The following is a 230,686-nucleotide window of genomic DNA, read 5'->3' as shown; positions in this document are numbered from 1 at the left end:
GCCGCGGCCTTGGTGGAGGCTACGATTGATTTTGCCGACGAAGATGTGCCTGTCGATGTGTATCCCGAAGTGCATGATCTGATTGACGCGGTTGCCGTTGAATTGCAGTCAGAGGCTGCGGGTGTGCAAATTGCTGAACGTGTGCGCGAAGGTTTTGAGGTCGCAATCGTTGGGCCGCCTAACGCTGGTAAGTCCACGTTGTTGAACCGCTTGGCTGGTCGTGATGCTGCGATCACCTCTGAAATCGCGGGCACCACCCGTGATGTAATTGAGGTCCGAATGGATCTTGCCGGTCTGCCTGTCACGATGCTGGATACCGCCGGACTACGGGACACGGATGACGAGATTGAAAAGATTGGTGTCCAACGTGCGAAAGACCGGGCGGAACAGGCTGATCTGCGCATCTATTTGCAAGACGGCGGCATCACGCCTGAGCTGCATCTGCAGGATGATGATATCGTCGTGACGTCAAAATCGGATATGGGGGTTGCTGGACCATTCGCCGTATCGGGTAAGACTGGTGATGGCGTGGATCGGCTAATTGATGAGGTTTCCGCAGTTCTAAAAGGCAGAACGGGCCAGATCGGGGTTGCGATGAGAGAGCGGCATCGCGTCGCAATGTTGCGAGCGATTGACTATATTCAGAGAGCAAAAGCTGGAATGGCACAAGATACAGGCTTGTCCGACTTGATCGCGGAGGATCTGCGGTCTGCCACGCGAGCCATTGATGCTTTGATTGGACGTGTCGACGTTGAACAGGTATTAGACGAAATCTTTATGAGTTTTTGCATCGGCAAATAAGGAGTGTTTCACGTGAAACATTTTGACGTCATTGTCATTGGCGGCGGACACGCTGGCACAGAAGCTGCGCACGCCGCTGCCCGGATGGGCGCGCAAACGGCGCTGATCACGCTATCGAAGGATGCAATCGGGGTTATGTCCTGCAATCCCGCAATTGGTGGATTAGGCAAAGGTCACCTGGTCAGGGAAATTGATGCGCTTGACGGTGTGATGGGGCGCGTCGCCGATTTGGCAGGTATCCAATTTCGCCTTCTAAACAGAACGAAGGGTCCTGCGGTGCAAGGACCACGCGCGCAGGCAGATCGGGCTATCTACCGCACCGAAATGCAGCGGCTGACTGCTGACCAAGCAAATCTGGACATTATCGAAGGCGAAGCGGCAGATTTCATCATGCGCAACGGCGCAGTGAATGGCGTTGTTATGGCGGACGGCTCGGAGATCACCGGTAAAACTACGATTCTGACAACTGGGACGTTTTTGCGGGGTGTCATCCACATTGGCGACGTTTCAAAGCCCGGTGGGCGCATGGGCGAAAACCCGTCAATTAAATTGGCCGAACGTCTTGATAGCTTTGCGCTCCCTTTGGGTCGATTGAAAACAGGCACGCCGCCGCGGGTTGATGGGCGAACGATCAAATGGGATTTGCTTGACTTGCAACCGGGCGACGATGATCCGGTCCTTTTCTCGTTCCTATCCCATTCGGTGTCGGTTCCACAGGTCAATTGTGGCATCACGCATACGAATAGCCAGACGCATGATATCATTCGCGAAAACCTGTCGCGATCTGCAATGTATGGGGGTCATATCGACGGCGTCGGTCCGCGATACTGTCCGTCGATTGAAGATAAGATCGTTCGCTTCGCGGATAAGACATCACATCAGGTGTTTCTGGAGCCCGAGGGCGCGAATGATCATACCGTTTATCCAAACGGCATTTCAACGTCCCTTCCGGTCGAAGTCCAAGATGATTACGTCCATTCGATGTTCGGGCTCGAAGATGCTGTAATTTTGCAGCCGGGTTATGCAATTGAGTATGATTACGTCGATCCACGCGCGCTTACGGCGACTTTGGAATTGAAAGATGTCCCAAACCTATATTTGGCGGGCCAGATCAACGGCACCACTGGGTATGAGGAAGCGGCAGCTCAAGGCTTGGTTGCGGGCTTGAATGCTGCGCTGTCAGCGTCTGGTAAAGAGCAGGTGTTGTTCAGTCGGCGCGAATCCTACATCGGCGTGATGATTGATGATCTAATCACGCGAGGTGTCAGTGAGCCTTACCGTATGTTCACATCACGCGCTGAGTTTCGCCTCTCGCTTCGCGCTGATAATGCGGATCAACGCCTTACAGGTGTTGGGCGCGAGATCGGGTGTGTTTGTGATGTGCGATGGCAGGCGTTTTCTGAAAAAGTCGAGCAAATTGAGCAGGCGCGTGAGCAGCTTAGCAAGCAGCGGTTCTCGGCCAAGGAGATCGCAGCAACAGGTGTGAATTTAAATCCTGACGGCGAAGCACGTAGCGCACTTGGTGCGCTTGAGCTCTCGGATTTTGGAATTGAGCAGCTTCGACAGCTTGCTGAAATTCCAAAGGACCAAAACATCGAAGTGCTGGAGCAGATCAAACGCGACTCGCTTTACGCGAATTATATCGCTCGCCAGATGCGTGACATTGCGGCGATGGAGCGGGATGAAAACCAAAAAATACCAGTGGATTTTGATTTTGTTGGTATTTCGGGACTCTCAAACGAACTTGCTTCGAAACTTCAAAAGGTGCGCCCCGCCACGCTAGCACACGCTAGCCGCATTGACGGAATGACTCCAGCAGCGCTTATGCTGCTATTGAGCCAGCTGAAGCGTGCTGAAAAGCAGGCCGCCGCATCATGAAGAATCTGCCCGATATCGGGGTGAATGTTTCACGTGAAACACTCGACACTCTAACCCATTTCGCGGACTTGACGGTGAAGTGGACCAATAAGATCAATCTTATCGCGCCCAGTACGATCAGTGATGTCTGGAACCGGCACATCGTCGACTCGGCACAGATGTATCAACTTGCTCCGAACTCATACGCAACTTGGGCGGACTTGGGCAGCGGTGGCGGCTTTCCCGGCGTCGTTTCCGCAATCCTGGCGAAGCAGCATCATCCAGCAGCCAAGTTTGTGCTTATTGAAAGCGATCAGCGCAAAGCCACATTTCTGCGCACAGCAGCCCGAGAACTCGCGCTCAATATGTCGGTGTACCCACAACGTATTGAGGAAACCGACTGTCAAAGCGCAGATGTGGTATCGGCCCGCGCGCTGATGTCTCTGTCCGAGCTCTTACCTCATCTTCAAACGCACCTGTCCAACGATGGAATTGCGCTGCTCCACAAGGGTCGGCGGTACGCGGAAGAAATTCGTGATGCCCGCAAGGATTGGGACTTTGAACTTGCGCAATACCCCAGTATCACCGACGCAGACGCCCGCATTTTGACACTCAAAAGGATTGCACGTGCCTGATCTGACACGGCCGCATGGACCTCGCATTATCGCTGTTGCCAACCAGAAAGGCGGGGTCGGTAAAACGACTACGACCATCAATTTGGGTGCCGCACTGGCCGCCGAGGGCCGTAAGGTGCTGCTTGTCGATCTTGATCCGCAGGGCAATGCATCGACCGGGTTGGGGGTGGAGCAGGATGACCGCCTTGTCACCACATACGATCTGTTGGCTGGTGACGTGACCCTGTCGCAGGCAATCCAGACAACGACCGTTGATCTTCTTAGCATTATTCCGGCCACAACAGATCTCAGCTCTGCTGATATCGAACTGATCTCGAACGAAAAGCGCAGCTTTCTTTTGCATGATGCACTGCGCCAGATCGATATCGATCAATTCGCGTTTGATTTTGTCTTGATCGATTGCCCGCCGTCCTTGAACATCCTGACCGTCAACGCGATGGTCGCCGCCCATTCGGTGATTGTCCCGCTGCAAAGTGAGTTCTTCGCGCTCGAAGGCCTGTCGCAACTCATGCTGTCCCTGCGCGAGGTGCGTGAGGCAGCAAACCCCGATTTGCGGATCGAGGGGATCGCGCTGACCATGTATGACAGTCGAAACAACCTGTCCCAACAGGTCGAAGAGGACGCCCGCCAAAATCTGGGTGACCTTGTTTTTCAGACCGTTATCCCCCGCAATGTCCGGCTTAGCGAGGCTCCGTCGTTCGCCATGCCAGTTCTTCAATATGATCCAGCGTCAAAAGGCAGCCTTGCTTATCGCGCCTTGGCACGCGAAATTCTGGATCGTGAAACCCTTCGTCAGAAAGGCTAGGTCATGGCAGATCGTCCCAACAAATCGCGTGGTCTTGGTCGGGGGCTATCGGCCCTCATGGCAGATGTTAACCAGGACAGCGCACCAACAGATCGGCCGCGTCGCCCTGACCAGCAGATCCCGGTAGAGCGCGTTCATCCCAACCCGGATCAGCCGCGTCGTAGTTTTTCCGATGATGCGCTGGCAGAACTGGCAGACTCGATCCGTGTCAAAGGGATCATTCAGCCACTCATCGTCCGCCCTGCGCCGCAGAAGCCGGATCATTATGAAATTGTCGCGGGCGAACGCCGTTGGCGTGCCGCGCAAATTGCGCAGCTACACGAAGTCCCGGTTCTGATTCGCGAATTTGACGACACCGAAGTTCTCGAAGTTGCGATCATTGAAAACATCCAGCGCGCCGATTTGAACCCGATTGACGAGGCGGCGGGCTATCGTCAGTTGATGGACAAGTTTGGCCACACGCAGGATCACATGGCAACTGCGATGGGCAAAAGTCGCAGCCACATCGCGAACCTCCTGCGCTTGCTAACTCTACCGGATGATGTGCAACAGTATCTTACGGACGGCAAACTCACCGGCGGCCATGCCCGTGCTTTGGTGGGTCACCCCCGCGCCAGCGCCCTCGCCCGCGATATTATTCAGCGTAAACTTTCCGTGCGCGAGGCCGAGAAGCTGGCCAAGCAGCCAGAACAAACTGATCGCCCGAAGGCTGGCAAGACCGACGCGTCCAGTAAGGATGCCGACACGGTCCAGATTGAACGCGAGCTTGCGGCGTCTCTGGGCATGAAGGTCAGCATCGATCACAAGGCGGGCACCGAAGGCGGCAAGATGACGCTGAACTACCGGACGCTGGAACAACTGGACGATCTTTTGCGCGCGCTTGCTGGCGGTTAAACGTCCAAAAGCTTTTCAAGAACAGCGTTCAGCAGTGGCCGACCGGCCGCCGTGGTGCGCAGGTGGGTCGACGTCATCTCCAGCATGCCGATTTCAATCAACCCATTGATATTATTCGCGTAAGTCTCGCCCATCAGGGCGGTTAACCGATCAAGCGCCACGCCTTCAGTCAATCGTAGCCCCATCAATAGAAACTCTGTCGCCGCGTCACCCTGCGAAAGCATAACACGCCCAGCTTCGCCAGACCCGGTCTTGTGAACTTGCGACAACCACACCGCGGGGGCGAGTGGTGCTTCTGTCGCATAGCGCTGACCATTGACTGTCACACGCCCATGCGCGCCCGGCCCGATGCCAGCGTAATCGCCGTATCTCCAATAGATCTGGTTGTGGCGGCTTTCCTCACCAGGTTTCGCGTGATTAGACACCTCATAGCCATGAAATCCTGCCGCATCGCAAATCTCTTGCGTGGCTTCCCACATGTCAGTGGCGCGATCCTCATTTGGCAGGCCGCGCAGCTTGCCTGCCGCGTAACGATCACCAAATGCTGTGCCGTCTTCAATGGTCAGTTGGTAAAGCGAAACATGGTCTATCGCCATGTTCAGTGCCTGCTTTAGCTCTTCCCGCCACGCCGCAACTGTCTGATCCTGCCGCGCGTAGATCAGGTCAAAACTCACGCGATCAAACACAGACCGCGCGGTATCAAACGCGGCCATCGCCTCTTTCGCGGTATGAAGCCGACCCAGCGCCTTCAGATCAGGATCGTTCAGCGCCTGAATTCCCATCGACACGCGATTGACGCCGGCATCGCGATAACCCGCAAAGCGGCCCGCTTCGACAGATGTGGGATTAGCCTCAAGCGTGATCTCGATATCATTCGACGCGGGCCATGTTTCACGCACGCGCCGCAGAATGGCATCGATTAGATCGGGGTCCATCATGCTGGGCGTGCCGCCGCCAAAGAACACTGACCGCAAGACGCGGCCCTGTGTTTCCGCGCCTACCCGATCAATTTCGCTGAGGTAAGCCCGCGCCCAAGCGGCCTGATCAATCTGCGCGACGACATGGCTGTTAAAGTCGCAATAAGGGCACTTCGCCTGACAGAACGGCCAGTGAATATAAAGGCCAAAGCCCCCGTTGCGCCAATCTTCAGTCATAGGCTTCAAGCAAAGCAGCCCGCGACCAGTTTGCGGAACGCATCAGCGCGATGGCTGATCTTGTTCTTTTCCCAGCGATCCATTTCACCACAGGTCATGTCATATCCGTCCGGCTGGAACATCGGGTCATAACCGTGCCCTTGATCCCCGCGCATGGGCCAGACCACCTGCCCGTCCATCACACCGGGAAACACCTCGTCATGCCCGTTGGGCCAAGCCAGCACCAGCGTGCTGCAAAACCTTGCCGTGCGCGGGTAAGGTGCATTCACCTTCTCAAGCTCGTTCCACGTGCGCGTCATCGCCATTTCAAAGTCGCGGCCGTTTGGCGTTTCAGACCAATCCGCGGTATAGACACCCGGCGCGCCGCCCAATCCATCAACCTCGATCCCGCTATCATCGGCCAGTGCGGGAAGGCCAGTCGCCTTTGCCGCAGCATGTGCCTTGATGCGGGCGTTTCCGACAAATGTGGTTTCGGTCTCTTCCGGCTCTGGCAATCCGTGGTCCGCGTTTGACGTCAGCTTGATCCCGTATGGCCCGAGCAGGTCAGCGATCTCTTCCAGTTTGCCGGTGTTGTGCGTGGCAACGACCAGCTGATCTCCGTCAAACCGCCGCAAGCTGGATCTCCTTCAACTCGGACACGCCCTTCTCTGCCAGATCAATCAGTTTGTTCATCTGGTCGCGCGTAAAGGTTGATCCTTCCGCAGACATCTGAACTTCGATCATCTTGCCGCCGGTCATCACAAAGTTACCGTCAACCCCAGCTTCGCTATCTTCGGGGTAATCCAGATCAAGCACTTCCTGACCCGCGTAAATGCCACACGAAATAGCGGCAACAGGGTCTACCAACGGGTCAGCAGTGACGACGCCTGCTTTCATCAATTGGTTCACCGCCAGCTTCAAAGCGACCCAACCACCCGTGATAGAGGCACATCGTGTCCCGCCGTCTGCCTGAATAACGTCGCAGTCCACAGTGATCTGACGCTCGCCCAAGGCAACCCGATCAACGCCAGCCCGCAGCGACCGACCGATCAGCCGCTGGATTTCCTGCGTACGTCCTGACTGCCCGTTCTTCGCTTCGCGCCGCATCCGCGTGTTCGTCGCGCGTGGCAGCATCCCGTATTCCGCAGTCACCCAACCAAGGCCGGAATTGCGCATAAACGGTGGCACCTTCTCATCAACAGATGCAGTGCAAAGCACGTGCGTGTCGCCGCATTTAATCAGGCAAGATCCTTCTGCATGGCGCGTGATCCCCGTTTCAATCGTCACGGTCCGCATTTCGTTCGTCTGACGGCCAGATGGGCGCATATCGTCTCTCCTGTTCAGGTTGCAGACCCCCGATACGCTGCCCATATCTGTGGGGCAAGTCTGATTGACGCCATGCCCCTGATGGCATTAGGTATCACGGCCCCCAAGGGACGCAGTTAATGACCGAAAAGACACCGCAGTTCGACGACATGAACGCCCGCTCGCGCGAGGTGTTTCAGCGCGTTGTCGAAGGGTATCTGGAAACGGGTGCGCCTGTGGGTTCCCGCACGTTGACCCGCTCCCTGACGGAACAGGTCAGCGCGGCGACGGTGCGCAATGTGATGCAGGATCTGGAATATCTTGGTTTGCTTGGCAGTCCCCACACCAGCGCGGGGCGCGTCCCCACGCAGCTTGGTTTGCGCATGTTCGTGGATGGCTTGCTTGAGGTTGGCGATCTGGACGGTGCGGATCGTGAAAAGATCGACAGCACCTTTGGCACAAATGATGGCGATGTGGCGTCAGTGCTTGATCGCGTCGGCTCTGCTTTATCTGGCGTCACCCACGGTGCCAGCCTTGTTTTAACGCCCAAGCACGAGGCCCCGATCCGCCATATCGACTTTGTGTCGCTGTCGCGGGACCGCGCTTTGGTCGTGCTTGTGTTCGATGATGGCCATGTCGAAAACCGCCTGTTCACGCCCCCCGCCGGACAAACCCCCTCCTCCATGCGCGAGGCTGCGAACTTCCTGAACGCGATTGCTGCGGGTCATACCCTTTCTGAATTGTCGTCCGTGATCGCCCGCGAAATCACCGCCCGCCGTCAGGAAATTGATGTCCTTGCCGCTGACCTGATCGAAAACGGGTTCGCCATGTGGGAAAACGAAGGCACGCAAAGCGAACGCCTGATCGTCCGTGGGCGTGGTAATCTGCTGACCGATGACGGGTCAGAGGCTGATCTGGACCGCATCCGCACGCTCTTTGATGATCTGGAAGCCAAGCGCGATATCGCCAGTTTCCTTGATCTGACGGACGACGCCGAAGGTGTCCGCATTTTTATCGGCTCAGAGAACAAACTTTTCTCACTTTCGGGTTCCTCTTTGGTGGTTTCTCCTTATATGAACGCCGATCAGAAGATCATTGGCGCAGTGGGCGTTATTGGTCCGACCCGACTAAACTACGGGCGCATCGTGCCCATTGTGAACTACACCGCCCAACTGGTCGGTAAGATGATAACCGACCGCTCCTGAGGGGATATAATGTCTGAAGAACGCGACGAACCAATGAGCCTTGATGAACTTGCCGCCGAGGGCGACGAGATTGATTTTGACGCGCAGGCCTTTGAAGAGGTCGAGGCGCTCAAGGCAGAGCGTGACGAGATGCGCGACAAATTCATGCGCGCGCTGGCCGATGCCGAGAATATGCGCAAACGCTCTGAGCGTGACCGTCGCGAGGCTGAAAACTACGGTGGCTCAAAACTCGCCCGCGATCTGCTGCCTGTCTATGACAACATGCGCCGCGCATTGCAGTCATCTGCCGATGCTGAGAAGGACGCGAACGCCGCGTTGCTTGAAGGTGTTGAGCTAACGATGAAAGAGCTCATCTCGGTTTTCAAAAAGCACGGCATCGACCCGATTGTGCCAGAGGTCGGCGACAAGTTTGACCCGCAACTGCACCAAGCGATGTTCGAGGCCCCCGTGCCCAGCACCAAAGCAGGCGAGATCATTCAGGTGATGACCGAAGGTTTCATGCTGCACGACCGTCTGCTGCGCCCTGCGCAGGTCGGCGTGTCATCAACGCCTGCGTCCTAATCCCGCGTCATATCCCGCAGCTCGTAAATCAACGCGAGCGCTTCACGCGGGGACAGCTCATCGGGCATCACATCTTTCAACCGCGCCTCCACCTCGGACGGCGCGGTTTTTTGTTGGATGGGCGCGGGCGTTGCGGCGAAGAGCGGCAGATCATCAATGATCGCTTTGCGCTGCACGCCCCCTTCCCGCTCGCCCTTTTCCAATGCGTCCAGAACGACCTTTGCACGATCCACGACCGACTGCGGCAAACCAGCGAGCCTTGCGACTTGAACGCCGTAACTCCGATCCGCCGTGCCTTTGCGCACCTCGTGCAGAAAGATCACGTCGCCTTCCCATTCCTTCACGGCAACCGTCGCGTTATCCACGCCATCCAGCTTTGCCGAAAGCGCCGCCATCTCGTGGTAATGCGTGGCAAACAACGCGCGGCACCGGTTCACGTCGTGCAAGTGCTCCAGAGTCGCCCACGCAATAGAAAGCCCGTCATAGGTCGCTGTCCCGCGTCCGATCTCGTCCAAGATCACCAGAGCACGATCATCCGCTTGGTTCAGGATCGCTGCCGTTTCGACCATCTCGACCATAAACGTGGACCGCCCTTTCGCCAGATCATCCGACGCACCCACGCGGCTGAAAATCTGACTGACAATCCCGATATGCGCGTCTTTTGCCGGTACAAAGCTGCCCATCTGCGCCAGCACAGCAATTAACGCATTCTGCCGCAGGAACGTCGACTTACCGGCCATGTTTGGACCAGTCAGCAGCCAGATGCCCTGATCGCTAAGGTCGCAATCGTTTGCGATAAACGGAGCACCCGATTTCGTCAGCGCGGCCTCGACCACAGGATGCCGCCCGCCTTCGATCGCGAAGGCGCGACTATCGTCCATCTTGGGCCGCGCCCAGTTTTCACGATTCGCTAGATGCGCCAGCGCCGTGGCCAGATCGAATTCGGACAGTGCCCGCGATAGCGTGCCAAGCGGCCCCGCCTGCGCGATTATAGACCCCGTTAAGCCGGAATAGAGCCGCTTTTCAATCTCAAGCGCCCTACCCCCGGCATTCAAAATCCGCGTCTCAATCTCGCTCAGTTCAACGGTTGTGAAGCGCACCTGATTAGCCGTCGTCTGCCGATGAATGAAAGTCTCATTCAGCGGCGGCGCCATCATCTTGTCAGCGTGCGTCGCGGTTGTTTCGATGAAATAGCCCAGCACGTTGTTGTGCTTGATCTTCAACGACGTGACGCCAGATAGCTCCACAAATTCCGCCTGCATCTGCGCAATCACGCCGCGCCCTTCGTCCCGCAGTTTGCGTGCTTCATCCAGTTCCGCGTCATACCCCGGTGCAATGAAACCCCCATCGCGAGCCAAAAGCGGCGGTTCGGCAACCAGCGCTTCGTCTAGCAACGCTAACAGGTCGTCGTGCCCATCAAGCCCGCGTCTTGCTGCGTCCAGCAGGTCTGGTAAATCTCCGGAAACCGCCGAAAACAGTGTCTGTGCCTGCGCCATCGTGTTGCGAATGGCCGCCATATCTCTTGGACCGCCGCGCTCTAACGCCAGCCGCGAGAGCGCCCGATCCAGATCGTGCACGCCCTTCAGGTGATCGCGAATGTCTCCCGTCAGCCGCATATCATCAGCAAGATACGCAACGCAGCCCTGCCGTGCCGCAATCGTCGGCAAGTGGCACGATGGCGATGATAGGCGCCGTTCCAGCAATCGCGCACCGCCCGCCGTCACCGTCTGATCCACAGCGGCCAAAAGCGATCCGGCCTTTCCGCCGCCAGTGCCTTGGGTCAACTCGAGTGACCGCCGCGTCGCCGCGTCAATCTGCATCGTCGATCGCTGACCTTCCTGCACAGGCGCGCGCAGAAGCGGCAAATTACCCTTTTGCGTAATCTCCAGGTACTCAGCGACGGCGGACATGGCCGAAACCTCGGCCCGTGTGAAATTGCCGAACGCATCCAGCGATCCGACCTTATACAGTCCAAGTAACCGCTTCTCGCCGGATGTGCTGTCAAACGCCGCAGCGCCAAGGGTCGTCAGCGCCGCGCCAGAATCAGACACTAATTCAGCGTAATCAGGCTCTGATCCATCCACGACGATCAATTCTTTGGGTGTCAGCCGCGCCAGTTCCGGCCCCAACCCAACACGCGGGCAAACCATCACATGAAACGCACCTGTTGAGATATCGACCCACGCCAGTGCCGCCTCTTCGCGCACCACAGCATAGGCGGCGAGAAAGTTGTGCCGACGTGCATCAAGCAATGAATCCTCGGTCAGCGTGCCGGGTGTGACCAGCCTTACCACATCGCGTTTCACAACCGCTTTATAGCCACGCTTTTTCGCCTCGGCGGGTGCTTCCATCTGTTCACAGACCGCCACGCGAAACCCTTTGCGGATCAGCGTCAGTAGATACCCTTCGGCGGCATGAACCGGTACGCCGCACATCGGAATATCCGCACCGTCATGTTTCCCGCGTTTGGTGAGCGCGATATCCAGCGCCTCTGCCGCGGCGACAGCATCGTCAAAGAACATTTCATAGAAATCGCCCATGCGGTAAAACAGCAGCGCGTCGGCGTAATCCGCCTTAAGCCCCAGATACTGTTCCATCATCGGCGTTGTGCCGCTTTTGTCTGCCATGTCCGCCCCCGGTGATTGCGCAGATGTTACCACCCCATGTTAGCGCCGAAACCCCCAAATCAACCTGTTGCCCCGCCCCTCGCCCTGCTTCTACATTGGGCGGACGCTTGAGGGAGAGAGCAATGGCCAAGACCAAGATGACCCGCGAAGACGCGCTGACGTTCCATATTCAGCCGACACCGGGCAAATGGGAAATACAGGCAACCGTGCCGATGACCACGCAGCGCGACCTGTCGCTGGCCTATTCCCCAGGTGTTGCGATCCCATGCGAGGAAATCCATGCCGATCCGGCCACCGCCTATGACTACACAAACAAAGGCAATCTGGTCGCTGTCATTTCAAACGGGACTGCGGTGTTGGGCCTTGGCAATCTGGGCGCGCTGGCGTCCAAGCCGGTGATGGAAGGCAAGGCGGTGTTGTTCAAGCGTTTCGCCGATGTGAATTCCATCGACGTGGAACTGGACACAGAAGACCCCGATGCGTTCTGCAACGCGGTGAAGCTGATGGGCCCCACGTTTGGCGGCATCAATCTTGAAGATATTAAAGCGCCCGAATGCTTCATCATCGAGCAGCGCTTGAAAGAGGAAATGGATATCCCCGTTTTCCACGACGACCAGCACGGAACGGCGGTGATTTGCGCGGCGGGTCTGATAAACGCGCTGCAAATTTCGGGCAAGAAAATTGAAGACGTGAAGATCGTCCTGAACGGGGCAGGGGCCGCGGGAATCGCCTGCCTTGAGCTGCTCAAGGCGATGGGCGCAAAGCATGACAACTGCATCATGTGCGACACCAAGGGCGTAATCTACCAAGGCCGCACCGAAGGCATGAACCAATGGAAATCCGCCCACGCCGCCAACACGGACCGCCGCACTTTGGCGCAGGCGATGGATGGATGTGACGTGTTCCTTGGCGTGTCCGCGAAAGGCGCCGTGACGCAGGAAATGGTCGAGAGCATGTCACAGAACGCCGTGATCTTTGCGATGGCCAACCCCGATCCCGAAATCACACCAGAAGAAGTTCACGCCGTCCGCGATGACGTGATCGTCGCCACGGGTCGTTCCGATTACCCGAACCAAGTGAACAATGTGCTCGGCTTCCCGTATCTGTTTCGCGGCGCTCTCGATATCCACGCCCGTGCAATCAACGACGAGATGAAGATCGCCTGCGCCCAAGCCCTCGCCGATCTGGCCCGCGAAGATGTGCCCGACGAGGTCGCAATGGCCTATGGTAAAAAGCTGACGTTTGGGCGCGACTACATCATCCCCACGCCATTTGATCCGCGTCTCATCCACCGCATCCCCACCGCTGTGGCGCGTGCGGGCATGGAAACCGGCGTGGCGCGGCGGCCCATCGTTGACATGGAAAGCTATGAACTGGCGCTCAAGGCACGGATGGATCCCACTGCGTCGATGCTGCGCAACCTCAACGCCCGCGCCCGCGCCAACCAGTCGACCGTTGTATTTGCCGAAGGTGACGATCCTCGCGTCTTGCGTGCGGCGGTGCTCTACCAACGCTCTGGCCTTGGCAAAGCGCTGATCGTGGGTCGTGCTGACGATGTTAAAGCAAAGCTGACTGCCGAGGGCCTTGCGGACGCTGTGTCAGAGCTTGAGATCGTAAATGCCGCAAATACCCCAATGTTAGACACGTATAAGGCGTTTCTTTATGACCGTTTGAATCGCAAGGGATTTGACGCACAGGATGTGCACCGACTTGCCGCCCGCGACCGCCATGTGTTCGCCGCCCTGATGCTGGCGCACGGCCATGCTGACGGGATGGTCACCGGTGCCACACGCAAGTCCGCGCACGTTTTGGAGTTGATCAATCACGTCTTTGACGCGCAGCCGCATGATGGAGCAGTTGGCGTAACGGCCGTTCTGCACAAAGGGCGTATCGTTCTGATATCCGACACGCTTGTGCATGAATGGCCGGACGAGGAGGACCTTGCCGATATTGCAGAACGCGGCGCATCCGTCGCACGCGATCTGGGGTTGGAACCTCGCGTAGCGTTCCTGTCGTTTTCCACTTTCGGGCATCCGGTATCCGAACGCGCCGAGAAGATGCACATCGCACCACAAGTTCTCGACAAACGCGGGGTGGATTTCGAATACGAAGGCGAGATGACCGTAGACGTGGCGCTAAATGTCAAAGCGCAGGAGTCTTATCCGTTCCAGCGCCTCACCGGTCCTGCGAACGTATTGGTCGTGCCAGCGCGACATTCCGCTTCGATTTCCGTCAAACTGATGCAGGAAATGGCAGGCGCGACCGTCATCGGGCCAATCCTGTCCGGCGTCGGCAAACCGGTGCAAATCTGTTCGACCGTTTCAACCGTGAATGACATCCTGAACATGGCCGTCATCGCAGCGTGCAAGGTGGGATAGATGGCGATCTGGAACCTGGGCTCGATCAACGAAGATATCGTTCTGTCTGTCCCGCACATCCCGGCACCTGGTGAAACGCTCGCCGCGACCAAACGCGAGGTGTTTCTGGGTGGCAAAGGCACCAATATGTCCGTTGCCGCCGCCCGCGCAGGTACGCGCGTCAACCACATCGGCGCTGTTGCAAAATCGGCGACATGGACGGGCGAACGCCTGCTCGAATACGGTGTCGATACGCGCCATATCGTCATATTAGACACTGATCCCGCCCAAGCCATGATCATGGTCGCCGCTGATGGCGAGAACGCAATCGTCCTGCAGTCAGGGGCCAACGGAGAGATACCACAGGCCAAATTGCAAGAGGCGCTGTCAGAGGCCGACACAGGCGATTGGTTCATCACCCAGAACGAAACAAACCTGCAACGCACCGGCGCGACGCTTGCCCGAAAGATGGGGTTGCGGGTGGCATACGCGGCAGCGCCTTTTGATGCGGACAGGGTTCAAGCGGTGTTGGATGTGCTGGACTTCCTCATCCTGAACGCAGTTGAGGCCGAGCAACTTCGACAAGCGACAGGGCAGGGGCCGGATGCGCTTGGTATCACCGATGTCATCGTAACTTTGGGGTCAGGCGGTGCAGACTGGTATCATCAGGGCAAGCTGTCCCATTTTGACGCAATCGCGGTTGATCCGGTGGATACAACAGGTGCCGGTGACACCTTTACGGGTTACGTGCTGGCGGGGCTGGACCGTGGCATGCCGATGGCGCAGGCAATCGGGCAAGCTACCAAAGCAGCGGCACTGATGGTCACGCGCCATGGCACGGCGGATGTTATTCCTGATCTGTCAGAAGTGCAGGATTTTCAGCTATAGCCGCGTGCGTTGGATGGGCCTGCATGAAAAAGCCGGCACCAATAGCGACAGTCAGCAGGACAACTTTGAACGTCTGAAGCGTGATTTGCATGGCATTGCCTCCTTGTGCGTCAAAGATGCTGGTCATCGCATGTCACATGCAATTCACCGGTCCGTGACATCACGCGTAGTTTACCACTTGGCGATGCGCCGTGATGGGCCTAGCGTTCTGCGCGGAGGACCAAAATGACCGAACACCAAACCACGCACCAAGCCGCCGAAGATGCGCGTAACGAAGAGATCCTGATCTATGTTGACGGCGTTCTAAAGCCAAAGGCCGAGGCCACCGTCAGCGTTTATGACAGCGGCTTTATGCTAGGTGACGGCGTGTGGGAGGGGTTGCGCCTGCATGACGGTGTCTGGACCTTTGCCGATGAACATCTTGACCGCTTGTTCGAGGCCGCAAAAGCGATTGATCTGGATATCGGAATGGATCGAAAAGGTGTCTATTCCGCCTTGTTAGAGACGCAAAAGGCTAACGGCATGACCACTGACGCACATGCGCGTTTGATGGTGACACGCGGCGTTAAAGTCCGCCCTTTCCAGCACCCGTCGTTGTCGCAAAGCGGGCCGACGTTTGTGATCATCATGGAACACTCCAAGCCCGCGCTGGGCCGCCCGATCAACCTTGCGACTGTCCCGCATCAACGCGGTTTGCCGATGACGCAAGACCCGAAGCTGAACAGCCATTCCAAGCTGAACTGCATCCTTGCCTGTATTGCCGCGCAAAAGGCAGGTGCGGACGAGGCGCTGATGCTGGATGTGCATGGCTTTGTGAACACGACCAACGCCTGCAACTTTTTCATCGTGCGCAGGGGCGCTGTTTGGACCAGCACGGGTGACTACTGCATGAACGGTATCACCCGCCAAAAGGTCATCGACCTGTGCCGCGCCAATGATATTCCGGTGTTCGAGCGCAACTACAGTCTGGTCGATACATACGGCGCGGACGAAGCGTTTCTCACCGGCACCTTTGGTGCGCAAACGCCTGTCGGGTCCATCGACGGGCGGCAGATTGGAACGGGTGAACTTGGTCCCGTGACGAAACGCATCCGCGAACTTTACGCAAATCTGGTGCACGGGTAGTGCACACGCGGTGCACGCTTTGCACACGAGGTTTTTGACATGAAAATCGCCATGTGGTCCGGCCCGCGCAATCTGTCGACAGCGATGATGTATGCGTTTGGCAACCGCGCAGACTTCGCGGTGTGGGATGAGCCTTTCTACGCGCCATACCTTGCCAAAACGGGGTTGGATCACCCCATGGCGGCAGAGATTATCGCGGCGCATGAAGCCGACCCCGACAAGGTTGCCGCCCGTTGCATCGGGTCTATTCCAGGCGAAAAACCGCATTTTTACATGAAACACATGCCGCATCACATGATCGACGGCTTCCCGATGCATTGGACGAAGGAGTGCGTGAATGTTCATTTGATCCGCCATCCTTCGCGCGTGATCGCAAGCTACGGTGCGAAGCGCGATACTATTACGGACAACGATATCGGATTCCGTCAACAGGCTGAACTCTACGATGAAATTGGCGGCACCGTCATCGACAGCGCCGACATCCGCGCCAATCCCGAAGGCATGTTGCGCGCGTTGTGCAATGCGATCGGCATCGCATTTGATCCGGCGATGCTGTCATGGAAAGCCGGTCCGCGTAATGTCGACGGCATTTGGGCATCGCATTGGTATAATGCCGTCCACAAAAGCACCGGTTTCGCTGGGGCGGAAGGGCCGCTCCCCGCGCTAGATGGGCAGGATGCGGCGTTGTTAGAGACTGCTTTGCCGTTCTACGACCGACTGCGGCAGCATGCGCTTACGACTTAGTCGAAGCGCGGTAATCCGGCGTCTGGCACTTCCGGTCCGCCAACATCGTTGGCCTTGCGGCGTTCTTCACGTGCGGCCAGCAAACGCAGGCGCAGCGCGTTGATGCGAATAAATCCTTCGGCGTCCTTCTGGTCATACGCACCACGATCATCCTCGAACGTCACATGCTGTTCAGAATAAAGGCTCTCGTCCGACCAACGGCCAACCGTTTGCGCGGAACCCTTGTACAGCTTCAACCGCACGGTCCCCGTGACATGCTCTTGGCTCTTGTCGATCAGGGCTTGCAGCATTTCACGCTCGGGCGAGAACCAGAAGCCGTTGTAGATCAGTTCCGCATAGCGCGGCATTAGTTCGTCTTTTAGGTGGGCCGCGCCGCGATCCAGCGTGATGGATTCGATCCCGCGGTGCGCTTCAAGCAGCAGCGTGCCGCCGGGGGTCTCATAGATGCCGCGTGACTTCATGCCGACGAAACGACCCTCAACAAGGTCCAGACGGCCAACGCCGTGCTTACCGCCCAGCTCGTTCAGCTTGGTCAGGATAGATGCAGGAGACAGCATTTCCCCGTTGATAGACACTGCATCGCCCTTTTCGAAACCGACCTCGACCATTTCTGGCGTGTCAGGCGCATCCTCGGGCGCGACGGTGCGCTGATAGACGTAGTCGGGGGCCTCAATGGCTGGGTCTTCCAGCACTTTGCCCTCGGAGGACGTATGCAGCAGGTTGGCGTCTACGCTGAACGGAGCCTCACCGCGCTTGTCTTTGGCGACGGGGATTTGGTGCTGCTCGGCAAACTCAATCAGCTTGGTCCGGCTGGTCAGATCCCATTCCCGCCAAGGTGCAATAACCTTGATCTCGGGGTTCAGCGCGTAGGCGGCCAATTCAAAGCGCACCTGATCGTTTCCCTTGCCCGTCGCACCGTGAGACACCGCGTCGGCACCTTCGGCGGCAGCGATTTCAACCAGACGCTTTGAGATCAAAGGCCGCGCGATGGATGTACCGAGCAGATACAAACCTTCGTAAACTGCATTGGCGCGGAACATGGGGAAAACGAAGTCGCGCACAAATTCTTCGCGCAGGTCTTCGATGTAGATGTTCGCAGCACCCATCATCTCGGCCTTTTTGCGTGCTGGCTCCAGCTCCTCACCCTGACCCAGATCGGCGGTGAAGGTCACGACCTCGCAGCCGTATTCGGTTTGCAGCCACTTGAGGATGATCGAGGTGTCCAGACCACCGGAATAGGCAAGGACGACTTTCTTGGGAGCGGACATGGGATCGGGCCTTTTTTGCAAAGTGGAGTCGCGCTTGGCGATACTGTTTTTAGCAGATCAGAGCAAGGCGCGTGGGGCGTTGTCGGATTTTGAGTATTTTTGGCAAAATGATACGACGTGGCGTGTCTAGGTAATCAGCGCTGCAAGAAAGGCAGCGTCGCCTTCGTTTGCGACAGAGTTGACCGCTGTGCGCGCGTCGAGCCAGACGGCCTCGTGGCCCTCTTCGCGCGGGGGGCCGTGCGGGCGGATGGGACGGGCCAGATAGATGTGACACAGTTTTTCCGCGTGAATCCCGTATTCGGGCATATAGACAAATCGCCGGAACGCACCGATTTTGCGGGGGGCGGCGATGCGCCAGCCTGTCTCTTCGAACACTTCACGGTGCAGGGCTTGCAGGGGGCTTTCGCCCGGATCAATGCCACCGCCGGGCAGTTGGTATTCGAAATGCGGGTCGCCTTGATAGGTCAGCAAGAGCCGCCCTGCGCTGGGCAGGATTGCATAAGCGCCAGGGCGATGTTGATAGCGCTGCCCGCTGCGCGGTGAGTTGCCATACCGTCTGATCATAGCTTGCCCCCTTGGACCCGCGGGTTGCCCCGCCTATATACCCGCGATATGCCAATTCCTGACATGTAAGGAAAGCCCATGACCGTAGGCGCAATTGCCTGGGACGATACCGTCCTGCCGTTTCAACTTGATGCATCTGACATCCGTGGCCGCGTGGCGCGGTTGGATGGCGTCTTGGAAGAAGTGCTCAAGCAGCACGATTACCCGCCAGCGATTGAAGCACTGGTGGCCGAGATGGCGTTGCTGACCGCAATGATCGGGCAGTCGATAAAGCTGCGCTGGAAGCTGTCGCTGCAAGTGCGCGGCGACGGTCCTGCACGGCTGATTGCGACGGATTACTACGCGCCCACCGACGATGGTGAGCCTGCGCGCATCCGTGCTTACGCCAGCTATGACACGGAAGAGATTGACGGCAACGCGCCCGGATTCCCCCAGATCGGCAAAGGTTATTTCGCGATCCTGATCCATCAGGGTGAGGACATGCAGCCCTATCAAGGTGTGACCCCGATTGCTGGCGGGTCGCTTGCGTCATGTGCGGAGACTTACTTCGCACAGTCCGAGCAGCTGCCGACACGGTTTTCGCTGACCTATGGCCGGTCTCAGGTGCCCGGTGAGGGGGAGCATTGGCGTGCGGGCGGCATCATGCTGCAACACATGCCCAAAGCGTCACCCGAAATGACGGGAGAAGAGGCTGTGCGCGAAGATGGCTTGGCTGATCCGGCTGATTTTCTGGATGCGGACGAGCACGAGAACTGGAACCGCGCCAATGTGCTGCTGGATACGGTCGAGGAGATTGAACTGATCGGGCCAAGCGTGGCGCCGACGGACCTGCTTGTCCGTTTGTTCCATGAGGAAGAGCCGCGCGTTTACGATGCCAAGCAAATCCGTTTCGGCTGTACTTGTTCGCGCGAAAAGGTGGAGCAATCCCTGTCGATCTATTCGGCCAAGGATCTGGCCCATATGACAAAGGACGACGGCACGATTACAGCCGACTGCCAGTTCTGCGGGTCGCATTATGTGTTCGATGACCCCAGTGCTTTGGGGTTTGAGGCGAACGGTGATGACGCCTGATTACAAGGCCATCCTAGAAGGCGCGCTGGCCAGGACGGGCAGCGCGTCGTCTGATTTTGATCTGAACAAAGATGTGACCTTGCCAGCAGGGCGGGTGTTGAAACCTGCCGCTGTTCTGGCGGCATTTCGGGCTGATACGGGTGCGCTGGTTCTGACCAAACGCTCTGCCCGGCTGAAACACCATCCGGGACAGATTGCGTTCGCAGGCGGCAAGCAGGACGCAACCGATCCCACACCCACCGCTGCTGCGCTGCGCGAAGCCCACGAAGAAATCGGCCTGCCGATCGATCAGGTTGAGGTGCTGGGCACGCTGCCAAGCCACGAAACTGTCACTGGATATGATATCACGCCAGTTGTCGCGCTGATCCACGGGGCGTTTCTGCCGGTTCCCGAAGCGGGCGAGGTGAGCGAAGTATTTGAGGTGCCGTTTGCGCATGTCACAAACCCTACGAACTTCATAATTGAAGGGCGGCGCTGGCAGGGACGCAAGCGGCGCTACTACGCGGTGCCTTATGGCCCGTTCTATATCTGGGGCGCAACCGCACGCATCTTGCGGGCCTTGGCCGAGAGGGTCGGATAATGCAGATCGACGCGCCTTGGCTGACGGATGACGCATCGCAGGCGGTTTGCCGGATGCTCACGGATGCAGGCCATCAGGTGTATTTCGTCGGTGGCTGCGTGCGCAATGCGCTGTTGGGTGCGCCGGTCTCTGATCTTGATGTGTCGACAGATGCTCGCCCCGAAGATGTGTTGACGCTGGCCGATGCGGCTGGGTTAAAGGCAATCCCGACCGGTATCGATCATGGCACCGTCACTGTGGTTGCAGATGGCAAGCCGTTCGAAATCACAACTTTCAGGCGCGATGTGGAAACCGATGGCAGGCGTGCGGTTGTCGCGTTCTCGACTGATATGGCTGATGATGCGCGGCGTCGCGATTTCACGATGAATGCGCTGTATGCTGCGCCCGATGGTACTGTGCTTGATCCTGTTGGGCAGGGATTGGACGATCTTGCGGCCCGCAAGGTCCGGTTTATCGACGATGCGGATATGCGGATCAAAGAGGATTACCTGCGCATCCTGCGGTTTTTCCGGTTTCACGCGTGGTATGGCAACACTGATGCAGGGATCGACGCGGAGGCGCTGGCTGCCTGTGCCGATAATGTCGAAGGCATCGTGACACTGTCGCGCGAACGGATTGGACAGGAGATGGTCAAGCTATTGTCGGCACCCGATCCGGCCCCCGCGTTGGCATCGTTTGCCGCCTGCGGTGGCCTGATGCAGGCCTTGCCGGGGGCGGGTGCAGGTGCGCTTGCGCCGCTTGTGCATCTTGAACAGGCAATCGAACTGGCCCCCGATCCGATGCTTCGCCTTGCCGCGATTGGCGGGCAGGATGCAGCCGATGCGTTGCGTCTGTCCAAGGCGCAGACCCGTCAGTTGGCGATCTATCAGGATTTCACACCGCCGCAGGTGACCGCCTATCGCCACGGCGCACAGATCGGGCGCGGGATGCTGGCGCTGCAAAACGCTGTCGCAGGGCAGGAGATTGCACCCGACGCCGTAGTCGCTGTTGAGGCCGCGGCAGGGCAGGTGATGCCCGTCACGGCGCAGGATTTCATGCCTAAGCTGCAAGGGGCTGCGCTTGGTGCGGCCCTTGCCGATGCCGAAGACCGCTGGATCGCATCAGGCTTCACTCTAACCAAAGACCAGTTGATTGGCTGAGTTTTACCCCCTTCTGGCATTTGTGTTTCTGGGCCTGTTTTCGCCGGGGCCTAATGTGATTTTGTTAACTGCCTCGGGGGCCCGCTTTGGATTTGTGCGTACGGTGCCGCATGTTCTTGGCGTCGCGGTGGGCGTTGGCATCATCGCAGGTGTGACGGCGCTGGGCGTGGGCGCTTTGCTTAAGGCCGCGCCCATGCTGACGCTAGTCCTTAAGGTGATCGCCTGCGCGTGGATCCTGCGCATGGCGTGGAACCTGTGGCACGCTGATCCCGCCAAACAAAAGAACGACCGCGACCGTCCGTTCACGTTCATCGAAGCGGTATTGTTTCAGTGGGTAAACCCGAAGATTTGGGCGGTGGCCCTGTCCGCCATGGCCTTTGTTGAAGGGTGGTCTGTTTTGGCGCAAACCGGATCGCTTGCCGGCGCGTTCAGCGGTGTAAATCTGTTCGTTTGCCTATTCTGGACGGCCGCAGGAGCGGCGCTGTCCTATCTGCTAACCAATCCCGCAGCATGGCGGGTTTTCATGCGGACAATGGCCGTGGCGCTGGCTGCATTTTCGGTGCTGGTTTTCCTTTAGGCCCAAAGCGCCTATATCAAATACTCAACACCCGAAGGCAGACCCATGTTTCGACTATTCGAAGGTCTTGTCGATCCCTATACGCCGTATCAGGAGACCGACCGCCCGCCGCAGCGGCTTTTGCCGTTTCTGCTGGAGTATGCGCGTCCGTTCAAAGGCGTGTTCTGGGTCACCGGTGCGCTGTCTGTCATTGTTGCCGCGATCGAGATTTGGCTGCTGGGCTATCTTGGCCGTCTGGTGAACATCCTGTCACAAGGCACCCCTGCTGACGTGTGGTCGCAATACGGGCTGGAGCTGGTGCTTGTTGCGGTCTTTCTGCTGACGCTGCGCCCACTTTTGCAGGTGACGCAGGTGGCGCTGCTTAATCAGGCGATCCTGCCGAACTTTGGCACGCTGGTCCGGTGGCGTGCACACCGGCAGGTCATGCGGCAATCTGTTGGCTGGTTCGAAAACGATTTTGCAGGCCGCATCGCCAACCGGATCATGCAAACGCCCCCCGCCGCTGGTGAGGTGGTGTTTCAGCTGTTTGACGCGATCACCTTTGCCATCGCCTACATCATCGGCGCGATCATCCTGCTCGGTGACGCGGACCTGCGGTTGATCCTGCCGATGATGGCGTGGTTCATCCCGTATCTGTTCCTGCTGCGTTGGGTCGTGCGCCGGATCGGCCCCGCATCAGAGGCGGCATCAAATGCCCGTAGTGCTGTCACAGGGCGCGTGGTGGACAGCTACACCAACGTGCATGCGGTCAAGATGTTTGCGCATCATGATCAGGAAATAGACTACGCGAAAGAGGCCATCGAAGAGGCGCGCGTGACGTTCCAGAACGAAATGCGCCTTTATACCATCATGGATGTTGGCCTGACCCTGCTGAACGGCTTTCTTATTGTCGGTGTCGTGGGGTGGGCGATCTGGCTCTGGTCCGGCGGCACGGCTGAGATTGGGGTGGTTGCTGCTGCCACCGCGCTCACACTGCGGATGAACGGCATGTCAGGCTGGATCATGTGGGCCGTGTCGAACTTCTACCGTCAGCTTGGCGTTGTGGCCGAAGGGATGCAGACCATCGCGCAGCCCATTACGCTTTTGGATGATGCGGATGCCGCGCCGTTAAGCGTACCGCAAGGTGCGGTGAAGATCGACGCTCTGTCGCATCACTATGGCCGCAGTTCAGGCGGATTAGACACGATTTCGCTGGATATTCCTGCAGGCCAAAAAGTCGGTCTTGTCGGGCAATCCGGCGCTGGTAAATCGACGTTGGTCAAACTGCTATTGCGGTTTTACGACGCCGAAAGCGGGCGGATTTTAATCGACGGGCAGGACATCAGCCACGTCAGTCAGGAAACCCTGCGCGCAGCGATCGGGATGGTGGGGCAGGAAAGCGCGCTGTTGCACAGGTCTGTGCGTGAAAACATCCTGTATGGTCGACCCGGAGCAAGCGAGGATGACATGCTGTCCGCTGCTCGCATGGCCGAGGCGCACGACTTCATTCTCGAGCTTGAGGACAGTGAAGGCCGCCAAGGCTATGACGCCCGCGTGGGCGAACGCGGTGTCAAATTGTCGGGTGGTCAACGTCAGCGGATCACGCTGGCCCGCGTCATGCTCAAGGACGCGCCGATCCTGTTGCTGGACGAGGCAACATCCGCGCTAGATTCCGAGGTTGAGGCGGCCATTCAGGAAACGCTTTATGGCATGATGGAAGGCAAGACCGTGATCGCGATTGCGCACCGCCTGTCCACTATTGCGCAGATGGACCGGATCATTGTGATGGATCAGGGTCGCATCATCGAAGACGGCACTCACGAAAGCCTGCTGGCCGAGGGTGGCCAGTATGAGCGGTTCTGGGCGCGTCAGTCTGGCGGATTTCTGGGGCAGAACGCATGAAGATCACCGACTGGATTTCGCCATTTGCAGCCGCCGACGGGCCGCCGCCCAAAACAATGGGCGCGTTCATGCACTGGGGCCTGCGCGGCAGCTATACCGCCATCGGCGCGGGTTCAGCCGTTTCGGTGATCGCGGGCATGATCGAGGTCGCGTCGGCTTTGCTGCTGGGCCTGATTATCGACGCCGCATTGGCGAGCAATGCCGATAGCTATTTTGTCGATAACGCGGGTCTATTGCTGGGCGTTTTTGCTTTTTTCTTACTGTTCCGGCCTGTCGTTCTCTGGTTGTCCGGTGTGTTGCAGTCCGTGGTCATCGGCCCTGCGGTGTCCACGCTCATTCTGTCGCGCTTGCACCGTCACACGCTGGGGCAGTCGGTATCTTTCTTTGATGATGATTTCGCGGGCCGCATTTCGCAAAAGCAGATGCAATCGGCCAGCGCGCTGATGAACCTGGTCGTGGATTTTGTGCACACGGTGGTCTTTGCGCTGTCGTCGGTCATCGGATCGCTGATCCTTGTGCTCACGTTGGACTGGCGGGCGGGGCTGGCGCTGGGCGCATGGTTCGCGGGCTATGTCGCGTTCCTGCGGTTCTTCATGCCGCGTATTCGTGCCGCGTCAAAACGCAGGGCAGGGGCGGCGGCCACGGTGTCGGGTCAGATCGTCGACACCATCGGCAATATCAAAACCGTCAAACTGTTCGCCCACGACCGTCACGAGGATCAGGCAGCGATCACCGCGCTTGAGGATGCACGCCAAGCGGGGATCAAATGGGGCTGGGTCTCGGCCAGCTTCCGCGGGTCGCTGATGGTGCTGTCCGGTATCCTGCCGCTGTTGCTGGTCGGCGTCACGCTGCTCGTTTGGCAAAATGGCGGCGCATCTGCGGGTGATATCGCGGTGGCGGGCACGATCGGCCTGCGACTGGCGCAAATGACCGGCTGGGTCAGCTTCACGTTGATGGGCATGTACGGCAATGTCGGTGTCTTGGAAGATGCGATTGCCACTTTGTCGAACGATCAAAACCTGACCGATGCGCCTGATGCCGCACAGCTTGTCGTGCCGCGCGGGGATATTGCGTTTGATGATGTGACCTTTGCCTATGATGGCAGTCACAACGGCATCCATGATTTGTCGCTGGAACTGCAAAGTGGCGAAAAGCTTGGAATCGTCGGTGGGTCAGGTGCGGGGAAATCGACACTCGTGGCGCTTTTGCTGCGGCTATATGATGTGACAAGCGGGCGAATTCTGATCGACGGTCAGGACATTTCGCAGGTCACACAGGAAAGCCTGCGCCGCCAGATCAGCATGGTCACGCAGGAAACCGCGATGTTCAATCGCTCTGCCTATGACAACATCGGCTATGGCACGCCGGATGCCACAAATGACGATGTGATTGCCGCCGCCAAGAAGGCAGAGGCGCATGACTTCATCAATGATCTGCAGGATTTCAAAGACCGCGAAGGTTATGAGGCGCATCTGGGCGAACGTGGCGTGAAGCTGTCAGGTGGCCAGCGCCAGCGCATCGCGATTGCCCGCGCAATCCTGAAAGACGCGCCGATTCTTGTGCTGGACGAGGCGACGTCGGCCCTTGATTCCGAGGTGGAGGCGTCGATTCAGGCCGCGTTAGAGACTGTTATGGAGGGCAAGACAGTGATCGCCATTGCCCACCGCTTGTCCACACTGGCGCGGATGGATCGTATCGTCGTGCTTGACGCGGGCCGCATTGTAGAAGAAGGCACGCACACCGAATTGCTGGCGCAAGACGGGCTTTATGCCCGCTACTGGAACCGGCAATCGGGTGGTTTCATAAACGTGGCGGAAGCGGCTGAATAATGGCACTGATCGAAGGTTTGACGCATCTTGGCCTTGGCAAGGTGGACGACGGACGCACATTGCTCCCCCGTGTTCTGCCGGGCGAGGAAGTGGCCGTGGCGCAAGACGGCACCGTGCGGATCGTCACGCCGTCATCGGATCGCGTTGCCGCCCCTTGCCGCCATTTCAAAAGCTGCGGCGGCTGCGCGATGCAGCATGCATCTGACGCATTCGTCGCTGACTGGAAGCAAGAGATCGTGCGCCGCGCCTTGGCCGCACAGCGGATCGAACCGGACTTCCGCCCGATGCACACGTCGCCAGCCCTGTCGCGCCGCCGTGCCAAATTCTCGGGCCGCCGCACGAAAAAAGGCGTCCTGCTGGGGTTCCACGCAAAGGGGTCGGATACTGTTGTCGCCGTGCCTGATTGCTTGCTTGTTACGCCGATGATCAAAGCCGCGTTTCCCGCGCTAGAGGCGCTGATCCCGCTGGCCTGTTCGCGCAAGGGCGAGATTGGCCTGACGGTGACGGATACTGCAAACGGTCCTGATGTTCTGATCGACACGGACAAGGACCTGACCGGCGAGTTGCGGATCGAACTGGCGGCATTTGCACAAACCCACAAGCTGGCCCGGCTTGTTTGGCAGGACGAAGTGATCGTGACTATGCTGCCCCCTGTGCAGCAGATGGGTCCGGCAAAGGTGACCCCGCCCGCTGGCGCGTTTTTGCAGGCTACGCAAGACGGTGAAGCGGCCCTTTTGGCGGCTGTGCAAGAAATCACGAAAGACGCGGATCGGATCGTCGATCTGTTCTGCGGTGTTGGCACTTTCGCCTTGCCATTGGCCCAAGCGTCAGAGGTCCACGCCGTTGAGGGCGAGGAGGACATGACTGCCGCACTTGATCGTGCGTGGCGCGAGACGAAGGGCCTCAAGCGGATCACGATCGAAACCCGAGATTTGTTCCGCCGTCCGCTGCAACCTGATGAATTTGCAAAGTTTGACGCTGTGGTGATTGATCCGCCACGCGCGGGCGCAGAGGCGCAGATTGAAACGCTTGCCGCGTCTGATATTGCAGTTATCGCAATGGTGTCGTGCAATCCGGTTACTTTCGCGAGGGACGCAAAAACGTTGATTGCGGCTGGCTTTACGCTGAATTGGGTGAAGGTCGTGGATCAGTTCCGCTGGTCGCCGCACGTCGAAGTTGTGGCATCCTTCACACGGTCGTGACCATGATCGCCAACTGCATACTTTGACGATCGCGGGACTTCGGTTAGGCACAGATCAAAGGCTTATGACCCACCCCTGATTAGGCAAGACACCCATGATCACGCGACGCGTCCTATTGATGAGCACAGCAGCCATTCTGGCTGGTTGCACAGCGAATAAGTTCAAAAGCTATAGCGGCCCGCCGGTCACGCGGATCGAGGTGTTCAAATCGCTTGGTGTGATGCAGGTGCTGAGCGGGAATCGCCTGCTGAAACGTTATAACTTTGAGCTTGGCTTTGCGCCTGTCGGTCACAAGCAATTCGAAGGTGACGGTAAGACGCCGGAAGGCGTGTATTTTATCAACCGCCGTAACCCGAATAGCCGGTATCACCTGTCGCTGGGTATCTCCTATCCCAACGCCGCTGACGTTGCCTATGCCCGCGCGAACGGTCAGCGCCCCGGTGGAGATATCTTTATCCACGGCACGCCCAGCGAATATGCGGGCGAGGATGATTGGACATGGGGCTGCATCGCCCTCACCAACGACGAGATGGAAGACCTTTACGCGATGGTGCGCGATGGCACCCCCGTTGTGATCTACCCGTAGACGGCGATTAGCCTTGGAAGGTTGATCCGGCAACAGGCAGACCAAGCGGCCTGATTTCCTGCGGGCCGGTGATAGGAGCCGTGCCAGGTGCGCCGCCCATTGTCAGCGTCCACCAGATTTTACCAGCCGGTTCCTGATACCATGCAAAGCCCATTCGCCGCGCAGCACTATCTAGAATGATGGCGCGGGTGTCGGGGTCCTGCATCCAAGCGGCAAGGGTCTGCAATTCGGTCTCGTAAGATTCTGAGATCGTCTCGCCCAGCACACGCCCTGTAAATCCGGCGCGGCGCGCGCGGTCCAATGGTGATGATCCGTCAGAGCCAAACAGCCAAGGGCGGTTTTGCACCGACATATCACGCGAATGGGTAGCGGCGGATGCAATCAGTTCGGCATCAAGTGCCACAGGCGCAACGCCAGCGGCCTGCCGCAGTGCGTTGATACTTTCCTCCATCCGGAACTGGATCGCGTCCACATCACCGGGCCCGATGGGATAGACCTGTGGCAATGGCAGGCCGTCCGGCCCGATCCGTGCAGCAGGTGCGCCGCACGCCGTCAAAGCCGAACCGGCCAACCCAAGTAGAAAGATACGTCGCAACATTTGCTTATCCGCCATGATTTCGCTTGTCTTAGCGGCAATAGGATCACACTTCAAACATCGTTCGGCCAAACTCTGCGCAGATGACGGATGTTTGAATTGCCGCGTTGCAAGACAGGCACTAAATATCCGCCATATCGATTTATTCCGTTTACGGAAGGGACAGGCACATGACCAACGACCGTTTCAAGACATTTTCACGCCGTGGATTTCTGGCGACCGGTGCTGCCGCGATTGGCACTGGCGCTGTTGCGCAGACCGCCAATTCGACAGAGATCGAAAGCGATATCAGCGCAGGCGTGACCCGCAACACCGCAAGCTTCCGCGCATTGGACTGGCGTCCGTATTTCAGCACGCTGGCCGGTGGCGCGATCTTGTGTGACATCGAAAGCCGCGCGCTGCACTTCTGGTCAGCAGACGAGCAGACCTACAAGCTTTATCCTACGTCCGTCCCACTGTCAGAGGATCTGACACGCCGTGGTCGTACCGAAGTAATCCGCAAGGTCGAAGGGCCAAGCTGGGCACCGACGCCCGCCATGCGCGAGCGTAACCCCGAATGGCCAGAGCGGATCGGCCCCGGTCCTGACAACCCGCTTGGTTCACACGCGCTGTATCTGTCGTGGCAGTATTACCGGATTCACGGCACGCACGACACGCGCAAGATCGGGCGGCGGTCGTCCAATGGGTGTATTGGTCTCTATAACGAACACATTGCAGAGCTGTATCAGCTGGCCGGAACCGGCACACAGGTGATGTTGATTTAAGAGCGTATCAGCTTCGGAATTGCAAAAGGGCAGGTGTCGAACCTGCCCTTTTGCATTTTGGATAGCTAGATTTACTGGTTCACCCAGCCCAACAGGTTTTTGTCGATCACGCTGGATAGCGCGGAGATATGCGCAGGATCGTCGTTCAGGCACGGAATATACATGAAGTGCTCACCGCCAGCTTCTTCAAAGCTCTCGGCAATCTCTTCGTTGATCTCTTCCAGTGTCTCGATGCAGTCGGCAGAAAACGCGGGCGCACAGACGGCGATGTTCTTGACGCCTTCTTCCTCGGCCAGACGTGCCACTTCTTTCACCGTGTAAGGCTTGAGCCACTCTTCGGGACCAAAGCGCGACTGGAAGGTCGTGACGATCTGGGTATCATCCCAGCCCAACCGCTCTTTCAGCAAGCGCGTCGTTTTCTGGCACTGGCAGTGGTAGGGATCACCTTCGCGCAGATAGCGTTCCGGCACGCCGTGGTAGGAGCAGATTAGCTTTTCGGGTTTCGTCTCTGCATTGGCATAGGCCGTCTCAATCGACTGGGCGAGCGCATCGATATAGGCGGGTTCTTCGAAATATGGTTCAACGACGCGGGCAATCGGCTGCCACTTTTCTTCCATCAGGGCGCGGAAGAACTGGTCGTTCGCAGTGGCGGACGTGGCCCCTGCGTAGTGCGGATAAAGCGGGAAGAAGAGGATTTTGGTGCAGCCGGCTTCGGTCATTTCGCGGACTTTGGATTTGGTCGACGGATTGCCATAGCGCATGCAGAAATCAACCATGACGTCATCGCCATAACGCGCCTTCATGGTTTCCTTGATCGCCGCCGTCTGCTTTTTCGTGATGGTCAGCAGGGGGCTTTCGTTGTCTTCTTCGTTCCAGATCGACTTGTACGCCGCACCGGATGAAAACGGGCGCTTGGTCAGGATCACCAACTGCAACAACGGCTGCCAAAGCCATGCGGAGTAATCCACGACCCGCTTATCCGACAGGAATTCGTTCAGATAGCGGCGCATCGACCAATAGTCTGTGGCGTCAGGCGTTCCAAGGTTCGCCAACAGTATCCCCACACGGGCCGGTTTCACCTTGGGGTGATCGGCGGGGGCGTGGTGCGGGCACATGGCCACTTTGGGTGCGGTGTCCATCAGATCTTCCGATTTGGCGTCAAACATAAGGTTTTCCCGTCAGTAGCGTGAATTGGCTGGCAGTTAAATGGGATACGTCCTGCGCTAGTCTTTGGATTGATCTAGCTTGATTTCAGGAACACCCAAGGCGTCAGACAGACGATTGGTCGCTGAACCGGGACGCAGCGGCTTGGGCTGGCTTTCATCAGGGGCCCATCCGGTCAGTGTGATAATCTCGAACGTGGCGGGGATGCGCCCGTCATCATCGCCATAGTGTGTGGCGTAAATGCCCGCCGCCTCGGTGATGACATTGCGCTGCGTAGGGGTGCGTTTGCGCTGGTCCAGCGCGTTCACTTCGCCCATGGCGCGCAGGTCATGCATCAGGTGGAACATGTTCTGATAACTGGCCGTCAGCGGTGTACCATCCGCCACGGGCAGCGCAAAGCCCGCACGTTGCAACAGCGCGCCCAGATCGCGAATTTCACCCATCGGCGCGATGCGAGGGGATAAGCCACCCGTGACCTGCACCTCTGCCTGTCCCAATGCGGCGCGAAGTTCATGTAACGTCTGCCCGCCAAAACAGGCCGCAATAAAGAGCCCATCGGGTTTCAGCGCGTGGCGACACTGCACAAGCTGGCCCACAGGATCATTCGCCCAGTGCAGTGCCATCGCGTGGATCACCAGATCATGTGCGCCCGGTATCAGGTCCAGCGTTTCGCTGTCCTCAACAACCACAGCATCGGGGAACTGCGCCTGCCAAAATTCTGGAAACCCCGTCACAATCGCTGGGGCCGTAAAGGTTTTATTAACCTCGCTCAGTCTTTCCTTGATCTCGTCGGCGACAGTCTGATGCAAAAACAAGGCATCGGGCTGTGCGCGCGCACGGTTGCGGGTCAGGGCGTTGCGGTCGGTCAGTTTGGGCGGTGTATCCATGGCCTGTCATGTAGGAGGGTCAGATGAAGTTGCAAAGCGTCATTCGCGCAATTTACCCCGCGCAATGCGTGGCCTGCGACAATCAGACCGAGGAAGAGAACGGTTTATGTGCCATATGCTGGCGCGATACGCAGTTCATTTGCGGTCTTGTGTGCGACACCTGTGGTGCCCCGCTGCCGGGCGAGGAAGGCGGAGATCCTGTGCAGTGCGACGACTGCATGGTGATTGCCCGCCCGTGGGATCGGGGGCGTGCGGCGCTGGTCTATGACGGGGTCGGGCGCAAGCTGGTGTTGGGGCTGAAACATGGTGACAGGCTTGACCTGACTTATCCGGCGGCAGGGTGGATGCTGCGCAGTGCAGCACCTTTGTTACATGATGATGTAATGGTCGTGCCGGTGCCGCTGCATTGGTCACGACTGCTGAAGCGGCGCTATAACCAGGCGGCTGTGCTGGCGCAGGATATTGGCAGGCGCGGCGGCTACACCGTTTGCGTTGACGCGCTGGAACGACCCAAGCGCACCAAGCCGCTGGAGGGGCACAGCCGCGATGCGCGTTTTGCGGCGCTGGCCGATAGCATCCGCCCGAAACCATATCGCGTCCCACTTATTAAGGGTCGGCGCATTTTGCTGGTGGATGATGTCATGACGTCCGGTGCCACGCTTGCTGCCGCGACAGAGGCACTGATGACCGCTGGCGCACACAGCGTCTGCGTGGCCACACTGGCAAGAGTGGTGAAAGATACCTAAGTTTCCCTGCAACACCGGAATGCAAAGGAAACCGCATGAAACCCGTCGAAATCTATATGAAACCCACCTGCGGCTTTTGCCATGCCGCCATCCGCCTGCTGGATAGCAAGAACGTGGGTTATACCACCGTGAACATTCTGGCCCAGCCTGATCGCCGCGCCGAGATGATCCAGCGCGCGAACGGACGATCTACCGTGCCGCAGATTTTCATCGGCGGCGAACATGTGGGCGGCTATGACGATCTGAACGCGCTGCACGGACGCGGTAAGCTGGATGCCATGCTGGCGTCATGAAAGCTGCAATTTTGCAGATGACATCGTCGGATGATCCGGCAGCGAACCTGCCGGTGACGCTTTCGATGATGCGCGACGCGGCCGCGCAGGGTGCAGACATGGTCTTTACACCAGAGGTCACTAATTGCGTTTCCGCCAGCCGCACCCACCAGCAGGCTGTTTTGCAAGCGGAAGGCGCAGATGTTACGCTTGCGGATATTCGTGCAGAAGCCAAGGCGCTGGGCGTCTGGGTGTCGATAGGATCGCTCGCGCTGAAAACCGATGATCCCGATGGCCGTTTTGCCAACCGCCAGTTTCTGATCGGACCGACAGGCGATATTGCGGCGCGATACGACAAAATCCACATGTTCGACGTTGATGTGTCGGAAACTGAAACCTATCGCGAATCTGCGGGATACCGTCCGGGCAAGCGTGCCAGTCTTGCGCAAACGCCGTTCGGAATGATGGGTCTGTCGATCTGCTATGACGTGCGTTTTGCCTATCTCTACCGTGATCTGGCGCAGGCTGGGGCGCAGATCATCACTGTGCCATCCGCGTTTTCGCCGGTCACAGGTGCCGCCCATTGGGAGCCACTTTTGCGGGCCCGCGCGATTGAAACAGGGTGTTACATTATCGCTGCTGCGCAGACTGGTCAGCATGATGCGACCCATGGAAAGGCGCGCAAGACACATGGTCATAGCATGGTTGTCGCCCCGTGGGGCGATGTCTTGGCAGATGCTGGAACCGAGCGGGGGATCACAATGGTTGATCTTGACCTAGCGGAAGTGGCAAAAGCACGGCAGCGTGTTCCCGCGCTGACCCATGATCGCGATTATACAGGCCCCTGAATGTCCGACCCGTCACACAGTCTTGCTGTTACGCTGTTCAGCGAGATTCTGGCGGTTGAGCAGTTGGCCCGTGCGCGTCTGACCAAGCTATTACCCAAAGGGATGGAGTTGTCGCATTTTTCGGTGCTGAACCATCTTGCCTATAGCAACACCGAGAAATCCCCCGGTGAACTGGCCCGCACGTTTCACCTGACCCGCGGAGCAATGACCAATACGTTAAGTAAGCTGGAATGGGCTGGCTGGGTCCACATCCGCCCCGATTGGGATGATGCGCGTCGCAAGAAAGTGTCGATCAGTCCCGCTGGCCGTGCCGTGCGCGATGCGGCAATCTCGGGGATTGCGCCGCTGGTTGACGACATTGTCGATACGGTGGGCATTGAAAAAGCCCGGGCCACATTGCCTGTGCTGCGCGAAATGCGTTTGAAGCTGGGCGATCCCGATTAGGGCTTCAGGCTGGCGGTGACGTAATTGACCGACAGGTCATCGTCCGAAATGCTCCAACCCCATGTGATCGGATTGAATTTGAATCCCTTACGGTCAACAGGGTTCAGGCCCGCATTGCGGAGCAGGTCAAACAATTCATCCGGTGTGATGAATTTTGACCAGTCGTGCGTCCCTTTGGGCAGCCACCGCATGATGTATTCCGCGCCGATAATGGCGGCTGCAAAGCTTTTGGGATTGCGATTGATGGTCGAGCAGATGTGCAGCCCGTCAGATTTCAGCAACTGCCCGCATGCGGTCAGATAGCCAAGCGGGTCGGCGACGTGTTCGACCACTTCCATGTTCAGCACGACATCAAATTGTTCGCCAGCCTCGGCCATCGCCTCTGCAGTGGTGTGGCGATAATCAATTTTCAGACCCGATTGATCGGCATGCACACGCGCAACTGGGATATTGCCGCCTGCAGCATCCGCACCCACCACATCAGCCCCGAGCCGCGCCATCGGTTCGCAAAGCAACCCGCCACCGCATCCGATATCCAGAATGCGCAGCCCCTCGAACGGCAGCGGCTGGTCAAGATCGCGACCATATTCGGCAGCGATCTGTCGGGTGATGTAATCAAGACGCGTCGGATTAAGCATATGGAGCGGCTTGAACTTGCCCTCCAGATCCCACCATTCGGCTGCCATCGCCTCGAACTTGGCGATTTCTGAGGGGTCAACGGTATTGGTGGCGCTATCGGTCATCGGGGCATTGGTCTTTCGTATTTGGCGTGCGGTCCGAATTCTGGCCGTGGGGTCATGGTTTCCCGCACTATCACGCTATATAGACCGTATATGGACAAGGTCTTAGGTCAAAAACGCGCAGGCGCACATTTATATCCCCCGATTGATCCGTTTGATCAACGGATGTTGGACGTCGGTGATGGCCATAAGATTTACGTCGAACAATGCGGGCGGCGTGACGGGATTCCCGTCGTGGTGCTGCATGGCGGACCGGGCGGCGGATGCAGCCCTGCGATGCGTCGCTATTTCGACCCCGAGATCTATCGTGTGATCCTGTTTGACCAACGCGGCTGCGGGCGTTCGCGACCCCATGCCAGCGTTGAGGCGAACACCACATGGCATCTGGTTGCCGATATCGAACTTATCCGCGAAACGCTGGGGATTGATCGCTGGATCGTCTTTGGCGGCAGTTGGGGTGCGACGCTGGCCCTGATCTATGCACAGGCCCACAACGACCGCGCGGCTGCACTGGCCTTGCGTGGCGTGTTCCTGATGACCCAGCCCGAACTGGATTGGTTCTATGGCGGTGGTGCTGCACGGTTCTGGCCTGATTTGTGGGAAAAATTCGCAGGGTTGATCCCGAAAGATGAACATGGCGATCTGATCGCCGCCTATCACCGCCGCCTGTTTTCCGGCGATCTGCCGACCGAAATCCGCTATGCCCGCGCGTGGGCTGGATGGGAAAATGCCCTTGCCGCGATGGGAAGCGATGGTGTTACTGGCGAAAGCGCTGGCGAATACGCACGTGCCTTCGCGCGGCTGGAAAACCACTACTTTCAAAACGCGGGTTTCCTGACCGAAGACCAGCAAATTCTGAACCGTCTTGACCGGCTGGCCGATATTCCCGGCGTGATCGTGCAGGGGCGCTATGACATGATCTGCCCGCCGGAATCCGCCCACCGTCTAGCGCAGGGCTGGCCCAAGTCGCGGTTGATGATGATTGGCCGCGCAGGTCACGCCCTGTCAGAGCCCGGGATCAGCGCAGAGCTTGTGCGCACGATGGATGTGATGGCGGATAAGCGTGAACTTTTGGGCCTTTAGGCTTTACAGACGACACGAACCCCTTACTCTGGGCCTCGAATAACGGGGACATCAGACATTGGGTAATGTCACGACGATTATTTTGCAGCGCCTTCTGCTGGGCCTGCTGACGCTTCTGATTGTATCAATTGTGATCTTTACGGCGGTGAACCTGCTGCCGGGCGATTTTGCGGAATCCATTCTGGGGCAGGGGGCGACACCGGAAAGCGTGGCGTCCATCCGCGAGGATCTTGGTCTCGATCAGGGCTTTTTCACACGCTATTTCAGCTGGCTTGGTGGTATGGTCACGGGTGACCTTGGCACCAGCTTTGCGCAACTGATGTTCGCCCAGCAAATGGGTGGTGCGGGTGATGTTACCGTGCTGGACCAGATTTTGCCGCGGCTAAGCAATACGCTGTTTCTGGCGGGTGTAACTGCGATGATCGCTGTGCCTGTCGCGGTGACGCTGGGCATTCTGGCGGCGCTTTATCGCAATACGGTATTTGATCGCGCGGCCAACGTGATGACGCTTTCCAGCATCTCTAGCCCCGAATTCTTTATGGCTTACATCCTGATCCTGGTGTTGGCCGTGATTAACCCAATCCTGCCGTCCCTGTCGAACATCTATGACGGGATGCCGTTCGGCGAACGGCTGAGCAAGACATTGCTGCCTGCGCTGACGCTGACCTTGGTCGTAACCGCGCATATGATGCGGATGACGCGTGCCGCGATCATCAACCTGCTGGCATCACCCTACATCGAAATGGCGCGGCTGAAGGGCATGTCGCCGATGCGCGTGATCGTCAAGCACGCGCTGCCCAACGCGCTGGCGCCAATCATTAACGTCATTGCATTGAACCTTGCGTATCTGGTCACCGGCGTCGTCGTGGTTGAGGTGGTGTTTGTCTATCCCGGCATCGGACAGCTTTTTGTGGATAGCGTGAAAATACGCGACATCCCCGTGGTGCAGGCCTGCTGTCTGATTTTTGCCGCAGCCTATATCCTGCTGAACCTGACCGCTGACGTGCTTTCGATCCTCAGCAACCCACGTCTGAGGCATCCAAAATGATCTTTGAAAGCACACTTGCGAACCTTGCCGCGTGGCTTGTGGCGATTGCCGTTTTGGGTTGGCTGCTACGTTTTGCCGGCCAAACGATAACCGGCAACAAGCCCTACTGGCGCGACATGCCCTACGGCGTGGCTTTTGGTTATGTGCTGGCTGCGGCAATCCTGTTGTTCTTGGTGCGCGGCTATATTGCCAGCATGAGCGATGACCCCTTGGTCGCAAACAGCTATTTCTTCCTGCGCGTCGCAATCAATGGCTTCATTATCTTCACCATTGCGGCGTGGCTCTTCCGCCTTTTAGGCCGCTATGTCGGCACCGACTGGAGCAAGAAGTTGTTCCGGTCCATGCCCCTGACCGCGTCTTTCGGTGTACTAATAATCATCATCTATATCTTCGTGGCGATCTTTGCGGGTTGGCTTGCCCCTTATGGCCAAGACCAGATTTTGCAGGGGGTTGCGGCCAATATCGTCGCTGGCGGTGATCCCGCGCTGGGCGGAAACCCTGATTTCCCGCTGGGCACCGACCAGATCGGTCGCGATATCCTGTCTCGCCTCATCTATGGCGCACAAAACACGGTTGGTATCGCCTTTATCACGACGCTGCTGGCGTTTCTGCTGGGTGGTTCGCTTGGCTTTCTGGCGGCAACGATTGGCGGCTGGCTTGATCAAGTGCTGTCGCGTGCGGTGGATGTGCTCATGGCCATTCCGTCCCTGATCTTTGCGCTGCTTCTGATGACGATTGCCAGTGTGTGGTCAACCGCGCTTGGTATCCCGCTCACCATCTTTATGATCCTGATCATTGCTGTCATCGACAGCACGCGCGTTTACCGCCTTGCCCGGGCGGTGGGGCAAAACATCGTTGTCATGGACTATATTGAGGCCGCGAAATTACGCGGTGAAGGTATGGGCTATCTGATGTTCCGCGAAATCCTGCCCAATGCCACGGCACCGTTGCTTGCCGAATTTGGTCTGCGGTTCTGCTTTGTGTTTCTGACCATCGCGTCGCTGTCATTCCTTGGCGTGGGTATCCAGCCGCCGCTTGCTGACTGGGGTACGATGGTCCGCGATCTGGCGGGCTTCATCAACTACGCGCAGTTTGCGCCGCAAGCCTCCGTCACGCCGCTGCTGGCCGCAGGTGCGATTGCGCTGCTGACGGTCGCGGTGAACTTCGTGGTCGACTGGATGCTGCACAAATCATCGGGGCTAAAGGAATGAGTGATCAACTGGTCAAAATCCGCGATCTCTGGCTTGAGGGGCGCTCTGACGAGACATGGAACCCGATCATCAACGGCGTCGATCTTGATCTGAAAAAGGGTGAGGTTTTGGGCCTGATCGGTGAATCCGGTGCAGGGAAGTCGACGCTTGGCCTTGCCGCGATGGGCTATACTCGCGACGGCGTGCGTATCTCCAAAGGTACGGTTGAATTTGACGGCATTGACCTGCTGACAGCATCCGCCGCGACAAAGCGCAGCCTACTGGGCAAGCGGATTGCCTATGTGGCGCAATCCGCTGCGGCCAGCTTCAATCCCGCGCATAAAATTCTTGAGCAACACATCGAAGGGCCGACGCGCCATAATGTGATGAGCAAGGCGGAAAGCGAACGCGACGGCATGGACCTTTATGCCAAGCTGCGTCTGCCCAACCCTGACGAGATCGGCTTTCGGTATCCGCATCAGGTGTCCGGTGGACAGTTGCAGCGCGCGATGACCGCGATGGCGATGTCTTGCCGCCCCGATCTGATTATTTTTGACGAACCCACGACCGCGTTGGATGTGACCACCCAGATTGAGGTTCTGGCCGCGATCCGCAATATCGTGGACGAATTCGATACCGCCGCGATCTACATCACCCACGACCTTGCCGTGGTCGCTCAAATGGCCGACCGGATCAAAGTGCTGCTGAAGGGTGACGAGGTTGAGACCGCCGACACCCGCACCATGCTCTCCGCGCCCACGCAGGAATACACCAAGTCGCTTTGGGCCGTGCGCGAATTTGAGCGCCCTGCCAAGCCACCAGTTGTTGGCAATGCCGTGCCCGTTGTTGCCGTTCAAAACGTCGATGCGTCCTATGGCACGGTGCCGGTTCTGTTTGATGTCAGCTTTGACATGCACGCGGGGCGCACTGTGGCTGTTGTCGGGGAAAGCGGGTCAGGCAAGTCGACAACGGCGCGCTGTATCACTGGCCTGTTGCCTCCAAAATCAGGGCAAATCCTGTTTGATGGTGAGCCCGTGCCAGCCGATTATCGAAAGCGCTCCAAAGACCAGTTGCGTCAGGTCCAGATGATCTACCAGATGGCCGATACCGCGCTGAACCCGCGTGTGACTGTCGGCAATATCATCGCGCGGCCCGTGCAGTTTTACAGCGGCAAGTCCGGCAAGGCGCTGCGCAAGCGCGTGGACGAGTTGATGGAGCAGATCGAACTGCCAGCCGCTGATTACTACAATCGCCTGCCGTCAGAGCTGTCGGGTGGACAAAAACAGCGCATCGGCATTGCGCGCGCTTTGGCCGCTGATCCAAAGTTTATCATTTGTGATGAAGTGACGTCGGCGCTTGACCAGCTTGTTGCTGAAGGCATCCTGCGTCTATTAGCCCGGTTGCAGGACGAACTGTCGCTGTCCTATATGTTCATCACACATGACCTTGCCACCGTGCGCGCCATTGCGGACGAGGTGGTGGTGATGAAGGACGGACGCGTCGTCGAACAAGGCCCCAAGCGGGATATGTTCACGCCACCGCACCATCCTTACACCGATCTGCTGCTGTCATCGGTGCCGGAAATGGACCCCGACTGGCTGACAAATCTGCTGGCTGAACGCGGAGTTGATAACATCGGCGATGCAGCAGTTGATAAGATGTAACCACGAATCATCCGCTTTGCGGGCGACATAAAGGGGCGCAAAGCCTCTGATAAGAAAACTAAGGGAGACGATAATATGAATGGAATTAGCAGACGCGGTCTATTGAAGACAGGTGTTGCCGCAGGCGTTTTGGGTCTGACTGGCATGCCGTTGCGCGCGCAAACACGCGGTGGAAAGCTGACCGCCGGTCTGTCGGGTGCCAACACATCTGATAGCTGGGACAGCCGCACGCACTCTGACATCTTTATGATCGCATGTGCGCAGGGTGCCGTGTTTGATTCGCTGACCGAGATCGCCGCCGATGGTTCGATTAAAGGCGAGCTGGCCGAGAGTTGGGAAGCATCCGCTGACGCGAAAACATGGACGTTCAAGCTGCGTCAGGGCGTAACATTCCACAACGGCAAATCATTCGGCGCGGATGACGTCATTGCATCGCTGAACATGCACGTCGAAGAAGGCGCGCAATCTGCGGCCCAGCCGATCGTGGCGGCCATCGAAGAGATGAAGAAGATCAACGAGCACGAGGTTGAGTTTACGCTTGCCGCCGGTAACGCTGACTTCCCATACCTCATGTCCGATTATCACATCCTGATGTTCCCTGCCGGCATGATCGAAGAAGCGATCCAGCAAGGTATCGGTACGGGTCTTTATGCGGTCGAGAGCTTTGACGCTGGCGTGCGCATGACAGCCAAGCGTGTGACCGATCACTATAAAGGCGACAGCGCGGGCTTCTTTGACGAGATCGAATATATCGCGATCAACGATAATACCGCCCGCATGAACGCGCTGATGACCGGTCAGGTCACTGCGATCAACCGGATCGACTTCAAGACAGAGGCGCTGCTGAACGCAAACCCTAATGTCCGCATTCAGGAAGTGACTGGCAACCAGCACTATACCTTCCCGATGCTGACAGACGTAAACCCGTTCGATCAGGTCCATGTGCGTCAGGCGCTTAAGTACGGCATCAACCGCGAAGAGATGGTAGAAAAGATCCTGTTGGGCCACGGCCAAGTGGGTAACGACACGCCAATCGGTCCTGCAAACCAGTATTACGCCAGCGGCATGGACCAGCTGATGTATGATCCCGACAAGGCCAAGTTCCACCTTGAGCAAGCGGGCCTGACATCGCTGGATATCGATCTGTCGGCATCCAACGCAGCCTTTGAAGGCGCGATCGACGCGGCCCAGTTGTTCCAGGCTTCGGCTGGCGCGGCGGGTATCAACATCAACGTGGTGCAGGAGCCTGCCGACGGCTACTGGTCGAACGTCTGGAATACAAAGCCGTTCTGTGCGTCCTACTGGTCTGGCCGCGCGACAGAGGACTGGATGTTCTCGACCGCCTACGAGGCTGGCGTGCCGTGGAATGACAGCAACTGGGACAACGCACGTTTCCAGGAACTGCTGCTGTCCGCCCGCGCCGAACTGGATAGCGACAAGCGTCGCGAGCAATACACCGAGATGCAGCAAATTCTGCGTGACGAGGGTGGCGTGCTCATTCCGATGTTTGCCAACTATGTGCAGGCCGTCGCCAATACCATCGCGACGCCGGATATCGTCGGTAACCTTTGGCAGATGGACAATGGCCGTATGGCCGAGCGTTGGTCACAAGCGTAACCACCGTACCAAGTCGAACCGCGAACGCCCTGCTGGAAACAGCGGGGCGTTTTGCGTTTCAGACTTTGCGGGCCACCGTAAAGATACGGGGCGCGGGGCCTTTCTGGGTGAGAGTTTCGACCAGATCGAACCCATTGCGCGTGAAGGCTTCTTTGAATTCGCTGTCCGACAAGGACGTGACAGTCGGTGCTTTCCCGAAGAACTGCATGATCGGGATGATTTTGGGGATGAACCAATTGCCGTCTTTCAAAAGCGCGGTCTTAGCGATGAATAGCCCGCCCGGCGCAAGTGCGGCATGGATCGCCTGCATCACAGCGTCAATATCATCGACCAGATGCAGCAGGTTCAGCGCAAGGATCGCATCATAAGGTCCACCAGAAATCTCGGCGGCAGCGGCCACATCAAACCGGATATTGCCGTGATCACCGTCCAGCTTGCCACGGGCAATGTTGATCATACCCGACGACACATCCGTCGCATGATATTGCGCCACACGATCCGCCAGTTGCAGCGCGGTTGATCCGGTGCCGCACCCGATCTCAAGCACGGTGTCGGTTGGTTTCAACAGATTGCGCATCCGCTCAAGCGTTTCTTGATAAGCGGCTTGATCACCAATCTTCGACTTGGCGTATTTCGGCGCGGCGCGGTTCCAGAACTCTGCATCAGGCATGGGATGGCTCCTATTGAATACTGCCATCATATGCGCATGGATGCAGTGGTGGAATTGCCTAAATATGCGGTTATGTTATGCATATTTGCATGAATTGGACATCGCTTTCATTTGACTGGAACCAAGCCCGTGCCTTTCTGGTCACGGCTGAAACCGGATCTTTCTCCGCTGCCGCCAAGGGGTTGGGGCTGACCCAGCCAACCGTTGGACGTCAGGTGGCCGCACTCGAGGCGGCATTGGATATTACTCTGTTCGAACGGATTGGCCGCAAGCTTATGCTGACACCGGCGGGGGCAGAACTGCTGGACCACATGCGCACGATGGGCGAGGCGGCAACACGCGCGTCGCTGATTGCCACCGGACGGGCCGAGGCGGTGTCGGGCACTGTCACTGTGTCGGTGACGGACATCATGGCGCTGCACGTCATGCCGCAGATCGCAGAAGACCTGCGTAAACGTGCGCCGCAGATCAGGCTCGACATCGTTGTCTCAAATGACCTGTCCGACCTGCAACGCCGTGAGGCTGATATCGCAATCCGCCATGTCGCGCCGTCCCAGCTTGATCTGATCGCCCGCAAGGTGCGTGAGGTGGATGGGCAGCTATATGCAAGCCGCACTTATCTTGACAGGTTTGGTCCTGTTCTCACGGTTGCCGACTGTGCCGATATCGACATCATCGGTTTTGGAAATGATGACGAGCTACTAGCCTTTCTTGGGCAGTGGGGCCTGCCCGTGACCGCTGACAACATCCGGATCAATTCCGCGCATGGTGGTCTGGGCTGGCAGCTTGCGCGTCAGGGCATGGGCATGTGTGTGATGACAGCGGATATCGCGGCGATGTTTCCCGAAATGGTCCACATCCTGCCAAAGCTGGAACCGGTGCGCGTGCCCTACTGGCTGACAGCGCATCGTGAATTGCAAAACGCCAAGCGCATCAGACTGGTTTACGATTACATGGCCGATGCGCTTTCAGCGCGCGATCTTCCGCGCTCTTTGGCAAGCACGGCGCGCTAACACAACGGGGGCTTGCACTGCGGCTGCATTCCTCCTATATCCCCATCAACACAGGCGCAGGCTTCCACCCCCTGCACCACCGAAAATTGCAGCGGGCCGTGTGCCCGTTTTTTTATGCCCGAACCAAACGTGATCTAAAAGTTGGACCTATGAACGACCTCATCGCAAAAGCGGCCATCGACCGTCGCATCGCAGAAATCATCACTCCTGTCGTAGAAGACATGGGGTTTGAGGTGGTGCGCGTGCGGCTGATGACCGGCAAGGAAAGCATCCTTCAGGTCATGGCACAAAAGCCCGATGGCACGATTGAAGTTGATGAATGTGGTCAGATCAGCACGGCGATCAGTGCGGTGATGGACGTCGAGGACCCGATTCTTGATGCCTATACGCTCGAGGTTTCCAGCCCTGGCATCGACCGTCCGCTGACAAGACTGAAAGACTTTGACCAGTGGGAAGGGTTCGAGGCCAAGATCGAAACCGATGAACTGATCGACGGGCGCCGCCGCTTTAAGGGTCAGCTTGCTGGCACCGAAGGCGACGAAGTGCTGATCGAGATTGCCGAGGGCACTATCGGTCTGAAATTTGCATGGCTGTCAGACGCCAAACTGGTGCTGACAGATGAGTTGATCCGCGACGTGCTGCGCGGGCGTAAGGACAAGGGTCAAATTGACGAGACCCAGTTTGATCAAATCGAAACCATCATTGATGGTCAGGAGGACAGTGAATAATGGCAATTACGTCTGCAAACCAGCTTGAGCTTTTGCAAACCGCAGAGGCTGTGGCCCGCGAAAAGATGATCGACCCGATGCTGGTCATCGAAGCGATGGAAGAGTCCCTCGCACGGGCGGCCAAGTCGCGTTACGGCGCTGAAATGGACATTCGCGTGGCCATCGACCGCAAGACAGGCAAAGCCACATTCACCCGCGTCCGCACCGTGGTCGAGGATGAAGAGCTTGAGAACTATCAGGCTGAATTCACCGTCGAGCAGGCCAAGCAGTACATGGAAAACCCAGAGGTCGGCCAGCAGCTAATCGAAGAGGTGCCACCGGTTGAGCTGGGTCGCATCGCCGCGCAATCCGCCAAGCAGGTGATCCTGCAAAAGGTCCGCGAAGCCGAGCGTGACAAGCAATACGAAGAATTCAAGGATCGCGCTGGTACGATCATCAACGCGCTGGTCAAGCGTGAAGAGTACGGCAATGTCATCGTTGATGTGGGTGCTGGTGAAGCAATCCTGCGCCGCAACGAAAAGATTGGTCGCGAGGCCTATCGCCCGAACGAGCGTATCCGTTGCTTCATCAAGGAAGTGCGCCGCGAACAGCGTGGCCCGCAGATTTTCCTGAGCCGCACAGCGCCTGAGTTCATGGCAGAGTTGTTCAAGATGGAAGTGCCTGAGATTTATGAAGGCATCATCGAGATTAAAGCGGTTGCCCGTGACCCGGGTTCGCGCGCCAAGATTGCGGTTATTTCCTATGACAACTCCATTGATCCCGTTGGTGCCTGCGTTGGTATGCGCGGCTCCCGCGTGCAGGCCGTCGTGAACGAACTGCAGGGCGAAAAGATCGACATCATTCCTTGGAATGAAGACATGCCGACGTTCCTTGTGAACGCATTGCAGCCCGCCGAAGTTAGCAAGGTTGTTCTGGACGAAGAAGCCGGCAAGATCGAAGTTGTTGTCCCCGAAGAGCAGCTGTCGCTTGCCATCGGTCGTCGCGGCCAGAACGTGCGTCTGGCATCGCAACTGACGAACCTCGACATCGACATCATGACCGAGGAAGAAGAGAGCAAGCGCCGTCAGGCCGAGTTTGAACTGCGTACCAAGCTGTTCATGGAAACGCTCGATCTGGACGAATTCTTTGCCCAGCTTCTGGTGTCCGAAGGCTTCACCAACCTCGAAGAAGTGGCTTACGTCGAAGTTGAAGAACTGCTCGTGATCGAAGGTGTGGACGAAGACACCGCCAGCGAATTGCAGGCGCGCGCCCGCGACTATCTCGATGCGCAGAACAAGAAAGCGATGGAAGCTGCGATTGCCACAGGTGTTGAGCAGTCACTGATCGATTTTGAAGGTCTGACACCACAGATGCTTGAGGCGCTTGGCAATGACGGCGTGAAGACGCTGGAAGATTTTGCAACCTGTGCCGACTGGGAACTGGCCGGTGGCTGGACAACAGTCGACGGCGAGCGCACGAAAGATGACGGCGTGCTTGAGCCCTTTGATGTGTCGCTTGAGGAAGCGCAGAACATGGTGATGACCGCTCGCGTTATGCTGGGTTGGGTTGATCCTGCCGATCTGGAAGCGGACGAAGACGAAGCCACAGAAGAGGAAGCGGAGGCCTAATTCGGGCCTTCCCCCTTGAACATGGCGCGCGGTGGCCAACATAAGACCTCTGATGACGGTGCAGAACGCAAGTGCATCGTCACAGGTGAGGTGCAGCCAAAAACAGGGCTGATCCGCTTTGTGATCGGGCCTGATGGTGCTGTTTATCCCGATATCTTGGGAAAACTGCCCGGACGTGGTATGTATGTCACCGCAGATCGCACGGTATTGGAAGATGCGCGCAAGGGACAATTCTCGCGTAGTGCCAAGCAGGCGGTAAGTGTCCCTGACGGTCTTGTTGACGAAGTGGAGCGCCAGTTGGCCCGCCGTGTTGTTGATCTGATCGCGATGGCACGCAAGGCAGGTCGCGCGGTGTGCGGCTTTGAAAAGGTCAAAGGCTGGCTGGCGGGCGGCGAACGTGTGCGCGTGCTGTTGCAGGCCTCTGACGGGTCGACGCGCGGTAAGGCAAAACTTTGGACACCTGAAGGTGCAAGGTATTTCGGGTGCCTGACGGCGCAGGAATTGGGTTTGGCATTTGGGCGCGGAAGTGTGATACATGGCGCGCTCTCCACTGGTGGCCTAGGCAATCGTGTTGTAGAGGAAGCCAGTAAGTTGGCTGGCTTACGCGGGATTGATGGCCGAGAGAATGATGATGACGGGGGCAAAGCGGCCCTCGGGAAGGAACGTAGCTAAATGAGCGATAACGACGGCAAAAAAACATTGGGTCTGGGCGGTTCGCGCCCCAGCAATGTGAAGCAAAGCTTCAGCCATGGACGGACCAAGAACGTGGTGGTGGAAACCAAGCGCAAACGCGTTGTGGTGCCCAAGCCCGGTGCGGCTGCCAAGCCGACTGGCGTCACGCCTGCCGTCAGCCGTGACCCATCCAAGCGCCCCGCAGGTATTTCGGATGTGGAACTTGAACGCCGGATGAAGGCCCTTGCGATGGCGAAAGCCCGCGAGGCCGAAGAGGCCGCCGCGCGCGAAGCCGAAGAGAAAGAGCGTGCCGCAGAGCGCGAGCAGCGCCGTGCCGAGGCCGAAGCCAAAGAGGCAGAGGACCGCGAGCGCGAAGAGCGCGCCAAGGCCAAAGCCGAGGAAGAGGCCCGCAAGAAAGCTGCGGCCGAAGCCAAGAAAAACGCGCCTGCGGCACCTGCCGCCGATCCTGCCGCTGTTCCGGGCGAGGCCGCCATTTCGCGCCCCGCTGCCGGTGCGCGCAAAACAGATCGCGAGCGGGACAACCGCAACGAAAAAAACAACAAATCCAAGCCCGACGGGCGCGGTGGCGATAACCGCCGTGGTGGCAAGCTGACGCTAAGCGCCGCAACCGCAGGCCGCGAAGGCGGACGCCAGCGGTCGATGGCCGCGATGAAGCGCAAGCAAGATCGCGCTCGTGCCAAGGCAATGGGCGTATCAGCCGAGCGCGAAAAGGTTTACCGCGAAGTGGCCCTGCCTGAGGCGATCACCGTCTCCGAACTGGCCGCGCGTATGACTGAGCGTGTGGCGGATGTTGTGAAGGCGTTGATGACCAACGGCATCATGGCAACCCAGACGCAGACGATTGACGCGGACACCGCTGAACTGATCATCGAAGAATTTGGCCACACCGTTGTGCGTGTGTCTGATGCCGATGTTGAGCAGTCCATCATCACCGAAGAAGACAAGGCTGAAGATCTCAAGCCGCGCGCCCCGATCATCACGATCATGGGCCACGTTGACCACGGCAAAACCTCGCTTCTGGACGCGATCCGCAAGACCCGCGTGACGCAGGGCGAGGCCGGTGGCATCACCCAGCACATCGGCGCCTATCAGGTAACAACCGATGGCGGCCAGGTTTTGTCGTTCCTTGATACTCCGGGTCACGCGGCGTTTACGTCAATGCGCTCCCGCGGTGCTCAGGTGACAGACATTGTTGTTCTAGTGGTTGCCGCCGATGATGCGGTCATGCCGCAAACCATCGAAGCGATTAACCACGCGAAAGCGGCTGAGGTGCCGATGATCGTGGCGATCAACAAGATCGACCGCCCTGCGGCCAACGCTGACAAAGTGCGCACCGATCTGCTGCAGCACGAGGTCATCGTCGAAAAGATGTCCGGTGAAGTGCAAGACGTCGAAGTGTCCGCTGTCACGGGTCAGGGCCTTGATCAACTGCTGGAGGCCATCGCGCTTCAGGCGGAAATCCTCGAACTGAAAGCCAACCCTGATCGCGCCGCCGCTGGTGCCGTGATTGAGGCGCAGCTGGATGTGGGCCGCGGTCCTGTGGCCACCGTTCTGGTGCAGACCGGTACGCTGCGCAAAGGCGATATCTTCGTTGTGGGTGAGCAGTGGGGTAAAGTCCGGGCGCTGATCGACGATAAAGGCGACCGCGTTGACGAGGCTGGCCCATCGGTGCCGGTTGAGGTGCTTGGCCTGAACGGCACACCCGAAGCTGGTGACGTGCTGAACGTGGTCGAGACCGAGGCGCAGGCGCGTGAAATCGCTGAATACCGCGAGAAAGCCGCCAAGGACAAACGCGCTGCCGCCGGTGCTGCCACGACGCTGGAACAGCTGATGGCGAATGCCAAGGCGAACGAAGACGTCAGTGAACTGCCAATTCTGGTGAAAGCCGACGTGCAGGGTTCTGCCGAGGCAATTGTTCAGGCGATGGAAAAAATCGGCAACGACGAAGTACGCGTACGCGTTCTGCACTCCGGCGTGGGCGCGATCACGGAATCCGACATCGGCCTGGCCGAAGCATCGGGCGCGCCTGTGTTCGGCTTTAACGTACGTGCCAACGCGTCGGCGCGGAACACCGCCAACCAGAAGGGTGTCGAGATCCGGTATTATTCGGTGATCTATGACCTCGTGGATGACGTGAAAGCGGCCGCATCCGGCCTGCTGTCCGCCGAAATCCGCGAAAAGTTCATCGGTTATGCGACCATCAAGGACGTATTCAAGGTCTCCAACGTCGGCAAGGTTGCCGGTTGTCTGGTCACCGAAGGCGTGGCTCGTCGCTCCGCCGGCGTCCGCCTGCTGCGCGACAACGTGGTTGTCCACGAAGGCACGCTGAAGACACTGAAGCGTTTCAAGGACGAGGTTGCCGAGGTGCAGTCTGGTCAGGAATGCGGCATGGCGTTTGAGAACTACGAAGACATTCGTGCCGACGACGTGATCGAGATTTTCGAGCGCGAAGAGGTCGAACGGAACCTGTAAAGTAGGTCTCTGTCCAGAAAATCGAAAAGGCGGTTCCAGAAATGGAGCCGCCTTTTGCTTTGCAGGTGTCGGAGCCTGCGGCGCGAGTTGTTTTGGCCAAATGAAGAGCCGCGGTATTGCAAAATTCCTGTATCGCGCCAGACTTGATACATGCGCAAATTCTGGACAGTCGCTGCGGCGCTTTTCTTTCTGACGATGCTGGGCCTCGCCATCGGCTTGGGGCATGTCGCATCATTTGATGTCTGGCCGTTTGCGATACTGGGCCTGATTGCGCTCATCACCGTAATCCGCGAATGGCGGAAATAGATCAGAGCCAGTCGCGCAGGATCGGAATGAGCGGCACATCGGCGGCTGGCATAGGGTAATTTTTCAGATCACGCGCGTGCACCCACTTTAGCGTCTGGCCTTCGCGCGCTAGCGGGGTGCCTTCCCATTTTCGGCAAGCAAAGAGCGGCATCAGCAAGTGAAAATCGTCATAGCTGTGAGACGCGAATGTGAGCGGGGCGAGGCAGGACGCCCATGTGTCGATGCCCAGCTCTTCCTGCAATTCGCGGATCAGTGCGGCCTCTGGCGTTTCACCGGCTTCAACCTTGCCACCGGGAAACTCCCAAAGGCCCGCCATGGATTTCCCTTCGGGCCGTTGTGCCAAAAGGATACGCCCGTCCACGTCAATCAGGGCAACGGCGGACACCAGAACCATCTTCACGAGCGGTAGTCCGCGTTGATGCGGATGTATTCGTGGGTCAGATCGCAGGTCCAGACGGTGCTGGCGCCGTCCCTGATCCCGAGGTCCACATTTATCGTGATGTCTTGTTGTTTCATGTAAGCCGCACCCGCGTCTTCGGTGTAATCGGGCGACACCCAGCCTTCTTCGGCGACCAAGATATCGCCAAAACGGATGGCCAGACGATCACGATCCGCCTGCGCGCCGGACTTGCCGACAGCCATCACGATGCGGCCCCAATTCGGATCTTCGCCAGCGATAGCGGTTTTGACCAGCGGTGAGTTTGCCGTGGCAAGGGCAACAAGGCGCGCGTCGGCGTCGTTTGCCGCGCCGCTGACGCTGACGGTGACAAACTTTGTCGCCCCTTCGCCATCACGCACAACTTGGTGGGCGAGGTCCAGCATCACGGCGTGCAGGGCATCGGCAAAATCAGTGCTATCCGTCACATCAACGCCGGACGCGCCGGTCGCCGCGATCATCAGGCTGTCAGACGTGGAGGTGTCGCTATCAACGGTGATGCAGTTGAAGGTCTGATCGTTCAGCCGCGATAGCAGCGCCTGCAAATCAGACTGCGCAATCACCGCATCGGTGAAGATGTAGACCAGCATTGTTGCCATATCGGGCGCGATCATGCCAGAGCCTTTGGCGATGCCAGCGATCTTCACAGGCTTGCTATTCACCGTGATTGTTTGGGTCGCGCCTTTGGCAAAGGTGTCGGTTGTCATGATCGCTTCGGCGGCGGCTTTCATGTCGCCCGCAGCTTGTCCGGCCTTCAGATCAGCCACCTTGGCGATGATCTTTTCATGCGGCAAACGCTGGCCGATGACACCAGTGGAGGCGGTGAACACGCGGTCGGCGTCCACGCCACTTTCTGTAGCCACAGCCTCGCAAATCGCCTGCACAGATCCTTCACCGTGCTTGCCGGTGAATGCGTTTGAATTGCCGGAGTTTACAAAAATCGCAGCCGGACCGCTTGTGCCCATCGCCAGCTTGCGTTGGCAATCCAGCACATTAGCGGACCGTGTGGCAGAGCGGGTAAAGACTCCCGCAACACTGCTGCCGTCCGCGACAAGCGCCAGCATGACATCCCTGCGGTCCTTGTATTTCACCCCCGCCGCGGCAGCCGCAAAGGTCACGCCTTCGATGACCGGAAGGTCGGGAAAAGATGCGGGTGCAAGCGGCGACAGGGGCATGGTTTACGGCTCCAGCAGGTCGAGGTTTGAAATCAGCGCCGGATCGAACGCGCCTTCTTCGGGGCGTGTTACTGTGATCTCTTCTTCCAGCGCTGTCAGGCGTTCCTGAATGGCAGCCTCTTGCAACTGGCCGGTGATTTCCTGACGCACGCTGTCCAACGATGGCAATTCTGCATCGCGGACCTCGTTCAGGGCGATGACGTGCCAGCCAAATTGTGTTTGCACGGGGCCAGCCACGCTGCCAACTTCCATGTCCATCACGGCCTGTTCAAATTCGGGCACCATCTGGCCCGCACCGAACCAGCCAAGGTTGCCGCCGTTAGGTCCCGTTGGGCCAGTGGACACATCGCGCGCCACATCGGCAAATTCCTCGCCGTCGTCTTCAACGCGGGCCTTGGCGGCAATCGCCTCTTCCTCGGTTTCGACTAGCAGGTGTGAGGCGTTGTATTCTGTCGCAGGTTCAACATCGGCAAAGCGTTCGTCGTAGGCGGCTTGCACGGCCTCGTCTGTGATCGCCTCGCGCGTGATATCATTGATCGTCTCACCGGCCATAAGCGTGCGGCGTTCGTTTTCCAGCGCGTATTCAACGCGGGCGGGGGCATCGCCCAACGCATCGGCCAAAAGCTGCTGCTGGATCAACTGGTCAAGAATACCGATGAACAGCACATCGTCCGGCAGTTGTGCGTATTGCTGCGGCAGTTGCGCACGTGTGATGATCATCTGGCCCAGTGTGATTTCGGTGTCGCCCACGGTGGCGATCACGGTATCGGCGTCCTGTGCAGATGCGGCGGTTGCAAGGCCAGCCATCAGGGCGGCGCTGCCCAAAAGTGTTGTGTGTATGCGCATGATGCGCCTCCCTATCCTCTTGCCGCGGGTCCGCGGCGTTGACACTGATAGGCCCCGCCCTTACATCCAATTCAGGCTTTCGAGGGGGCCGGTCTTGGCCCTTTGTAGGTGGCCCGTGCAGGGCCTACAAGCGACCTCCTCTCAAATAGACGTCAGACAGGCGCGAACGCGCAATCGGAGAGAATATGCTCGGTATCGGCACCATCGCCAAAAAGGTTTTTGGCACAGCGAATGACCGCAAAATCAAAGCGGTCCGCCCACTGGTTGCAAAGATCAATGCGCTTGAGCCCGAGTTCGAGGCGCTGTCAGACGAAGAGATCAAACAGCGCACGCAAGCGATGGCAGAACGCGCGATGGGTGGCGAAAGCCTTGACGATATTCTGCCCGAAGCGTTTGCCAACTGTCGTGAAGCGGCGCGCCGTGCACTAGGTTTGCGGGCTTTTGATACGCAATTGATGGGTGGCATTTTTCTGCATCAAGGTAACATTTCCGAACAGAAGACCGGTGAAGGTAAAACGCTGACCGCGACCTTTGCGGCCTATCTGAACGCGCTGTCCGGCAAGGGCGTGCACATCGTGACGGTCAACGACTATCTGGCCAAACGCGACGCGGAATGGATGGCCAAGGTCTACGGCGCATTGGGCCTGACAACCGGCGTCGTCTATCCCCAGCAGCCCGAGGACGAGAAGGGCGAGGCGTATCGCTGCGATATCACTTATGCCACGAACAACGAACTTGGCTTTGATTACCTGCGCGACAACATGAAGTCCGAGCTGTCGCAGATGATGCAGCGCCCGCACAATTTCGCGATTGTGGACGAGGTGGACAGCATCCTGATCGACGAGGCGCGGACACCGCTGATTATTTCTGGCCCTGCGCAAGACCGCAGCCAGATGTACGCAGACATCGACCGGATCATCCCTGAAATTGAGGAAATCCACTTTACGTTGGATGAAAAGACCCGCGGTGCATCGTTTACTGATGAGGGCAACGACTGGCTGGAAGAAAAGCTGTCACAGCGCGGTCTGCTGCCCGAAGGTCAGACACTTTACGATCCTGAAAGCGCGACACTGGTTCACCACGTTTCGCAGGCGTTGAAGGCGCACAAGCTGTTCACGCGCGACAAGGATTACATCGTTCGCGATCAAGAGGTCGTGCTGATTGACGAATTCACGGGCCGGATGATGACTGGCCGCCGTCTGTCCGACGGTCTGCATCAGGCGATCGAGGCGAAAGAGGGTGTGTCGATTAAGCCTGAGAACGTCACACTCGCGTCCGTGACATTCCAGAACTACTTCCGCCTTTACAACAAGCTGGCAGGTATGACCGGCACGGCACTGACCGAGGCCGAGGAGTTTCAGGAAATCTACAACCTTGGCGTGGTCGAGGTTCCGACAAACCGGCCCATCGCCCGTCAGGATGACAACGATATGGTGTTCCGCACCGCCCGCGAGAAATTCGAAGGTGTCGTGAAAGAGATAAAAGAGGCGAACGAGAAAGGTCAGCCGATCCTTGTCGGCACGACGTCGATCGAGAAATCCGAATTCCTGTCAAAGATGCTGACCGCTGAAGGGGTCGAACATAACGTCCTGAACGCGCGCCAGCACGAGAAAGAGGCGCAGATCATCGCTGACGCAGGTAAGTTTGGCGCGGTGACGATTGCGACAAACATGGCTGGTCGCGGCACCGACATTCAGCTTGGCGGTAACGTCGAGATGAAGGTGCAGCAGGCGCTGGCCGCTGACCCCGAAGCCAATCCCGACGATCTGCGCACGCGGATCGAGGCGGAAGTGGCCGAGGAAAAGGAAAAGGTGAAAGCCGCCGGTGGTCTGTTCGTTCTGGCCACAGAGCGCCACGAAAGCCGCCGGATTGATAACCAGTTGCGCGGTCGTTCCGGCCGTCAGGGTGATCCGGGCCGCTCGCTGTTCCTGCTGTCGTTGGAAGACGATCTGATGCGTATCTTCGGGTCCGAACGTCTGGACAAAGTGCTGTCGACGCTTGGCATGAAAGAGGGCGAGGCGATTGTGCACCCATGGGTGAACAAGTCGCTGGAACGCGCACAGGCCAAGGTCGAGGGTCGCAACTTTGACACGCGCAAGCAGTTGCTGAAGTTTGACGACGTCATGAACGAGCAGCGCAAGGTGATCTTTTCGCAGCGCCTTGAGATCATGGAAAGCAAGGACCTGTCCGAGATTGTGCAGGACATGCGCCATCAGGTGATCGACGATCTGGTTGCTGAACATATGCCGCCCAAAAGCTATGCCGACCAATGGGACACCGAAGGGCTGTATGCCGCTGTCATTGCCAATCTGGGGATCGACGTGCCTGTCATGCAATGGGCCGAGGAAGAAGGCGTTGATGATGATGTGATGCGCGAACGCCTTGAGGAAGCATCTGACAAGCATATGGCCGAGAAACTGGCCGCGTTTGGCGAAGACACCATGCGTAACGTGGAAAAGCAGCTTGTGTTGCAAACCATCGACGCGAAATGGCGCGAGCACCTTTTGACGCTTGAGCATTTGCGCTCTGTCGTTGGTTTCCGCGGTTACGCCCAGCGTGACCCGCTTAACGAATACAAGACCGAAGGATTCCAACTGTTCGAACGGCTTCTGGATAGCCTGCGCACTGATGTGACGCAAAAGCTGGCCCAGATCAGACCGATGAGCCAGGAAGAGCAGCAGCAGATGATTGCGCAGATGCGCGCCCAGCAGGAGGCCGCCGCAGCCGAGGCAAAAGCCCGCGCAACAACTGCGGCGTCACCAACCGGCGCAACCGCACGCGAAGGCTTTGTCGAAGACGATCCGACGACATGGGGATCACCAGCGCGCAATGACGCGTGCCCCTGTGGATCGGGCAAGAAATTCAAGCATTGCCACGGGCGTCTGGCGTAAGCATCGGCACGGTTGCGCCTCATTTCCGTCACCACAATACCTTGACGCCGTCCTGCTGAGGTCAATGTCACACGTCACTTCTGTTCCAAATCCGTAAGGGTAAGGAAGTGTCAAAATGGCCAAACCAAAGCGACTAATGACGGCAGTCACCACATTTTCAGCGGCGCTGGGGATCGGATTTGTCATGCAGTACGGCGACGCCGTTGCCGCACGATTTATCTCCGACGACACGCCGCAAATTTCGGATGCACAGGCAGAAACGCTTGCTGCGTTGGCCCCTGTGCAGGCAAGCGCCGTTGCGGTGCCAGTTGATCCCGATGTGCCCGCAATTGTGGGTGAAGCGGCTGCTGTGATCCCGATTCCTGAAATCCGCGAACCAGTTGTTCTGGCGGCAGTGGAAGACATCGATGCGCCGATCCTTGATGTCCCGCAAGCCATTGTGCAAGCAGACCCGTGTGAAATCACGATGACCGCAACGCCAGCAGCGCTTGCCATGGTGGATGTATCCGTCGCGGCCCCGTGTCACGCCGACAGCAAACTGGTGCTGCACCATCAAGGCATGATGTTCTCTGCGCTGACAGATGACGCAGGCCAGCTTGATATTCAGATACCTGCCCTGTCCGAAGTTGCTGTGTTCGTGGCCGCTTTTGAAGGCGATGCAGGTGGCGTGGCACAGACCACCGTGCCGGATATCGCAACCGTCGATCGCGCTGTGCTGCAATGGCAGGGTGATGATGGCGTGCAGCTTCACGCGTTGGAGTTTGGTGCGAGCTACGGCGACGCGGGCCACATCTCTGCTGGGTCACAAGGCGATATGGCCGTGTTTGAGTCTGGCAATGGCGGGTATCTTGTGTCGCTTGGCGATGCGCGTCTCGACAATCCCCTCATGGCCGAGGTCTACACCTTTCCAACTGAAATCGCGGCCCGTGGTGGTGATGTGTTGCTGAACGTCGAAACCGAGATTACGGCGGCAAACTGTGGCCGTGAGGTTGCGGCCCAAAGCCTTCAGATCATGCCGGGTCAACCGACCGAGGCGACCGATATGACCATGATCATGCCGGACTGCGATGCAATTGGTGAATTTCTGGTGTTGAAAAATATGTTCGAGGACCTGACACTCGCATCAAGATGATGCGTTGCAGACGAAAATCCCTCCGGGACAGTTTGAAACGTGCGGCGATTTTCGCCGCACTTTTCTTTTGTGCGCCTGCCATAGCGCAAGACACAAAAGAGGTGACAGTCACATCATCCGGCGGCGGGCTGGCATTGACGGGTCGTGTGGTCGCCTACGATGGCACGTATCTCCAGATCGAAACGCAATACGGCCCGCTGACGTTGGATTATGCCAGCGTCACGTGCGTCGGCGCGGCCTGTCCCGATCCGGATACCTTTGTGCCAAGCGTGCGGTTTTCCGGCGCGGCCAGCATGTCGGACGTGCTATTGCCTGCATTGATTGACAGCTTTGCCCGCAGCCGCGGCCAATCGGTGCAAACGACAGAGGAAAGCGACACCGCATTTTCGCTGGCACTACAAAATGACAGTGGTGGCGATGTGGCGCTGTTCCACTTCCGGATTTCGAACACCGATGAAGGATTTGCCGATCTGATCGCGCTCGAGGCCGACATGGTTCTGGCCACCCGCGAGGCCCGCAATGCTGAAGTCACCCGTGCCGCCGAAGTGGGTCTTGGACGACTTGATGATCCTGCGCAAAGCCGCATTCTTGGCATTGATGCCTTAGTGCCTGTAACCGCCACGACGACCGGTACCCGCGAAATTGCGATCCGTGATCTGGCCTTGGCGTTTCAGGGGCGCATTACAAACTGGCAGGATATCGGCGGTCCTGATCTGCCGATTGCATTGCATCTTGGACCGGAGAGTAACGGTCAGACGCAAGGCTATGTTGACCGCGTGGTCCGGCTTGGCGGGCGTGATCTGGCGGATACGGTCGTGCGCCATGCCACGATTGACGATCTGGGCCGCGCTATCGCCGCCACGCCGGGTGCATTGGGTGTCATGCCATACCGCGATACGGCGTTTGCGCAGCCTTTGGCGTTGCGTGATGTTTGCGGATTTGTTGCGGTGCCGGTTTTGACGACGCTGAAAACGGAAGATTATCCGCTGACAGCGCCGCTATTCTTATATCTGCCCAGCCGCAGACTGCCGCAGGTGATCCGTGAATTTCTGGCTTTTCTACGCACGCCGCAAGCTCAACTTGTTGTGCGGCGTGCCGGCTTTGTCGATCAGGGCGCGATCCCGATTTCCATGGATGCGCAGGGTCAGCGCTTCGTGAACGCTATCGCCTCTGCCGGGGACGAGGTGCCATTAACAGAACTGCAACGCATGGTGCGGGTGCTTGCCCCGCGCACGCGCATGTCGACCAGCTTCCGGTTTGAGGTAGGATCCACGCGCCTTGATGCACAATCGCGGTCCAATCTGCTAAGCCTTGGCCAAGCCATCCGCGATGGAGAGTTTGACGGGCAGAACCTGATGCTGGTGGGCTTTAGCGACGGGCGCGGTGCGGCAGAAGCCAACCGTGATCTATCCAGCGCACGCGCAGAGGCGGTGAAACGGGCCTTGCTGTCCGTCATGGCGACATTTCCAGACAACGTGATCCTAGAGACAGAAGCCTTTGGTGAAGCGTTGCCCATGGGCTGTGACGATACAGAATGGGGCCGCCAGATGAACAGGCGGGTCGAACTTTGGGTGACGCAACCATCACAATAGACCTGTCGCCCGAAACGACAGCTCGGTCGATTTTCCGATAATTAGATGATCATGTAACGCGATGTTCAAAGCGGCCGCGGCCGCGTTGATCTGTCCGGTGATGTTGATGTCCGCGTCTGACGGGGTTGGATCACCGGACGGGTGGTTGTGCACAAGGATCAACGATGCTGCGTTCAGTTCCAACGCGCGCTTAACCACCTCGCGCGGATAGACAGGGACGTGATCAATCGTGCCTTTCGCTTGTTCTTCATCGGCGATCAGCACGTTCTTGGTATCAAGAAACAGGATGCGAAACTGCTCGGTCTCGCGGTGCGCCATCACCGTATGACAGTAGTCAAGCAGCGCGTCCCAGCTTGATACAACGTGTCGCTGGATCACCTTGGCGCGCGCCATGCGATGGGCGACAGCCTCAGTCACTTTCAGTTCAGTGGCGATTGCCTCACCGACACCGCTTACCGTGACAAGTTGTGACACAGGCGCGCAAAGGACGCGGTTGAGATCACCGAATTTTGCCAGCAGTGCGTGCGCGACAGGTTTTACGTCGCCCTGTTTGATGCAGCGAAACAGCAGCAACTCAAGCAGTTCATAATCCGGCATCGCGGAAGCCCCGCCTGACAGGAACCTGTCACGCAAGCGTTTACGATGACCCGCGATATAGGATGGTTGCTTGCCAGTGCCTGATGTGGCCACGGGCGTTTCATGTTTGTCAAATAGGGTGCGGGTATCATCGAGCTGAAACATATCAAGAACATCGAACGATTCGCGTTAATGATGTGTTACCCGGTCAGCAAAAAGGGCGGTCAGTGCCGCCCTTTTCCTTAGCCCTTCATGCCGTCCCAAAAGCTTTTGACGCTTTTGAAAAAGCTGGTGCCTTCGGGGTTGTTCTCGGCTGCGATCTCATCGAATTCCTTGAGGATTTCGCGTTGCCGCGCTGTCAGGTTCACAGGTGTCTCCACCGCAAGCTCGATCAGCATATCGCCGTTCGGACCACCGCGAAGACCGGGCATACCTTTAGACCGCAGGCGCATCTGACGTCCTGATTGCGAGCCTTCAGGGATCTTCACGCGGGAACGGCCACCGTCAATCGTTGGCACCTCGATCTCGCCACCCAAGGCGGCAGAGGCAAGACTGACAGGCACACGACAATACAGCGTGCCACCATCGCGTTCGAACAGTTTATGTTCGTTCACCTCGATAAAGATATACAGATCGCCCGTCGGTCCGCCGCGCATGCCGGCCTCGCCTTCGCCAGCAAGGCGGATTCGGGTGCCGGTCTCGACACCAGCGGGGATGTTGACGGAAAGCGATTTTTCTTTCTCGACGCGGCCATGCCCGTGGCAAACCTTACAGGGGTTCTTAATCGTTTGGCCCATGCCGTTACAGGTCGGGCAGGTGCGTTCAACTGTGAAGAAGCCCTGCTGCGCGCGCACCTTACCCATGCCGGAACATGTGGGGCAGGTCTGGGGTTCTGATCCGCCCTCGGCACCTGTGCCTGTGCAACTGTCGCAGGCGACAGCAGTCGGCACCGTGATCGTTTTCTGCATGCCCTGATAGGCATCTTCAAGGTTGATCCGCAGGTTGTAGCGCAGGTCATTGCCCCGTTGCGCACGGGATTGTCCGCCGCCACGACGGCCACCCATCATATCGCCGAACAGATCGTCGAATACGTCGGAGAACGCTGAGCCAAAGTCGCCATGACCGCCGCGCCCTGCGCCTGCAGATGCGCCATTGCCACCTTCAAAGGCAGCATGACCATAGCGGTCGTAAGCGGCTTTCTTGTCGGCGTTCTTCAGAACGTCATACGCCTCGTTCGCTTCTTTGAACTGAGCTTCGGCGTTCGGATTATCTGCGTTGCGGTCTGGATGCAGCTCTTTCGCTTTTTGGCGATAGGCTTTCTTGATCTCGTCAGCGCCAGCACCTTTCGAAAGGCCGAGTGTCTCGTAATAGTCGCGTTTTGCCATGTTGTATTTCCCCCTTGGGAACGAAAATGACCGGCCCGGTGTGTGGGCCGGTCATTCGCGCAGGCTCAGGCCTTAGTCGCGCTTGTCGCCGTCCAGATCTTCGAAATCGGCGTCAAGGATGTCATCGTCGCCACCCTCGTCTGCTGCTTTCGGCTCGGCTTCGCCTTCTTCCTCGGCAGAGGCTTTGTAGATCGCCTCGCCCAGCTTCATGGCGGATTCGGTGACGTTCTGAACGCCAGACTTGATCTTCTCGGCAGAGCTGTCCTCGTTCTCAAGATCATCCTTAAGCGCGGCAATCGCCAACTCGATGGCTTCCACGGTTGTCGGATCAACCTTTTCCTTGTGCTCTTCCAAGGACTTCTCGGTCGAGTGGATCAGGCTCTCGGCTTGGTTGCGAGCGTCGACCATCTCGCGGCGCTCTTTATCGGCCTCCGCGTTCTCTTCGGCGTCGCGCACCATTGCTTCGATATCGTCATCCGACAGACCACCAGAGGCCTGGATCGTGATGTTCTGCTCTTTGCCGGTGCCCTTGTCTTTGGCGCCCACGGACACGATGCCGTTGGCGTCGATGTCGAAGGTCACTTCGATCTGTGGCAGGCCGCGTGGCGCTGGCGGAATGTCCTCAAGGTTGAACTGGCCCAACATCTTGTTGTCGGCAGCCATCTCACGCTCACCTTGGAACACGCGCAGTGTCACGGCGTTCTGGTTGTCCTCGGCAGTCGAGAAGACCTGAGACTTCTTCGTCGGGATCGTTGTGTTACGGTCGATCAGGCGTGTGAACACACCACCGAGCGTCTCAATACCCAGCGACAGCGGTGTCACGTCAAGCAGAACAACGTCTTTCACGTCGCCTTGCAGAACACCGGCCTGAATGGCGGCACCCATGGCAACCACTTCGTCTGGGTTCACGCCCTGGTGCGGCTTCTTGCCGAAGAACTTTTCAACTTCTTCCTGCACCTTTGGCATGCGGGTCATACCGCCGACCAGAACAACCTCGTCGATGTCATCCTTGGACAGACCGGCGTCTTTCAACGCAGCCTGACATGGCTTGATCGACGCTTTGATCAGGTCGGACACAAGGCTCTCCAGCTTGGCGCGGGTCAGCTTCATCACCATGTGCAACGGCGCACCGTTGGAACCCATAGAGATGAACGGCTGGTTGATCTCGGTCGAGGAGGACGACGAAAGTTCGATCTTCGCTTTCTCGGCAGCTTCCTTCAGACGCTGCAGCGCCATCTTGTCTTTGGTCAGATCGACGGAGTGCTCTTTCTTGAACTCGTCAGCAAGGTAGCTGACGATGCGCATGTCGAAGTCTTCACCACCAAGGAACGTGTCACCATTGGTGGATTTCACTTCGAACAGGCCGTCGTCGATCTCGAGGATGGTCACGTCGAATGTACCACCACCAAGGTCATAGACCGCGATGGTTTGTGTGTTCTCTTTGTCCAGACCGTAGGCCAACGCGGCCGCTGTCGGCTCGTTGATGATGCGCAGTACTTCAAGGCCCGCGATTTTACCGGCGTCTTTGGTCGCCTGACGCTGCTGGTCGTTGAAGTAGGCAGGCACTGTGATGACGGCCTGTGTCACTTCTTCGCCAAGATAGCTCTCAGCGGTTTCTTTCATCTTACCAAGGATGAAGGCCGAGATCTGGCTAGGGGAGTATTTCTCACCCTTTGCTTCAACCCAAGCAGCACCGTTGCCACCGTCGATGACGTTGAACGGCATGTTCTTTTTGTCTTTGGCCAGTGCCTTGTCGTTGACGTTACGGCCGATCAGGCGCTTGACGGCAAAGATTGTGTTTTCGGGGTTCGTGACCGCCTGACGCTTTGCAGGTTGGCCGACCAGACGCTCGTCGTCTGTGAAGGCCACGATGGATGGTGTTGTGCGGGCACCTTCGGCATTTTCAACGACCCGCGGCTTGGCGCCGTCCATAATCGCGATGCAGGAGTTGGTGGTCCCGAGGTCAATTCCGATGACTTTAGCCATAGTATCAAATCCCTTTACTTTAGGCGGTTTGAGCAGCGCGAACCCGTTTTGGCATCCGCACCAGTTTCATGAGTCTGATCATGGGTTTAGGCCCGTAATCATTGATCTTGGCGTATATAGGGATGGGGTTGCGGGGCTGCAACCTGTGCAACCCTGCATCATGCGACAAAATGCAAGATTTTTGAGCGTTCGTGTCTTAGTTTAATTGCTGGGCAAAGCTGACTTTGCCAACGCCCGCTTCATAGTATTCAGGGATATGGGCGACCTGCGCCAATCCCATGCGCTGGTAAAAGGCGCGTTGTCCTTCGAATTCGAGAATGTCGGCGGTTTCGATCATCAGCATTCGCACGTTCTTTGCCTTGAGCGCCGCCCTTGTGGCATCAATCAACGTGGCACCGATCCCCCGTTTTTGATGGTCGGGCGACACGGCTAAAGCCAGCAGGTTCCAGGTGCGATCTGTCATGCGCTCCGGCTCGCTATAGGCAAATCCAGTGACAATGCCGCCAGCCTCGCTGACAAGCCAAAGATCGTGGTCCACCTTATCCAGATAGCCCGCCACCATTGCCTCCAGCATGTCAGAGGGGAACAGTTCTGTTGCATCAAGTATCGCTTTGAGAGCGGGAATATCGGCGGCGGTCAGGGGGCGTGTGGTGTGGTCGGTCATGGTCAATCCAGTTCAGTTATCTCAAAAGGGCCGCTCGGTGGTGCCGAACGGGCGCAAACTGTGGATGTCGCCAGACAAGCGATAGCTAGCCCGTTTCTGCAGCGGGCGGCAACCGTTTTTCCATGTAGTAGAACGACTGCTCACCGTCGTAATGCGTAAGCTCGCCAAAAATGCGATAGCCTTGCCGTTCGTAAAGCCTACGCGCGCCTTCGTTGCGGGTTTCGATGTGAATACGGATGCAATCGTGATCCCGCGCGTGTGCTTCGGCGGCTTGTAACAACGTGCCGCCCAGCCCTTGGCCGCGCGCAGCCTCGCTCACCCAAAGCTCTGATACGCGGGCAGAGCGGAAGGCGATCTCTCCCCTGCACCCGCCGATCATGGCGCCCGCGTCGTCATGCGCGGCGAACAGGAAGTTGCGCAGATCATTGTCTGACAGCGTCTGACCCGCCCGCGCCAAACCATCATGCAGCGCCTGTACCAGTTCCTGTGGTGGCGGCGTGTAGCGCGCAATCTTCGTCATCCACGACACCTAAGCCGCTTCATCGCAAAGTCACGGATCAGTTGTTTGCGTCCAACGTGCAGCAACCTGATTGCGCGTAGTTTCCATCGGGCGCTTCGGTAAAGAGCGTGGCTTTCCAACCGAACTCACGGTCGCTCATGCCGTCACCGCAATAACCGCGCTGCACGATCAGGGTGCGGTTCAGTGTCGGGCCTTCCTCGAACACAGCGATCCCGCCGTTTGGCGCACCGCTGTCCGAGATCATGTTCAGGTCGCGACGGTCCATCCCCATTTCAGAGTATTCGTCACCGCGCATCGTGACATTCAGGTTCCAGAACGGCTCTGTCCCCGAACAAGAGATTGGACGGGGAAAGCGGTGCGGTTCATTGTGGTTGGACCGCTCAAGATAGCGCATGGATACCCAGCCGTTACGTTCTCCAATGCCGACCATGCCCCACTTGCCATCGCTGGAGGTGCGCAGCACTTCGATATTGGTGGTGAAGGCATAGTAGTCACCAATAATCGGCGCGCTGGCCGAAGGTTCGGCCCGGATATTGAGGCGGTCATCGGACGGCACATCACGGGTGATGAAAGCGTCGGGAAAACCTTGTGCAAATGCGGGGCTGGCGAAAAGGGAAAGAATAAGAATGAAAAATCTGATCATCGTCCTGCGTTCCATGAAAGGGATGCGTTCTTACGCGTGTAAAATTCGCCCATCAGACCGATCATGATCAGGCCAAGCCCGATGTAGACAGGATAAGAGGACGAGGTGAAATGAGGATTGTAATGCAAAAAGACATAGCCGCGTGTCTGGTCGACAATATGGAAAAGCGGGTTCCAGTCGAACAGGACCAGCATGGAATGGGGTAGGGCGTTGGCCACGAACATCTTGCCCGAGGCGATCATGTTCACACGGCCATAGACGCTGGTGCCGATGCGCGAAAAGTCGGGCGACCACGGCTTGATCGCTAGAAACACTAGGCCCACGCCAACACCGGACATCCAAGCGGTCATCAACATGCCCAGCGCGCCAATCGGATTGTCGATCACCACCGGATTAAACGCGACGTGGTAGATGAACAGGATCACCAGCAACGACAACACCTGAATATAAAGCGATGACAGCGCCGCCGCGACGATGGCAATAAAGGTGGTCATCGGCGCGTGTTGCATCATCGGCGATGCCGGCCCTTCAGACCCCACCACAGCGCCCATCGCCTTAGTGTGAGTCATAAACATGAAGATGCCCGACATGATATAAAGCAGGAAATCCCCACGGATCGCCGCACCGCGCATGCCAAGCATCAGGAACATGCCGTAGAACGTCATGACAAAGGCAACGGTCTGGAACATGTTCATTGCCAGACCCATCAGCGCATTGCGATGGTCTTTGCGCAGGTCACGCACCACAGAGTGATAGATCAGCTCTGCAATCGTGAACGCCGTGCGGGCGTTGGTTCTGCGGGTTTGAACCTGAAACATCGGTGGTCAGTCCTGCCGTCATGCCCTTGATTTTCGGGCTGTTATCAAAGCGTACACGAAAATCTTGCCCAACGCCTATCCCCCCATCATAAGGGGGCCAAGTTGCAAATTCAATTAACGTGGCTGTGTGTCGCGGACTGCGCATCGCACGAAATAAGGGCAAAACTATGGATTTTGATAAGCTGACGCAGGTGATGCGCCGTCTGTCGCTTGAGGCAGGCGACAAGATTATGGAAATCTACGACAGCCCTGACTTCGACGTGCGCTCCAAAAGCGACGACAGCCCTGTGACTGCCGCGGACGAGGCAGCAGATGTGATAATCAGCGCGGGTCTGCGCACGGCGTTTCCCGATGTCGCTCTTGTGACCGAAGAACAGGCGGCCACGCACGGCGTATCGGCCTCGACCTTCCTGATCGTTGACCCGCTGGATGGCACCAAGGAATTCATCAAACGGCGTGGCGATTTCACGGTGAATATCGGCTATGTCGTAGACGGTGTTCCGGTGCGCGGGATCGTCTATGCCCCTGCGAAAGGCCGCCTGTTTTATACCACGGCTGACGGACAGTCGGTTGAGGAAACAGGCGATTTTGCCAAGGAAGCGGTTGGCCCGACCACGCCGATTTCAGTGTCTAACTCTGACAATTCCGCCCTTCTGGTCGTCGCATCAAAGTCGCACCGCGATCAGGCCACCGATGACTACATCAACAAATATAATGTGGCTGACAGCAAAAGCGCGGGGTCGTCGCTCAAGTTTTGCCTCATTGCGACGGGTGAGGCTGATATCTACCCCCGTGTCGGGCGCACGATGGAATGGGATACCGCTGCGGGCCACGCCGTGCTGACAGGAGCGGGGGGCGAGGTTGTCCGTTTCGATGATCACACGCCGCTGCGCTATGGCAAGGACACGTTCGCCAACCCGTTCTTTATCGCCTACGCCCCCGGCGTTGAGCTGAAGTTGCCCTGATGTCTGTCCTTCTTGTCATCCCCGCGCGCTATGCCTCAACCCGTTATCCGGGCAAACCGCTTGTTGAGATCACGGGCGCCAGCGGTGTTGCCAAAAGTCTGATCCGTCGGTCGTGGGACGCAGCGATGTCTGTCAAAGGCGTGGACCGCGTTATTGTCGCCACCGACGATAAGCGGATCAAGGATGCCGCGGAGAGTTTCGGCGCAGAGGTGGTGATGACACCTGAAAGCTGCCGCAATGGCACCGAACGTTGTGCTGCGGCACTGACGGCGCTGGGCAGTGGATACGACATGGTTGTGAACCTGCAAGGCGACGCACCTTTGACGCCCGCATGGTTTGTCGAAGATCTGATTGCTGGATTGGATGCCAATCCCGATGCGCGTGTCGCAACGCCCGTGCTTCGCACCGAAGGGCGCGCCCTGCGCGGGCTGCGCGATGATCGGGCTGCAGGCCGTGTGGGTGGAACAACGGCGGTTTTTGGTGCCAATCACAACGCGCTGTATTTCTCGAAAGAGGTCATTCCTTATACCGGTCAGGACCACGCCGACGATGCACAGACGCCGGTGTTTCACCATGTGGGGGTCTATGCCTACCGGCCCGACGCGCTGGCGGCCTACACCGGCTGGGACGCGGGACCGCTTGAGCAGCTTGAAGGCCTTGAGCAGTTGCGGTTTCTGGAGCGCGGCGTGTCGATGCTTTGCGTTGAGGTGCAATCAAACAATCGTCAGTTCTGGGAGCTGAATAATCCAGAGGACCTGCCCAAAATTGAGGCGATGCTAGTTGAAATGGGTCAGGACTGACCCCGAAAGCTTTGGAAACCTCCAGCCGATGTGGCACAATGAGGTCATATCGCAACTTTTCACCGTGAACGTTTTTGCGCGATGTCAGATTATCAGCGTTGCAGCGCCATAAAGCGACCATATTGTTGTTTCTAAATCGTGATCAATCAGCGCCGCCGCTGAAGAGTGTTTCATGACCGGCCGTGGCGCAAGAATTGACTGTTTGAGGGGCAGACCATGAAGACCAAAGTCACCAAAGCGATTTTTCCGGTTGCCGGATTGGGCACGCGCTTTTTGCCGGCAACAAAATCCGTGCCAAAAGAGATCATGACATTGGTCGATCGCCCGCTGATCCAATACGCGATTGACGAGGCCCGTGCGGCAGGCATCAAGGAATTCATCTTTGTCACGTCACGCGGCAAAGGCGCTTTGGAGGACTACTTCGACCACGCCCCGGATCTTGAGGCGTCTTTGCGCAAGTCCGGCAAGACCGACCTGCTGGAGACTTTGAAAGAAACCAACATGGATAGCGGCGCGATTGCCTATATCCGCCAGCATAAGGCACTGGGCCTTGGTCATGCCGTCTGGTGTGCCCGCCGCCTGATCGCCAACGAACCTTTTGCCGTGATCCTGCCCGATGATGTGATCGCCGCCGAAAAGCCGTGCTTGCAGCAGATGGTCGAAGCCTACGAAGAAACAGGCGGCTCGATGGTCGCGGCAATGGAGGTCGCCCCTGACAAGGCGTCGTCTTATGGCGTGCTTGATGTCGCGCAGGACAAGGGCAACACGGTTTCCGTGCGCGGCATGGTGGAAAAACCTGCCCCCGGCACTGCCCCGTCAAATCTTGCCGTCATCGGTCGCTATATCCTGTCGCCAAAGGTGCTGAACAATTTCAACAAGATCGAAAAAGGCGCAGGCGGCGAACTGCAGCTGACCGATGCCATCGCTGAAGAGATCAATCAGGGTCGCGATGTGCATGGCTTCCGCTTTTCCGGGCAGCGTTTCGATTGCGGATCAAAGGCGGGCTTCTTGCAGGCGACTGTGGCGTTTGCGCTGGCCCGTCCTGAACTGCGCGATGAACTGCATGACTACATGACACAGATGGTGTCCATGCAGAACGCCGCGCAATAGACGGATGATCGCCCGCGCATGGGACGCATACCGGCTGCGCATCAAACGCCGCCGGTTTTTGCTGCGGGCATGGCGGAAATCCCGACAACTGACAGCGGTCCATGATCGCACCTCGCAGATCGGCCCTGATGAAATCCTGTGCTTTGCCACAGTGCGGAACGAGGCGTTGCGTTTATCGTACTGGCTGGATCACTACCGCAAGCTTGGCGTCCGGCATTTCCTGATTGTTGATAACGCAAGCGATGATGGCACTGCCGAATTGCTGGCTGAGCAGACGGATGTGTCTGTGTGGTCAACGCCCAATAGCTACAAGCTGTCGCGCTTCGGGATGGACTGGCTGACATGGCTGCAACGCAAGCATGCGCATGGGCATTGGGCGCTGACGGTGGATGCGGATGAGCTGCTGGTTTTTCCAAATAGTGAGACGCATGACTTATCCGCGCTGACAAAATGGCTAAGCGGCAACGGGATATCGTCATTCGGGGCTGTCATGCTGGATATGTATCCGAAAGGCCGGTTGTCACAGGCGCCATATGAGGCCGGACAGGACCCAACCACGGCCATCCCGTGGTTTGACCCGCAGATCAGGCACAAGCCCAACACTCGATTTGGCAGTCTCTGGATACAAGGCGGCGTGCGGGACCGTGTTTTCTTTGCCGCGCGTCCCGAACGAGCGCCAACGCTGAACAAGTTGCCTTTGGTCGATTGGCGGCGTGGTTACGCTTATGTCACGTCCACCCACCACATGCTGCCGCGCCGCCTGAACCGCGTTTTTGTGGCGCAAGGGGTGTCGCAACCGTCTGGCGTGCTGCTGCACACCAAATTTCTGAACACAATCGCTGCCAAATCCGCCGAGGAGTTGGAGCGCCGCCAGCATTTCGAAAACAGCAGTCTTTATACGACATATTACCAAAACCTGATCGACGACCCCGACCTGTGGTATGATGGATCGGTTCGCTACACCGGACCCGCACAACTGGAAGCGTTGGGGCTGATGTCAAAAGGCGACTGGACGGACTGAATCAGGGCGCCAAACACCTTGAAACTGTTGCTAAAACCGCAACGATCACTATTCATCGTTTCCATTACGGCAATCAGTGTTGCCGATTGCAAGCTGTCGTTAAGCTTGCTGTCGTAACCAGACGCCACATGCTGGACGAAGGGATCGCAGTTGGGTGCACTCGCATCATACCGGATGAGATTGCAGCGCAAGCGCTGGCAGGTGCGCGCCATGCGCAAGCGGCGCGAACTGACGCCCGTGCAGGATCGCACCAATCAGATCAGACCCGGTGATGTGCTACTGTTCTGCACGTTCCGCAATGAAGAGGTGCGATTGCACTACTTTCTGCAATACTACCGCAATCTGGGTGTGAACCATTTTCTGTTCGTCGATAACGACAGCAGTGATGGTGGTCGAGAATTTGCAGCCAGCCAACCCGACGTGTCAATTTGGACAACTGCGGCCAGCTACAAGGATGCCCGCTTTGGCGTGGACTGGCTGACATGGTTGCAGCGGCGCTATGGCGACAAACACTGGTGCCTGACGGTCGACCCCGACGAATTCTTTGTTTATCCGTTCTGCGATACCAGATCTGTCAGGGCGTTGACCGATTGGCTTGATAGCTCAAACATCCGGTCATTTGGCGCGGTCATGCTGGATATGTATCCCAAGGGACCGATCAACGACACGCCCTATGAACGCAATACCGATCCGATGGATATCGCTGCGTGGTTTGATGCGGGCAACTACACGATTTCCCGCAACCCGCGTTATCGGAACCTATGGATACAAGGCGGGCCACGCGCCCGTGTCTTTTTCCCCAACCAGCCCAAGAAAGCGCCTGCGCTCAACAAGATACCGCTGGTGAAGTGGGACAAGCGTTTCGCCTACGTCAGCTCAACCCATATGTTGCTGCCACGCGGGCTTAACCTGGTCTATGACGATATGGGCGGTGAAAAAGCCTCTGGCGCGCTGTTGCACACCAAATTCCTCAATACCTTCGCGGTAAAGGCGCAAGAGGAACTGGCCCGCGGCGAACATTATGCCGAAAGCGACGAATACAAAGCCTACGTCGAAGGGATCAAGGACAACCCCGATCTGTGGTGCAAATGGAGCGAGAAATACATCAACTGGCGCCAGCTTGAGATTCTGGGGATCATGTCCAAAGGAAACTGGGCATGACCGTTGGTGTCGTCATCCTTGTACACACGGCGCTGGACCGTGCCGAACAGGTGATCCGTCACTGGGTCGCTGGCGGTTGCCCAGTCGTCGTGCATGTGGACAAGGGCGTGGGTGACCGGACCTATCAGGCTTTTGTCGGCAATCTCACCGACCTTGAGAACGTCAGGTTTTCGACCCGACATCGCTGCGAATGGGGCATGTGGGGCCTTGTTGCGGCCACGCAGGATGCGTCCGAGATGATGCTGCGCGCCTTTCCAAAGGTCCGACACGTCTATCTGGCATCTGGGTCGTGTCTGCCGCTGCGCCCTGTAAAGGAATTGCGCCGCTACCTCGACAGCCGCCCGCGCACCGACTTCATCGAAAGCGCCACCACGTCCGAGGTGCCTTGGACGGTTGGTGGGCTGGACCGTGAACGCTTTACCCTGCGGTTCCCGTTCTCGTGGCGCAAACGGCGCTTCCTGTTTGATGCCTACGTGAATTTCCAGCGACGTATCCGTTTCAAGCGACGCATCCCTGACGGGATCGTGCCGCATATGGGGTCGCAATGGTGGTGTCTGACACGGCAAACGCTGTCTGCGATCCTGCAAGATCCTGCCCGCAAAACCTATGACGCGTATTTCCGGCGCGTCTGGATTCCGGACGAAAGCTATTTCCAGACGCTGGTGCGGCTCTATTCGCCCAACATCGAAAGCAGATCGTTGACCCTGTCAAAGTTCGATTTTCAAGGAAAGCCGCATATTTTCTACGATGATCACCTACAGCTTTTGCGGCGGTCCGACTGCTTTGTTGCGCGCAAAATCTGGCCCCATGCGAACCGACTTTATCAGACATTTCTGAATGACGAAGTGTCCCCGATGAAAGGGACAGAACCAAACCCCGGCAAAATTGACCGCATCTTTTCCAAAGCAGTGGACAGACGCACGCGGGGCAGGCCCGGTCTTTATATGCAAAGCCGCTTTCCAAACCGCTACCGCGAAAACGGGATCACCTCATCGCCCTATTCGGTGTTTCAGGGGTTCTCGGAACTGTTTGAGAACTATGAACCGTGGCTGGCCAAAGCGTCTGGCGCGCGTGTGCACGGGCATCTGTTTGATCCCAATCGCGTCATGTTCGACGGCGGTCAGACCCATTTTCAGGGGGCCTTGTCTGACAGCGCCAGCTTGCGGGACTACAATCCGCAGATGTTTCTGACCAACCTGATCTGGAACACGCGCGGCGAAAGGCAGGGCTTCCAGTTCGGGCCGATGGATACCCAACCGATCCGCGATGTGATTGCCCGCGACCACAACGCTACGCTTGCCATCATATCGGGGGCATGGGCGGTCACGCTGTTCCGGTCCAACCGTGATTTCGCTGACTTGCGGCAGGAGGCAGCGCGCCTTCAGATCATTGAAAATGAACACCTCAATTTGCTGCGGTCACCCGACACAAAGGCGCGGGTGCGGATATGGACGATGGCCGACTTTATCGAAAGCCCGATGGAAGTGCTGCAAATGGTGGTGGATGAAATGTCAGGAAAGTCTGGCCCACATTTGACCGAGGCACCGCGCATGCATGATCTTCAAGGCTTTGGCCAGTTCCTGCAAAATCTGAAAAACCAAGGCATGCACCCCTATCTGATGGGTGATTTTCCGGTCGATCGAAACGCCAGTTTCAAAGCCCCGACCAAGCGCAAACCCTATCTGGTGCGCTAGACCATGAGCCGTTTTGATTACTTTGTTGTTTTTGCCGAAATGCGCACGGGGTCCAATTTCCTTGAGGCGAACCTGAACCTGTTTGACGGGCTGACCTGTCATGGTGAGGCGTTCAACGCCGCGTTTATCGGGTATCCCAATAAGGACAATATTCTGGGCGTCAGCCAGCCCGAACGTGACGCCAAACCGCTACATCTGCTTGAGACGATCAAGACGAAAACCGATGGTATGGGCGGGTTTCGTTATTTCAACGACCATGACCCGCGCGTCTTTAACACGATCCTGAACGACCCGCGTTGTGCCAAGATTATTCTCACCCGCAATCCGGTCGACAGCTTTGTCAGCTGGAAGATCGCGCAGGCCACGGGGCAGTGGAAGCTGACCAACGTCAAAAACGCCCGCAGCCAGCAGATCACCTTTGATCTCGCTGAATTCGAGGCCCATCTTGAAGGATTGCAAGCCTTTCAGGTGCGCCTGTTGAACGGGCTACAAAAGACAGGCCAGACCGCGTTTTACGTGGCCTATGAAGACCTGCAAGACGTCGATATTATGAACGGCATAGCCATGTTTTTGGGCACTGATGCGCGGATAACGGCGCTCGACAAACAGTTGAAAAAGCAAAATCCCGCACCGATGCAGGACAAGGTGACGAACTTTGCTGACATGGAATTGTCCTTGGCGCGGCTGGACCGGTTCAACCTAAGCCGCACCCCGAATTTCGAACCACGGCGCGGGCCCAATACCCCTAGCTTTGTCGCTGCTGTCGATAGCCCGCTGCTCTATCTGCCGATCAAATCCGGGCCGGAGGATGTGACACGCAACTGGCTGGCACAGCTGGACGGCAAGACCGCAGATATGCTGCGCACCGGCATGAACCAGAACGCACTGCGCGACTGGCTTGATGATACTCCGGGACATCGTAGTTTCACCGTGATCCGCCATCCTGTTGCGCGGGCGCACGCGGCGTTCTGCGACAAAATTCTTGCGATGCGCAAAGACAGTTTTCCTGAAATCCGGCAGACGCTGCGCAAGGTTCACAAGCTTCCGATCCCCGATTACGCGCCAGAGCCCGAGACCGACAGCCGCTATGGCATCGCCGATCATCGCACGGCTTTTCTGTCGTTTCTGGGTTTTCTAAAGAACAATCTGTCTGCGCAAACGGCCGTGCGTGTTGATCCTGCGTGGGCCAGCCAACTTGCCGTGATGCAGGGGTTTGCGGGCTTTGGCCTACCCGATTTGATCGTGAGAGAAGACCGGATGCAGCAAGACCTTGCAATTCTGGCCAGCCAGATCGGTCACGAGACAATGCCGGGTATCCCAGCGGGCACAGACCCGCATGCCGACCGTCTTGCCCAGATTTGTGATGCAGAGATCGAAGCGGCAGCGCGCGCGGCTTACGCCCGCGACTATACCGCGTTCGGCTTTGGCGATTATCAGCCCTAGGCGGCTTGGATCGCGTTCAGTTCTGTCAGGATTGTGTGCAGCGTGCTGGGGTCCGTGTTGGCCCGCAGCTTTGCCTGAATGGCCGGATCGCGCATGGTGCGTGACACCAGCGCCAGCGCCTTGAGGTGCTCAACGCCGGCGTTCGTCGGGGCCAGCAGGCAGAATATCAGATCAACGGGCAGGCGATCGACCGCATCAAATTCAATCGGCTTTTCAAGGCGCAGGAAAACGCCGCTGACCTTATCAACATCGTCCATGCGGGCGTGGGGAAGGGCAATACCATGCCCCACCCCTGTCGGGCCAAGACCCTCGCGTTCGACCAGAGCATCAATCACATCGGCGGCGCGGAAACCATAGCTGGCCTCCGCGACGTCGCCCAGATCGTGGAACAGGCGTTTCTTGCTGGAACAGGATGCAGTCACCTTAACGGCGTCAGCTTTAAGTATCATAGAGAGATCCATTTTTCCTGCCTTCCAGCGGCGGCATCACCCCGCCTTCCGAGGATCGATCCACCCAATATTTCCGTCTTCACGCCGGTAAACGACGTTGATGCTACTGCTCTTTTCATTGGTGAATACCAACACTGGCGCGTCAGCGAGTTCCATTTGCATGACAGCCTCTCCTACCGACAAAGACGGAATTTTGCTTTCCGTTTCTGCGATGATCATGGCGTTGACTGTGTCTTGCTCGGCTTCCCCCGACTCGTCTGATGGAGCGAGGATATAGGACCCTGCGTCGCTAAGTTCAACTGGTTGTGATCGTTCCTTATGGTGATCTTTCAACCTGCGCTTGTATCGGCGCAGCTGTTTGTCCATCTTTTCGCAGCATCCGTCAAAAGCGGCATAGATTTCAGTGGCATGCGCCTTGGCCTGCGCTGTCAGACCGGTCGACAAATGCACAACAGCCTCGCAAACAAACTCGTGGCCGGACTTGGAAAAGACCACATAGGCCTCTGTCGGTCGGCCGGAATATTTGTTGACCGTTTCGCCCAATTCCTCGCGCACATGGGTTTGAAGTGCCTCACCAATGTCGATTTGCTTACCACTGATTTGATACCGCATTGCGTCTCCTTCTTTGACGTGTTTGCAGTGCGGCGCAATTGGCCGCACACCCGCCTTAGCGGGCTGTCCTGCATATTGAGGTAAATGATAACAGCTTGTTTCTTAACGGTTTAAGATCACCCTCCGGCAAAGTTGCCAGCGCGGTGCGTGTCGAAAGAACCAAGTCCATCATCCCCATCATTTGGCGACGATCCTAGCTGATTGTCAATGATGAAGGTATTAACGATGACATGGGAGGGTCAGTTTACGCGGAAACCCTGACCCAGATAGACGCGGCGCACATCGTCGTTGCGCACGACTTCGTCGGTGGTGCCGCTCATCAAAACTTTGCCGTCGTGCAAGATGTAGGCGCGGTCGACGATTTGCAGGGTTTCCTGCACGTTGTGATCGGTAATCAGCACGCCGATGCCACGGTTTTTCAGGTCGGCCACCAGATGTCTGATCTCGCCCACGGCAATCGGATCAACACCAGCAAAGGGTTCGTCCAGCAGGACATATTTTGGCCCTGCGGCAAGACAGCGCGCAATCTCGGCGCGCCGCCTTTCCCCCCCTGACAAGGCCAGCGCAGGTGCACGGCGCAGGTGTTCGATGGAAAATTCCGACAGCAATTCTTCTAGCCGTTCGCGGCGTTTGACCGGATCATCAACAGCGATCTCAAGAATGGCTTTGATGTTGTCCTCGACCGACAATCCGCGAAAGATCGACATTTCCTGCGGCAGGTATCCGATGCCCAGCTTGGCACGGCGATACATCGGCAGGGTCGTGACATCGCGCCCGTCAATCACCACCTGACCGCCCTCGGGCGTGACCAATCCAGCGATGGAATAAAAGCAGGTGGTCTTGCCAGAGCCGTTTGGCCCCAGCAGTGCCACCACCTCGCCGCGGCCCAGCTCCATGCTGACATCGCGGATCACGAGGCGTTTACGGTAGCTTTTGCGCAGGTTCAGGATCTTCAGGCCGACATCACCGTCCTGCACTGTCAGGTCGGGACCGCCGTCCATCAGTTGTTGCCCTGACTGAATACCGTGCGCACACGTCCGTCCATGCGGGCCGTGCCATCGGCCACGTTGATCACCATACGATCAGCCGACAGAGCGCTTGGCCCTTGGGTCAGCAGCACGTTGCCGGATAATGTCAGCGTTCCGTTTGTAATGTTATAGTCGGCGCTGTCGGCCTCTGCCGCCTCTGTCGCGGTCACGAATGTGACGCCGCCCGACGCAAGCAGTTGTCCGATATCGCCTGTTGCATCGTCATAGACCACGCGGATCGCGCCTGCCGCCATGCGCAGGTCGCCTTGGCCAACCACCACATTGCCGGTAAATTGCGCCGTGCCGGTATCCTGATCCACAGACAGGCTGTCGGCGGACACTTCAACCTCGGCGCTGGGATCAACGGTCAGGCCGCCCAGATCAATTTTGGTTTGTGCCGTTGCAGGCAGCGCCATGATGGCGAAAAGGGCAATAAGCCGGATCATTCTGAAATACCTCTCGCCAAATTATTAGGGGTGTATAGCAGGCGGACGCCATCTGTGAACAGCATCTGCTGCCCCTCTCCGTCTGATGTGACGGCGATCCTGATCCGGCCAGCGGTCAGTTCGCCATAAGGGGCCTGAATTTCTAGCGCGCCATCGGATGTAATAATGCCGGTATTCAAATCGGCGCGCAGTCCATTGGTTTCCATCACATAGCCGCTGGATGTGGTCAGCCGTGCAAGCCCTTCCAGCAGGGCGGTGTTCTGCATCGTGTCGATAATACTGGCACCTGACGTCACATCGACGCGGCTGCCATCGGGCGCATCAAGCGACAGTGACAGCGCATCCACGACGACCTCGCTTGGTTTGGCGGGGTCGGGGCGGGCATTGCGGGCCGCGATGGATACGATTGACCCGTCATCGGCGACGCCTGAAAAGCGCGGCGCAGAAATGCTTTGATCGCGGGCAATCGCGGCAATGTCACTGATGGGGATCGCAGGTTCTTCTGACGGGGCGCGAGCAAACAGGAAGAGCGTCGATAAAAGCGCCAGCGCGGAGAGCGGCAAGATGATTTTGGCCCAGACGACCAGTTGCGAATGAAAGTTGTCCCGCACCATGGTCGCCGTCACACGACGCCAGCGCGTAGGCAGTCGTGGATATGCAGGACACCAACCACACGATCAGATCCGGCAGGATCAACGACAAACAGACAGGTGATTTTACCCTGCATCTGTGCGACCGCCGCCTCGGCAAGCATATCGGGGCCGGTTGTGACTGGATTTGCGGTCATCACCTCGCCTGCGGTGCGATCAAGCAATCCGTCCATGTGACGGCGCAGGTCGCCATCGGTGACAACGCCTACCAGACGATGGTTGTCATTCAGCACCGCCGCGACGCCGAACCCCTTCTGGCTGATGGTCAAAAGCACATCGCTCATCGGGGTGGCTTCACCCACCAGTGGGATCGCATCGCCGGTGTGCATCAGGTCACCGACCCGCGACAGTTGCGCCCCCAGCTTGCCGCCGGGATGAAAATCGCGGAAGTTTTCCGGCGTGAAGTTGCGTGCTTCCATCAGGGCAATAGCAAGGGCGTCACCGACGGCCAGCGACATGGTGGTTGATACCGTTGGCACCACACCTGTGCCGCATGCCTCGCCCAACTGGGGGATGTTCAGGCGGATGTCTGACTGGCTTCCTAACGTGCTGTCAGCGCGACTGGTCAGCGCGATCAATGGGATGTCAAAGCGGCGCGTGTAGGCCACCAGATGCGCCAGTTCTGGCGCTTCGCCCGAATTGGACAGGGCAAGAACCACGTCACCTGTGGTGACCATTCCCAGATCACCATGGCTTGCCTCGGCGGGGTGGACGAATTGCGCTGGTGTGCCTGTTGAGGCCAGCGTTGCCGCAATCTTGCGGGCAATGTGGCCGGATTTGCCCATGCCCGACACAATCACACGCCCCTGTGCCGCTAGAATGATCCCGACCGTTTCGGCAAACCCGTCGCCCAGCCCATCAGCCAGTGCCGTCAACGCCTCGGCCTCTTGCCGGATCACGCGGCGCGCAGTGTCGAGATAGGACGCCATCAGTGCGCGAAAATGTCTTGGTCGGGCCAACCCGCCACATCAAGTCCGGCCCGCATTGGCAGGAACTGGAAACAGGCCCGTGCCATGTCCATCCGGTTTTCACGCTCCAGCTTTTCATTCAGGGCATCGCGCAGCTTATGCAGATAAAGCACGTCAGAGGCCGCGTAATCCAGCTGTGCTGTCGTCAGTGTCTCGGCACCCCAATCGGATTGCTGCTGATGCTTAGAGATATCAACGCCGACCAATTCGTGCAGCAGGTGCTTCAGCCCGTGGCGGTCTGTAAAGGTGCGCACCAGTTTGGATGCGATCTTGGTGCAGTAAACCGGCGTGGTCACCGCGCCAAAGGTTTTCAGCAGGGCGGCGATATCAAACCGGCCAAAGTGAAACAGCTTGAGAATGTCCGGGTTTTCCAGCATCGCCACCAGATTAGGCGCTTCGGTCTGGCCCATGGACACCTGAACCAGATGGCAATCGCCGTCGCCGCCGCTCATCTGGATGAGGCACAGGCGGTCGCGATGCGGGTTCAGGCCCATCGTTTCGCAATCAATGGCGACGATCGGTCCAAGGTCCAGCCCGTCGGGCAAATCGTTCTGGTAAAGATGGTTGGCCATGCGCGTGTCCTCGGTTGTTTAATAGGTCAGATACGGTCTTTGCCCCGCTGCGGCAACACTCACGAGGGGTTGAACGCGGCGTGAGGCGCTTTTGCGCTATCACGGGGCAACTGAATGAAAGGTTACATCCATGATGACCACCCGACGCGCCCTTCTGGGCAGTGCTGCCGCGCTGACGCTGGTGCTGCCCGCCTCGCATGTGCTGGCGCAGACCGATCCGTTGTTCCAACTGCAATGGAACGTCGTGTTTGCCACACCTGATCGCGGGAGGGTCGCGCTGGATGAAATCGCGGCGCGGGGCGATGCGGATTTAGCGGCAGGTCTGATCCTTGCGATGCGGGTCAGTGCGCTGGACCGTGAAGAGATTTCCCAAACGCTTGCCGCTATCACCGGCGAAGGTCGTGCCGATACGTGGTTTGACTGGATGCTCTGGCAAGAGGCCCATCCGGAGGTCGTGCCGCATCCCACTTATGCCCGTCTGATGCGCGAGGTTCACCTGCGGATTGATCGCGGTTTTGACGTGTTTCTGAACGATGCCAATCTGCAACCCGACGTCATGAAGATCCGCATCGAAGAGATCGTCTGGGGCGGTGTGCGCGTTGATGGCATTCCGTCGCTGGACAATCCTGACCTGATCCCTGTGGCCGAGGCAGATTACTTGCGTCCCGATGATCTGGTCTTTGGGGTGTCGATTAACGGCGATACCCGTGCCTACCCCCTGCGAATTATGGGCTGGCACGAAATGTTCAACGAGGTGATCGGCGGCGTGCCAGTGGCGCTGGCGTATTGCACGCTGTGCGGCTCTGGCATCCTTTTTGAGACGCAAGTGCCGGGGCGCGCAGCACCGCTGGTTTTCGGATCATCGGGCTTTCTGTACCGGTCCAATAAACTGATGTTTGATCGCGCCACCAATTCCCTTTGGAACCAGTTCACGGGCGAACCTGTGGTCGGGCCGTTGGTTGGAAGCGGGATTACCCTGTCGCAGCGGCCTGTGGCGATCGACACTTGGGCCAACTGGTCATCGGCACATCCTGACAGCCGCGTGCTGTCGCTTGAGACCGGACATCGCCGCGACTATGGCTCTGGTGTGGTCTATAACGATTACTTTGCATCGCCAGACCTGATGTTCCCTGCCTTGGTCGATGAGACAGATGCCCGCCAAAAGGACTATGTGTTCGGCGTGCGCCAGTTTGGCGGGTCCAAGGCGTGGCCGCTGCAAGCCTTTACTGATCGAAGAATTATCAACGACGGGATGCTGGACACACCGCTGGTTCTGATCGGTGATCCCGATACCCGCAGTGTGCGCGCCTATGAACGTGGCGCCTTGCAATTCCAGCAATCGGATGGCGGGCTTGCGGCAAATGACGGCACCACGTGGCAGGTGACAGAGGCCGCGCTGATCGGTCCCGATGGCACGCAGCTTGCGCGTGTGGCGGGGCATATCGCGTATTGGTTTGCGTGGGACAGCTATGTCGGGGCAGCATCTGAGCGGTTCGACGGTTAAAACCGTTTAGCAATAAAAGTTGCGGGATGCGGCGGTCTTGGGTCAAATGACCTGATGACCAATACGTCACCCATCATGGTCGCACTGCGCGACGCCAGCGTGCTGACACCCGACGCTCCCGCTGTGATCGGTGAAGATGGCGGCATCGTAACCTACGCTAAGGTCATGACGCGGCTGGAGGATATCACCGCGTCCTGTGCCGCAGCAGGTTTGACGTCGTCCCATCGCGTGGCGACCTTGCTGCCTGATACCGCGGACACAGCGTTGTTCCAGCTTGCTGTGGCCGCGCATCATTCGCTTATGCCGCTGAACCCGAGCCTGACAGACGGTGAACTAGCCGCGCTTGTGCAGCGGGCCCATGTTGATCTCTTGGTTGCGGACGGTGACAGCGATCAGGCGCGGCGCGTGGCCGCGCTGGGGGATGTGCCGGTTGTGGCATTGGCAGATATGATGGCCCGTCGTGCGCCAAAGGTGGCATCACGGGCCGATGGTCAGCACGATGTCGGGCTAACGTTGCTGACATCAGGATCGACAGGCCTGCCCAAAATGGTGCGGATCAGCCCCGAGGCGATGCTGGCCTCTGCGCACAACATCATCGCGACCCTATCACTGGGCCCGGATGATCGTGCCTTGCACGCCTTGCCGATGTTCCACATTGGCGCTGTGGTGGACCTGCTGTTGGTGCCGCTTTTATCAGGCGGCAGCACCGTGGTCTGCGCGGGGCGCGGCCCAGCTGATTTGTCAGCAGCAGTCACGGCGCATCAGGTCACTTGGATGCAGCTTGTGCCGACCATGTTGACCCGATGCCTTGCTGATTGTGACGCTGCAACGTTGCAGCGCATGGGGCGCGATCTTGATTTCATCAGAATGGTGTCGGCTGATCTGTCTGCGGACCTTCAGCATCGGGCAGAACAGGCCTTTGGCACGCCGCTTATCCAAATGTACGGAATGACAGAAACCGCGGGGCAGATATGTTCCAACCCCCGCCCGCCCGCGCAATCTCGCGCAACCAGCGTTGGCCTTGTCGCTGGACCCGAGGTGGCGATCCTTGATGCGCATGGTGGCAAGCTGCCCGCTGGGCGCGAGGGTGAGGTGTGCGTGCGCGGTGACACGGTTTTTGACGGCTACGAAGGGCAAGACAAGGGCGAGGCATTCTTCAACAACTGGTTCCGCACCGGTGATCTGGGCCGGTTTGACGACGACGGATATCTTTTCCTGACAGGCCGCAAGAAAGAGATGATCAATCAGGGTGGTGAGAAAATCTCACCGCTTGAGATCGAGCGGGTCGCGTTGTCGCTTGATGGTGTGACCGAGGCCGCGTCCTACCCGCTTGCGCATCCGACACTTGGCGAACAGCCGGGGCTAAGCGTTGTTTCCCATCTGCCTGCCGATCAGATCATGGCGCATTTGCGGACCAACCTTGCGCACTACAAATTGCCGCGCACCATCGACATCCGGGCTGCATTGCCGCGACTTGGCGGCGGCAAGGTCGACAAACTGGCGCTGATCCGCGCGGCTGAAACCGAAACTGACACAGCGGAAGCAGAGACGACATGGACAGGCACAGCGCTGGTCGTGGCGGGAATTTGGGCAGACACGCTTAACGCAAAAACCCCTGGTGCAGACACTGATTTCTTTGATGCCGGCGGCGATAGCCTGTCAGCGACGACCTTTATTCTGGCGGTCGAAAAGAAGCTGGGCACACGGCTGGACCCGAACATCCTGTTCAACCATCCCACATTTGGCGGTGTCATTGCACATCTCCCGACCGCTGCAACGGTGCAGTCGGACGAGGCGCCAATATTGGGTTACGTGCGGCGCATGATGGCGGGTTGGCCGGGGTCGCCCACGCTTGATGGCGGGATCATCCGCAGTCTTGGCACGGCTGGCGATGCGCAACCGATTTTCTGGTGCGGCACCGGCAGCGATGAGGGGCTTGCCCTGCAAGAGGCGCTGGGCTTTGCGCACCCGATCTACACCATGCTGCCCACGGCGCGGTTTCCCGGACGTAACGATGCCGATCGTGCTTTGCTGGCCGATACCTATGTCGCCGAAATTGCGCAGATCGCGCCTGATGGACCGCTGGTGATTGGCGGCTTTTGTGACGGTGGCCGGATCATGGAACTGGTGGCCGACAGGCTTGTCGCGGCGGGCCGCGAAATCAGATGTTTTATCAGCGGGGATTATTGGTTCAAGCGCCCCACTGCCTATCCGGTTTTTCACATTTTCAGTCGCGATATCCGGTTTAGCGCCGCCGTGTTCTATCAGCGCCCAGAACTTGCTTTCGGGCTGTTACATCCGGTTGGCGCGAATGCTGTGAACATCGACAGCGTTCACCATCTGAACGCCCAAAGCCTTGCGCATATCGCCAACCGGTTGCGCGATGTGGTCACGGGTGACCACCAGTTTACGCCATTCACCTCGCACTCTGTGCCATTCGCAGATCGCGGGACGCTGCATCACGCGCGGTTACGGATCAAAACTCGGCGCTTTGTTGGTGCGGGAGAGCAGTTTGACGTGATCTTTGACGTGCAAAACCGGAGCGCATTGCCTTGGGGGCCAACGTCCGAAAGCGGGATCAGTCTGGCGGTACATGCGTTCAACTTTGACAACTATCCGCGCCAATATAACATCGGCTACCACGATCTGGAGCAAACCGTCATGCCGGGTCAAAGCGTGACGCTGACCCTTCGCACGACGTTTCCCGACAAAAGACTGCCGATGCTGCTGCGATGCGTTGTCACCGATCAGGGCATCTGTGATTTCAGTAAGTCTGACGGGGGCCGTGTGAACCGCTTGGTGTTGCCAAAGCTGTTCTAGGTCGGCCAGTGAACCTTGACGCCGCGCGGCCAGCGATGCCCGAACATCGGGGCGTAATGCAGGCCGCTGGCATCAACAACCGCGCCGCTGTCCTGTAACGCGCGCGCAAATCCTGCGATCATCGCCACGCCAAGCTGTTCACCGATGCAACTGTGCCGCCCCGCGCCAAAAGTGAGCGGCTCTTGCGCGTTGGTACTTTGCAGGGCGAGGAAAACCGGCGTGCCGACAGCCACATCGTGACCGTGCATGCTAAACGCCTCGCGGCAGACGCGGGGGATAATCTGGGCGGGGGTCTGGCTGGCCAAAACTGTCCGCACGTTGTCTTCGGACACCTGAATATCAGCCATAGCGACCTGTGCGATCCCGGCCTCGATATTTTCGACCCCGTCGGCCAGAACTAGCAGGGCATTATCGACGATATGTTGCTGCGACAGGGCGGGGTTGTCGGACTGAAAGCGGCGCAGGCCTGCCACAAGCGTATCATCAGCGTCCGTCAGGTGCGCGGCCATCATCGCCCGCGCATCATCGAGCGCTGCATTGGTCTTTTCAAAAATGGCAGCGTCCTGAACCGGAGCAAATAGCCGGAAGAATGCAGCGGTGGCCGATTTGATCTGCGCAGTTGTTGCCTCTAACCCGACGAAGGCCGCGATCGTTTGGCAGGCAAAATCCTGTGCTGCGTCGTCAATCAGATCAATCCGGTCAGGCGTTTGGACCTGCGCAATTTTTGCCGCAGCGCGATCAGGTATCGTGGGCGCAAATACCTTGAACGTGTCGTGGAAACTGCGTGTCAGCGCCTGACGCGGCAGCTTGTGGTCCGGCTGGTCCTGAAACGGCGGGATATGCGCGGCAAGGCTTGCGGCGGTGTATTTGCCTGCATTACGTGCGTGCAGCGTGGAAAAGCGGGATGGGGCATTGCCCAGCGCCTTGGATGACAGCATCGCCTTGATGTCGTCGTGTCGCGTCATCACAAAGCCGCCGGATTTCACGGGCGCCAATGGCGCGTTATCGCGTAGCCATGCATAGGTGGCGTGCGGATCAGCGACGAAACCGGGGTCGAGCAGATCAACCGGAAGTGTGATCTCTGGCGCTTTAGACCCACTGCCGAACAGTTTTCGCAATTTCAGCATTGGTATGCTCCTAATGGGCCCGCAGGCTTGCGCGGTCAGTCCGCAGCGATCCCTAGCTCGGACATCATCTTATCGCGCATGATAAATTTCTGCGGTTTACCCGTAACAGTCATCGGCATTTCATCCACGATCCGCACGATGGCGGGCACTTTGAAATAGGCGATCTGGTCTTTGCAATGCGCAGTGATGTCATTTGCGGTCAGGCTTTGCCCGTCGTGCGGGATGATCCACGCGCAGACAATCTCGCCCAGTTTGTCATCAGGGATGCCGAATACCTGTGCTGTGGCCACGGCGGGATGCTCGAAAAGATAGTCCTCGATCTCTTTGGGAAACACGTTTTCACCGCCGCGGCAGATCATGTCCTTCACGCGGCCCGTGATCGTGCAATAGCCCTCGGCATCAAGCGTCGCCAGATCACCGGTGTGCATCCAGCCATCTGCGTCGATGCTGTCGGCGGTCTTGGCGTCGTCGCCCCAGTATCCGCGCATCACTGAATAGCCGCGGGTGAGCAGTTCACCCTGCGCACCAACCGGCACCGTTGCACCATCCTCGCCCACAATCCGCACCTCTACATGCGGGTGGATACGGCCCACCGACGACACGCGCTGCTGGATCGGATCATCGACGTTGGATTGGAAAGACACCGGCGACGTTTCGGTCATGCCATAGGCAATGGTGACTTCTGACATGTTCATATCCGCCTGCACGCGGCGCATCACCGCAATCGGGCAGGGCGCGCCCGCCATGATGCCGGTGCGCAGATGCGACAAGTCGTAGCTGTCGAAATCGGGCAAGGCCATCTCGGCGACAAACATCGTCGGCACACCGAAAAGAGCGGTGCATTTTTCGTCCGATACCGTTTGCAGCGTAGCGGCGGGCTCAAACCCTTCACCGGGGATCACCATCGTGGCCCCCTTGGTGACACAGCCCAGCGTGCCCATCACCATGCCAAAGCAGTGATAGAACGGCACCGGAATACAAAGCCTGTCGTCTTTGGTGAAGTTCATCGTCGCAGTCGTGAAATGCGCGTTGTTGACGATGTTGTGGTGCGTCAGGCACGCGCCTTTGGGGCTGCCCGTAGTGCCGGATGTGAACTGGATATTGATCGGGTCATGCGGGTCGAGCGCGATGGCATCCAGTGCCATGGGATCGCTTTTGCCAAGCAGATCATCGAAGGATGACATGCCCGATGGTGTCTGATCTCCCATCACAAAAATATGCGTCAGATCAGACAGGTCTGCCTTGGCCTGCACCTCTTGCAGCATCGCGATGTAGTCCGACGATTTGAACTGCGTGGCTGTCACGATGGCCTTGCAGCCCACAGTTTTCAGCGCGTATCCCAGCTCGCTCGGGCGGTAGGCGGGATTGATGCACACAAGGATCGCACCGATGCGCGCGGTGGCGAATTGTGTCAGCAGCCACTCCACACGGTTGGGCGACCATATCCCGACACGGTCCCCTTTGCTGATGCCCGCGCGCAGAAATCCGGTTGCGAGTTGATCCACCCGATCCGCAAATTCCGCATAGGTCCAGCGCACATCCTGAGCGGTGAATACAGCGCAAGGATGATCGGGCAGGCGCGCGGCGGTTTGCGCTAGAAGCGCGGGAATGGTCAGGTCAAGCAGCGGCGCGGCGGTGTCGCCGTGAACGTGTGATTGTCCGTTTTGCGGTGTGCGGGTCAGTGCCATGGCGTCATCCTCTTGCGCCGCAGCTTACGCGTCTGGGGATGGTTTGCCAGCCCGTTGTGATGCCCTTCCCGCGCCTTTGCAGGCCGTTAGAAATGAAAATGCAACCGGTTGCAAAAAAATGCGCACCCGCTAAGGTGACGTAGGGTGCTTGAGCCGGGGGATTCCGAATCAATCGCGATCTAAGGGTGGATTGCATCCGCATGAATGACCAACGCCTGAAACACAGGTCCCGGTATAATAACGCGTGCGCCGGGCACGTTCCTTGGGAGGAAACCATGAAGAAACTAATGCTGGCCGCTGGCCTGATGTCCCTGATGGGCACAACTGCTTTTGCGCAAATGCAGATCGGTGTGTCTGTTGCACGTTTTGACGACAACGGCCTGACTGTGATGCGCAACGGCATGACAGCCTTTGACGAAGCCAACGACGATGTCGCACTTCAGGTTGAAGACGCAACTGATGACGTGGCCAAGCAGCTTGACCAGATCAACAACTTCATCGCGTCCGGTGTTGATGCGATCATCGTGAACGCTGTTGACACAAACGCAACCGAGGCGATGTCGAACGCAGCTGCGTCCGCCGGTGTGCCACTGGTCTACGTGAACCGTCAGCCCATCAACATGGACACGCTGCCAGACGGTCAGGCTTTCGTTGCTTCCAACGAGATCGAGTCCGGCACATTGGCCGCATTCCAGATGTGCCGTCAGCTGCGTGCTGAAGGTAAAGCGGGTGGTGCAACGGCTTACGTTCTGGTCGGTCAGCTGTCCAACCAGGCTGCTGTTCAGCGGACCAAAGACTTCCATGACGTGATCGGCATGGACATGTGCAACTTCATCACCATCATCGACGAGCAGACAGCAAACTGGTCGCGCGACGAAGCCAACGACCTGATGACAAACTGGATCTCCTCCGGTGAGGAATTCGACGCTGTCTTTGGTAACAACGACGAAATGGCGCTGGGTGCTATTCAGGCCATGAAGGCCGCTGGCATCTCCATGGACGACGTTGTCGTTGGTGGTGTTGATGCGACTTCCGACGCGCTGCTGGCAATGTCGGCTGGCGACATGGACGTCACAGTGTTCCAGGACCTTGCAGGTCAGGGTGCAGGTTCCATCCAGACAGCGATGGCACTGGCCAACGGCGAAGAAGTCGACAAGACAGTCTTCATCCCGTTCAAGCTGGTGACACCGGACAACCTGTCCGAGTTCCAGTAAAACCCGCGCGGTTTTCTGTAGCCATCACACGACCATGTGGGGCAGCCGATGTGCTGCCCCATATCACACCAATCACGGCACATGATTTTAGGGGAGCTGGCAGATGTCAGAGAATAGCGACGGGACAGGTGGTCTGACCTTCGACAAATCCAAACGCCAATGGCCGAACGAACTGAACGTTTTTGGCGCGCTTATTCTGATTATCGTCATCTTCGAAGTGCTGGGGCAGGTGCTGCCTTACATGAACGGGCAAAGCCTGTTGTTCGACACCCGCGACCGTTTCGACACCATTTTCAACGAACAGCGTTTGCGCATCATAATCGTCCAGGTTGCCATTATCGGCATCATCGCGCTGGGCGTCACTCAGGTGATTATCACCGCTGGGATTGATCTGTCGTCCGGGTCTGTCGTCGGTGCTGCGGCCATGATCGCGATGAGCTTCGCGCAAGTGGCCGAGGTTAATGGCAACCCCAATCCAAAGGCCATTTTTGGCGAATGGGCGCTTGATCTGCCGTGGATCATTCCGGTTCTGGTAGGTCTTGGTGTGGGATTGATGGCGGGTGCGGTCAACGGCCTGCTGGTCGCCTTCGCCCGCATCCCCCCGTTTATCGCGACCCTTGGCATGATGCTGTTTGCACGCGGTGTCGCCCAGTGGTGGTCGCGCGGTAACCCTGTGTCTTTCCCCACCGAAAGCTACGCGCAAATCGGCGCGGGCATGATGCCCGTGATTATCTTCCTGTCGCTGGCAGTGCTGTTTCATTTCGTGATGAACTACACCGTCTACGGCAAACACACCTACGCCATCGGATCAAACGAGGCAGCGGCCCGCATGTCGGGCATCAACGTGCCGGGCCATCTTGTGCTGGTCTACATCATCGCAGGCATGCTGGCCGGACTGGCCGCCGTGATCCTGACGTCCAAGAACCTGACCGCGCAATCAGGCATGGGCCTGACCTATGAGCTTGAGGCGATCGCCATGGCCGTCATCGGCGGCGTGTCGCTATTTGGCGGGCGCGGGTCGATCATTGGCACGGTGATTGGTGCATTGATCATCGGCGTCATCACCTCTGGCTTTACGTTCCTCAAGCTGGGCGCTTTCTATCAGGAAATGGTGCTGGGTATGATCATCGTCAGTGCGGTTGCACTTGACCAATGGCAACAACAACGCGCCGCGTCGCGGGCATAAGGGGCACAGGACATGTCAGATATCATTCTTGAAACCAAAGGCCTGACCAAACACTACGGTGGTGTGCACGCGCTGGAAGAGGCGAATTTCCAGCTGAAACGCGGTGAGCACGTGGCCATCATGGGCGACAACGGCGCGGGGAAATCCACCTTTGTGCGCCAGATAACCGGCGTGGAACAACGCACGCGCGGCACTGTGGTATTTGACGGAGCCGAGGTGAATTTTGCTGGCCCATTGGACGCACGCGAGGCGGGGATCGAAACGGTCTTTCAGACGCTTGCCTTGGCGGACGATCTGAATGTGCCGGACAACCTGTTTCTGGGCCGTGAAAAGACCAAATGGAACTGGCTTGGCCCGTTCCGGTTGCTCGACTATAAGGCTATGAAAGAAGATACGATGGCGGGGCTTGTGAAAACGGGCGTCAAAATTCCCAACATCAAGAACACCATCGCCAATATGTCGGGTGGTCAGCGCCAATGCGTTGCGATTGCGCGGACAGCGACGTTTGCGTCCAAGCTAACGATCATGGACGAACCAACCGCCGCCCTTGGCGTGCAGGAGACCGCGCAGGTAGAAAACATCGTGCGGACGCTGAAAGAGCAGGGCGAAAGCCTGATTCTTGTGTCGCATAACATGCGGCAGGTGTTTGATCTTGTGGACCGGATCGTCGTGTTCCGCCGTGGCCGCATCGTGGCGAACCTGAATGTCGCAGATACCGATGGGAACGATGTCGTGTCCTATATCACTGGCGCCAAAACCGGTGCGGAGTATGAAGGCGCGGCATGAAGCTGCTTGATCTAGAACATCCATTCTTTGCCCCCGTTGCAACCCGCGTGATCGTCACTGCGATCTGCGCGGGTTGGGGACTGTTTGAACTGTCGTCAGGCGCGGTCTTCTGGGCGATGTTTTTCCTTGGTCTGGCCCTGATCTGCGGCTGGCGTTTTGCCACGATAGACTATAGCGCGTTGCCCGATCAGAAAGACAAGGACTGACGGGGTATGGCTGTAACGCTCAAGGACGTGGCAGAACTGGCGGGCGTGTCCCGCTCGGCGGTGTCGCGCACCTATACCGAAGGCGCGTCCGTGTCGGCCAAGACCCGCGAGAAGGTCCGCCGTGCCGCTGATGATCTGGGCTATAGCCCCAATGCCTTGGCCTCGTCACTAACCACTGGCCGGACCAAGATGATCGGGTTGATTTCCAACAACTTTCACAACCCGATTTTCCTACAGGTCTTTGATCTGTTCACCAAGAACCTGCAAGACCGTGGCCTGCGCCCCTTGCTGGTAAACCTCACGGATGAGACTGACCCGCAAGCCTCGGTTCAGATGCTGCGGCAGTATTCTGTGGACGGTGTGATCGTCGCATCCTCGACCTTGCCCGAAAGCTTTGCCGAGGCATTTGCCGATGCGAACATGCCCGTTGTACACAGCTTTGGCCGCCACACCGACAGCCCCCGCGTGAACACACTTGGTATCGACAATATCGAAGCGGGGCGGCTGGCGGCAGAGACGCTATTGGCCCGCGGCTATCGCAATGTCGGGTTTCTTGGCGGGCCGGAAAGCGCGACCTCAACACAGGACCGCTTATCGGGCTTTGCAGCCGCGCTGCGCAACACGGCCGCCACGCTGAGCACGTCGTTTGCCAGCCAGTATTCGTTCGAAGCAGGCCGCGCAGAGATGCTGCGTTTGATGGATGAACCACTGGCCGAAGCCTATTTCTGTGGTGACGATGTGCTGTCCATCGGCGTGCTGTCAGCGTTGCAAAGCAAGGGGCTGTCGGTGCCGCAGGACGTGGGGATCATCGGTCTGAACGACATGGAAATGGCCGCGTGGGACAACATTAACCTGACCACGATCCACAACCCGATTGGCCGGATTATCGAATCCTCTGTCGGGCTGGTCGCTGATCTGGTGCAGGATGGTGACTTGCCGACAAAGGCGCGACGGTTCGATTGTCATGTCGTCGACAGGGGCACGTTGCGGCCCCTGCCATAAAGCATTTCAGCGGAACATCGGCGGGCGCGCATCGAGCCATGCGCCGTCCTTTTTCCCGCTTTCTGCCACAGCAAAGACCGCCGCCATCGACCGCAAACCGTCTTCGGCGCGGGGATAGAGGTTCGCTGCCGGATCCATCACGCGACCTTCTTTGCGGGCGTTAATCGCCTCGGCCAGATCGGTGTAGATGTTGGCGAACGCCAACGGCATGCCTTCGGCATGACCGATGGTGACGCGGGTGGTGCGGTCGGCCTCTGGCGACAGGTTCGCCTCACCACGTTCGATGATCTGAAGGCGTTCGCCCAGTGGCATGTAGTACAGCTGGTTGGGGTGTTCCTGGCTCCAGCGCAGACCGCCGGTTTCGCCGAACACTTGAATACCAAGCCCGTGCTGCCGCCCGATCGCGATAGAGCTAGTCCAAAGCCGCCCGACAGCGCCACCGTCCATACGGAAGTTCACCATCGCGTCGTCTTCCAATGTCCGCACGTCAATGCAAGACACTGTATCTGCTGACAATTTCGTCACTTCCTGCCCTGTCACGAACGACGCCATATGCATTGCATGGATACCGCAGTCGGCGAACTGCGCCGACACGCCAGCCTGCGCCGGATCATACCGCCAGCGAACGCGGGGGTTGTCGGCGTCGGTCGCGTCGGCGTGGTGGCCATGGGCGAATTCGGCGTTCACAAGGCGCACCTTGCCGATGTCACCGCGGGCGATCATTGCCTTCATATGGCGGACAAGTGAATAACCCGTGTATCCGTAGTTCACCGCGCAGATTCTGCCGGTTTTCTTCGCGATCTCGACAATCTCTTCGCCCTCTTCCACGGTCATGGTCATCGGCTTTTCACACAACACGTTGAACCCGCCTTCAAGGAAGGATTTGGTGATTTCAAAGTGGGTGCTATTGGGCGTTGCAACAGTGACCAAGTCTATGGGATCGCTGCGCTTTTTCTCGGCTGCGAGCATTTCTTCCCAGCCGCCATACGCGCGGTCACCAAGGCCCAAGCGCTGGCCGTAGTCGATGCCGTATTCGGGGCGGTGATCAAGCGCGCCGGCGGTGAATTCGAATAGCCCATCAAGGCCCGCGCCAAGGCGGTGGGCCGGTCCGATCTGGCTGCCTTCGCCGCCGCCGATCATGCCCCATTTCAGTTTCGTCATTTGCGTTAATCTTTCGGTGAGAAGGTCAGTTTATCAAGATCACAGAGCGTGCACCGGACGTGCACAGCGCGTGCACGGGCGCGTCGCCGTAGAAAGGTTAGAACCCGATGGATTGAAGATAAGCACGGTTCAGTTTTGCATCGTCAACGGGGGATGTGTCGCCTTCGGGGTCACAGTCTTGTTCGACTGTGCACCAGCCGCTGAACCCATTGTCGATCAGAATTTGACGCACAGCAGGGAAGTCTACATCGCCATCGCCCAGATTGCAGAAGATGCCGTCGCCGCAAGCCTCGTAGAAATCGGTGCGGTTGGCCACAACCTTGGCTTTCACCTTCGGGTCAATGTCTTTGAAGTGCATGTAGCTGATGCGGTCGATGTGTTTGCGCATGAATGCAACAGGATCAAAACCGGCATAAGAGTGGTGGCCCGTGTCAAAACAGATTTTCAGGATGTTGGCGTCAACTTCGTCCAGCAGACGCTCCAGCTCAGGCTCGAAGTCGATGAAACCGGCGGCGTGGGCGTGCATACCAACAGTCAGCCCGTATTCTTCCGCGCCCATCTTGGCGACGGTTGCGATGCGATCACGGAAGGCGGACCATTCGGCGGTATCCATTTGCTCGGCCTCATCCGCACGGCCAGCAGTAGGCGCGCGGCGGGGCGAGATGCTGTCGATCAGGACAAGGTGTTCAGCCCCGTGCGCCTTGAGCGCCTTGCAGGTGCGCACGGCACCGTCCATCACGTCATCCCAAGCGGCGGGATCGTGGAACGGGCGAAAGACCACGCCGCCAACAAGCGTCTGGCCAAACTCTTCGAGCGCGTCACCCAGCAGGGCAGGGTCCTCGGGCATGAAGCCAACCGGCCCCAGTTCAATCCCGGTGTAGCCAGCGGCGGCGTTTTCTTGCAGCACCTTTCGCCACGCGGGATTACGGGGGTCGTCTGCAAATTCGACACCCCAGGAACAGGGCGCGTTACCGATTTTGATCATTGTGTTGGTCCTTTAGAAATCCGCGACCTGCACCCAAGCGTTGCGTTCGCTTGAGGCATGGGTGGCGGCAACAATGCGGTTCACCTCCAGCCCTTCTTGGAAGGTGGGCCAGACGGGTGTTTTGGTGGCGATGGCCGTGAGGAAATCCTTGGCCTCGATGATGATCTGGTCGTTGTAGCCTGTGCCGTGACCGGGGCCTTGGCAGAATGGCAGGTAATCGGGGTGGTTCGGGCCTGTCAGAATCTTGCGAAAGCCGCGTTCGGCCTCCGGCCCTTCGGCAAGGTAAAGATGGATCGCGTTCTGATCTTCCTGATCAAAACGGATATGACCCTTGGTGCCGTGTATTTCGTAAGCGTAGCCCATCTTGCGACCCATCGCGACGCGGGAAAAGAACATGTGCCCCTGCGCGCCGCTGGCGAAACGGCACATCATTTGCGCCAGATCGTCGTTGGTCACGGCGTCACCGTCGCGGGTTTTGTGGACTGTCTCGGTGACCGCGCACAGGCTTTTGATTGGTCCCATCAGCGCGTGTGCGGCGTTAATCATATGCGGGGCCAGATCACCCATGCAGCCGTTGGCGCGGCCCTGCGCGCGCCAGCCGCCGATGGCGGGGTCGGCAAAGAAATCCTCGGTCATTTCACCGCGAAACCAGATGACATCGCCGATGCGCCCCTCGGCCAGAAGCTGGCGGGCGTATTGGGATGCGGGCGTGCGGATGTAGTTAAAACCGACCATGTTGGCGACGCCTGCTTGCGTGGCCGCATCCACCATCGCGCGGCTGTCGTCCATGGATGTGCCAAGCGGCTTTTCACACAGCACAGGCTTGCCAGCGGCGAAGGCGGCCAGTGCAATCTCGCGGTGGGTGGCTTGGGGGGAGGCGATGACCACCGCCTCGACCTTGGGATCATCGACCAGAACGCGCCAGTCGTCGGTTGCGCGGGCAAAGCCATAGGTGTTGCGATACTTTTCTGCCGACTCAGGTGACGTCGCGCAGACCATCTCTAATCGTGGCGTCAGGGCCGTGTCGAACACAGCTTTTACAGCGCCAAAGGCCACGGCATGCGCCTTGCCCATATAGCCGCCACCGATGATGCCGATCCCGATCTCAGACATTGGTGAACCCTCCCGCAGAAACCGATTGCAACCGGTTGCAAAATGCGTATCGTGGTTTAGGGCGGCGGGTCAATATGCAATCTGCGCCTTGCAGATTTTGTAGCGGGGGACACGGCTGTGAGCGAGACAATTAAGCTGACGACGGCGCAGGCGATCATCCGTTATCTGGCCGCGCAGTTTATCGAGATTGACGGTGTGAAGAACCGCCTGTGCGGTGGCGGATTTGGCATTTTCGGCCACGGCAATGTGACCTGCCTTGGCGAGGCGCTTTATGATCATCGCGACGTGTTGCCGCTGTATCGCGGGCAGAACGAGCAGGGGATGGGCTTTGCCGCTGCTGGTTATGCCAAGGCGCACCTGCGCCGCCGGTTTATGTTTTGCACGGCGTCCGCTGGTCCGGGCACGGCGAACCTGCTGACGGCGGCGGCGCTGGCCCACGCGAACCGTCTGCCAATGCTGATGCTGTGTGGTGACGCATTCCTGACGCGCCTGCCTGATCCTGTATTGCAGCAGTTGGAGCATTTCGGGAACCCGACGCTGGGCGTGAATGATGCGTTCAAGGCGGTGTCGCGATTCTGGGACCGGATCACGCACCCCGCGCAGATCATCCAGTCGCTGCCAGCGGCGCTGGCCACGATGCTGGACCCCGCCGATTGCGGGCCAGCTTTCATTGGCTTGCCGCAGGATGTGCAGGGCTGGACCTATGATTATCCGGTGTCGTTCCTTGAGGAGCGGGTGCACCGTATCCGTCGCCAAGCGCCTGACGCAGCCGAGGTGGCAGACGCCATTGCGTTGCTGAAAACCGCCAAGCGACCAATGATTATCGCGGGTGGCGGTGTGCAATATTCCGGCGCTGTGGCGGATCTGACCGCCTTTGCGGAGACTACTGGTATTCCCGTCGTTGAGACGATTGCGGGTCGGGCGAATATGCTGAATACGCATCCGCTGAACATCGGCCCAATTGGCGTGACGGGGTCGAATTCTGCCAACACGATTGCCGAAGAGGCGGATGTTATTCTGGCAGTTGGCACGCGTTTGCAGGATTTTACCACTGGGTCATGGACCGCCTTTGCCCAAGACGCCAAGATCATCGGCGTGAACGCAGCGCGGCACGACGCAGCCAAGCATATGTCGATGACCGTCGTGGGTGATGCTAAGCTGGCGCTTGAAGCGTTGGCAAGCGGCTACAAAGCGCCCGACAGCTGGAAGGCCCATGCGCAGGAAGAGCGTGCGAAGTGGAACGACTACGTTGCCACGAACACGGGGTTGGGCAACGGCCCCGCCAGCTATGCCCAAGCGATTGGCGAGGTGAACCGCCTGTGTGATCCCCGCGACCGCGTTGTTGCGGCGGCTGGTGGTCTGCCTGCCGAAGTCACGGCCAACTGGCGCACACTGGATATCGGCACGGTGGATGTAGAATTCGGCTTCTCGTGCATGGGCTACGAGATCGCGGGCGGCTGGGGCGCGCGCATTGCACAGAGTGAGCAGGAGCCGGAAAGTGATACCATCGTGTTCACCGGTGACGGGTCGTATCTGCTTATGAACTCCGACCTTTATTCATCCGTCCTGACCGATAAAAAGATGATCGTGATGGTGCTGGATAACGGCGGCTTTGCCGTCATCAACAAATTGCAGAACAACACAGGCAACGAGAGTTTCAACAACCTGATCGCGGATACGCCAACGGCGACAACGCAGGCGCGGGTCGACTTTGAAGCACACGCGAAATCCATGGGCGCACTGGCGGAAACCGTGGATAGCCCCGCTGGGTTGGAAGAGGCGTTCAAGCGCGCCAAGGCCGCCGACCGGACATACGTAATCGTCATGCAGGTTGACCCCTACGACGGCTGGACGACCGAAGGCCACACATGGTGGGAGGTCGGCACGCCCTATGTGACCGACAACCCAAAGGTCGCCGCAGCGCATAAAGATCAGGAAAGCACGCGACCCCGTCAGCGTAAGGGCGTGTGATGGACAAGCTGCTGGATGGCATCGCCAAAAACAGCTTTGTCGTGGTGGGGCGCGTGGGCATGGACCTTTATCCAGACCCGCCGGGCACCGCGACCGAAGACGCAACCGAGATGACCGTGGATATGGGCGGTTCCTCCGCCAACATCGCTGCGGGGATCGTGAAACTCGGCGGCAAGGCGGCGCTGGTCACGCGTGTGTCCGACGATAGCGTCGGACGGTTCTGTGTCGGCAAGCTCAAGCACTACGGCGTGGATACCACGCATGTGACACACATTGGCGGCGAATACCGCAACTCGCTCGCGGTTTACGAAAGCCGGATTGAAGGGCACCAATCCACGATCTACCGCAATGGTGCCGCTGATTTCCAAATGGATGAGGCGGATGTGGCGGCGGTGGACTACGGGGCATATGGCGCGCTCATCACCGCAGGCACCGTTTTCGCGGCGGAACCTTCGCGCAGCGCCACCTTCGCCGCATTCGCCCATGCCAAAGCCGCTGGCCTGCCCGTGATTTTCGACGTGGATTACCGCCCCTATTCATGGCCCTCTCCACAGGTCGCCGCCGATGTCCTGAGCCGTGCCGCGATGGAATGCGACATGATCGTTGGCAACGATGAAGAGTTCGGTTTTATGGCGGGCGACTATGCCAAGGGCCTCGACAAGGCCCGCGACCTGGCCGCAACAACCGCCAGCATTGTGGTCTACAAGATGGGCCACGAAGGCGCCGTGACCTTCGCGGGCGATCAGGAAATTCGCACGGGTATCTTCCCCGTCGACGCGCTCAAACCCACGGGTGCGGGCGACAGTTTCATGGCGGGCTTGATGACGGGCCTTGCCGCAGGCCAACCACTGAAAGATGCGATTTTGCGCGGTTCGGCCTGTGCCTCTATAACTGTGTCCAAACCGGGCTGCGCGCCAGCCATGCCAGACACTGCGACACTGACCCAATTCATGGCCGACCACCCCGGCCCCACCGCTGCCTAAAGGATCACGCCCATGCATATCCCGCCGTTCGACAACCAGAACAAACCGATTGTGGATATCGATGATCCAACGGTGCCGCTGAACTATTTCAACATCGTAAAGCTGACGAAGGGCCAAGCGTTTGAATACGCCGTGCCGGGGTATGAGACGTGCATCGTGCCAGCCACTGGCACCGTTGATATCGACATCGAAGGGTTCAAGGTCGACGGCATCGGTCAGCGGGTCGAGGACGTTTGGGATGGCGAGCCGGAGGGCGTTTATGTTCCGGTGGCCGCCAAAGCCACGATGGTCTGCACGTCCGACAACGCCGAAGTGTTCATCTGCGGCGCGCGTTACGACAAAGTGCTGGATGCCTTCGCCGTCCGCGCGAACGAGCTGGACAAGGTGCAATACGGGTCAGACGACACGAAAACCCACCGCAAGATCAAACACATCCTTGGCACGAAATACCACGACAAGGTTGGCCGCTTGCTGGTGTCCGAACTCTTCACCGTGGGCGAAGGTGGCTGGTCCGGCTTCCCGTCGCACAAGCACGATACCGACCGCCTGCCGCAGGAAACGCGCCACGACGAAACCTACAACTTCCGGTTCAAGCCCAACCACGGGTCCGGCGTGCAGATGCTGCAACGCGAGGACGGGAAGGCGGGCGATGCCTATCACATCGTCGATGGCTCCACGATCTGCCTTGATAGCGGCTACCATCCCTGCGCGGTGCTGCCGGGTTATCAGATGTATTACTTCACGATCCTTGGCGGCCTGTCACAACGCAGCCTTGTGCAATACTTCCAGCCGTCCCACGCCTATCAGGTTGAGACGATACCGGGCATCAAGGACATGATCGCGAAGTTCAAGTAGACCCTCCGGGTATCATTTTGCCAAAAATACTCGCCCCGCTGGCAAGCGTCCCACCAGCACAAAACGAACGGACTTCACATGCCTCTCGTCACCCTCTCTGATGTCCTGCAACCCGCGCTAAAGCACGGTCACGCAGTCGGTGGTCTGGTCACGCTTGGCTGGGAAGACATGCGCGCTTATGTGGCGGCAGCCGAGGCTGAAGACTGCCCCGTCATCCTGCAAGCGGGGCCGGGGTGCCGCGCGCATACGCCGCTGCCGGTGCTGGGGCGGATGTTCCGCTATCTCGCCCAAGAGGCCAGCGTACCTGTCGTGGCGCATCTGGATCACGGATATACCTATGATGACTGCGCCGAGGCACTGGATGCGGGTTTCACCTCGTTGATGTTTGACGGGTCGCGTCTGCCTTTGGCGGACAATATTGCGCAGACACGGGCCGTGGTGGAACTGGCACATGCCGCGGGCATTTCCTGCGAGGGCGAGATCGGCTTTGTGGGCTATGACGCGGGCGAGGCGTCAAGCGGAACCGACCCGCAAGAGGCGGCGCGTTTTGCCGCCGAAACCGGTGTGGATGCGATGGCCATCTCCGTGGGCAACGTGCACTTGCAACAGGACAAGCAAGGCGGGTTGGACGAGGCGCGGATCGCGGCCATTCAGGCAGTCACGGATGTCCCATTGGTCATTCACGGCGGCTCGGGCGTGCCGATTGAACAGCGCAGAAAACTGGCGCGAGAGACAAGCATCTGCAAGTTTAACATCGGGACAGAGTTGCGGATGGCCTTTGGCGACGCGCTTAGGACGGCGGTGAACAGCGATCCCGACAGGTTTGATCGCAACACCATCCTCAAAGACACCGAGACACCCGTAACAGAGGCCGCACGCGGCGTTCTCCGCGCGCTGAAAGGATAAATGATGCTCAATATCGGACTTTTAGGTGCGGGGCGTATCGGGCACGTGCATGGCGCAACCTTGCGCGGCATGACAACGGCGTGTGCGGCGGCAGTGTCGGACTTTGTGCCGGACGCGGCGCAGGCCTTGGCCGGTCGGCTGGGCGCCGAGGTGATGACCTCCGAAGAGATTATTGCGTCAGACAAAATCGATGCGGTGGTCATCGGCACGCCCACGACGACGCATTACGATCTGATTCATGCGGCAGCGGCTGCGGGCAAGGCGATTTTCTGCGAAAAGCCCGTCGATTTGTCGGTGGACCGAATTCGCGAATGTCTGGCCGCGGTGGAAAAGGCGGGCGTGCCCTTCATGACCGCGTTTAACCGGCGCTTTGATCCCGGTTTTGCGCATCTGCAAAAGCAAATCGCGGATCAGGTGGTGGGCAATGTGGAGATTGTGACGATCCTGTCGCGTGATCCCGCACCGCCGCCGATTGGTTATATCAAACAGTCCGGCGGTATTTTCCGCGACATGATGATCCACGATTTGGATATGGCGCGGTTTTTGCTGGGCGAGGACCCGGTGGAACTGACCGCCGTTGGTTCATGCCTGGTCGATCCCGCTATTGGTGAGGCGGGGGATTTTGACACCGCCGCAGTCACGCTGAAAACGGCAAGCGGCAAGATTTGCCAGATCTCGAACTCGCGCCGCGCGACCTATGGCTATGACCAGCGGGTCGAGGTGCATGGCGAAAAGGGCATGCTGCGGGCGATGAATGTGCCGGAGCATAATGTGGAATTTTCATCGGGGGCGGGGTTCACGTCTGCGCCAACGCAGCCGTTCTTTCTTGAGCGCTATGCGGCAGCCTACCGCGCGGAGATGGAGCACTTTGTTGCCAGCGTGGTGGACGGCGTCGAGATGACGCCAACCGGTGTTGATGGGTTGAAAGCGCAGATGATGGCAGATGCCGCCGATGCGAGCGCCCGCGATGGTCAACCGCGCAAGCTACAGTTCTAAGCGCCACAATTTGCTAGAAATGATGTGAAGACCCCCGTCTTCTAGAAAAAGGGGGTCTTCAAAGCAGTGTCAGTTTCCGTAGGCCACGGCGGGTAGCCACGTTACCAGCCAAGGGAACTGGAACACGATGAACAGGCCCAGAAGCTGCAACAACACAAACGGGATCACGCCGCGATAGATGTGGCCGATGGTAACACCGGGCGGGCAGACACCTTTGAGATAGAACAGCGCAAAGCCCACAGGCGGGGTCAGGAATGACGTTTGCAACGTCACCGCTACAAGGATCGCAAACCAGACAACCGATGGATCACGCACCTGATCAAAGCCCGGAATCGCAAGGTCGAGCCCCACAATAATCGGCAACATCAGCGGCATGATGATGATCGTGATTTCGATCCAGTCCAGCAGGAAGCCGAGCAGGAACACGATGAACAGGATGAACAGGACGATCATGTAGGGGTCTTCGAAGACCGACAGAACCATGTGTTCGACGATCTCGTCCCCGCCATAACGGCGCAAGATCAACGCAAAGAAGTTCGCAGCCAGAAAGATGCCCACGATATAGCCAGAGGTGTTCAGCGTTGAGCGGCTCACCTCTTTCAGCGTTTTGAAATCCAGCCTGCGGTTCAGCAGTGCCAACAACGTGGCACCCAAGGCGCCAAGGCCCGAGGCTTCGGTCGGCGTAGCCACGCCTGCAAAGATTGATCCCAGAACGAGCAGGATCAGGAACATCGGCGGGATCACGGCGAGCAGGACTTCTTTGACGACGGGCCAGCCGACCTCGTCGGATTTCTCCGGCGCGGGCATGCTGTTGGGGCTGATGATGCCGTAGATCACGATGAAAATGATATAAAGCGCGCCCAGCAGCAAGCCGGGGAAAAGCGCGCCCATGAACAGATCGCCCAGCGAAATGGCAAGCTGGTCGGACATGATCACCAGCATGATCGACGGCGGGATCAGGATACCCAGCGTGCCTGCACTGGCGATGGTGCCTGTGGCGATCGGCTTGGAGTAGTTCTGCGCCATCATCGCGGGCAGGGCCATCACCCCCAGCAGGGTCACGGATGCGCCGATGACGCCAGTGGATGCGGCAAGGATAATCCCGATCAGCAGCACGGTCAGCGACAGACCACCGCGCAGGCTGCCGAACAGTTTTTGCATCGCGTGCATCATGCGTTGGGCCACGCCGGATTGATCCAGCATCAACCCCATGAAGATGAACATCGGTAGCGCCACCAACACGGGGTTCTTGACCGTGTTGCCAAACAGACGGCCCGACAGAACCTGAAGTTTCTGGTAGTCGATGCCCGTGCGATCAAAGTCGATAATGTCGTCCCACAAGCCGCGCAGAGGATCGAGGAACAGTTCGGCAATCAGCACAAACACAAGGCTGACACCGACCAGCGCCATCGCGACGGGAATCCCGCGAAACAGCATGTAGATAAAGGTAAAGAACATGGCCATCACGGCCAGTTCGTTCATGGTCAGGTATTGTCCGATGAATGACGGCATTTGCGCTTACCCTTCTGTCTTGGGTTGAAGGGCGCGTGCGATAATCAGCACGACAAGGGTCACCGCGACACTGATCAGTGCGGTATAGGCGATTTCGTAGCGGCCAGGCTCCCATGCATCAAAGATGGGGGCGCGACTGATATCGCGTGAGGTTGCGCCGTCTTCGGCGGTCAGCCATGTGAAAGACCAGACCAGTCGGAACACGATCATGTTGATGATGAAGAACGTGCTGGGCAGCGCATAAAGCAGCTTGCGGAACAGGGTCGGTGTGGTCAGCCGCGTCAGATAGCGCACGTAGGCCGACCAGCAGGCAAAGGCGATAAACACAAAACTGAGGTTCATGAAAATCTTGAGAACCCACAGGTTATGCAATCCGTTCGGACTGTCAGAGCCTTCGTCTGCCACCAAAGAGGCAACGGCATAAGCGGCCGTCACGTCCCAGCACAGGATGATGAACGGCAGGAACAGCCACGCGATTGCGAAAATTTCGGTGCGCAGCTTTTTGCGCTCATCGTAGTGGTCATAGAAAATATCAACGCGCACGTGGCTGTTGGTCGTCACGGCGTATCCCACGCCAACCAGCACGGCCGCGCCGTAAAGCCACCATTGCAGATCATCCAGCCAGGCTTGGTTCATGCCAATGCCGCGCAAAACGACCTGACTGCAAATAGCGATCATCAGAATCGGGAAGAACCATGCAAAGAGATTACTGATGTGCACGATCACGCGGTCGCCCCAGTTGTGGTTTGCACGATTGGCCTCACCGGGATCGGTGATCGCCGCAACCTCTTCGACTGTTGTCGCGGGTTCAATATTTTGCATGATTTTCGCCCTGTCTGCGCAACCGCCATACGGTCACAGATGCCCAACCCAAGTGCGTAACGGGACAGCCCAAAGGCCGCCCCGATACCTATTTTATAACGTCTGTCGCTTAGTTGCGCGGACGTGGCAGGTAGATGTTATCCGACCAGACCTTATAGCCGTCGCGGAATTCCTGCAGATCGTCCCAGACCATCTTGAAATACTCGTCCTCGGCGGCAAGCTCTGCTGCAACCTCGCCCCAAGCGCTTTCAAACTGGTCCAGCATCTCAACCGGCCACTGTTTGATCGTCACACCGTTGTTTTCGGTGTTGTCGACCATCGCGGCATAGTTCAGCGCTTCGCCTTCGGCGTAGTTCGTTGTGATGTTGGCAAGGCAGGCCACTTCGATCTGGTTTTGGGCAACCTCATCCAGATCTTCCCAGACGTCCTTGTTCACAAGCAGTTCGAACATTGTCGCGGGCTGGTGCCAGCCGGGGAAGTAGTTGTACTTGGCGATGTTGTAGAAGCCCAAGCGCGCGTCGATCAGCGGCATGGAGAATTCTGTTGCATCAATCGCACCACGCTCAAGCGCAGGGAAGATGTCGCCAGCCGCCAGAAGCGATGTGGACACGCCCAGACGCTGCATCACTTCGGCACCAAGGCCAAAGAAGCGCATGTTCAGACCTTCAAGGTCCTCGATTGAGTTGATTTCGTTCTTGAACCAACCGGAAGTTTCGGGCGCGATGATACCGCATGGCAGCACGTGCACGTCATAACCGGCCTGATCATACATGCCCTGGAACAGCTCGTGGCCGTCGTCATAAAGCATCCAAGCGAGGAATTCGCCAGCTTCGGGGCCAAACGGCACAGCAGCGAACAGCGATGCGGACGGGATTTTACCCTGCCAGTAACCGGCAGTGGTGTAGGCCGCGTCAATCGAGCCGTTGGAGACAGCGTCAAGCGCTTCAAGCGTCGGGACAAGCTCACCTGGATCGAAGTGTTCAAATTCAACTTCGCTGGAGATCGAGTTAATCTTTTCGACAAAATCGACACCCGCGGTGCCAAGGATCGGCAGGTTTTTACCAAAGGCCGATGTCATTTCGAGTGTTTCTTGCGCAGACGCAGCGCCGGCAAGTGATACGGTCGCAGCAACTGCGCCCGCGATAAAGCGGTTCATATTCATTTCCTCCCATGTGTCGCCGCCCTTATTTTGGGCGAACATGGGGTAAGCCTACTGATTTAGATGGGTCGCGCTAGTGTTGATTGTGCTTTGTTACGCATTAAGAAGGTCGCGCATAACAAAATTACCTATTAAACAGAATGTTAACGCCTCTTTGACGTATGCATTAATGTATGCGTTAGTCTGGTTGACCCCAGAAATGCCAAAGGCCCGACAGTTTGCCGGGCCTCTTTGCGATTCTTATGTCGGGTGGATCAGCCCTTGCCCTTCCAAGGCACAAGGATGCGTTCAACCCACCGCATCAGCATGTCGATGGTAAAGCCGATGATACCGATCAGGATGATACCCATCAGAACGATGTCGGTTTGCTGGAACTTTGAGGCGACCATGATCATCATGCCTGCGCCCTTTTCAGCGGCGACCAGTTCGGCGGCAACGACAGTGCCCCAGCACACACCCATTGCAACCCGCGCGCCTGTGAAAATCTCGGGCAGGGAGTTGGGGATGATGACATGGCGCATGATCTGCCACTTGGACGCACCCAGCGAATAGGCAGCGTGAACTTTGGAAATGCGCACACCCGACACGCCAGAGCGTGCGGCAATGGCCATGATCCAAAGTGCGGCAAGGAACAGCAGGATGATCTTGCCCACCTCGCCGATACCGGCCCAGATAATCACCAGCGGGATCAGGGCCAGCGGTGGCACGGGGCGCATGAATTCCACGATCGGGTCAAACCAGCCACGGAACCAGTCCGACAGGCCCATAGCATAGCCCAGCGGGATACCCACCAGCGCGCCAAGGATAAAGCCAACGATCACGCGGAACAGCGAAAAGCCAAGGTGTTCGGCGAGTGTCGAATTGCGGAAACCGGCAGAGGCGATTTCGACAACGCGGTTCCAGACAGCTTCTGGGGCAGGCAGCCAGATCGGCTCCATCTGCCAACCGGTGGCGGGCTGGATGTTCAACGTGCCTTTGCCCGTCATACCGATGGTGCCGATATCGGTTCTGACCGATCCGTCCGGCTCAATCGCTTCGCCATTGATGGCGGTGATGACAGCCCCGTCGTCGCGGGTGATGTCGTCGTTGTCTTCCACGCGCAGAAGGCCGCTGCGATAAACTTGCAATGCAATGCTGTCGTTCTTGGCAAAACCGTCACCGGGGGCGGGCTCGGGCGCTTCGGCGTCTTCACCTGTTGGAAAGACCAGCACGGTCACTTCGGCGTCGTCGGTCGTGCCATCCGGCGCTGTCGACGTGTAGGTGAATGTGCCGGTGCCTTCATAAGGGCCGGGGGCGTGCAGGAAACCCGGTAGCAGTTTGCTGCCTGTAAACGCGCCCCAAAGCACGAAAATCAGCACAATCGACACCACGGATGCGACAGTGTTGGAGGTTACCGCGCTTTCGTCACCAAAGGTCACGGTCTTGAGTGAGCCATAATCCTTTTTGGGTGTCAGCAGACGTTTGACAAAGGTCCAGATGATACCGGCCGCAAGGATCAGCAGCACATAGCCGATGATATAGGGGGCGGCGGCGACAAGAGTTTGCAGAACGGCGACCAGTTCTGCCCAAAGGCTTGCGAAAATGCTCATTTACCTGCTCCGCCCATGATTTCTTCTTCCATATCCCAGATCATCCCGAGGATTTCTTCGCGGGTTTCGGCAAACTGCGGATGCTTCTTTACTTCGCGCAGGTCCTGACCCACGCCCATTTCTGCGAATGGCAAGTTGTATTCCTTATGGATACGACCCGGACGCGGGGCCATGACGATCAGACGTTCGCCCAAAAGCAGCGCCTCTTCCACAGAGTGCGTGATCAGGATGATGGTCTTGCCGGTTTCTTTCCACAACTTAAGCACCAGACCCTGCATCTTTTCGCGGGTCAGGGCGTCCAGCGCGCCAAGCGGTTCGTCCATCAGGATCACGTCGGGTTCATTGGCCAGACAGCGGGCAAGGGCCACGCGCTGCTGCATACCACCGGAAAGTTCGTAGACCTGCTTTTCCTTGAAGTCCTGCAAGCCAACAACATCCAGCAGGTGGTCCACTTTATCGGCGTCTTGCTTGGAGGTGCCCTTCATCTTGGGACCAAAGCCCACGTTTTCGCGCACCGACATCCATTCAAACAGCGCACCTTGCTGGAATACCATGCCGCGTTCAGGGCCGGGGCCGTGGACCGCTTTGCCGTTCAGCCTGATTTCGCCTTCGGTCGGGGCCAGAAAGCCCGCAACGATGTTGAGAAGTGTGGTCTTACCGCAGCCCGACGGGCCAAGGACGGACAGAAGCTCGCCCGCTTTCAGGTCGATCGTCACGTCCTTCAGCGCCTGCACAGACGTGCCGTTGGGCAAGTCAAAGCGCATCGACAGCTTATCAATTTCAAGTGCGGCCATACTGGTGTCCCTTGGTATTATTCTTGCGGAAAGGATGCGCGGCTTTGGCATCATTCGCGAAAGAACGTGTTGGGTGGTGTGGCGCGGGGGTGCTGGACCCCCGCGCCGGATCATACTCGCGAGGGTATGATTACATCTCGGACACGGCCATCAGAGGACCGGCGTTTACCGCACCCTCATAGCTGTCCAGTGCAGATGGGATCGAGCCGCTTTCCACGAAGACGTCTGCAACGCCTTTCATGAATGTCTGTGCGTTGCCGCCCATCCATGCAGCCGACAGCTGGTCAGCAACCGATGGGAACACGAATGTGTCAATCGTCTCGGCAGTGGCCTGCACGTCCATACCAGCGTCATTGGCGATGACTTCGAGCATCTCGTCACGCATGGAGCCTTCGTTCCACATGGCGTTGGCGTTTGCTGTCACTTCAAGGAACTTGGCAACCATCTCCGGGTTCTCGGCCACAAACGCAGCAGGTGCTGTTGTCGCGTCGAACACCAGAATACCCAGCGCTTCTTTCTCAGCGCCGGTCAGCAGGACGTTGCCGTGCTCTTTCATGCGGCGCAGTGCACCACCCCAACCGCACGACATATCGACCTGACCCTGTGCAATCGCGGCAGCGCCGTCAGCCGGTGCCATGTCAACAACTTCAAGCGAGGCGACATCAACGCCGAAGTGGTCCATCTGGCGCAAGAAGCCGTAGTGCGCAGCAGTACCCAGTGGTACGGCAACTTTCTTGCCAGCCAGTTCGCCAGCGGATGCAGCATCGATTTCCAGACCGGAGGCAACAACGCAGTTGTCGTTCTCGGCATAGGATACAGCCACGTCAACAACCTGAATGTCCTGACCTGCGGATGCAGCAACAACGAACGGCGGGATACCCTGGGATACAGAGATCTGCACGTCGCCGGATGCCATGGCAGCGGACATTGCGGTGCCTGTGTCAAAGCTGACCCAGTTGATCTTGGCGCCCATTGCTTCTTCGTACATGCCGTTCACTTTGGCGAACTGGAATGGCATCGGCCACTCGAGGAAGTAGGCAACAGTGATTTCTTCGTGACCATCTGCAACTGCTGTGTTCGCGGTGAACGTCAGAGCGGCAGTTGCCATCAAAGCTTTCATCATGGTGGATTTCATTTCGTAGTCTCCCTTGGTGTGCGGGCCTGTATCGGGCAGTGATCCCGTGCGCAGATCCACATCTTTGACGCCTTGGCCTGAATGGGCCGCAGCAGGTGATTTATGCCGTATTCTCTCGGCATTTCTTGAAAGTTACAGCGCTTTGCGCGCTTGCAATCGAACACTATTGGCCCGTCACAAGGAGTCAAACGAATCCTCATCTGGACTAATTGTGCGGTCAGTCTGGCCTTAAAATTTGTGCAAAGCTATCGATTTGCTTGCAAATAAAAGTGAAAAGTCCTTCGCTTGGCGTCAATGCGGGCGATTTTGGAACGACAAGAGGTGCAGATGACAGCGCAATTGACAGCAGCACAAACCAGCGCAATCGCCCACGTGCAGGATCAGCGAAAGCGGTTGTCGGACGACTGCGCCACGATTTTTGACTTTGGTGAAACAGCTTGGCGGGAATACCGCTCGGCAGCGTGGTATGTCGACAGGCTGCGCGCAGAGGGCTTCACGGTGGAAGAGGGCAGCGCGGGCATGCCCACGGCGTTTTATGCCGAATGGTCAAACGGGGACGGTCCTGTCATCGGGATGTATGCGGAATATGACGCGGTGCCCGGCAACTGTCAGGCCGCCGCGACGCACCGTGCCCCGCGCGACGGGTTGGGGTATCAGGCGGGCGGGCACACCGATCCACATTCCGGTTTGGGGATAGCGGGGCTGGGCGGATTGCTGGCCACAAAAGCCGCGATGGAAAAGCACGGAATCAAAGGCGGGCTGCGCTTTACGGGGGAGCCTGCAGAGAAGGTGCGCGGGTCCAAGCCGATCCACGCGGCAGCGGGGTACTATGACGGGCTTGCCGCGATCCTGTCGTTCCATCCGTTCTATATGCTGCCGATGTGTAACACGGTGCGCTGGGATACCCACTGCGGTGCGGCGTATTCCATGATCTACCGCTTTATATGTGATGCCCCCCAGGACTGGGGGGTGAGCGATACGCCGATCCCGCAAAGCCACTCTGCCGTGCGCGCGCCGGGGGCGGGTGAGGCGCTGAACATGATGTTCACCGCGTCAAAGGCATTGCGCGACAGTATGCTGCCGCATCAGGGTGGCTGGTCGATGTCCGAGGCGGTTTTGACCCACGGCCAGGCCACGGCGGACAACCTGCCAGCGGGTCTGGCGGAGCTGCAATATATGATCCGCACGCCGGATATTCCGATGGCCGAACAGGTGACGGCGGCGCTGGACCGGAATGCGCAGGCTGCGGCTGATATGACAGGGTGTCGCTGGGAAAGGCACTGGGTTTGTAAATCGCGGCCCGGTCTGGCGAACCACGCGATTGCGGGGACGGTGTGGGAGGCGATGCAGGCCGTGGGTGCGCCAGCGTTCGGGGCCGAGGCTGTGGCTGTAGCGCAAGAGGTGCAGAAAAACGCAGGTATGACGGTGATGGATGATCCGTTTTTGCCGGAGATGTCACAGTTGCTTGCTCCTCAGGCGGCTGAAGCCTGCCTGCGTCGCGACCTACCACCGTCGCAACGCAATTCCACAAGTGACGACTACACGGATATGACGTGGCACGCGCCGACAGCGCGGTTTTTCGTGGCACGGCCTGCTTTGCGCGGAGGGCCGTATCCGCCGTGGGTCATGAATGCGCTGGGCGGGATACCGGCCACGATTGATCCGATGGTGCAGACGGCGGCGAAAATTCTGGCCGTATCAGCGTTGCGTTTGTTGGAGGATAAGGAGGCCCGCGATGCGGCGATGGCTGAGTTTGTCGAACGGACTGCCAAGGATCCGATCCCGCCGCTGTGTGATTATGATCCGCCCATTGGCTTTCGCTGGCCGGAGTATGTCACGACGGCGCGGGGGTTTGATTGGTGGATTCCCAGCGGGATGGATGAAGCTTGAGGTTTTGCGCCGCATGATATGCGTCGCGATGGCGGGGGATTTCATCCCCCGCACCCCCTGAGAGTATTTCTGGCAAAATGATACAAGCGCGCGGGCTGGACGTTGTGCAAAGTTTGCGGAAGGGTGAGGCATGGCTGATCTGGACCTTTTGATGGACGAGATTGCGGGGCGGCGCGATAATCTGATCGCGCTGACGCAAGAGCTGATCCGAATTCCCACGCTGAACCCGCCCGGTGAGAATTATCAGGCGATCTGCGATTATCTTGACCGGCGGCTGAAGGCCTCGGGGTTCGAGACGCAGTTGGTGCGGGCGCATGGCACGCCGGGTGATAGCGAACGCTATCCGCGCTGGAATATCGTCGCGCGGCGTCAGGGAAAGCACGCGGGCGACTGCGTCCATTTCAATTCGCATACGGATGTGGTCGAGGTGGGCAAGGGCTGGACCACGGACCCGTTTGGCGGCGAATTGATTGACGGGAAAATCTACGGACGCGGGGCCTGTGACATGAAGGGCGGGCTGGCGGCGTCCATTGTCGCCTGCGAGGCGTTTCTGGCGGTCTTTCCTGATTTCCATGGCGCGATCGAGATTTCAGGCACGGCGGATGAGGAATCCGGTGGCTATGGCGGTGTCGCCTATCTGGCAGAGCAGGGGTTTTTTGATCCTGCCCGCGTGCAGCATGTGATCATTCCCGAGCCGCTGAACAAAGATCGCGTGTGTTTGGGCCATCGTGGTGGCTGGTGGGCTGAGATCGAGACGTTCGGTGAGATTGCGCATGGGTCCATGCCGTTTCTGGGGGATTGCGCGGTGCGGCACATGGGGGCCGTGCTGGATAAATTCGAGAGCGATCTGTTTCCGGCCATGGCGCAGCGGCGCACCGACATGCCTGTGGTGCCGGAAGGCGCGCGGCAATCGACGATGAATATCAACTCCATTCACGGCGGGCAAAAAGAGCAGGATGACGATTTTACCGGACTGCCTGCGCATTGTGTGCCTGATAGCTGCCGGATTGTGATCGACCGGCGGTTTCTGGTGGAGGAGCCACTGGATGAGGTGCGTGGTGAGGTGGCGGGGATACTTGACGGGTTGAAAGCGGACAGGCCGAAATTTGACTATGCCATGCGCGAGCTTAATAGCGTGCTGCCATCGATGACCGACCGCGATGCGCCTGTGGCCGCAACCGTGGCCGCGCAGATTGCGCAGGTCATGGGCAAAGAGGCCGAGTTCGTGGCGTCACCGGGGACATACGACCAGAAACATATAGACCGGATTGGCAAGCTGAAGAACTGTATTGCCTATGGGCCGGGAATTCTGGAACTTGCACATAAGCCGGATGAATATATCGGCGTTGATGATATGATGGACAGCGTCGCGGTCATGGCGCGAACTTTGGCAGCCCTGCTGCTGCCTACCGACTGACCGCAAACAAGGGAGAGACACGATGAACAAACTGACCACACGGCTGATTGCCTCAAGCGCGCTTGCGCTTTTTGCGGGCATGGCTGCGGCTGAGGGCCACAGCATCACGGTTGCAATCCAGTTGGAGCCGCCGAATTTGGACCCGACAGGCGGTGCGGCACAGGCGATTGACAGCGTGCTTTACTCCAACGTGTTCGAGGGTCTTACGCGGTTCATGAGCGACGGGTCCGTCGTGGCTGGCCTTGCCGAAAGCTGGGAGATTTCCCAGGACGGGACGGTCTATACCTTTACCCTGCGTGATGGTGTGACGTTCCACGACGGATCGGACATGGACGCCGAGGACGTAAAATTCTCGCTGGATCGCGCGCGGGCCGAGGACAGCACAAACGCCCAGAAGGGTCTGTTTGCAGGCATCACAGATGTAGAGGTGGTTGATCCGCTGACTGTTGCCGTGACGCTTGAGCAGCCGAACGGATCGTTCCTGTTCAATATGGCGTGGGGTGACGCAGTTATCGTTGCGCCAGAGACTGCGGACAGCAACGCCACCAACCCGATTGGCACAGGCGCGTTTATGTTCAGCGACTGGGTGCAGGGCGACCGTTTGGAAATGGTGCGCAACGACAACTATTGGGGCGAAGCGCCTGCATTAGAGTCTGCCACCTTCCGCTTTATCAGTGATCCGACGGCGGCTTTTGCAGCTGTGATGGCCGAGGATGTGGATGTATTTGCGGGCTTCCCCGCGCCGGAGAACCTGCCGCAGTTCGAAGCCGATCCACGCTTCCAAGTGCTGGTGGGCAACACCGAGGGTGAGACAATCTTGTCCACCAACAACAAGATGCCGCCGTTTGATAACGTGCTGGTGCGTCAGGCTGTGGCCTATGCGATTGATCGCGACGCGATCATCGACGGGGCGATGTTTGGCTATGGCACACCGATTGGTACGCATTTTGCGCCACACAATCCCGATTACGTCGATCTGTTGGCCAACTCGCCCTACGATCCTGAGCGTGCACGGGAATTACTAGCCGAAGCAGGCTTCGCTGACGGGTTCACGACAACGCTGAAGCTGCCACCGCCGTCTTATGCACGTCGCGGAGGCGAGATTATCGCGGCACAACTGCGCGAGGTTGGGATCGAGGCCGAGATCAGCAATATCGAGTGGGCGCAGTGGATCGAAGAGGTCTTTACTAACAAGGACTTTGGCCTGTCGATCGTCAGCCACACAGAGCCGATGGATATCGGGATTTATGCCAACCCTGATTACTATTTCCAGTATGACAACGCTGACTTCCAAGCGCTGATGACAGAGCTTGAGGCGACAGCTGATCCTGCAATGCGTTCTGAAATGCTGGCACGTGCGCAGACGATCATCTCGGAGGATTATGTGAACGGGTATCTGTTCGAACTGGCCTATCCGACGGTCGCCAAGGCGGGCGTGCAGGGTCTGTGGGAGAACCAGCCGACAGCGGCTGTGGACCTCACGATGGTCAGCTGGGCCGAGTAAGTGACACTGCCCCGGCAGAGCGGCTTTGCCGGGGCAACGCGATCAAAGGGCGGCGTGGGTTTGCGTGATGGCCAGCGCCGCCTCGGCTGCTTCACGCCCTTTGGTGCGGAAATGGTCTGTATAGACACTGATATGGTGGTCGGTTTCCTGAAAATGATGTGGGGTGAGAACGACGGACAGCACAGGCTTTCCAGTGCTCAAGCCCACAGTCATCAAGCCCTGCACAACGCTTTGCGCGACAAAATCATGGCGATAAATGCCACCGTCCACGACCAATGCGGCGCAAATCACGGCGTCATAATTGTGGGCAAGGCGCTGGGCCAGCAGCGGCAATTCAAACGCGCCCGGTACGTCAAAATTGTCTGCGACGGGCGCGACCTCCTGAAACCCTGCAAGCGCCTGATCGACGATATCGGCGTGCCAGCGGGCCTTGAGAAAGGCAAAACGGGGTGGTGTCATTGATGATCTCCTTGATTTGCAAACGACACGTCACCCAAGGCATCACACGGGACAGCACAGCCCGTAGGCTGTGTCGCTCCGCGTTCTCTTTCATCCAGACTATCACTGTCGGCTCAGGCATCGCACCTGATCTGCTAGACCCTTCCACGGGAAGGCGCTCGCGGGCTCGTGTAAACACATACCGCCGGTGGGGAATTGCGCCCCGCCCTGAGAACAGTGCGATTGATACATGATTGATACAGTCACGCAACCCATGTCGATCCGACCTGAAGTACCTGCCGATTATCCGTTCATCTACGACCTGACGATGCGCGCCTTCGCACCGATGGCCTTTGGCGACGGGACGGAAGCAGGCAGCATTGACCGGATGCGCGATCAGGGCGAACTGGCGCTATCCTTGGTTGCGGAAGAGGAGGGAAAGGTGATCGGGCACATTGCCTTTTCACCCGCCGGAATTCCCAATGTTAGACACTGGTATGGGCTTGGTCCGATCTCGGTTGAACTGGACCGACAGCGCCAAGGGATCGGCTCATCCCTCGCGTCCGAAGGGCTTCGCCAGTTGCGCGACCGCGGCGCGCATGGCGTGGTCCTGATCGGTAATCCGCGCGTGTATGGCCCGATGGGGTTTGTGTCGAACGGGCAGCTAAGCTTTCGCGATGTGCCGGCCGAGATTGTTCAGTTCGTGCATTTTGAAGGTCCCGAACCTGCGGGTGAAGTGACATTCGCAAAGGGGCTCGAGGGCTGATGCTGCGCTACGTCCTTTCGCGCTTTGTATCGCTCGTGGTCAGCCTCATCGTGGCCAGCATCGTCATCTTTGTTGTGATCGAAATCGTGCCGGGTGATCCGGCGGCCTTTATGCTTGGCGTGAACGCGCGGCCTGATACGGTGGCGGCGCTGCGGGCGGAGCTTGGCCTCGATGTCAGCAAGGTCGAGCGGTATTTTGCGTGGATCACGGGTATGGTGCAAGGCGATCTGGGCACCTCTTACACCTATCGGGCGCCGATCTCGGAAATTGTCGCGGACCGGATCTGGGTATCGCTGCCTTTGGCCATTTATGCCTTGTTACTGTCTACTTTGATTGCATTTCCCGCCGGTATTTACGCCGCATCGCGCCGTGGAAGCGTGGGCGATATGGGCGTGATGGGGGCCACACAGCTGGGTGTCGCGATCCCGAATTTCTGGTTCGCGATGATCATGGTTGGTATATTCGCGATTAAGCTGCGGTGGTTCAGCGCTGGTGGCTTTCCCGGGTGGGACAACGGGTTCTGGAGCGGCATCAAGGCCCTGACCTTGCCCGCTATTGCGCTGGCCCTGCCGCAAGCGGCGATCCTCGCGCGGGTGATGCGGTCATCGCTTCTGGATATGCTGGGCGAGGATTTCATGCGCACGGCGCGGGCTAAGGGGCTGACGCGCAGGCAGGCGCTCTGGAAACACGCGGTACGCAACGCACTTATCCCTGTTTTGACGATCATCGGATTGCAGTTTTCGTTCCTGCTGGCGGGTGGCATCGTGATCGAGCAGGTGTTTTTCCTGCCGGGATTGGGGCGCTTAATTTTTCAATCTATCAGCGCGCGCGATCTGATCGTGGTGGAAAGCGTGGTGATGCTTCTGGTGTTTTTGGTCATCGTCGTGAACTTTGCCGTCGATCTTGCCTATGCGGTCGTCGACCCGCGGTTGAGGACCAAAAGATGAAGCGCGGATTGATCCTCGGTGCGTGTCTAACGTGCACGTTTGTGGCGCTTTCGCTGCTGTCGTTCATCTGGACGCCGTATGATATCGGGTCGCTTGATATCCCGAACAAGCTGCATCCGCCGGACATGGTAAACTGGCTTGGCACCGATCATCTGGGCCGTGATATCGTGTCGATGATCATGATGGGCGCGCGCACGTCTATCGCAGTGGCTTTGGTCGCTGTGGGGATCGGCATGGGTGTCGGTATCCCGCTTGGACTTTGGGCAGCGGCGCGGCGTGGCACGCTGCTGGACGAGGTGATCATGCGGGGCAACGACCTGATTTTCGCCTTTCCGTCACTTGTCATCGCGATCCTGATAACGGCTGTCTTTGGCGCATCGGCGGTCAATGCGATCATCGCGATTGGTATTTTTAATATTCCTGTGTTTGCCCGCCTCACGCGGTCTGCGGCTTTGTCGCTGTGGGAGCGTGACTTCATCCTCGCGGCCCGTGTGTCTGGCAAATCGGCGTTCCGTATCTCTTACGAGCATATCCTGCCCAACATCACGAACCTTATGATTGTCCAAGGCACGATCCAGTTCAGCCTTGGTATTCTGGCAGAGGCGGCTTTGTCCTATATCGGGTTGGGTGCGCAGCCTCCGACGGCAAGCTGGGGGCGCATGCTGGCCGATGCACAAACGCTGGTCAGCTTTGCACCACACACGGCGATTGTGCCGGGTATGGCGATTGTTTTGATGGTGCTTGGCCTGAACCTGCTGGGCGATGGTTTGCGCGACTGGCTTGACCCGAAAATGCGGGTGGCGCGGGTATGAGCTTACTGTCAATTCAGGGTCTAACACTCGCGATTCACGACACACCTATCCTGCGCGATGTCAGTTTTGACGTAGCTAAAGGTGAGATTGTCGCCATTACGGGAGAGAGCGGATCGGGTAAATCCATGACCGCGCTGTCGATCATGGGCCTGTTGCCGCGTGGGTCAAAGGCCAAAGGCAAGGTACTGCTGGATGGCACCGACATCCTGACCACGCCAGAGCCTGATCTGTGCAAAATGCGCGGTAATGATATGGGGATGGTGTTTCAGGAACCGATGACGGCCCTGAATCCTGTCCAGACCATCGGCGATCAGGTGGCCGAAGCGATCCTTGTCCATGAAGGTGGGGGGAGGAAACAGGCACTGACACGGGCAGCGGAGACCTTGGAACGTGTAGGTCTGCCCAACGCACGGTTTCCGCTGACACGCTATCCGCACGAATTGTCTGGCGGACAGCGGCAACGGGTTGTGATTGCCATGGCAATTGCGCTGCGGCCCAAACTGCTGATTGCGGATGAGCCGACAACTGCACTTGATGTGACGACACAGGCGACGATCCTTGATCTGCTGCGCGGGTTGGTCGATGAGTTTGACATGGGGTTGGTGATGATCACCCATGATCTGGCGGTGGTTAGCCAGTTCGCCGAACGGATTGTTGTGATGCAAAACGGTCAACTTGTTGAAAAGGGCGAAACGCAACACCTGTTGCGCAACATGCAGCACCCTTACACGCGCGCGCTTTTTGCGGCCTCTGGCCATCAGGTTAATCTGCCCGAACCGCCACCGCCTGCACCGCTTTTGCAGGTGAAGGATGTGGTGCGGGATTACGCCCTGCCGAAACTGCCCTTTGCAACGGCGCGCCATTTTCGGGCTGTCGATCATGTCAGTTTCGATTTACATCGTGGCGAACGGCTGGGTCTTGTGGGCGAGTCCGGTTGCGGAAAATCGACCCTAACACGGGCGATTTTGGGTCTGGAGCCTATTCAGGGTGGCACTATTACGCTTGACGGTGATCCGGTCTTTACAGGCAAGCAGCCAAACCTGCATGTCAGGCGCAAGATGCAGGTGGTGTTTCAGGATCCTTACGGGTCTTTTAATCCGCGACACCGCGTTGACCGTCTGATCGCAGAGCCGTTTCACTTGCTGGAAACAACGATGACGCCGCAGGCCAGACAAGACGCTGTCGCCAAGGCGCTGACTGATGTCGGCCTGCATCCTGACGATGCCCGCAAATACATCCACGAATTTTCTGGCGGCCAACGACAGCGCATCGCGATTGCGCGCGCGCTGATCGTGGCGCCGGACTTGATCGTGTTTGATGAGGCTGTCTCCGCACTTGATGTGTCGGTACGAGCGCAGGTGCTTGATTTGCTGGCAGACCTGTGCCGGACGCGGCCACTATCGTATCTGTTCATCAGCCACGATCTGTCGGTTGTGCGCAGCGTGACAGATCGTGTTCTGGTCATGCAGGCCGGAAAAATCGTCGAACAGGGTGCAACAGACACTGTTTTCACCGCCCCGCAGCACCCCTATACACAACAACTTCTGGCCGCAGCGCCTGTTCTGCCAGACATTGGAAAGGTTACCGCAGATGCCATTGAGTAGCTTCAATATCGCGCCCGATCACAATCTGATCGGCGGGTTATGGGTGCCGCCTGTCACGGGCGACACGCTGCCATTGATCAACCCGTCAGACGGGAGCGACATTTGTGTGATCGCCCGCAGCGGGGCGCAGGACGTGGATCATGCCGTCACAGCCGCCCACACTGCCCTGAATGGCGCGTGGGGGGCGATGACCGCGTTGGAAAGAGGTCGGATCCTCACGCGGATTGGAGAGCTGGTTTTGCAGCGCGTTGATGATCTTGCCCAGATTGAAGCGATGGATGTCGGTAAACCGCTGACGCAGGCGCGCGCTGATGCTGTGGCGCTTGCCCGCTATATGGAGTTTTATGGCGGCGCTGCAGACAAGGTGATGGGCGAAACCATCCCCTATCTGGACGGCTATACCGTTTATACGTTGCGCGAACCGCATGGTGTCACGGGTCATATCATCCCGTGGAATTATCCGATGCAAATTATCGGGCGTTCGGTCGGTGCGGCGTTGGCCATGGGCAACGCCTGCGTCCTTAAACCCGCCGAAGAGGCGTGCCTGACCGCGCTGGCCTTTGCTGCGATCGCGCAAGAGGCGGGATTGCCGGATGGCGCGTTGAACGTGGTGAACGGCACAGGGCCCGAAGCGGGTGCCGCCCTTTGCGCGCATCCCGGCATGCAACATCTGTCGTTCACAGGGTCGGTCCGCACTGGCGAGGCGGTGCAGGCAGCAGCGGCCCGCAATGTCGTTCCTGTCACGTTAGAGCTTGGCGGCAAATCCCCGCAGCTTGTGTTCGACGATGCCGATCTTGATCGCGCGCTGCCGTTTCTTGTGAATGCGGGTATCCAGAACGCTGGGCAGACCTGCTCTGCCTCGTCGCGGATTTTGGTGCAGCGCGGCGTCTATGACACGGTGTGCGACGCGATGGCAAAAGCCTATCGCGGGCTAGTGGTCGGGGCAGCGCAGGATGACCGCCATCTGGGGCCTCTGATCTCGCAGCGGCAGAAGGAAATTGTGTCGGGGTTCATTGAACAGGGTGCCGATTTGACCGTCGCTGCTACGGGTCAAATCGATACTAACGCGCCTGAAAGTGGTGCATATGTCGTGCCAACACTGTTCAAGGACGTGCCACCTGATCACGCTTTGGCCCGCGATGAGATTTTCGGTCCGGTTCAGGTCATCATCCCGTTTGATACCGAGGATGAGGCTGTTCAGATTGCTAATGGCACCGATTACGGTCTGGTCGCTGCGGTTTGGACATTAGACGGCGGGCGCCAGATGCGGCTGGCCAAACGGCTTCAGGCAGGGCAGGTTTTTATCAACAACTACGGCGCGGGCGGCGGGGTCGAACTGCCGTTTGGCGGCGTGGGCAAATCAGGCCATGGCCGCGAAAAGGGGTTCGAGGCGCTTTACGGGTTCTCAGCCCTGAAAACCGTCGCGGCCTGGCACGGGTAGGAGGATCGGATGAGACTGCACAACAAAATCGCCATCGTGACAGGCGGCGGGTCGGGCTTTGGCGCTGGTATCGCGCGCAAGTTTGCGGCGGAAGGGGCGCATGTGGTCGTCGCGGATATCAACGCAGAGGCCGCAAGCGTCATCGCGCAAGAGATCGGTGGCACCTCCCAGCACTGCGATGTCGGGGATCGCGCCAGTGTGACGGCGATGCGGGACGCGGTGATTGATGCGCATGGTCATCTTGATATTCTGGTGAACAATGCTGGCGCGACCCATCTTCCCACCGATCTGGAGAACGTGACGGACGCGGATTTCGACAAGGTATTCCATGTAAACATCCGGTCGGTCTATCTGACCGCACAGGCATTCGTGTCGCATTTCAAAGATCGTGGTGCCGGTGTGATCCTGAATGTCGCGTCAACCGGCGGCGTGTCACCCCGCCCGCGCCTGACGTGGTATAACGCATCAAAGGGCTGGATGATTACCGCCACGCGCGGCATGGCTGTTGAACTGGCACCTGCTGGTATCCGCGTGAATGCGATCAATCCGGTGGCTGGCGAAACGCCCTTGCTGAAGTCTTTCATGGGCGAAGACACGCCAGAGGTGCGGGCCAAGTTTTTGTCGACCATCCCTCTCGGGCGCTTTTCCACGCCTGAGGATATGGGCAATGCAGCATGCTTCTTGTGCTCGGACGAAGCCAGCATGATCACAGGCGTTGCGATGGAGGTGGATGGTGGCCGCTGTATCTGATGTCTTTTTGCCCTGTGAGTTTTGCGAAGATCTGATGGTGCAAACGCCCCAATTGGCCGTGTTGGATCGGCTATGATGAAAGCTGGGCCTCAGAACCTGATGACTGACATTGCAGGGCTTCGGGTTGGAAATGCGCAGGATCAGACACTGAAATCGGGTGTGACCGTCCTGACAGGTGATACGCCGTTCGTCGCGTCGTGCCATGTCATGGGCGGCGCGCCTGGCACACGCGAAACCGATCTGCTGGCACCTGACAAAACGGTTGCCGCTGTTGATGCGCTGGTGCTGTCTGGCGGATCGGCGTTCGGGTTGGACGCCTGTTCTGGCGTTATGGACGGCCTGCATGCAGCCGGACGCGGGTTTGCGGTTGGCCCCGCCCGCGTGCCCTTGGTTCCCGGTGCGATCCTGTTTGATCTTCTGAATGGCGGCGACAAGGCGTGGGATGATAATCCGTATCGCGCGTTGGGGCGGGCAGCTTTTGACAGCGCGGAATCTGCGTTTGATCTGGGGTCGGTTGGTGCCGGCACGGGTGCCATGGCAGCGATGCAAAAGGGTGGACTTGGCTCTGCCTCCTTGCAACTGGACGACGGCACCATGGTCGCGGCACTAGTCGCAGCCAACCCGATTGGCAGTGTCACAACACCGGGCGACAAGCACTTCTGGGCAGCACCGTTTGAGTTAGACGCTGAGTTCGGCGGCCACGGAACAGACCCTAATGCGGGGATTTTCCAACTTCCTGACAGCCGCAAGAGCCATGCCATGCATTTGGCCGCGACGGATAGATCAAACACGACCATTGCAATCGTCGCCACGGATGCGCCGTTGACCAAGGCGCAATGTCACAGAATGTCGGTGGCCGCGCATGACGGTTTGGCCCGCGCGATCGTGCCCGCGCATACGCCTTATGACGGGGATATGATTTTCGCGCTGTCCACCGGATCAGGCGACTGCATTGATGATGGTGCGTTGATGATTTTGGGGCATGCGGCGGCGGTCTGTCTAAGCCGCGCGATTGCCCGCGCGATCTATTACGCAACCCCGGCGACAGGTGACCTGATCGGTTGTTATCGTTGATAATTGGCAATCTCAGGCTAGTTTTGGACAAGATGCCGCAGACGTGCCATGCTGGGATTTGCGCATGCGGACTAACGGATCGGGGATAAGAATGGCCAGCACGAAAGACGCGATGCAGAGCGGCGAAAATTCCAAGCGCTTTGGGCCTGTCCTGACGGACGATGATCTTTACTATATCGGCACGGGCCAGCATCAGCGCATCTGGCATGCGTTGGGCGCGCATGTGATGACCCATGAAAACGTGGACGGCGTGCATTTTGCGGTCTGGGCCCCGAATGCGCAGCACGTCTCGGTCATTGGTGATTTCAACTATTGGAACGGCTTTGAAAATCCGATGACACCACGCGGATCGTCGGGCATCTGGGAGGTTTTCATACCCGGTGTCACGGCGGGTGCCGCTTACAAATACGCGGTGACCGGCATTGGCGGGGATACGGTGGAAAAGGCCGATCCGATGGGCTTTGGCGCGGAGCACCCACCGGCCACAGCCTCGGTCGTGCGCAATATCAAAAATCCTGAATGGTCCGATACCAGTTGGATGAAAAAGCGTGACGCGCATCAGAATGTTTCTGCGCCGATCAGTGTCTATGAAGTCCATATCGGGTCTTGGCGCCGTGTCGATCACGGGCGTCCCCTGTCGTACCTCGAACTGGCGCGTGATCTGATCGCTTACGTCAAAGACCTGGGCTTTACGCATATCGAGCTGATGCCCATTTCCGCGCATCCGTTTGACGGGTCATGGGGCTATCAGCCGATCGGGCTTTATGCGCCCACGATCCGGCACGGCACGCCCGACGAATTTCGTGCCTTTATCACAGCCGCCCACGAGGCCGACATTGGCGTGCTGCTTGACTGGGTGCCGGGCCACTTTCCTGCTGATGAACACGGGCTGGCGCGATTTGACGGCACTGCCCTTTATGAACACGAAGACCCAAAAGAGGGCTTTCACCCCGATTGGAACACCTACATCTACAATTTCGGCAGGCCCGAGGTTGCCAATTTCCTGACGTCAAACGCGCTGTATTGGCTGGAGGAATTCCATCTTGATGGCATCCGCGTCGATGCTGTCGCGTCGATGCTTTACCGCGACTATTCCCGCAATGACGGGGAATGGATCCCGAATAAGGACGGCGGCCGCGAAAATTACGAAGCGATTGCGCTTTTGCAGAACATGAACATCAACACCTACGGTGCTGTGGACGGGATCATGACTGTGGCCGAGGAAAGCACCGCCTTTCCCGGTGTGTCGCGCCCGGTGGACCACGGCGGTCTGGGGTTCGGGTTCAAGTGGAACATGGGCTGGATGAATGACACGTTGTCCTACATGGAAGCCGATCCGATCTACCGGTCCTATGATCATCACAAGATGACCTTCGGGATTGATTACGCGTTCTCTGAAAATTACCTGCTGCCGATTTCCCACGACGAGGTTGTGCACGGCAAAGGATCAATGATCGCAAAGATGCCCGGCAACGATTGGGAAAAGTTCGCCAACCTGCGGGCCTATTACGGGTTTATGTGGTCGCATCCGGGCAAAAAGCTGATCTTTATGGGCTGCGAATTTGCCCAATGGGGCGAGTGGAACCACGGCGAGCAGCTGGAATGGCACCTGCTGGATGATCCGCGCCACGCGGGCGTGCAAAAGCTGATCCGCGACCTGAACGGTGTCTATCGCGCGGAAAAGGGCCTGCATGTGAACGATTGCCGCCCCGAGGGTTTCAAGTGGCTTGAAGGCGGGGATACGCAAGCCTCTGTTTTTGCCTTTGCCCGCTTTGGTGATGACGGTGACGACCCGCTGGTTGCGGTCGTGAACATGACGCCGATGGAACGCAGTGGCTATCGTGTGGGTTTTCCTGCTGAAGGCACTTGGGACGAGATTATCAATACCGATGCTACTGAATATGGTGGCGGTGGCCGTGGCAACATGGGTCAGATCACAACACAGGCCGTGAGCGCTATGGGAGAAGCGCACTCTGCCGAACTGACCTTACCGCCATTGTCGACCATCATATTCAGGCCATCGCGCAAAAAGCCCGCACGGACGCGCAAGCCCGCAAAGGCCAAGACATGACTTCAGGGGAGGAAGACACGATGCAATCACCGTCAAACAGACGACTATCCAACCGGGCAATGGCCTTTGTGCTGGCAGGCGGGCGGGGGAGTCGCCTGAAACAACTGACAGATAATCGGGCCAAACCGGCGGTGTTCTTTGGCGGTAAGACACGCATCGTGGACTTCGCGCTGTCCAACGCGCTGAATTCCGGCATTCGCAAGATGGCGATTGCGACGCAATACAAGGCGCACTCGCTTATTCGTCACTGCCAGCGTGGTTGGGGCTTCCTGCGGGCAGAACGGAACGAATACCTTGATATCCTGCCAGCCAGCCAGCGGGACGGGAACGAAAACTGGTATCTGGGCACAGCGGATGCGGTGACGCAGAACATCGACATTATCGATAGCTACGGTGTGGATTTCATTGTCGTGCTGGCGGGTGATCACATCTACAAGATGGATTACGAGATCATGCTGGAGCAGCATGTGGATATGGGTGCTGACGTTACAATCGGCTGCCTGACCGTGCCGCTGAACGAGGCAAAAGCCTTTGGCGTGATGCACACCGACGATAAAGGGCGGATCACGGATTTCCTTGAAAAGCCCAAGAACCCGCCGTCCATCCCCGGTGATCCCGATCATGCGCTGGCATCGATGGGCATTTACGTGTTCCGCTGGGATTTCCTGCGCGATCTGCTGATCAAGGATCGTGAGGACCCTAATTCATCGCATGACTTTGGCCACGACATCATTCCGCAGATCGTGAGCGGTGGTAAGGCCATGGCGCACCGGTTTGAGGAAAGCTGCGTAACCAGCGGTCTGGAGACCGAACCCTATTGGCGTGATGTGGGCACGATTGATGCCTTCTGGCAGGCCAACATCGACCTGACCAACTTTACCCCGCCGCTTGATCTGTATGACACAAGCTGGCCGATCTGGACCTATGCCGAAGGCGTGCCACCGGCCAAGTTCATTCACAACGACAGCGACAGGCGCGGTTTTGCTGTGTCGTCGCTTGTGTCGGGTGGCTGCATCATCTCGGGGTCCGAGATTTCGGAAAGCCTGCTGTTCACTGGCGTGCGCACGCACTCTTACTCCAAGCTCGATGGAGTCGTGGCGCTGCCTTATGTCGAGGTGAACCGCAATGCACAGCTGTCGCGCTGCGTGATCGACCGTGGTGTTGTGATCCCCGAAGGACTGGTCGTCGGTGAAGATGCCACAGCTGACGCCGAGTTCTTTGAGGTGACAGAGTCGGGCACGGTGCTGATCACCCCTGCCATGATCAACAAATACAACGCCGCCAAAGCCTGATGAAACGGGTTCTTTCTGTCACGTCGGAATGTGTGCCGCTGATCAAGACAGGCGGTTTGGCTGATGTGGCAGGCGCATTGCCTGCCGCTTTGCGCGATCACGGATGGGACATGCGCACGCTGCTGCCCGCCTACCGTGGCCTGATTGCCAAAACCAAGGCCAAGAAAACCGTCTGGTCGTCTGACGATCTGTTCGGTGGACCTGCCAAGGTTTTCATGGCCAAGGTGGACGGTGCAGAGATGCTGCTTCTGGACGCCCCGCATCTTTATGATCGCGCGGGCGGGCCATACGGTGACGGTGTTGATTTTGTTGATAACGCGGAACGCTTTGCGGCCCTGTCGTGGGTCGCAGCGGAGATTGCACAAAATGGTCTGACCGATGGCTGGACGCCGCAGGTGCTGCATGCCCACGACTGGCAAGCGGGTCTGGCGCCCGCGTATCTGCGGTTTGCGAACAGCGACGTGAAAACTGTAATGACGGTGCACAACATCGCATTTCAGGGTGTGACACCAGCGCACAAGCTTGACGATCTAAAGCTGCCGCATGACGCGTTCCACCCCGATATCCTTGAATACTGGGGGCAGGTCAGCACCTTGAAGGCTGGTCTGGTCACAGCCGATGCGATCACCACTGTAAGCCCGACCTATGCAGAAGAACTGATGCGTCCTGATTTCGGCATGGGTCTGGACGGTGTCATCGCTGCACGGTCCGGTGATCTAAGCGGTATCCTGAACGGCATTGATGACGCGGCATGGGACCCTGACACCGATCCGGCGATCGTCAGCTATTCCGCCAAGAAACTGACGGGCAAGAAAAAGAACCGTGCGGCACTGTGCAAAGAGTTTGGCCTGAAAGGGGTCAAAGGGCCGCTGGCGATTGTTGTCAGCCGATTGAGCCATCAAAAGGGTCTGGATCTGCTGATCGAGGCAGCCGACGAATTTGTCGCCAAGGGCGGTGGACTTGCGATTCTGGGGTCCGGTGATCCGTGGCTTGAGGGGCAGTTGCAGGCGCTGGCCACGCGCAACCCCGGTAAGGTTGGCCTGCGCATTGGTTATGACGAGGCGCTGTCGCATCGCATGTTTGGCGGCGGCGATGCGGTGTTGGTGCCAAGCCGGTTTGAACCCTGCGGTCTGACGCAGCTTTACGGTTTGCGCTACGGCACGGTGCCGGTTGTGGCTGCAACGGGCGGTCTGGCGGATACGGTGATCAACGCCAATGCCGTGGCCCAAGCGGCAAAAGTCAGCACGGGCATCGTGTTCCAAGGGATCGACCGATTGGGCCTGAGCCGCGCGCTGGATAAGCTGATCGCCTTATATTCTGACCAAAAGGGCTGGACGGCGATGCAGAAACGCGGGATGACGCAAGACCTGGGCTGGGGGGCTTCCTCGGCCAAATATGCGGAACTCTACGAGGCGCTATAACCGTGACACTTGCCCTATTGCCGCAAAAGCTGCGCAATCATGCACTGGCCGCTGGCCGGCCGCACCCGCTTGGTGCGACGTTTGACGGTTTTGGCGTCAACTTTGCGGTGTTCTCTGAACACGCCGAGCGGATTGAACTGTGCCTGTTTGCCGAGGATACGCGCACCGAAGTGGCGCGGATTCCCCTCCTCGAACGTGACGGTGACGTGTGGCACGTCTATGTGCACGGGATCGTGCCGGGCGCGGCTTATGGTTTCCGGGCTTACGGACCTTACAAACCCGAAGAAGGGCATCGCTTTAACCACCACAAACTGCTTCTTGATCCTTATGCCAAGCAGATCAGCGGCAGTGTGCAGTGGAATGACGCTGTCATGGGCTACAAGGTTGGCGCGCCCCACGAGGACCTGACGTTCGATATGCGCGATAGTGCGCCGTATGTGCCACGGTCGATTGTGGCTGATCCGATGGGCTTTGGTCGCGGCGATCGCAGGCCAAATGTCAGCAATTCCGATACCGTGCTTTACGAGGCGCACGTCAAAGGCATGACCGCGCAGTTTCCCGGCCTGTCCGACGAACAGCGTGGACGCTACACCGGTCTGTCGTCGCCACCTGTTTTGGACCACCTGACTAAGCTGGGCATCACGTCGGTCCAGTTGATGCCGGTGCACACCTTCGTGGATGACGAATTCCTGATCGATGCGGGTCTTACCAATTACTGGGGATATAACAGCATCGGGTTCTTCGCACCCGAGCCGCGTTATATGCGCAATGGCGACATCTCTGAATTCCAGCAGATGGTGAAAGGTTTTCACTCTGCCGGCATCGAGGTGATCTTGGACGTGGTTTACAACCACACCGCCGAGGGCAATCACTTTGGCCCGACGCTGTCGTTCAAAGGGCTCGACAACAAAAGCTATTATCGCCTGAACACCGGCGGGCGGTATTACGACAACGATACAGGCACCGGCAATACGCTGAATGTGGCGCACCCGATGGTGCTGCGCATGGTGATGGACAGCCTGCGCTATTGGGTCGAGGTGATGCACGTCGATGGCTTCCGCTTTGATCTGGCCACCGTGCTGGGCCGCGAGGCGGAGGGGTTCAACCGCAACGGCGGTTTCCTTGACAGCTTGCGGCAGGACCCTGTGCTGGCCAATGTGAAGCTCATTGCAGAGCCGTGGGATATGGGCCCCGGCGGCTATCAGCTTGGCGCATGGCCGCATCCGTTTTTGGAATACAACGACAAATACCGCGATGGCGTGCGCAAGTTCTGGAAGGGCGATGCGAATGTGGCAGAGCTGTCCAAACGTGTGCTGGGCAGCGCCAACCAGTTTGACCATTCAGGCCGCGCCGCCACGTCATCGGTGAACTTTGTCACCGTGCATGACGGCATGGTGCTGCACGATCTGGTCAGCTTCAATCAAAAGCACAACGATGCCAACGGCGAGGGTAATCGCGACGGCAAGGAAGATAACTATTCTGACAACATGGGTGTCGAGGGGCCAACCGACGACACGACGATCACAGCCATGCGGGCGCAGCGGAAACGCAATTTTCTTGCGACCCTATTTCTAAGTCAGGGCACGCCGATGCTTTTGTCCGGTGACGAGATCGGCAATTCGCAGCAGGGCAACAACAACACCTTCGGGCAGGACAACCCCATTGGCTGGATCAACTGGGACAATCCTGACAAAGACCTGCTGGCCTTTGTGAAGCGGCTGATCGGCTTGCGCAAACAGCACCCTGTGCTGCGGCAAAAACGGTTCCTGCATTCACGCCCGCGCAACCGTGATGGTATCCCCGATCTGTTCTGGCGGATGCCCAATGGCGAACGGCCTACCACTGCAAATTGGCTTGATGAAAACCTGCGCACGATCTGTGTTGAAGTGCGGACATCGTCCGACACCCCCGCATACGAGGCATCAGACGATGTGCTTTTCCTTGTGTTCAACAATGCAGCGGCCTGTGATGTTGCGCTGCCGCCCAATCCGCCGGGCTGCGTGTGGGAACAAATTTTGAATACGGCCACCCCCGATGACGGGCCGCTTTGCGTCACCGGACCAACCGCGCAGGCCAATGCCAACGCCGTGCAGGTTTTTGCCCGCACACCCATCACCTAAAGGAGACTGCCCATGTCGATCCTGACCGTTGAAACGACCCCCTTTGATGATCAAAAACCGGGGACGTCCGGTCTGCGAAAAAAGACAAAGGTTTTCATGGGTGACCATTATCTTGAGAATTTCGTGCAAGCGATTTTCGACGGGATTGGCGGTGTGACAGGCAAGCGGCTGGTCGTGGGTGGCGACGGGCGGTTTTACAACGACAAAGCGGTCAAGATCATCCTGCGCATGGCGGCGGCAAACGGTGCTGCGCGCGTCATCGTGGGGCAGGGCGGGCTGCTGTCCACGCCTGCCGCGTCGCATCTGATCCGCCTGAACAAGACAGACGGCGGGATCATCCTGTCCGCGAGCCACAACCCGGGCGGCGAAAACGAAGATTTCGGCATCAAATACAACACTGCCAATGGCGGGCCTGCGCCTGAAGGCGTGACGGATGCGATCTTTGCCAAGACCAAATCCATGAGCAGCTACAAGATCTGGGACGGTGAAGCGCCCGATCTGGATGCGCTTGGCGACAGTCACCTTGGCGACATGGTGGTCACTGTTGTTGATCCGGTCAGCGACTATGCCGATCTGATGGAAACCTTGTTTGACTTCGGCGCCATTCGGGGCCTGTTTGCCGACAACTTCACCATGCGCTTTGACGCGATGTGCGCTATCACCGGTCCCTACGCGATCGAGGTGCTGGAAAACCGCCTTGGTGCTGCAAAGGGCACTGTTGTGCACGGCACGCCGCTTCCCGATTTTGGCGGAATGCACCCCGACCCTAACCCCACATGGGCGCACGAGCTGATGGACGAAATGTTCAGCGAAGATGGCCCTGATTTTGGTGCCGCGTCAGACGGTGACGGGGATCGCAATATGATCGTGGGCCATAATGTCTATGTCAGCCCGTCCGACAGTCTTGCTCTGATTGCAGCGCACGCGAAAAACGCACCGGGCTACAAAGACGGCCTGCCCGGTGTCGCGCGGTCGATGCCGACATCGGCTGCCGTGGATCGTGTGGCCAGGGCGCTGGGCATCCCGTGTTTTGAAACCCCCACCGGCTGGAAGTTTTTCGGCAACCTGATGGACGCCGGAAAGGTGGCCCTGTGTGGTGAGGAAAGCTTTGGCACAGGGTCCGATCACGTGCGTGAAAAAGACGGGCTTTGGGCCGTGCTGATGTGGCTGAATATCATTGCCGCAACCGGCAAGGGCGTGGGTGAATTGTTGCGCGCACATTTCAAGGAATTTGGCCGCAACTACTATTCGCGCCACGATTACGAGGCTGTGGAGAGCGATAAGGCACAGGCCGCCTATCAAAAGCTGCGGGCCGATCTCGCGGCGCTGTCTGGTACAACCTATGGCGATCTGAACGTCGCGCAGGCGGATGAATTTGGTTACACCGATCCCGTCGACGGCTCTGTGTCCAATGCCCAGGGGTTGCGCGTGATGTTTGAAGGCGGGTCGCGGTTTGTGCTGCGCATGTCGGGCACAGGCACAAGCGGTGCCACGCTGCGGCTTTATCTGGAGCGCTACGAGGACGATCCAGACCAGCTTGACCTTGATCCGCAAGACGCCCTGGCCCCGATCATTTCTGCGGCGGAACAGATTGTCGGGTTTGCCGCCACGCTTGGCCGCGCCAAACCCGATGTGATTACCTAGATCGCGTTCAGCCGCTTGAGCAGCGATGACGTGTCCCAGCGGCCGCCGCCCAGCTTTTGCACGTCTTTGTAGAATTGGTCGACAATCGCTGTGACAGGCAGGCTGGCCCCGTTTTCATTGGCGGTGTCCAGACAAATCCCAAGGTCCTTACGCATCCAGTCCACGGCAAACCCGTGGTTGTACTCATCCGCGATCATCGTCTTATAGCGGTTCGACATCTGCCAGCTGCCAGCGGCACCTTGGCTGATCACCTCGACCACGGCCTCACCGTCCAGACCGGCCTTTTGGGCAAAGTGCAGCGCCTCTGACAGACCTTGAACAAGGCCGGCAATTGCGATCTGGTTGCACATCTTTGTCAACTGCCCTGCGCCGCTATCGCCGATCCGGCGGCACAGCTTGGCGTAGTGGTTCATCACGGGTTCTGCTGTGTCATAGCTGTCTTGTGCGCCGCCACACATGATCGAAAGCTGGCCGTTCTCGGCCCCTGCCTGCCCACCGGACACCGGCGCGTCGACAAATGCGATCCCTGCTTCCTGTGCTGTTGCGGCCAATTCTTTGGTCACCGCCGCCGATACGGTGGTGTGATCCACAAAGATGCTGCCCTCGCCCATCCCCGCGAATGCGCCATCATCGCCAAGGCAGACGGACCGCAGATCATCGTCGTTTCCGACACAGGCCATCACCATCTCCGCGCCCTTCGCGGCCTCGCGCGGGGTGGCTGCGGCAGTGCCGCCGTGTTCCTTGGCCCATGCGTCGGCCTTGCTGGATGTGCGGTTATACACCGTCACATCATGGCTCGCCGCTTGCAGGTGACCCGCCATCGGATAGCCCATTACGCCCAGTCCCAAAAATGCCAGTTTCGCCATCATCCACTCCTCTTGCGATGTCACCCGCAGCATGGACAAATTGCGGCAGGCCGCAAGGGTGGTCGGCTACAAGACGAAAGTTGGACCGCCGTAGGGGCTGTATTTGCCATTGGATTGCGCCGCATGCAGAAGCGCCGAAAGCTGATCGCGCGGCATCGGGCTGGCAAGCCCGTATCCCTGAAGGTGGTCGCACCCCAGATCACGCAGAACATCGATGTGGGCAGGTGTTTCGACCCCTTCGGCCACCACGCCGATGCCCTGCAGTTTTCCAATCTCGACGATGGATTTGATCAAAAGCCGTTGTTTGGCGGACGTATCTACCGGGCTGACCAGTTCGCGATCAATTTTCAAACGGTTGGGCTGAAGTTTCAAAAGACCCACGATTGACGCGTGACCGGTGCCAAAATCATCCACCTCGATATCGATGCCCAGATCGCGGATGCAGGCAAGGTTTGCGGCAAGTTGTTCGTCATGCGCGTCCAGAAACACGGATTCCAGCAGTTCAAAGGCGAATTCTCCCGGTGCTTTTTTCAGACAGGCAAGGTTTGCGGGCAGGTCAGGGTCAAGCAAACGACGTGCCGACACATTGACCGACATGCGCGGCACCGGAAGGCCGCGCTTTTGCCAGTGCAGCGTATCCGCGATGGCCTGATCGAGCACCATCTGGTCGATCCGGCCGACCACATTTAATTCCTCTGCCACGGGCAGAAAGCTGTCGGGCGACCGCATGGACCCGTCGGGATGACGCCACCGCACCAAAGCCTCGACCCCGGACAGGTTCAGGGTGTCGGCGTGAAATTGTGGTTGATAGAGGCAGTAGAATTCATGGTTCTGCAAACCGGCTAGAATTTCGTCAGCGAGCCTGTTTTTGGTTTGCATCGCGATCTTCAGGTCTTCGGTAAAGAACCTGTAGCGGCCACGGCCATCGTTTTTAGCCAGATAAAGCGCCATATCCGCATTGGCAAAAAGCGCTGAACCCGTTTCGCCCTCTGCGGAGGTGGCGATCCCCACGCTCATCCCGAAACGGCAGGCGTGGCCCTTGATCGTCAGTGGCTCGGCTGCGGCGGTGATGATCGTGTCGGCCAGACTTTCAAGCACGCCATCCGCAGGCATCTGCGGCAGCAGGATCACAAATTCATCCCCGCCAACCCGCGCGACGGTGGCGTTTTGCGGGGCATGTTTGCGCAACAGATTTGCAACGTGGATGATCACCTCATCGCCCGCAGCGTGGCCCAGCGTGTCATTTATCTGCTTGAAACGGTCCAGATCGATGTGCAGCACGACCGCCTTCCCGCGCGAGGATTTTTCCGCATCGTCCAGCAGCCGCCTATTCGCCAGACCTGTCAGCGCGTCGTGCAGGGCGCTGTGTTCCATTTCAGCGCGGGCAGTTTCCAGCGCCTCGTTCTGTTTTTGGGCAAGCGCATTTGCCTGACGCAGCACTTCGGCGCGCTGGCGGTCTTCGGTGATGTCCCAATTTACGCCGATCACGCGACGCACGCCGACATCATCAGTGTATTGCGCAGCCCGTGATCTGACATGGCGGATGGTCCCGTCAGGCCGCACGATGCGGAAATCCTGATTGAACTCTTTCCCCGTGCGCAGGCAGTGGTTGGCGAGCTTGGTCACTGGCTCCAGATCATCGGGGTGCAGGTGCTTTTCCCACATGCCGGTCATGTCCTGATCGTCGTGCATCTCAAGGCCGTAGATGTGGCCCATCTGCGCATCCCACTTTGCAATCCGTGTGTGGGTGTTGAACTGCCAGATGCCGATCCGTGCTGTTGTCACCGCCAATTCGAGCGATTTTGACAGGCTGTCAAATTCGTCGTGGTCGGCTTTGATCGCCGTGATGTCGGTGTCATTGCCGATGATATGGGCTGGTGCGCCACTTTCATCGCGTTCCACCACGCGACCACGGCTGACGATCCAGATATAGTGCCCTTGTTTGTGCTTCTCGCGATACTCAAACCGAATCTCGTCGGTTTCACCGCTATTGAGCTTTGCAATCTGGCCACGCAGCCGCAGTTGATCATCCGGGTGGATGTAGCGAAACCATTTTGACATCCGCTCTTGGGGGCAGTTGTCGGATGTGTAGCCCCTCATGGTGCACCAAAGATCAGAGCAATAGCGCGACCCTTCGGCGAGCCGCAGATCCCAGACACCCTGACCCGCGCTTTCCAGACTGATGCGCCAGCGTTCACGCAGAGTTTCCAGCGTGCGCAGCTTGTCTTCTGTTTCCTTTGTGCGGGTGATGTCGCGGTTGCTGGCCACGATATGCAACACGTTGCCATCAGCATCGTGCCTGACAACCTTGCCTTTGCTGGCAACCCATATCCAGTGACCGTCGGCGTGCCGTTCCCGATAGGTAATCTCAAAGGTGGTGACCTTCCCGTTCAGCAAATCAGCTGTCAGGGTGTCCAGCCTCGTGCGGTCATCGGGGTGGATAAAGGCCAGCCAGTCTTCACGGCGGTCACGGCTGGTGTCGCCATCATCCAGCCCGCGCAACCTGCGCCAACCTTCGGAGCGATAGCGTGTCTTGGTGTGTGCATCGTAGTCCCACAGACCATCGTCGATATGCCCAAGGATCGCGTGCCAGCGTGCAAATTGATCACGGGTCGTATCCGCCTGCGGTCCGACGATGGCGAAAAAGCCCACTCGCTCGGTCGAGGGGCCGATCACGGGGGCGATCATGATGAACTGGTTGGTCCCCGACATTGGAACCTGATGTGCCGTATCATCGCCTGTCAGAGGCTGTTGCAGGGTGGCAAGGTCCGCAGGCTGCACAAGCTGCGCCAGATCAGCCAATGGCGCGTTTGACGCCCGTTGATCCAGCAAGGCGGCCATGGCCGTGTTGACGTGTTGCACGCACAGGTCCGGCCCCAGCGCAAAGGCTGGTGCAGTAATCTGATCCACGACAGTCCGTATCTGGAGATCGGTCGGCAGATCCCGCGCAATTTTCACGTCTGCACCTCGCCCATAGATTGCGGACTTACCTGCGCAGATGTTTGTAAAGATTTGGAAAACGTTTCGCGCGATTTGCGTAGGGTCAACTAGGTCGATTTGCGCCTGTGCGACGTCATGCGCCTTGCAGCGACGCGGTGGTCTGACTAGCTAAACAGCAAAACACAATACAAAAGGAAGTCTGTCATGCGCCGTATCAGCCCCATCCTGCTTGCCATGATGCCAACCACATTGTTTGCACATGATTACACCGTGGGCGATCTGAAGGTGATGCACCCCGTCGCCCTTGAAACGCCTGTGACAGCGCAAAGCGGTGCGGGCTACCTGACGATCATGAACACAGGCGAAACAGCGGACCGACTGCTGGGCGTCGAGGCTGATTTCCCCCGCGTTGAAGTGCACGACACCATTGTCGAAAACGATGTCAGCCGGATGGTTCATCAGGAAGACGGGCTTGAAATTGCCCCGGGTGAGACACTGACGCTGTCGCGCGGTGGCAAGCACGTCATGTTCATGGGCCTGAACGGCGACCCGTTCGAAGTTGGTGAAGAAATTGAAGCAACCCTGATTTTTGAAACCGCCGGACGACTGGAAATCGTGTTCAATGTTGAAGAGCGCGACGGCGATGACGGTATGGATCATTCGCAGATGGACCACGGTGATATGGATCACGGGGACATGGAAGATGGCGAAAGCGAAGACGAAGATTGAGCCTGCGTAACGGTCAAGATCGGCGGATCACGCCCTTTTTTCGATTCTTTACTAGACGATCACTCGTCAGGCACTAAGCTTCATCAGGTAACACGCCGTTCAACCGGTGTTGTCGAAACGGTCGAAAGGAATACGATCATGAAGAAGTTTACAGTCGCAGCCGCGTTTGCTGTTCTTGCAGCACCTGCATTTGCTGATGGCCACGCATCAACCCAAGGCGATGTCGCCAACGGGGAAGAGCAGTTCAACCGCCAGTGCGTGGCGTGCCACATCGTTGCAGACGCATCCGGTGAAGTCCTGGCAGGACGCAATGCCCGCACAGGTCCAAACCTTTACGGTGTCGCAGGCCGCGTGCCCGGCTCTGTCGAGGATTTCCGCTATGGCGACTCGATCGTAGAGCTTGGCGAGACGACCGGCCTTGGCTGGACCGAAGAGAGCATGGTCGCTTATCTGCAGGACCCAACAGGTTACCTGCGCGAGGCACTGGATGACCGCCGCGCACGCGGTAAGATGTCCTATCAGGTCCGTGATGAGGCCGTTGCCTATGACATCTACGCTTATCTGGCACAGTTTGAAGCCGCTGAATAAGCTGCCGATTTCTTGAAATACCAACGGGCCGCCGGAACCATCCGGCGGCCCGTTTGGTTTTTGGCATACTGGATACAGTCTGCTAGGCTGATCCAAATGCCGTGGAGGGCAAGCATCCGATGGATATCATTCTTTTCCTGATCTTCTTTGCGGCAACCTGCGGGGCGGCGGCCACTGGCATGCTTTTTCCCACGGGCGAATGGTATAAATCCCTGAACAAGCCCGACTGGGTGCCACCGGACTGGGTGTTTCCCGTCGCATGGACATCCATTTACCTGCTGATCTCGTTTGCGGGCGCGCGTGTCGCGGGGCTTGAGGGCAGCGCCTACGCCATGGCGTTCTGGGGTATGCAAATCGCGTTCAACGCGCTGTGGACACCTGTGTTTTTTGGCCTGCGAGCGCTGCGCAAATCGCTGCCTGTGATGGCGTGCCTTTGGGTCGCTGTGCTTGGCTGCACCATCACGCATTTCCAACTGGACCTTTGGGCGGGCCTTGCGTTTGTGCCCTACCTGATCTGGGTCACAGTCGCAGCGGCGCTGAACCTGAGTGTCGCAAGGTTAAACCCCGATCAGGAGCCACTTGAGATTTCATCAATCTAGCGCCTCTTGCCCCTTCCCTGATTTGGTGAAACCATTGGGGATGGAAATTCAGATCAAATCATGGGCCGACGTGGCCCCCCGCCTTGTCGCTGTCGCCGCTGGCCGTGACGCCGCTGATACGGTGATCCGTGGCGGTAAGCTGGTGAATGTCCAAACCCGCGAAGTGCTGGACGGCTGGCAGGTGGCGATTGCCGAAGGGCGCTTTGCCTACATTGGCCCCGACGCCTCCCATTGCATAGGTGACCAAACGCAAGTGATCGAGGCTGACGGCCAATACCTGATCCCCGGTCTGTGCGACGGGCACATGCATATCGAAAGCGGGATGCTGACCCCCGCCGAATTTGCCGCCGCGGTGATCCCGCATGGGACCACCACCATGTTCACCGACCCGCACGAGATCGCCAATGTGCTGGGACTAGACGGCGTGCGCATGATGCATGACGAGGCGCTGATGCAGCCCGTGAACATCTACACGCAAATGCCCTCCTGCGCGCCCTCTGCGCCAGGGTTGGAGACAACCGGTTTTGAAATCAGCGCCGATGACGTCGCAGAGGCGATGGGCTGGCCCGGGATTATCGGGCTGGGCGAGATGATGAACTTCCCCGGCGTGATCAATGGCGATCCTCAGATGCTGGCTGAAATGGCAGCAACGATGAACGCTGGCAAAACCGTGGGTGGGCATTACGCGTCGCCTGACAAAGGCACGGCGTTTTCGGCCTACGTCGCAGGCGGTGCCGCTGACGATCACGAAGGCACGGCAGAGGCTGACGCCATCGCCCGCGTGCGCAACGGCATGAAGTCGATGATGCGGCTTGGCTCTGCGTGGTATGACGTGGAAACGCAGATCACGGCCGTCACGGAAAAGGGGCTGGACCCGCGCAACTTCATCCTGTGCACGGATGATTGCATGGCTGGCACGCTGGTCAATGACGGACACATGAACCGTGTTGTGCGCCACGCGATTGACTGCGGCTGTGATCCGCTGGTGGCGCTGCAAATGGCGACGATCAACACCGCGACACACTTCGGGTTAGAGCGCGAGTTGGGGTCGATCACGCCCGGACGGCGTGCCGATGTGATCCTGACGGATGACCTGACAACGCTGCCGATCAACACTGTGATGGCCCGCGGTAACATCGTCGCGCGGGACGGAAAAATCACGGTGGATTGTCCGCATTACGACTGGCCCGACAGCGCGCGGCAAACCGTCCACATGGGCAAGTCATTGGCCGCAGATGACTTTGCGGTCAAAGCGCCCGAGGGGTCAAATAGGGTCACGGCAAAGGTGATCGGTGTCGTTGAGAATCAGGCCCCTACAAAGGCGCTGACTGCTGACCTTCCGGTGAAAGACGGCGTGATCGAAGGCGAAGACGGTGTCTGCCAGATCGCCCTTGTCGAACGCCACCGCGCAACCGGCGATGTGGTGAACGGCTTTGTCAGCGGCTTTGGCTATAGCGGCCAGATGGCGATGGCCTCGACCGTCGCGCATGACAGCCACCACATGATCGTGGTCGGCACCGACCGCGCCAACATGGCACTTGCCGCGAACCGGCTTGGTGAAGTGGGTGGCGGCGTGACTGTCTGGAAAGACGGGCAGGAAATCGCGCTAATCAAACTGCCGATCGCTGGCCTGATGTCGGACCGTCCCGCAGCAGAAGTCGCCGCTGATGCAGACCGGATGGTTAAGGCCATGGCCGACTGCGGTTGCACCTTGAACAACGCCTACATGCAGCATTCTCTGCTGGCCCTTGTCGTGATCCCTGAATTGCGGATCAGCGACCTTGGGCTGGTAGACGTGACCCGCTTTGAATTGACCGACCTGATCGCAGGTTCGGCCTGACCGACTTGAACAATAACTGCTGCGGCAAACCGCGGCGCGAAGGATAAATTGATGACCGAAACCAGCCACCTTTCCATGCAGACACCCGATGTGCCTGCCCCAGAAGCCTTTATCGATCCCAAGGCGGCTGTTGCCCGCCTGCAAGAGCTTTACAAAACTGCAGCCACTTTCCTGTGCCGCGAATTTGCAGCATCTGTCGGGTCCGAGGCACCATCAGCCCGTTATCGTGCCTATTACCCCGAAATTCGCCTGACCACGACGACCTTTGCCAAGACGGATTCGCGCCTGTCTTTTGGCCACGTGGCTGAACCGGGGGTTTACGCCACGACTGTCACGCGGCCTGATCTGTTTTCGCATTATCTGGAACAGCAGATCGGCTTGATCATCAAGGCGCATGGCGTGCCGGTTGTGATTGGCGCGTCGTCGACCGAGATGCCGGTGCATTTTGCTGTGGCAAACGATCCTGATCTGACCGTGCCGCAAGACGGCAGCCTTGATTTCAACTTGCGCGACGTGTTTGACGTGCCCGATCTGGCCACCACGCACGACAATATCGTGAACGGGCAGGGCTTCCATTATCCCGATGGGGCGCGGCCACTGGCGCCTTTCACCGCGCAGCGGATTGACTACTCGCTCGCGCGTTTGTCGCACTATACGGCCACCGCGCCGCATCATTTTCAGAACCACATCCTGTTCACGAACTACCAGTTTTATGTGGAAGAGTTTGAGGCTTACGCCCGTCAGATGCTGGCCGATCCTGACAGCGGCTACACCAGCTTTGTCAGCACCAACAACGTCGAGATTACGGACGCCGATACACCAATTGCCGACGTGCAAAAGATGCCGCAGATGCCGACCTACCACCTCAAGCGTGAAGGCGGGGGCGGGATCACGTTGGTGAATATCGGCGTTGGGCCGTCCAATGCGAAAACCGCAACCGACCACATCGCAGTGCTGCGCCCACATGCGTGGCTGATGGTCGGACACTGTGCCGGCCTGCGTAATACGCAGCGGTTGGGCGATTATGTGCTGGCCCACGCTTACCTGCGCGAGGATCACGTGCTGGACGACGATCTGCCCGTCTGGGTGCCGATCCCTGCGCTGGCCGAAATTCAGATCGCCTTGGAAACGGCGGTGGCTGATGTGACCAAGCTGGAAGGGTTTGAACTTAAACGCATCATGCGGACAGGCACCGTCGCCACGATTGATAACCGGAACTGGGAACTCCGCGAACACTCCGGCCCTGTGCAGCGTCTGTCGCAGTCACGCGCCATCGCGCTTGATATGGAAAGTGCGACGATTGCCGCCAACGGCTTCCGCTTCCGCGTCCCCTATGGCACGTTGCTGTGCGTGTCTGACAAGCCGCTGCATGGTGAGCTCAAACTGCCCGGCATGGCATCCGCGTTCTATAAAACACAGGTCGCGAGCCACCTTATGATCGGCATCCGCGCGATGGAGCGTCTGCGTGAAATGCCGTTGGAGCGGATTCACAGCCGGAAATTGCGCAGCTTTGAAGAGACAGCTTTTCTGTAGCAGCGCAAAACAGCAGGAATCAGCCCGTTTTTGCAGGAGGAGTGGGTCATTTCGCGTTGCCGCGGATGGCCCGCCTCCCTACAATCCGAGCGTGTGCTGCCCGTAATTCCGCCTGAAATGGCAAATTCGCGGGAAAATCCCTGAAAATCGCATGTTTTCCCTTGCGTCAGCGACACTAATTGTTGTGGATGCATACCATATGCCGTTTAATATAACGGTAAGAGGCCCCACAGGTTGGGCAGTGAGTAAACGAGGGAGACCACAACAATGGCAACGAAGCCTATGACGAAAGCGCAGCTTGTCACTGCACTCGCCGAAGAAACCGGCATGGATAAAAAAGGTGCGGGTTCCGCACTCGACGGGATCGTTGCGATCATCACCAAGGAAGTTTCCGGTGGTGGTGCTGTGACACTTCCCGGCGTTGGCAAAATCTATTGCCGCGAGCGCCCAGAGCGTATGGTCCGCAACCCTGCCACGGGTGAGCAGATCAAGAAGGACGCCGACAAAGTGGTCAAGATGACCATTGCGAAGGCTCTGAAGGACAGCGTCAACGACTAAGCGTTGAATCTGTTGCGAGATTAGGAAAGGGTCGCCCCAACAGGCGGCCCTTTTGCATTGGATAAGGCGGACATGGATTTCAAAGCGATCGGCATGGGGCTGGCCTTTGCATTGATGTGGTCGTCTGCGTTCACGTCCGCCCGCGTGATCGTGGAATATGCACCGCCGCTCACAGCTCTTGCGCTGCGATTTGCTGTGTCGGGTGTGATCGGGGTCGCGTTGGCGTGGGCGCTGGGGCAGCGCATGGGTCTGACGCGCCAGCAATGGACGGGTGTGATCATCTTTGGCGTCTGTCAGAACGCGCTTTATCTGGGTCTGAACTTTGTCGCGATGCAAACGATTGAGGCATCGCTGGCGGCCATCATCGCTTCTGCCATGCCACTACTGGTGGCACTTGCTGGATGGCTGATCTTTGGACGCCGCGTGAACCGGCTGGGCGTGCTGGGGCTGGTCGCGGGTATCGCCGGTGTCGCGTTGATCATGGGCGCACGATTGCAAGGCGGTGTGGACGTATTCGGGCTGGTGCTCTGCCTGATCGGTGTGCTGTCGCTGACCGTCGCCACAATGGCGGTAATGGGGGCCGCATCTGGCGGCAATGTTCTGATGATCGTGGGCCTGCAAATGCTGGTCGGTTCAGCGATGCTGACCGTCCCTGCCTTGCTGCTTGAGGTATGGGCCGTAACATGGAACTGGCAGCTTGCCGTCGCCTTCATCTACACCACGCTGGTTCCCGGACTGCTGGCCACATGGGTCTGGTTCATGCTGGTCCGCCGGATCGGCGCGGTGAAGGCATCGACCTTCCACTTCCTCAACCCGTTTCTGGGCGTCGCTGTCGCCGCCGTGATCCTGTCGGAACGTCTGGGGCCGCTGGACATCCTTGGCGTTGCGATCATCGCGGGTGGCATCCTGCTGGTGCAGTTGAACAAAGACCCACAATGATGTGAGCCACTGACACGTTTTTTGATGCTAATCCTGCGCCATGGATTTGATTCTCGGATATCTTGCGGGCCTTTTGACGCTGATTAACCCCTGCGTGCTGCCTGTCCTGCCCATCGTGCTGGCGACTGCCTTGCAAGCGGGCCGCACTGGACCCATCGTGCTGGCCGCAGGGATGAGCCTGTCTTTTGTCGTCGTCGGCATGACCATCGCCGTCTTTGGCCGTGCGATCGGCCTTGATGAGCAGATGATTGCCCAAGCGGGCGCTGTCTTGATGATGCTGTTCGGTGTGGTCCTGCTGACCCCGCAACTGTCCGAACGCTTTGCCACCGCGACGGCCGGATTTTCCGAACGCGCCGACAGCGGCATGGATAATATCGACCGTAGCGGCCTGTCGGGTCAGTTCATTGGTGGCGTGCTGCTGGGTGCTGTTTGGGTGCCCTGTGTTGGTCCCACATTGGGTGGCGCGATTGCGTTGGCCTCTGCGGGGGAAAGCCTGCTCTGGGCGGCGGCCACTATGCTGAGCTTTGCGCTTGGCATTTCCACCATCATTGTGCTGTTGGCCTACGGCGCCCAAAACGCGATCCGCGCGCGCCGCGACTGGATGCGCAGCATGTCGGGCCGCGCCCGCCCGATCATGGGCGCGATCTTTCTTCTGGTCGGCCTCGCGCTATTCTTCAACCTACACAAATATGCCGAAATCTGGCTGCTCGACCATCTGCCGTTCTGGCTGCAAGACCTATCTGTTCGTTTCTAAACTCAGGAGCTTCACATGAACCGTCGTCATTTTATCGCCGCCACCATCGCACTTGCCGCGTTGCCGGTATCGCTGGCCGCTGACATTCTGGATTACCGGCCCGGTCTGGTGAATGAACGCCTTGCTGCAGGCGAAACCGTGTTTCTGGATTTCAAAGCGGACTGGTGCACCACATGCCGCGCGCAGGAGCGTGTGATCGGGCAGTTGATGGGGTCTAATCCTGCTTACGGCGAGAATATCACGTTCATCAACGTCGACTGGGACCAGCATCGCAACAGCGCATTGGCCAATGATCTGAATATCCCGCGCCGTTCCACGCTTGTCGTGCTGCGCGGTAATGAAGAGCTTGGCCGCATCGTTGCAGGCACCGCATCCAGCGAAATTCAGGCCTTGATGGACACCGCGCTGAACGCCGGTAGCTAGCCGATCTGACCGCGCACGCCGCCCGTCTGCCCACGATCCAGCAGCAGGTGGTCAAGGATCACGCAGGCCATCATCGCCTCGCCCACAGGCACGGCGCGGATGCCGACACAGGGGTCATGGCGACCCTTTGTGATGACCTCGGTCGGGGTGCCGTCCATACGGATCGACTGGCGCGGGGACAGGATGGACGACGTGGGCTTCACAGCAAAGCGCACGACGATGTCCTGCCCCGTGCTGATCCCGCCCAGAATACCGCCCGCGTGGTTTGAGGAATAGACAGGCTGCCCGTCGTTCCCCATGAATATCTCGTCTGCATTTTCGCGCCCTGTCAGCGCGGCGGCGGCCATGCCCTCACCAATCTCGACTCCCTTTACGGCGTTGATCGACATCATCGCAGCGGACAGATCAGTGTCTAACTTAGCATAGACAGGCGCGCCGATGCCCGCAGGCACACCGCGCGCGACGACCTCGATAATCGCGCCGACAGAGTTGTGGTCATCCTTGCGCAGCCACGCCAGATAGTCGTTCCATTCGGCGGCGGCATCGGCATCTGGACAGAAAAAATCGTTCTGGTCGATCTGGTCCCAGTCGATTTTGCTGCGGTCGATCTGCTTGGCCCCCATCTGGGTCATGTAGCCACGGATTTGTACGCTGGGTGCGATCTTCTGGATCGCCTCGCGCGCCACACCACCCGCCGCGACACGCGACGCGGTTTCACGGGCCGAGGACCGGCCACCACCGCGATAATCGCGCAGACCGTATTTCTGGTGGTAGGTGATGTCGGCGTGACCGGGGCGGAAGGTGTTGGCGATATCGCCATAGTCCTTGGACCGCTGGTCGGTGTTTTCGATCATCAACTGGATCGGCGTGCCTGTGGTCTGGCCTTCGAATACGCCGGACAGGATTTTCACTGCGTCAGGTTCCTGACGCTGGGTGGTATTCTTGTTCAAACCGGGACGGCGTTTATCAAGCCACTGCTGGATCATCGGTGCCTCTAAGGGCACGCCCGGCGGGCAGCCGTCAACCGTCGCACCCAACGCGGGTCCGTGGCTTTCGCCCCAAGTGGTGAAGCGGAACAAATGGCCAAAGCTGTTGATCGACATGAGGGCGCGTATCCTTGTTGGTGGCCCCTGATAGGACAGTTTTGAAGAGGGGGAAAGCGGGGTCGTTTTTGTTGGGTTGCCCGCGCATGTACGTCGTCTTGTTGTTCAGTTGGAAATCGCGGGGCGCGGCAGCCAAGAAATGACGGATGAACCGAGCGCTTGCGGTCTCAAACATGGCATTTTACGCTGTAAGAGATTTTTCGAGGAGTGATTGATGCACCGTCTAATAATTGCTGCGATGGCCGCATTGCCCTTGGCCGCTTGCATGGGCGGTGAAACCGCGACGGGCGATCTGCGGCCAACCTTTGATGATCGTCTTGCAGAAAGTGATGCGACGATTGCTGATATGCGCGCGCTTTTTGCGCGCGAGAACCAAGCTACCTTTGGCCAGACCCCGCGCAGCGCCTCGGTGATCTATACAGGATTGGCTGTTGGTCGGATCAGTGACGTTGCTGACGCCGAGGCCAACTTCAAGATGATCGCTGATATGAATGCTGATGTGAATTTCATCGCCAATAGCGCCACCGGAGAGCTGACCAACTTCCAGCACGAGAATAACACTTATCTGGACGGGCAGATGACGATGACGTCAACAGGGCTTCGCAACAGCGGCACCAGTGAAGAGCTTTTTGGTCTGACTTTGAACCTAAGTGGCAGCGTCAGCTATGCGGATGTTGACTATGTGCTTGATGCACCCGGCACCGTTGATTTGACGGGAACCGGTTCGGATTATTTCGCGGGTGAATTTGAAGGGTCTGTATTGGTTGACGACACCGTGGTCGGCACGGCAGATCTCTATTTTTCACTCGAACGTCAGTAGCGCGAAAATGACGGCGTGACGGGTCGGTTCCCTAGTGACACACGCGTTTTAGAGGCTTGTGCAGCGGACGACCGAAGCCCTTGCACCCGACCCAAAAACCGCAGGTCTGATGCAAGGGTAATGCTCCTGAACACAAATCAGGCGATATCAAACGCCATTGCGGTGTCCGTGACAGGCGTTGTCCATCCTTCCAGCGCGAACTCTTCGTCGAACATCGTTGCCAGACGGGCATCGCTGATCAGATCGATCGTCGTGCCATAAAGGAAGCCGTCGTCGTTGCCATCCACGCTAGGAATGATCCCGTCGAACAGACTGATGCTTGGTCCGTTAAAGAAGTCGGATGTGATGCCGCCATCAAGGCGCAGCAGCCCGAGGAACAACTCCATATCAAGGCCGAGCCATGTGTCGTTACTAAAGATCGCATCCATATCCACAGCCACCTCAAAGTCGAGCAGGCCATCCGCGTCGCCGTCGATATCGGCGTCAAAGTTGGAGGTTTCCGGCGTTTGGACTGTGACGTCATCACCCAGTGAAAAGCCGGAGATTGTGGATCCATCTTCAAGCATGGCTATCATCGGCAAGTCTTCAATGCTAAGCGAGAATTCCTGAACCGCTTTGAGCGTGGTGATCAGGTTCACGGCAAGAAGGTCCCAGTTATATTCGAAAGACAACAGGTTTACGCCTGCGCCTGCGACGCTGATATCAAGGCCAAAGCTGTCGCTGTCGCCAAACTTGATCGGCACGCCGGTTGTCGACTGGATGATCTTGGCCGCAACCGCATCCACATCAATATCGAGCACGGCGATATCGTCCTCGCCCTCGCTGGTCAGTGTATCGGCACCGGGTGCGATTGGGGCGCCGACAGTGTTGATGACCGGGAAGTTCAGGTCCAAAGTTCCAAAGCCACCCAGATCAATCGAGGTCTCAAGGTCATCTTCTGCCGAGAAGTTGAAGATGTTGAAGCCCGGCTCGCCAAGCTCACCTGTGAAGTTGGCATAGCTTCCGGTGTCGATATCCCAGATGTCGATTGTCGATGCCCCACCGAACGTTGAAGAGGTCAGGACAAGATCAAGGTCGGTATCGATATCAAGAACAAAGTCGATGCCGAAGTTCACATTGGGCGACATGGTCGAGAAGCTGGCACCGCCATCGGTGGAATAGGCGCTTTCGATGGTGAATGTGTCACCGTTTTCGACCTGCCGGGGCACCTCAAAGAACACATCGACGGGAATCTCGCTGTCGACGTCGCCGGTGGTGAGGAAGAAATAGGGCTGAAGCCCGACCTTGGCATCAAACGACCCTTGGGTCGAAAGCCCCGGCGTTGTGATCGAACTTGGAAGATCAACCTCGACGTCACAGTCGCCACCAAAGATGGATGCAATGCCGCAGCCGATATCCGCAAAAACTTGCGCGACAGCTTCGATCCCGCCAAGGATACCTTCAAGCACATCACCATCAAAAGTTGTCCGCGCCACCAATGTGCTGTTGAGACTTTGCGACCCTGTGTCAAAGCCGAAGAATGGCAGCTCGGGTTGCACGATCAACGCCTCGCCTGTGCCGAACATGGACTGGTCCTCGGTGGTGAACACCAGACGGTCCGCAAAACTGACGGGCGCGTCATCCGCCCCCTCAACCGTGACGCTGATGGTGACCGGATCGGATGTGTCGCTTTCCTCGGGCGCAGTGGTCATCGTGCCCACGCCGGAATCGTCTCTGGCGACGTATTGGAATGTCACCTCGCGTGTTTCACCGGCATCAAGAAACTGGAATTCATCCGTTGGGTTAAAGGTGAAGGTGCCGTCATTGTTGTTGACGACTTCACCATACTGATTGCCTGACGCGTCCATCGGGGCCGAGATAATCTCGTACGTCAAGGTGTCACCGATATCGATATCGGTCGCCACAAACGTGCCGGTGACGCCATCACCTGTCAGTGGCTGAAACTGGCTGCTTTGGGTGGTGTCAAACGCATCATCCTCGGACACAGTCAGCGCCACATTAAACGCCACAGGCTGATCGTTCTGGCCGTCGATTGTCACAAGCGCATCGGCGGCGGCAAAATTACCAGTGCTGGAGACAGTCTCGTAGCCAAACGCCCAGGTCCGGATATCGTCATGGGCCAGTTTATCGACGTCGACGCCTTTTGCGCTGAACGTCGCGATCCCGTCATCACTGACAAACAGCATGCCAAGAACAAGACCATCGATAGTCACGGTGCGCTGAAATCCACCCGCAACAGTTTCAAGACTGCCAAGGCCGTCTGTGACGCTGACGACGGTCTTTCGGATGCCATTGGCCTGCACACCGTTCGTATCATTGGCCAGCAGATCGACAGTGACTTCGGTGTTTTCATCGACCTCCCACGCATCGTTTCGGGCCACGCCGCTGGCGTCACCTGCGATCTTGGCGCTGTCATTGCGTTTTTTACCGGTGCCGACGGACGTATACCGCAGGCCGAAATCACCCACATCAAAGCTATCAAGCGACAGTGGAACATCCGCCCCGAGGATAAAGCTCGCTGAAGAGATATCGTCCTTGGACTTGCCCGGTGTTCCGAACTCGATCCCGGCATCAAATTTGCCTTGTTCGTGGATTACGTGACCTTTGACATTCACGTCCTTTTGCACGCGATCAACATTGGTTTCGGCAAACTTTGTGAGGCCAATGATGTTCTCACTGCCGTTGATGCCGGTCACTGAGAAATCTGTCGCGCTGGCGTTCAAATTAGCAAGATCAAAGAAAATTCCGCGCAGGTCACCCAGCTGTCCAGACCCTAAAACATCAACGTCAAACGACAGGCTTCCGTCCGGAAGCTCTTCGATTCTGATTCGCGTATCTACAGGACCGTTGATTGTGAATGTGATTGATCTGGCCATTTTGACCTCCCCTAAATGATTGATATTTCATAAAGAACGCAAAAAATCGAAAGAACAGTCGACGCCAGAATCAATTGGCAGCATGAAAAATATGACGCAGCGTCAACGTCATCTTGCACGATTCTCGCGAAATCGTGAAATGGCATTGTAAATCACGCGTCTGGCGGGGCTGTGCGTTTGGATCGCTAACGCGCGGAAACCGGTCCATGTTCCGCACTTGCCCCGTCGCTGCCAAAGCGCTACCTAAATCATACCTCGGGGGGCCATCACTGGCTGAGATTGCGCAAGCTGACCCGTTGAACCTGAACCGGTTAAGACCGGCGGAGGGAAGGTTTGGCAGTTCCGCTATACCCCCAAATCCGCCCGTTTGCATTTGGAGGATACGATGCGAAATACCACTTATCTGACGGCTGTGATGGGACTTTGCTTTGCGACTGTCGCAAGTGCCGAGACCCCGACACTTACCGTTCTGACCTATGACAGCTTTACCACCGAATGGGGCCCCGGCCCTGCGGTGGAAGAGGCGTTCGAGGCGGTCTGCGACTGTGATCTGGAGTTTGTTGGCGCGGGCGACGGTGCCGCCTTGCTGGCCCGTTTGCAGATGGAAGGGCCAAGGACCGAGGCCGATATCGTGCTTGGGCTGGACACCAACCTGACCGCCGCTGCCCGTGAAACCGGCCTGTTTGCGCCGCACGGCGTTGACGCGGAACTGGACCTGCCCATCGAATGGACAGACCCCGATTTCCTGCCGTTCGACTGGGGCTATTTCGCCTTTGTCGCCAACAAGGACGCCGAAGAGATCGTGTCGCTGGCCAACCTTGCCACGGGCAATGCCAAGATCATCATTCAGGATCCGCGTTCATCGACACCCGGTCTTGGTCTGTTGATGTGGGTGAAGGCCGCCTATCCTGAAGATGCACCTGCCATGTGGGACGCGCTGGCCGATAACATCGTGACAGTCACACCCGGCTGGTCAGAGGCCTATGGCCTGTTTCTGGAAGGCGAGGCCGACGCTGTGTTGTCCTACACCACATCGCCTGCCTATCACCTGATCGCCGAAGAGGACGACAGCAAGACCGCGTGGTCGTTCAGCGAAGGCCACTACATGCAGGTCGAGGTCGCGGCAAAGGTAGCGGGCACAGATGTGCCCGAGCTGGCGGACCAGTTCTTGGAATTCATGGTGTCTGATGCGTTCCAATCGGTGATCCCCACGACAAACTGGATGTATCCGGCTGTGACACCCGAAGGCGGCCTGCCTGACGGATTTGAAACGCTTGTGACGCCATCGCGCGCCTTGCTGCTGTCACCCGAAGATGCTGCCGCCGTCCGTGATGAGGCGTTGGCCGAATGGCGCAACGCCCTGTCGCAATAGGCACAGGTAACATGATGGCCCGCGTCCCCGCGTTGTTCGTGGGGGCGCTGGTCGGTTTGCTGACGCTTGGCACGCTGATCGCTGTAGCGTGGCGGGCCGAGTTTGGCAGCGGATTGCAGGCGGCGGATTGGGCTGCCGTGCGCTTTACCGTGTCTCAAGCTGTGCTGTCCGCCTTGCTGAGTGTTGGTCTTGCGGTGCCCGTTGCGCGTGCGTTGGCGCGGCGCGAGTTCAAAGGGCGCTCTGCGCTGATCACTCTGTTGGGCGCGCCGTTTCTGCTGCCTGTTATCGTCGCTGTCTTGGGCCTGCTTGCCGTCTTCGGACGCGGTGGAGTGCTGAACGACCTGCTCGGCCTGATGGGCCTGCCGCCTGTGTCGATCTATGGCTACCACGGCGTTGTGCTGGCTCACGTGTTTTTCAATCTGCCGCTGGCGACGCGCCTGCTGTTGCAAGGCTGGCTGTCGATCCCGTCTGAAAGATTCCGCTTGGCTGCGACCCTGAACGCGCCGGTGGGGCGGCTGCTGGAATGGCCCATGTTGCGCCGTGTGGTGCCGGGCGCGCTGCTTGTGGTTTTCCTGATTTGCCTGACGAGTTTCGCGGTGGCGCTGACGCTGGGCGGTGGGCCGCGCGCGACCACGGTTGAGCTTGCCATCTATCAGGCGGTCCGCTTCGATTTTGATCTGGGGCGGGCGGCGCTGCTGGCCTGTGTACAGTTTGTGATTTGCGCTGTTGCGGCGCTTCTGGCGTGGCAGGTCACAGCGGTTGATGGCTTTGGCGCGGGACTGGACCGTGTGGTGCAGCGCTGGGACGGGTCGCGGCTGGCCGATTTTCTTTGGATCGCAGTAGCAACCTTGTTCCTGATTGTGCCGTTGGCGATGGTGGTTGTGCGCGGCGTTCCCGGACTAATCGATCCCTATAGCGGCATTTGGCCCGCAGCGGCGCGGTCTGTTGGCGTGGCAATCGTATCTGCGTTTCTGACGACCATTATGGCCCTGACGCTCGCCCTGCGCGGCGGGCGGCTGGTGGCGGTGATCGGTGTGTTGCCGCTGGCTGCGTCGTCGTTGGTGGTGGGCACCGGGTTGTTCCTGATGGTGTTCCCATTTGTGCGCCCGTCCGATCTGGCCTTGCCGGTGACGGCGCTGGTGAATGCGGCACTTGCCTTGCCCTTCGCCCTACGATCCCTCGCGCCAGCAGTGGAAAGCGTGCAGGCCGATTATGGCCGGCTGACCGCGCATCTGGGAATGCGGGGATGGACCGTGCTGCGCCTGGTCATTCTGCCGCGCATCCGCCGCCCACTTGGCTTTGCTACGGGATTGGCCGCAGCCCTGTCGATGGGTGATCTGGGCGTCATCGCGCTGTTTGCTGATGAGCAAAACGCCACGCTGCCGCTTGAAATGTATCGCCTGATGGGCAGCTACCGCATGGAAGAGGCCGCGGGCGCTGGGCTGCTGTTGGTGGGCCTGAGTTTGCTGCTATTCTGGATTTGTGACAGGGGAGGGCGCATCAATGCTGACGTTTGACACGGTGACGATGCAACAGGGCAGCTTTGTCCTGACAGCCGACCTTATGATTGCGGCGGGTAGCGTTACGGCGGTGATTGGCCCGTCAGGTGGCGGCAAATCCACGCTACTGTCAGCTGTTGCGGGATTTTTGGAGCCCGCCAAGGGGCAGGTGACGTGGGACGGCACGGTCTTGAACGGACACCCCCCCGGCAAGCGACCCGTTGCGATGCTGTTTCAGGACAACAACCTGTTCCCGCATCTGACCGCGCGGCAGAACGTGGCGCTGGGGGTGCGACCGGACCTGCGGCTGCAAGCTGCTGATGAAACGGCGGTTGCTGCGGCGCTGGATCAGGTTGGCCTAAGCGGCCTGTCTGATCGCAAACCTGCTGCGCTGTCAGGCGGTCAACAAAGCCGTGTGGCGCTGGCCCGCGTGTTGGTGGCAAACCGTCCGCTTGTGCTGCTGGACGAACCCTTTTCCGCCCTTGGCCCCGCGCTGAAGCGCGACATGCTGGGACTGGTGCGCGAGGTGCTGGTCGCCGCTGGCAAGACGGTCGTGATGGTAACGCACGACCCAGATGATGCGCTGGCAGTGGCGGATCAGGTGGTGCTTGTCGCGGATGGTGCGGCGCATGCCCCCGTCAGCACACAGCAGATATTTGATGCCCCACCCCCCGCCTTGCGCGATTATCTGGGGATTGACACATGAACAGCCACCTGACAGGGCGCTGTGCGTGTGGCGCTGTCAGGTTTGAAGTGGTCGCGCCGAAAACCTATGGCGTCTGTCATTGCAAGATGTGCAGACGGTGGACCGGTGGCCTTTGGATGGGCGTTGTGGCCAGCGAGACTGTGGCGCTGACCGGACAGGTTACTGAATGGGCGTCGTCACGGATTGCGTCGCGCGGATTTTGCGCGGCATGCGGTTCGTGCATCTGGCACAAGCCCCGTCATACCAAAAGCTACACCTACGGTCAGGGTCTTTTCGACGATCAAACCGGTTGGACACTCGTGCGCGAAATTTTTGCAGAGGATCGCCCTGACCACATCGCGCTGGCAGATCAGGGTCAGAAGGTCATGACCGGCTGGGGCACGCTGTGGGCGGTGCTGACCGGACGCCTGCCCAAATAGACCACACCGAAAAAAGCAAAAGGCCCACCGAATTGGCGGGCCTTTCGATTACTTGCAGAGGAAGCAGCGTCTTACGCTTCTTCGTCTTTATGCTTGTGTGGCGCCCAGATGCGCTTGTTTGTCAGATACAACAGAACGGACAGCACAGTCAGGAAAATCACGCCGGTCAGGCCTGCTTCTTTGCGGGCCATCAGCTTGGGTTCGGCTGTCCACATCAGGAATGCCGCGATGTCCTGTGCGCCGCTTTCCAATGTGTTTACTTCACCGTTCGAAAACTCGACGTCATCACCGTAAAGTGGCGGTGCCATCGCGATCCATGAACCTGGCACAGTGCGGTGACCGTGGTCGTAGCAGCTTTCGGGATAACCACCGGCCGAGAATGCGACGTTATAGTAGCCGTCCATAGGCTCGCCTTCCAGCGCGCACTCGGGCTCTTCAACGTAGCCGGTGAGCAGGGATGCGATGTACTCAGCGCCGCCCATACCGTTGACCAGTTGCGAGATACCTGTGCCGTAAGGGCCGTGGAAACCTGCGCGCGCCTTGGCCATCAGTGTCAGGTCAGGTGCGTTGGACAGGCTGGAGGCCGGGAATTTGTCAGCTGGCGTCGCAGGGCGGAAATCACCCTCACCATCAAACAATTCAGCATCCCAGACATCGTAGAACTCGGCATAGGCAAAAACCTGATCTTCGGGCATGGCAGGGCCACCCTCGTCGTGCAGGTTGCGGAATGCCAGATGCTCAAGCCCGTGACAGGCAGAACAGACCTCGGTGTAGATTTGCAGGCCGCGCTGCAGCTGCATCTGATCGAACGATCCGAACGGACCCTCAAAAGAGAAGTCGTAATCTGTGATCGTTGTCTCGTATTCAGCGGCGGTTGCGATACTGGCCGAAAGGGCCAGTGCTGCTGCCAATGAGAGTTTGCGGAAAATAGTCATGTTTTCTTTCCTCACTCTGCCGGATTGACGATGGTTTTTGTGCCACCGACCTTCGGCGCGTAGTGCGCATTAAAGTCTTCTTCGATGGTGTCCGGCGGTGTCAGCGGCTTTTCAAGCACACCAAGCAGCGGCAGGACGACAAGGAAGTAGGCGAACCAGTAGGTCGCACCCAGCAGGGCGATATACGGATAAATGCCTTCTGCAGGACGTGCGCCAACCCACATCAGAACGATGAAGTCGACGACCAGCAGCGCGAACCACCACTTGAACATCGGCCGATACCGGCCAGAGCGGACCGACGATGTGTCAAGCCATGGCGCCAGCGCCATCACCACGATCGCACCGAACATCGCGATCACACCAAAGAACTTGGCGTCGATGATTCCGAACGACAGGAACTCAACTGCGATGACCAGCCACACTTCGCTGTCGAAGGCACGCAGGATGGCGTAGAACGGCAGCAGGTACCATTCTGGCACGATGTGCGATGGTGTCGCCAGCGGGTTGGCCGGGATGTAGTTATCGGGGTGACCCAGATAGTTAGGCATGAAGCCCACAATCGCCACAAACACCACAAGGATGATCGCCAGTGCGAACAGGTCCTTGATCACGAAGTATGGCCAGAAAGGCAGTGTGTCTTTCTGTGCTTCTTCCTTGCTTGTGCGGCGTACTTCGACACCTGTCGGGTTGTTGTTACCCGTGGTGTGGAATGCCCAGATGTGCAGGATCGTCAGACCCAGCAGGATGAACGGCAGCAGATAGTGCAGCGAGAAGAAACGGTTCAACGCAGGCTGGCCAACGGCGCCAGCGCCCAGCAGCCATGTCTGCACGGCTTCACCCACAAACGGGATCGCGCCAAACAGGCCGGTGATCACGGCAGTACCGTGGAACGACATCTGGCCCCATGGCAGAACGTAGCCCATGAACGCGATGCCCATCATCAGCACCATCATCAGCGAGCCGAGAATCCACGTCACTTCGCGTGGGGCCTTATAGCTACCGTAATAGAGCGAGCGGAAGATGTGCATATACATCGCAAAGAACATCAGCGATGCGCCGTTCATGTGGAAATAGCGGATCATCGCGCCGCCGTTCACATCACGCATGATGTGTTCAACGGACGAAAACGCCATATCGACGTGCGGCACATAGTGCATCACAAGCACGATGCCGGTGACGATCTGCATCACCAGAGCGAAAGTCAGGACGATACCCCAGATCCACATCCAGTTCAGGTTCTTGGGTGTGGGGATCATCAGTGTGTCATGAAGCAGACCGATGATTGGCAGGCGCTTTTGCATGCCTTTCTCAAAGTCTGAGGATGGTTCGTAATGGTCGTGGGGAATGCCGCCCATGGGTGTCTCTCCTTAACCGAGTTGAATGGTTGTTTCGTCGATGAATTCAGCGACGGGAACAGGAAGGTTGCGCGGAGCCGGCCCTTTGCGGATGCGGCCCGATGTATCGTAGTGCGACCCGTGGCAAGGGCAGAACCAGCCGCCAAAGTCGCCGCTGTCACCCAATGGCACGCAGCCAAGGTGCGTACACACACCCATCTGCACCAACCACTGGCCCTGATCGTCAAGCGACCGGTTTTCGTCTGTTGCGGGCACTTCGCCAAGGTTGGCGTTGTTCGCGTCCTGATCGGGCAGGTCGGAGACATCGACAGAGCGCGCCTCGGCGATCTCTTCTTCGGTGCGGGACCGGATAAAGACCGGTTTACCCTGCCACAGCACGGTGATTTGGGTGCCGGGGTTCACGACACTGACATCCACGCGGATCGACGCAAGCGCCAGAACGTCTGCGGATGGGTTCATTTGGTTGACCAGTGGCCAGACAGCCGCGCCTGTAACAACTGCGCCCGCACCTGCGGTGGCGTAGTAGATAAAGTCGCGACGGGTTCCCTGGTGATCGTCTGCTTGTGACACGGGGTACATCTCCGGGTTTTGGGTGGGGCTTGCGCCCACGCGAAAAAGTCAGGCATCTTGGGTAAAGTGCCATCTTGCATGGCTATCTAGCCCCCAAAACAGCCTGCGTCCAGCGGACAATAAGGCGCAGGTCATAACAAAAGGTCTCGTTCTAAGGCAGAAAGGGCGATTATGCTTGAAGGTGCATGTCACTGCGGCGCTGTCAAAGTGCGCTATGACGGGCTGCCAAAGGCGGCGGTGCGGTGCAACTGCAGCATTTGCAGGCGTTTGGGCGTCACATGGGGGCACGGCCCGCTTGGCGTGATCACCATCATCGCGAACCCCGACGCCACGCGCGCGTATCTTTGTGGTGACCGTTCGCTGGCCTTTCATCACTGCCGCACATGCGGCTGCACGACCCATTGGCTATCGCAAGAGGGGGGAGATTCGCGCAATGCCGCGATCAATCTCAATCTGGTGGAATCACCCCAATGGGCTGATATCCCCGTCCGTCAGTTTGACGGTGCCGATACGTGGCGGTTCACTGACTGACGCGGATCAGTCAGCCATCGGCACATCAAGCGTGACAATCGTGCCCACAGCGCCGCGCGATACGTTCAATGTGGCACCTAGACCCTGACACAGCCCCATCACGATCCGCCCGCCCATACCATCGGGATTGGGCCATTCGATTCCTTCGGGCAGGCCAACACCGTCATCCGTTACAAGCGCGCGCATGCCGCCGTCGTCTGTGCGGGTCACACGAAGTTCGACAAGGCCCGACTTTTGGTCAGTAAAGGCATGCTGCATCGCGTTTGTCAGCACCTCGGACACGATCAGGCCGATCCGCACGGCGGTTTCGGTTTCCACCATCAAAGGTTCAACCGTCACGTTCATCCGAACGCCGGGGCGGCCATCAAGGTGGGCAATCGCATTGGCAACGCGGCCAATATATGACCCAAGCTGGATCTTATCTTCGTTGCTGTCGGCCTGCGCAGCTGACATTTCCTCGTAAAGCAGTTGCAGGCTTTCGATTCGGCGCGACAAATCTTGGAGCCCTGCGCCGCCTTCGGATTGCATCTCGCGGGATTTAAGGCGGATCAGGCCAAGGATCATCGACAGGTGGTTCTTCACACGGTGCTGGATTTCATCGACCGTATTTTCGAACGCTTCAAGGCGTTTGGTCTTGTCGTCCTCGTCCACCTCGACCTGAAGCCCGACATGATACAACACTTCGCCTGTGTCAGAGTCCTCAATAGGCGAAATGAGAAGAGCGTTTTGAAACGACTCACCATTGGCACGGTAGTTTTTCAGCGTAACGCCAATTTCCTGCGACTTCTTCAGCGCCTCCGAGATGATCGCAACATCCTTGGCTTCGGTGCCGTCACCTTGCAGAAAACGGCAATTGCGCCCCACGGCCATATTCGCGGTGTATCCGGTCAGCTGTTCAAAGGCTTTGTTTACGTAGATGATCGGGTCGTCATCCATTTTAGGATTGGTCAGAACCATTGCGACGCGGGATGCGCTAAAATGCTTTAGCGCATCGTCCTGAGCCATTTGCCTTGTCGACTTCGTCATAAATTTCGTCCTGCTACCTTCAAACTTCCACCTTCTCGCCCGATTGCCTTTGCGGGGAGAGGGCCACGCTATTTAGGCCCGTTTCCGACCAACTGAAACGATTTCTTGCAGATCACGGGCAGGATGCGGCGAAACGTAGCAGATACCGCATCGCGTGTGGTTGATTTTCAGGGCTGGGTGGATTGCATGCTGTCGCGCGCGTCAAACTTGGCGTGCCACGCGGCAAGTTCGGCCCGTCCATCACGCCAGCCACGGGCATCATGGCGAAGGTCGATATAGGACAGTGCGCAGGCCACACCGATCTGCGCCATGTCCAGCGGACCGCTTAGGTGGCTCATCCAGCGGCTGTTGATCGCGTCAAGCGCGCGGCTGGCTTTTGACCATTGCGCTTCCATCCACTCAGGCGATTGCTGTGCCTCTGGCCGCAGGCGGCCCTCGTAGGTGATGGTGACGCATGCCTCCATGATCGCGTCGGCTGTGGCCTCAAGTGTCAGAACCTCCCAAATGCGCGATTCGGGATACATGTTGGCCGCTGCATGATCGTCAAGAAAGCGCGTGATGACGCGGCTGTCGTAGATGGCAGGACCGTCTGTGCGGATCAGCGCGGGAATTTTGCCCAGCGGATTGGCCGCCATAACCTCTGGCGCGGTGGCAAGCGGTGTGGTCGAGACCTCGACCTCTTCAACTGTGTCCAGCAAAGCTGCCTCGCGTAGCATCACGCGGACCTTGCGGGCAAAGGGTGAGGGCGGTGACATAAGCAATTTCATCAAGGTGATCCTTTTGCGGGGGCTATAGCACCCTAGTCTTGTGGCGGGTCGCGCATCAAGTCGGCAAGTGCGGCCACCTCTGACCCGATATCCGAGCTGTGCATCGCATCTGCCGCCGCAACGCGTACGGCGTCAGGCTTGTTCTGGCCCAGCTTCCATGTGCCGTTGATACTGGCGACTGTCAGGCGGTACGGCACGATCTGGCGCATCATCTTGTCCAGCACCTCTGGCGTCATCTTATCGGCGGTCCATGGCGTCTTGGGCGTAAGGCGCTTTTCATACACCGCGGACTGCATATCGAGCATGTCGCGCATCGCGTCCTGCGGCAGCTTTTCCAGCGTGCCGCGCAGATGCACAGCGACATAGTTCCACGTTGGCACCTGATCGGGCGTGTCATACCAATCCGGCGACACATAGGCATCAGGCCCAGCGACGGCGATTAAAGCAGGCATCGGTGCGTCTAGCATCCGCAGGATCGGGTTGGAGCGCACAAGGTGCAGATCGGCTATCGTGCCGCTTTCGTTCAGGGCAAATGGCACGTGCGATATGAGCGGTCCATCGGCAGCATTCACTGTCAGCATGCCAAACGCACGGTCGCGGGCGAACGCGATGTTGCGGGCGTCTTCGACTTTGCGAAAGGCGGGATTGGGGTGCATCTCAGGCGCGGCCTTCGTTGTGATCGGGCCGGACGCCAAGCAGTGCAAGGACGGACTGTTTGAGAATACCAAGTCGTGTTTCAACTGCCGCGCGATCCTTGGCGTTGTGTTTGGCGTTCAGGCTGGTGGCGTAGATGAACTCCGCAATGTCAGTTGCCCGTTGAGCGCCCATGGTGTCGTCGGTTGTTGCCTGCATCACAACGTCGGTGAAGTGTCCGATCCAGACTGTGGCAATCGCATCCATTTCCTGCTGGGCTGCGGCATGTAATCCTTCAAACATCTGCGGCGCGTCCGGCCAAGTGGCAGCCAGATCATAAAACCGCAGCGGCACATGGGCAAAAAACGCATCAAGCTTTTCACCAAGGGTCGTCGCTTTGGCCCAATCGGCCAGCACCAGCTGCTGGCACTGCGTGTCAAAGTGGGCCACGGCGGCGCGCAGCACATCGTCTTTGCTGGGGTAAGCATTATATAACGTCTGGCGTGCGATACCTGCCTCTTTGGCAATATCGTTCATGGTGGCCCGATTGACGCCATAGCGCACAAAGACCGACTGCGCGGCGTCAAGAATTTTGATCTGTCGGGCGTTCATGTAAGACTTTTCGCTGTGTTGACACATGTTGTCAATTTGGACATATATACTGTAATTGTCCAATTATACAATCACGTACAGACTGACACTGGAAACGGAGAAAGCCGATGCAATTCACACTGAATGGGAACCCTGTGACCGTGGATGTCGAAGATGACATGCCGCTTTTGTGGGTTCTGCGCGACGAGCTTGGGATCACAGGTGTCAAATACGGCTGCGGCGTGGCGCAATGCGGGGCCTGCACGGTGCATGTCGATGGCGAAGCGCGGCGCAGTTGTCAGGTCTGGGCGGTGGATGCCGAGGGCACCGAAGTAACCACGATTGAGGGGCTGGGCACGCCAGATGCAATGCACGCCCTGCAAGAGGCTTGGGTCGAGCATCAGGTCGCACAATGCGGATACTGCCAGTCAGGGCAAATCATGCAGGCGGCGACGCTGCTGAAATTCAACCCCGCACCAACCGACGATGATATTGATGCGGAAATGACGGGCAACCTGTGCCGCTGCGGGACCTATCCGCGCATCCGCGCCGCGATCAAGACCGCCGCTGCCAAGATGCAGGAGGCGTAGAGTATGGGACGCGCAAAAACCTTTGGCCGCCGCGCCTTTCTTGTCGGCTCAACCGCTGTGTTGGGCGGCGTCGCCTTTGGCACGTATCTGGTGCAAAAGCCGCATGACAACCCGCTGGTCGCCGGACTGGGCGAAGGCGAAGCCACGTTCAATCCGTTTGTGATGGTGACGGGCGAGCGGATTACTTTGATCGCGCCACATGCCGACAGCGGGCAGGGCGTGCAATCAACGCAGGTCGCGCTGATTGCCGAGGAGTTGGATGTTGATCTGGATCAGGTCGATGTGTCCTTTGGCCAGCCTGACGCAGCCTATTATAATTCGGGCATTGCCAATGATGCTGTGCCGATGATGTCGTTTGATTATAGCGCCGCCGCCGAACTGATGCGCGGTGTTGCAAGCAGCGCGATCAAGGTGCTTGGCCTGCAACTGACCGGCGGGTCATCATCGATGCCTGACACCTACGAAAAGCTGCGCATAGCCGGGGCCGTGGCGCGAGAGACGCTCAAACAGGCCGCATCGGTTGAAAGCGGCGTCGCAGTGGCAGACCTGACAACCTCGCAAGGTGCTGTGGTGCTGCCCGACGGCACGCAGATGCCCTACACGGCACTGGCTGCAACAGCTGCCACGCTTGAACCGGTGACGGATGTCACGCTGCGCAGTCCCGACACGTGGCGCCTGATCGGCAAAGATATGGACCGGACAGATGTTGTCGGAAAATCCACCGGCACCCTGCAATACGGGATTGATGTAGCGATTGACGGGATGGTCCACGCCACTGTCAAAACCAACCCGCGTCAGGGTGGCGGCATGAACAGCTACGACGCCAGCGCCGCCGAAGGCATGCGGGGCGTGCAACAGGTCGTTCCGGTCTCGGGCGGTGTTGCCGTGATCGCCGACAACACATGGCGCGCCATTCAGGCGGCCAATGCGATTGATTTCGACTGGGGCCCCGCACCGTATCCGGCCGAAATGGACCAGCACTGGGAAGAGGTGTCTGCCAGCTTTGTGCCAGAACGGCTTGATCGGGAATGGCGTGCCGATGGCGATGTGACTGCGGCCCAAGACGGGGCGGAATTGGTCACTGCGGAATACCGCGCCCCATATGTCGCGCACCAGCCGCTTGAACCGCTTAGCGCTGTTGTGCGGGCCGATGAAAACGGGGCGGAGGTTTGGGTCGGCCATCAGGTGCCGGGTTTCGCCAAGCTGAAGGTTGCGCAGATCGTCGGCTGTGATCCGGACGACGTGGTCTTCAATAACCAGTTCATGGGTGGCAGCTTTGGCCACCGGCTTGAGTTTGATAACGTGATCTTTGCCGCCGAGATTGCAGCGCAGATGCGCGGCACACCGGTCAAGCTGACTTATAGCCGCGAGGAAGATTTCACTCACGACTATCCCCGCCAGATCGGGATGTCGCGGTCGGCAGGCACGGTCAAAGACGGGCAGGTCGAAAGCTGGGCTCTCGATATCGCCACGGTGTCCGCCGCACGGTCACAGGCCAAGCGTTTGGGCCAGCCGATGCCGGGGCCGGATATGCAGATCGTCGCTGGCGCGTGGAACATGCCCTACGCCGTGCCGCATCTGCGGGTGCGCGGCTATGCGGTGCCTGATCTTGCGCCTGTCAGCTCTTGGCGGTCGGTCGGTGCGTCCACATCCGGCTTTTTCGCCGAAAGCTTTCTGGATGAATTGATCCACACCGCAGGTGCCGATCCGATGGAGGAGCGTCTGCGCCTGTGCAACAACGAGATCCACCGCCGCGTGCTTGAGGCCGCCGCCGAGATGTCCAACTGGGGCAGCCCGATGGGCGAGGGGCAGGGCCGTGGCGTCGCGATGGTCGAAAGCTTTGGTGTTCCAATGGCCGAGGTGGTCGAGGTCACGCAAACCGACCGTGGGATCAAAATTGACCGCGTTTATGCGGCGTGTGACGTGGGCCGCGTGCTGGACCCCGTGAACTTTGAAGCGCAGGTCGCCGGTGGTGTCATCTGGGGTTTGGGTCACGCGATCAATTCCGAGATCACCTATGCCGATGGTATGGCGCAGCAGGAGAACTTCTATGAGCACGTCGGGATGCGGATGCATCAGGCGCCAGAGGTCATCGTGCGCGGGCTTGAGAACGGACGCGAGGTGCGCGGGATTGGTGAACCGGGCGTGCCGCCGGCCCCCGCAGCACTTGCCAACGCGATCTATGCCGCAACAGGCACGCGCCTGCGCGAGATGCCTTTTGGCGTATTCATGGACTTTGTGTAGGGGCGTTGCTGATGTCTTATCTTTCCGGACCATACCGCACGGCCACGCTTATGACCGCGCTCAGCGGCGTCCTTTATATCGCGATGATTGTCGTTGGTGGTGTGTCGCTGCCCACGCTGGCCTTGGTTGGTGTGGGATTACTGTTTGTGATGCTGGCGGGCGGGCTGTCGCGCGCACGGCGTAGCGTGGCTTGGCTTGCATTCTTTGTGACCGCGCTGGGCGCGATCTATGCACTGGCGCAAATCTGGTCGGTATCGTTTGTGCCTGCCTGGTATTGGCAGATCACAGCGGTTGCTCAGGCTGTTGCCTGCCTGTCCCTGTTTGTGCCGCTGTGGAAAGCAACGCCAGCCCCGGCCTAGCGCGGGGCCATGCGGATCGCGCCATCAAGGCGGATCACCTCGCCGTTCAGCATCGGATTATCAAGGATGTGACACACCAGTTTGGCGTATTCCGAAGGGCTGCCCAGACGTGATGGAAACGGCACCTGTGTGCCAAGCGATGTTTGCACCTCTTCCGGCAGGCCCTCTAGCATTGGTGTCAGAAACAAGCCGGGCGCGATGGCACAAACCCTTACGCCCTTGTCGGCCAGATCGCGGGCCATCGGCAGCGTCAGCCCTGCAATGCCACCCTTAGAGGCCGCATAGGCGGCTTGCCCGACCTGCCCGTCAAAAGCTGCAACGGATGCGGTGTTCACAATGACGCCGCGTGTGCCGTCATCATCCAGCGGGTCAAGCGCTGTCATTGCGGCAGCAGCTTGTGATGCGCAGATGAAGCTGCCGATCAGATTGACCTGAATGGTCTTTGCAAAAAGTGCAGGATCATGCGCTTCGCCGCGGGACACGGTTTTCGCGGCGGGCGCGATGCCCGCACAGTTAACGATAACGCGGATCGGGCCGGAAATATTGCCAATGGCGGTCGCAACGCTGTCCACATCGGTCACGTCAACCGTGTGGAACGTGCCGCCAATCTCCTCAGCGACCGTCCTACCACGCGCGGCATTCATATCAAAGATCGCAACTTGCAGTCCGTTGTCAGCGAGCTTTCGCGCCGTGGCCTCACCCAAGCCCGATGCGCCGCCTGTGACGATTGCAGTTTGATTTTCCCAGATGGTCATGCGTCGCGCCCTTTATGTTTCGGGCGGGATTAAAGGTGAGTATTTTGTAAAAAGCGAGACCTAAGCCGCGAGATATGTGTCCGTGGCTGCCTGAATTTGCGCGGTGACGATCCGGCTTTCGGGTTGGTCGCTGTCAAAATGTACTTCGGCGAACTGCGGGGTGCGGCCCATGCGCGGGTTCTCAATAAGGATGGCATGCGTCTGGCCGATCTGCGCGGCAAGATGTTTGCTGACTTGCGCATCACCGGCGGCACGTAGCTGGGCTGCGCGGTCCTTGATGATCTTGCCGTTTACGGCGGGCATCCGCGCGGCAGGCGTGCCTTGACGGGCCGAGTAGGGAAAGACATGCAACCACGTCAGATTGCAGTCTTTCACCAAAGCAAGTGAATTGCTGAACATCTCGTCGGTCTCTGTCGGGAAGCCCGCGATGATGTCTGCGCCGAAGGTCATGTCGGGGCGCAGTTTCGTGGCCTCTTCGGTAAAGCGGATGGCATCATCGCGCAGGTGGCGGCGCTTCATCCGTTTCAGGATCATATCGTCGCCTGCCTGCAGCGAGAGATGCAGGTGGGGCATCAGGCGCGGCTCTGTCGCGATGGCCTGCATCAGGTTGTCGTCCACCTCAATCGAATCGATCGAACTGATCCGCAGGCGGGGCAGGTCCGGCACCAGCTTCAGGATGCGCATGACCAGATCGCCCAGCTTTGGCGCGGCTGGCAGGTCTGCACCCCAAGAGGTGAGGTCAACGCCCGTCAGCACGACCTCCTGAAAGCCGCGATCCACAAGGCGTTTAATCTGGTCAACCACGACACCAGCGGGCACAGAGCGGGAGTTTCCACGGCCATATGGGATGATGCAGAACGTGCAGCGATGATCGCAGCCGTTTTGCACCTGCACATAGGCGCGGGAGCGTGTGCCAAAACCGTCGATCAGGTGGCCTGCGGTTTCGGTGACCGACATGATGTCATCCACCTGCACGGGCTCGGTCTTGCCGATCAGGTCGGGGGCCATTTGCGCCCATGTGGCAGGGTTCATCTTTTCTGTGTTGCCGATGACCACGTCGACTTCGCCCATGTTCGAGAACGTGGCGGGTTCGGTTTGCGCGGCGCAGCCTGTGACGATGATCTTGGCGTCAGGGTTAGTGCGACGTTGCTTGCGGATATCCTGCTTTGCCTTGCGCACGGCCTCCGCCGTGACCGCGCAGGTGTTGATGACGATAGCGTCGGTGACGCCTGCCTGCGTGGCCAATTCCTTCATCGCCTCGGTCTCGTAGGCGTTCAGGCGGCAGCCGTGGTTTGAAAAAACGGGCGCGTTAGCCATGCCAGACACCGTCGAAGACATGCGCCGTTGGGCCTGTCATCCAGACAACATCATCGCGCCAGTCGATATGCAGCGTACCGCCATCGAGGTCGATCTGGACCTTGCGCCCTGTAAGACCACGCCGCGCGGCGGCCACAGCAGTTGCACAAGAGGATGAGCCGGAGGCAAGCGTGATACCCACGCCGCGTTCCCAAACACGCATGCGGATGTGATCTGGGCCGATGATTTGGGCGAACTGCACATTGGTGCGTTGGGGGTAAAGCGGGTGGTGCTCGATCTCGGCGCCGCGCTGGGCCAGATCAACAGCTTCGGCGTCGTCCACGAAAAACGTGCAATGCGGATTGCCCATGCCGGTTGCGGTGGGCGCGCCGTCTATCGGCAGCTCAAGCGTGTCCATTTCGCGGGCAAGTGGCACGTCGGCCCAATCAAGCTGCGGCTGGCCCATGTTGATAGAGGCCAAGCCATTCACGTCCACGGCCTGCAACGCGCCCCGGTCCGTTGTGATCGCCAAAGCGTCTTGCCCGCTTTGGTCCATCATCCAACGTGCGATGCAGCGCGTCGCGTTGCCGCAGGCCGCCGACTGCGAGCCGTCACTATTCCAGAATGTCAGATGCACGTCCGCATCCGCCGCATCAGACAGCACCGCAAGCTGGTCAAATCCGATCCCGCGATGCCTGTCGGCCATCGCAATTGCGATACTGGCATCGACGCGCGGAGTGATTCCCCGTTCGTCCACGACAACAAAGTCGTTTCCCAGCCCGTGCATCTTCATGAACGGCAGACCTATGGCACTGATTTGATTCATGATCCGGCATATAGACAATGGATGCAGACTATTCCAGCCATCTGCCCCGCCGTCACGCATTTGGGGGTTGACCCCGTGCGCCATGGTTTCTAAACCGCGCGTCAGTGGGCCGTTAGCTCAGTTGGTAGAGCAACTGACTTTTAATCAGTGGGTCGCAGGTTCGAATCCTGCACGGCTCACCACTGACACCTCCTTGATGTTGCATACTGATTGCCGCGCATTGCGCGTTATCGTCGCAATATCATGGATTTATGGTCGGCTGCGTGATGCGCATGCTTGTTTCCGCACCTTGCTGTATTTATCGCGTAAGCAAGCCAAGCAACAGGACAGCCGCACAGTGCACACCATTCGCAGCAATCTCATGAACGCATCGCTGGAGAAGGCCAAGACAAAGGCGGGAGCCAAGCTTGTGTTCGTCTGGGCGAATTCCAAGCCGCGTGTCATGACAATGTTGCCGATTGCGCGCGCACTGAGCCAAGTGGGTTACTGCGTGTTTATGGGGCTTCCCACATCTGTTGACGCAGATGGTGAGGAGTTTGCCGATTATGCAGATATCCGGTTCTTGCAGGTACAGACACGTGATCTGCACGCACTTTCCGCGATTGATGTCTGCATCGCGTCGGAGACCGCCATTGGCCATGCTCCGAACAAGGCCATAAGGATCGCGGTCTATCATTCTCTGCCCGATCATGCGCTGCGCTACGATTACGCCAATGTGTTCAAGCGCCGTCCGCAGTCGGTGGCTGAGTCGGATTTTTTCTGCATTTCGGTTCAGCAGAAAAGCAACGACTGGACCGTGGATAATTACAAAGACCTGACAGACAATCTGATGCCGGTGGCGCTGCTGAAATATCGCCGGAAAACGCTGACGATGGTGCCGCTTGGCTATCCCAAGATTGACCTGTTGATGTCAGAGGCTGGCACCGCACCGCAGCTAGACACGATTACGTATGCTCCGACCCAGACAGTGATGGCGTTCAGTTCTGTGCAGGAGTCAGGCGGTGATATCATCGGGATGCTGCTTGAAAACTTTCCGGACCACAGGATTGTTTTCCGCCCCTATCCCGGTGCCGACGTGGACATCCTTGCGCCCATGCTCGCCCAGTTTGCGGATGATGCGCGGTTCAGCGTTGATACCTCGCCCACCGGTCAGGACGATATGATGCGCAGCGCGGTCGTGATTACGGACCGGTCTTCGATTGCGATGTCCTATTCGCTTGGCCTTGCACGTCCGTCCGTCTTTTTCGCCATCGACGGTCTGGGTGGCAAAGACCCGGATGGTTTTGCGGCCTTTCATCCGGTCGGCTATCGTGCGGGGTCTATCGACGGGGTGAAGGCTGCCGTGAAAGACGCGCTTGCCAAATCTTGTGACATCGCGGCAAAGATCGAAAAGACGCGAGGCGATTATATCTACAATCCCGGTTCATCTGCGGCGTATCTGGCGCAGATTATGCCGGATATCATTGCAGGCACGGCGCGTGATGAATGGCTAAGTCTTCCCCGCGCACCGTTCGCCGCAACCGACAAGGCAATCGTTGCCGACCACATCAAGCAACTTTGTGCCAAGGTCGGCCCGCGCCACGCTGCAACGGTCAAGAAGCTGCTCAAGCGTGCCTTTGCCGAACAGGTCGTCCAGCCCAAGCCAAGTTTTCGGGTGCGTGTGTCCCGTGCCCTAAGGCGACTGGTAAAACGCTAGATCCTCAACGCTGTCCACTTCGCCCCATGGGCCAACGCAAGGAATGGCTTCGATCTTTGACCCGGCATCAATGAGATGTTGAAGTAAACCGGTCATATGAAGCGTGCGCGCAGCCTCGGCAGGCAGGGTCTGTCTGATTTTCTGTGCAGCGGCCCAGCTATCAGGCGTGAACCGCAACAGGCCCATATACTGTCCCTGCACTTCGGCCACATCCTTGGGTGTGTTACCGATCTCAACAAGGTGCGTGCCGTCAGCCGCAAGGCGGAATGTTTCGGCATCATCCAGCGGGTCTTCGAACCGTCCCGCCCAAAGGGCCTCCCAATCCGGATCGTAGGAGATTGCCAAGGGGGCTGTTGCGGTCTGCAATGCTGAAACGGTTTCGGCTGAATAGAAAATGTCGGAATAGCTGACGATCACAGGCGACGACGACAGCCATTCTTCAGCTGTGGCCAGTGATGTGACCATCTGCGTGTTCGCCCAGTCAGCGTTGTGAAAGGTGGCGTCACCGTAAGGGGCAAGCAAGTCCGCCTTATACCCTGTGACGATCCCGATCTGGGTGGCACCAGCTTTGCGCAAGGCATCACATTGCCGCGCAATCAGGGGTTTGCCGTTGAGCGCGACAAGCCCCTTTGGTTTGTCGTCTGTCAGGTGGCGCATCCGCGACCCGCGGCCAGCAGCAAGGATAATGGCTTTCATGTGATCAGGTCTTTCAGTCTGGCTATGTCATCAGGGTGCAGGGCATCGTCGCGTTCCGGGTGCCACATCCATCCCTCCCACGATCGGGTGTTGTGGCGTATCGCTTCGATCGCACCATCCGGCGTTTTGGCAAGAATACGGTATCCGTCGGGCGCGTTCATCAGCGCGAGGTTGTGGAAAGAGTTGACGGTCCTGTCACCCATGCCGTTAAGCGTGTGGCGGGTCGCGACGTGCCCGTCGATCATCTGACACGCTGTGCCAGCGATATGCGCTAGCATCTGCATTCCCCGACAAATGCCCAGCAGTGGAAGGTTTTGAACTGCAGCATGTGCGACCAGTGCGGCTTCCATATCATCGCGCGCAGCGTCCGCACCGATGTCACCGCCGCCGCTTAGGACGACCGCAGTGATATTGCATGCAGCACACCAGGCGGCCACATCCTGCGGCGCCAGCCCAGAAGGCACAGGCACAGGCCAGCCACCCGCCGCTTGCACAAAATCGGCCAGACGCACATCAAGCGCATCACGGGTTTCGTTGTATGGCGGTCCCGTGCGGTCACGGCGCTGGGTGATGGCAACAACGGGCCGGGTCACGCCAGAATCTCGATCCGGCGGGCGGCGCAATCTACCCGAATGCGTTTGGCCTTGGCCCATTGCGCAAACAGCTTTTCGCCCGCGCCAATGACGGCGGGGAGGCCCAATTCTCCTGCTCTGATCGCCATGTGGGAATTGACCCCGCCATAGGCCGTGACAAGCGCACCGATGTTATGGGCAAACAACCAGTCGAACCCGGGGTCTGCATTGGGAATAAAAACAACCGCGCCTGCAAGGGCTGCATGATTGTCTGATCCTGCGGTCAGGCTGACAATCGGGCCAGCGGCGGTATTACGGGTGACAAAGTTCGGCTCGGAGTCGTGGATTTTGAACGCTGTCACGTCGTCAGGCGTCGTAATCAGTGTGGGCAGCCAGACACTGCAGGCTTCGGCATATTGCGCGCGTCCGGCAGCGACAGACTGCGCGATCAGCTTGGCGGGGTCTTGCGTTGTGGCATGCAATTCCTTGATCAAGCCGATGTTGATGTGCGCCAGATCCTCTTTGTCAAAACCCATCTGGCCGCCCCAGTCCGTCAGGATCGCCAGCGCGTCCGACAGGTTCCTGCTAAAGACGAACTTGGCATATTCACGCAGTTGGATGCCTGCCTGCAGAAACTCCATCAGCTCGACCACGTCGATATTCAGGCCATGCTCTTTCAGGAGGCGGCGGATGTCCTGCATCTGCTGAAGCGACAGGCCGAACGGTTTATGCGGCGTGGCATCCGGTGCCGTATCCGTGCGACGGTCGGCCAGATAAAGGTCAGGAGCTTCGTCATAACGCGGCGAGGTGATATCGTAGGTGCCAGGCCGCAGGTGTCCGTAAAGCGACAGGAAACTGGTGCGATCAAGTCGCCCCAGATCGCGTGAAAACTGGCCCGATACCGTGTCGATCGACTGCATGAAGGCGTTGTAATCATCTTCGGTAAAAATGCCGGTCGCCACAAATGACCGTAGCATCTGCACCGCGATAAAACCTGCCCGTGCCAGACCGGCAAAGGGCAGCGTGCCATAGCGACGGCAGTCTTCCAGCAGCCAGTAAATCCGTGACAGCGGCGACATATCCGAAGACATGATCTTTTGATGGCGGTCACGCAGAATTTCGATCTTTTGCGCGTCAAGCCGCCACAGGCCCTGCTTGTGCTCGATGATCCGATTGGTCAGATCACGCAGGTGGGTGCCAAGCGTTTCGCATTCCGCCGCGCTGAAACCGGCATCGCGCAGCTTTGACATGCGCTCGGGCAGATCAAGTGAATAGCACGAATAGACGATCTCGAATTCGACCTTGTCATGCAGTGCGGGCGCATGGGTCAGCCGTTCGATGTAGTAGTCGACCAGTTTTTGCGCCAGACCGCTGTCCAGATCGGACGGGATGAAGGAATTGAACGACAGGCGCACGTCGATAAACGGGTGTCCTGCGAATGTCTGGACCAGTGGAAAGCTGCGCAGGTTGCGGTATCCGTAGTTGTCCCGCTGATAGGCCCACGTCGCGTCCGTCACCAGATCGCGGTAAAGCGATAGCGCCAGCGGACGGGGCCGCACGCCGATGATCTCTGCGGGATTCCAGTCTGGCATGACGCCGTAAACGGTGGATTGCCCTGCCAGAAACAGGTGCGGGCGCATGCCTTCGGTGACCTTTGCCTTGATCCGGTCAATCAGTGCGGTGTGATCGGCCGCAGGCATTGGTGTCAGCCCGTCTGCCAGTGCAAGCGGGCGGGCTTGCAGCAGCACCAAGGTCTGGTCCTCGCCAGTCACGGCAAATTCAATATCCAGCGGGGTGTCGGGGAAAATACCTTCCAGCTCTGCCAGTAGGGCAAACACCGGCTGCAAATCCGCTGGCACATTGGGCGCATCGGCAAGCCCGACAAATGTCTCTGTATCATCCAGCCCTGCGGTGACGGCGCTGGTGTCCGTGCCACGGTGGATCGAGATCACGCGGTAAGGCGCGCCGGTTGTGGGGTCGTGGGTGAAGGCCACACCTGACAGCACCACATCGCGCAGCATGGGCTGGATCAACACCTCGTCCGCTGCCGACCGGCTGTCACCATAAGACGCGATGACATCGTCAATCGCTTGTGTCAGTGCGGCGGTGTCCTGAATGTGCGCAATCGATGTGAACGCACCAGCCATCGAGGCGCCAGCGCGATCCTCTGCCACTGCTGATGAACGTGCGATCAGCCCGCCGGACACATCAAGCTGCGCCGCAATCTGTGCGATGGCTGAGGATTTGTCAGCGATCCAGTCAGCGCAGGTTTGCGTGACCTGTGGCAAAATGCTGGCCTGTTTGATATGGCCGCGCAAGCTGTCCAGCGTCTGCGATTTGGTTGAAAGCGCGGGCGTGGTCATGTCAGTCATCCCCGCTGCCATAAACAGCGATATGTTTCAGCACGGGATGGATCACGAAATAGGTCTCGTCTTTTTCGTCCTCGGATGGGTTCTCGGACGGCCAAGCGGATGTGGCGGCATAGCTTTCCAGCACGTCGCATAAAACCACGGCCCGTGCGGCGCTGTCGTGCAGATGATCCAACATGGTGCGGTCGGGTGGTGTGGGGAATGTCGCCCGCTTGATCACAGGCCCACCATCAAGGTCGGCGGTCAGGAAGATGGCGGATGCGCCAATCCGGTCCTGCGCGATCATCGCGAAATAATTCGTGGTGCTGCCTTTGAACGATGGCACCCAACCGCCGTGGACATGCAGAAAGTCCACGCCCGTATCCAGCACATCCTGCCGCAATATCTGACCGCCGTAGCCTGCGTAAATCATCACGCTCTCGGACCGCGCGGCGATGGCTGCCACCACCTCGGGGTCGTTGATGTTTGTGGTGTCGAGCATCTCAACCGGTGCGCCCAGCGCTGCCAGATCATCGGCAAGAGCGGTGTTCGGATCGAAATGCCCCGCTTGCCACAGCGTATCATCATCGGCGTGGGCGGGAGTTGTGGGCAGCACGGTTTTGCTTTGTCCCGGCAGGTTTGATTTTGCCGACGCCAGCGCGATCACGGCAGCGGGGCGCAACCCGCGACGCACCATGTTCTGGATATAGGCCCGGCTGCGTGTCGTATCCGTGGCCAGCATGATCACATCGTTCAAATCAGTGGTCATCTGTCAGCCCCTTTTGACGCATCAGCGTGCGGATGGCGGCCATCTCTGATGTCAGGGCAGCGGCCAGATCAAAGCCAACCGATGCCTGCGCTGCTGGCGATTGTGATGTCAGAAGATCCGTTAGTTTGATCAGCGCGTTCAGGTCACGCAAGCTGCCGTCACGATCGTATTTTTCAGCCACAAACCTGGCCAGCCGCGCATAAAGCGCAAGGTTGTCAAAAGGCCCAAAGCCCTTGCGCAGCCGCGTATCGTAGCGTGCGTAAATCTTGCGGGTGACCTCGAACCGCTGTACCAGCTTATCCAGCGTCGCGTCATCCGGAGTGGCGTCCAGAAGGCGCGCGGTGTCCATCTGATCATCGGAATGATCAGGCCCCAGCTTAAGACTGGCAGGTTCGGCAGCGCCCAAGGCCGCGATTTTGTCAGCGCGATCGGCAAGGTAAGCATCCAGAAATTCAGGCCCCTGCAACGCGGTGTAGAAATACCGCTCGGGTTTTTCCATCAAGTCGGGCTGGTTGTAGCGATACGCGGTCATTTGGCGTCTATAATCCTGTCAGCAATCGGCGCAACATGCGCCATCAACCCGTCGCGCCCCTGATCGTTGCGGATGGTCAGATCGGGGGTTTGCGGGACGGGGAATGTCAGATCAAGCCCTGCGACGGAAGATGTCTCGCCCTTGGCGTAGCGGGCATATAGCCCTTTGACATCGCGATCCTGCAAGTCGGCCAGTGGGGCATCAATGAAAACTTCGTAGTAGCTGCTGACCGACTTTCGCAATTCCGCGCGGTGTTCGGGAAACAGTGACAGAATGGCGCAGACCACGTGTTGGTCCTGATCATCAAGCCATTTGCAAAGCTGCATCATCCGCCACGAATTTGCGCGACGGCTGTCCATGTCGTGGCCAAGGTCGTCGTGAAACACGGTGCGGATCACATCGCCGTCCAGTGATACGATGTTGGGGGCGGTTTCGCGGACACGCGCGACCACAGCATCGGCCAGCGTTGTCTTACCTGCACCTGACAGGCCGATCATCCAGACAATCAAAAGTGTCCCTTTCCGCAATATTTTGAAGCGCATTTCGCGGCACAGACTAGATGGATTTTGTCGGGGTTACGATATGTGCCGCTGCACTTTTTGCAATTGTCTGCTTGTGGTGGTCAGTGGCTGGTCAGGCGCGTTTCATTTCGTTCAGGATCATCCATGAATTCAGCAGGCGCGTGGCCGAGTCTGACGCGATACGTCGCCGCTGAAGCCTTATCCGCAAGGCCGCGTCGGACACTTTGTCAATCGCGCGATCACCGATGGTGGGGGCTACGTTGTTCAAGATATCAAGGTCAGCCTCGCTTAGCTCGAACTGGGTACCGACGGCAAACTGCATCTTCGTGTTTTGGTCACCCACGTGATCCAGCAGCAAAAGATTGGCAAACTGGCTGCCGTCCTTGCGTCTGTTCTGAAGCACGACCTGCGTTCTGCGTCCGCTCTGCAACGCAAGCCTGATCTCTGCGCGGGCCTCGGTATTCTCAAGATCACCTTGCAAGAACCGGCAGTTTTGGCCCAGTTGTTCTTCGCCATAGCCCGTCATGTCGCGGAACTGCGCATTCATGAAGATCAATGGTTGGTCCGGTAGAGTCAAATCCGACAAACTCAGTGCGAATGGAAGGCCTTCTAGCGTTCCAGCCAAACTGCCGAGTTTGAGTTTTTGATTGATACTCATGCTCGGTGTCCTTTATTCAAGCGCAAGTAAATTATAGGCTGAGCCAGTCAAGATGTCCAAAACTACCAATCCCGATCTTCCGATTGTCGTGGGGGTCGGTGCCTCGGCCGGCGGGCTGGAAGCATTCCAGCTTTTCGTAAAAGGGCTTCCTGACGTCCACGATCTGGTGATCGTGCTGGTGCAACACCTTGATCCACACCACGAAAGCCTGATGCCCGAACTGGTCGCGGCACGCACCAAATCACCGGTGCACAGCGTTCAGAACAACATGACTGTTGAGCCGGGTCACATCTATCTGATCCCGCCCGGTTTCGAGATGGAGATCAAGGGCACCACACTTAACCTGACGGAATTTGACTCTCCGCGTGGTTTGCGCCGCCCGATTGACCATTTCTTCGAAAGCCTTGCGCGCGAATACGGCGAACACGCAATCGCGGTTGTTCTGTCAGGCACGGGCAGTGACGGGGCCAATGGCGCCCGAGAAGTCAAAGGTGCTGGCGGTCTGGTTTTCGTGCAGGACCCTGCGCAGGCCAAATATGACGGCATGCCGCAAAGCGTTCTGGACCTGAGTGGCGCGGATGTTGTGTCGGACGCCGAAGAGATCATTGATGTTGTGCGGGACTACTTCAACCTGCGGCAAGGCGCCCATGGTGGCTTTGATACCGACGACGAATTTTTGGCCCGCGTCATGCGCCACGTCCGTTTCCGGACGGGTCACGATTTTTCCGAATACAAAATGGCGACCATGCAGCGGCGAATTGCCGTGCGCATGTCGGTGCTGAACATTTCGGCCCCGTCGGATTATCTTGCGTATCTGGTCGACACGAAGACCGAAGCGGATATGCTGTTCCGCGATCTGTTGATCAACGTGACCAGCTTTTTCCGCGACGAGGATCATTTCGAAACTCTGCGCACGGAAGTGATCCCCGAACTGGTCGAACAGACCGAAGACCACGGCGAATTGCGGGTCTGGGTCGCTGGGTGTTCTACTGGTGAAGAGGCGTATTCCATTGCGATGTTGGTGGCCGAAGAGGTCAGCCGCGTCGACAAGCAGTGCAATATCGTTGTCTTTGGAACCGACATCGATGAACAGGCCTTGGCCGCGGCGCGTCAGGGGCGCTATCCGGATTCGTCTGTGCTGACGATCCCGGAGGATTTTCGCGAACGCTATTTCAAGGCCCATCAAGGCGGCTATGAAGTGGGGCCGCGCCTGCGCGAAATGGTTCGGTTTTCGCGGCACAGCTTTATCAAAGACCCGCCGTTCTCGAAACTTGATCTGGTGTCGTGCCGCAACGTGCTGATCTATCTCAAAGACAGCCTTCAGGAACTCACAAGTCGGGTATTTCACTATGCGCTGCGCGAAGGCGGCTATCTGTTTCTTGGACCAAGCGAGAATCCTCGCGCGCTGTTGACCCATTTCACGGAAGTGTCCGCGCGCGCGCGGGTCTTTACGCGCCGGCCAGGTCCGTCACGGCCTTTGAACCTTGGAAGTCTGTCGGGTGCTGTTTTGAACAGGCCGATGAAATCCGACAAAAACACCGGATCGTCGCGGGCCCATTCCAGCCTGGATGAGCTGTTGCTGGAAGAATTCATGCCTGGCTATCTGCATGTGGATAGCGACGGGAAGGTTTTGTTTTCCTCACCTACGGCAAGCAAATATCTGGCGATCCGCAGCGGGAAGGTGTCGACGAATATCTTCAACATTGTGGCGCCTGAACTGGAGACAACATTCCGGCGCGTGTCGCGGCTTGACCAAAAGGTCGGGTCAAAGGCCGAATTTGAATACCAAGGCGAGATTGACGGTCAGCCCGTCCGCCTGATCGTGGCGGCACGTCGTCTGGAAGACGGCACACAGCTTTTCGTGATCCGTGACAAGCTTGATCTGTTGGACACCCGCCCAAGCCGCAGCAGCGATCTGTCGTCCAAGCAAGACGCCTACGTATCGCAGCTTGAGAACGAACTGGACGAAGCAAAAGAAGAAGTCCGGTCGGCGACCGAAGAGCTTGAGACATCTAACGAAGAGCTGAAAAGCTCGAACGAAGAAATGATGTCGATGAACGAAGAGCTGCAATCGGCCAACGAAGAGCTGACGACGATCAACGATGAACTCCAGCAAAAGCTGCGTGAGCTTCACCAGTTGAATGTCGATTTGCAGAACTTTGTGCAAAGTGCGCGGGTGCCGACGGTCTTCCTCGATGAAGACCTGCGCCTGTTGCGATTTACGCCCGAAGCGGAAGAATACTTCAGCTTTACCGAAGCCGACATCGGCCGCAAACTGGCTGACCTGAACGCGCAGATCGATCAGGCGAAGCTGATCGATATGTGCCATAAAACAGTGACTGACGAACGCGAGCGCGAAACGGAATTCCAGACCAAAGACGATGAAACGGTCTTGGAGTTGCACGTCATGCCATTTTCGCCCGACGGTAAAGCTCAGCGCGGTGTTGTGTTCACCCTGCAAGACGTCACCGATCTGCGCAAAGCGGTTGAGGCCGCAGAACTGGCGCAGGTGTCCGCCGAAATCCAACGCAATGAAGTTGAGCAGATCTACAGATCCAGTCCGATGGCGATGGGTCTGATCGCGACAGACATGACTTACGTGCGGCTCAACGAAAAGCTAGCCGAGATCAACGGCGTCCCTGCCGACCAGCATATCGGACGCACAATTGAGGAAATCATTCCCGAGGTCGCCGAGCATACAAAGCGTCTTGTGCAACAGGTACTGGAAACGCGGCTGCCCATTTTTGGCGAACGTGTCCATGGCAGCACGCGCACCGATCCGAACAACCGCAGAGTTTGGGAAAGCGATTGGCTGCCGTTCTATACAGATGGTGAACTGACCGGCGTTTCGGTGAACGTGCGTGATGTGACAGATCAGGTGGAAACGGCAGACAACCTGCGCCAGATCATGCGAGAGCTTGAGCATCGCGTGAAGAACATGCTGTCGAACGTGAATGCGCTGATTAACCGCGCCTCGCGAGAGGCCACCAGCGACCAGCATATTTTCACGACCCTGATGAACCGGATTCATGCGCTGTCGAAAACCCATGCCCTTTTGACATCCGAACAGTGGTCGTCAGCCCCTTTGCGCAGCGTGATCGAACCCGAGACTGTCGATGTATATGGCGCGGACCGTGTCGCGCTGTCAGGCCCGAACATCCGCCTGTCCGCCGAGGCAACGCTGGCGATTGGCATGGCGGTGCACGAGTTGGCAACAAACGCCGTGAAGTATGGCGCATTCTCGGTGCCGGAAGGCACTGTCAGCCTGTCGTGGTCGCGGATCAACGATGCAGAAAGCGACAGGCTTGTGCTGGAATGGAAAGAACAGGGCGGCCCGGCGGTGACAGAACCTCAGGATGCAGGCTTTGGATCGCAGCTGATTTCGTCCACGCTGGAAGGCAGTCTTGACGGCGATGTGACACGTCACTGGGAACCAAATGGTCTGCGCGTGGTTATCGCCCTAGAATTTAGCGAAGTGACAGCAGCCAAAAGCGAATGACGTTCTGTGTTTGATGACTTGAAAATCCTCTATCTCGAAGACGAGATTATCGTGGCAATGGAAACTACGGCTCATCTTGAGTCGCTGGGTTTTGACACTGTTGCGGTGGCCTACAAGCTGTCCAAGGCGCAGGACGCTGTGGCGCAGGAAGATTTTGACATCGCATTGCTTGATATTAACGTGGGCCGCGGCGAGACCAGCGTCGCGCTGGGCGAGGCGTTGGCCGAAAAGGGCACACGCGTTGTTTTTGCTTCGGGTAACAGCAGTGCCGCTCGGGACTTGCGTGGTCGCGGTTTTGCATTTCTCGACAAACCGTTTTCGCACAGCGCCCTGACCCAAGAGCTCGAAGCCGCTCTGGAGCCGTCCGAGACCGAGTAGGCAACAGCGTCTGCTCATCAGCGGACGAGAAATGTGTCAGGCGGGCGACCTTCACCGACAACGATAGAATCCACAAACCAGCATCTTGGCGCTTGGCCAGATGGTCTATTGTTTTCATGCTATCGGGAATGTGGTGCCCAGGAGAGGACTCGAACCTCCACGTCCATACAGACACCAGCACCTGAAGCTGGCGCGTCTACCAATTCCGCCACCTGGGCAGGTCACGTGAGGGCGATTTAGACAGGGCGCGGGGGGCTGTCAACGGGATTCCGACAGGCAAATGCGACAAAGTGCATCCATGCCCCAATCGGCGCCGAGTTATCGCGTCATTTCGCCTTGTTCGCGCGGGGGCAGGGGGATACACCCTGATGCAGATTTTGTCGCGAGGCCATCCCATGTCACAGCTTGTCACCATCTTCGGCGGTTCCGGTTTTGTCGGACGTTACATCGCACGGCGCATGGCCAAGGCGGGCTGGCGTGTGCGTGTGGCCTGCCGCAATCCCAATGAAGCAATGTTCGTGCGCACCTACGGTGCCGTGGGTCAGGTGGAACCTGTCTTTACAAACATCCGCGACGATGCGTCGGTGGATGCGGTCCTCACAGGGGCTGATGCCGTTGTGAACTGCGTGGGCGTTCTGGCCGAAGCTGGCAAGAACACATTTGATGCCGTTCAGGCCGAAGGTGCGGCGCGCGTTGCACGGCTTGCTGCGGCGGCTGGTATCACCCGCATGGTGCAAATCTCGGCCATCGGCGCGGATAAAGACGCCGACAGCCAGTACGCACAGACAAAGGCAGAAGGCGAAGAGGGCGTGCTTGCGCATATGCCAAACGCGCTGATCCTGCGCCCGTCGATTGTGTTCGGGCCAGAGGACGAGTTTTTCAACCGCTTCGCGTCCATGTCGCGCTTGGGTCCGGTACTGCCCGTGATTGGTGCGAACACGCGTTTTCAGCCGGTCTATGTTGATGATGTTGCCGCTGCGGCGGAAAAGGGCATCACCGAGGGTGTGAGCGGTGTTTACGAGCTGGGCGGACCGGACGTGCACAGCTTCCGCGAGCTGATGGCGATCATGCTGGATACCGTGCGCCGCCGCCGCCTTGTGATCAATATCCCGTTCTTTATGGCGCGGATCATGGCCTTCGGTTTTGGTGTGCTTCAGTTCCTGACGCTTGGTCTGGTCAAGGCACCTGTGACCAAGGATCAGGTGATCAACCTTGGCGTTGATAACGTCGTGTCCGAAGATGCCAAAGGTTTGGCTGATCTGGGTATTCGCCCCACGTCGCTTGAGGCGGTGCTGCCAGACTACCTGTGGCGCTTCCGCCCGTCGGGTCAATATGCGGCGATCAAGGAATCAGCGCGGAACCTGCGGTCCTAGGTATAGGCGATCACCAACAGGATGCTGCCAAAGATCACGCGGTAGATCACGTAGGGCGTGTAGCTGATCGACTGGAGCAGTTTCATCATTAGTGACAGCGCCAGCAAGGCTGCGACGCAGGACATCACCGCAACAATCGCGATATCGCCCAAAACATTGGGCGTCCCGATCACATCAAGCGATAGCAATGCGGCGGACGCGATGATGGTTGGGATCGACATCAGCATCGACAGACGCGCGGCGTCCCGCCGTTCGTAGCCCAGAAAACGTGCGCCGGTGATTGTGATGCCGGACCGCGATGTTCCGGGGATCAGCGCAAGACATTGCCACAGGCCCATCGTCACCGCGTGTTTCAGTGTCCAGCTTTCTGCGCTGCGGGTCACCGGGCCTTTTTGGTCGGCCCAGTACAAGACGATCCCGAAAATCAGCATGGTCCAGCCGATGACCGCGATACCGCGCATTGCGTCGGCAAGGCCGGTCAGCTTCAGGAACAGACCAAACAGGATCACGGGGATCGTGGCGATCAGCAGGCAAAGGGCGAGGAATGCGCCTTGTGTATCGACCTTCCCGCGCAGCAGCCGCAGCGTTCCCGCCAGTGCCAGACGGACGTCAGCCCAGAAATAAACGATCACCGCGACAAGCGTGCCGATGTGGGCGGCCACGTCAATCACCTGACCCTGATCATCAAGCCCCGTCAAAGACGGCAAAAGGATGAGGTGACCCGATGAACTGATCGGCAGGAATTCGGTAATACCCTGAATCAATGCGATGAGGAGTAGATTAAAAGTCGTCATGGCCCACCTGATTGATTCGTTACCTGCAACATAGACCCAATGGATTCAGGGAAAAGAGTCGATGTAGGTTACATAACGGACCTAAATTTTGCAGAAATTGGTGCGACACTTGTGCAGGAACTCGTGAAAATTGTAAAATAGGTCAGTATTGTTGACTTTTCATTCCCGAAAGCCAACGCTAGAAGCTGCGTAAGTGGTAACGGAGGGCGGGCATATGGCTGGTCAGAAAATGCTGAAGTTCACAAAAGTAGAACGGGATATGCCGGAGAAGCGTGCGCCCAATCTACGCAATCAGGATTTCAACGAGATTTACGCCGAGTACGCACGTGACAAGGCTGCCGAGCAGGCAAGCCGGTGTTCGCAGTGTGGCGTGCCTTATTGCCAGTCGCACTGCCCGTTGCACAACAACATCCCTGACTGGCTGCGCCTGACAGCCGAAGGGCGGTTGGAGGAGGCTTATGAGATTTCTCAGGCCACCAATACCTTCCCCGAAATTTGTGGCCGCATCTGCCCGCAGGACCGTCTGTGCGAAGGCAACTGCGTGATCGAACAGTCCGGCCACGGCACAGTGACCATCGGGTCGGTCGAGAAATACATCACTGACACTGCGTTCGAGCAGGGCTGGGTGAAGCCGATCCGCCCGCACACTGAGCGCCCCGAGAGCGTTGGCATCATCGGTGCTGGGCCCGGTGGTCTTGCGGCTGCCGACATGCTGCGCCGCGAAGGCGTGCAGGTCACTGTCTATGATCGCTATGATCGCGGTGGCGGTTTGCTGACTTACGGTATCCCCGGCTTTAAGCTGGAGAAAGATATCGTCATGCAGCGGATGGCGCAACTTGAGGATGGCGGCGTTGAGTTTGTGCTCAATTGCAACGTGGGTGAGGACCTGTCGTTTGATGCCATCCGTGGCAAGCACGATGCAGTGCTGATCGCCACGGGTGTTTACAAGACACGCGACCTTGATGCGCCCGGCAGCGATGCTGATGGCATTGTCCGCGCGATTGATTTCCTGACCGCTTCCAACCGCAAAAGCTTTGGCGACGTGGTTGAAGAATTTGAAAGCGGTGAGCTGAACGCAGCCGGCAAGAAGGTCGTCGTCATTGGCGGCGGTGATACCGCAATGGACTGCGTGCGCACCGCGATCCGCCAAGGGGCGGAAAGCGTGAAGTGTCTTTATCGTCGTGACCGTGCCAACATGCCCGGGTCACAGCGCGAAGTGCAGAACGCCGAAGAAGAAGGCGTGGAATTTGTCTGGCTTGCCGCCCCGACAGGGTTCGAGGGCAAAAGCATCACAGGTGTGAAGGCCAAGCGCATGCGCCTTGCAGCCCCCGATGCAACAGGCCGCCAGATGCCGGAATTGATCGAAGGGTCCGACTATATCGAAGAAGCCGATCTTGTGATCAAGGCATTGGGCTTTGAGCCTGAGGACCTGCCAAAGCTTTGGGGCGAGAAGGAATTGGAAGTGACCCGTTGGGGCACGATCAAGGCCAAGTTCACAACGGGCGAGACAAGCCTGCCGGGCGTCTATGCCGCTGGCGATATCGTGCGCGGTGCGTCGCTTGTTGTCTGGGCGATCAAGGACGGTCGTGACGCGGCAGAGGCCATCATGGGCTATCTGTCACAATCGCAAACCGTCGCAGCGGAGTAGGTGATTATGACCCGTAATTCCCATGGCACAACCCGTGCACTGAGCGTGCACAGCGCGTGCACAGCAAAATTCCACGCTGCGACAGCCTCGCTGACCTTTTTTGCCGCAGCGCTTGTTCTGGCCCTGCCCGCGTTCGGGCAAAGCACGCCCGAGACATTCAGCCTGCCCGCAGGGTGCGATGCCTATCTGACCGTGCAGGGTGCTGATTGTTCGGTCGATCACCACTTTACCTGCGAGGGCGATCCACAGGGCTACAAAAGTCGTGCAAGTCTTGATGAAAACGGCATGACCTATATCGGCACCGTTGATGACGAAGCGCAGTGGATGACCAGCTTTCACGTGTTTTCAAACCATTCCGAACGGCTGAGCGACAGCAACGCTGATCCCGCGTCGATCTCGGAACTGATCGAAAACGGTATCGACACCTACGATTTCACAACCCAGTCGGACGAGATTGGTGTGTCGCGTTACGTCGGGCAAGACAGCCTCACTGGCCGTCAGATCACCATTGACGATGTGACGCTGGACGAAACCCAATACAACATCACTGCTTATGATGGTGACGGGTCGATCATGTGGCAGTCGGAAGGTAATGAATTCATCAGCCGCAACTGGCGCATGTTCCTGTCGGGCACGACAACTGTCACCACGCCTGACGATACGTTTGATCTGAACGGATCACCGGTTGAGTTCATCTTTCCGGGTGAGCCGGGCTTTTTGTCGGCCAACCCCAAGCATGGCTGCGGCGTTGAAATGTCCAGCTATCAGGTGACGCCATGATGCTGCGGGTTGCACTTGCGTTGGGGATCGTCCCGTGCGCTGCCATGGCAGATGATTGGACGTATTCACTGCGGATCGTAGGCGATGCGGTGACGGAATACCGCGAGAGCGGTGACCGTCTGTTTGTTGGCACCGAAACCAACGGGCCGTGGAACGGATCGGAGATTTACCAGTCTGTTCCGGCAACGCCGCAGACGGATTGTGACTTTGCGCAAGCCTACGAAATTGACCACTACGTTGGCGTCGGGCCTGATTATCTTTTGCAGGTTCTGATTACGTTTGAACGCAATGCTGATGACAGCTGGTCTGGCGTGTCGCCCGATATCTACTTTGATGTCTACGATGGTGCAGGGCAAAACGACGCTGATCCGGTCAGCTATTTTGCCGAAGACGGAACCGCCAAGGTGCAGTCGTTGACCTGCGTGGATGATGTCGTGACCGCACGCTACAGCTTCCGTGGCACATTGCAGGGTGATGGCGGTGCGACCACGCCGTTGCAGATTTCCGGGACCGGCACCGCGACGATGCCCGTCTACCCCTACGAAGATTACTGATTTTCTGCGGCCGCACAGCACGCAGGCCGCGCTCCGAGAGGATACGACCATGACAACATATGATGACAACTGGGTTGCTGCCGAAGAAGCCAAGCGCGCGTATATGGACGCGCACGGGCTTTATAAGACCGAGGATGAACATTCGTCCTGCGGTGTGGGGCTTGTTGTGGCAATCGACGGCAGCAAATCACGTGCCGTGGTCGAAAACGGCATCTCTGCCCTCAAGGCGATCTGGCACCGTGGTGCTGTTGATGCCGACGGCAAGACAGGCGATGGCGCGGGTATCCACGTGCAAATTCCGGTGGAGTTCTTTTACGATCAGGTCCGCCGCACGGGGCACGAGCCGGATCAGAACAAGCTGATTGCCGTTGGGCAGGTATTCCTGCCGCGCACAGACTTTGGCGCGCAGGAACGCTGCCGCACAATCGTGGAATCCGAAGTGCTGCGCATGGGTCACTACATCTACGGCTGGCGGCACGTGCCGGTGGATATCACCTGTCTGGGCGACAAGGCCAACGCGACCCGCCCCGAGATCGAGCAGATCCTGATCCGTAATGAAAAGGGCCTGTCCGAAGAAGCGTTCGAGCGCGAGCTTTACATCATCCGCCGCCGGATCGAAAAAGCTGTCACCGCTGCTGGTATTGCCGGTTTCTATTGCTGTTCGCTGTCGTGCCGTTCGATCATCTACAAAGGCATGATGCTGGCCGAGCAGGTCGCGGAGTTTTACCCCGACCTTATGGACGAGCGGTTCGAGAGCGCGTTTGCGATCTATCACCAGCGCTATTCCACCAACACCTTCCCGCAGTGGTCACTGGCACAGCCGTTCCGCATGCTGGCCCACAACGGCGAGATCAACACGCTGAAGGGCAACGTGAACTGGATGCGCAGCCACGAAATTCGCATGGCGTCCGGTGCGTTTGGCGATAGTGCGGAAGACATCAAGCCGATCATCCCGTCGGGTGCGTCGGACTCAAGCGCGCTCGATTCCGTGTTCGAGGTGCTTGTGCGGGCAGGGCGCGATGCGCCGATGGCCAAGACAATGATGGTGCCAGAAGCATGGTCGCAGCTTGCCAACGAAATGCCAGAGGCATGGCGCGATATGTATGGCTACTGCAACTCCGTGATGGAGCCGTGGGACGGGCCTGCTGCGCTTGCCATGACAGACGGGCGCTGGGTTTGCGGCGGTCTGGACCGCAACGGTCTGCGCCCCATGCGCTATGTCGTGACAGGTGACGGCCTGCTGATCGCAGGCTCCGAAGTTGGCATGGTCGCCGTAGACGAAGCCACGATTGTGGAAAAAGGCGCGCTTGGCCCAGGTCAGATGATCGCGGTTGATATGACCGAAGGAAAGCTGTTCCACGACACCGAACTGAAGGACAAGCTGGCTGCGTCGCAGCCGTTTGGCGAATGGATCGAAAAGGTTGTGAACCTCAACGATATCCTAAGCGATGTGCCAGAAAAGCCGCTGTTTGACGGGGCCGAATTGCGCAAGCGTCAGGTTGCTGCGGGCTATTCCATCGAAGAGCTTGAGCAGGTGCTGGCCCCGATGGCCGAGGACGGCAAGGAAATGATCGCGTCGATGGGTGACGACACGCCAAGTGCTGTGCTGTCCAAGACCTATCGCCCGCTGTCGCATTTCTTCCGTCAGAACTTCTCTCAGGTGACAAACCCGCCAATTGACAGCCTGCGCGAAAGCCGCGTTATGAGCCTGAAAACGCGGTTCGGAAACCTCAAGAACGTGCTGGACGAAGACAGCAGCCAGACCGAAATTCTGGTTCTGGAAAGCCCGTTTGTCGCCAACGCTGAATTTGACGAGATGGTCAAACAGTTTGGCGAAAGCGTCGCGTTCATCGACTGCACGTTCGAGGCTGGCCCTGATGCCCTGCGCAAAGGTCTGGAGCGTATCCGGTCCGAGGCGGAAGACGCTGTGCGGTCCGGTGCGGGTCACATCGTGCTGACAGACCAGCATCAGGATTACAGCAAGATCGCGATGCCGATGATCCTTGCGACCAGTGCGGTGCACAGCGGTCTGACACGCAAAGGACTGCGGACGTTCTGTTCGCTGAATGTGCGGTCGGCTGAATGTATTGATCCGCATTACTTTGCCGTGCTGATCGGCTGCGGTGCGACGACCGTGAACGCCTATCTGGCGCAGGACAGCATTGCTGACCGTCTGAGCCGTGGTCTGATCGACGGTAACCTAACAGATGCCACAATGCGCTATCGTGCAGCGATTGATGCAGGTCTGCTGAAGATCATGTCGAAGATGGGCATTTCGGTACTGTCGTCCTATCGCGGTGGCCTGAACTTTGAGGCCGTGGGTCTGGGGCGCGCGATGTGCGCGGAATACTTCCCCGGCATGCAAAGCCGCATTTCCGGCATCGGCACCATCGGTATCCAGTCCAAGCTGGAAGAAGTGCACGCCGCTGGCTGGAAGGGTGGCAAGGACGTTCTGCCAATTGGTGGCTTCTACAAAGCGCGCCGTTCGGGTGAAAAGCACGCGTGGGAAGCGCAGACGATGCACATGCTGCAAGCTGCTTGTGCGAAGTCGTCCTATGCGCTGTGGCAGCAGTATTCCAAGTCGATGCAGGCGAACCCGCCGATCCATCTGCGTGATCTGCTGGCGATCAAGCCACTGGGTAACCCTGTGCCGCTTGAGGAAGTCGAAAGCATCACGTCGATCCGTAAGCGTTTTGTGACGCCGGGCATGTCGCTGGGTGCCTTGTCGCCCGAGGCACACCGCACGCTATCGATTGCGATGAACCGGATTGGTGCGAAGTCGGATTCCGGTGAAGGTGGCGAGAGCCCCGATGATTTCACGCCGGAACCAAATGGCGATAACGCCAGCGCGAAGATCAAGCAGGTGGCATCGGGTCGTTTTGGTGTGACAGCAGAATATCTGCTGGCCTGTGAAGAGCTTGAGATCAAGGTCGCACAGGGTGCCAAGCCCGGTGAGGGTGGTCAGCTGCCCGGCATGAAGGTCACTGACCTCATTGCCAAACTGCGCCATTCGACAAAGGGCGTGACGCTGATCTCGCCGCCGCCGCACCATGATATCTATTCGATCGAGGATCTGGCGCAGCTGATCTACGACCTCAAGCAGATCAACCCGAAGTGTAAGGTGACTGTGAAGCTGGTGGCGTCTTCGGGTGTCGGCACGATTGCGGCAGGTGTCGCCAAGGCGAAGGCGGATATCATTCTGGTGTCCGGCCACAATGGCGGCACAGGCGCGTCGCCCGGCACGTCGATCAAATACGCGGGTCTGCCGTGGGAGATGGGTCTGACCGAGGCGCATCAGGTGCTTGCCATGAACAACCTGCGCGAGCGTGTGACGCTGCGCACGGATGGTGGCCTGCGCACGGGGCGTGACATTGTCATGGCTGCGATGATGGGCGCCGAGGAATACGGCATTGGCACCGCTGCGCTGATCGCGATGGGCTGCATCATGGTGCGTCAGTGTCAGAGCAACACATGCCCTGTGGGTGTGTGTACGCAGGACGAAGATTTGCGCGCCAAGTTCACAGGCAACGCGGACAAGGTGGTCAACCTGATCACATTCTACGCCACCGAAGTGCGCGAAATCTTGGCCGAGATCGGTGCACGGTCGCTTGATGATGTGATCGGACGTGCGGACCTGCTGGCGCAGGTGTCGCGTGGGTCGGCGCATCTGGACGATCTGGACCTGAACCCGCTTTTGATTACCGTCGATGGTGCGGGTCAGATCAAGTATGACGTCAACAAGCCGCGCAATGCGGTGCCTGACACGCTGGATGCGCAGATCGTGAAGGACGCGGAACGCTTCCTGAAGGATGGCGAGAAGATGCAGCTGGAATATGCGGTGCAAAACACGCTGCGGACCATCGGTACGCGGACCAGTAGCCACATTGTTGCGAACTTCGGTATGCGTAACGACCTGCAACCCGATCACCTGACGGTAAAGCTGCGCGGCTCTGCTGGGCAATCGCTGGGTGCTTTTGCGGCACCGGGTCTGAAGCTGGAAGTCTCGGGCGATGCCAACGATTACGTCGGCAAGGGTCTGTCAGGCGGCACGATTGTGATCCGTCCGCAGATGGCCTCGCCTCTGGTGGCGTCCGAGAACACGATCATCGGCAACACGGTGCTTTATGGTGCAACAGACGGGAAACTGTTTGCGGCTGGCCGTGCGGGTGAACGCTTTGCCGTGCGCAACTCTGGCGCGTCGGTGGTGATCGAAGGCTGCGGCACAAACGGGTGTGAATACATGACCGGCGGAGTTGCTGTGATCCTTGGGTCCATCGGTGCCAACTTTGGTGCGGGCATGACCGGCGGGATGGCTTATGTCTACGATCCTGACGGGGCAGCGGCTGACCTGATCAACATGGAAACGCTGGTGACATGCCCCGTGACCGTGGATCACTGGGAAATGCAGCTTAAAGGTCTGATCCAGCAACATCTGGATGAAACCGACAGTCGCAAGGCGGCAGACATTCTCCAGCATTGGGATATCGAACTAAGCCATTTTGTGCAGGTTTGCCCCAAAGAAATGCTGGTGCATCTGCCAGCCCCGTTGACCGTTGAGGAAACTGCCATTCCTGCCGAGTAAGCGGCGAAACGACTGACAATCATCGACCCGACGCTGTGCAAATGGCGTCGGGTTTTCTTTGGCGAAAAGCCACAATGGCGATTGTTTCCATTTTTCACAGCTTGACCGGTGGAACCGACAGGGGAACATAGGGTTATGGCAAAATCGAGCACCAAAAAGAAAAAGCCTGCCGCACGATCAAAAGCCCGCACCAAGCGGAGCTTGATGTCGCGCGTCAAACGGCTGTTTATCTTTGGAGGATTGGCGGTTTTGAGCCTGATAGTTGTTGCCACGTTTGCGGTTGGTTTGATGAACCCGCCGACCACGCCCTACATGTATTCCGAAGGCCGCCGTCTGGGTGGTGTCACGCAAGACTGGGTGGCGATGGAAAATATCGCGCCAGTGATGGCGCGATCGGCCGTCGCGGCAGAGGATGCGAATTTCTGCCTGCACTGGGGGCTGGACGTCAATGCAATCCGCGCCACGATTGATCGCGGCGGCAACGGTGGTGCATCGACCATCAGCCAGCAGACGGTGAAGAATGTTTTCTTGTGGCACGGACGGTCCTGGGCGCGTAAAGCGATGGAGGCACTCTGGACACCGCTGACCGAGGCGGTCTGGTCCAAGCGGCGTATCCTTGAGGTCTATCTGAATATCGCTGAATTTGATGAGGGCGTCTTTGGTGTGCAGGCGGCGTCGCAGCATTATTTTGGTGTAAACGCCCGCGATCTGAGCCCGACACAGGCGGCCCGCCTTGCCGCGATCCTGCCCAGCCCCAAGAACCGGTCTGCCTCAAATCCGTCCAGCTTTGTGCGCCAAAGGGCGGCGTCAATTCTTGATGGTGCCGCAACAATCGAGGCGGATGGCCGCGCGGCCTGCTTTGAAGACTAAGCCGCCCATTGATCCCAAGCAGCGCATGCGGCATTTAGGTCGTATCCCCGAAAGGTAAGCGCCACAGATGAACCGTCTTTATCATTACCCGCTGTCACCATTTTCCCGCAAAGTGCGCTTGTCGCTGGCCGAGAAAAAGATCGAGGTGGAACTGGTCGAAGAGCGGTATTGGGAACAGGACAGCGATTTCCTGCGTCGTAATCCCGCTGGCAAGGTGCCGGTGCTGAAGATGGGCAATCGCACGATGGCCGACAGCACAGCGATTTGCGAATATCTGGAAGAGGCGCATCCGACACCGAACCTGTTGCCCAAAGGACCGGAGGCCCGCTATGAGGCGCGCCGCCTTGTGGGCTGGTTTGACGACAAGTTTTACCGCGAAGTCACAGCCAAGCTGGTGGGCGAGCGTGTATTCCGCAAGGTGATGGGCACAGGCTATCCGGACAGCGCCAACGTGAAGGCCGGATCAAAGGCGGTGAAATACCATCTTGATTACATGGCGCAGCTGCTGGACCAGCGGCGCTGGCTGGCGGGCAATGACATGTCATTGGCCGATTTTGCGGCGGCGGCGCAGTTGTCGTGTCTGGATTACATCTCGGACGTGGACTGGAACCGGTCAGAGGTCGTGAAGGACTGGTATGCGAAGATCAAATCGCGGCCATCGTTCCGGTCTTTGCTGGCCGATCAGCTTCCAGGTTTTCCGCAGCCACGGCACTATGCTGACCTTGATTTTTGAATTGGCTTGTGGGGGGCGGTGCCCGCCCACCCACCCCTTTTCGGGGCGCTGCCCCGGACCCCGGAGTGTATCTGGCAAAGTGATGCGATGAAGGCGGCGCTGCAGGAATTTGCGTTGCAGGCCGGATTTTCCAAAGTCGGCGTTTGCAAGCCTGGCGCGGTGCCGGAATTGGCAGAGCGGCTGGCGGCCTTTGTGGATGCCGGGCATCACGGGCAGATGGGCTGGATGGCGGATCGGATGGCGTGGCGTGGTGATCCGAGCGCGCTGTGGCCAGAGGCGCGGTCTGTCGTGATGTTGGCGGAGCCCTATACGCCGGAGCATGATCCGCTAGCTGTGTTGCAAGAGCGGGATCGGGCGGCGATTTCGGTCTATGCGCAGGGGCGCGATTACCATGACGTCGTGAAGAAACGGCTTAAAAAGGTTGGGCGCTGGCTGATCGAGCAGGTGCCCGATGCGCAGATCAAGGTTTTTGTTGATACAGCGCCCGTGATGGAGAAGCCGTTGGCGCAGGCGGCGGGGCTGGGCTGGCAAGGCAAGCATACTAATTTGCTCGGGCGCGATCTGGGGTCGTGGTTCTTTTTGGGTGCGATCTTTACGACCGTTGATCTGGAACCGGACATGGCAGAGGAGAGCCATTGCGGATCGTGCACGGCGTGTCTGGACGTGTGCCCGACGGATGCGTTTCCCGCCCCCTATCAGTTGGACGCACGGCGCTGCATTTCCTATCTGACGATTGAACATAAGGGGCCTGTGGACAGCGATCTGCGCAGCTTGATGGGCAACCGGATTTACGGATGCGACGATTGTCTGGCGGTTTGCCCGTGGAACAAGTTTGCACAGGACGGGCGTGATGCGCGGTATGCGGCGAGGGATGATTTGCTGGCGCCGCCGCTGGCAGAGTTAGCGATGCTGGACGATACGTCGTTTCGGGCGCGGTTTTCGGGGTCACCGATCAAGCGGATCGGGCGGGACAGGTTTGTGCGCAATGTGCTTTATGCGATTGGCAATTCCGGCGACGACACCCTGCGCCATGTTGCGCAGGGGCTAGTGGATGATACTGATCCGGCGGTTGCCGATGCGGCGCGCTGGGCTGTCGAACGGCTTAGCGCGTAAGGAACGCACCGCCGACCCATCCGGTGATATCGGGTGCATCTACAAGGCAGAAGCGGTCGGCCATCACATTATAGAGGTCTTCACCGTTCAGGCGGAGTTGTTCATCGCTGAGAAGTGGATTGCACTGGCGCATCACCAACCCCGTTGCATCACTCGGCAGTGTTCCGATCACCGGTGCATCCCGCAAAGGTGCCTCGAACACCTGAACGGCGAGCCCCATCGGAATCCGGTCCGTGTCGATGCGCAGGATACGAAGATCTTCTTGCGGCGGCGTGCCCGTTGTTGGCCGTGAGTTGGGGATATGGGTGACCGTGATCGTGTAGTCACCGTTTAGATTGTCGGACAGTTCCGCACCCACAAAGGTCACGAAGTATTGGTCGCCTTCGTCTTCTTCGACCAGCGCGGGCATGGTGACTGTCGTACCGCTTGCGGTGTGCGACAGCGAAATCGCATCATCAAAGACATTCGGCCCTTCAAGGATAATCACATCAAGCGGTTCACCATCGAGCCATTCGGGAATACCGATCTGGCCCTGCATCGTGACCTTGAGCGTCTCGCGGTCCTGGTTCCAATTGACCGTGCCAATCTGGCCATGAACGGCTGTCGTTACGCGCATCAGGCCAAAGTCGCCCGGTTCGGGAATTTCGAGCGTGGAGAGGTCAATCGGGTCCAGCGGCGGAATTGAGCCTTCGATCCAGACAAGCTGCATGGTGCGGCGGTCAACGCCAAGAAAGTCACCATCAAATGTGATATCGAACTGTTCCCCCGCACCCGGGCGGATATTCACCGTCGCAAATTGCGTGTCACCGCTTTGGACGATTTTGAAGCTGGCCTGATCCAGCGTTTGGTTGTTACTGTATTCGGTGAAGGTAGCAAGCAAAGGAATGCCGCCTTGAAAATCGGGGATGCGCACCTGACCTGAGGCGACAAAACCGCTGGCATCCTCATCCATCGCGACGGTGCCGATTTGCCCGTATTGTTGATCTATCACCTGCCACAGACCTGCATTGCCGGCGTCAGGGATCGGCAAATCGTCAATATCCACGCGCGGCGCGTCAGGCTGCTCAAAGGGGGCCTGAAAATTGATCCATGCAACATGCATGGGATTATTCATGTTCAGAATGCTGTCGAAAGGGGTGTTTGCATCGACAAAATCAACATCGACAAGTTCGGTCCTGACCCAATCTGTTTCGGCGCGGTATCCCGACATGCGTTCGTTTGTGCTGCTTGGCACTGCATCTGTCGCACCAGAAAGGGCAACGTAATCGCCGACAAAATCCTGTCCATCAGCCGATAACGTATATTCAAACAGATATTGTGTCCGCGATTTTTCAAACTGGGTGCCGCGAATGGTGCGGCCATCGGGTGAGACGCGAGCGATGTAACGGAAGCGGTTGGACGCTGATCCCCAAAGCGTATCGCCATCCTGAAAGAACCACAGGCGTTTATGCGAACTGTTGCGCCATGTGCCCTCCCACGGGTCGCCGGGGGCGGCGTATGTCGGGGTTGCGAGGATAAGAAGGGCGATGAGGCTTCGTAACAGCATGACAATTATGGCCTTTCGTAAAAGGGAATTCGGTTCGTCCAGCATGATGACAGCGAACATTCAATGGCGATAGTCACGGTTTCCCGACCTTGGCGCGCGCTCAATCCCCCCAAGCGAGGGGGTCATCGGGCGCAAAAGGGAACCGGTCATGCTGATTGGGCGTTTCTTTTTCAACAGATGACGCCAAGGGAGATGATCAGATGAACCGCATGACAATCGGGGCCAGCGTTCTGGCGCTTATGCCAATGACCGCCGCCGCGCAGGTGCAGCAAGGCGAGGCTAACGCCAGCTTTGAACCTGCCTTTGAAAACCAGACCCGTGCGCCTGCGCTCGATACCACGCCGGTTACCATTTCAACCTTTGCCGAAGGGCTGGCGAACCCGTGGGGCATCGCGCCACTGCCGGATGGGACGTGGCTGGTGACAGAGCGCCCGGGGCGGCTTCGCATGATTGCAGCGGACGGCAGCGTGTCAGACGCGATTTCCGGCCTGCCTGAGATTTTCGCGCAGGGGCAGGGCGGTTTGCTGGACGTAGCAGTGTCGCCTGATTTCGCAGATGACCGCACTGTGTTCTTAACCTATGCCAAACCGATGGAAGACGGCAGCATTACCGCCGCGGCCAAGGGCGTGCTGTCTGATGATGGCACCGCGCTGGAGCAGGTTGAGGATATCTGGCTGCAAAACCGCGCATCACCCACGGCCAAGCATTACGGCAGCCGGATCATTCCGACCGACGATGGTATGGTCTGGATAACCACGGGCGAGCATTCCAGCTTTGAAGAGCGTATCTATGCGCAGAATATCGACATTACCTATGGCAAGATTATCCGCATCAACGCCGACGGATCGATCCCCGATGATAATCCGTTTGTGGGTCAAGAAGGGGAAGATTCCATCTGGTCCTATGGCCATCGCAACGTGCAGGGTGCCACGATTGACCCTGATGGTACGCTGTGGACGATTGAGCACGGCCCCGCAGGTGGTGACGAATTGAATGCACCCGAGGCAGGCAAGAACTATGGCTGGCCCGTGATTTCCTACGGTATCCGCTATGACGGTGGCGACATCGGCAATGGCGAGGCCGTGATGGAAGGAATGGAACAGCCTGTCTATTACTGGGATCCGGTGATCGCGCCCGGTGGTGGTGATTTCTACGATGGTGATTACGCGCCATGGCAGGATGATCTGTTTATCGGATCGCTCGCCCCCGGTGCGGTTGTGCGGCTTGATATGGAAGATGGCCGCGTTGTAGGCGAGGAACGACTGGCAACAGACGTGGGCCGCGTGCGCGATGTGCAAAACGCTGGCGACGGGTCGTTGCTGATCCTGATCGATAACCCAAATGGCGCAGTGCTGCGCCTGACACCGGATACCGAATGAGCCTGAAACTGAAACTTGCGCGCGCCGCCTCATGGGTGGAGCGGCGCGTAGATAGCTGGCGCTGGCAGGATAAGTCAGCGCCTGTCGTCGTCATGCCCTATATCGGCTACGCCACGCCCGAAAACCTGTTGGTGCGGGGTCGTGTGCTGTCGAACGTCAAAGCTGACAACGTGCGCGAAACACAAAGCAAATGGACGAACTTCCGCCAGATGCTGCGCCTGTTCATGACCGATGAGGTGGCAGACGTGACCGTGACGGCTGGCGACTACTCTGCCGTGAGTGACGAAGAGGGATATTTCACGATCCTGATCCCGCGCAAGCTGCAAACCGGATTGGTCGAAGTTGAAGTTACCACCGGGGATACGACTACGGTGTGCCCTGTGATCGTGCCGGACTCGGAGGCAAAGTTTGGCGTGATCTCGGACATTGATGACACGCAGATGCAAACGGGGGCGTTCAGCCTCGCGCGCAATATCTGGACATCGTTGACCGGCAATGCTCTGACACGGCGGGTGTTTCCCGACGCAATTGAACTGATGACCCTGCTGCATGAGGACGGACGCAATCCGGTTTATTACGTCAGTTCCAGCCCGTGGAACCTGCACGCCTTTCTTGAACGGGTGTTTGACCGTGCGGGCCTGCCCAAAGGTCCGAAGTTCCTGCGCGACTACGGTATTTCCGAAACCCAGTTTATTACGGGCACACATGGTGACCACAAAGGCAGCGCCATTGACCAGATCATGGCTGCACAGCCTGACCTAAATTTTATCCTTATCGGTGATACCGGACAGCACGACGCGCATGTTTACTATGATGCCGTGACGCGCCACGAAGGCCGCGTGGATCGGGTGATCCTGCGTGCAGCTGGGCCGGTGGATCAAGAGGATATGGGTTGGGTCGGCCGCATCCTTGGGAAGGGTGTTCCTGTCACGGTGGGAAGTGACTACAACGAGGCGATTGCAGCCCTCAAGTAAGGCCACCCCATGAACCCGCTGCGCGGTATCGCGTTCAAAATGCTGTCGGTCTGCACGTTTGTCTGTATGGCCAGCCTGATCAAGGCGACTGCTGCTGACGTGCCGCCGGGGCAGGCAGTGTTCTTCCGGTCCATCTTTGCCTTGCCGGTGATTGTTGTCTGGCTGGCGGCGACGGGGCATTTGCACGACGGCATCAAGACCGAAAACCCGATGGGCCATTTCTGGCGCGGGATCGTGGGGACGATGGGCATGGGGTTCGGCTTTGCCGGATTGGGCCTGTTGCCGCTGCCCGAAGTCACGGCGATCGGCTACGCCGCGCCGCTGTTGGTGGTCGTCTTTGCTGCGATGTTCCTAAATGAGCGGGTGCGGGCGTTTCGCCTGACCGCTGTATTTCTTGGCCTTGTGGGCGTGGTGATTGTTTTATCGCCGCGCTTGTCGGTGAGTGCGGCGATGGACGTGCGTGAGACATTGGGCGCGGTCGTCGTCTTGATGGGGGCCGCCTGCGCAGCCCTTGCGCATGTGTTCATCCGCAAGCTGACGGCGACAGAACGAACCTCGGCCATCGTGTTCTGGTTTGCCATCACCTCGACAACGCTATCGCTGCTGACGATCCCCTTCGGCTGGGTCTGGCCCGCGTGGGGGACGTTTGGCTTGCTGGTGCTGGCAGGCCTGATCGGCGGGCTGGGGCAGATATTTTTGACGAGTAGCTACCGGTACGCAGACGCGTCCATGCTGGCCCCGTTCGACTACACCTCGATGATCCTCGCCGTGCTGATCGGGTGGTTCGTGTTTAGCGAGGCTCCGACGATGACGACAATCATCGGTTCAGCGGTGGTCATCTGCGCTGGCGTATTGATTATCTGGCGCGAACGGCAACTGGGACTGGAGAGGGCCGCGCAACGGCAGGCGATGGGGAACGTGGCGGGGAAGTAGGGGTTAGGGTAACTGTCACACCGAAGGTGTTTACCTGTCTTAATCTAGTCCAAATTTGGAGCTACAAATAGACCGAGATGTGACGCGCTTTCTTCTACTGGACAGAGCTTTTGACACCAATCGCAGCGATCAAGACCTGTTTTTCGAATTCTTTGAAATTCTCAGGGCGGGCCAGCAGATCGGAGTTCTGGTGGTTTTTCCCGATTGGATTGTCTGCTTCAATTTTCGTTGTCTGGTTCCTCCTGCCCCATTTTTATGATCTAAGCGGACCTTATGGTATTATTCTAAATTTCTTTTTGCTTTTACCTGTCTGGGCAGCGGGCGCGCGCCGATTGCAGGATACTGGCGAAGACGGGCAACAGATATTCATTCCTGCGGCTATCTTCTTTGGTGGGCCGCTCGCGATCTACCTCTTTTACGGTATCAGCTGGCTGATCGTTTTTTTCACTAATTCATTTATCGCATTGGTTACTCTTGCTCTGATCGGCGTATTTATTGCCATTCCCATGGTCTTTGTTTCGCTGGTCGCGTCTGTCGGGTTACTTGGACCGATTATTGGGCAGCTTATCGTGCCGTCCGAGCGTAAAGATAACAGGTATGGCAAATACGATGGATCCGCCCACGGCTAGGGATCGCCTGTGGAACGTCCTATCAAAACATGGTCTGGTATTTACGCCCGCACCAGTTTTTCGTAGTCGCTGGCGATGTCTTGGGTCATTTGGCCGACTTCGAAGTTGTAGTCGCCGATTTGGCCGACGGGGGTGACTTCGGCGGCGGTGCCGGTGAGCCAGCATTGCTCGAAGCCTTCCAATTCATTCGCTTCGATGCGGCGCTCGTGGACTTTGACGCCCTTCTCTTCAAGCATCCCGATCACGGTGCGGCGGGTGATGCCATTGAGGAAGCAGTCGGCCTTGGGCGTGTGCACTTCGCCGTCTTTGACAAAGAAGATGTTGGCACCCGTCGCCTCGGCCACGTAGCCGCGGTAGTCGAACATCATGGCGTCAGAGCAGCCCTTCGCCTCAGCCGCGTGCTTGGACATGGTGCAAATCATGTAAAGACCGGCGGCTTTGGCTTCGTGCGGGATTGTTGCGGGGTCGGGACGTTTCCATTTGGCGATGTCGAGTTTCGCGCCTTGGGTTTTTGCGTCGCCGTAGTAGTTGCCCCACGACCAGACGGCGATGGCCATGCGCACAGGGTTCCGTTCAGCCGCAACGCCCATGTCCTCGCCAGCGCCGCGCCATGCGACGGGCCGCACGTAGGCGTCGGTCAGGCCGTTGGCCTTGAGCGTTTCCATCTTGGCGGCGTTGATCTCGTCGACCGTGTAGGGGATCTCAAAATCGAGGCAGTTGGCGGAGAACTTCAACCGCTCGGAGTGTTCGGTGGACTTGAAGATTTTGCCGGAATAGCAACGCTCGCCCTCAAACACGGACGAGGCGTAGTGCATGGCGTGGGTCAGGATATGGACATTGGCATCGCGCCATTCGACCAGCTTGCCGTCCATCCAGATTTTGCCGTCGCGATCATCATATCCAGCCATTGGTCCATCCCTTTGCAAAAATGTCGCACAAAGGTCCGTATCGGACTTAAAGCTGCGCGAATGTCGTGATTTTGCTATCGGCGGGACGGTAGAATGTCAATAAAGCTGACGTATCGTGTGGAGTATGCGCCTTGGACCAAGACCGACCGTCATCAACCGGACAGGCGTTGCTGTTTCTGACAGACGAGCAGCTGCGCAAGGGGATCGAGGCGATGTTTTTCGCCTATCGCGGCTTTACCGCCGACCCGGACCGTATTCTGGCGGATAAGGCTTACGGGCGGGCACATCATCGGGCGATCCATTTCATTCATCGTAGTCCGGGCACGACGGTGAATAATCTGCTGAATATCCTTGGTGTGACAAAGCAATCGCTGAATCGTGTGTTGCGCACTTTGGTCGATGACGGTTTGGTGGCAAGCAGCGTTGGCCAGCAGGACCGGCGCGAGCGGCATCTGCATCTGACAGAGGCGGGCGCGGCACTTGAACGGGCGCTGTCGGACGCGCAACGCGACCGGATGCGGTCGGCGTATCGCGCAGCAGGACCCGAGGCCGTGGCCGGATTTCGGCGCGTGCTGGAAGCGATGATGGATGAAGAAATGCGTCGCCATTACGACGCGCTGAAGGATAAGACGACATGAATGCCGATGACCCGCACCTTTTGATTGTTGACGATGATGAACGTATCCGCGGACTGCTGCAAAAATTTCTGATGCGCAGCGGGTTTCTGGTGACCACCGCGCGGGAGGCGGCCCATGCGCGGCGTATTTTGTCGGGGCTGGAATTCGACATGATCGTGCTGGACGTGATGATGCCGGGCGAGGACGGAATGGCGCTGTGCCGTGATCTGCGCAAGACGATCACCACGCCGATCCTGCTGTTGACTGCCAAGGGTGAGACGGACGACCGGATTACGGGGCTTGAGGCGGGGGCGGATGATTATCTGGCCAAGCCGTTTGAGCCGAAAGAGTTGTTGCTGCGGATCAACGCGATCCTGCGGCGTGTGCCACAGGCGGAGCCGCTGGTGGTGGCGCCCAAGGTACTGAACCTCGGTCCCGTGCGCTATGACATCGAGCGCGGCGAGATGTGGCGGGGCGAGGACTTGGTGCGGCTGACCGCGACGGAGAGCCAGCTGATGCGGATATTCTCGGGCGTGCCGGGTGAGGCTGTGACGCGGACGCGGTTGGTTGAAGAGCTCAGCCGCTCTGGCGGGCAGACGCAGGAACGGGCTGTGGACGTGCAGATCACCCGGTTGCGCCGCAAGATCGAGGATGATCCCAAGCAGCCGCGCTATCTGCAAACCGTGCGCGGCGCAGGCTATATGCTGGCACCAGATCACGGGTGAGCGTGGTTTGACCTGACGGAGCGCCCCTGCGGGGCGCACGACATGTTTTGTTTGCATGTGGCTGGCGGTTCGGGTCTGAATTTCTGATAGTGGTGGTTGAAATGTTGCTCTTGCCTCCGGCGGGAGTTGTTTTGGCCAAATGAAGACGGGGGACGCATTATGGTGACGGCTTTGGTGAGCCATGAGGCATGTAAGGGGCATGTGACGCCTCCGGGGCATCCTGAACAGGTTGCGCGGATGGATGCTGTGTTAGGTGCGTTGGGCGGCATGGACCTTTTGCGGGTGAAAGCGCCGATGGCGGCGGAGGATGATTTGTTGCGGGTGCATCCGGCGGCGCATCTGGATTTTGTGCGCGGGGCCGCACCCAGCGAGGGGTTCCGGTCGATTGATGCGGATACGCATATGTCTGCGGGCACGCTGGAGGCGGCGTATCGCGCGGCGGGTGGTGTTGTGCGGGCGGTTGATCTGGTGATGAGTGGCGAGGCGGGCAATGCCTTTGCTGCTGTGCGGCCACCGGGGCATCATGCGGAGCGTAGCACTGCCATGGGGTTTTGCTTCTTCGGGAATGTGGTTGTGGGGGCCATGCATGCGCTGGAGCATCACGGGCTTTCGCGCGTCGCGATTGTCGATTTTGATGTGCATCACGGGAACGGGACGCAGGATCTGGTCGAGGATGATCCGCGGATTTTGTTTTGTTCGTCGCACCAGTCGCCGCTGTTTCCGGGCACGGGGATGGCGCATGAGGTGGGCGTGGATAATGTGTTGAATGTGCCGCTGCCGGACGGGACGGGGTCGAAGGCGTTTCGGGACGTCTATGAGCGGGTCGTGCTGCCGCGTGTCGATGATTTCAAGCCTGAACTTCTGATCATCTCGGCCGGATTTGATGCACATAAGGCTGATCCATTGGCGGGCATGATGCTGGAGACCGAGGACTTTGCGTGGGTCACTGAACGGCTGTGTAATCTGGCCGATACCCATTGCGCTGGTCGGGTGGTATCAAGTCTTGAAGGCGGCTATGACCTTGACGCGTTAGGGGCGGCGGCGGCGGCCCACGTGGGTGTTTTGATGGAGAGAAGTGCATGAGCGATGACGTCAAAGAGATGAGCTTTGAAGACGCGATGAAAGAGCTTGAGAGCGTTGTCGGCAAGCTGGAGCGTGGCGATGTGGCGCTGGATGAGAGCATCGCGCTTTACGAGCGTGGTGCGGCGTTGAAAAAGCGCTGCGAGGACAAGCTGAAAGAGGCTGAAGAGAAGGTCGCGAAGATCACGCTCAACGACGGCAAGCCAACTGGAACAGCGCCGCTGGATGCTTAAACCCGCGATGAAAGATGCGCAGGCGGGTGTCGAGGCGACAGTGCTGGCTGCGTTGGCGGGCGTGGCGATGCCCGTGGCTGATGCGATGCGCTATGCGGTGACTGGCGGTAAAGGTCTGCGTGGATTTCTGGTGGTTGAGGGCGCGCGGTTGCACGGCGTGGCGGACGCTTTGCCTGCGGCGGCGGCCATTGAATGCCTGCACGCCTATTCACTGGTGCATGACGATATGCCTTGCATGGATGACGATGCGCTGCGGCGCGGGCAACCGACCGTGCATGTGAAATGGGACGAGGCGACGGCGGTTCTTGCTGGCGATGCGTTGCAGGCGTTGGCGTTTGAATTGCTGGGGCAGGCAGACGTGACTGACGCGGCGCGGGTTGAGTTGATGATATCGCTGGCGGTGGCCTCTGGCGTGCGGGGCATGGTCGGCGGGCAGGCTTTGGATATTGCTGCGGAAAGTGCGACAGCGCCCCTGACGCTGGCCGAAATTACGACGTTGCAGGCGGGCAAAACGGGCGCGCTGATTACGTGGTCGGCCATGGCCGGACCGCGCATGGCGCAGGCTGATACGGCCGCATTGAAGACCTTTGGCGTTGCGCTGGGGCTTGCGTTCCAGATTGCCGACGATGTGCTCGATGTTGAGGGCGATGCCGCCACGGTGGGCAAAGCCGTGGGCAAGGACAATGATGCTGGCAAGGCCACGTTTGTGTCGCTGCTGGGTCTTGATGCGGCGAAGCGCCGCGCAACGGACCTCGTGCAAGAGGCCTGCGATGCGTTAGATGTTTATGGAAGCGATGCTGAAACGCTGCGCGAGGCTGCGCGTTTTGTCATCACACGCGACAAGTAGGAGCCGCAATTATGGCTAACCGTCCGATCACACCCGTCCTTGATACTGTGCAGAGCCCTGCGGACATGAAAGGGCTGTCTGACGCCAAACTACGCACACTGGCCGATGAGGTTCGCGCCGAGACGATTTCGGCGGTGTCCGAAACGGGCGGGCATCTGGGTGCGGGCCTTGGTGTGGTGGAACTGACTGTTGCGCTGCACGCGGTTTTCGATACGCCCAAGGACAAGATCATCTGGGACGTGTCGCACCAGTGTTACCCGCACAAGATTATCACAGGACGGCGCGACAGGATTCGCACGTTGCGGATGAAAGACGGGCTGTCGGGTTTTACCAAGCGCTCCGAGAGCCCCTATGACCCGTTTGGCGCGGCCCATTCGAGCACGTCAATCTCCGCGGCGCTGGGCTTTGCTGTTGCCCGTGATCTGGGTGGTGCGCCGCCAGAGGGTCTTGGCGATGCGATTGCGGTGATCGGTGACGGGTCCATGTCGGCGGGCATGGCCTACGAGGCGATGAACAATGCCGGGCACTTGAAAAAGCGACTGATCGTGATTTTGAACGATAACGAGATGTCGATTGCGCCGCCTGTGGGGGCGATGTCGTCCTATCTGAGCCGTTTGTATGCGGGTGAGCCGTTTCAGGAGTTGAAGGCGGCGGCGAAAGGGGCGGTGTCGCTGCTACCCGAACCATTCCGCGAAGGGGCGAAACGTGCCAAGGATATGGTCAAGCATATGACCGTGGGCGGCACGTTGTTTGAGGAGTTGGGGTTTTCATATCTCGGGCCGATTGACGGGCACGATATGGACCAGCTTCTGTCAGTGCTGCGCACGGTTAAGGCGCGGGCCAACGGGCCGATCATCATTCATGCGATCACCAAAAAGGGCAAAGGCTATGCCCCTGCTGAGACTGCTATGGACAAAGGCCATGCGACGGCGAAGTTTGATGTCGTCACGGGCAAGCAATCCAAATCGCCAAGCAACGCGCCGTCTTATACGTCTGTCTTTGCCGAAAGCCTGCTGAAGCATGCCGCGGATGACCCGAAGATTTGCGCCGTCACAGCCGCGATGCCGGACGGGACGGGGCTTTCGAAGTTTATGGAGCGCTATGCCTCGCGCTGCTTTGACGTTGGTATTGCAGAACAGCATGCGGTGACCTTTTCTGCCGGATTGGCCGCGGGCGGTATGCGCCCGTTTTGCGCGCTTTATTCGACGTTCCTGCAACGGGGTTACGATCAGGTCGTGCATGATGTGGCGATCCAGCGGTTGCCTGTGCGCTTTGCGATTGATCGCGCGGGGCTGGTGGGCGCGGATGGCGCCACGCACGCGGGCGCGTTTGACGTGGCCTATCTGGCGAACTTGCCGGGGTTTGTTGTGATGGCGGCGGCGGATGAGGCTGAGCTTGTGCGCATGGTGGCCACGGCGGCGGCGCATGACGAGGGGCCGATTGCGTTCCGCTTTCCGCGCGGTGAGGGCGTGGGGGTCGAGATGCCAGCGGAGCCGGAGGTTCTGGAGATCGGCAAAGGTCGAATGATCCGCGAGGGAAGCCGCGTGGCGATCCTGTCATTCGGGACACGGCTGCAAGAGGTTGAGGCCGCCTGTGAGGCGCTGGGCGCGAAGGGCATTAAGCCGACAGTTGCGGATGCGCGGTTTGCGAAACCGCTGGACCGCGACATGATCCTAGCTTTGGCGGCAGATCACGAGGCGCTGATCACCGTCGAAGAGGGCGCTGTGGGTGGTTTCGGGTCACACGTGGCACAACTGCTGGCCGACGAGGGCGTTTTTGATCACGGGCTGAAATTCCGCTCCATGGCCCTGCCTGACACGTTCATCGACCAGTCCAGCCCGCGTGACATGTATGCGATGGCGGGGCTGAACGCCGAGGATATCGAGGCCAAGGTGCTTGAGGTGCTGGGGGTGGCGCAGATTGGTGCCAAGCAAGCATAGGGCTACGCGTCCGGCCGGCGTGGGAGCCTCCGGCGGGAGGTGTTTTGGCCAAATGAAGCTATTTGCCGTCGCGTGTATCTAGCCTGCGTTCGATCTCGATCAGTTTGGCGAGGACTTCATCGCGGTATTCGTCTGTGGCGGCGTTGGTTTCCTCGTGATGGGCGTCTTGCATGGAGTTCACGATCAGACCGACCAGCAGGTTCACCACGGCGAAGGTCGTGACCATAATGAACGGGATGAAGAAGGCCCAAGCATAGGGATATGCTTCCATCACGGGACGGACGATGCCCATGGACCAGCTTTCCAGCGTCATGATCTGGAACAGCGAATAGCCCGACCGCGCCAGCGTGCCGAACCATTCGGGAAACGCGTCACCGAACAGCTTGGTCGTGATGACAGCGCCGATGTAGAAGATGATCCCCATCAGCACGAACACCGACCCCATGCCGGGCAGTGCGGTGATGAAACCCTCGACCACGCGGCGCAGGGACGGGGCGACTGATATGACCCGCAGCACCCGCAGGATGCGCAAAGCCCGCAAGACCGATACACCTTGCGTGAAGGGCAGCAACGCGACGCCGACGATCACAAAATCAAAGATGTTCCAGCCGTTGCGGAAAAACCGGAAACCATGCGCAAAGAGCTTAAGCGCAATCTCGGCGGTGAAAATCGCAAGGCAGAGCGTGTCCAGCAGCAGGATCAGCGGACCGTAGGTGGCCATCACGGTGTCTGATGTTTCCAAGCCAAGGATCACGGCGTTGAACAGGATCACGCCAATGATGAAACGGTTTACCCACGGACGGGCAAGGAAATCTGAAATACGGGTGCGAAGTGTCATATCTGCGGCCTTCAGGCGAATAGGCGACATATGGGGTGACGCTGCGCCAAGAGCAAGCAGGTTGCGCGACGCAAGGTAAATCTGGCGGGGTTGCGCAAGTGGCGCTTTAGTTGGCGCGACACAAAGGAAAACACCATGACAGCACCTGTGCGCATTTTTCGCTGGATCGTCTTCTTACTGGCTGCATTTTACTGCGTTCGCACGCTGATCTTTGGGAACTTCTCGGAATTTGGCGGGCCGTTTCGATATCTGACGATCTGGGCGCTGATCCTGTCATTCTTTGCGGCAAGCCGCATGATGGCCTTGGTCGAAGACCGAAGTGAACGCCGGTGGGACGGATTTGTTTGCGCCGTAGCTGTCGTGAATGCGATGGTCGTATTCCTGTATTGGCGGCTTTATTTCGCGGACCCCACATCGGTGACGCGCGACGGAGAGCTGGGGCAGTTTTACCTTGAGATGTACTTGCACGGGCTTGGGCCTGCCTTGCAGATCATCGACACGATCTTTGTGCATCGCAGCTACCGGCGCCTGACCGCGCCGCTGGCATGGCTGTTTGGCATTATCGGGACATATATTCTGTGGGGCGAATTGCTGGTGCAGCGGTTCAACGACAGCCCGATGGGTGAGGTCACATCCGGTCTGCCCTATCCGTTTCTCAACGATCTCGCGCTAAACGGGCGGATGGTGTTTTACGGCGTGAACTTTGCCACGGCTGTTGTGCTGCTGCTGGTCTTTGCGGGGATCGCGTGGGCGTTCAGGAAGATAAATCCTGCGCCAGAAGCGCCTTAAGCCCGCTGCGGTAATCGGGGTAAAGCAGCTCTACCCGCAGTTCGTCCTTGATGCGGTCATTCCGCACCTTTTTGCTTTCGGCATAGAAGCTGCGGGCCATGGGGGTCATGTCGGCGGTGGCAAAATCCTCGGCCTCTGGCACGGGCAAGCCAAGCAATTCAGCAGCATAAGCAATGACGTCCTCGGGCGGGGCGGGGTCGTTGTCGCAGACGTTGTAGGCCGCACCCGGATTGGGGCGATTGATTGAGGCCATCAGCACGCGGGCGATGTCGGCCACATGGGTGCGGCTGAAGACTTGGCCCTGCTTAATGATGCGCCGTGCTGTGCCGTTGCGGACCTTGGCAAAGGGGCCGCGACCGGGGCCGTAGATGCCCGCAAGGCGAAAGATGTGCAGAGGCAGATCGGGGATGGCGGACCACGCAGCCTCGGCCTGCACCCGCGCGATGCCGCGTTTGGTGGCAGGCGTCAGCGGGGTGCTTTCATCCACCCAGTCGCCCTGATGATCGCCGTAAACGCCGGTCGTGGACAGATAGCCGACCCAAGTGAATTGTCCCGCACGCGCGGTGATTTCATCATGCAGCGCTGCCAGCACTGGGTCGCCGTTTTCGTCGGGTGCTGCTGACAGCAAAAGATGGGTCGCGGCGTCTAGCGCGGGGATCATATCCGCGCCGGGCCATATCCGCGGTTCTGTGCCTGCCTGCATCAGCGCCACGGCTTTATCCTCGGACCGCGTGGTGCCGATCACGCGCCAATCGTCGGGCAGCAGGCGGGCGAGGGCGCGGGCGGAGTATCCGTGACCGAATGAAAGCAGTGTTTTTTCCATGTGATATAGGTGCTTGAGGCAAGACAGATGCGCAAGCCCCGTGCTAGCTATAATCTATGACACAGAATCCCGACCTTGATCGCGCCTATGCGATGCAAACGCGCGACGAAGCCAAGGCGCTATATGAAAACTGGGCGCCCAGCTACGATATCGGCTTTGCCGAACAGCAAGGCTATCAGTTGGCGCGCGAAGTTGCGCTGGCGTTTGTCGGGGCAGGCGGTGCAGGGCCGGTGCTGGACGTGGGCGCTGGCACGGGCCTTGTTGCGACGCATCTTGAGGGTTTGAATATAGGGCCTATCGACGGGCTTGATCTGTCCGGCAAGATGCTGGCCGTAGCCAAGATCAAAGGGCATTACGCCAACCTGATCGAGGCTGACGTGACCAAGCCGTTGCCCGAGGCGCAGACCTATAGCGGGATCGTCAGTGCGGGCACCTTTACGCTGGGCCATGTAGGGCCGGAGGGTGTGCTGTCTTTGTTAGACGCGGCGCAGTCCAACGCGCTGATGGTAATTTCCGTCAATCTGGCCCATTTCGAAAGCGCGGGTTTCGCCAAGCTTTTGGAGGATTTGTCGGACCGGATCAGCGATCTGACATTCAAGGACGTGCGCATCTATGATGACCGCGCGGACGCAGCCCATCGCGATGATGTGGCAAGGCTGATGATTTTCCGCGTGACCTGACGGGTGCTTGCGGGCCTTAGCGCCCTTTCCAGACCGGATCACGCTTTTCGGCAAAGGCGCGCGCGCCTTCAAGCTGGTCTTCGCTGGCATAAAGTGCGTCGACGGTTGGCAATTGCCGCTTGGTGATCCGGTTCATGGCGTCCTGAAATTTGGCGTCCTCGGCATCGCGCACGATCTCTTTGATTGCGGCATACACAAGCGGCGGACCCGACGCGATAAGATCGGCCATCGCGCGCGCTTGGGTCATCAGATCAGCGGCGGGATGGATATGGTTCACGATGCCCCAGCCGTGCGCCTCGGTCGCATCGAACCAGCGACCCGTCAGCAAAAGCTCCATCGCGATGTGGTAGGGGATACGTTTGGGTAGTTTGACAGACGCGGCATCGGCCACGGTACCAGAGCGGATTTCCGGCAGGGCAAATGTCGCATGATCTGCCGCCAGAATAATGTCAGCCGACAGCGCCAGTTCCAGCCCGCCACCACAGCAGATGCCATTCACGGCTGCGATCACCGGCTTGTTCATACCGCGCAATTCTTGCAGGCCACCAAAGCCCCCCACGCCATAGTCGCCGTCCACCGCATCGCCGTCATTGGCCGCCTTCAAATCCCATCCGGGGCAAAAGAACTTTTCCCCCGCACCCGTAATGATGGCCACGCGCAGATCGGGATCATCGCGGAAACCGGCAAAGACCTCGCCCATCATGCGGCTGGTTTCCAGATCAATCGCATTGGCCTTTGGCCGGTCAAGCGTGACCTCAAGCACGGCGCCATTTCTGCGGGTATGAACAGGGCTTTGGATATCGGTCATCGGTTTTTCCTGATCAGGGCATCAGCGGCAATCGCGTTTTTCGCTGTGCAGATAAGCGGGTTCACTTCAACCTCTTGCACGGTGTCGGCATTGGCAAGGGCATAGCCGGTGATCACCATGATCGCCGCAATGATTGCATCGATATCGGCGGCAGGCTTGCCCCGAAACCCTTGCAAAATGCGATAGCATTTCAGATGCGATAGGGCGCGTCGCACGCTGTCGGCGCTGGCTGGCAAGAGCAGTGACTGCGTATCGGACAACAGCTCGGTCAGGACCCCGCCCGCGCCAACGGTCAGGACAAGACCGTGGGCCGGATCATGGGTCACACCGACAAGAAGCTCTGCCACCGGATCGGGGATCATCTCTTCGATAAGAAAGCGGTCAGCATCCATGTTATGCGCCGCCACGATGATCTCGGCCTCTGACATGAGGTTCAGCGCAACACCACCGCGGTCAGATTTATGCGCGACCCCTTCGGCCTTCAGCACAACGGGATAGTGCATCTCCAGATTTGCAACTTCGGTTATCTGGCCGATTTGCGTATGACGCGGGACTGCAAGACCATGTTCAGCCAATGCGTGCTTGGCCCCAGCTTCGGTCAGTGTGATGGTGTCATGTGCAGCCGGACCGGTCACAAGATCGAGCGACAGATCGACGGGGGCGCAAAGAGCCGCCGCAGCCACGGCGCGCAATCCGCATCCCAGGCCGTTCAGCGGGATTACTCCGCCAGCCATTAGTTCTTCGGCCACGTCTTCGGGCATCAGTTCCGGCAGGCTTGCGATCACGGCGACAGGGCCACCGCGTTGCGCCATCGCCAGAGCGGCATCTATGACGCAGCGCCAATCGGTAGGGTCGCAACGGTCCTTGCGCGGGAAATCGACGATCAGCGCGACAAGCGCAAGATCAGGATCAAGCATGGCGGAAAACGCGTGTGTCATCGCGGTGGTGTCACGCCAGATGTAGGTGTGATAATCCAGCGGGTTCGCAAGCGCGACCTTGGGCCCCAGCGCATCTGACAGGGCCGCGGTTTGTCTGTCGGTCAGCGGAGGAAAGACGAGGCCCAACGGGGCCGCGATATCGGCGGCAAGCGATGCTTCTCCGCCGGAACAACTGATGGTCGCGATGCGGTTGGACGCAAGCGGCCCTGCGACGTGCAAGATTTTCAAGGTCTCAATCAGATCATCCAGATCGGCAACAGTGGCAAACCCGAACCTTGCCATCAGCGCGCGTGCGCCTGCGTCGCTCCCTGCCAAAGACGCGGTGTGCGACACGGTGGCCTGCTGCGCCTCCAGCGATGTGCCTACTTTCAACAGCACAACCCGCACGCCTTTGGCATGGGCGGCGCGGGCAAATGCCTGCCACTGTGCCAGATCGCCGAACCCTTCGACATGCAACCCGATGGCGGTGACACGCGGGTCGTCCAGCAATGCCATGGCGATCTCAGCCTGCGTGGTTTGCGCCTGATTGCCGCATGTAAACACATACGCCAAAGGCAGGCCGCGCGCCTGCATGGTCAGATTAATCGCGATGTTGGATGACTGGGTCAGGATTGCCACGCCACGGTCGCACGGCACACAGCCGTGCTGGTCGGGCCAGAGCAGTGCGCCGTCCAATGCGTTGATGAAGCCGTAACAGTTCGGACCAAGGATCGGCATGTCGCCAGCGGCCTGCAAAAGCGCCGCATTGCGGTCTTGCCCGTCCGCCACTTCGGCAAACCCGGACGCGAAACAAACCGCCCCGCCTGCACCTTTCGCTGAGAGGTCTGCAATGACGTCCAGCGTTGCATCGCGGTTTACGCCGACAAATGCGGCATCAGGGGCTTGGGGCAGGTCCGCAACGCTGGCAAAGGCGCCACCGTCGCCACTTGGATGCACGCGATACACATCGCCGGAAAAGCCGGCTTTCTCCAGCTGCTGGACCACGGCATGACACCACGCGCCCCCGCCGATGATCGCAATGCTTGCAGGGCGCAGAAGGCGTGACAGGTCCCGCATCACATGCCCACGCCCTGTGATTGGTCGGGGAGAGCGCCTATCCGCAGGACCATCCGATCAGGCCCCCAAGGCCCGCAGCAGATCGCGACTGATGATGTGCCGCTGGATTTCCGATGTGCCGTCCCAGATGCGTTCGACCCGCGCATCGCGCCAGAACCGTTCCAGCGGGTAATCGTCCATCAGCCCCATGCCGCCGTGCACTTGAATGGCTGCATCGGTGACACGCGCCAGCATTTCGGAAGCATATAGCTTGGCAGAGGCGATCTCGCGGTTGGCGGGCACACCTTTGTCGAGCCGGTCTGCGCTGGCAAGCGTCAACAGATCGGCGGCGTCAATCTCGGTAATCATGTCGGCCAGTTGAAAACTGACACCCTGAAACTTGCCAATCTTTTGTCCGAACTGTTCGCGTTCGGCGGCGTAGTTCAGCGCGTAATCGAATACCCGCCGCGCGCGGCCCACTGACATGGCGGCGACGGTGATGCGGGTCGCATAAAGCCACGTATTCATCACCTCAAAGCCGCTATCAACCTCGCCCAAGACCTGTGCATCGGGCAGGCGGCAGTCATCAAATTCGAGGATCATGTTCTTGTAGCCGCGATGGCTGACAGATTTATATCCGTCGCGGATCGTAAAACCCTTTGTGCCGCGATCGACCAGAAACGCGGTGATCCGTTTCTTGGGACCGCGCGGCGTGTCGTCCTCCCCCGTGGCGATGAACACGATGATAAAATCGGCATGTTCCGCGCCGGAAATGAAATGCTTGGTTCCGTTGACGACCCAGTCACCGCCGTCACGCACCGCTGTGCATTTCATTCCGCGGACGTCTGATCCGGCACCGGGTTCTGTCATCGCCAGCGCATCCATCTTTTCACCCCGCACGGCGGGCATCAGATAGCGATCAATCTGTTCGCCTTCACAGGCCATCAGAATGTTTTGTGGACGCCCGAAGAAATGGGTCAGCGCCATGGAGCCGCGCCCCAGTTCGCGCTCGACCAGCGCAAATTCGACATGGTTGAGACCGGCACAGCCAACGCTGTCGGGAAAATTGCAGGCGTAGAACCCCAGATCAATCGTCTTTTGTTTGATCTCTTGCGCGATCTCGGCGGGGACCTCACCTGTCCGCTCGACCAGCTCTTCGTGCGGATAGATTTCTTTTTCAACGAAACTCCGCACGGTGTCGGCAATCATCTGGTGTTCGTCAGTCAGGCCGTAAATCATGCGCGTGTCCTAATGTGCGTAGTCGCTGTTTTCAGCGTCCAGCAAGAGTTTGAGTTCGTCAAAATGCTTGGTCGCTTGTTCGGGATAGGTTTCAAGCTCGGCTGCGGTTTTCTCTGCCACATCATCGGACAGCACGCGCAGTGGCTGGCCGGTTTGCAGAGCGCGGATGTATGTCTCTGCGGCGCGCTCGAAGTAATAAAGGCGGTTGAACGTATCCGCGACCGTATCGCCGATGATCAGCACGCCGTGATTGCCCATGACCATCACCTTCTTTTTGGGGTCGGTGAATTGCGCGGCACAGCGCGCACCTTCATCCTCGAACGCCAGCCCGCCATAGCCGTCGTCGATCACGTAGCGGTTGAAGAACGTGCAGCAGTTCTGATCGATCGGCGGCAAGCGACTGTCCTGCAATGACGCCAGCACGGTGGCGAAAACAGAATGAACATGCATCGCGCAACGCGCGTGCGGCACAAGGCGGTGCAACCCGCCATGCAGGCCCCAAGCGGTCGGGTCAGGCGCGTCAGGTCCCTTCAGCGTATCGGGATCGTTGGCATCAACCACAATCATATCGCTGGCGCGGATACGCGAGAAATGCATCTGGTTGGGGTTCATCAAAAACCGCGTGCCATCGTCGTTGATAGCCAGCGAGAAGTGATTGGCCACGGCCTCGTGCATGTTCAGCCGTGCGGTCCAGCGAAACGCGGCGGCCAGATCAACGCGTTCGTCCCAATGGGTCAGGTTTTCTCCGGTCATGGGTGCGGCCTTTCATGTTCTGCTTGGGGCAGGCTGTCAGGGCCGCCCGCGCGGATCAAGTCGGTTTGCGAAATTTCCATGTCGCAGTCTGACGTTATGCAGTGATAGGCTAGGGCAACGCGATTTATCAGGACCACAGACCATGGATTACATCTTTCCGCCCCAAGCCCCCAGTTCGGTCCCTGTGAAAGGGGAAAGCGCGCAGTTTCCGGTGAACCGTGTGTTCTGCGTCGGGCGCAACTATGCGGCACATGCCGCTGAAATGGGCGGCGAAGTGGATCGCGAAGCGCCATGGTATTTTATGAAATCCGCCACGGCTGTTTGTGCCTCTGGCCAGACGGTGCCATATCCACCCGGCACGTCGAACTTTCATTACGAGATGGAGCTTGCCGTGGCGCTGGGCGGTGATGCCTTCGAGATCAGCACCGATGACGCGATGGCCGTCGTTTATGGCTATGCCTGTGCGCTGGATATGACGCGGCGTGACCGACAGCAGGACGGCAAGGACAACCGCCGCCCGTGGGATCTGGGGAAGGATATCGAAAACGGTGCAGTGATCGCACCTATCACAAAAGCAGCCGATTTGGATGATCTGGCCGGGCGGCGCATTCAGCTGGCGGTCAATGGTGACACCAAGCAGGATGCGACGCTTGATGATATGGTGTGGTCCGTTGCCGAGATCATCAGCCATCTGTCGCGGTATTATCACCTGCAAGCCGGTGACATGATCCTTACAGGCACGCCCGCCGGTGTCGGGCCTGTTGTGGCGGGTGACGTGATGGACGGTCAGATTGACGGGCTTGATCCGGTGCAGCACCGGCTATCGGATCAGTAAGGCAGCCCCGGTGTGAGCGATAACAGCTCTTTGCTATAGGCAGCTTGAGGGGCGTCAAAGAACGGCTCTGACGCGCCAGCCTCTTCGATCCTGCCGTTGCGCAGCACTGTTACATCGTCAGACATTTGCCGGACCACAGCAAGGTTGTGGCTAATGAACAGGATGGTCAGATTGAACTTGGCTTGCAGGTCCTTGAGCAGGTTCAGAACCTGCGCCTGAATGGACACATCCAGCGCACTGGTGGGCTCGTCACAGATCAGGAACCGCGGACGGGCCAGCAAGCCACGGGCGACAGCAATGCGCTGACGCTGACCGCCTGAAAACTGGTGCGGATAGCGGTCAATCGCTGTGGGCTCCATTTCAACCAGTTCCAGCATCGCAGCGGCCAGCGCGCGGCGTTTGGCCTTGTCGTCTTCCAAACCGTAAAGCGCCAGCGGCTCTGCCAGAATGTCACCGATGCGGTGGCGGGAGTTCAGCGATGAGTAAGGGTCTTGGAACACCATCTGGATGATGCGCCGTGCGGGGTCATCGCGGGCACGCTGTTTGGCGGGTGGCAGGGTCCGGTCGCCAAGGACCACCTCGCCTGATGATGGGTGCACCAGACCTGTGATCGCCTTGGCGAGCGTTGATTTACCTGACCCGCTTTCACCGACCAGACCCATGACGGTGCCGGGGCGGACGTGCATATTCACATTGTCGAGCGCCACATAAGGATCGGGTTTGTGAAAAAGGCTGGTGCGCTGGCCCGCAAACTTCACCGTCAGATCGCGCACTTGCAGGCCAATCGGGTCCTCTTGCATGCCGCGCATCAACCAGTCTTCGGCGTCGATGCCTTGGGTAATCGCTGGCGCTGCATTGATATCTTCTTCCGGCACGCGAAACCGGTCGAGCTTTTTATCAAGACGCGGGACAGCGGCCATCAGCGCCTTGGTATAGGGGTGATCGGGAGAGCCGAGGACCTTATCCGTGACACCGCTTTCCATCACCTTGCCGCCGCGCAAAACGGTCACTTTGTCTGTCACCTGCGCAATGACGCCAATGTCGTGCGTGATCAGGATAAAGCCTATCCCGCGCGTATCAGCAAGGCGGCGGATCAGCGCGAGAACCTGGGACTGCACGGCCACATCAAGCGCGGTTGTGGGTTCGTCCGCGATGATCAGATCGGGGTCGGTGCAAAGGGCCAAAGCGATGACAACACGTTGGCGCATGCCCCCCGAAAACTGGTGCGGATAGGCCGTCAGGCGGTCAGAGGCGTTCTTGATCCCGATCTCTTCCAACAGATCAACGGCGCGCTTGCGTGCAGCAGAGGTGCTGACATCGATATGGGCTTGGATTGTTTCGATCAACTGATCCTCAACCGTCATCAGCGGGTTCAGTGACGTTTGCGGGTCTTGGAAAATCATCGAAATCCGGTCACCGCGCACGGCGTGCGCCTCATCCCGCGTAAGGCTGCGCAGGTCGGTGTCATCCAGCATCATCGTGCCGTCAGCGACAAAACCGGGCGGTTGCAAAAGACCGATGATGGCGGCGCCGATGGTGGATTTGCCAGCGCCGCTTTCCCCGACGAGGCCGTGGATTTCGCCCTTTTGAACGGCGATATCCACGCCTTCAATTGCGGTGAAATCACCGTGGCGGGACGGGAATTTGACGGTGAGGGTTTTCACGTCCAGCATCAGCGCAGCCTTGGGTTAAAGACGTCGCGCAGGAAGTCGCCAAGAATGTTGATCGACACGACAAGTGCGACAAGAAACAGCGCCGGCACCCACAAAATCCACCATTCGCCGGAAAACAGAAAGCCCATGCCGATGCGGATCAACGTGCCAAGCGACGGGCTGTCAGCGGGCAGGCCGATACCAAGGAACGATAGCGTGGCTTCCAGCAGGATCGCGCTGGCAAGATCAACTGTCATGATCACCAGAAGCGGCCCAAGGATGTTGGGCAGGATATGCCAGAACATAACGCGCAGCGGGTGCTGGCCCATGATCATCGCGGCTTGCACGTATTCCTTGTTACGCTCCACAAAGGTCGAGGCGCGCGCGGTCCGCGCAAAGTTGACCCAAAGCGACAGCGCGATTGCAATCGTCAACACCACAACGCGCAGGTTTTCCTGTTGGTCCGGCGGCAGAATCCCCCGCGCAATCCCGTCAATCAGCAATGCCGTCAGGATCGCGGGTAGGGCCAGTTGCACATCAGCGATGCGCATCACAACAGCATCAAACTTGCCGCCGTAATAGCCCGCTGCCAGTCCAAGCGTCACGCCAAGCACGGTTGCAATCGCCATGGCCGACAGACCGATCATCAGGGACAGGCGGGCACCGTACAAAATGGACGATACCATATCGCGGCCCTGATCATCGGTGCCCAGCAAAAAGCGCGGGTCGCTACCGGATTCCCAGACGGGCGGCAACAGACCATCCAGCAGGTTGAAACTGGACAGATCATAGGGGTCCGTCCGCGCGATCCACGGGGCGAAAACTGCGCCCCCGATCACGAGGATGGCCACAATCGCCGCGATGATCGCAGCAGGGCTGTGGCGGAAGGCGTAAACCCCGTCGCTATCCCAAATGCGGGCCAACATTACGCCGCCTCCTTCACGCGCAGGCGCGGATCAATGGCAAGGTAGAGCAGGTCCACCGCCATGTTCACCAGCACAAAGAAAAACGCGATGACGACAAGATAAACGCTCATCACCGGAATATCGACAAAGCGGATGGATTCAAGAAACAGCAACCCCATCCCCGGCCACTGGAACACGCTTTCCGTGACGATGGAAAAGGCAATGACGCCGCCGAACTGCAAACCGATGATCGTGATCACGGGGATCATCGTATTGGCCAGCGCGTGTTGGTAATAAAGCTGGCGATAGGGGATGCCGCGCGCCGTGGCGAAACGGATATAATCCGAACGCATGACCTCCATCATCTCGGCGCGGACAAGGCGCATGGTAAGGGTCAGTTGATAAACGCCCAACGTGATCGCAGGCAGGATAAGAGAGCGCAGGCCGTCAACCGTCAGAAATGATGTCGTCCAGACACCAAGATCAACTGTGCCACCGCGCCCGAACGTAGGCAGCCAGCCCAGTTGCACACCAAAGAAGAAGATCAGCATGATACCGATGACAAAGGTGGGGATCGACACACCAACCAAGGTCGTCAAAAGCAACGCCTGCGTCAGCGCCCCACGGGGCCTGAGCGCGGTATAGACCCCCGCCGGAATGCCGATGATCAACGAAATGATAAGCGCCACAATCCCAAGCTCAAGCGTGGCAGGGATACGGGTGACAATCATCTCGGACACTGGCTGACGCGTGCGATAGGAAAAGCCGAAATCGCCTTGCAGCATATCTGTGGCAAAACGGTAAAACTGGATCGGGAACGGATCGTTCAGCCCAAGCTCTTCGCGCAGGCGCTCCTGATCCTCGACCGTGGTTTCCACGCCGGTCATCTGGCTGACAGGGTCACCCACAAACCGGAACAGCGAAAACGCAAGCAGGGCGACGGCCAGCATCACAAACACCGACTGAACCAGTCGTTTGAGTATGAAATAGACCATCGCCCTGCGGTTTCTTATCTGTCGCTTAGTTCACGTCGACCCAGCGCAGCATGAAGAAGTTATCGGCGCGTTGTGTCACGTCGATATTGTCCTTCATCGCCCAGATCAGCGGTTGGGTGTAAAGCGGCACATATGCGACATCTTCCTGTGTCAGGGCCACGATCTCGTCGATCAGTTCCTGACGCTTGGCCGGATCAAGTTCCTGCTGCACCATCGGCAGCAGTTCATCAACGCGGGCGTTGGAGTAGTTGCCAAAGTTCCACGAGCCAAGCTTCTTTTCATCGTCCTGGCTGTGCAGAAGGAAGCGGATCGGGTGCTCTGCGTCAAACGTACCTGGCGACCAGCCCAGCAGGTACATGTCGAAGTCATCGGCGCGCAGCTGCTCCCAGTAGTTCCGCACTGGCATCGTTGTCAGTTCGGCATCAAGCCCGACAGCGGCGAACATGGACGCAGCAGCACGGCACAGGGATTCGTCGTTGATGTAACGGTCGTTTGTGCACTTCAGGCCGAACGAGAACCCGTCAGGATATCCCGCCTCTGCCAGCAGTTCACGGGCGCGGTCGGGGTCATAGCCGGGGCGGTCGCTGTTGGCATCCGAATAGCCAGAGATCCCTTCCGGCACCAGTTGCGATGCAGGCTCGATCTTGCCGCGCATGACTACGCGGTCAATCGCGTCGATATTGATCGCATGCGCCGCAGCAAGGCGGACGCGCGGGTCGCTAAACGGGTTTTCATCGGTGACGTCGGATGAATAAAGCAGCGTGTCATGCTCGTGGCCAAAGCCGAACATGATGACACGGGTTTCTTCGCCCTCAAGCACCTTGAAACCGTCACGCCCTTCGATCTGGGCCACGTCCTGCAACGGCACAGGCTCGATAAAGTCGATCTCGCCGGACAGAAGTGCGGCAAGGCCCGTTGCGGCGTTGCCGATTGGTGTCAGGATCGCCTCGGTCACGTTGCCACGGTCTTCGCCCCACCAGCCTTCGTGCGGTGTCAGGCGCGTTTCAACGCCCGGATCGCGCGATGCAACAACAAACGGACCGGTGCCGTTCACGTTGCGGGTGGCAAAGTTTTCGGCATCGCGGGCTGGCAAGGCTGCATCATTTGCCTCGGCCCAATCGCTGTCCATGATCATGAAGTTGGCGATGCTGTCAGGGAACAGCGGGTTCGGGGCGCTGGTCACGAAATCGACGGTGTAATCATCAACCACGCGCACGTCGGTAACCGGCGCGAACCACGACCGCACGTCAGAGGCTTCGGACGACGCACGCTCATAGCTGAACATCACGTCTGCGGCGTCAAACGTCGATCCGTCCTGAAACGTCACACCTTCGCGCAGCGTGAACCGCCAGCCGTTTTCACCCTCAAGCGGCTCCCATGCGGTGGCCAGTGACGGCTCGATCGACATATCGCGGCCACGGCGGACAAGCCCCTCATAGACATTGTTCAGGAACGACAGCACAGGCGCGGAACTGACCGCGTGCGGGTCAAGCGTTTGCGGGTCGGTCGTGGTGGCATAGCGGAATGTTTCTGCAAAACTGGCGGTTGCCGCCAGCAGTGCGGCACCGGTCAAAGCCGTGGTGCGCAGGTATGAAATCGGCATTTGTGATATCCCCATGGGTTCATGCAAGACCCGAATGGTGGTGCGACAACCTGTCCACGTCAAGGAAGCCACGATCACAATCTGTGTGCAGATACGTTGAGATTGCAGATGCAACCGCCTATGGCTGATGCAAACAAGGCAAAACGGGACCCAGCGCAATGACCAAAAAAATCGCACTTGTCGGTATCGGAAAAATCGCAGTGGACCAGCATGTGCCAGCGATCAACGGGTCGGACGATTGGGAACTGGCCGCAACGGTCAGCCGCTCTGGCAGTGTGGATGGGATACCTGCATTCACGGACATTGACGCGATGCTGGCGGATCGCAGAGATATTTCGGTTATTTCGCTGTGCCTGCCGCCTGTCCCGCGCTTTGCCTACGCCGCCAAGGCGATTGCGGCGGGTCGGCATGTGATGCTGGAAAAGCCACCGGGTGCCACGCTGGCCGAGGTGCACGAGCTTGACCGTATGGCGAAAGATGCGGGCGTCACGCTGTTTGCGACGTGGCACAGCCGTGCGGCCAAAGCCGTCCAGCCCGCCCGCGCATGGCTTGCTGACAAGACCGTCACCGCGGCGCATATCAACTGGAAGGAAGACGTGCGCAAATGGCATCCGGGACAGGAGTGGGTGTTCGAGCCGGGTGGCATGGGTGTCTTTGACCCCGGCATCAATGCGCTGTCGATCATCACCGAAATCCTGCCGTTTGAGATGCACCTCAAGCATGCCACGCTGGAATTCCCCGAAAACCGCGATACGCCAATCGCGGCGCAGATGCAGTGGTCCGGCAACGTGTCCGGTGACTTCGACTGGCGCCAGACAGGCCCGCAAAGCTGGGACATTCGGGTGGAAACCGATGCGGGCGTGCTGGACCTGACGGACGGCGGCACGCGGCTTAAGATCGACGGGAAGGAACAGGACACAGGCGATCTGGGCGAATATCCCGCACTTTATCAGCGGATGTCAGAGCTGGTCGCAACAAGCCAATCTGACGTGGATCTGCGCCCGATGGTGCATGTGGCCGATGCGTTGACTTTAGGAAAACGCGTTATCGTTGATGCCTTTCATTTCTAACGTCGCCTGTATCATTTTGCCAAAAATACTCCCGCCGGAGGCTCCGACGCTGGCAAAATGACTGTCGTGAGCAATTCGCACGCTGCCTAAAATTTACCATTTGATAAAAAATAAAACTGTGCAAAGCTGTTCTCAACGCAGAGGGAGACAGCACGCGCATGGCCACGCCACTGACACCAGGGATCACCGCAGGACGCCTTCCGGCTGAGGAAATCGCAGAGAATTTTGACGATCTGCACGCACCGCTTGACGCACACGAGGCGGCAGTGGCGGCAGATCGCTGTTACTTTTGCCACGATGCGCCTTGTGTGACGGCGTGCCCCACATCCATCGATATCCCGCTTTTCATTCGCCAGATCAGCACCGGCACGCCGGAAGCTGCGGCCAAGACAATCTTTGACCAGAACATCCTTGGCGGCATGTGCGCCCGCGTCTGCCCGACCGAAGATTTGTGTGAAGAGGTCTGCGTGCGCGAAGTGGCTGAGGGCAAGCCGGTCGAGATTGGCCGCCTTCAGCGCTATGCCACCGACACGTTGATGGCGAAACAAAGCCACCCCTACGCCCGCGTCGAAAGCACGGGCAAGACGGTTGCGGTTGTCGGCGCTGGGCCAGCGGGTCTGGCCTGTGCGCACCGGCTCGCGATGCTGGGGCATGACGTGACCATGTTCGAGGGCAAGAAAAAGGCCGGCGGGCTGAACGAATTTGGCATCGCGGCCTATAAATCCACCGATGATTTTGCAGCCCGCGAGGTGGATTGGCTGATGCAGATCGGTGGGATTACGCTTGAAACCGGGCAAATGCTGGGTGACGGGCTGGAGCTTGATTTGCTCAGCACAGATTTTGATGCGGTGTTTCTGGGTGTTGGCCTTGGTGGCGTCAACGCCCTGCGCAGTGAGGGTGAAGATAAGGACGGTGTTGATGATGCCGTGTCTTTCATCGCTGAGCTGCGCCAAAGCAGCGACCTGACGTCTCTCCCCGTCGGGCGCAACGTGGTGGTGATCGGCGGCGGCATGACCGCCGTCGACGCTGCTGTGCAATCCAAATTGCTGGGCGCAGATAACGTGACGATCGCCTATCGCCGTGGCCGCGATCGCATGGGGGCAAGCCGCTATGAACAGGATCTGGCCGCGTCAAAGGGCGTGCGCCTGATGTTCAACACGATGCCGGTGGCCGTGCATGGCAATGGGTCCGCGGTTGAGATTGAACTGGAATATACCGCCGAGGTGGACGGCAAGCTGCAAGGCACCGGTGAAAAGGTGCGCATGCCTGCCGATCAGGTATTCAAGGCCATCGGCCAGACGCTGACCACAGATGCGGGGCTTGATCTGGAGGGCGGCAAGATCGCCGTCGATGCCCATGGCCGCACAAGCCGCAAAAAGGTCTGGGCGGGCGGCGATTGTGCGTCCGGCGGGGATGACCTGACCGTGACTGCTGTTGCCGAAGGGCGCGATGCCGCGATGGACATTCATGCAGCACTGACAGGGACCACCTGATGCGTTCGGCCATCATCGCGATGGGCTGCCTTGTGGCGACGCCGATGCTGGCCGAGGGCGAGGCTTTTCTGGGGCTGCGCTGTTCCCCGAACGAGATGATGGTGATTGAAGCCGACAGCGTTGGCTTTAACGAAAGCACCGTGTGCAATTACTTCACACAGCCGTTTTATGGGAACGGCACGATGGAAATGACGCTGAAATGCGCAACGGTGATTGTGACGGACTACGAAACCGATCCGGTGACAACGATCCGCATGGACGAGCGCAAGATTGATCTGCTGCTGAACCGTGTGAACGAGATTGATCTGGACGTTTATATTGATGGCGAGCTGACGGGCCGCTTTGGCGCGTGTGGCTAGGGAGACATACCAATGGCTGATCTGACAACCAATTTTCTGGGCATCAAAAGCCCGAACCCGTTCTGGCTGGCCTCTGCCCCGCCAACGGATAAGGAATATAACGTCCGCCGCGCGTTTGAGGCGGGCTGGGGCGGTGTCGTCTGGAAAACGCTGGGGGCCGAAGGGCCGCCGGTGGTGAACGTGAACGGGCCGCGGTACGGCGCGATTTATGGCAAGGACCGCACACTGCTGGGCCTGAACAACATCGAGCTGATTACGGATCGGCCTTTGGAGGTGAACCTTGAGGAAATGGCGCGGGTAAAGGCCGATTACCCCGATCGCGCGCTGATCGCGTCGATCATGGTGCCCTGTGAGGAGCAGGCGTGGAAAGACATCCTGCCGCGTGTGGAAGAGACAAATGCCGACGGGATCGAACTGAACTTCGGGTGCCCGCACGGCATGTCGGAGCGCGGCATGGGCGCCGCCGTGGGGCAGGTGCCGGAATATATCGAGATGGTGACGCGCTGGTGTAAGCAATATTACAGCCGTCCCGTTATTGTGAAACTGACGCCAAACATTACCGATGTGCGCAAGCCTGCGGCTGCGGCCAAGCGCGGTGGCGCGGATGCGGTAAGTCTGATCAACACCATTAACTCGATCACGTCTGTGAACCTTGACAGCATGTCGCCCGAACCGTCGATCGACGGGAAGGGATCACACGGGGGCTATTGCGGCCCTGCGGTGAAGCCGATTGCCATGTCGATGGTATCCGAGATTGCACGCGACGCAGAAACGCATGGTCTGCCGATTTCGGGCATTGGTGGCATCACCACATGGCGCGATGCGGCAGAGTTCATGGCGCTGGGCTGTGGCAACGTGCAGGTCTGCACGGCGGCGATGACCTATGGCTTCAAAATTGTCGAAGAGATGAAGTCCGGCTTGTCCCAGTGGATGGACGAGAAGGGGCATACGAGCACCGCCGATTTCATCGGGATGGCTGTGCCGAATGTGACGGACTGGCAGTATCTGAACCTGAACTACGTCGCCAAGGCGCAGATTTCGCAGGACGACTGTATCAAATGCGGGCGCTGTTATGCGGCTTGCGAGGACACATCGCATCAGGCGATTGCGATGTCCGACGACCGGACGTTCACTGTGATTGATGAAGAATGCGTGGCCTGTAACCTGTGTGTTGATGTGTGTCCCGTTGAGAACTGCATCACGATGGTGCCAATGGAAGCAGGTCACACCGATCCGCGCACGGGTAAAGTTGTCGAGAAAGAGTATGCCAACTGGACGACCCATCCGAACAATCCCGGAGCGGTTGCTGCTGAATAGGGTTTTGCGCCCTGCGGTGCAGGTCGCCACATCGGGGGGCTAGCCCCCCGAACCCCCCAAAGTATTTTTATCCAAAAGAAGGGATGAGCGCCGCCGGATTGTCCGGCGGCGCTATTTCATTGTGGGCAGAAGCTTACCAGCCGTCTTCTGTGATGATCTTGTCGTCGTCCACGCCCATATCCTTGAGCGCGTCGCGGACCTGGTCGACCATGCCGCCGGGGCCGCAGATATAGAACGGCTGGTCGGTATTGGTGACGACATCCTTGAGAAGGTCCGCATCGATCTGCCCTTTGCGGTGGGCTGTGTCATCCTGATCGCTGATGACGTAGGTTGTGGTCAGACCTTCCATGGTATCCCACATCGGCTTCATGATGATATCCGCGTCTTTTTCATTCGCAAAAATGAGATGCGAGCCGGATTTGCCGTCCCGCATCTGTTTTTTCAAAATGGCGATGAAGGGTGTGATGCCCGCGCCGCCCGCGATGAACGTGCCTGTGCCATGATCGGTGATTGCGCCGAATGGACCGTCAAGGAACATCTGGTCGCCGATTTTCATGTTCGGGATCTTTTCGGTTACCCCGTCATGATCGGGATAGCTTTTAATCACAAATTCCAGCGTCGGATCTGACGGCAGGCTTGTCATGGTGAAGGGGCGGTCTTCGTCGCGCCAGCCTTTCTCATCAAGCGACAGGCCCGCAGCCTGACCGGGCTTGAAGTCAAAACCATCGGGTTTGGCAAACACCAGATGGTAGGTGTCGTGGGTGACGGGGTCGATGCTTTGCAGTGTGAGCTTGGTCGCCATGTGTGAATTCTCCTTTGGCGGAAGAACGCGGGCGGGGCGGCAAGAGTTCCGCTAGGGCCCGGGTGTCAGCATGCGGCGGAATGTCGTGTCAATGTGGGCCGCGGCATCGTCAAACGGGTCAGCCGTGCCAAGAATCGCTCGCACCTGCACGTCAAAATCGGCATAGTGCTGGGTCAGGGACCAGATCGAGAAGATCAGGTGCACAGGATCAACGGGGCGGAGTTTGCCTGCCTTGATCCAGCGGGCGATGACGGCGGATTTGTCGGTCACAAGATCGCGCAATTCACCCGCCAGCACGTCTTTGATGTGCGGCGCGCCCTGGATGATCTCGTTGGCGAACAGGCGGCTTTCGCGGGGGTAGTCGCGGCTCATGACCAGTTTGCGCTGGGCATAGGCCAGCAATTCCTCGACCGGATCACCGGCATCGTCCATCGCATGCAGCGGTTCCAGCCAGTTTTCCAGCAGGCGGGCCAGAAGGGCGGTATAGATCGCGTCTTTGGACGGGAAGTAATAAAGCAAGTTGGGCTTGGACAGGCCTGCGGCCTCTGCCACCTGATCCAGTGTGGCGCCGCGAAAGCCGTATTTCGAAAACACCTCAAGCCCCGCATCCATAATCGCGGTCTGGTTCTTTTGCTGAATACGCGTGGCGGGTTTGGCCATAACTTTGGGTCTGCTCAAATTTCGTGCGGTCATGTGAACCGCGGGTCAGGGTCGCCTTTTCTTTGATCAAAAGCCAGAAGCTTTGGCGAAAAACTTGACTGGTGTAGTGCCTCTGTTAGCCTCTGTTTGACCAGATGGTCAAAATCGGATGGCATATCCGATGACCACCGACAAGGAGAACCTGATGCCAGCACCCGGTGAGAACCTCAAGATCAACGGTAGCCGTTTGTGGGACAGCCTGATGGAGATGGCCAAGATCGGCCCCGGTGTGGCGGGCGGCAACAACCGCCAGACGGTCACCGACGAAGACAGCGAAGGGCGGCACCTGTTCCAAAGCTGGTGCGAGGCGGCGGGCTGCACGATGGGGCTGGACACCATGGGCAATATGTTCGCACGGCGCGAGGGCATGGACCCTGATGCGCTGCCGGTTTACGTGGGCTCGCATCTGGATACGCAGCCCACGGGTGGCAAGTATGATGGCGTGCTGGGTGTGTTGGGCGGTCTGGAAATCATCCGCACCATGAATGATCTGGATATCAAGACAAAACACCCGATTGTGGTCACCAACTGGACCAACGAAGAGGGCACGCGCTTTGCTCCCGCCATGCTGGCCTCCGGCGTATTTGCTGGCATGCACACCGAGGATTGGGCCTACGGATTGAAGGACGCGCAGGGCAAGACCTTTGGCGATGAACTCAAGCGGATTGGCTGGCGTGGCGACGAGCCTGTGGGCGAGCGTAAGATGCATGCCTTCTTTGAGCTGCATATTGAACAAGGCCCGATTTTGGAGGCCGAGGGCAAGGACATTGGCGTGGTCACACACGGGCAGGGCCTGTCGTGGACGCAAGTCACGATCACCGGCAAGGATGCGCATACCGGTTCGACTCCGATGCCGATGCGCAAGAACGCCGGGCTGGCCATGGCGCGCGTTCTGGAAAAGGTCGAAGAGATCGCGCTTTTCCATGCACCCCACGCTGTGGGTGCCGCGGGTCATATTGATGTCTATCCCAATTCGCGCAACGTGATCCCGGGCAAGGCAGTCTTTACCGTTGATTTCCGTTCTCCCGAGCTGAGCGTGATCGAGGATATGGAGGCGCGGCTGCGGACCGACGCGCAGGCGATTGTAGATGATATGGGCCTAACGATTGAATTTGAGAAGGTGGGCGGATTCGACCCCGTTGCATTTGACGAAAACTGCGTAACGGCCGTGCGCAACGCGGCTGATCGGCTGGGATATAGCCACATGAACCTGATTTCCGGCGCGGGACACGATGCCTGCTGGATCAATCGGATGTATCCAACCGCAATGGTGATGTGTCCTTGTGTGGACGGGTTGTCGCACAACGAAGCCGAGGAAATCAGCGAGGCTTGGGCCACAGCAGGGGCCGATGTCTTGTTCCACGCGGTTGTTGAAACCGCAGAGATTGTCGCTTGAGGCTGGTCAGCGCGCACGCAAATGTGGCACCACTGTTGCAAATACAATGAATGCTAAGTGAGATTACGATGAAACGTCTGCTGCCTATCCTTTTGCTGCCAGTGCTGGCTGCCTGTGCTGTTCCTGCTCCGGTCCAACTTGACGAAAACGGTCAGGTCATTCCGCCGCCGCCGCCACCTTTGCCGCCACAGGTGCAGGCCGCGATGGAGCCGGGTATCCCGCGCGCATTTGTATTCGAATTGGGCAATGGATGCTGGGCTGTCGGGATCGAAGCCAGCGAGCCGCGTCAGGGTCGTGCGCTGCGTGATGCCAATGGCAACTGGGTTTGTAATGATGGCGTTGTGGCACCCGATGCGGTTGCAGCCGCGCCCGAACCTGTCGAGCCGCCTGCATGATCCGCGCGGGGCTGATCATCGGCTGTCTCGCGGTTATGGCGGGATGCAGCGGCCCAACGCTCGGGCCGCCTGACCTGACAGGAGATTTTCCGACGGTGACCGTGGTAGTGCCCAATTCATCCGATGGTGATGCCGTGCCGCTTGCAGTGATCCAGAACCTGCCAGCGGGTGTATCCGCGACAAGTGTCGTGGAAACCGATGGTTGTTTTTCCTATGGCGCGGGCGACGGGCTTGTTCCGGTGAACAATCCTGACGGTATCCAGATCTGTCGGGCGTAATGGCAGTGCAGGCAGGACATCGGTATCGCACGTTGCTTTGCCTGCCACTTGTCTGTGTCGTTGCCTTGTCCGGCTGCCAGCGCCCTCTGCCAGAGCCCGTGCCGGTCAGTCTGCTACCTCTGACGGTTGAGCAGGCCTTGCCAGCGGGTGTTCCCGCTGCCGCAGTTTATGAGCGAGGCGGGTGCTATTTCTACCGCAGCCCCGACCGCTTTGTGCAGATCGAAACCGTTGCAGCGCCCGACGCGCCACAGCCAAATTGCTAATTCAAGGAGTCCACCATGAGCACAGTTATCAAGAACGGCACGATTGTTACCGCTGATCTGACATACAAAGCCGATGTGCTGATTGATGGGGGCAAGATTATCGAGATCGGGCAGGGGCTGTCGGGTGGCGAGGAGCTTGATGCAACGGGCTGCTATGTGATGCCCGGCGGGATTGACCCGCACACCCACCTTGAGATGCCTTTCATGGGGACATACTCCACCGATGATTTCGAAAGCGGCACGCGTGCGGCGCTTTCTGGTGGCACGACGATGGTTGTGGATTTTGCGCTGCCAGCACCGGGGCAGGGCCTGCATGACGCATTGAAGATGTGGGACAACAAATCGGGCCGCGCGTCTTGTGACTATTCCTTCCACATGGCGGTGACGTGGTGGGGCGAGCAGGTCTTTAACGAGATGGAAAGCGTGATCAAGGATCGCGGGATCAATACGTTCAAGCACTTCATGGCCTACAAAGGCGCGTTGATGGTGCAGGACGACGAGATGTTCGCGTCCTTCCAGCGCTTGGCCGAATTGGGTGGCATCGCGATGGTCCACGCCGAGAATGGCGATGTGGTTGCTGACCTGTCCGCGAAACTTCTGGCCGAGGGCAACACGGGACCAGAGGCGCACGCCTATTCCCGTCCGCCACAGGTGGAGGGGGAGGCGACAAACCGTGCCATCATGATTGCCGATATGGCAGGAGTGCCGCTGTATGTCGTGCACACCTCTTGCGAGGAAAGCCACGAGGCGATCCGTCGTGCGAAACAGCAGGGCAAGCGCGTGTGGGGTGAGCCATTGATCCAGCACCTGACGCTGGACGAGTCTGAATACTTCAACCAAGATTGGGACCACGCCGCGCGGCGCGTCATGTCACCACCGTTCCGCAACAAGCAGCATCAGGATAGCCTCTGGGCCGGTCTGCAAAGCGGGTCGCTGTCGGTTGTGGCGACGGATCACTGCGCGTTCACCACCGATCAGAAACGCTATGGCGTGGGCGATTTTACGAAGATCCCGAATGGCACTGGCGGGCTTGAGGACCGGATGCCGATGCTCTGGACTTATGGCGTGCGGACGGGCCGCCTGACGCCAAATGAATTTGTCGCCGTCACCTCGACGAACATTGCGAAAATCCTGAATTGCTACCCGCGCAAGGGCGCTGTGCTGGTGGGCGCCGACGCTGATCTGGTGGTCTGGGACCCCGAAAAGAGCAAAACAATCACCGCCAAGGCGCAGCAATCCGCCATCGACTATAATGTGTTCGAGGGCAAAGAGGTCACGGGCCTGCCGCGTTTCACCCTGACCCGCGGCCATGTCGCCGTGCATGATGGCGAGATGCGCGAGAAGTCCGGCCACGGCCAGTTTGTGAAGCGTGAAGGCAACGGCACCGTCAACAAGGCGCTGTCTTCGTGGAAAGAACTGACTAATCCGCGACCTGTTGAACGGACAGGTATTCCCGCGTCCGGTGTTTAGCGAACAAATTACAATTAACGGAAGAGTATTTATGTGGAAATTTGCTGCCCTTGCGCTTTTCTTGCCAAATGTCGTCACAGCTCAAGACGTTTTCGGAACGATGGCCGGTTGCGCGCGTGCGGCGGGCATGTCGGATCGGTCAGACGGGGCGATCACGTGGTTCGTCGGTGACCGGATCGACTTTCACGAAAGCTCTTGCGCGATCTCCGGCAGCACGCCTGTCGGGTCGGGCGCGACCGTTGTGACGGTGCAGTGCACCGGTGAGGGCGAGACGTGGGAGAACTATTACATGATCGAGACCACATCGGACGCGGACCGATTTGTGATCTACCCCGAAGAATTCCCTGATCTGAGAAGCGAGTTGAATAAGTGCTTCTGACACCAGTCATTACGGCCAAAAACCTTGATCTGACGTTCCAGACCAACGACGGGCCTGTGCACGCGCTTAAGGACGTGTCGCTTGATATCAACAAGGGCGATTTTGTCAGTTTTATTGGGCCGTCCGGCTGCGGTAAAACCACATTTTTGCGGTGCATCGCAGGTCTGGAAGACCCCACAGGCGGCGAGATTTCCGTCAACGGGATGACGCCTGAGGAAGCGCGGAAGGCGCGGGCCTATGGCTACGTGTTTCAGGCGGCAGGCTTGTATCCGTGGCGCACGATTGGCGGGAATATCCGGCTACCGCTAGAAATTATGGGGTTTTCAAACGCGGATCAGAAACAACGGGTCGAGCGGGTGCTTGAACTGGTCGATCTGGCGGGATTTGAAAAGAAATTTCCGTGGCAACTGTCCGGCGGGATGCAGCAACGGGCGTCGATTGCCCGCGCTTTGGCGTTTGACGCCGATATCTTGCTGATGGACGAACCGTTCGGTGCGCTGGACGAGATTGTGCGCGATCACCTGAACGAACAGTTGCTGCAGCTTTGGGCGCGGACGGACAAGACGATTGGCTTTGTGACTCACTCCATCCCCGAGGCGGTGTATCTGTCCACCAAGATCGTGGTGATGTCGCCGCGTCCGGGGCGCATTTCGGATGTGATCGACAGTCCGCTTCCGAAAGAGCGGCCTTTGGATATCCGTGACAGCAAAGAATTTATCGAGATCGCGCACCGTGTCCGCGACGGCCTGAGGGCTGGGCATATTGATGAGTGACCCAGCCATCAGACGGGCCACGGCTGACGACGCGCCAGCCTGCGCGGACATTCTGAACGGCTGGATCGACTCGACCGACTGGATGCCGCGCATGATCGAAGCCGACGCGCTGGAGCCGTTGTTGCGCAAAGGTCTGCCCATGCGAGAGGCCTATGTGATCGGTGATCCGGTCGCGGGGTATCTGTCAGTGGAAGCTGAGAATGCCCACATTTGGGGTTTCTACGTGGGACCCAAAGGGCAGGGTTTTGGCCGTGCGCTGCTGGATCATGTGAAGGACGGGCGCGATTATTTGCGGCTGAACTCCCATGCGGCGAACACGCAGGCGCACGCGTTTTACAAGCGTGAGGGCTTTGTCCAAGCGGGTGCGCCGTGGCTGGGTGATGACGGAATTGACGAAATCAGGATGGAGTGGCGGCGATGAAGTCGATCCTGCCAGTTCTGACCGTCGTAGGTGCCATCCTGCTGTTCTGGATTGTGGCCGTGATCCCGATGAACATCCATCTGGCGGCTGACATGGCGCAGCGTCAGGATATGCTGGTAACGCCGGACACACCTGCTGCACGGCAAGATGTGGGGAGTATCTCGCTCGCGTTGCAGAACCCGAATGTGATCCCGATGACCTACAGTCTGGATCGTCCGCGTCTGCCATCCCCCGATCAGATCGCTGTCGAGCTTTACGACACGGTGATCGACAAAAAGATCACGTCGAAACGCAGCCTTGTCTATCACGGCTGGGTCACGCTTTCTGCCACGCTGCTTGGCTTTGCGATTGGCACAACGCTTGGCGTTGCGCTGGCTGTTGGCATCGTGTTTTCGCGCACGATGGATAAATCGGTGATGCCGTGGGCGATTGTCAGTCAGACGATCCCTATCCTTGCGCTTGCCCCGATGGTGATCGTGATGCTGGGCGCGCTTGGGTTTCAGGGCTTGCTGCCCAAGGCGATGATCTCGGCCTATTTGTCGTTCTTTCCTGTTGTGGTCGGCATGGTCAAAGGGCTGCGCAGCCCTGATGCGATGCAGCTTGATTTGCTGCGCACCTACAACGCCAGCAACGCGCAGGGCTTCTGGAAGCTGCGTTTGCCCGCCTCGGTGCCGTATCTGTTCGCCTCGCTGAAAATCGGGATTTCCGCGTCGCTGGTCGGTGCCATCGTCGGCGAATTGCCGACGGGCGCGCAAGCAGGCTTTGGTGCGCGGATGCTGGTGGGCGATCAATACGGGCAACCGCTGGTCACGTGGGCCGCACTCTTTGCGGCGGCAATCACGGCGGCGGTGCTGGTCGGGTTCTTTAGCATGCTGGAGCGGATCACGCTGCGGCGGATGGGGACGCAGGCGGTATGATATATCTGATTGCAGCACTGGTGATCTGGGCCGTTGGCTGGCTGATGAATATGTGGCTCGCGCAATCGGCGCAGTCCGACACGCGTGTGGTCAGCCTTATCATCCCCGCGATCTTTGGCGTGACACTTCTCCTGATGTGGGAGGTGCTGGTGCGCGGGTTCGAGGTCAGCGCCGTGATCCTGCCGCCGCCGTCGATGATCTGGGAGCGGATGATCAACGAAGGCCCGCGCCTATGGGCCGACTTTGAACAAACGATCATCAAGGGTGCGATGACAGGATATGTCATCGGCGCGCTTGCCGCCTTTGGCGTGGCGCTGCTGGCGGATCGTTCGGAATTTCTGTCGCGTGGCATCCTTCCCGTCGGCGGGTTCATGGCAGCCCTGCCTATCGTCGGCACCGCGCCGATTTTTGTGAAATGGTTGGGCAGCGATTGGGAAAGCAAGGCGGCGGTGGTCGGCGTGATGGTGTTTTTCCCGATCCTTGTAAACACCGTCGCGGGGCTGAAAGACACGAGCGCCATGCAACGCGACCTGATGCGGACCTACGGCGCGGGCTATTGGCCGACACTGCTGAAACTGCGCCTGCCTGCCGCGATGCCGTTCATCTTTAACGGCCTCAAGATTGCAACCACTTTGGCGCTGATCGGGGCGATTGTTGCTGAATTTTTCGGCTCTCCCACGGTTGGCATGGGCTTTCGGATATCGACAAGCGTGGGACAGCTTGCGCTTGATATGGTCTGGGCCGAGATTGTGGTAGCAGCCATCGCCGGTTCGGCGTTTTATGGATTGATGGCACTGATCGAGAAACGGGTGACCTTCTGGCACCCGTCACAACGATAATTCAAAGCGGCGCAAGACCGCGAAAAAAGCAACTGACTTGGAGGTCAAAACGATGATGAAGAAAATCGCACTTGCCGCTGCTTTTGCAGCCGGACTGGGTGGCACGGCGGCGCAGGCCGACGGTCACGCCAATGATGTGACACTGCAATTGCAGTGGGTCACGCAGGCGCAGTTTGCGGGCTACTATGTGGCGCTGGATCAGGGTTTTTACGAAGAAGAAGGTCTGAACGTGACCATCCTGCCCGGCGGTCCTGATATCGCGCCGCCACAGGTGCTGGCCGGTGGTGGCGCTGACGTGATGCTGAACTGGATGCCGTCCGCGCTGGCCGCCCGCGAAAAGGGTTTGCCTGTTGTGAACATCGCGCAGCCGTTCAAGACATCCGGGCTGATGCTGACCTGCTGGAAAGACACCGGTATCGAGACTGTGCAGGACTTCCGTGGTAAGACCATCGGTGTCTGGTTCTTTGGTAACGAGTATCCGTTCCTGTCATGGATGAGTCAGGAAGGTATCCCGACCGATGGTGGTGAGGATGGCGTAACGGTCCTCAAGCAGGGCTTCAACGTTGATCCGCTGTTGCAGCGCGAGGCCGATTGTATCTCGACCATGACGTATAACGAATACGGTCAGGTGCTGGACGCAGGTGTCAGCCCCGATGAGCTGGTAACATTCATGTACGAAGACCAAGGCGTTGCGACGTTGGAAGACGGTATTTATGCGCTTGAGGAAAACCTTGAGGATCCGGTGTTCGTCGACAAGATGGTGCGTTTCGTGCGCGCGTCGATGAAGGGCTGGAAGTGGGCCGAGGAAAACCCCGAAGAGGCCGCTGGCATCGTGCTGGATAATGACGGCACAGGTGCACAGACCGAAGCCGCACAGGTCCGTATGATGGGCGAGATTGCCAAGCTGACAGCGGGGTCCGACGGATCGCTGGACGAGGCAGATTATCAGCGCACGGTTGATACGCTGCTCGCCGGCGGCTCTGATCCGGTGATCTCGGAAGCACCCGAGGGCGCATGGACAAGTGTCATCACGGATGCCGCGCTGAACTAAGGCTGACTGATTTGAGATGAGGGCGCCTCGCGGCAACGCGGGGCGCTTTTTGCGTGTGCGGGATGAGTTGTTTTGGCCAAATGAAGACGATGTGTCGGTTTTGGGCTGGCAGTGTTGGAGATCGCGCATTTAGGTGAGGCCGAACAGCGGAGCAGCCGATGGCATTTCTTTTGGGCGTTGATACGGGCGGCACCTATACCGACGCGGTGGTGCTGGACGAGGTAGCTGATACCGTCGTGGCGAGCGCCAAGGCGCTAACATCGCGGCCCGATCTGGCGATCGGTGTGGGTGCTGCGATGGATGCAGCGCTCGTGCAATCCGGCGTGTCGGCCAGTGATATTGCGATGGTATCGCTTTCAACAACGCTGGCGACCAATGCGCTCGTCGAAGGGCAGGGCGGGAAGATCGCATTGGTGTTTATCGGGTTTGATGCGGCCGAACTGGGCCGCGCCGGGTTGGAAGACGCGCTGCGCGGAGATCCGGTGATCCGGCTGGCGGGCGGGCATGGTCATAGCGGTGGGGAAGTGGCTCCGCTTGATCTGAACGCGTTGCGCAAGGCGGTGTCCGCTCTGGACGGGGGCATCACGGGTTTTGCTGTTGCAGCGAGTTTTGCCACACGCAATCCGGCGCACGAGATCGCGGCGCGTGACCTGATCCGCGAGTTGACCGGGAAGCCTGTGACCTGCTCGCACGAGTTGTCCTCTGCATTAGGCGGGCCAAAGCGGGCGCTGACGGCGGTGCTGAATGCGCGCCTGATTGGGATGATCGACGGGCTGATCGGTGCTTGCGAGGGCCATTTGCAACGGCTTGGTATTGACGCGCGCCTGATGGTCGTACGCGGTGACGGGGCGCTGGTGTCGGCAACAATGGCCCGCGAGAAACCGATTGAAACGATCCTGAGCGGACCAGCCGCATCTATTGCAGGGGCGCAATGGTTGACAGGCGAGACCGACGCGCTGGTCAGCGATATCGGCGGGACCACAACCGATGTGTGTTTGTTGCAAGACGGACGGCCCAAGATTGATCCGGCGGGCGCGCGGGTCGGACCCTATCGCACCATGGTCGAGGCTGTGGCGATGCGCACCACCGGTCTTGGCGGGGATAGTGAGGTGCGCGTTGTTGATGGGCTGGACGGCGGTCTGCGTCTGGGGCCGCGGCGTTTGATGCCTGTCTCGCTGTTGGCGCACGATTTTCCGGACCTCGTGCATGGCGTGCTGGATCGCGCGCTGGCCGTGGACGTGCCGCCCGCAGATGGGGGGCAATTTGTTGTGCCACTGTGGGACGCGCTTCCGGACGGATTGGATGCCCGCGAGAACACTGTTGCCCAGCGCCTTTTGGACGGGCCGCGGCGGTTGGGCGATGCTGTGACAACACGCATGGAAAATCCTGCGCTGGAACGGCTCGTCACGCGCGGCATGGTGATGCGCGTCGGCGTGACACCATCGGATGCCGCCCATGTTTTGGGCCGCGTGGATGCGTGGGATGCGCAGGCCGCGACAAAGGCGTTGACCCTATTTGCGCGGCGTCGGACGGGCGGTGGTGACAGGCTTGCATTGTCGGCTGAGGCCTTGTCGAAGATGATCGTGTATCAGCTGACAGCGCAAACGGTGGATTGCTTGCTGGAGGCCGCGTTTGACGAAGACCCCCGCGCGTGGGGGGTGTCGCCAGATGTGCTGGCGCGGCATCCGCTGACGAAAGCGGGATTGGACCGGCATCAGGGCATCGTCCGCACACATTTGTCACTTGGCGTGCCGGTGATCGGGCTGGGGGCCTCTGCGCCGTCCTATTACGGTGCCGTGGGAGAGCGGCTGAACACCCCGACAATTCTGCCGGAGCACGCGGGCGTGGCGAATGCGATCGGGGCAGTCGTGGGGCAGGTTGCGATGCAGGCCAGTGGCACGGTGACAAGCCCCAGCGCGGGCCGTTTCATCGTGCATCTTGCTGACGGGACCGAGCAATTTACCGATGTCCAATCGGCGCTGACCAGACTGGAAGAAGCGTTGACGGCGCAGGCCAGCAAGCAGGCGCGTGATGCAGGGGTCGAGGAAATCCGTCTGACGACCGACCGCGATGTGAAGGAAGCGATGATCGAAAACCAGCCGATGTTTATCGAGGCAACCTTGCGTGTCACAGCGCAGGGGCGGCCACGGATTGCGATGGGCTGAAGGTCACAAAAGCGTTTGGCGGATTGTCACACTTTGCGTGATCGGTCACATAGCCAAAACGCAAAAGGACGCCACAGATGTTTGACAGCCAGTTCCGCACGCTGATCGACCCGCCGCTGAACCGTCTTGGGCAGTCGCTTGCAGGGCGTGGGTTTACCGCCGATGGGGTGACGCTGATCGGGCTTGGGCTGGGGTTGCTTGCGGCACTTTGCATTGCGTTTGGCTGGACCGTTCTTGCCTTGCTGCCGCTCGCAGCAAGTCGCATTGCCGACGGCTTGGACGGCGCGGTGGCACGGGCCACGCGCAAGACGGACTTTGGCGGATACCTCGATATATCGGCAGATTTCCTGTTCTACGGCGCGATCCCGATGGCGTTTGTCTGGCTTGATCCGGCGCTAAATGGGGCAGCGGGCGCGTGGCTGCTATGCGCGTTCTACTTCAACGGCAGCACGTTTCTGGGCTACGCGATCCTTGCCGAAAAGAAAAAGATGCAGACGAGCGCGCAGGGCGTGAAATCGCTCTACTATTCCAACGGCATCCTTGAAGGTGCGGAAACCATCGCGTTTTTCGTCGCGATTTGCCTGTTCTCACAATATTTTGCGCCGCTGGCATGGGTCTTTGGTGCTTTGTGCTTTGCGACAGGGGCTTTGCGCCTTTATGCAGCACGACAGACGTTTACCGACTGAAGGAAGAAACGATGAAGTATCTGGCCCTGATCGCGGCGCTAACGCCGATGACCGCACTGGCGCAAACGGACCCTGCGGACTGGGATGCGGTTGTTGCCGCAGCCGACGGGCAGACTGTCTATTGGCACGCTTGGGGTGGGTCCACGCAGACCAATGATTTCATCGCGTGGGTCGGCGAGCAGGTTGCCGCTGAATACGGCGTGACGCTTGAGCATGTGAAGCTGACCGACACCGCTGACGCCGTGACCCGTGTTCTGTCCGAAAAGCAAGCGGGCGAGGATGACGACGGCGCGGTTGATATGATCTGGATCAACGGTGCGAATTTTGCTGCGATGAAAGAGGCCGATCTGCTGTTCGGCCCTTATGCAGAGCAGCTACCGAACTGGGCGCTGGTCGATGTGGATGGCAAGACCGTGCAGACCGATTTTACCGTGCCCACCGATGGGTATGAGAGCCCGTGGGCGATGGCGCAGGTGGTGTTCGACTATGATACGGCTGACATCGAAGCGCCGATGGGGTCCATGCAGGAAATCCTTGAGTGGACGCAGGCGAACCCCGGGCGTTTCAGCTATCCGCAGCCGCCTGATTTTCTGGGCACGACTTTCCTGAAGCAGGTGCTGGTTGATGTGCTGGACAATACCAGCGTGTTGGCCCAACCCGCGACCGACGAGAATTACGACGAGATCACCGGCCCGCTCTGGGCGTATCTGGATGAGTTGACACCAAACCTCTGGCGCGAGGGGCGGGCCTATCCGCCGACAGGGACGGCGATGTTCCCGTTGATCGCGGATGACGAACTGGACCTGTCGATCTCGTTCAGCCCCGGTGCTGCGTCTGCCGCGATTGCCAACTTTGAACTGCCGGAAACCGTGCGTACGTTTGTGCTCGACAAGGGCACCATCGGCAACGCGTCGTTTGTGACGATTCCCTACAACTCCGGCAGCAAGGAGGGCGCGATGATCGTCGCCAATTTCCTGATGTCGCCAGAGGCACAATCGCGCGCGCAGAATCCCGATTTGCTGGGCTACGGCACGGTGCTGGACGTGGCGAACCTGCCCGCCGAGGACCGCGCGTTGTTCGAGGCACTTGAGTTGGGTATCGCCACGCTGTCACCCGAAGAGCTTGGCACCGTCGTGGCAGAGCCGCACCCAAGCTGGGCCACGCGTTTGGCTGACGACTGGCAAACACGCTACGGCGTAGCACAGTAAGCACGCGTGACGTCCCGCCGCTATTTGCCCGCGCTGCCAGCGATCACGTTGCTGGCGATGCTGGGGCCGGTCGCGGCGGGGCTTTACGGGACACTTCTGCCCGCCTTCGGGCACTTGCCCGTCGCAGGACAGACCGGCCCGAACCTGAATGCATTCCGCGCACTGTTTGACTGGCCGGGGCTATGGGATGCGGTCCGGCTGTCGTTGACGACAGGTTTGCTTGCCACCTCTGTTTCGCTTCTCATTGTCATGTTGATCGTCGCGGGCTGGTCCGGCACGCGGGCGTTTGGTGCATTGGAACGGCTGCTGTCACCGCTATTGTCAGTGCCACATGCCGCGGCGGCCTTTGGGCTGGCGTTTATCATCGCGCCATCCGGTTGGCTGGCACGGATCTTTTCGCCTTGGTTGACTGGGTGGGAGCAACCGCTGGACCTACTGATTGTGCAGGACCCGTGGGGGTTGGCGATGACGCTGGGTATGATCACCAAAGAGGTGCCGTTTCTGTTGCTGATGACGCTGGCGGCCTTGGGGCAGGCGGATGCCACGCGGTCGGTCGCCGTGGCGCAGGCATTGGGCTACGGGCGGCTGACAGGGTGGCTCAAGACAGTGTTCCCGCGCGTCTATGATCAGATCAGGCTGCCGGTTTACGTGGTGCTGGCCTACGCCATGTCGGTGGTGGACGTGGCGATCATTCTGGGGCCGAACACGCCGCCGCCTTTGTCGGTGCAGGTCGTGAAATGGATGTCTGACCCTGACCTCAGCCTCCGCTTGCAGGGTGCTGCCGGTGCGTTGGTGCAGCTTGCGCTGATCGTGCTTGGCCTTGCCATCTGGCGTTTCGGTGAAAAGATCATCGGCTGGGCTGGCAAGCGTTGGATCGTGGCGGGACGACGCGGGCGTGCTGATCCGCTTGTGGGTGGCATTGCCTTGGGCATAGGTGCTGTGTCTGCCCTTGCGATCCTTTTGGGACTGGCGAGCCTTGCTGTATGGTCATTTGCAGGGTTTTGGGGGTTCCCCGATGCGCTGCCAGACGGGTTTACGTGGCGCAACTGGATGCGGCACAGCGGCGGAATATCGGACGCCCTGTTTGAAACGGCGGTGATAGCGGGCGCTGTGACGCTGGCTGCATTGGTCCTAACAATCGGCTGTCTTGAGGCGGAGTGCCGCTACAACCTGCCGTTCAGCCAATTAAGCGTCTGGCTGCTGTATCTGCCGCTTCTGATCCCGCAGGTCGCCTTCCTTCCGGGTTTGCAAACGCTGTTCCTTCAGCTTGGGGCGGACAGCGGGCGGGGGCCGGTGATGCTGGCGCATCTGATCTTTGTACTGCCTTACGTATTTCTGTCGCTCGCCGATCCGTTCCGGGCTTGGGACAGCCGGATGGGGACGATTGCGGCGGCCTTGCGTGCCTCACCCGACGGTGTGCTGTGGCGCGTCAGACTGCCGATGTTGCTGCGCCCTGTGCTGACGGCGACAGCGGTGGGCATCGCGGTTTCGGTGGGGCAGTATTTGCCGACGCTTCTGATCGGGGGCGGACGGGTATCGACCCTGACAACCGAGGCGCTGGCGCTTGCATCTGGCGGCGACAGACGGGCGATTGGCGTCTACGGGCTGATGCAGACAGCGGCGGCGCTGGTGCCTTTTGCGCTGGCGCTGCTGATCCCCGCGCTGGTGTGGCGCAACAGGAAAGGGCTGCGGCATGGATAATGCAGGGCTGACACTGGACGGCGTGACGATCGCAAAGGACGGCGCGCAACTGCTGGCGGTGTCGCACCACGTAGCCCCCGGCGAGGTGTTGACGGTGATGGGTCCGTCCGGCGTGGGCAAATCCACGTTGCTGGCCTTTGTGACGGGCACACTTGCGCCGGTGTTCGACGCGACAGGGCGTGTGATGCTGAACGGGCAGGACATCACCGATGTGGCCCCGCATCAGCGGCGTGTCGGCATACTTTTTCAGGACGACCTGCTGTTTCCGCATCTGTCGGTTGGGGCGAACCTTGCCTTTGGTCTGCCTGCTGGCGGGACCAAGGCCGAAAGGCAGGCTAAGATCGCCGACGCGCTGACCGAAGTGGGGCTTGAGGGATACGCAAGCCGTGACCCCGCCACCCTGTCTGGTGGACAAAAGGCGCGTGTTGCGCTGATGCGCATGCTGCTGTCCGATCCTTGCGCCCTGCTGCTGGACGAGCCGTTTTCACGGCTGGATACCGCCCGCCGCGCGCAGGTGCGTGATATGGTTTTCGCCCGTGCCAAGGCCCGTGCCCTGCCGATCCTGATGGTCACCCACGACGCCGAGGATGCGCAGGCCGCTGGCGGCACGATCATTACCTTGCAGGCCACCGACGCAAGCTGATCCATCACCTAATCACCCAGATATTGCCTTGATCGCGGCCCAGTTGCGCCATGGGCCTGTGACACTTTCCGTCCAACGACACCATGTGTGAGGACCGGAAAAATGCTCAAGCAACTGATCCAGAAGGCGACATTTGCCATCGCGACAAAGCGTGGCGTGGCGCCCGAACCGCTGCCCGAACACGAAGAACAACTGCCCCAGTCCTGGGCCGAAAAGCGCAAAGAGCCAGCCCCCGTGGCAGCGCCCACCGACGCGCTTGATATGATCGTGGTCCCCGAAAGCGCGCTGGCCGCTTTTCCTGACAATCCCCGCCCCTTGGTGGATGCTGTTGTCGGATACGTGAATTTCCTGCTTTACGATGTGCAAATGCACCCCACCGAGGTGCCGGTCGAGGCGATGCAGGCCTATCGCTGTGACGCCTATCACGCGCAGGTGTGCGATGGTGGCCATGTGAAATATATCGACACGCATGCAGATCAGCTGACTGCGATCATCAGCGATCTGATGGGCGGCCTGATCGGTATGGGCGACGCAAAATACCAACGCATCGCAGGCGACATGGCGACGTTTGTCGGCTCCGATAAGGTCACTGATAAGCAAGAGGCTCTGACACGTCTGGACCAGCCGTTTTACGTGCATGACAAGAAGGTCCGCTTCACGATGGTTCTGGCCGAATGGATTGCAGATTGCGAGATTTTGCTGACCGTGCCGGATGCGATGCTGTCCGATGTTTATGCGGCGATCGCCGGACCGCTGTCCCGGAATGCCGAGATCGAAATTGACGCGCCAGCGGGTTCAGTCGACACCGAAGGCCACGAGGCCCCCCTTGTTCTGGGGCGCATTGCGCAGTTCAGCAATATGCTGACCGACACCCGCAAGCTGGGTTTCGGGCTGGCCGGCGGGTCGGCCAAGAACCCTGTCGTCGGGTTGGGTGGCACGTTGAAGATGGATGTGGATGGGCAAATGGTGCCGTCCACGCTGATCTATGCCGGTCAGGGCCAATGTTGGGGTCTGATTGATGATAAAGGCGCGGCCTTTCTGGCGCATGACTTTGACGAAGAGGCCGAAATCGCCTTTGTCGGCGAAGAACTGTCTCGCGTCTCGACCGATGATATCGACACTGTGCGCGACATTTGCACCGACCTGCGCGCGGCTGCGGCCATTGATTTGATGATCGCCCAGCATGATGCCGATCTTGATATCGATTTCCTGTCTGTTCACGCAATTACGGGCGATGACCCTGCTGATCCGTGTTTGCAGATTTATGCAGTCTATGATGGCGGTGCTGCTGCATTTATGGCCGAGATTGATGCCAGTGGCGCGACCCTGCTGGCAGAACCATCCCATGAAACCTTGGTCACCGTGCAACGCGTCGAGATCGAGGAACATGCGCAAGACCGCGCATCATCCGCTGCCGCCTGACCATCGCGCCTTGATCTTGTAACGCGCCCCGCGCAAGGTAATCCCAAAGCGCTTTGGGAAAAGGGGTGTCGTGATGACCATTCGGGCCGTTGTCTGGGGCGAAAACGTCCATGAACAGACCAATCAGATTGTCGCGGATATTTATCCAAAGGGCATGCACGGCGCGATTGCCGATACGCTGATCGCCGACGGGATCGATGCCACAACTGCCACACTGCAAGAGCCAGAGCATGGACTGACCGAAGAACGATTATCGCAAACCGATGTGCTGCTGTGGTGGGGTCATGCGGCCCACGGGGATGTTGATGACGCTATTGTCGAAAGGGTCGCAGACCACGTCAATGCTGGCATGGGCCTGATCCTGCTACATTCATCCCACTTTGCCAAAATCTTCAAACGGTTGATGGGCACGCCGTGCAACCTGACATGGCGCGAAGCCGGTGAGCGGGAACGCCTTTGGGTCACGTCCCGCAATCATCCGATTGCCGCAGGCTTGCCGGACCATTTCTCGCTTGAGAACGAAGAGATGTATGGTGAGCCGTTTGCCGTGCCCGAACCGCTTGAGACGGTTTTCATCAGTTGGTTTCAGGGGGGCGAAGTGTTCCGCTCTGGCCTGACCTACAAACGCGGTGCGGGGAACGTGTTCTATTTCCGCCCCGGCCATGAAACCTATCCGACATATCACGATGCGAATATCCAGCGGGTGCTGTGCAACGCCGTGCGCTGGGCGCATAACCCCGCACCGCGTGTCACCGGACTGCATGATGCGCCAAATGTTCCCGCCGAGGCGGCGCTTGAGCCGATCACAGCGCGCGGACCACGGCTGCACAAAGACGGCGAGGAGGGATTCAAGTGATCCGCCTTTTGATCGTCGGCACAGGTGGAATGGCCAACACCCATGCCGAGGCTTTTACAAAACTGGATGGCGTGACAATTGTTGCGGGTGTTGATCCCGATGCAGAAAAGCTGGCTGCGTTCTGCGCAAAACACGACGTTCCACACAGCTTTGCCGATATCGACAGCGCTTTGGCGTGGGGCGCATTTGATGCAGTGGCGAATGTAACGCCAGACAAAATCCATCACCGCACCACGCTCCCGTTTCTGGCGGCGGGCAAACATGTTTTGTGCGAAAAACCATTGGCGACGTCCCACGCCGACGCGCTGGAAATGGCAAAGGCCGCACAGGCGGCGGGTGTCGTGAACATGGTCAATCTGACCTATCGCAACGGGGCGGCGATGCGGCACGCAGCAAAGATGGTCCGCGATGGTGCCATCGGAACCGCCCGTCATTTTGAGGCGTCCTATCTGCAAAGCTGGCTGACCCAGCCTGCGTGGGGCGACTGGCAGACCGAAGATCAATGGCTTTGGCGCTTGTCCACCGCGCATGGATCGCTGGGGGCCTTGGGTGACGTGGGCGTGCATATCGTTGACTACGCCACCCATGTCGCTGGAGCGGATGTGGCCCGAGTATCGTGCAGGCTCACAACGTTTGATAAGGCCGAAGGCGGTCAGATCGGTGAATACACACTGGATGCCAACGACAGCTTCAACATGCATGTGGCGCTTGAAAACGGGGCGGTCGGGGTGATCCACGCCAGCCGCAT

Annotated in this window: 212 protein-coding genes, 2 tRNA genes, 1 pseudogene and 2 riboswitches (2 of these 217 cut by a window edge); of the genes and pseudogenes, 138 read left to right on the top strand and 77 right to left on the bottom strand. The window is 58.6% G+C overall.

Translation table 11 applies throughout. From position 1 onward, the window contains the following. The 5 genes in view from mnmE to V8J84_RS01630 are tightly spaced (at most 12 nt apart) and all read left to right on the top strand, a layout consistent with a single transcriptional unit that may run on beyond the window. Positions 1-801: the 3' portion of a tRNA uridine-5-carboxymethylaminomethyl(34) synthesis GTPase MnmE gene (mnmE, locus tag V8J84_RS01650; RefSeq protein ID WP_339927855.1), read on the top strand. It extends 480 nt beyond the left edge of the window; only the last 801 of its 1,281 coding nucleotides appear in the window; its start codon lies off the left edge, out of view; the stop codon is at positions 799-801. Between the two features lie 12 nt (positions 802-813). Beyond that, on the top strand, positions 814-2,679 hold the full coding sequence (gene mnmG, locus V8J84_RS01645) for a tRNA uridine-5-carboxymethylaminomethyl(34) synthesis enzyme MnmG (protein ID WP_339927854.1): 1,866 nt from the start codon (positions 814-816) through the stop codon (positions 2,677-2,679). Continuing rightward, positions 2,676-3,293: a 16S rRNA (guanine(527)-N(7))-methyltransferase RsmG gene (rsmG, locus tag V8J84_RS01640; protein ID WP_339927853.1), complete on the top strand. Its 618-nt coding sequence runs from the start codon at positions 2,676-2,678 to the stop codon at positions 3,291-3,293. Before mnmG ends, rsmG begins: the two co-directional genes overlap by 4 nt. Continuing rightward, positions 3,286-4,098, top strand: a complete 813-nt coding sequence (locus V8J84_RS01635) for a ParA family protein (RefSeq protein WP_339927852.1) — start codon at positions 3,286-3,288, stop codon at positions 4,096-4,098. The genes rsmG and V8J84_RS01635 overlap by 8 nt, the downstream gene beginning before the upstream one ends. A gap of 3 nt (positions 4,099-4,101) precedes the next feature. Continuing rightward, positions 4,102-4,992 carry a ParB/RepB/Spo0J family partition protein gene (locus V8J84_RS01630; RefSeq protein ID WP_339927851.1) on the top strand — a complete coding sequence of 297 codons (891 nt, stop codon included), beginning with the start codon at positions 4,102-4,104 and terminating at the stop codon, positions 4,990-4,992. Here V8J84_RS01630 and hemW read toward each other — a convergent pair. The 3 genes from hemW to rph are packed head-to-tail and all read right to left on the bottom strand — an operon-like array spanning position 4,989 to position 7,451. After that, positions 4,989-6,146: a radical SAM family heme chaperone HemW gene (gene hemW / locus V8J84_RS01625; RefSeq protein ID WP_339927850.1), complete on the bottom strand. Its 1,158-nt coding sequence runs from the start codon at positions 6,144-6,146 to the stop codon at positions 4,989-4,991. The two genes, V8J84_RS01630 and hemW, sit on opposite strands and share 4 nt — an antisense overlap. A 5-nt stretch (positions 6,147-6,151) precedes the next feature. Beyond that, positions 6,152-6,760 carry an RdgB/HAM1 family non-canonical purine NTP pyrophosphatase gene (rdgB, locus tag V8J84_RS01620; protein ID WP_339927849.1) on the bottom strand — a complete coding sequence of 203 codons (609 nt, stop codon included), beginning with the start codon at positions 6,758-6,760 and terminating at the stop codon, positions 6,152-6,154. Further along, entirely contained in the window at positions 6,747-7,451 is a 705-nt protein-coding gene (rph, locus tag V8J84_RS01615; protein WP_339927848.1) for a ribonuclease PH, read from the bottom strand. Before rph ends, rdgB begins: the two co-directional genes overlap by 14 nt. A gap of 119 nt (positions 7,452-7,570) precedes the next feature. Here rph and hrcA point away from each other — a divergent pair, with 119 nt between their 5' ends. Both hrcA and V8J84_RS01605 read left to right on the top strand, forming a co-directional pair. Beyond that, complete coding sequence (gene hrcA, locus V8J84_RS01610; protein ID WP_339927847.1) at positions 7,571-8,635, top strand: heat-inducible transcriptional repressor HrcA; 1,065 nt, start codon at positions 7,571-7,573, stop codon at positions 8,633-8,635. Between the two features lie 9 nt (positions 8,636-8,644). Continuing rightward, the gene (locus V8J84_RS01605) at positions 8,645-9,196 is read left to right on the top strand and encodes a nucleotide exchange factor GrpE (protein WP_339927846.1); all 552 of its coding nucleotides are present in this window, start codon (positions 8,645-8,647) and stop codon (positions 9,194-9,196) included. Here the strand turns inward: V8J84_RS01605 and mutS are convergent. Further along, positions 9,193-11,823, bottom strand: coding sequence for a DNA mismatch repair protein MutS (gene mutS, locus V8J84_RS01600; RefSeq protein ID WP_339927845.1), 2,631 nt, complete (start codon positions 11,821-11,823; stop codon positions 9,193-9,195). The two genes, V8J84_RS01605 and mutS, sit on opposite strands and share 4 nt — an antisense overlap. Before the next feature lie 122 nt (positions 11,824-11,945). Here mutS and V8J84_RS01595 point away from each other — a divergent pair, with 122 nt between their 5' ends. From V8J84_RS01595 to V8J84_RS01580, 4 genes are all read left to right on the top strand, one after another. Further along, on the top strand, positions 11,946-14,201 hold the full coding sequence (locus V8J84_RS01595; protein WP_339927844.1) for an NADP-dependent malic enzyme: 2,256 nt from the start codon (positions 11,946-11,948) through the stop codon (positions 14,199-14,201). Continuing rightward, complete coding sequence (locus V8J84_RS01590) at positions 14,202-15,068, top strand: ribokinase (protein WP_339927843.1); 867 nt, start codon at positions 14,202-14,204, stop codon at positions 15,066-15,068. 225 nt (positions 15,069-15,293) lie between these two features. Then, the gene (locus V8J84_RS01585; protein WP_339927842.1) at positions 15,294-16,193 is read left to right on the top strand and encodes an aminotransferase class IV; all 900 of its coding nucleotides are present in this window, start codon (positions 15,294-15,296) and stop codon (positions 16,191-16,193) included. A 39-nt stretch (positions 16,194-16,232) separates the two neighbouring features. Beyond that, the gene (locus V8J84_RS01580; protein WP_339927841.1) at positions 16,233-16,937 is read left to right on the top strand and encodes a sulfotransferase-like domain-containing protein; all 705 of its coding nucleotides are present in this window, start codon (positions 16,233-16,235) and stop codon (positions 16,935-16,937) included. Here the strand turns inward: V8J84_RS01580 and V8J84_RS01575 are convergent. Together V8J84_RS01575 and V8J84_RS01570 are read right to left on the bottom strand one after the other, a co-directional pair. Continuing rightward, positions 16,934-18,205: an argininosuccinate synthase gene (locus V8J84_RS01575; RefSeq protein WP_339927840.1), complete on the bottom strand. Its 1,272-nt coding sequence runs from the start codon at positions 18,203-18,205 to the stop codon at positions 16,934-16,936. The genes V8J84_RS01580 and V8J84_RS01575 overlap by 4 nt on opposite strands. Positions 18,206-18,331: 126 nt before the next feature. Continuing rightward, a complete protein-coding gene (locus V8J84_RS01570) occupies positions 18,332-18,769 on the bottom strand; it encodes an NUDIX hydrolase (RefSeq protein ID WP_339927839.1) in 438 nt (145 codons plus the stop codon). Positions 18,770-18,847: 78 nt separating this feature from the next. Here V8J84_RS01570 and hslO point away from each other — a divergent pair, with 78 nt between their 5' ends. The 8 genes from hslO (at position 18,848) to V8J84_RS01530 (ending at position 27,634) form a co-directional block, all read left to right on the top strand. Next, entirely contained in the window at positions 18,848-19,840 is a 993-nt protein-coding gene (gene hslO, locus V8J84_RS01565) for an Hsp33 family molecular chaperone HslO (RefSeq protein ID WP_339927838.1), read from the top strand. Further along, on the top strand, positions 19,830-20,420 hold the full coding sequence (locus V8J84_RS01560; protein WP_339927837.1) for a CoA pyrophosphatase: 591 nt from the start codon (positions 19,830-19,832) through the stop codon (positions 20,418-20,420). The genes hslO and V8J84_RS01560 overlap by 11 nt, the downstream gene beginning before the upstream one ends. Further along, positions 20,420-21,559, top strand: coding sequence for a CCA tRNA nucleotidyltransferase (locus V8J84_RS01555; RefSeq protein WP_339927836.1), 1,140 nt, complete (start codon positions 20,420-20,422; stop codon positions 21,557-21,559). The genes V8J84_RS01560 and V8J84_RS01555 overlap by 1 nt, the downstream gene beginning before the upstream one ends. Beyond that, positions 21,552-22,136, top strand: a complete 585-nt coding sequence (locus V8J84_RS01550) for a LysE family translocator (RefSeq protein ID WP_339927835.1) — start codon at positions 21,552-21,554, stop codon at positions 22,134-22,136. The genes V8J84_RS01555 and V8J84_RS01550 overlap by 8 nt, the downstream gene beginning before the upstream one ends. A 45-nt stretch (positions 22,137-22,181) precedes the next feature. Beyond that, complete coding sequence (locus V8J84_RS01545) at positions 22,182-24,017, top strand: ABC transporter ATP-binding protein (protein WP_339927834.1); 1,836 nt, start codon at positions 22,182-22,184, stop codon at positions 24,015-24,017. Further along, positions 24,014-25,846, top strand: a complete 1,833-nt coding sequence (locus V8J84_RS01540; RefSeq protein WP_339927833.1) for an ABC transporter ATP-binding protein — start codon at positions 24,014-24,016, stop codon at positions 25,844-25,846. Before V8J84_RS01545 ends, V8J84_RS01540 begins: the two co-directional genes overlap by 4 nt. Beyond that, a complete protein-coding gene (locus V8J84_RS01535; RefSeq protein ID WP_339927832.1) occupies positions 25,846-27,048 on the top strand; it encodes a class I SAM-dependent RNA methyltransferase in 1,203 nt (400 codons plus the stop codon). Before V8J84_RS01540 ends, V8J84_RS01535 begins: the two co-directional genes overlap by 1 nt. Positions 27,049-27,166: 118 nt before the next feature. Further along, positions 27,167-27,634, top strand: coding sequence for a L,D-transpeptidase family protein (locus V8J84_RS01530; protein WP_339927831.1), 468 nt, complete (start codon positions 27,167-27,169; stop codon positions 27,632-27,634). Between the two features lie 7 nt (positions 27,635-27,641). Here the strand turns inward: V8J84_RS01530 and V8J84_RS01525 are convergent, their stop codons facing one another. Further along, a complete protein-coding gene (locus V8J84_RS01525) occupies positions 27,642-28,232 on the bottom strand; it encodes a CAP domain-containing protein (protein ID WP_339927830.1) in 591 nt (196 codons plus the stop codon). A 167-nt stretch (positions 28,233-28,399) separates the two neighbouring features. Here V8J84_RS01525 and V8J84_RS01520 point away from each other — a divergent pair, with 167 nt between their 5' ends. Next, a complete protein-coding gene (locus tag V8J84_RS01520) occupies positions 28,400-28,993 on the top strand; it encodes a L,D-transpeptidase (RefSeq protein WP_339927829.1) in 594 nt (197 codons plus the stop codon). 71 nt (positions 28,994-29,064) lie between these two features. Here the strand turns inward: V8J84_RS01520 and hemH are convergent, their stop codons facing one another. Together hemH and V8J84_RS01510 are read right to left on the bottom strand one after the other, a co-directional pair. After that, on the bottom strand, positions 29,065-30,159 hold the full coding sequence (hemH, locus tag V8J84_RS01515; RefSeq protein WP_445285948.1) for a ferrochelatase: 1,095 nt from the start codon (positions 30,157-30,159) through the stop codon (positions 29,065-29,067). Between the two features lie 57 nt (positions 30,160-30,216). Then, positions 30,217-31,044: a methyltransferase domain-containing protein gene (locus V8J84_RS01510; protein ID WP_339927828.1), complete on the bottom strand. Its 828-nt coding sequence runs from the start codon at positions 31,042-31,044 to the stop codon at positions 30,217-30,219. 23 nt (positions 31,045-31,067) lie between these two features. On the opposite strand from V8J84_RS01510, the gene V8J84_RS01505 reads away from it, so the two are divergent. From V8J84_RS01505 to V8J84_RS01490, 4 genes are read left to right on the top strand one after another with little or no spacing between them, the layout of a single operon-like run. After that, entirely contained in the window at positions 31,068-31,790 is a 723-nt protein-coding gene (locus tag V8J84_RS01505; protein ID WP_339927827.1) for a double zinc ribbon domain-containing protein, read from the top strand. 35 nt (positions 31,791-31,825) lie between these two features. Further along, positions 31,826-32,083, top strand: a complete 258-nt coding sequence (gene grxC, locus V8J84_RS01500; RefSeq protein WP_339927826.1) for a glutaredoxin 3 — start codon at positions 31,826-31,828, stop codon at positions 32,081-32,083. Further along, positions 32,080-32,910 (top strand): carbon-nitrogen hydrolase family protein, encoded by an 831-nt coding sequence (locus V8J84_RS01495; RefSeq protein WP_339927825.1) that lies wholly within the window; start codon positions 32,080-32,082, stop codon positions 32,908-32,910. The genes grxC and V8J84_RS01495 overlap by 4 nt, the downstream gene beginning before the upstream one ends. Continuing rightward, positions 32,911-33,354, top strand: a complete 444-nt coding sequence (locus tag V8J84_RS01490; RefSeq protein ID WP_339927824.1) for a MarR family winged helix-turn-helix transcriptional regulator — start codon at positions 32,911-32,913, stop codon at positions 33,352-33,354. Here V8J84_RS01490 and ubiG read toward each other — a convergent pair. Then, positions 33,351-34,097 (bottom strand): bifunctional 2-polyprenyl-6-hydroxyphenol methylase/3-demethylubiquinol 3-O-methyltransferase UbiG, encoded by a 747-nt coding sequence (ubiG, locus tag V8J84_RS01485; RefSeq protein ID WP_339927823.1) that lies wholly within the window; start codon positions 34,095-34,097, stop codon positions 33,351-33,353. The two genes, V8J84_RS01490 and ubiG, sit on opposite strands and share 4 nt — an antisense overlap. Positions 34,098-34,187: 90 nt before the next feature. Here ubiG and pip point away from each other — a divergent pair, with 90 nt between their 5' ends. From pip to V8J84_RS01460, 5 genes are all read left to right on the top strand, one after another. Next, a complete protein-coding gene (pip, locus tag V8J84_RS01480; protein WP_339927822.1) occupies positions 34,188-35,177 on the top strand; it encodes a prolyl aminopeptidase in 990 nt (329 codons plus the stop codon). A 58-nt stretch (positions 35,178-35,235) separates the two neighbouring features. Continuing rightward, the gene (locus V8J84_RS01475) at positions 35,236-36,225 is read left to right on the top strand and encodes an ABC transporter permease (protein ID WP_339927821.1); all 990 of its coding nucleotides are present in this window, start codon (positions 35,236-35,238) and stop codon (positions 36,223-36,225) included. After that, the gene (locus V8J84_RS01470) at positions 36,222-37,436 is read left to right on the top strand and encodes an ABC transporter permease (RefSeq protein WP_339927820.1); all 1,215 of its coding nucleotides are present in this window, start codon (positions 36,222-36,224) and stop codon (positions 37,434-37,436) included. Before V8J84_RS01475 ends, V8J84_RS01470 begins: the two co-directional genes overlap by 4 nt. Further along, a complete protein-coding gene (locus V8J84_RS01465) occupies positions 37,433-39,079 on the top strand; it encodes an ABC transporter ATP-binding protein (protein ID WP_339927819.1) in 1,647 nt (548 codons plus the stop codon). Before V8J84_RS01470 ends, V8J84_RS01465 begins: the two co-directional genes overlap by 4 nt. Before the next feature lie 75 nt (positions 39,080-39,154). Next, positions 39,155-40,696 carry an ABC transporter substrate-binding protein gene (locus V8J84_RS01460; RefSeq protein ID WP_339927818.1) on the top strand — a complete coding sequence of 514 codons (1,542 nt, stop codon included), beginning with the start codon at positions 39,155-39,157 and terminating at the stop codon, positions 40,694-40,696. Positions 40,697-40,754: 58 nt separating this feature from the next. Here V8J84_RS01460 and V8J84_RS01455 read toward each other — a convergent pair whose 3' ends face one another. Beyond that, a complete protein-coding gene (locus V8J84_RS01455; protein ID WP_339927817.1) occupies positions 40,755-41,366 on the bottom strand; it encodes a class I SAM-dependent methyltransferase in 612 nt (203 codons plus the stop codon). 89 nt (positions 41,367-41,455) lie between these two features. Here V8J84_RS01455 and V8J84_RS01450 point away from each other — a divergent pair, with 89 nt between their 5' ends. From V8J84_RS01450 to V8J84_RS01425, 6 genes are all read left to right on the top strand, one after another. Continuing rightward, positions 41,456-42,379 carry a LysR family transcriptional regulator gene (locus tag V8J84_RS01450; protein WP_339927816.1) on the top strand — a complete coding sequence of 308 codons (924 nt, stop codon included), beginning with the start codon at positions 41,456-41,458 and terminating at the stop codon, positions 42,377-42,379. A 149-nt stretch (positions 42,380-42,528) separates the two neighbouring features. Beyond that, positions 42,529-43,107, top strand: coding sequence for a ribosome maturation factor RimP (rimP, locus tag V8J84_RS01445; RefSeq protein WP_339927815.1), 579 nt, complete (start codon positions 42,529-42,531; stop codon positions 43,105-43,107). Beyond that, positions 43,107-44,714, top strand: coding sequence for a transcription termination factor NusA (gene nusA, locus V8J84_RS01440; RefSeq protein ID WP_339927814.1), 1,608 nt, complete (start codon positions 43,107-43,109; stop codon positions 44,712-44,714). Before rimP ends, nusA begins: the two co-directional genes overlap by 1 nt. Before the next feature lie 21 nt (positions 44,715-44,735). Continuing rightward, positions 44,736-45,386, top strand: coding sequence for an RNA-binding protein (locus tag V8J84_RS01435; RefSeq protein WP_339929052.1), 651 nt, complete (start codon positions 44,736-44,738; stop codon positions 45,384-45,386). Next, positions 45,387-47,879, top strand: coding sequence for a translation initiation factor IF-2 (gene infB, locus V8J84_RS01430; protein WP_339927813.1), 2,493 nt, complete (start codon positions 45,387-45,389; stop codon positions 47,877-47,879). Between the two features lie 150 nt (positions 47,880-48,029). Next, positions 48,030-48,185, top strand: a complete 156-nt coding sequence (locus tag V8J84_RS01425) for a hypothetical protein (protein WP_339927812.1) — start codon at positions 48,030-48,032, stop codon at positions 48,183-48,185. Position 48,186: 1 nt separating this feature from the next. On the opposite strand, the gene mutT is transcribed toward V8J84_RS01425, so the two are convergent. The 3 genes from mutT to V8J84_RS01410 are packed head-to-tail and all read right to left on the bottom strand — an operon-like array spanning position 48,187 to position 50,642. Next, complete coding sequence (mutT, locus tag V8J84_RS01420; RefSeq protein WP_339927811.1) at positions 48,187-48,585, bottom strand: 8-oxo-dGTP diphosphatase MutT; 399 nt, start codon at positions 48,583-48,585, stop codon at positions 48,187-48,189. Continuing rightward, positions 48,582-49,796, bottom strand: a complete 1,215-nt coding sequence (gene argJ / locus V8J84_RS01415; RefSeq protein ID WP_339927810.1) for a bifunctional glutamate N-acetyltransferase/amino-acid acetyltransferase ArgJ — start codon at positions 49,794-49,796, stop codon at positions 48,582-48,584. The genes mutT and argJ overlap by 4 nt, the downstream gene beginning before the upstream one ends. Positions 49,797-49,799: 3 nt before the next feature. After that, positions 49,800-50,642 (bottom strand): peptidylprolyl isomerase, encoded by an 843-nt coding sequence (locus V8J84_RS01410; RefSeq protein WP_339927809.1) that lies wholly within the window; start codon positions 50,640-50,642, stop codon positions 49,800-49,802. Positions 50,643-50,827: 185 nt separating this feature from the next. Between V8J84_RS01410 and secA the strand changes: the two genes are divergently transcribed. The 3 genes from secA to V8J84_RS01395 all read left to right on the top strand — a co-directional run bounded on the left by secA (position 50,828) and on the right by V8J84_RS01395 (position 56,257). Further along, positions 50,828-53,533 carry a preprotein translocase subunit SecA gene (secA, locus tag V8J84_RS01405; protein WP_339927808.1) on the top strand — a complete coding sequence of 902 codons (2,706 nt, stop codon included), beginning with the start codon at positions 50,828-50,830 and terminating at the stop codon, positions 53,531-53,533. 115 nt (positions 53,534-53,648) lie between these two features. After that, positions 53,649-54,665: a hypothetical protein gene (locus V8J84_RS01400; RefSeq protein ID WP_339927807.1), complete on the top strand. Its 1,017-nt coding sequence runs from the start codon at positions 53,649-53,651 to the stop codon at positions 54,663-54,665. Between the two features lie 32 nt (positions 54,666-54,697). Then, entirely contained in the window at positions 54,698-56,257 is a 1,560-nt protein-coding gene (locus V8J84_RS01395) for a phosphate ABC transporter substrate-binding/OmpA family protein (protein WP_339927806.1), read from the top strand. Here V8J84_RS01395 and radC read toward each other — a convergent pair. The 7 genes from radC to V8J84_RS01360 all read right to left on the bottom strand — a co-directional run bounded on the left by radC (position 56,249) and on the right by V8J84_RS01360 (position 62,849). Then, positions 56,249-56,998: a RadC family protein gene (gene radC, locus V8J84_RS01390; RefSeq protein ID WP_339927805.1), complete on the bottom strand. Its 750-nt coding sequence runs from the start codon at positions 56,996-56,998 to the stop codon at positions 56,249-56,251. The genes V8J84_RS01395 and radC overlap by 9 nt on opposite strands. Positions 56,999-57,075: 77 nt before the next feature. Further along, positions 57,076-58,218, bottom strand: coding sequence for a molecular chaperone DnaJ (gene dnaJ, locus V8J84_RS01385; RefSeq protein WP_339927803.1), 1,143 nt, complete (start codon positions 58,216-58,218; stop codon positions 57,076-57,078). A gap of 72 nt (positions 58,219-58,290) precedes the next feature. Continuing rightward, entirely contained in the window at positions 58,291-60,204 is a 1,914-nt protein-coding gene (gene dnaK, locus V8J84_RS01380) for a molecular chaperone DnaK (RefSeq protein WP_339927801.1), read from the bottom strand. A 196-nt stretch (positions 60,205-60,400) separates the two neighbouring features. Further along, complete coding sequence (locus V8J84_RS01375; RefSeq protein WP_339927800.1) at positions 60,401-60,868, bottom strand: GNAT family N-acetyltransferase; 468 nt, start codon at positions 60,866-60,868, stop codon at positions 60,401-60,403. A gap of 85 nt (positions 60,869-60,953) precedes the next feature. After that, positions 60,954-61,388, bottom strand: a complete 435-nt coding sequence (locus tag V8J84_RS01370) for a GNAT family N-acetyltransferase (RefSeq protein ID WP_339927798.1) — start codon at positions 61,386-61,388, stop codon at positions 60,954-60,956. Between the two features lie 37 nt (positions 61,389-61,425). Beyond that, complete coding sequence (locus V8J84_RS01365; RefSeq protein WP_339927796.1) at positions 61,426-62,031, bottom strand: hypothetical protein; 606 nt, start codon at positions 62,029-62,031, stop codon at positions 61,426-61,428. Continuing rightward, positions 62,028-62,849: an ABC transporter permease gene (locus V8J84_RS01360; RefSeq protein ID WP_339927794.1), complete on the bottom strand. Its 822-nt coding sequence runs from the start codon at positions 62,847-62,849 to the stop codon at positions 62,028-62,030. Before V8J84_RS01360 ends, V8J84_RS01365 begins: the two co-directional genes overlap by 4 nt. 167 nt (positions 62,850-63,016) lie before the next feature. Between V8J84_RS01360 and cysQ the strand changes: the two genes are divergently transcribed. From cysQ to V8J84_RS01325, 7 genes are all read left to right on the top strand, one after another. Then, positions 63,017-63,814 carry a 3'(2'),5'-bisphosphate nucleotidase CysQ gene (cysQ, locus tag V8J84_RS01355; RefSeq protein WP_339927792.1) on the top strand — a complete coding sequence of 266 codons (798 nt, stop codon included), beginning with the start codon at positions 63,017-63,019 and terminating at the stop codon, positions 63,812-63,814. Further along, positions 63,814-64,614 (top strand): 3-deoxy-manno-octulosonate cytidylyltransferase, encoded by an 801-nt coding sequence (locus V8J84_RS01350; protein WP_339927791.1) that lies wholly within the window; start codon positions 63,814-63,816, stop codon positions 64,612-64,614. The genes cysQ and V8J84_RS01350 overlap by 1 nt, the downstream gene beginning before the upstream one ends. 216 nt (positions 64,615-64,830) lie before the next feature. After that, on the top strand, positions 64,831-65,724 hold the full coding sequence (galU, locus tag V8J84_RS01345) for a UTP--glucose-1-phosphate uridylyltransferase GalU (protein ID WP_339927790.1): 894 nt from the start codon (positions 64,831-64,833) through the stop codon (positions 65,722-65,724). 4 nt (positions 65,725-65,728) lie between these two features. Continuing rightward, positions 65,729-66,745, top strand: a complete 1,017-nt coding sequence (locus tag V8J84_RS01340) for a glycosyltransferase family 2 protein (RefSeq protein WP_339927789.1) — start codon at positions 65,729-65,731, stop codon at positions 66,743-66,745. 174 nt (positions 66,746-66,919) lie between these two features. Continuing rightward, positions 66,920-67,906 carry a glycosyltransferase family 2 protein gene (locus tag V8J84_RS01335; protein ID WP_339929050.1) on the top strand — a complete coding sequence of 329 codons (987 nt, stop codon included), beginning with the start codon at positions 66,920-66,922 and terminating at the stop codon, positions 67,904-67,906. Then, positions 67,903-69,600 carry a DUF5927 domain-containing protein gene (locus V8J84_RS01330; RefSeq protein WP_339927787.1) on the top strand — a complete coding sequence of 566 codons (1,698 nt, stop codon included), beginning with the start codon at positions 67,903-67,905 and terminating at the stop codon, positions 69,598-69,600. Before V8J84_RS01335 ends, V8J84_RS01330 begins: the two co-directional genes overlap by 4 nt. Positions 69,601-69,603: 3 nt before the next feature. Continuing rightward, positions 69,604-71,043, top strand: coding sequence for a sulfotransferase family 2 domain-containing protein (locus V8J84_RS01325; RefSeq protein ID WP_339927786.1), 1,440 nt, complete (start codon positions 69,604-69,606; stop codon positions 71,041-71,043). Here V8J84_RS01325 and V8J84_RS01320 read toward each other — a convergent pair. The 7 genes from V8J84_RS01320 to V8J84_RS01290 form a co-directional block, all read right to left on the bottom strand. Continuing rightward, the gene (locus V8J84_RS01320) at positions 71,040-71,504 is read right to left on the bottom strand and encodes a PTS sugar transporter subunit IIA (protein ID WP_339927785.1); all 465 of its coding nucleotides are present in this window, start codon (positions 71,502-71,504) and stop codon (positions 71,040-71,042) included. The genes V8J84_RS01325 and V8J84_RS01320 overlap by 4 nt on opposite strands. 24 nt (positions 71,505-71,528) lie before the next feature. Next, a complete protein-coding gene (gene hpf, locus V8J84_RS01315) occupies positions 71,529-72,104 on the bottom strand; it encodes a ribosome hibernation-promoting factor, HPF/YfiA family (RefSeq protein ID WP_339929048.1) in 576 nt (191 codons plus the stop codon). A gap of 239 nt (positions 72,105-72,343) precedes the next feature. Further along, positions 72,344-73,105: an LPS export ABC transporter ATP-binding protein gene (gene lptB / locus V8J84_RS01310; RefSeq protein WP_339927784.1), complete on the bottom strand. Its 762-nt coding sequence runs from the start codon at positions 73,103-73,105 to the stop codon at positions 72,344-72,346. Further along, the gene (locus V8J84_RS01305; RefSeq protein WP_339927782.1) at positions 73,105-73,578 is read right to left on the bottom strand and encodes an LptA/OstA family protein; all 474 of its coding nucleotides are present in this window, start codon (positions 73,576-73,578) and stop codon (positions 73,105-73,107) included. The genes lptB and V8J84_RS01305 overlap by 1 nt, the downstream gene beginning before the upstream one ends. Continuing rightward, complete coding sequence (locus V8J84_RS01300; protein WP_339927780.1) at positions 73,575-74,204, bottom strand: hypothetical protein; 630 nt, start codon at positions 74,202-74,204, stop codon at positions 73,575-73,577. The genes V8J84_RS01305 and V8J84_RS01300 overlap by 4 nt, the downstream gene beginning before the upstream one ends. Beyond that, positions 74,201-75,157 (bottom strand): KpsF/GutQ family sugar-phosphate isomerase, encoded by a 957-nt coding sequence (locus tag V8J84_RS01295; protein WP_339927778.1) that lies wholly within the window; start codon positions 75,155-75,157, stop codon positions 74,201-74,203. Before V8J84_RS01295 ends, V8J84_RS01300 begins: the two co-directional genes overlap by 4 nt. Beyond that, positions 75,157-75,768 carry a ribonuclease D gene (locus tag V8J84_RS01290; protein WP_339927776.1) on the bottom strand — a complete coding sequence of 204 codons (612 nt, stop codon included), beginning with the start codon at positions 75,766-75,768 and terminating at the stop codon, positions 75,157-75,159. The genes V8J84_RS01295 and V8J84_RS01290 overlap by 1 nt, the downstream gene beginning before the upstream one ends. 130 nt (positions 75,769-75,898) lie before the next feature. On the opposite strand from V8J84_RS01290, the gene V8J84_RS01285 reads away from it, so the two are divergent. After that, complete coding sequence (locus V8J84_RS01285; RefSeq protein ID WP_339927775.1) at positions 75,899-77,272, top strand: DUF3179 domain-containing protein; 1,374 nt, start codon at positions 75,899-75,901, stop codon at positions 77,270-77,272. A gap of 54 nt (positions 77,273-77,326) precedes the next feature. Continuing rightward, positions 77,327-80,092 carry an AMP-binding protein gene (locus V8J84_RS01280; RefSeq protein WP_339927774.1) on the top strand — a complete coding sequence of 922 codons (2,766 nt, stop codon included), beginning with the start codon at positions 77,327-77,329 and terminating at the stop codon, positions 80,090-80,092. On the opposite strand, the gene V8J84_RS01275 is transcribed toward V8J84_RS01280, so the two are convergent. Next, positions 80,089-81,219 (bottom strand): cytochrome P450, encoded by a 1,131-nt coding sequence (locus V8J84_RS01275; protein WP_339927773.1) that lies wholly within the window; start codon positions 81,217-81,219, stop codon positions 80,089-80,091. The genes V8J84_RS01280 and V8J84_RS01275 overlap by 4 nt on opposite strands. Before the next feature lie 35 nt (positions 81,220-81,254). Further along, positions 81,255-82,907, bottom strand: a complete 1,653-nt coding sequence (locus V8J84_RS01270; protein ID WP_339927771.1) for an AMP-binding protein — start codon at positions 82,905-82,907, stop codon at positions 81,255-81,257. Positions 82,908-83,182: 275 nt separating this feature from the next. Between V8J84_RS01270 and V8J84_RS01265 the strand changes: the two genes are divergently transcribed. From V8J84_RS01265 to V8J84_RS01245, 5 genes are all read left to right on the top strand, one after another. Further along, a complete protein-coding gene (locus V8J84_RS01265; protein WP_339927770.1) occupies positions 83,183-84,121 on the top strand; it encodes a sugar ABC transporter substrate-binding protein in 939 nt (312 codons plus the stop codon). Positions 84,122-84,224: 103 nt separating this feature from the next. Continuing rightward, complete coding sequence (locus V8J84_RS01260) at positions 84,225-85,307, top strand: ABC transporter permease (protein ID WP_339927768.1); 1,083 nt, start codon at positions 84,225-84,227, stop codon at positions 85,305-85,307. A gap of 12 nt (positions 85,308-85,319) precedes the next feature. Beyond that, positions 85,320-86,093, top strand: coding sequence for an ATP-binding cassette domain-containing protein (locus tag V8J84_RS01255; RefSeq protein ID WP_339927766.1), 774 nt, complete (start codon positions 85,320-85,322; stop codon positions 86,091-86,093). Beyond that, the gene (locus tag V8J84_RS01250; RefSeq protein WP_339927765.1) at positions 86,090-86,299 is read left to right on the top strand and encodes a hypothetical protein; all 210 of its coding nucleotides are present in this window, start codon (positions 86,090-86,092) and stop codon (positions 86,297-86,299) included. The genes V8J84_RS01255 and V8J84_RS01250 overlap by 4 nt, the downstream gene beginning before the upstream one ends. 6 nt (positions 86,300-86,305) lie before the next feature. Continuing rightward, complete coding sequence (locus V8J84_RS01245) at positions 86,306-87,301, top strand: LacI family DNA-binding transcriptional regulator (RefSeq protein ID WP_339927764.1); 996 nt, start codon at positions 86,306-86,308, stop codon at positions 87,299-87,301. Positions 87,302-87,307: 6 nt separating this feature from the next. Here V8J84_RS01245 and V8J84_RS01240 read toward each other — a convergent pair whose 3' ends face one another. The 3 genes from V8J84_RS01240 to V8J84_RS01230 form a co-directional block, all read right to left on the bottom strand. Further along, entirely contained in the window at positions 87,308-88,462 is a 1,155-nt protein-coding gene (locus V8J84_RS01240; protein WP_339927763.1) for a Gfo/Idh/MocA family protein, read from the bottom strand. 97 nt (positions 88,463-88,559) lie between these two features. Continuing rightward, complete coding sequence (locus V8J84_RS01235; RefSeq protein WP_339927761.1) at positions 88,560-89,447, bottom strand: TIM barrel protein; 888 nt, start codon at positions 89,445-89,447, stop codon at positions 88,560-88,562. Between the two features lie 12 nt (positions 89,448-89,459). After that, on the bottom strand, positions 89,460-90,560 hold the full coding sequence (locus V8J84_RS01230; RefSeq protein WP_339927760.1) for a Gfo/Idh/MocA family protein: 1,101 nt from the start codon (positions 90,558-90,560) through the stop codon (positions 89,460-89,462). 117 nt (positions 90,561-90,677) lie between these two features. Here V8J84_RS01230 and iolD point away from each other — a divergent pair, with 117 nt between their 5' ends. From iolD to iolG, 5 genes are all read left to right on the top strand, one after another. Then, positions 90,678-92,531, top strand: a complete 1,854-nt coding sequence (gene iolD, locus V8J84_RS01225) for a 3D-(3,5/4)-trihydroxycyclohexane-1,2-dione acylhydrolase (decyclizing) (protein ID WP_339927758.1) — start codon at positions 90,678-90,680, stop codon at positions 92,529-92,531. Further along, positions 92,531-93,514, top strand: a complete 984-nt coding sequence (gene iolC / locus V8J84_RS01220) for a 5-dehydro-2-deoxygluconokinase (protein ID WP_339927756.1) — start codon at positions 92,531-92,533, stop codon at positions 93,512-93,514. Before iolD ends, iolC begins: the two co-directional genes overlap by 1 nt. Before the next feature lie 12 nt (positions 93,515-93,526). Next, the gene (locus V8J84_RS01215) at positions 93,527-94,369 is read left to right on the top strand and encodes a 5-deoxy-glucuronate isomerase (protein ID WP_339927754.1); all 843 of its coding nucleotides are present in this window, start codon (positions 93,527-93,529) and stop codon (positions 94,367-94,369) included. Positions 94,370-94,447: 78 nt separating this feature from the next. Then, the gene (locus V8J84_RS01210) at positions 94,448-95,275 is read left to right on the top strand and encodes a class II fructose-bisphosphate aldolase (RefSeq protein ID WP_339927753.1); all 828 of its coding nucleotides are present in this window, start codon (positions 94,448-94,450) and stop codon (positions 95,273-95,275) included. A 3-nt stretch (positions 95,276-95,278) separates the two neighbouring features. Beyond that, positions 95,279-96,271: an inositol 2-dehydrogenase gene (gene iolG / locus V8J84_RS01205; RefSeq protein ID WP_339927752.1), complete on the top strand. Its 993-nt coding sequence runs from the start codon at positions 95,279-95,281 to the stop codon at positions 96,269-96,271. 69 nt (positions 96,272-96,340) lie between these two features. Here the strand turns inward: iolG and V8J84_RS01200 are convergent, their stop codons facing one another. The 6 genes from V8J84_RS01200 to V8J84_RS01175 all read right to left on the bottom strand — a co-directional run bounded on the left by V8J84_RS01200 (position 96,341) and on the right by V8J84_RS01175 (position 103,255). Further along, positions 96,341-97,783 carry a TRAP transporter large permease gene (locus V8J84_RS01200; RefSeq protein ID WP_339927750.1) on the bottom strand — a complete coding sequence of 481 codons (1,443 nt, stop codon included), beginning with the start codon at positions 97,781-97,783 and terminating at the stop codon, positions 96,341-96,343. 6 nt (positions 97,784-97,789) lie between these two features. After that, on the bottom strand, positions 97,790-98,605 hold the full coding sequence (locus V8J84_RS01195; protein ID WP_339927748.1) for a TRAP transporter small permease subunit: 816 nt from the start codon (positions 98,603-98,605) through the stop codon (positions 97,790-97,792). Positions 98,606-98,714: 109 nt separating this feature from the next. Beyond that, positions 98,715-99,761, bottom strand: coding sequence for a TRAP transporter substrate-binding protein (locus tag V8J84_RS01190; protein ID WP_339929046.1), 1,047 nt, complete (start codon positions 99,759-99,761; stop codon positions 98,715-98,717). Positions 99,762-100,018: 257 nt separating this feature from the next. Beyond that, a complete protein-coding gene (locus V8J84_RS01185) occupies positions 100,019-101,353 on the bottom strand; it encodes an ABC transporter permease subunit (RefSeq protein WP_339927746.1) in 1,335 nt (444 codons plus the stop codon). After that, a complete protein-coding gene (locus V8J84_RS01180; RefSeq protein WP_339927744.1) occupies positions 101,350-102,147 on the bottom strand; it encodes an ABC transporter ATP-binding protein in 798 nt (265 codons plus the stop codon). Before V8J84_RS01180 ends, V8J84_RS01185 begins: the two co-directional genes overlap by 4 nt. Before the next feature lie 130 nt (positions 102,148-102,277). Continuing rightward, positions 102,278-103,255 (bottom strand): taurine ABC transporter substrate-binding protein, encoded by a 978-nt coding sequence (locus tag V8J84_RS01175; protein ID WP_339929044.1) that lies wholly within the window; start codon positions 103,253-103,255, stop codon positions 102,278-102,280. A gap of 321 nt (positions 103,256-103,576) precedes the next feature. On the opposite strand from V8J84_RS01175, the gene V8J84_RS01170 reads away from it, so the two are divergent. From V8J84_RS01170 to V8J84_RS01160, 3 genes are all read left to right on the top strand, one after another. Continuing rightward, the gene (locus V8J84_RS01170; RefSeq protein WP_339927742.1) at positions 103,577-105,172 is read left to right on the top strand and encodes an amidohydrolase; all 1,596 of its coding nucleotides are present in this window, start codon (positions 103,577-103,579) and stop codon (positions 105,170-105,172) included. A 130-nt stretch (positions 105,173-105,302) separates the two neighbouring features. After that, positions 105,303-106,589 carry an acetylornithine deacetylase/succinyl-diaminopimelate desuccinylase family protein gene (locus tag V8J84_RS01165; RefSeq protein ID WP_339927740.1) on the top strand — a complete coding sequence of 429 codons (1,287 nt, stop codon included), beginning with the start codon at positions 105,303-105,305 and terminating at the stop codon, positions 106,587-106,589. 22 nt (positions 106,590-106,611) lie between these two features. Continuing rightward, positions 106,612-108,093 (top strand): ABC transporter substrate-binding protein, encoded by a 1,482-nt coding sequence (locus V8J84_RS01160; protein WP_339927738.1) that lies wholly within the window; start codon positions 106,612-106,614, stop codon positions 108,091-108,093. Between the two features lie 42 nt (positions 108,094-108,135). Here the strand turns inward: V8J84_RS01160 and V8J84_RS01155 are convergent. Beyond that, positions 108,136-108,555, bottom strand: a pseudogene (locus V8J84_RS01155) (6,7-dimethyl-8-ribityllumazine synthase); the annotation flags it as partial. A 75-nt stretch (positions 108,556-108,630) separates the two neighbouring features. Continuing rightward, a riboswitch (FMN riboswitch) is annotated at positions 108,631-108,771 on the bottom strand. A gap of 10 nt (positions 108,772-108,781) precedes the next feature. Between V8J84_RS01155 and V8J84_RS01150 the strand changes: the two are divergent. The 12 genes from V8J84_RS01150 (at position 108,782) to V8J84_RS01095 (ending at position 124,473) form a co-directional block, all read left to right on the top strand. After that, positions 108,782-109,297 carry a GNAT family N-acetyltransferase gene (locus tag V8J84_RS01150; protein WP_339927734.1) on the top strand — a complete coding sequence of 172 codons (516 nt, stop codon included), beginning with the start codon at positions 108,782-108,784 and terminating at the stop codon, positions 109,295-109,297. Further along, on the top strand, positions 109,297-110,244 hold the full coding sequence (locus V8J84_RS01145; RefSeq protein ID WP_339927732.1) for an ABC transporter permease: 948 nt from the start codon (positions 109,297-109,299) through the stop codon (positions 110,242-110,244). Before V8J84_RS01150 ends, V8J84_RS01145 begins: the two co-directional genes overlap by 1 nt. Further along, positions 110,241-111,056 carry an ABC transporter permease gene (locus V8J84_RS01140; protein ID WP_339927730.1) on the top strand — a complete coding sequence of 272 codons (816 nt, stop codon included), beginning with the start codon at positions 110,241-110,243 and terminating at the stop codon, positions 111,054-111,056. The genes V8J84_RS01145 and V8J84_RS01140 overlap by 4 nt, the downstream gene beginning before the upstream one ends. Continuing rightward, positions 111,053-112,660: an ABC transporter ATP-binding protein gene (locus V8J84_RS01135; protein ID WP_339927728.1), complete on the top strand. Its 1,608-nt coding sequence runs from the start codon at positions 111,053-111,055 to the stop codon at positions 112,658-112,660. Before V8J84_RS01140 ends, V8J84_RS01135 begins: the two co-directional genes overlap by 4 nt. After that, positions 112,647-114,101: an aldehyde dehydrogenase family protein gene (locus V8J84_RS01130; RefSeq protein WP_339927726.1), complete on the top strand. Its 1,455-nt coding sequence runs from the start codon at positions 112,647-112,649 to the stop codon at positions 114,099-114,101. Before V8J84_RS01135 ends, V8J84_RS01130 begins: the two co-directional genes overlap by 14 nt. Before the next feature lie 9 nt (positions 114,102-114,110). Further along, positions 114,111-114,851 carry a glucose 1-dehydrogenase gene (locus tag V8J84_RS01125; RefSeq protein ID WP_339927724.1) on the top strand — a complete coding sequence of 247 codons (741 nt, stop codon included), beginning with the start codon at positions 114,111-114,113 and terminating at the stop codon, positions 114,849-114,851. A 75-nt stretch (positions 114,852-114,926) separates the two neighbouring features. After that, positions 114,927-115,925, top strand: coding sequence for a P1 family peptidase (locus V8J84_RS01120; RefSeq protein WP_339927722.1), 999 nt, complete (start codon positions 114,927-114,929; stop codon positions 115,923-115,925). Between the two features lie 91 nt (positions 115,926-116,016). Continuing rightward, complete coding sequence (gene glgB / locus V8J84_RS01115; RefSeq protein WP_339927720.1) at positions 116,017-117,996, top strand: 1,4-alpha-glucan branching protein GlgB; 1,980 nt, start codon at positions 116,017-116,019, stop codon at positions 117,994-117,996. 20 nt (positions 117,997-118,016) lie between these two features. Next, positions 118,017-119,288 (top strand): glucose-1-phosphate adenylyltransferase, encoded by a 1,272-nt coding sequence (gene glgC / locus V8J84_RS01110; RefSeq protein ID WP_339929042.1) that lies wholly within the window; start codon positions 118,017-118,019, stop codon positions 119,286-119,288. Further along, positions 119,288-120,709, top strand: coding sequence for a glycogen synthase GlgA (glgA, locus tag V8J84_RS01105; protein WP_339927718.1), 1,422 nt, complete (start codon positions 119,288-119,290; stop codon positions 120,707-120,709). The genes glgC and glgA overlap by 1 nt, the downstream gene beginning before the upstream one ends. Before the next feature lie 2 nt (positions 120,710-120,711). After that, complete coding sequence (gene glgX / locus V8J84_RS01100; RefSeq protein WP_339927716.1) at positions 120,712-122,829, top strand: glycogen debranching protein GlgX; 2,118 nt, start codon at positions 120,712-120,714, stop codon at positions 122,827-122,829. Between the two features lie 12 nt (positions 122,830-122,841). Beyond that, the gene (locus V8J84_RS01095) at positions 122,842-124,473 is read left to right on the top strand and encodes an alpha-D-glucose phosphate-specific phosphoglucomutase (protein ID WP_339927714.1); all 1,632 of its coding nucleotides are present in this window, start codon (positions 122,842-122,844) and stop codon (positions 124,471-124,473) included. Here the strand turns inward: V8J84_RS01095 and V8J84_RS01090 are convergent. After that, positions 124,470-125,339 (bottom strand): NAD(P)-dependent oxidoreductase, encoded by an 870-nt coding sequence (locus V8J84_RS01090; protein WP_339929040.1) that lies wholly within the window; start codon positions 125,337-125,339, stop codon positions 124,470-124,472. The genes V8J84_RS01095 and V8J84_RS01090 overlap by 4 nt on opposite strands. Before the next feature lie 66 nt (positions 125,340-125,405). Then, the gene (locus tag V8J84_RS01085) at positions 125,406-128,249 is read right to left on the bottom strand and encodes an EAL domain-containing protein (RefSeq protein WP_339927712.1); all 2,844 of its coding nucleotides are present in this window, start codon (positions 128,247-128,249) and stop codon (positions 125,406-125,408) included. A 234-nt stretch (positions 128,250-128,483) separates the two neighbouring features. Between V8J84_RS01085 and V8J84_RS01080 the strand changes: the two genes are divergently transcribed. From V8J84_RS01080 to V8J84_RS01040, 9 genes are all read left to right on the top strand, one after another. Then, positions 128,484-129,008 carry a copper chaperone PCu(A)C gene (locus tag V8J84_RS01080; RefSeq protein ID WP_339927710.1) on the top strand — a complete coding sequence of 175 codons (525 nt, stop codon included), beginning with the start codon at positions 128,484-128,486 and terminating at the stop codon, positions 129,006-129,008. A gap of 138 nt (positions 129,009-129,146) precedes the next feature. Further along, complete coding sequence (locus V8J84_RS01075) at positions 129,147-129,596, top strand: c-type cytochrome (RefSeq protein WP_339927708.1); 450 nt, start codon at positions 129,147-129,149, stop codon at positions 129,594-129,596. Between the two features lie 119 nt (positions 129,597-129,715). Beyond that, on the top strand, positions 129,716-130,195 hold the full coding sequence (gene tspO / locus V8J84_RS01070) for a tryptophan-rich sensory protein TspO (protein WP_339927707.1): 480 nt from the start codon (positions 129,716-129,718) through the stop codon (positions 130,193-130,195). Between the two features lie 40 nt (positions 130,196-130,235). After that, a complete protein-coding gene (gene ade, locus V8J84_RS01065; RefSeq protein ID WP_339927706.1) occupies positions 130,236-132,035 on the top strand; it encodes an adenine deaminase in 1,800 nt (599 codons plus the stop codon). 51 nt (positions 132,036-132,086) lie between these two features. Continuing rightward, complete coding sequence (locus V8J84_RS01060; protein ID WP_339927705.1) at positions 132,087-133,568, top strand: AMP nucleosidase; 1,482 nt, start codon at positions 132,087-132,089, stop codon at positions 133,566-133,568. A 267-nt stretch (positions 133,569-133,835) separates the two neighbouring features. Beyond that, positions 133,836-134,126 carry an HU family DNA-binding protein gene (locus tag V8J84_RS01055; RefSeq protein ID WP_339927704.1) on the top strand — a complete coding sequence of 97 codons (291 nt, stop codon included), beginning with the start codon at positions 133,836-133,838 and terminating at the stop codon, positions 134,124-134,126. A 72-nt stretch (positions 134,127-134,198) separates the two neighbouring features. Beyond that, positions 134,199-135,065 (top strand): DMT family transporter, encoded by an 867-nt coding sequence (locus tag V8J84_RS01050; RefSeq protein ID WP_339927702.1) that lies wholly within the window; start codon positions 134,199-134,201, stop codon positions 135,063-135,065. Between the two features lie 40 nt (positions 135,066-135,105). Beyond that, positions 135,106-135,819, top strand: a complete 714-nt coding sequence (locus V8J84_RS01045) for a cytochrome c biogenesis CcdA family protein (protein WP_339927700.1) — start codon at positions 135,106-135,108, stop codon at positions 135,817-135,819. 15 nt (positions 135,820-135,834) lie between these two features. Then, positions 135,835-136,242 (top strand): thioredoxin family protein, encoded by a 408-nt coding sequence (locus V8J84_RS01040; RefSeq protein ID WP_339927698.1) that lies wholly within the window; start codon positions 135,835-135,837, stop codon positions 136,240-136,242. Here the strand turns inward: V8J84_RS01040 and aroC are convergent. Beyond that, a complete protein-coding gene (gene aroC / locus V8J84_RS01035; protein ID WP_339927696.1) occupies positions 136,239-137,345 on the bottom strand; it encodes a chorismate synthase in 1,107 nt (368 codons plus the stop codon). The two genes, V8J84_RS01040 and aroC, sit on opposite strands and share 4 nt — an antisense overlap. 214 nt (positions 137,346-137,559) lie before the next feature. On the opposite strand from aroC, the gene V8J84_RS01030 reads away from it, so the two are divergent. Next, positions 137,560-138,165 carry a hypothetical protein gene (locus V8J84_RS01030; RefSeq protein WP_339927695.1) on the top strand — a complete coding sequence of 202 codons (606 nt, stop codon included), beginning with the start codon at positions 137,560-137,562 and terminating at the stop codon, positions 138,163-138,165. Between the two features lie 137 nt (positions 138,166-138,302). Here the strand turns inward: V8J84_RS01030 and V8J84_RS01025 are convergent, their stop codons facing one another. After that, a complete protein-coding gene (locus V8J84_RS01025) occupies positions 138,303-141,041 on the bottom strand; it encodes a VCBS domain-containing protein (protein WP_339927694.1) in 2,739 nt (912 codons plus the stop codon). A gap of 246 nt (positions 141,042-141,287) precedes the next feature. Further along, positions 141,288-141,387, top strand: a riboswitch (TPP riboswitch). Positions 141,388-141,426: 39 nt separating this feature from the next. On the opposite strand from V8J84_RS01025, the gene thiB reads away from it, so the two are divergent. Genes thiB through V8J84_RS01005 form a run of 4 tightly spaced genes read left to right on the top strand, consistent with a single transcriptional unit; the run spans position 141,427 to position 145,037 of the window. Further along, complete coding sequence (thiB, locus tag V8J84_RS01020) at positions 141,427-142,413, top strand: thiamine ABC transporter substrate binding subunit (protein ID WP_339927693.1); 987 nt, start codon at positions 141,427-141,429, stop codon at positions 142,411-142,413. Positions 142,414-142,427: 14 nt separating this feature from the next. Continuing rightward, on the top strand, positions 142,428-143,930 hold the full coding sequence (locus tag V8J84_RS01015; protein WP_339929038.1) for a thiamine/thiamine pyrophosphate ABC transporter permease ThiP: 1,503 nt from the start codon (positions 142,428-142,430) through the stop codon (positions 143,928-143,930). Next, positions 143,917-144,618, top strand: a complete 702-nt coding sequence (locus tag V8J84_RS01010; protein ID WP_339927692.1) for a thiamine ABC transporter ATP-binding protein — start codon at positions 143,917-143,919, stop codon at positions 144,616-144,618. Before V8J84_RS01015 ends, V8J84_RS01010 begins: the two co-directional genes overlap by 14 nt. Continuing rightward, positions 144,615-145,037, top strand: a complete 423-nt coding sequence (locus V8J84_RS01005) for a GFA family protein (RefSeq protein WP_339927691.1) — start codon at positions 144,615-144,617, stop codon at positions 145,035-145,037. Before V8J84_RS01010 ends, V8J84_RS01005 begins: the two co-directional genes overlap by 4 nt. Positions 145,038-145,108: 71 nt before the next feature. On the opposite strand, the gene V8J84_RS01000 is transcribed toward V8J84_RS01005, so the two are convergent. From V8J84_RS01000 to petA, 3 genes are read right to left on the bottom strand one after another with little or no spacing between them, the layout of a single operon-like run. Continuing rightward, entirely contained in the window at positions 145,109-145,972 is an 864-nt protein-coding gene (locus V8J84_RS01000; RefSeq protein WP_339927689.1) for a cytochrome c1, read from the bottom strand. An 11-nt stretch (positions 145,973-145,983) separates the two neighbouring features. Further along, entirely contained in the window at positions 145,984-147,327 is a 1,344-nt protein-coding gene (locus V8J84_RS00995) for a cytochrome b (protein WP_339927687.1), read from the bottom strand. 12 nt (positions 147,328-147,339) lie between these two features. Beyond that, positions 147,340-147,897 carry a ubiquinol-cytochrome c reductase iron-sulfur subunit gene (petA, locus tag V8J84_RS00990; protein WP_339927685.1) on the bottom strand — a complete coding sequence of 186 codons (558 nt, stop codon included), beginning with the start codon at positions 147,895-147,897 and terminating at the stop codon, positions 147,340-147,342. Positions 147,898-148,068: 171 nt separating this feature from the next. Between petA and V8J84_RS00985 the strand changes: the two genes are divergently transcribed. Further along, positions 148,069-148,428 carry a GFA family protein gene (locus tag V8J84_RS00985; RefSeq protein ID WP_339927683.1) on the top strand — a complete coding sequence of 120 codons (360 nt, stop codon included), beginning with the start codon at positions 148,069-148,071 and terminating at the stop codon, positions 148,426-148,428. A 6-nt stretch (positions 148,429-148,434) separates the two neighbouring features. On the opposite strand, the gene V8J84_RS00980 is transcribed toward V8J84_RS00985, so the two are convergent. The 4 genes from V8J84_RS00980 to V8J84_RS00965 form a co-directional block, all read right to left on the bottom strand. Beyond that, entirely contained in the window at positions 148,435-149,454 is a 1,020-nt protein-coding gene (locus V8J84_RS00980) for a PAS domain-containing protein (RefSeq protein WP_339927678.1), read from the bottom strand. Between the two features lie 167 nt (positions 149,455-149,621). After that, positions 149,622-150,221 carry a glutathione S-transferase gene (locus V8J84_RS00975; RefSeq protein ID WP_339927677.1) on the bottom strand — a complete coding sequence of 200 codons (600 nt, stop codon included), beginning with the start codon at positions 150,219-150,221 and terminating at the stop codon, positions 149,622-149,624. Between the two features lie 32 nt (positions 150,222-150,253). Continuing rightward, complete coding sequence (locus V8J84_RS00970) at positions 150,254-150,877, bottom strand: FMN-binding negative transcriptional regulator (RefSeq protein ID WP_339929036.1); 624 nt, start codon at positions 150,875-150,877, stop codon at positions 150,254-150,256. A gap of 1 nt (position 150,878) precedes the next feature. Beyond that, positions 150,879-151,466: a TetR/AcrR family transcriptional regulator gene (locus tag V8J84_RS00965; RefSeq protein WP_339927675.1), complete on the bottom strand. Its 588-nt coding sequence runs from the start codon at positions 151,464-151,466 to the stop codon at positions 150,879-150,881. A 107-nt stretch (positions 151,467-151,573) separates the two neighbouring features. Between V8J84_RS00965 and V8J84_RS00960 the strand changes: the two genes are divergently transcribed. From V8J84_RS00960 to V8J84_RS00950, 3 genes are read left to right on the top strand one after another with little or no spacing between them, the layout of a single operon-like run. After that, a complete protein-coding gene (locus tag V8J84_RS00960; protein WP_339927673.1) occupies positions 151,574-152,035 on the top strand; it encodes a (2Fe-2S)-binding protein in 462 nt (153 codons plus the stop codon). Between the two features lie 3 nt (positions 152,036-152,038). After that, a complete protein-coding gene (locus V8J84_RS00955) occupies positions 152,039-154,279 on the top strand; it encodes a xanthine dehydrogenase family protein molybdopterin-binding subunit (RefSeq protein ID WP_339927671.1) in 2,241 nt (746 codons plus the stop codon). Between the two features lie 11 nt (positions 154,280-154,290). Further along, positions 154,291-154,638, top strand: coding sequence for a hypothetical protein (locus tag V8J84_RS00950; RefSeq protein ID WP_339927669.1), 348 nt, complete (start codon positions 154,291-154,293; stop codon positions 154,636-154,638). On the opposite strand, the gene V8J84_RS00945 is transcribed toward V8J84_RS00950, so the two are convergent. From V8J84_RS00945 to dapF, 3 genes are read right to left on the bottom strand one after another with little or no spacing between them, the layout of a single operon-like run. Beyond that, positions 154,635-155,393 carry an SDR family NAD(P)-dependent oxidoreductase gene (locus tag V8J84_RS00945; protein ID WP_339927667.1) on the bottom strand — a complete coding sequence of 253 codons (759 nt, stop codon included), beginning with the start codon at positions 155,391-155,393 and terminating at the stop codon, positions 154,635-154,637. The two genes, V8J84_RS00950 and V8J84_RS00945, sit on opposite strands and share 4 nt — an antisense overlap. A gap of 60 nt (positions 155,394-155,453) precedes the next feature. Beyond that, positions 155,454-156,710 carry a tRNA (N(6)-L-threonylcarbamoyladenosine(37)-C(2))-methylthiotransferase MtaB gene (mtaB, locus tag V8J84_RS00940; protein WP_339927665.1) on the bottom strand — a complete coding sequence of 419 codons (1,257 nt, stop codon included), beginning with the start codon at positions 156,708-156,710 and terminating at the stop codon, positions 155,454-155,456. After that, entirely contained in the window at positions 156,703-157,515 is an 813-nt protein-coding gene (gene dapF, locus V8J84_RS00935) for a diaminopimelate epimerase (protein WP_339927663.1), read from the bottom strand. The genes mtaB and dapF overlap by 8 nt, the downstream gene beginning before the upstream one ends. A 106-nt stretch (positions 157,516-157,621) precedes the next feature. On the opposite strand from dapF, the gene V8J84_RS00930 reads away from it, so the two are divergent. Then, positions 157,622-157,697, top strand: a tRNA-Lys gene (locus tag V8J84_RS00930). Between the two features lie 179 nt (positions 157,698-157,876). Beyond that, positions 157,877-159,211 carry a hypothetical protein gene (locus V8J84_RS00925; protein ID WP_339927661.1) on the top strand — a complete coding sequence of 445 codons (1,335 nt, stop codon included), beginning with the start codon at positions 157,877-157,879 and terminating at the stop codon, positions 159,209-159,211. On the opposite strand, the gene V8J84_RS00920 is transcribed toward V8J84_RS00925, so the two are convergent. The 7 genes from V8J84_RS00920 to V8J84_RS00890 all read right to left on the bottom strand — a co-directional run bounded on the left by V8J84_RS00920 (position 159,188) and on the right by V8J84_RS00890 (position 165,307). Next, the gene (locus V8J84_RS00920; protein ID WP_339927659.1) at positions 159,188-159,907 is read right to left on the bottom strand and encodes a phosphocholine cytidylyltransferase family protein; all 720 of its coding nucleotides are present in this window, start codon (positions 159,905-159,907) and stop codon (positions 159,188-159,190) included. The genes V8J84_RS00925 and V8J84_RS00920 overlap by 24 nt on opposite strands. Beyond that, positions 159,904-160,500 carry a gamma-glutamyl-gamma-aminobutyrate hydrolase family protein gene (locus V8J84_RS00915; RefSeq protein ID WP_339927657.1) on the bottom strand — a complete coding sequence of 199 codons (597 nt, stop codon included), beginning with the start codon at positions 160,498-160,500 and terminating at the stop codon, positions 159,904-159,906. Before V8J84_RS00915 ends, V8J84_RS00920 begins: the two co-directional genes overlap by 4 nt. Then, entirely contained in the window at positions 160,497-162,851 is a 2,355-nt protein-coding gene (locus tag V8J84_RS00910; RefSeq protein WP_339927655.1) for a PEP/pyruvate-binding domain-containing protein, read from the bottom strand. The genes V8J84_RS00915 and V8J84_RS00910 overlap by 4 nt, the downstream gene beginning before the upstream one ends. Continuing rightward, positions 162,844-163,596 (bottom strand): formyltransferase family protein, encoded by a 753-nt coding sequence (locus V8J84_RS00905; RefSeq protein ID WP_339927654.1) that lies wholly within the window; start codon positions 163,594-163,596, stop codon positions 162,844-162,846. The genes V8J84_RS00910 and V8J84_RS00905 overlap by 8 nt, the downstream gene beginning before the upstream one ends. Further along, complete coding sequence (locus V8J84_RS00900; RefSeq protein ID WP_339927652.1) at positions 163,586-164,128, bottom strand: hypothetical protein; 543 nt, start codon at positions 164,126-164,128, stop codon at positions 163,586-163,588. The genes V8J84_RS00905 and V8J84_RS00900 overlap by 11 nt, the downstream gene beginning before the upstream one ends. Beyond that, entirely contained in the window at positions 164,125-164,670 is a 546-nt protein-coding gene (locus tag V8J84_RS00895; protein WP_339927650.1) for an adenylyl-sulfate kinase, read from the bottom strand. The genes V8J84_RS00900 and V8J84_RS00895 overlap by 4 nt, the downstream gene beginning before the upstream one ends. 91 nt (positions 164,671-164,761) lie before the next feature. Continuing rightward, the gene (locus V8J84_RS00890) at positions 164,762-165,307 is read right to left on the bottom strand and encodes a PAS domain-containing protein (RefSeq protein ID WP_339927649.1); all 546 of its coding nucleotides are present in this window, start codon (positions 165,305-165,307) and stop codon (positions 164,762-164,764) included. Positions 165,308-165,359: 52 nt separating this feature from the next. Here V8J84_RS00890 and V8J84_RS00885 point away from each other — a divergent pair, with 52 nt between their 5' ends. After that, a complete protein-coding gene (locus tag V8J84_RS00885; RefSeq protein WP_339927648.1) occupies positions 165,360-168,806 on the top strand; it encodes a CheR family methyltransferase in 3,447 nt (1,148 codons plus the stop codon). A gap of 6 nt (positions 168,807-168,812) precedes the next feature. After that, positions 168,813-169,184 carry a response regulator gene (locus V8J84_RS00880; RefSeq protein WP_339927647.1) on the top strand — a complete coding sequence of 124 codons (372 nt, stop codon included), beginning with the start codon at positions 168,813-168,815 and terminating at the stop codon, positions 169,182-169,184. A 131-nt stretch (positions 169,185-169,315) separates the two neighbouring features. Here the strand turns inward: V8J84_RS00880 and V8J84_RS00875 are convergent. Then, a tRNA-Leu gene (locus V8J84_RS00875) sits at positions 169,316-169,402 on the bottom strand. A 177-nt stretch (positions 169,403-169,579) separates the two neighbouring features. On the opposite strand from V8J84_RS00875, the gene V8J84_RS00870 reads away from it, so the two are divergent. After that, entirely contained in the window at positions 169,580-170,557 is a 978-nt protein-coding gene (locus V8J84_RS00870; RefSeq protein WP_339927646.1) for a complex I NDUFA9 subunit family protein, read from the top strand. Here V8J84_RS00870 and V8J84_RS00865 read toward each other — a convergent pair. Beyond that, the gene (locus V8J84_RS00865; protein WP_339927645.1) at positions 170,554-171,351 is read right to left on the bottom strand and encodes an undecaprenyl-diphosphate phosphatase; all 798 of its coding nucleotides are present in this window, start codon (positions 171,349-171,351) and stop codon (positions 170,554-170,556) included. The genes V8J84_RS00870 and V8J84_RS00865 overlap by 4 nt on opposite strands. A 214-nt stretch (positions 171,352-171,565) precedes the next feature. Here V8J84_RS00865 and V8J84_RS00860 point away from each other — a divergent pair, with 214 nt between their 5' ends. From V8J84_RS00860 to queG, 7 genes are all read left to right on the top strand, one after another. Beyond that, positions 171,566-172,999, top strand: a complete 1,434-nt coding sequence (locus V8J84_RS00860) for an NAD(P)-dependent oxidoreductase (protein WP_339927644.1) — start codon at positions 171,566-171,568, stop codon at positions 172,997-172,999. A 6-nt stretch (positions 173,000-173,005) separates the two neighbouring features. After that, positions 173,006-173,779: a hypothetical protein gene (locus V8J84_RS00855; protein WP_339927642.1), complete on the top strand. Its 774-nt coding sequence runs from the start codon at positions 173,006-173,008 to the stop codon at positions 173,777-173,779. A gap of 44 nt (positions 173,780-173,823) precedes the next feature. Next, on the top strand, positions 173,824-174,333 hold the full coding sequence (locus V8J84_RS00850; RefSeq protein ID WP_339927640.1) for a hypothetical protein: 510 nt from the start codon (positions 173,824-173,826) through the stop codon (positions 174,331-174,333). 49 nt (positions 174,334-174,382) lie between these two features. Then, positions 174,383-178,915 (top strand): glutamate synthase large subunit, encoded by a 4,533-nt coding sequence (gene gltB / locus V8J84_RS00845; RefSeq protein WP_339927638.1) that lies wholly within the window; start codon positions 174,383-174,385, stop codon positions 178,913-178,915. 135 nt (positions 178,916-179,050) lie between these two features. Further along, positions 179,051-179,785, top strand: coding sequence for a monofunctional biosynthetic peptidoglycan transglycosylase (mtgA, locus tag V8J84_RS00840; protein ID WP_339927636.1), 735 nt, complete (start codon positions 179,051-179,053; stop codon positions 179,783-179,785). A 67-nt stretch (positions 179,786-179,852) separates the two neighbouring features. Further along, positions 179,853-180,518, top strand: a complete 666-nt coding sequence (fzlA, locus tag V8J84_RS00835; RefSeq protein WP_339927634.1) for an FtsZ-binding protein FzlA — start codon at positions 179,853-179,855, stop codon at positions 180,516-180,518. A gap of 87 nt (positions 180,519-180,605) precedes the next feature. Then, positions 180,606-181,631 carry a tRNA epoxyqueuosine(34) reductase QueG gene (gene queG / locus V8J84_RS00830; protein WP_339927633.1) on the top strand — a complete coding sequence of 342 codons (1,026 nt, stop codon included), beginning with the start codon at positions 180,606-180,608 and terminating at the stop codon, positions 181,629-181,631. Here queG and V8J84_RS00825 read toward each other — a convergent pair. Further along, positions 181,621-183,177: a hypothetical protein gene (locus V8J84_RS00825; protein ID WP_339927631.1), complete on the bottom strand. Its 1,557-nt coding sequence runs from the start codon at positions 183,175-183,177 to the stop codon at positions 181,621-181,623. The genes queG and V8J84_RS00825 overlap by 11 nt on opposite strands. A gap of 200 nt (positions 183,178-183,377) precedes the next feature. On the opposite strand from V8J84_RS00825, the gene V8J84_RS00820 reads away from it, so the two are divergent. The 4 genes from V8J84_RS00820 to V8J84_RS00805 all read left to right on the top strand — a co-directional run bounded on the left by V8J84_RS00820 (position 183,378) and on the right by V8J84_RS00805 (position 187,092). Further along, complete coding sequence (locus tag V8J84_RS00820) at positions 183,378-184,556, top strand: PQQ-dependent sugar dehydrogenase (protein ID WP_339927629.1); 1,179 nt, start codon at positions 183,378-183,380, stop codon at positions 184,554-184,556. Further along, complete coding sequence (locus V8J84_RS00815; protein ID WP_339927627.1) at positions 184,553-185,530, top strand: App1 family protein; 978 nt, start codon at positions 184,553-184,555, stop codon at positions 185,528-185,530. Before V8J84_RS00820 ends, V8J84_RS00815 begins: the two co-directional genes overlap by 4 nt. 9 nt (positions 185,531-185,539) lie before the next feature. Then, the gene (locus V8J84_RS00810) at positions 185,540-186,463 is read left to right on the top strand and encodes a DMT family transporter (RefSeq protein WP_339927626.1); all 924 of its coding nucleotides are present in this window, start codon (positions 185,540-185,542) and stop codon (positions 186,461-186,463) included. Positions 186,464-186,573: 110 nt separating this feature from the next. Next, positions 186,574-187,092, top strand: coding sequence for a DUF805 domain-containing protein (locus tag V8J84_RS00805; protein ID WP_339927625.1), 519 nt, complete (start codon positions 186,574-186,576; stop codon positions 187,090-187,092). 41 nt (positions 187,093-187,133) lie between these two features. Here the strand turns inward: V8J84_RS00805 and V8J84_RS00800 are convergent, their stop codons facing one another. Next, the gene (locus tag V8J84_RS00800) at positions 187,134-188,000 is read right to left on the bottom strand and encodes a branched-chain amino acid aminotransferase (protein ID WP_339927624.1); all 867 of its coding nucleotides are present in this window, start codon (positions 187,998-188,000) and stop codon (positions 187,134-187,136) included. Positions 188,001-188,212: 212 nt separating this feature from the next. Here V8J84_RS00800 and V8J84_RS00795 point away from each other — a divergent pair, with 212 nt between their 5' ends. The 6 genes from V8J84_RS00795 to dxs all read left to right on the top strand — a co-directional run bounded on the left by V8J84_RS00795 (position 188,213) and on the right by dxs (position 193,442). Continuing rightward, positions 188,213-188,638 (top strand): MarR family winged helix-turn-helix transcriptional regulator, encoded by a 426-nt coding sequence (locus tag V8J84_RS00795; RefSeq protein WP_339929034.1) that lies wholly within the window; start codon positions 188,213-188,215, stop codon positions 188,636-188,638. After that, the gene (locus tag V8J84_RS00790; RefSeq protein WP_339927623.1) at positions 188,635-189,342 is read left to right on the top strand and encodes a response regulator; all 708 of its coding nucleotides are present in this window, start codon (positions 188,635-188,637) and stop codon (positions 189,340-189,342) included. Before V8J84_RS00795 ends, V8J84_RS00790 begins: the two co-directional genes overlap by 4 nt. A 159-nt stretch (positions 189,343-189,501) precedes the next feature. Beyond that, positions 189,502-190,425: a histone deacetylase family protein gene (locus tag V8J84_RS00785; RefSeq protein ID WP_339927621.1), complete on the top strand. Its 924-nt coding sequence runs from the start codon at positions 189,502-189,504 to the stop codon at positions 190,423-190,425. Continuing rightward, complete coding sequence (locus V8J84_RS00780) at positions 190,422-190,655, top strand: exodeoxyribonuclease VII small subunit (protein WP_339927619.1); 234 nt, start codon at positions 190,422-190,424, stop codon at positions 190,653-190,655. The genes V8J84_RS00785 and V8J84_RS00780 overlap by 4 nt, the downstream gene beginning before the upstream one ends. Further along, the gene (locus V8J84_RS00775; RefSeq protein WP_339927618.1) at positions 190,648-191,502 is read left to right on the top strand and encodes a polyprenyl synthetase family protein; all 855 of its coding nucleotides are present in this window, start codon (positions 190,648-190,650) and stop codon (positions 191,500-191,502) included. The genes V8J84_RS00780 and V8J84_RS00775 overlap by 8 nt, the downstream gene beginning before the upstream one ends. A gap of 11 nt (positions 191,503-191,513) precedes the next feature. Next, a complete protein-coding gene (gene dxs, locus V8J84_RS00770) occupies positions 191,514-193,442 on the top strand; it encodes a 1-deoxy-D-xylulose-5-phosphate synthase (protein WP_339927616.1) in 1,929 nt (642 codons plus the stop codon). Positions 193,443-193,500: 58 nt separating this feature from the next. On the opposite strand, the gene V8J84_RS00765 is transcribed toward dxs, so the two are convergent. After that, on the bottom strand, positions 193,501-194,280 hold the full coding sequence (locus tag V8J84_RS00765) for an ion transporter (RefSeq protein WP_339927615.1): 780 nt from the start codon (positions 194,278-194,280) through the stop codon (positions 193,501-193,503). A gap of 135 nt (positions 194,281-194,415) precedes the next feature. On the opposite strand from V8J84_RS00765, the gene V8J84_RS00760 reads away from it, so the two are divergent. Then, positions 194,416-195,069 (top strand): hypothetical protein, encoded by a 654-nt coding sequence (locus V8J84_RS00760; RefSeq protein WP_339927614.1) that lies wholly within the window; start codon positions 194,416-194,418, stop codon positions 195,067-195,069. Here the strand turns inward: V8J84_RS00760 and V8J84_RS00755 are convergent. Then, the gene (locus tag V8J84_RS00755) at positions 195,035-195,892 is read right to left on the bottom strand and encodes an SDR family oxidoreductase (protein ID WP_339927613.1); all 858 of its coding nucleotides are present in this window, start codon (positions 195,890-195,892) and stop codon (positions 195,035-195,037) included. The two genes, V8J84_RS00760 and V8J84_RS00755, sit on opposite strands and share 35 nt — an antisense overlap. Positions 195,893-195,948: 56 nt before the next feature. On the opposite strand from V8J84_RS00755, the gene V8J84_RS00750 reads away from it, so the two are divergent. Further along, a complete protein-coding gene (locus tag V8J84_RS00750; RefSeq protein ID WP_339927612.1) occupies positions 195,949-196,572 on the top strand; it encodes a class I SAM-dependent DNA methyltransferase in 624 nt (207 codons plus the stop codon). 16 nt (positions 196,573-196,588) lie between these two features. On the opposite strand, the gene V8J84_RS00745 is transcribed toward V8J84_RS00750, so the two are convergent. The 4 genes from V8J84_RS00745 to V8J84_RS00730 are packed head-to-tail and all read right to left on the bottom strand — an operon-like array spanning position 196,589 to position 201,345. Then, positions 196,589-197,380 carry a carnitinyl-CoA dehydratase gene (locus tag V8J84_RS00745; RefSeq protein WP_339927610.1) on the bottom strand — a complete coding sequence of 264 codons (792 nt, stop codon included), beginning with the start codon at positions 197,378-197,380 and terminating at the stop codon, positions 196,589-196,591. Then, on the bottom strand, positions 197,377-199,374 hold the full coding sequence (locus V8J84_RS00740) for an acetate--CoA ligase family protein (protein ID WP_339927608.1): 1,998 nt from the start codon (positions 199,372-199,374) through the stop codon (positions 197,377-197,379). Before V8J84_RS00740 ends, V8J84_RS00745 begins: the two co-directional genes overlap by 4 nt. A gap of 57 nt (positions 199,375-199,431) precedes the next feature. Next, positions 199,432-200,592 carry an acyl-CoA dehydrogenase family protein gene (locus V8J84_RS00735; protein ID WP_339927606.1) on the bottom strand — a complete coding sequence of 387 codons (1,161 nt, stop codon included), beginning with the start codon at positions 200,590-200,592 and terminating at the stop codon, positions 199,432-199,434. Positions 200,593-200,601: 9 nt separating this feature from the next. Then, on the bottom strand, positions 200,602-201,345 hold the full coding sequence (locus V8J84_RS00730) for a class II aldolase and adducin N-terminal domain-containing protein (protein WP_339927604.1): 744 nt from the start codon (positions 201,343-201,345) through the stop codon (positions 200,602-200,604). Between the two features lie 142 nt (positions 201,346-201,487). Between V8J84_RS00730 and V8J84_RS00725 the strand changes: the two genes are divergently transcribed. Beyond that, positions 201,488-202,180 (top strand): fumarylacetoacetate hydrolase family protein, encoded by a 693-nt coding sequence (locus V8J84_RS00725; RefSeq protein WP_339927602.1) that lies wholly within the window; start codon positions 201,488-201,490, stop codon positions 202,178-202,180. Here the strand turns inward: V8J84_RS00725 and V8J84_RS00720 are convergent. Genes V8J84_RS00720 through V8J84_RS00705 form a run of 4 tightly spaced genes read right to left on the bottom strand, consistent with a single transcriptional unit; the run spans position 202,174 to position 207,335 of the window. Further along, positions 202,174-203,853 (bottom strand): ABC transporter ATP-binding protein, encoded by a 1,680-nt coding sequence (locus V8J84_RS00720; RefSeq protein WP_339927600.1) that lies wholly within the window; start codon positions 203,851-203,853, stop codon positions 202,174-202,176. The genes V8J84_RS00725 and V8J84_RS00720 overlap by 7 nt on opposite strands. After that, complete coding sequence (locus V8J84_RS00715; RefSeq protein ID WP_339927598.1) at positions 203,853-204,758, bottom strand: ABC transporter permease; 906 nt, start codon at positions 204,756-204,758, stop codon at positions 203,853-203,855. Before V8J84_RS00715 ends, V8J84_RS00720 begins: the two co-directional genes overlap by 1 nt. Further along, entirely contained in the window at positions 204,758-205,732 is a 975-nt protein-coding gene (locus tag V8J84_RS00710; protein ID WP_339927597.1) for an ABC transporter permease, read from the bottom strand. Before V8J84_RS00710 ends, V8J84_RS00715 begins: the two co-directional genes overlap by 1 nt. A 25-nt stretch (positions 205,733-205,757) precedes the next feature. Further along, on the bottom strand, positions 205,758-207,335 hold the full coding sequence (locus V8J84_RS00705) for an ABC transporter substrate-binding protein (protein WP_339927596.1): 1,578 nt from the start codon (positions 207,333-207,335) through the stop codon (positions 205,758-205,760). A 158-nt stretch (positions 207,336-207,493) separates the two neighbouring features. Between V8J84_RS00705 and V8J84_RS00700 the strand changes: the two genes are divergently transcribed. The 4 genes from V8J84_RS00700 (at position 207,494) to preA (ending at position 211,574) form a co-directional block, all read left to right on the top strand. After that, positions 207,494-208,405 carry a Gfo/Idh/MocA family protein gene (locus V8J84_RS00700; protein ID WP_339927595.1) on the top strand — a complete coding sequence of 304 codons (912 nt, stop codon included), beginning with the start codon at positions 207,494-207,496 and terminating at the stop codon, positions 208,403-208,405. A gap of 158 nt (positions 208,406-208,563) precedes the next feature. Further along, on the top strand, positions 208,564-209,898 hold the full coding sequence (locus V8J84_RS00695; RefSeq protein ID WP_339927593.1) for an NAD(P)-dependent oxidoreductase: 1,335 nt from the start codon (positions 208,564-208,566) through the stop codon (positions 209,896-209,898). Next, the gene (locus V8J84_RS00690) at positions 209,898-210,257 is read left to right on the top strand and encodes a hypothetical protein (RefSeq protein WP_339927592.1); all 360 of its coding nucleotides are present in this window, start codon (positions 209,898-209,900) and stop codon (positions 210,255-210,257) included. Before V8J84_RS00695 ends, V8J84_RS00690 begins: the two co-directional genes overlap by 1 nt. A gap of 12 nt (positions 210,258-210,269) precedes the next feature. Continuing rightward, the gene (preA, locus tag V8J84_RS00685) at positions 210,270-211,574 is read left to right on the top strand and encodes an NAD-dependent dihydropyrimidine dehydrogenase subunit PreA (protein ID WP_339927591.1); all 1,305 of its coding nucleotides are present in this window, start codon (positions 210,270-210,272) and stop codon (positions 211,572-211,574) included. Positions 211,575-211,707: 133 nt separating this feature from the next. Here preA and V8J84_RS00680 read toward each other — a convergent pair whose 3' ends face one another. Both V8J84_RS00680 and V8J84_RS00675 read right to left on the bottom strand, forming a co-directional pair. Then, the gene (locus tag V8J84_RS00680) at positions 211,708-212,376 is read right to left on the bottom strand and encodes an FAD-binding oxidoreductase (protein ID WP_339927590.1); all 669 of its coding nucleotides are present in this window, start codon (positions 212,374-212,376) and stop codon (positions 211,708-211,710) included. A 51-nt stretch (positions 212,377-212,427) separates the two neighbouring features. Then, positions 212,428-213,036 (bottom strand): TetR family transcriptional regulator C-terminal domain-containing protein, encoded by a 609-nt coding sequence (locus V8J84_RS00675; RefSeq protein WP_339927588.1) that lies wholly within the window; start codon positions 213,034-213,036, stop codon positions 212,428-212,430. A gap of 184 nt (positions 213,037-213,220) precedes the next feature. Between V8J84_RS00675 and V8J84_RS00670 the strand changes: the two genes are divergently transcribed. The 19 genes from V8J84_RS00670 to V8J84_RS00580 all read left to right on the top strand — a co-directional run. After that, a complete protein-coding gene (locus V8J84_RS00670) occupies positions 213,221-214,471 on the top strand; it encodes a Zn-dependent hydrolase (RefSeq protein ID WP_339929032.1) in 1,251 nt (416 codons plus the stop codon). A gap of 68 nt (positions 214,472-214,539) precedes the next feature. Continuing rightward, positions 214,540-214,866: a hypothetical protein gene (locus tag V8J84_RS00665; protein ID WP_339927586.1), complete on the top strand. Its 327-nt coding sequence runs from the start codon at positions 214,540-214,542 to the stop codon at positions 214,864-214,866. Beyond that, entirely contained in the window at positions 214,863-215,144 is a 282-nt protein-coding gene (locus V8J84_RS00660) for a hypothetical protein (protein ID WP_339927584.1), read from the top strand. Before V8J84_RS00665 ends, V8J84_RS00660 begins: the two co-directional genes overlap by 4 nt. Beyond that, positions 215,144-215,407 carry a hypothetical protein gene (locus tag V8J84_RS00655; protein WP_339927583.1) on the top strand — a complete coding sequence of 88 codons (264 nt, stop codon included), beginning with the start codon at positions 215,144-215,146 and terminating at the stop codon, positions 215,405-215,407. Before V8J84_RS00660 ends, V8J84_RS00655 begins: the two co-directional genes overlap by 1 nt. Positions 215,408-215,422: 15 nt before the next feature. Beyond that, positions 215,423-216,877, top strand: a complete 1,455-nt coding sequence (hydA, locus tag V8J84_RS00650; protein ID WP_339927582.1) for a dihydropyrimidinase — start codon at positions 215,423-215,425, stop codon at positions 216,875-216,877. Positions 216,878-216,908: 31 nt separating this feature from the next. Further along, positions 216,909-217,256 (top strand): hypothetical protein, encoded by a 348-nt coding sequence (locus V8J84_RS00645; RefSeq protein ID WP_339927580.1) that lies wholly within the window; start codon positions 216,909-216,911, stop codon positions 217,254-217,256. After that, positions 217,247-218,029 (top strand): ABC transporter ATP-binding protein, encoded by a 783-nt coding sequence (locus V8J84_RS00640; protein ID WP_339927579.1) that lies wholly within the window; start codon positions 217,247-217,249, stop codon positions 218,027-218,029. Before V8J84_RS00645 ends, V8J84_RS00640 begins: the two co-directional genes overlap by 10 nt. Next, positions 218,022-218,450: a GNAT family N-acetyltransferase gene (locus V8J84_RS00635; RefSeq protein WP_339927577.1), complete on the top strand. Its 429-nt coding sequence runs from the start codon at positions 218,022-218,024 to the stop codon at positions 218,448-218,450. Before V8J84_RS00640 ends, V8J84_RS00635 begins: the two co-directional genes overlap by 8 nt. Then, complete coding sequence (locus tag V8J84_RS00630; RefSeq protein ID WP_339927576.1) at positions 218,447-219,367, top strand: ABC transporter permease; 921 nt, start codon at positions 218,447-218,449, stop codon at positions 219,365-219,367. The genes V8J84_RS00635 and V8J84_RS00630 overlap by 4 nt, the downstream gene beginning before the upstream one ends. Next, the gene (locus V8J84_RS00625; RefSeq protein WP_339927574.1) at positions 219,364-220,206 is read left to right on the top strand and encodes an ABC transporter permease; all 843 of its coding nucleotides are present in this window, start codon (positions 219,364-219,366) and stop codon (positions 220,204-220,206) included. The genes V8J84_RS00630 and V8J84_RS00625 overlap by 4 nt, the downstream gene beginning before the upstream one ends. A 55-nt stretch (positions 220,207-220,261) precedes the next feature. After that, positions 220,262-221,257 carry an ABC transporter substrate-binding protein gene (locus V8J84_RS00620; protein WP_339929030.1) on the top strand — a complete coding sequence of 332 codons (996 nt, stop codon included), beginning with the start codon at positions 220,262-220,264 and terminating at the stop codon, positions 221,255-221,257. Positions 221,258-221,415: 158 nt separating this feature from the next. Next, on the top strand, positions 221,416-223,422 hold the full coding sequence (locus V8J84_RS00615; RefSeq protein WP_339927572.1) for a hydantoinase/oxoprolinase family protein: 2,007 nt from the start codon (positions 221,416-221,418) through the stop codon (positions 223,420-223,422). Between the two features lie 77 nt (positions 223,423-223,499). After that, a complete protein-coding gene (locus V8J84_RS00610; RefSeq protein WP_339927570.1) occupies positions 223,500-224,108 on the top strand; it encodes a CDP-alcohol phosphatidyltransferase family protein in 609 nt (202 codons plus the stop codon). A gap of 11 nt (positions 224,109-224,119) precedes the next feature. Beyond that, positions 224,120-225,316, top strand: coding sequence for an ABC transporter substrate-binding protein (locus tag V8J84_RS00605; protein WP_339927568.1), 1,197 nt, complete (start codon positions 224,120-224,122; stop codon positions 225,314-225,316). A 57-nt stretch (positions 225,317-225,373) separates the two neighbouring features. After that, entirely contained in the window at positions 225,374-227,017 is a 1,644-nt protein-coding gene (locus tag V8J84_RS00600) for an ABC transporter permease (protein WP_339929028.1), read from the top strand. Further along, the gene (locus V8J84_RS00595; RefSeq protein ID WP_339927566.1) at positions 227,010-227,660 is read left to right on the top strand and encodes an ATP-binding cassette domain-containing protein; all 651 of its coding nucleotides are present in this window, start codon (positions 227,010-227,012) and stop codon (positions 227,658-227,660) included. Before V8J84_RS00600 ends, V8J84_RS00595 begins: the two co-directional genes overlap by 8 nt. A gap of 102 nt (positions 227,661-227,762) precedes the next feature. After that, a complete protein-coding gene (locus tag V8J84_RS00590) occupies positions 227,763-229,082 on the top strand; it encodes a hypothetical protein (protein WP_339927564.1) in 1,320 nt (439 codons plus the stop codon). Positions 229,083-229,155: 73 nt separating this feature from the next. Next, complete coding sequence (locus V8J84_RS00585; protein ID WP_339927562.1) at positions 229,156-229,938, top strand: ThuA domain-containing protein; 783 nt, start codon at positions 229,156-229,158, stop codon at positions 229,936-229,938. Further along, on the top strand, positions 229,935-230,686 hold the 5' portion of the coding sequence (locus tag V8J84_RS00580; protein WP_339927560.1) for a Gfo/Idh/MocA family protein. 298 nt of this gene lie beyond the right edge of the window; 752 of the gene's 1,050 nt are visible here — the first part of the coding sequence; the start codon lies at positions 229,935-229,937; its stop codon lies beyond the right edge, outside the window. Before V8J84_RS00585 ends, V8J84_RS00580 begins: the two co-directional genes overlap by 4 nt.

It is taken from the genome of Yoonia sp. 208BN28-4 (genome assembly GCF_037543925.1).
In the GTDB taxonomy this organism is placed as follows: domain Bacteria; phylum Pseudomonadota; class Alphaproteobacteria; order Rhodobacterales; family Rhodobacteraceae; genus Yoonia.
Note: the sequence above shows the minus strand (reverse complement) of the source record. Positions and strands in the feature narration are given on the sequence as shown.

Bases quoted from the DNA above. Each gene is read 5' to 3' on its own strand.
- rsmG (WP_339927853.1), top strand. From the start codon at position 2,676: ATGAAGAATCTGCCCGATATCGGGGTGAATGTTTCACGTGAAACACTC.
- V8J84_RS01630 (WP_339927851.1), top strand. From the start codon at position 4,102: ATGGCAGATCGTCCCAACAAATCGCGTGGTCTTGGTCGGGGGCTATCG.
- hemW (WP_339927850.1), bottom strand. From the start codon at position 6,146: ATGACTGAAGATTGGCGCAACGGGGGCTTTGGCCTTTATATTCACTGG.
- rph (WP_339927848.1), bottom strand. From the start codon at position 7,451: ATGCGCCCATCTGGCCGTCAGACGAACGAAATGCGGACCGTGACGATT.
- hrcA (WP_339927847.1), top strand. From the start codon at position 7,571: ATGACCGAAAAGACACCGCAGTTCGACGACATGAACGCCCGCTCGCGC.
- V8J84_RS01605 (WP_339927846.1), top strand. From the start codon at position 8,645: ATGTCTGAAGAACGCGACGAACCAATGAGCCTTGATGAACTTGCCGCC.
- mutS (WP_339927845.1), bottom strand. From the start codon at position 11,823: ATGGCAGACAAAAGCGGCACAACGCCGATGATGGAACAGTATCTGGGG.
- V8J84_RS01595 (WP_339927844.1), top strand. From the start codon at position 11,946: ATGGCCAAGACCAAGATGACCCGCGAAGACGCGCTGACGTTCCATATT.
- V8J84_RS01590 (WP_339927843.1), top strand. From the start codon at position 14,202: ATGGCGATCTGGAACCTGGGCTCGATCAACGAAGATATCGTTCTGTCT.
- V8J84_RS01585 (WP_339927842.1), top strand. From the start codon at position 15,294: ATGACCGAACACCAAACCACGCACCAAGCCGCCGAAGATGCGCGTAAC.
- V8J84_RS01580 (WP_339927841.1), top strand. From the start codon at position 16,233: ATGAAAATCGCCATGTGGTCCGGCCCGCGCAATCTGTCGACAGCGATG.
- V8J84_RS01575 (WP_339927840.1), bottom strand. From the start codon at position 18,205: ATGTCCGCTCCCAAGAAAGTCGTCCTTGCCTATTCCGGTGGTCTGGAC.
- V8J84_RS01570 (WP_339927839.1), bottom strand. From the start codon at position 18,769: ATGATCAGACGGTATGGCAACTCACCGCGCAGCGGGCAGCGCTATCAA.
- hslO (WP_339927838.1), top strand. From the start codon at position 18,848: ATGACCGTAGGCGCAATTGCCTGGGACGATACCGTCCTGCCGTTTCAA.
- V8J84_RS01560 (WP_339927837.1), top strand. From the start codon at position 19,830: ATGACGCCTGATTACAAGGCCATCCTAGAAGGCGCGCTGGCCAGGACG.
- V8J84_RS01555 (WP_339927836.1), top strand. From the start codon at position 20,420: ATGCAGATCGACGCGCCTTGGCTGACGGATGACGCATCGCAGGCGGTT.
- V8J84_RS01545 (WP_339927834.1), top strand. From the start codon at position 22,182: ATGTTTCGACTATTCGAAGGTCTTGTCGATCCCTATACGCCGTATCAG.
- V8J84_RS01540 (WP_339927833.1), top strand. From the start codon at position 24,014: ATGAAGATCACCGACTGGATTTCGCCATTTGCAGCCGCCGACGGGCCG.
- V8J84_RS01535 (WP_339927832.1), top strand. From the start codon at position 25,846: ATGGCACTGATCGAAGGTTTGACGCATCTTGGCCTTGGCAAGGTGGAC.
- V8J84_RS01530 (WP_339927831.1), top strand. From the start codon at position 27,167: ATGAGCACAGCAGCCATTCTGGCTGGTTGCACAGCGAATAAGTTCAAA.
- V8J84_RS01525 (WP_339927830.1), bottom strand. From the start codon at position 28,232: ATGTTGCGACGTATCTTTCTACTTGGGTTGGCCGGTTCGGCTTTGACG.
- V8J84_RS01520 (WP_339927829.1), top strand. From the start codon at position 28,400: ATGACCAACGACCGTTTCAAGACATTTTCACGCCGTGGATTTCTGGCG.
- hemH (WP_445285948.1), bottom strand. From the start codon at position 30,159: ATGTTTGACGCCAAATCGGAAGATCTGATGGACACCGCACCCAAAGTG.
- V8J84_RS01510 (WP_339927828.1), bottom strand. From the start codon at position 31,044: ATGGATACACCGCCCAAACTGACCGACCGCAACGCCCTGACCCGCAAC.
- V8J84_RS01505 (WP_339927827.1), top strand. From the start codon at position 31,068: ATGAAGTTGCAAAGCGTCATTCGCGCAATTTACCCCGCGCAATGCGTG.
- grxC (WP_339927826.1), top strand. From the start codon at position 31,826: ATGAAACCCGTCGAAATCTATATGAAACCCACCTGCGGCTTTTGCCAT.
- V8J84_RS01495 (WP_339927825.1), top strand. From the start codon at position 32,080: ATGAAAGCTGCAATTTTGCAGATGACATCGTCGGATGATCCGGCAGCG.
- V8J84_RS01490 (WP_339927824.1), top strand. From the start codon at position 32,911: ATGTCCGACCCGTCACACAGTCTTGCTGTTACGCTGTTCAGCGAGATT.
- ubiG (WP_339927823.1), bottom strand. From the start codon at position 34,097: ATGACCGATAGCGCCACCAATACCGTTGACCCCTCAGAAATCGCCAAG.
- pip (WP_339927822.1), top strand. From the start codon at position 34,188: ATGGACAAGGTCTTAGGTCAAAAACGCGCAGGCGCACATTTATATCCC.
- V8J84_RS01470 (WP_339927820.1), top strand. From the start codon at position 36,222: ATGATCTTTGAAAGCACACTTGCGAACCTTGCCGCGTGGCTTGTGGCG.
- V8J84_RS01465 (WP_339927819.1), top strand. From the start codon at position 37,433: ATGAGTGATCAACTGGTCAAAATCCGCGATCTCTGGCTTGAGGGGCGC.
- V8J84_RS01460 (WP_339927818.1), top strand. From the start codon at position 39,155: ATGAATGGAATTAGCAGACGCGGTCTATTGAAGACAGGTGTTGCCGCA.
- V8J84_RS01455 (WP_339927817.1), bottom strand. From the start codon at position 41,366: ATGCCTGATGCAGAGTTCTGGAACCGCGCCGCGCCGAAATACGCCAAG.
- V8J84_RS01450 (WP_339927816.1), top strand. From the start codon at position 41,456: ATGAATTGGACATCGCTTTCATTTGACTGGAACCAAGCCCGTGCCTTT.
- rimP (WP_339927815.1), top strand. From the start codon at position 42,529: ATGAACGACCTCATCGCAAAAGCGGCCATCGACCGTCGCATCGCAGAA.
- nusA (WP_339927814.1), top strand. From the start codon at position 43,107: ATGGCAATTACGTCTGCAAACCAGCTTGAGCTTTTGCAAACCGCAGAG.
- V8J84_RS01435 (WP_339929052.1), top strand. From the start codon at position 44,736: ATGGCGCGCGGTGGCCAACATAAGACCTCTGATGACGGTGCAGAACGC.
- infB (WP_339927813.1), top strand. From the start codon at position 45,387: ATGAGCGATAACGACGGCAAAAAAACATTGGGTCTGGGCGGTTCGCGC.
- V8J84_RS01425 (WP_339927812.1), top strand. From the start codon at position 48,030: ATGCGCAAATTCTGGACAGTCGCTGCGGCGCTTTTCTTTCTGACGATG.
- argJ (WP_339927810.1), bottom strand. From the start codon at position 49,796: ATGCCCCTGTCGCCGCTTGCACCCGCATCTTTTCCCGACCTTCCGGTC.
- V8J84_RS01410 (WP_339927809.1), bottom strand. From the start codon at position 50,642: ATGCGCATACACACAACACTTTTGGGCAGCGCCGCCCTGATGGCTGGC.
- secA (WP_339927808.1), top strand. From the start codon at position 50,828: ATGCTCGGTATCGGCACCATCGCCAAAAAGGTTTTTGGCACAGCGAAT.
- V8J84_RS01400 (WP_339927807.1), top strand. From the start codon at position 53,649: ATGGCCAAACCAAAGCGACTAATGACGGCAGTCACCACATTTTCAGCG.
- radC (WP_339927805.1), bottom strand. From the start codon at position 56,998: ATGTTTCAGCTCGATGATACCCGCACCCTATTTGACAAACATGAAACG.
- dnaJ (WP_339927803.1), bottom strand. From the start codon at position 58,218: ATGGCAAAACGCGACTATTACGAGACACTCGGCCTTTCGAAAGGTGCT.
- dnaK (WP_339927801.1), bottom strand. From the start codon at position 60,204: ATGGCTAAAGTCATCGGAATTGACCTCGGGACCACCAACTCCTGCATC.
- V8J84_RS01375 (WP_339927800.1), bottom strand. From the start codon at position 60,868: ATGACCGACCACACCACACGCCCCCTGACCGCCGCCGATATTCCCGCT.
- V8J84_RS01370 (WP_339927798.1), bottom strand. From the start codon at position 61,388: ATGACGAAGATTGCGCGCTACACGCCGCCACCACAGGAACTGGTACAG.
- V8J84_RS01365 (WP_339927796.1), bottom strand. From the start codon at position 62,031: ATGATCAGATTTTTCATTCTTATTCTTTCCCTTTTCGCCAGCCCCGCA.
- V8J84_RS01360 (WP_339927794.1), bottom strand. From the start codon at position 62,849: ATGTTTCAGGTTCAAACCCGCAGAACCAACGCCCGCACGGCGTTCACG.
- cysQ (WP_339927792.1), top strand. From the start codon at position 63,017: ATGGATTTTGATAAGCTGACGCAGGTGATGCGCCGTCTGTCGCTTGAG.
- V8J84_RS01350 (WP_339927791.1), top strand. From the start codon at position 63,814: ATGTCTGTCCTTCTTGTCATCCCCGCGCGCTATGCCTCAACCCGTTAT.
- galU (WP_339927790.1), top strand. From the start codon at position 64,831: ATGAAGACCAAAGTCACCAAAGCGATTTTTCCGGTTGCCGGATTGGGC.
- V8J84_RS01340 (WP_339927789.1), top strand. From the start codon at position 65,729: ATGATCGCCCGCGCATGGGACGCATACCGGCTGCGCATCAAACGCCGC.
- V8J84_RS01335 (WP_339929050.1), top strand. From the start codon at position 66,920: ATGAGATTGCAGCGCAAGCGCTGGCAGGTGCGCGCCATGCGCAAGCGG.
- V8J84_RS01330 (WP_339927787.1), top strand. From the start codon at position 67,903: ATGACCGTTGGTGTCGTCATCCTTGTACACACGGCGCTGGACCGTGCC.
- V8J84_RS01325 (WP_339927786.1), top strand. From the start codon at position 69,604: ATGAGCCGTTTTGATTACTTTGTTGTTTTTGCCGAAATGCGCACGGGG.
- V8J84_RS01320 (WP_339927785.1), bottom strand. From the start codon at position 71,504: ATGGATCTCTCTATGATACTTAAAGCTGACGCCGTTAAGGTGACTGCA.
- hpf (WP_339929048.1), bottom strand. From the start codon at position 72,104: ATGCGGTATCAAATCAGTGGTAAGCAAATCGACATTGGTGAGGCACTT.
- lptB (WP_339927784.1), bottom strand. From the start codon at position 73,105: ATGGACGGCGGTCCCGACCTGACAGTGCAGGACGGTGATGTCGGCCTG.
- V8J84_RS01305 (WP_339927782.1), bottom strand. From the start codon at position 73,578: ATGATCCGGCTTATTGCCCTTTTCGCCATCATGGCGCTGCCTGCAACG.
- V8J84_RS01295 (WP_339927778.1), bottom strand. From the start codon at position 75,157: ATGGCGTCCTATCTCGACACTGCGCGCCGCGTGATCCGGCAAGAGGCC.
- V8J84_RS01290 (WP_339927776.1), bottom strand. From the start codon at position 75,768: ATGGCCAACCATCTTTACCAGAACGATTTGCCCGACGGGCTGGACCTT.
- V8J84_RS01285 (WP_339927775.1), top strand. From the start codon at position 75,899: ATGATGACCACCCGACGCGCCCTTCTGGGCAGTGCTGCCGCGCTGACG.
- V8J84_RS01280 (WP_339927774.1), top strand. From the start codon at position 77,327: ATGACCAATACGTCACCCATCATGGTCGCACTGCGCGACGCCAGCGTG.
- V8J84_RS01275 (WP_339927773.1), bottom strand. From the start codon at position 81,219: ATGCTGAAATTGCGAAAACTGTTCGGCAGTGGGTCTAAAGCGCCAGAG.
- V8J84_RS01270 (WP_339927771.1), bottom strand. From the start codon at position 82,907: ATGGCACTGACCCGCACACCGCAAAACGGACAATCACACGTTCACGGC.
- V8J84_RS01265 (WP_339927770.1), top strand. From the start codon at position 83,183: ATGAAGAAACTAATGCTGGCCGCTGGCCTGATGTCCCTGATGGGCACA.
- V8J84_RS01260 (WP_339927768.1), top strand. From the start codon at position 84,225: ATGTCAGAGAATAGCGACGGGACAGGTGGTCTGACCTTCGACAAATCC.
- V8J84_RS01255 (WP_339927766.1), top strand. From the start codon at position 85,320: ATGTCAGATATCATTCTTGAAACCAAAGGCCTGACCAAACACTACGGT.
- V8J84_RS01250 (WP_339927765.1), top strand. From the start codon at position 86,090: ATGAAGCTGCTTGATCTAGAACATCCATTCTTTGCCCCCGTTGCAACC.
- V8J84_RS01245 (WP_339927764.1), top strand. From the start codon at position 86,306: ATGGCTGTAACGCTCAAGGACGTGGCAGAACTGGCGGGCGTGTCCCGC.
- V8J84_RS01240 (WP_339927763.1), bottom strand. From the start codon at position 88,462: ATGACGAAACTGAAATGGGGCATGATCGGCGGCGGCGAAGGCAGCCAG.
- V8J84_RS01235 (WP_339927761.1), bottom strand. From the start codon at position 89,447: ATGATCAAAATCGGTAACGCGCCCTGTTCCTGGGGTGTCGAATTTGCA.
- V8J84_RS01230 (WP_339927760.1), bottom strand. From the start codon at position 90,560: ATGTCTGAGATCGGGATCGGCATCATCGGTGGCGGCTATATGGGCAAG.
- iolC (WP_339927756.1), top strand. From the start codon at position 92,531: ATGGACAAGCTGCTGGATGGCATCGCCAAAAACAGCTTTGTCGTGGTG.
- V8J84_RS01215 (WP_339927754.1), top strand. From the start codon at position 93,527: ATGCATATCCCGCCGTTCGACAACCAGAACAAACCGATTGTGGATATC.
- V8J84_RS01210 (WP_339927753.1), top strand. From the start codon at position 94,448: ATGCCTCTCGTCACCCTCTCTGATGTCCTGCAACCCGCGCTAAAGCAC.
- iolG (WP_339927752.1), top strand. From the start codon at position 95,279: ATGCTCAATATCGGACTTTTAGGTGCGGGGCGTATCGGGCACGTGCAT.
- V8J84_RS01200 (WP_339927750.1), bottom strand. From the start codon at position 97,783: ATGCCGTCATTCATCGGACAATACCTGACCATGAACGAACTGGCCGTG.
- V8J84_RS01195 (WP_339927748.1), bottom strand. From the start codon at position 98,605: ATGCAAAATATTGAACCCGCGACAACAGTCGAAGAGGTTGCGGCGATC.
- V8J84_RS01190 (WP_339929046.1), bottom strand. From the start codon at position 99,761: ATGAACCGCTTTATCGCGGGCGCAGTTGCTGCGACCGTATCACTTGCC.
- V8J84_RS01185 (WP_339927746.1), bottom strand. From the start codon at position 101,353: ATGAGCATTTTCGCAAGCCTTTGGGCAGAACTGGTCGCCGTTCTGCAA.
- V8J84_RS01180 (WP_339927744.1), bottom strand. From the start codon at position 102,147: ATGGCCGCACTTGAAATTGATAAGCTGTCGATGCGCTTTGACTTGCCC.
- V8J84_RS01175 (WP_339929044.1), bottom strand. From the start codon at position 103,255: ATGGCAACTGCCGCTCTGACGTTCACCGCGAACACAGCAGTTGCAGAT.
- V8J84_RS01170 (WP_339927742.1), top strand. From the start codon at position 103,577: ATGCGGGCGATTTTGGAACGACAAGAGGTGCAGATGACAGCGCAATTG.
- V8J84_RS01165 (WP_339927740.1), top strand. From the start codon at position 105,303: ATGGCTGATCTGGACCTTTTGATGGACGAGATTGCGGGGCGGCGCGAT.
- V8J84_RS01160 (WP_339927738.1), top strand. From the start codon at position 106,612: ATGAACAAACTGACCACACGGCTGATTGCCTCAAGCGCGCTTGCGCTT.
- V8J84_RS01150 (WP_339927734.1), top strand. From the start codon at position 108,782: ATGATTGATACAGTCACGCAACCCATGTCGATCCGACCTGAAGTACCT.
- V8J84_RS01145 (WP_339927732.1), top strand. From the start codon at position 109,297: ATGCTGCGCTACGTCCTTTCGCGCTTTGTATCGCTCGTGGTCAGCCTC.
- V8J84_RS01140 (WP_339927730.1), top strand. From the start codon at position 110,241: ATGAAGCGCGGATTGATCCTCGGTGCGTGTCTAACGTGCACGTTTGTG.
- V8J84_RS01135 (WP_339927728.1), top strand. From the start codon at position 111,053: ATGAGCTTACTGTCAATTCAGGGTCTAACACTCGCGATTCACGACACA.
- V8J84_RS01130 (WP_339927726.1), top strand. From the start codon at position 112,647: ATGCCATTGAGTAGCTTCAATATCGCGCCCGATCACAATCTGATCGGC.
- V8J84_RS01125 (WP_339927724.1), top strand. From the start codon at position 114,111: ATGAGACTGCACAACAAAATCGCCATCGTGACAGGCGGCGGGTCGGGC.
- V8J84_RS01120 (WP_339927722.1), top strand. From the start codon at position 114,927: ATGAAAGCTGGGCCTCAGAACCTGATGACTGACATTGCAGGGCTTCGG.
- glgB (WP_339927720.1), top strand. From the start codon at position 116,017: ATGGCCAGCACGAAAGACGCGATGCAGAGCGGCGAAAATTCCAAGCGC.
- glgC (WP_339929042.1), top strand. From the start codon at position 118,017: ATGCAATCACCGTCAAACAGACGACTATCCAACCGGGCAATGGCCTTT.
- glgA (WP_339927718.1), top strand. From the start codon at position 119,288: ATGAAACGGGTTCTTTCTGTCACGTCGGAATGTGTGCCGCTGATCAAG.
- V8J84_RS01095 (WP_339927714.1), top strand. From the start codon at position 122,842: ATGTCGATCCTGACCGTTGAAACGACCCCCTTTGATGATCAAAAACCG.
- V8J84_RS01090 (WP_339929040.1), bottom strand. From the start codon at position 125,339: ATGGCGAAACTGGCATTTTTGGGACTGGGCGTAATGGGCTATCCGATG.
- V8J84_RS01080 (WP_339927710.1), top strand. From the start codon at position 128,484: ATGCGCCGTATCAGCCCCATCCTGCTTGCCATGATGCCAACCACATTG.
- V8J84_RS01075 (WP_339927708.1), top strand. From the start codon at position 129,147: ATGAAGAAGTTTACAGTCGCAGCCGCGTTTGCTGTTCTTGCAGCACCT.
- tspO (WP_339927707.1), top strand. From the start codon at position 129,716: ATGGATATCATTCTTTTCCTGATCTTCTTTGCGGCAACCTGCGGGGCG.
- ade (WP_339927706.1), top strand. From the start codon at position 130,236: ATGGAAATTCAGATCAAATCATGGGCCGACGTGGCCCCCCGCCTTGTC.
- V8J84_RS01060 (WP_339927705.1), top strand. From the start codon at position 132,087: ATGACCGAAACCAGCCACCTTTCCATGCAGACACCCGATGTGCCTGCC.
- V8J84_RS01055 (WP_339927704.1), top strand. From the start codon at position 133,836: ATGGCAACGAAGCCTATGACGAAAGCGCAGCTTGTCACTGCACTCGCC.
- V8J84_RS01050 (WP_339927702.1), top strand. From the start codon at position 134,199: ATGGATTTCAAAGCGATCGGCATGGGGCTGGCCTTTGCATTGATGTGG.
- V8J84_RS01045 (WP_339927700.1), top strand. From the start codon at position 135,106: ATGGATTTGATTCTCGGATATCTTGCGGGCCTTTTGACGCTGATTAAC.
- V8J84_RS01040 (WP_339927698.1), top strand. From the start codon at position 135,835: ATGAACCGTCGTCATTTTATCGCCGCCACCATCGCACTTGCCGCGTTG.
- aroC (WP_339927696.1), bottom strand. From the start codon at position 137,345: ATGTCGATCAACAGCTTTGGCCATTTGTTCCGCTTCACCACTTGGGGC.
- V8J84_RS01030 (WP_339927695.1), top strand. From the start codon at position 137,560: ATGCACCGTCTAATAATTGCTGCGATGGCCGCATTGCCCTTGGCCGCT.
- V8J84_RS01025 (WP_339927694.1), bottom strand. From the start codon at position 141,041: ATGGCCAGATCAATCACATTCACAATCAACGGTCCTGTAGATACGCGA.
- thiB (WP_339927693.1), top strand. From the start codon at position 141,427: ATGCGAAATACCACTTATCTGACGGCTGTGATGGGACTTTGCTTTGCG.
- V8J84_RS01015 (WP_339929038.1), top strand. From the start codon at position 142,428: ATGGCCCGCGTCCCCGCGTTGTTCGTGGGGGCGCTGGTCGGTTTGCTG.
- V8J84_RS01010 (WP_339927692.1), top strand. From the start codon at position 143,917: ATGCTGACGTTTGACACGGTGACGATGCAACAGGGCAGCTTTGTCCTG.
- V8J84_RS01005 (WP_339927691.1), top strand. From the start codon at position 144,615: ATGAACAGCCACCTGACAGGGCGCTGTGCGTGTGGCGCTGTCAGGTTT.
- V8J84_RS01000 (WP_339927689.1), bottom strand. From the start codon at position 145,972: ATGACTATTTTCCGCAAACTCTCATTGGCAGCAGCACTGGCCCTTTCG.
- V8J84_RS00995 (WP_339927687.1), bottom strand. From the start codon at position 147,327: ATGGGCGGCATTCCCCACGACCATTACGAACCATCCTCAGACTTTGAG.
- V8J84_RS00985 (WP_339927683.1), top strand. From the start codon at position 148,069: ATGCTTGAAGGTGCATGTCACTGCGGCGCTGTCAAAGTGCGCTATGAC.
- V8J84_RS00980 (WP_339927678.1), bottom strand. From the start codon at position 149,454: ATGACGAAGTCGACAAGGCAAATGGCTCAGGACGATGCGCTAAAGCAT.
- V8J84_RS00975 (WP_339927677.1), bottom strand. From the start codon at position 150,221: ATGAAATTGCTTATGTCACCGCCCTCACCCTTTGCCCGCAAGGTCCGC.
- V8J84_RS00970 (WP_339929036.1), bottom strand. From the start codon at position 150,877: ATGCACCCCAATCCCGCCTTTCGCAAAGTCGAAGACGCCCGCAACATC.
- V8J84_RS00965 (WP_339927675.1), bottom strand. From the start codon at position 151,466: ATGAACGCCCGACAGATCAAAATTCTTGACGCCGCGCAGTCGGTCTTT.
- V8J84_RS00960 (WP_339927673.1), top strand. From the start codon at position 151,574: ATGCAATTCACACTGAATGGGAACCCTGTGACCGTGGATGTCGAAGAT.
- V8J84_RS00955 (WP_339927671.1), top strand. From the start codon at position 152,039: ATGGGACGCGCAAAAACCTTTGGCCGCCGCGCCTTTCTTGTCGGCTCA.
- V8J84_RS00950 (WP_339927669.1), top strand. From the start codon at position 154,291: ATGTCTTATCTTTCCGGACCATACCGCACGGCCACGCTTATGACCGCG.
- V8J84_RS00945 (WP_339927667.1), bottom strand. From the start codon at position 155,393: ATGACCATCTGGGAAAATCAAACTGCAATCGTCACAGGCGGCGCATCG.
- mtaB (WP_339927665.1), bottom strand. From the start codon at position 156,710: ATGGCTAACGCGCCCGTTTTTTCAAACCACGGCTGCCGCCTGAACGCC.
- dapF (WP_339927663.1), bottom strand. From the start codon at position 157,515: ATGAATCAAATCAGTGCCATAGGTCTGCCGTTCATGAAGATGCACGGG.
- V8J84_RS00925 (WP_339927661.1), top strand. From the start codon at position 157,877: ATGAACGCATCGCTGGAGAAGGCCAAGACAAAGGCGGGAGCCAAGCTT.
- V8J84_RS00920 (WP_339927659.1), bottom strand. From the start codon at position 159,907: ATGAAAGCCATTATCCTTGCTGCTGGCCGCGGGTCGCGGATGCGCCAC.
- V8J84_RS00910 (WP_339927655.1), bottom strand. From the start codon at position 162,851: ATGACTGACATGACCACGCCCGCGCTTTCAACCAAATCGCAGACGCTG.
- V8J84_RS00905 (WP_339927654.1), bottom strand. From the start codon at position 163,596: ATGACCACTGATTTGAACGATGTGATCATGCTGGCCACGGATACGACA.
- V8J84_RS00900 (WP_339927652.1), bottom strand. From the start codon at position 164,128: ATGACCGCGTATCGCTACAACCAGCCCGACTTGATGGAAAAACCCGAG.
- V8J84_RS00895 (WP_339927650.1), bottom strand. From the start codon at position 164,670: ATGCGCTTCAAAATATTGCGGAAAGGGACACTTTTGATTGTCTGGATG.
- V8J84_RS00890 (WP_339927649.1), bottom strand. From the start codon at position 165,307: ATGAGTATCAATCAAAAACTCAAACTCGGCAGTTTGGCTGGAACGCTA.
- V8J84_RS00885 (WP_339927648.1), top strand. From the start codon at position 165,360: ATGTCCAAAACTACCAATCCCGATCTTCCGATTGTCGTGGGGGTCGGT.
- V8J84_RS00870 (WP_339927646.1), top strand. From the start codon at position 169,580: ATGTCACAGCTTGTCACCATCTTCGGCGGTTCCGGTTTTGTCGGACGT.
- V8J84_RS00865 (WP_339927645.1), bottom strand. From the start codon at position 171,351: ATGACGACTTTTAATCTACTCCTCATCGCATTGATTCAGGGTATTACC.
- V8J84_RS00860 (WP_339927644.1), top strand. From the start codon at position 171,566: ATGGCTGGTCAGAAAATGCTGAAGTTCACAAAAGTAGAACGGGATATG.
- V8J84_RS00855 (WP_339927642.1), top strand. From the start codon at position 173,006: ATGACCCGTAATTCCCATGGCACAACCCGTGCACTGAGCGTGCACAGC.
- V8J84_RS00850 (WP_339927640.1), top strand. From the start codon at position 173,824: ATGGCAGATGATTGGACGTATTCACTGCGGATCGTAGGCGATGCGGTG.
- gltB (WP_339927638.1), top strand. From the start codon at position 174,383: ATGACAACATATGATGACAACTGGGTTGCTGCCGAAGAAGCCAAGCGC.
- mtgA (WP_339927636.1), top strand. From the start codon at position 179,051: ATGGCAAAATCGAGCACCAAAAAGAAAAAGCCTGCCGCACGATCAAAA.
- fzlA (WP_339927634.1), top strand. From the start codon at position 179,853: ATGAACCGTCTTTATCATTACCCGCTGTCACCATTTTCCCGCAAAGTG.
- queG (WP_339927633.1), top strand. From the start codon at position 180,606: ATGAAGGCGGCGCTGCAGGAATTTGCGTTGCAGGCCGGATTTTCCAAA.
- V8J84_RS00825 (WP_339927631.1), bottom strand. From the start codon at position 183,177: ATGCTGTTACGAAGCCTCATCGCCCTTCTTATCCTCGCAACCCCGACA.
- V8J84_RS00820 (WP_339927629.1), top strand. From the start codon at position 183,378: ATGAACCGCATGACAATCGGGGCCAGCGTTCTGGCGCTTATGCCAATG.
- V8J84_RS00815 (WP_339927627.1), top strand. From the start codon at position 184,553: ATGAGCCTGAAACTGAAACTTGCGCGCGCCGCCTCATGGGTGGAGCGG.
- V8J84_RS00810 (WP_339927626.1), top strand. From the start codon at position 185,540: ATGAACCCGCTGCGCGGTATCGCGTTCAAAATGCTGTCGGTCTGCACG.
- V8J84_RS00800 (WP_339927624.1), bottom strand. From the start codon at position 188,000: ATGGCTGGATATGATGATCGCGACGGCAAAATCTGGATGGACGGCAAG.
- V8J84_RS00795 (WP_339929034.1), top strand. From the start codon at position 188,213: ATGTTTTTCGCCTATCGCGGCTTTACCGCCGACCCGGACCGTATTCTG.
- V8J84_RS00790 (WP_339927623.1), top strand. From the start codon at position 188,635: ATGAATGCCGATGACCCGCACCTTTTGATTGTTGACGATGATGAACGT.
- V8J84_RS00785 (WP_339927621.1), top strand. From the start codon at position 189,502: ATGGTGACGGCTTTGGTGAGCCATGAGGCATGTAAGGGGCATGTGACG.
- V8J84_RS00780 (WP_339927619.1), top strand. From the start codon at position 190,422: ATGAGCGATGACGTCAAAGAGATGAGCTTTGAAGACGCGATGAAAGAG.
- V8J84_RS00775 (WP_339927618.1), top strand. From the start codon at position 190,648: ATGCTTAAACCCGCGATGAAAGATGCGCAGGCGGGTGTCGAGGCGACA.
- dxs (WP_339927616.1), top strand. From the start codon at position 191,514: ATGGCTAACCGTCCGATCACACCCGTCCTTGATACTGTGCAGAGCCCT.
- V8J84_RS00765 (WP_339927615.1), bottom strand. From the start codon at position 194,280: ATGACACTTCGCACCCGTATTTCAGATTTCCTTGCCCGTCCGTGGGTA.
- V8J84_RS00760 (WP_339927614.1), top strand. From the start codon at position 194,416: ATGACAGCACCTGTGCGCATTTTTCGCTGGATCGTCTTCTTACTGGCT.
- V8J84_RS00755 (WP_339927613.1), bottom strand. From the start codon at position 195,892: ATGGAAAAAACACTGCTTTCATTCGGTCACGGATACTCCGCCCGCGCC.
- V8J84_RS00750 (WP_339927612.1), top strand. From the start codon at position 195,949: ATGACACAGAATCCCGACCTTGATCGCGCCTATGCGATGCAAACGCGC.
- V8J84_RS00745 (WP_339927610.1), bottom strand. From the start codon at position 197,380: ATGACCGATATCCAAAGCCCTGTTCATACCCGCAGAAATGGCGCCGTG.
- V8J84_RS00740 (WP_339927608.1), bottom strand. From the start codon at position 199,374: ATGCGGGACCTGTCACGCCTTCTGCGCCCTGCAAGCATTGCGATCATC.
- V8J84_RS00735 (WP_339927606.1), bottom strand. From the start codon at position 200,592: ATGATTTACGGCCTGACTGACGAACACCAGATGATTGCCGACACCGTG.
- V8J84_RS00730 (WP_339927604.1), bottom strand. From the start codon at position 201,345: ATGACCGGAGAAAACCTGACCCATTGGGACGAACGCGTTGATCTGGCC.
- V8J84_RS00725 (WP_339927602.1), top strand. From the start codon at position 201,488: ATGGATTACATCTTTCCGCCCCAAGCCCCCAGTTCGGTCCCTGTGAAA.
- V8J84_RS00720 (WP_339927600.1), bottom strand. From the start codon at position 203,853: ATGCTGGACGTGAAAACCCTCACCGTCAAATTCCCGTCCCGCCACGGT.
- V8J84_RS00715 (WP_339927598.1), bottom strand. From the start codon at position 204,758: ATGTTGGCCCGCATTTGGGATAGCGACGGGGTTTACGCCTTCCGCCAC.
- V8J84_RS00710 (WP_339927597.1), bottom strand. From the start codon at position 205,732: ATGGTCTATTTCATACTCAAACGACTGGTTCAGTCGGTGTTTGTGATG.
- V8J84_RS00705 (WP_339927596.1), bottom strand. From the start codon at position 207,335: ATGCCGATTTCATACCTGCGCACCACGGCTTTGACCGGTGCCGCACTG.
- V8J84_RS00700 (WP_339927595.1), top strand. From the start codon at position 207,494: ATGACCAAAAAAATCGCACTTGTCGGTATCGGAAAAATCGCAGTGGAC.
- V8J84_RS00695 (WP_339927593.1), top strand. From the start codon at position 208,564: ATGGCCACGCCACTGACACCAGGGATCACCGCAGGACGCCTTCCGGCT.
- V8J84_RS00690 (WP_339927592.1), top strand. From the start codon at position 209,898: ATGCGTTCGGCCATCATCGCGATGGGCTGCCTTGTGGCGACGCCGATG.
- preA (WP_339927591.1), top strand. From the start codon at position 210,270: ATGGCTGATCTGACAACCAATTTTCTGGGCATCAAAAGCCCGAACCCG.
- V8J84_RS00680 (WP_339927590.1), bottom strand. From the start codon at position 212,376: ATGGCGACCAAGCTCACACTGCAAAGCATCGACCCCGTCACCCACGAC.
- V8J84_RS00675 (WP_339927588.1), bottom strand. From the start codon at position 213,036: ATGGCCAAACCCGCCACGCGTATTCAGCAAAAGAACCAGACCGCGATT.
- V8J84_RS00670 (WP_339929032.1), top strand. From the start codon at position 213,221: ATGCCAGCACCCGGTGAGAACCTCAAGATCAACGGTAGCCGTTTGTGG.
- V8J84_RS00665 (WP_339927586.1), top strand. From the start codon at position 214,540: ATGAAACGTCTGCTGCCTATCCTTTTGCTGCCAGTGCTGGCTGCCTGT.
- V8J84_RS00660 (WP_339927584.1), top strand. From the start codon at position 214,863: ATGATCCGCGCGGGGCTGATCATCGGCTGTCTCGCGGTTATGGCGGGA.
- V8J84_RS00655 (WP_339927583.1), top strand. From the start codon at position 215,144: ATGGCAGTGCAGGCAGGACATCGGTATCGCACGTTGCTTTGCCTGCCA.
- hydA (WP_339927582.1), top strand. From the start codon at position 215,423: ATGAGCACAGTTATCAAGAACGGCACGATTGTTACCGCTGATCTGACA.
- V8J84_RS00645 (WP_339927580.1), top strand. From the start codon at position 216,909: ATGTGGAAATTTGCTGCCCTTGCGCTTTTCTTGCCAAATGTCGTCACA.
- V8J84_RS00635 (WP_339927577.1), top strand. From the start codon at position 218,022: ATGAGTGACCCAGCCATCAGACGGGCCACGGCTGACGACGCGCCAGCC.
- V8J84_RS00630 (WP_339927576.1), top strand. From the start codon at position 218,447: ATGAAGTCGATCCTGCCAGTTCTGACCGTCGTAGGTGCCATCCTGCTG.
- V8J84_RS00625 (WP_339927574.1), top strand. From the start codon at position 219,364: ATGATATATCTGATTGCAGCACTGGTGATCTGGGCCGTTGGCTGGCTG.
- V8J84_RS00620 (WP_339929030.1), top strand. From the start codon at position 220,262: ATGAAGAAAATCGCACTTGCCGCTGCTTTTGCAGCCGGACTGGGTGGC.
- V8J84_RS00615 (WP_339927572.1), top strand. From the start codon at position 221,416: ATGGCATTTCTTTTGGGCGTTGATACGGGCGGCACCTATACCGACGCG.
- V8J84_RS00610 (WP_339927570.1), top strand. From the start codon at position 223,500: ATGTTTGACAGCCAGTTCCGCACGCTGATCGACCCGCCGCTGAACCGT.
- V8J84_RS00605 (WP_339927568.1), top strand. From the start codon at position 224,120: ATGAAGTATCTGGCCCTGATCGCGGCGCTAACGCCGATGACCGCACTG.
- V8J84_RS00600 (WP_339929028.1), top strand. From the start codon at position 225,374: ATGCTGGGGCCGGTCGCGGCGGGGCTTTACGGGACACTTCTGCCCGCC.
- V8J84_RS00595 (WP_339927566.1), top strand. From the start codon at position 227,010: ATGGATAATGCAGGGCTGACACTGGACGGCGTGACGATCGCAAAGGAC.
- V8J84_RS00590 (WP_339927564.1), top strand. From the start codon at position 227,763: ATGCTCAAGCAACTGATCCAGAAGGCGACATTTGCCATCGCGACAAAG.
- V8J84_RS00585 (WP_339927562.1), top strand. From the start codon at position 229,156: ATGACCATTCGGGCCGTTGTCTGGGGCGAAAACGTCCATGAACAGACC.